Annotated in this window: 198 protein-coding genes, 2 other RNA genes and 13 pseudogenes (2 of these 213 running past the window's edge); 80 read left to right on the plus strand and 133 right to left on the minus strand. The window is 39.6% G+C overall.

Annotated elements, in window-relative coordinates; all coding sequences use genetic code 11:
- Together purL and GNP35_RS15635 are read right to left on the minus strand one after the other, a co-directional pair.
- Positions 1 to 2787, minus strand: the 5' portion of a protein-coding gene (purL, locus tag GNP35_RS08000) for a phosphoribosylformylglycinamidine synthase (protein WP_155695611.1). Its footprint begins 1116 nt before the window's first position; 2787 of the gene's 3903 nt are visible here — the first part of the coding sequence; it begins with the start codon at positions 2785 to 2787; the stop codon falls past the left edge of the window.
- Positions 2788 to 2901: 114 nt separating this feature from the next.
- The gene (locus tag GNP35_RS15635) at positions 2902 to 3084 is read right to left on the minus strand and encodes a hypothetical protein (RefSeq protein ID WP_230961416.1); all 183 of its coding nucleotides are present in this window, start codon (positions 3082 to 3084) and stop codon (positions 2902 to 2904) included.
- Here GNP35_RS15635 and mltF point away from each other — a divergent pair.
- The gene (gene mltF, locus GNP35_RS08005) at positions 3014 to 4399 is read left to right on the plus strand and encodes a membrane-bound lytic murein transglycosylase MltF (protein ID WP_230961338.1); all 1386 of its coding nucleotides are present in this window, start codon (positions 3014 to 3016) and stop codon (positions 4397 to 4399) included. The genes GNP35_RS15635 and mltF overlap by 71 nt on opposite strands.
- 85 nt (positions 4400 to 4484) lie before the next feature.
- On the plus strand, positions 4485 to 4649 hold the full coding sequence (locus tag GNP35_RS08010; RefSeq protein WP_155695613.1) for a hypothetical protein: 165 nt from the start codon (positions 4485 to 4487) through the stop codon (positions 4647 to 4649).
- Here GNP35_RS08010 and tadA read toward each other — a convergent pair.
- On the minus strand, positions 4646 to 5176 hold the full coding sequence (gene tadA, locus GNP35_RS08015; RefSeq protein ID WP_155695614.1) for a tRNA adenosine(34) deaminase TadA: 531 nt from the start codon (positions 5174 to 5176) through the stop codon (positions 4646 to 4648). The two genes, GNP35_RS08010 and tadA, sit on opposite strands and share 4 nt — an antisense overlap.
- Positions 5177 to 5373: 197 nt before the next feature.
- On the opposite strand from tadA, the gene GNP35_RS08020 reads away from it, so the two are divergent.
- The gene (locus GNP35_RS08020) at positions 5374 to 5616 is read left to right on the plus strand and encodes a hypothetical protein (RefSeq protein ID WP_230961339.1); all 243 of its coding nucleotides are present in this window, start codon (positions 5374 to 5376) and stop codon (positions 5614 to 5616) included.
- A 34-nt stretch (positions 5617 to 5650) separates the two neighbouring features.
- Positions 5651 to 5836 (plus strand): hypothetical protein, encoded by a 186-nt coding sequence (locus tag GNP35_RS08025; protein WP_155695615.1) that lies wholly within the window; start codon positions 5651 to 5653, stop codon positions 5834 to 5836.
- Between the two features lie 46 nt (positions 5837 to 5882).
- Here the strand turns inward: GNP35_RS08025 and guaA are convergent, their stop codons facing one another.
- The 4 genes from guaA to GNP35_RS08045 all read right to left on the minus strand — a co-directional run bounded on the left by guaA (position 5883) and on the right by GNP35_RS08045 (position 11180).
- Positions 5883 to 7466 carry a glutamine-hydrolyzing GMP synthase gene (gene guaA, locus GNP35_RS08030; RefSeq protein WP_155695616.1) on the minus strand — a complete coding sequence of 528 codons (1584 nt, stop codon included), beginning with the start codon at positions 7464 to 7466 and terminating at the stop codon, positions 5883 to 5885.
- Between the two features lie 129 nt (positions 7467 to 7595).
- Entirely contained in the window at positions 7596 to 9065 is a 1470-nt protein-coding gene (guaB, locus tag GNP35_RS08035) for an IMP dehydrogenase (RefSeq protein WP_155695617.1), read from the minus strand.
- 209 nt (positions 9066 to 9274) lie between these two features.
- Positions 9275 to 10006 carry an alpha/beta hydrolase family protein gene (locus GNP35_RS08040; protein ID WP_196492463.1) on the minus strand — a complete coding sequence of 244 codons (732 nt, stop codon included), beginning with the start codon at positions 10004 to 10006 and terminating at the stop codon, positions 9275 to 9277.
- Positions 9960 to 11180, minus strand: coding sequence for a hypothetical protein (locus GNP35_RS08045; protein WP_155695619.1), 1221 nt, complete (start codon positions 11178 to 11180; stop codon positions 9960 to 9962). Before GNP35_RS08045 ends, GNP35_RS08040 begins: the two co-directional genes overlap by 47 nt.
- Before the next feature lie 196 nt (positions 11181 to 11376).
- Here GNP35_RS08045 and xseA point away from each other — a divergent pair, with 196 nt between their 5' ends.
- Entirely contained in the window at positions 11377 to 12729 is a 1353-nt protein-coding gene (gene xseA / locus GNP35_RS08050; RefSeq protein ID WP_330997746.1) for an exodeoxyribonuclease VII large subunit, read from the plus strand.
- A gap of 54 nt (positions 12730 to 12783) precedes the next feature.
- Positions 12784 to 13983, plus strand: a complete 1200-nt coding sequence (locus GNP35_RS08055) for a serine hydrolase domain-containing protein (protein ID WP_155695620.1) — start codon at positions 12784 to 12786, stop codon at positions 13981 to 13983.
- 109 nt (positions 13984 to 14092) lie between these two features.
- Here the strand turns inward: GNP35_RS08055 and GNP35_RS08060 are convergent.
- Positions 14093 to 15593: pseudogene (locus tag GNP35_RS08060) on the minus strand (Hsp70 family protein).
- A gap of 279 nt (positions 15594 to 15872) precedes the next feature.
- Between GNP35_RS08060 and GNP35_RS08065 the strand changes: the two are divergent.
- Together GNP35_RS08065 and GNP35_RS08070 are read left to right on the plus strand one after the other, a co-directional pair.
- Complete coding sequence (locus GNP35_RS08065; protein WP_155695621.1) at positions 15873 to 18368, plus strand: M1 family metallopeptidase; 2496 nt, start codon at positions 15873 to 15875, stop codon at positions 18366 to 18368.
- A gap of 93 nt (positions 18369 to 18461) precedes the next feature.
- On the plus strand, positions 18462 to 18929 hold the full coding sequence (locus GNP35_RS08070) for a DUF6702 family protein (protein WP_155695622.1): 468 nt from the start codon (positions 18462 to 18464) through the stop codon (positions 18927 to 18929).
- A gap of 66 nt (positions 18930 to 18995) precedes the next feature.
- On the opposite strand, the gene GNP35_RS08075 is transcribed toward GNP35_RS08070, so the two are convergent.
- Positions 18996 to 19373, minus strand: a complete 378-nt coding sequence (locus GNP35_RS08075) for a MerC domain-containing protein (protein WP_155695623.1) — start codon at positions 19371 to 19373, stop codon at positions 18996 to 18998.
- Positions 19374 to 19510: 137 nt separating this feature from the next.
- Between GNP35_RS08075 and GNP35_RS08080 the strand changes: the two genes are divergently transcribed.
- Positions 19511 to 20173, plus strand: coding sequence for a heme oxygenase-like domain-containing protein (locus GNP35_RS08080; RefSeq protein WP_155695624.1), 663 nt, complete (start codon positions 19511 to 19513; stop codon positions 20171 to 20173).
- Here the strand turns inward: GNP35_RS08080 and GNP35_RS08085 are convergent.
- The 5 genes from GNP35_RS08085 to GNP35_RS08105 form a co-directional block, all read right to left on the minus strand.
- The gene (locus GNP35_RS08085) at positions 20170 to 21096 is read right to left on the minus strand and encodes a mechanosensitive ion channel family protein (protein WP_155695625.1); all 927 of its coding nucleotides are present in this window, start codon (positions 21094 to 21096) and stop codon (positions 20170 to 20172) included. The two genes, GNP35_RS08080 and GNP35_RS08085, sit on opposite strands and share 4 nt — an antisense overlap.
- Before the next feature lie 217 nt (positions 21097 to 21313).
- Positions 21314 to 24400, minus strand: a complete 3087-nt coding sequence (locus GNP35_RS08090) for an efflux RND transporter permease subunit (protein WP_155695626.1) — start codon at positions 24398 to 24400, stop codon at positions 21314 to 21316.
- 2 nt (positions 24401 to 24402) lie between these two features.
- Positions 24403 to 25662: an efflux RND transporter periplasmic adaptor subunit gene (locus GNP35_RS08095; RefSeq protein ID WP_155695627.1), complete on the minus strand. Its 1260-nt coding sequence runs from the start codon at positions 25660 to 25662 to the stop codon at positions 24403 to 24405.
- Between the two features lie 21 nt (positions 25663 to 25683).
- On the minus strand, positions 25684 to 26619 hold the full coding sequence (locus GNP35_RS16045; RefSeq protein WP_155695628.1) for a TolC family protein: 936 nt from the start codon (positions 26617 to 26619) through the stop codon (positions 25684 to 25686).
- A complete protein-coding gene (locus tag GNP35_RS08105) occupies positions 26577 to 27113 on the minus strand; it encodes a TolC family protein (protein ID WP_155695629.1) in 537 nt (178 codons plus the stop codon). Before GNP35_RS08105 ends, GNP35_RS16045 begins: the two co-directional genes overlap by 43 nt.
- 260 nt (positions 27114 to 27373) lie before the next feature.
- On the opposite strand from GNP35_RS08105, the gene GNP35_RS08110 reads away from it, so the two are divergent.
- From GNP35_RS08110 to GNP35_RS08120, 3 genes are all read left to right on the plus strand, one after another.
- The gene (locus tag GNP35_RS08110; protein ID WP_155695630.1) at positions 27374 to 28645 is read left to right on the plus strand and encodes an ABC transporter substrate-binding protein; all 1272 of its coding nucleotides are present in this window, start codon (positions 27374 to 27376) and stop codon (positions 28643 to 28645) included.
- An 11-nt stretch (positions 28646 to 28656) separates the two neighbouring features.
- Positions 28657 to 31320: an ATP-binding protein gene (locus GNP35_RS08115; protein ID WP_155695631.1), complete on the plus strand. Its 2664-nt coding sequence runs from the start codon at positions 28657 to 28659 to the stop codon at positions 31318 to 31320.
- A 114-nt stretch (positions 31321 to 31434) separates the two neighbouring features.
- Positions 31435 to 32478 (plus strand): CNNM domain-containing protein, encoded by a 1044-nt coding sequence (locus GNP35_RS08120; protein ID WP_155695632.1) that lies wholly within the window; start codon positions 31435 to 31437, stop codon positions 32476 to 32478.
- Positions 32479 to 32506: 28 nt separating this feature from the next.
- Here GNP35_RS08120 and GNP35_RS08125 read toward each other — a convergent pair whose 3' ends face one another.
- The 3 genes from GNP35_RS08125 to ssrA form a co-directional block, all read right to left on the minus strand.
- Complete coding sequence (locus GNP35_RS08125; RefSeq protein ID WP_155695633.1) at positions 32507 to 33568, minus strand: endonuclease/exonuclease/phosphatase family protein; 1062 nt, start codon at positions 33566 to 33568, stop codon at positions 32507 to 32509.
- Positions 33569 to 33570: 2 nt separating this feature from the next.
- On the minus strand, positions 33571 to 34929 hold the full coding sequence (locus GNP35_RS08130; RefSeq protein WP_155695634.1) for a DUF2254 domain-containing protein: 1359 nt from the start codon (positions 34927 to 34929) through the stop codon (positions 33571 to 33573).
- Between the two features lie 222 nt (positions 34930 to 35151).
- Positions 35152 to 35519: a transfer-messenger RNA gene (gene ssrA, locus GNP35_RS08135) on the minus strand.
- Between the two features lie 285 nt (positions 35520 to 35804).
- Here ssrA and GNP35_RS08140 point away from each other — a divergent pair.
- Entirely contained in the window at positions 35805 to 36998 is a 1194-nt protein-coding gene (locus GNP35_RS08140) for a hypothetical protein (protein WP_155695635.1), read from the plus strand.
- 70 nt (positions 36999 to 37068) lie between these two features.
- Here GNP35_RS08140 and GNP35_RS08145 read toward each other — a convergent pair whose 3' ends face one another.
- Entirely contained in the window at positions 37069 to 38928 is a 1860-nt protein-coding gene (locus GNP35_RS08145) for a monovalent cation:proton antiporter-2 (CPA2) family protein (RefSeq protein WP_155695636.1), read from the minus strand.
- Positions 38929 to 39471 (minus strand): NAD(P)H-dependent oxidoreductase, encoded by a 543-nt coding sequence (locus GNP35_RS08150; RefSeq protein WP_155695637.1) that lies wholly within the window; start codon positions 39469 to 39471, stop codon positions 38929 to 38931. It lies immediately after the preceding gene.
- A gap of 147 nt (positions 39472 to 39618) precedes the next feature.
- On the opposite strand from GNP35_RS08150, the gene GNP35_RS08155 reads away from it, so the two are divergent.
- The 12 genes from GNP35_RS08155 (at position 39619) to GNP35_RS08210 (ending at position 51210) form a co-directional block, all read left to right on the plus strand.
- Positions 39619 to 40164, plus strand: a complete 546-nt coding sequence (locus tag GNP35_RS08155) for an LON peptidase substrate-binding domain-containing protein (RefSeq protein WP_155695638.1) — start codon at positions 39619 to 39621, stop codon at positions 40162 to 40164.
- A 100-nt stretch (positions 40165 to 40264) separates the two neighbouring features.
- Positions 40265 to 40906 (plus strand): sigma-70 family RNA polymerase sigma factor, encoded by a 642-nt coding sequence (locus tag GNP35_RS08160; protein WP_230961340.1) that lies wholly within the window; start codon positions 40265 to 40267, stop codon positions 40904 to 40906.
- The gene (locus tag GNP35_RS08165) at positions 40899 to 41600 is read left to right on the plus strand and encodes a ChrR family anti-sigma-E factor (protein ID WP_155695640.1); all 702 of its coding nucleotides are present in this window, start codon (positions 40899 to 40901) and stop codon (positions 41598 to 41600) included. The genes GNP35_RS08160 and GNP35_RS08165 overlap by 8 nt, the downstream gene beginning before the upstream one ends.
- Positions 41601 to 41791: 191 nt before the next feature.
- Entirely contained in the window at positions 41792 to 42742 is a 951-nt protein-coding gene (locus tag GNP35_RS08170) for a YbgA family protein (protein ID WP_155695641.1), read from the plus strand.
- The gene (phrB, locus tag GNP35_RS08175) at positions 42742 to 44187 is read left to right on the plus strand and encodes a deoxyribodipyrimidine photo-lyase (RefSeq protein ID WP_155695642.1); all 1446 of its coding nucleotides are present in this window, start codon (positions 42742 to 42744) and stop codon (positions 44185 to 44187) included. Before GNP35_RS08170 ends, phrB begins: the two co-directional genes overlap by 1 nt.
- 4 nt (positions 44188 to 44191) lie before the next feature.
- Positions 44192 to 44668: a nuclear transport factor 2 family protein gene (locus tag GNP35_RS08180; protein ID WP_230961341.1), complete on the plus strand. Its 477-nt coding sequence runs from the start codon at positions 44192 to 44194 to the stop codon at positions 44666 to 44668.
- Complete coding sequence (locus tag GNP35_RS08185; protein ID WP_230961342.1) at positions 44607 to 45431, plus strand: SDR family NAD(P)-dependent oxidoreductase; 825 nt, start codon at positions 44607 to 44609, stop codon at positions 45429 to 45431. Before GNP35_RS08180 ends, GNP35_RS08185 begins: the two co-directional genes overlap by 62 nt.
- 19 nt (positions 45432 to 45450) lie before the next feature.
- Positions 45451 to 46704, plus strand: coding sequence for an NAD(P)/FAD-dependent oxidoreductase (locus tag GNP35_RS08190; RefSeq protein WP_155695643.1), 1254 nt, complete (start codon positions 45451 to 45453; stop codon positions 46702 to 46704).
- A 21-nt stretch (positions 46705 to 46725) separates the two neighbouring features.
- On the plus strand, positions 46726 to 47511 hold the full coding sequence (locus GNP35_RS08195) for a DUF1365 domain-containing protein (protein WP_155695644.1): 786 nt from the start codon (positions 46726 to 46728) through the stop codon (positions 47509 to 47511).
- A 25-nt stretch (positions 47512 to 47536) separates the two neighbouring features.
- Complete coding sequence (locus GNP35_RS08200) at positions 47537 to 48769, plus strand: SAM-dependent methyltransferase (RefSeq protein ID WP_155695645.1); 1233 nt, start codon at positions 47537 to 47539, stop codon at positions 48767 to 48769.
- Between the two features lie 195 nt (positions 48770 to 48964).
- The gene (locus GNP35_RS08205; RefSeq protein ID WP_330997747.1) at positions 48965 to 49855 is read left to right on the plus strand and encodes a mechanosensitive ion channel family protein; all 891 of its coding nucleotides are present in this window, start codon (positions 48965 to 48967) and stop codon (positions 49853 to 49855) included.
- Positions 49855 to 51210: a magnesium transporter gene (locus tag GNP35_RS08210; protein ID WP_230961343.1), complete on the plus strand. Its 1356-nt coding sequence runs from the start codon at positions 49855 to 49857 to the stop codon at positions 51208 to 51210. Before GNP35_RS08205 ends, GNP35_RS08210 begins: the two co-directional genes overlap by 1 nt.
- Before the next feature lie 138 nt (positions 51211 to 51348).
- On the opposite strand, the pseudogene nhaA reads toward GNP35_RS08210, so the two are convergent.
- A pseudogene (nhaA, locus tag GNP35_RS08215) lies at positions 51349 to 52549 on the minus strand (Na+/H+ antiporter NhaA).
- 155 nt (positions 52550 to 52704) lie between these two features.
- On the opposite strand from nhaA, the gene purE reads away from it, so the two are divergent.
- Genes purE through pulA form a run of 6 tightly spaced genes read left to right on the plus strand, consistent with a single transcriptional unit; the run spans position 52705 to position 58755 of the window.
- A complete protein-coding gene (gene purE / locus GNP35_RS08220; protein WP_155695646.1) occupies positions 52705 to 53190 on the plus strand; it encodes a 5-(carboxyamino)imidazole ribonucleotide mutase in 486 nt (161 codons plus the stop codon).
- Positions 53191 to 53222: 32 nt separating this feature from the next.
- The gene (locus tag GNP35_RS08225; RefSeq protein WP_230961344.1) at positions 53223 to 54110 is read left to right on the plus strand and encodes an ATP-grasp domain-containing protein; all 888 of its coding nucleotides are present in this window, start codon (positions 53223 to 53225) and stop codon (positions 54108 to 54110) included.
- Positions 54111 to 54141: 31 nt separating this feature from the next.
- On the plus strand, positions 54142 to 54396 hold the full coding sequence (locus GNP35_RS15645) for a hypothetical protein (RefSeq protein WP_230961345.1): 255 nt from the start codon (positions 54142 to 54144) through the stop codon (positions 54394 to 54396).
- A 17-nt stretch (positions 54397 to 54413) separates the two neighbouring features.
- Complete coding sequence (locus GNP35_RS08230) at positions 54414 to 55022, plus strand: carbonic anhydrase (protein ID WP_155695647.1); 609 nt, start codon at positions 54414 to 54416, stop codon at positions 55020 to 55022.
- On the plus strand, positions 55022 to 55981 hold the full coding sequence (rlmF, locus tag GNP35_RS08235) for a 23S rRNA (adenine(1618)-N(6))-methyltransferase RlmF (protein ID WP_155695648.1): 960 nt from the start codon (positions 55022 to 55024) through the stop codon (positions 55979 to 55981). The genes GNP35_RS08230 and rlmF overlap by 1 nt, the downstream gene beginning before the upstream one ends.
- Before the next feature lie 20 nt (positions 55982 to 56001).
- On the plus strand, positions 56002 to 58755 hold the full coding sequence (pulA, locus tag GNP35_RS08240; RefSeq protein ID WP_155695649.1) for a pullulanase-type alpha-1,6-glucosidase: 2754 nt from the start codon (positions 56002 to 56004) through the stop codon (positions 58753 to 58755).
- A gap of 203 nt (positions 58756 to 58958) precedes the next feature.
- Here the strand turns inward: pulA and GNP35_RS08245 are convergent, their stop codons facing one another.
- The 5 genes from GNP35_RS08245 to GNP35_RS08265 form a co-directional block, all read right to left on the minus strand.
- Entirely contained in the window at positions 58959 to 60833 is a 1875-nt protein-coding gene (locus tag GNP35_RS08245) for a DUF885 domain-containing protein (protein WP_155695650.1), read from the minus strand.
- Positions 60834 to 61075: 242 nt separating this feature from the next.
- Positions 61076 to 62725, minus strand: a complete 1650-nt coding sequence (locus GNP35_RS08250; protein WP_330997779.1) for an electron transfer flavoprotein-ubiquinone oxidoreductase — start codon at positions 62723 to 62725, stop codon at positions 61076 to 61078.
- A gap of 135 nt (positions 62726 to 62860) precedes the next feature.
- Complete coding sequence (locus GNP35_RS08255) at positions 62861 to 65752, minus strand: FAD-binding and (Fe-S)-binding domain-containing protein (RefSeq protein WP_155695651.1); 2892 nt, start codon at positions 65750 to 65752, stop codon at positions 62861 to 62863.
- 78 nt (positions 65753 to 65830) lie between these two features.
- Positions 65831 to 66607 (minus strand): peroxide stress protein YaaA, encoded by a 777-nt coding sequence (gene yaaA, locus GNP35_RS08260; protein WP_155695652.1) that lies wholly within the window; start codon positions 66605 to 66607, stop codon positions 65831 to 65833.
- A 42-nt stretch (positions 66608 to 66649) separates the two neighbouring features.
- Positions 66650 to 67135 carry a DUF3429 domain-containing protein gene (locus GNP35_RS08265; RefSeq protein ID WP_155695653.1) on the minus strand — a complete coding sequence of 162 codons (486 nt, stop codon included), beginning with the start codon at positions 67133 to 67135 and terminating at the stop codon, positions 66650 to 66652.
- 248 nt (positions 67136 to 67383) lie between these two features.
- Between GNP35_RS08265 and tal the strand changes: the two genes are divergently transcribed.
- The 4 genes from tal (at position 67384) to GNP35_RS08285 (ending at position 71303) form a co-directional block, all read left to right on the plus strand.
- Positions 67384 to 68337 carry a transaldolase gene (gene tal / locus GNP35_RS08270; RefSeq protein WP_155695654.1) on the plus strand — a complete coding sequence of 318 codons (954 nt, stop codon included), beginning with the start codon at positions 67384 to 67386 and terminating at the stop codon, positions 68335 to 68337.
- A gap of 12 nt (positions 68338 to 68349) precedes the next feature.
- Positions 68350 to 69978: a glucose-6-phosphate isomerase gene (pgi, locus tag GNP35_RS08275; protein WP_155695655.1), complete on the plus strand. Its 1629-nt coding sequence runs from the start codon at positions 68350 to 68352 to the stop codon at positions 69976 to 69978.
- Positions 69979 to 70004: 26 nt separating this feature from the next.
- Positions 70005 to 70919, plus strand: coding sequence for a DMT family transporter (locus GNP35_RS08280; protein ID WP_155695656.1), 915 nt, complete (start codon positions 70005 to 70007; stop codon positions 70917 to 70919).
- A 201-nt stretch (positions 70920 to 71120) separates the two neighbouring features.
- Entirely contained in the window at positions 71121 to 71303 is a 183-nt protein-coding gene (locus tag GNP35_RS08285; RefSeq protein ID WP_155695657.1) for a DUF3545 family protein, read from the plus strand.
- Positions 71304 to 71316: 13 nt separating this feature from the next.
- On the opposite strand, the gene ung is transcribed toward GNP35_RS08285, so the two are convergent.
- Positions 71317 to 71988 (minus strand): uracil-DNA glycosylase, encoded by a 672-nt coding sequence (gene ung / locus GNP35_RS08290; RefSeq protein WP_155695658.1) that lies wholly within the window; start codon positions 71986 to 71988, stop codon positions 71317 to 71319.
- 158 nt (positions 71989 to 72146) lie between these two features.
- Between ung and GNP35_RS08295 the strand changes: the two genes are divergently transcribed.
- Both GNP35_RS08295 and rdgC read left to right on the plus strand, forming a co-directional pair.
- A complete protein-coding gene (locus GNP35_RS08295) occupies positions 72147 to 73928 on the plus strand; it encodes a sensor histidine kinase (RefSeq protein ID WP_155695659.1) in 1782 nt (593 codons plus the stop codon).
- 98 nt (positions 73929 to 74026) lie between these two features.
- Positions 74027 to 74926: a recombination-associated protein RdgC gene (rdgC, locus tag GNP35_RS08300; protein ID WP_155695660.1), complete on the plus strand. Its 900-nt coding sequence runs from the start codon at positions 74027 to 74029 to the stop codon at positions 74924 to 74926.
- Positions 74927 to 75095: 169 nt separating this feature from the next.
- Here the strand turns inward: rdgC and GNP35_RS08305 are convergent, their stop codons facing one another.
- The 7 genes and pseudogenes from GNP35_RS08305 to ffh form a co-directional block, all read right to left on the minus strand.
- Positions 75096 to 75938 (minus strand): HDOD domain-containing protein, encoded by an 843-nt coding sequence (locus GNP35_RS08305; RefSeq protein ID WP_155695661.1) that lies wholly within the window; start codon positions 75936 to 75938, stop codon positions 75096 to 75098.
- A gap of 120 nt (positions 75939 to 76058) precedes the next feature.
- Complete coding sequence (tyrA, locus tag GNP35_RS08310; protein WP_414153689.1) at positions 76059 to 77195, minus strand: bifunctional chorismate mutase/prephenate dehydrogenase; 1137 nt, start codon at positions 77193 to 77195, stop codon at positions 76059 to 76061.
- Positions 77196 to 77280: 85 nt separating this feature from the next.
- On the minus strand, positions 77281 to 77649 hold the full coding sequence (gene rplS, locus GNP35_RS08315) for a 50S ribosomal protein L19 (RefSeq protein ID WP_155695662.1): 369 nt from the start codon (positions 77647 to 77649) through the stop codon (positions 77281 to 77283).
- A gap of 33 nt (positions 77650 to 77682) precedes the next feature.
- Positions 77683 to 78434 (minus strand): annotated as a pseudogene (gene trmD / locus GNP35_RS08320) (tRNA (guanosine(37)-N1)-methyltransferase TrmD).
- 17 nt (positions 78435 to 78451) lie between these two features.
- The gene (rimM, locus tag GNP35_RS08325; RefSeq protein ID WP_155695663.1) at positions 78452 to 78991 is read right to left on the minus strand and encodes a ribosome maturation factor RimM; all 540 of its coding nucleotides are present in this window, start codon (positions 78989 to 78991) and stop codon (positions 78452 to 78454) included.
- A gap of 30 nt (positions 78992 to 79021) precedes the next feature.
- Complete coding sequence (gene rpsP, locus GNP35_RS08330; RefSeq protein WP_155695664.1) at positions 79022 to 79270, minus strand: 30S ribosomal protein S16; 249 nt, start codon at positions 79268 to 79270, stop codon at positions 79022 to 79024.
- Positions 79271 to 79486: 216 nt separating this feature from the next.
- Positions 79487 to 80860 carry a signal recognition particle protein gene (ffh, locus tag GNP35_RS08335; RefSeq protein WP_155695665.1) on the minus strand — a complete coding sequence of 458 codons (1374 nt, stop codon included), beginning with the start codon at positions 80858 to 80860 and terminating at the stop codon, positions 79487 to 79489.
- A 217-nt stretch (positions 80861 to 81077) separates the two neighbouring features.
- Here ffh and GNP35_RS08340 point away from each other — a divergent pair, with 217 nt between their 5' ends.
- Positions 81078 to 81887 (plus strand): cytochrome C assembly family protein, encoded by an 810-nt coding sequence (locus GNP35_RS08340; RefSeq protein ID WP_155695666.1) that lies wholly within the window; start codon positions 81078 to 81080, stop codon positions 81885 to 81887.
- A 46-nt stretch (positions 81888 to 81933) separates the two neighbouring features.
- Positions 81934 to 83208 (plus strand): HlyC/CorC family transporter, encoded by a 1275-nt coding sequence (locus GNP35_RS08345; RefSeq protein ID WP_155695667.1) that lies wholly within the window; start codon positions 81934 to 81936, stop codon positions 83206 to 83208.
- 18 nt (positions 83209 to 83226) lie between these two features.
- Here GNP35_RS08345 and GNP35_RS16540 read toward each other — a convergent pair whose 3' ends face one another.
- The 23 genes and pseudogenes from GNP35_RS16540 to mraZ all read right to left on the minus strand — a co-directional run bounded on the left by GNP35_RS16540 (position 83227) and on the right by mraZ (position 109846).
- Complete coding sequence (locus GNP35_RS16540; protein WP_414153690.1) at positions 83227 to 84261, minus strand: thioesterase domain-containing protein; 1035 nt, start codon at positions 84259 to 84261, stop codon at positions 83227 to 83229.
- Positions 84235 to 87041 (minus strand): annotated as a pseudogene (locus tag GNP35_RS16545) (amino acid adenylation domain-containing protein); the annotation flags it as partial. The gene GNP35_RS16540 and the pseudogene GNP35_RS16545, both read right to left, overlap by 27 nt.
- Before the next feature lies 1 nt (position 87042).
- Complete coding sequence (locus tag GNP35_RS08360; RefSeq protein WP_155695670.1) at positions 87043 to 87918, minus strand: patatin-like phospholipase family protein; 876 nt, start codon at positions 87916 to 87918, stop codon at positions 87043 to 87045.
- A 14-nt stretch (positions 87919 to 87932) separates the two neighbouring features.
- The gene (locus GNP35_RS08365) at positions 87933 to 88826 is read right to left on the minus strand and encodes a Crp/Fnr family transcriptional regulator (protein ID WP_155695671.1); all 894 of its coding nucleotides are present in this window, start codon (positions 88824 to 88826) and stop codon (positions 87933 to 87935) included.
- A gap of 156 nt (positions 88827 to 88982) precedes the next feature.
- Positions 88983 to 89993: a fumarylacetoacetate hydrolase family protein gene (locus GNP35_RS08370; protein ID WP_155695672.1), complete on the minus strand. Its 1011-nt coding sequence runs from the start codon at positions 89991 to 89993 to the stop codon at positions 88983 to 88985.
- A 10-nt stretch (positions 89994 to 90003) separates the two neighbouring features.
- Positions 90004 to 90549, minus strand: a complete 546-nt coding sequence (locus GNP35_RS08375) for a VOC family protein (RefSeq protein ID WP_155695673.1) — start codon at positions 90547 to 90549, stop codon at positions 90004 to 90006.
- A 72-nt stretch (positions 90550 to 90621) separates the two neighbouring features.
- Positions 90622 to 91701, minus strand: a complete 1080-nt coding sequence (gene hppD, locus GNP35_RS08380) for a 4-hydroxyphenylpyruvate dioxygenase (RefSeq protein WP_155695674.1) — start codon at positions 91699 to 91701, stop codon at positions 90622 to 90624.
- 214 nt (positions 91702 to 91915) lie between these two features.
- Complete coding sequence (lpxC, locus tag GNP35_RS08385) at positions 91916 to 92827, minus strand: UDP-3-O-acyl-N-acetylglucosamine deacetylase (RefSeq protein ID WP_155695675.1); 912 nt, start codon at positions 92825 to 92827, stop codon at positions 91916 to 91918.
- Positions 92828 to 92917: 90 nt separating this feature from the next.
- Positions 92918 to 94069, minus strand: a complete 1152-nt coding sequence (gene ftsZ / locus GNP35_RS08390) for a cell division protein FtsZ (RefSeq protein WP_155695676.1) — start codon at positions 94067 to 94069, stop codon at positions 92918 to 92920.
- 25 nt (positions 94070 to 94094) lie between these two features.
- Positions 94095 to 95324 (minus strand): cell division protein FtsA, encoded by a 1230-nt coding sequence (gene ftsA / locus GNP35_RS08395; protein ID WP_155695677.1) that lies wholly within the window; start codon positions 95322 to 95324, stop codon positions 94095 to 94097.
- A gap of 18 nt (positions 95325 to 95342) precedes the next feature.
- Positions 95343 to 96089: a cell division protein FtsQ/DivIB gene (locus tag GNP35_RS08400; protein ID WP_155695678.1), complete on the minus strand. Its 747-nt coding sequence runs from the start codon at positions 96087 to 96089 to the stop codon at positions 95343 to 95345.
- A gap of 2 nt (positions 96090 to 96091) precedes the next feature.
- On the minus strand, positions 96092 to 97051 hold the full coding sequence (locus tag GNP35_RS08405) for a D-alanine--D-alanine ligase (protein ID WP_155695679.1): 960 nt from the start codon (positions 97049 to 97051) through the stop codon (positions 96092 to 96094).
- A complete protein-coding gene (gene murC, locus GNP35_RS08410) occupies positions 97048 to 98460 on the minus strand; it encodes a UDP-N-acetylmuramate--L-alanine ligase (RefSeq protein WP_155696081.1) in 1413 nt (470 codons plus the stop codon). The genes GNP35_RS08405 and murC overlap by 4 nt, the downstream gene beginning before the upstream one ends.
- A 33-nt stretch (positions 98461 to 98493) precedes the next feature.
- The gene (gene murG, locus GNP35_RS08415; protein WP_155695680.1) at positions 98494 to 99594 is read right to left on the minus strand and encodes an undecaprenyldiphospho-muramoylpentapeptide beta-N-acetylglucosaminyltransferase; all 1101 of its coding nucleotides are present in this window, start codon (positions 99592 to 99594) and stop codon (positions 98494 to 98496) included.
- Complete coding sequence (gene ftsW / locus GNP35_RS08420) at positions 99578 to 100798, minus strand: cell division protein FtsW (protein WP_155695681.1); 1221 nt, start codon at positions 100796 to 100798, stop codon at positions 99578 to 99580. The genes murG and ftsW overlap by 17 nt, the downstream gene beginning before the upstream one ends.
- The gene (gene murD, locus GNP35_RS08425; RefSeq protein ID WP_155695682.1) at positions 100791 to 102140 is read right to left on the minus strand and encodes a UDP-N-acetylmuramoyl-L-alanine--D-glutamate ligase; all 1350 of its coding nucleotides are present in this window, start codon (positions 102138 to 102140) and stop codon (positions 100791 to 100793) included. The genes ftsW and murD overlap by 8 nt, the downstream gene beginning before the upstream one ends.
- Positions 102141 to 102155: 15 nt before the next feature.
- Positions 102156 to 103238: a phospho-N-acetylmuramoyl-pentapeptide-transferase gene (mraY, locus tag GNP35_RS08430; protein WP_155695683.1), complete on the minus strand. Its 1083-nt coding sequence runs from the start codon at positions 103236 to 103238 to the stop codon at positions 102156 to 102158.
- 12 nt (positions 103239 to 103250) lie between these two features.
- Entirely contained in the window at positions 103251 to 104687 is a 1437-nt protein-coding gene (locus GNP35_RS08435; protein WP_155695684.1) for a UDP-N-acetylmuramoyl-tripeptide--D-alanyl-D-alanine ligase, read from the minus strand.
- Positions 104688 to 104690: 3 nt separating this feature from the next.
- Entirely contained in the window at positions 104691 to 106268 is a 1578-nt protein-coding gene (locus GNP35_RS08440; RefSeq protein ID WP_155695685.1) for a UDP-N-acetylmuramoyl-L-alanyl-D-glutamate--2,6-diaminopimelate ligase, read from the minus strand.
- Entirely contained in the window at positions 106255 to 108096 is a 1842-nt protein-coding gene (locus GNP35_RS08445; RefSeq protein ID WP_155695686.1) for a penicillin-binding transpeptidase domain-containing protein, read from the minus strand. Before GNP35_RS08445 ends, GNP35_RS08440 begins: the two co-directional genes overlap by 14 nt.
- Positions 108093 to 108422, minus strand: a complete 330-nt coding sequence (gene ftsL, locus GNP35_RS08450) for a cell division protein FtsL (RefSeq protein WP_155695687.1) — start codon at positions 108420 to 108422, stop codon at positions 108093 to 108095. Before ftsL ends, GNP35_RS08445 begins: the two co-directional genes overlap by 4 nt.
- On the minus strand, positions 108419 to 109354 hold the full coding sequence (gene rsmH / locus GNP35_RS08455) for a 16S rRNA (cytosine(1402)-N(4))-methyltransferase RsmH (RefSeq protein ID WP_155695688.1): 936 nt from the start codon (positions 109352 to 109354) through the stop codon (positions 108419 to 108421). The genes ftsL and rsmH overlap by 4 nt, the downstream gene beginning before the upstream one ends.
- A gap of 33 nt (positions 109355 to 109387) precedes the next feature.
- Positions 109388 to 109846: a division/cell wall cluster transcriptional repressor MraZ gene (mraZ, locus tag GNP35_RS08460; protein WP_155695689.1), complete on the minus strand. Its 459-nt coding sequence runs from the start codon at positions 109844 to 109846 to the stop codon at positions 109388 to 109390.
- A 409-nt stretch (positions 109847 to 110255) separates the two neighbouring features.
- Here mraZ and GNP35_RS08465 point away from each other — a divergent pair, with 409 nt between their 5' ends.
- Positions 110256 to 110801, plus strand: coding sequence for a BON domain-containing protein (locus GNP35_RS08465; RefSeq protein WP_155695690.1), 546 nt, complete (start codon positions 110256 to 110258; stop codon positions 110799 to 110801).
- Between the two features lie 23 nt (positions 110802 to 110824).
- Here the strand turns inward: GNP35_RS08465 and GNP35_RS08470 are convergent, their stop codons facing one another.
- The 5 genes from GNP35_RS08470 to GNP35_RS08490 form a co-directional block, all read right to left on the minus strand.
- Positions 110825 to 111385 (minus strand): lysoplasmalogenase, encoded by a 561-nt coding sequence (locus GNP35_RS08470; protein WP_155695691.1) that lies wholly within the window; start codon positions 111383 to 111385, stop codon positions 110825 to 110827.
- A 205-nt stretch (positions 111386 to 111590) separates the two neighbouring features.
- Positions 111591 to 113468: a methyl-accepting chemotaxis protein gene (locus tag GNP35_RS08475; protein ID WP_155695692.1), complete on the minus strand. Its 1878-nt coding sequence runs from the start codon at positions 113466 to 113468 to the stop codon at positions 111591 to 111593.
- 23 nt (positions 113469 to 113491) lie between these two features.
- Entirely contained in the window at positions 113492 to 114271 is a 780-nt protein-coding gene (locus tag GNP35_RS08480; RefSeq protein ID WP_155695693.1) for a hypothetical protein, read from the minus strand.
- Positions 114272 to 114527: 256 nt separating this feature from the next.
- On the minus strand, positions 114528 to 116063 hold the full coding sequence (locus tag GNP35_RS08485; RefSeq protein ID WP_155695694.1) for a Fic family protein: 1536 nt from the start codon (positions 116061 to 116063) through the stop codon (positions 114528 to 114530).
- A gap of 636 nt (positions 116064 to 116699) precedes the next feature.
- A complete protein-coding gene (locus tag GNP35_RS08490) occupies positions 116700 to 119225 on the minus strand; it encodes a zinc-dependent metalloprotease (RefSeq protein ID WP_155695695.1) in 2526 nt (841 codons plus the stop codon).
- Between the two features lie 459 nt (positions 119226 to 119684).
- On the opposite strand from GNP35_RS08490, the gene GNP35_RS08495 reads away from it, so the two are divergent.
- Positions 119685 to 120146, plus strand: a complete 462-nt coding sequence (locus tag GNP35_RS08495; protein WP_196492465.1) for a GNAT family N-acetyltransferase — start codon at positions 119685 to 119687, stop codon at positions 120144 to 120146.
- Between the two features lie 41 nt (positions 120147 to 120187).
- Here the strand turns inward: GNP35_RS08495 and glpQ are convergent, their stop codons facing one another.
- The gene (gene glpQ, locus GNP35_RS08500) at positions 120188 to 121288 is read right to left on the minus strand and encodes a glycerophosphodiester phosphodiesterase (RefSeq protein ID WP_155695696.1); all 1101 of its coding nucleotides are present in this window, start codon (positions 121286 to 121288) and stop codon (positions 120188 to 120190) included.
- Positions 121289 to 121536: 248 nt separating this feature from the next.
- Here glpQ and GNP35_RS08505 point away from each other — a divergent pair, with 248 nt between their 5' ends.
- On the plus strand, positions 121537 to 124713 hold the full coding sequence (locus tag GNP35_RS08505; RefSeq protein ID WP_155695697.1) for a TolB family protein: 3177 nt from the start codon (positions 121537 to 121539) through the stop codon (positions 124711 to 124713).
- A gap of 77 nt (positions 124714 to 124790) precedes the next feature.
- The gene (locus GNP35_RS08510; protein ID WP_155695698.1) at positions 124791 to 125189 is read left to right on the plus strand and encodes an MmcQ/YjbR family DNA-binding protein; all 399 of its coding nucleotides are present in this window, start codon (positions 124791 to 124793) and stop codon (positions 125187 to 125189) included.
- Position 125190: 1 nt separating this feature from the next.
- Here the strand turns inward: GNP35_RS08510 and GNP35_RS16550 are convergent, their stop codons facing one another.
- The 4 genes from GNP35_RS16550 to GNP35_RS08530 all read right to left on the minus strand — a co-directional run bounded on the left by GNP35_RS16550 (position 125191) and on the right by GNP35_RS08530 (position 128604).
- Positions 125191 to 125487 carry a type II toxin-antitoxin system RelE/ParE family toxin gene (locus GNP35_RS16550; protein WP_155695699.1) on the minus strand — a complete coding sequence of 99 codons (297 nt, stop codon included), beginning with the start codon at positions 125485 to 125487 and terminating at the stop codon, positions 125191 to 125193.
- On the minus strand, positions 125480 to 125713 hold the full coding sequence (locus GNP35_RS08520; RefSeq protein ID WP_155695700.1) for a type II toxin-antitoxin system ParD family antitoxin: 234 nt from the start codon (positions 125711 to 125713) through the stop codon (positions 125480 to 125482). Before GNP35_RS08520 ends, GNP35_RS16550 begins: the two co-directional genes overlap by 8 nt.
- Positions 125714 to 125854: 141 nt before the next feature.
- Positions 125855 to 128260, minus strand: a complete 2406-nt coding sequence (locus GNP35_RS08525) for a glycoside hydrolase family 31 protein (RefSeq protein WP_155695701.1) — start codon at positions 128258 to 128260, stop codon at positions 125855 to 125857.
- Positions 128261 to 128346: 86 nt separating this feature from the next.
- Positions 128347 to 128604 carry a DUF3081 family protein gene (locus GNP35_RS08530; protein ID WP_155695702.1) on the minus strand — a complete coding sequence of 86 codons (258 nt, stop codon included), beginning with the start codon at positions 128602 to 128604 and terminating at the stop codon, positions 128347 to 128349.
- A gap of 728 nt (positions 128605 to 129332) precedes the next feature.
- On the opposite strand from GNP35_RS08530, the gene GNP35_RS08535 reads away from it, so the two are divergent.
- The 4 genes from GNP35_RS08535 (at position 129333) to GNP35_RS08550 (ending at position 132842) form a co-directional block, all read left to right on the plus strand.
- Positions 129333 to 130781, plus strand: a complete 1449-nt coding sequence (locus tag GNP35_RS08535; RefSeq protein ID WP_155695703.1) for an endonuclease — start codon at positions 129333 to 129335, stop codon at positions 130779 to 130781.
- Positions 130678 to 131232: a hypothetical protein gene (locus tag GNP35_RS08540; protein WP_155695704.1), complete on the plus strand. Its 555-nt coding sequence runs from the start codon at positions 130678 to 130680 to the stop codon at positions 131230 to 131232. Before GNP35_RS08535 ends, GNP35_RS08540 begins: the two co-directional genes overlap by 104 nt.
- 277 nt (positions 131233 to 131509) lie before the next feature.
- A complete protein-coding gene (locus GNP35_RS08545) occupies positions 131510 to 132427 on the plus strand; it encodes a DUF3034 family protein (protein WP_330997749.1) in 918 nt (305 codons plus the stop codon).
- Position 132428: 1 nt separating this feature from the next.
- Positions 132429 to 132842, plus strand: a complete 414-nt coding sequence (locus tag GNP35_RS08550; RefSeq protein WP_155695706.1) for a group I truncated hemoglobin — start codon at positions 132429 to 132431, stop codon at positions 132840 to 132842.
- Positions 132843 to 132885: 43 nt separating this feature from the next.
- On the opposite strand, the gene ppiC is transcribed toward GNP35_RS08550, so the two are convergent.
- A complete protein-coding gene (gene ppiC, locus GNP35_RS08555) occupies positions 132886 to 133173 on the minus strand; it encodes a peptidylprolyl isomerase PpiC (protein ID WP_155695707.1) in 288 nt (95 codons plus the stop codon).
- 224 nt (positions 133174 to 133397) lie between these two features.
- Between ppiC and GNP35_RS08560 the strand changes: the two genes are divergently transcribed.
- Entirely contained in the window at positions 133398 to 134708 is a 1311-nt protein-coding gene (locus tag GNP35_RS08560) for a helix-turn-helix domain-containing protein (protein ID WP_155695708.1), read from the plus strand.
- Positions 134709 to 134757: 49 nt separating this feature from the next.
- On the opposite strand, the gene fldB is transcribed toward GNP35_RS08560, so the two are convergent.
- On the minus strand, positions 134758 to 135282 hold the full coding sequence (gene fldB / locus GNP35_RS08565; protein WP_155695709.1) for a flavodoxin FldB: 525 nt from the start codon (positions 135280 to 135282) through the stop codon (positions 134758 to 134760).
- Positions 135283 to 135391: 109 nt separating this feature from the next.
- Here fldB and xerD point away from each other — a divergent pair, with 109 nt between their 5' ends.
- The 3 genes from xerD to recJ all read left to right on the plus strand — a co-directional run bounded on the left by xerD (position 135392) and on the right by recJ (position 138881).
- Positions 135392 to 136288, plus strand: coding sequence for a site-specific tyrosine recombinase XerD (gene xerD, locus GNP35_RS08570; protein WP_155695710.1), 897 nt, complete (start codon positions 135392 to 135394; stop codon positions 136286 to 136288).
- 108 nt (positions 136289 to 136396) lie between these two features.
- Entirely contained in the window at positions 136397 to 137119 is a 723-nt protein-coding gene (dsbC, locus tag GNP35_RS08575; protein ID WP_230961346.1) for a bifunctional protein-disulfide isomerase/oxidoreductase DsbC, read from the plus strand.
- A 7-nt stretch (positions 137120 to 137126) separates the two neighbouring features.
- Positions 137127 to 138881: a single-stranded-DNA-specific exonuclease RecJ gene (gene recJ, locus GNP35_RS08580; protein ID WP_155695711.1), complete on the plus strand. Its 1755-nt coding sequence runs from the start codon at positions 137127 to 137129 to the stop codon at positions 138879 to 138881.
- Between the two features lie 14 nt (positions 138882 to 138895).
- Here recJ and GNP35_RS08585 read toward each other — a convergent pair whose 3' ends face one another.
- The 3 genes from GNP35_RS08585 to GNP35_RS08595 form a co-directional block, all read right to left on the minus strand.
- On the minus strand, positions 138896 to 140272 hold the full coding sequence (locus GNP35_RS08585; RefSeq protein WP_155695712.1) for an ABC transporter permease: 1377 nt from the start codon (positions 140270 to 140272) through the stop codon (positions 138896 to 138898).
- Between the two features lies 1 nt (position 140273).
- A complete protein-coding gene (locus GNP35_RS08590) occupies positions 140274 to 140987 on the minus strand; it encodes an ABC transporter ATP-binding protein (protein ID WP_155695713.1) in 714 nt (237 codons plus the stop codon).
- A gap of 150 nt (positions 140988 to 141137) precedes the next feature.
- Positions 141138 to 143312, minus strand: coding sequence for a S46 family peptidase (locus GNP35_RS08595; protein WP_155695714.1), 2175 nt, complete (start codon positions 143310 to 143312; stop codon positions 141138 to 141140).
- Between the two features lie 250 nt (positions 143313 to 143562).
- Between GNP35_RS08595 and GNP35_RS08600 the strand changes: the two genes are divergently transcribed.
- On the plus strand, positions 143563 to 144966 hold the full coding sequence (locus GNP35_RS08600) for a M1 aminopeptidase family protein (RefSeq protein WP_155695715.1): 1404 nt from the start codon (positions 143563 to 143565) through the stop codon (positions 144964 to 144966).
- A gap of 3 nt (positions 144967 to 144969) precedes the next feature.
- Positions 144970 to 146019: a patatin-like phospholipase family protein gene (locus GNP35_RS08605; RefSeq protein WP_155695716.1), complete on the plus strand. Its 1050-nt coding sequence runs from the start codon at positions 144970 to 144972 to the stop codon at positions 146017 to 146019.
- 82 nt (positions 146020 to 146101) lie between these two features.
- On the opposite strand, the gene acpS is transcribed toward GNP35_RS08605, so the two are convergent.
- From acpS to rpoE, 12 genes and pseudogenes are all read right to left on the minus strand, one after another.
- A complete protein-coding gene (gene acpS / locus GNP35_RS08610) occupies positions 146102 to 146479 on the minus strand; it encodes a holo-ACP synthase (RefSeq protein ID WP_330997750.1) in 378 nt (125 codons plus the stop codon).
- Between the two features lie 4 nt (positions 146480 to 146483).
- On the minus strand, positions 146484 to 147221 hold the full coding sequence (gene pdxJ / locus GNP35_RS08615) for a pyridoxine 5'-phosphate synthase (protein WP_155695717.1): 738 nt from the start codon (positions 147219 to 147221) through the stop codon (positions 146484 to 146486).
- Between the two features lie 18 nt (positions 147222 to 147239).
- On the minus strand, positions 147240 to 147884 hold the full coding sequence (gene recO, locus GNP35_RS08620) for a DNA repair protein RecO (RefSeq protein ID WP_155695718.1): 645 nt from the start codon (positions 147882 to 147884) through the stop codon (positions 147240 to 147242).
- Complete coding sequence (locus GNP35_RS08625; RefSeq protein WP_155695719.1) at positions 147884 to 148039, minus strand: recombination protein O N-terminal domain-containing protein; 156 nt, start codon at positions 148037 to 148039, stop codon at positions 147884 to 147886. Before GNP35_RS08625 ends, recO begins: the two co-directional genes overlap by 1 nt.
- A 47-nt stretch (positions 148040 to 148086) precedes the next feature.
- Entirely contained in the window at positions 148087 to 148959 is an 873-nt protein-coding gene (gene era / locus GNP35_RS08630; RefSeq protein WP_155696084.1) for a GTPase Era, read from the minus strand.
- An 89-nt stretch (positions 148960 to 149048) separates the two neighbouring features.
- Complete coding sequence (gene rnc / locus GNP35_RS08635) at positions 149049 to 149720, minus strand: ribonuclease III (RefSeq protein ID WP_330997782.1); 672 nt, start codon at positions 149718 to 149720, stop codon at positions 149049 to 149051.
- 23 nt (positions 149721 to 149743) lie between these two features.
- A complete protein-coding gene (gene lepB, locus GNP35_RS08640; RefSeq protein WP_155695721.1) occupies positions 149744 to 150664 on the minus strand; it encodes a signal peptidase I in 921 nt (306 codons plus the stop codon).
- A 33-nt stretch (positions 150665 to 150697) separates the two neighbouring features.
- Positions 150698 to 152487, minus strand: a pseudogene (lepA, locus tag GNP35_RS08645) (translation elongation factor 4).
- A gap of 228 nt (positions 152488 to 152715) precedes the next feature.
- Positions 152716 to 153189, minus strand: coding sequence for a SoxR reducing system RseC family protein (locus GNP35_RS08650; RefSeq protein WP_155695723.1), 474 nt, complete (start codon positions 153187 to 153189; stop codon positions 152716 to 152718).
- A 1-nt stretch (position 153190) separates the two neighbouring features.
- Positions 153191 to 154288, minus strand: a complete 1098-nt coding sequence (locus GNP35_RS08655) for a MucB/RseB C-terminal domain-containing protein (RefSeq protein ID WP_155695724.1) — start codon at positions 154286 to 154288, stop codon at positions 153191 to 153193.
- Positions 154289 to 154419: 131 nt separating this feature from the next.
- Complete coding sequence (locus GNP35_RS08660; protein ID WP_196492466.1) at positions 154420 to 155046, minus strand: sigma-E factor negative regulatory protein; 627 nt, start codon at positions 155044 to 155046, stop codon at positions 154420 to 154422.
- 18 nt (positions 155047 to 155064) lie between these two features.
- A complete protein-coding gene (rpoE, locus tag GNP35_RS08665) occupies positions 155065 to 155646 on the minus strand; it encodes an RNA polymerase sigma factor RpoE (RefSeq protein ID WP_155695726.1) in 582 nt (193 codons plus the stop codon).
- Between the two features lie 218 nt (positions 155647 to 155864).
- Here rpoE and nadB point away from each other — a divergent pair, with 218 nt between their 5' ends.
- A complete protein-coding gene (gene nadB / locus GNP35_RS08670) occupies positions 155865 to 157469 on the plus strand; it encodes an L-aspartate oxidase (RefSeq protein WP_155695727.1) in 1605 nt (534 codons plus the stop codon).
- On the opposite strand, the gene GNP35_RS08675 is transcribed toward nadB, so the two are convergent.
- Both GNP35_RS08675 and GNP35_RS08680 read right to left on the minus strand, forming a co-directional pair.
- On the minus strand, positions 157466 to 157846 hold the full coding sequence (locus GNP35_RS08675) for a hypothetical protein (protein WP_155695728.1): 381 nt from the start codon (positions 157844 to 157846) through the stop codon (positions 157466 to 157468). The two genes, nadB and GNP35_RS08675, sit on opposite strands and share 4 nt — an antisense overlap.
- A 26-nt stretch (positions 157847 to 157872) precedes the next feature.
- The gene (locus tag GNP35_RS08680; RefSeq protein WP_155695729.1) at positions 157873 to 158175 is read right to left on the minus strand and encodes an FAD assembly factor SdhE; all 303 of its coding nucleotides are present in this window, start codon (positions 158173 to 158175) and stop codon (positions 157873 to 157875) included.
- 152 nt (positions 158176 to 158327) lie between these two features.
- On the opposite strand from GNP35_RS08680, the gene ygfZ reads away from it, so the two are divergent.
- The 3 genes from ygfZ (at position 158328) to GNP35_RS08695 (ending at position 161475) form a co-directional block, all read left to right on the plus strand.
- On the plus strand, positions 158328 to 159161 hold the full coding sequence (gene ygfZ / locus GNP35_RS08685) for a CAF17-like 4Fe-4S cluster assembly/insertion protein YgfZ (protein WP_155695730.1): 834 nt from the start codon (positions 158328 to 158330) through the stop codon (positions 159159 to 159161).
- Positions 159162 to 159169: 8 nt separating this feature from the next.
- On the plus strand, positions 159170 to 159655 hold the full coding sequence (locus GNP35_RS08690; protein WP_155695731.1) for an FKBP-type peptidyl-prolyl cis-trans isomerase: 486 nt from the start codon (positions 159170 to 159172) through the stop codon (positions 159653 to 159655).
- Positions 159656 to 159831: 176 nt separating this feature from the next.
- Positions 159832 to 161475: a methyl-accepting chemotaxis protein gene (locus GNP35_RS08695; RefSeq protein ID WP_155695732.1), complete on the plus strand. Its 1644-nt coding sequence runs from the start codon at positions 159832 to 159834 to the stop codon at positions 161473 to 161475.
- 86 nt (positions 161476 to 161561) lie between these two features.
- On the opposite strand, the gene GNP35_RS08700 is transcribed toward GNP35_RS08695, so the two are convergent.
- From GNP35_RS08700 to queA, 6 genes are all read right to left on the minus strand, one after another.
- Positions 161562 to 161921 (minus strand): YacL family protein, encoded by a 360-nt coding sequence (locus GNP35_RS08700; RefSeq protein ID WP_155695733.1) that lies wholly within the window; start codon positions 161919 to 161921, stop codon positions 161562 to 161564.
- Between the two features lie 716 nt (positions 161922 to 162637).
- Positions 162638 to 163612, minus strand: a complete 975-nt coding sequence (gene secF / locus GNP35_RS08705) for a protein translocase subunit SecF (protein ID WP_155695734.1) — start codon at positions 163610 to 163612, stop codon at positions 162638 to 162640.
- Between the two features lie 14 nt (positions 163613 to 163626).
- Positions 163627 to 165486, minus strand: coding sequence for a protein translocase subunit SecD (gene secD, locus GNP35_RS08710; RefSeq protein ID WP_330997751.1), 1860 nt, complete (start codon positions 165484 to 165486; stop codon positions 163627 to 163629).
- Between the two features lie 66 nt (positions 165487 to 165552).
- Positions 165553 to 165888 (minus strand): preprotein translocase subunit YajC, encoded by a 336-nt coding sequence (gene yajC, locus GNP35_RS08715; protein ID WP_155695735.1) that lies wholly within the window; start codon positions 165886 to 165888, stop codon positions 165553 to 165555.
- Between the two features lie 103 nt (positions 165889 to 165991).
- The gene (tgt, locus tag GNP35_RS08720; RefSeq protein WP_155695736.1) at positions 165992 to 167137 is read right to left on the minus strand and encodes a tRNA guanosine(34) transglycosylase Tgt; all 1146 of its coding nucleotides are present in this window, start codon (positions 167135 to 167137) and stop codon (positions 165992 to 165994) included.
- 111 nt (positions 167138 to 167248) lie between these two features.
- Positions 167249 to 168310, minus strand: coding sequence for a tRNA preQ1(34) S-adenosylmethionine ribosyltransferase-isomerase QueA (gene queA / locus GNP35_RS08725; protein WP_330997752.1), 1062 nt, complete (start codon positions 168308 to 168310; stop codon positions 167249 to 167251).
- Positions 168311 to 168522: 212 nt separating this feature from the next.
- Here queA and GNP35_RS08730 point away from each other — a divergent pair, with 212 nt between their 5' ends.
- Positions 168523 to 170949, plus strand: coding sequence for an EAL domain-containing protein (locus GNP35_RS08730; protein ID WP_196492467.1), 2427 nt, complete (start codon positions 168523 to 168525; stop codon positions 170947 to 170949).
- Positions 170950 to 171067: 118 nt separating this feature from the next.
- Here GNP35_RS08730 and GNP35_RS08735 read toward each other — a convergent pair whose 3' ends face one another.
- The 5 genes and pseudogenes from GNP35_RS08735 to rplU all read right to left on the minus strand — a co-directional run bounded on the left by GNP35_RS08735 (position 171068) and on the right by rplU (position 173960).
- Positions 171068 to 171439, minus strand: coding sequence for a DUF3718 domain-containing protein (locus GNP35_RS08735; protein ID WP_155695738.1), 372 nt, complete (start codon positions 171437 to 171439; stop codon positions 171068 to 171070).
- A gap of 80 nt (positions 171440 to 171519) precedes the next feature.
- Positions 171520 to 172014, minus strand: coding sequence for a type 3 dihydrofolate reductase (gene folA, locus GNP35_RS08740; protein WP_155695739.1), 495 nt, complete (start codon positions 172012 to 172014; stop codon positions 171520 to 171522).
- A gap of 71 nt (positions 172015 to 172085) precedes the next feature.
- Positions 172086 to 173232 (minus strand): annotated as a pseudogene (gene cgtA, locus GNP35_RS08745) (Obg family GTPase CgtA).
- 140 nt (positions 173233 to 173372) lie between these two features.
- Entirely contained in the window at positions 173373 to 173630 is a 258-nt protein-coding gene (gene rpmA / locus GNP35_RS08750; RefSeq protein ID WP_155695740.1) for a 50S ribosomal protein L27, read from the minus strand.
- A gap of 18 nt (positions 173631 to 173648) precedes the next feature.
- Positions 173649 to 173960, minus strand: coding sequence for a 50S ribosomal protein L21 (gene rplU / locus GNP35_RS08755; RefSeq protein WP_155695741.1), 312 nt, complete (start codon positions 173958 to 173960; stop codon positions 173649 to 173651).
- Positions 173961 to 174202: 242 nt separating this feature from the next.
- Here rplU and ispB point away from each other — a divergent pair, with 242 nt between their 5' ends.
- The 4 genes from ispB to GNP35_RS08775 all read left to right on the plus strand — a co-directional run bounded on the left by ispB (position 174203) and on the right by GNP35_RS08775 (position 177221).
- Complete coding sequence (ispB, locus tag GNP35_RS08760) at positions 174203 to 175174, plus strand: octaprenyl diphosphate synthase (RefSeq protein WP_155695742.1); 972 nt, start codon at positions 174203 to 174205, stop codon at positions 175172 to 175174.
- A 259-nt stretch (positions 175175 to 175433) separates the two neighbouring features.
- On the plus strand, positions 175434 to 176102 hold the full coding sequence (locus tag GNP35_RS08765; RefSeq protein ID WP_155695743.1) for a substrate-binding periplasmic protein: 669 nt from the start codon (positions 175434 to 175436) through the stop codon (positions 176100 to 176102).
- Positions 176103 to 176310: 208 nt separating this feature from the next.
- Positions 176311 to 176574 carry an ArsR family transcriptional regulator gene (locus tag GNP35_RS16555; RefSeq protein ID WP_414153691.1) on the plus strand — a complete coding sequence of 88 codons (264 nt, stop codon included), beginning with the start codon at positions 176311 to 176313 and terminating at the stop codon, positions 176572 to 176574.
- Positions 176571 to 177221: an SdpI family protein gene (locus GNP35_RS08775; RefSeq protein WP_155695744.1), complete on the plus strand. Its 651-nt coding sequence runs from the start codon at positions 176571 to 176573 to the stop codon at positions 177219 to 177221. The genes GNP35_RS16555 and GNP35_RS08775 overlap by 4 nt, the downstream gene beginning before the upstream one ends.
- 92 nt (positions 177222 to 177313) lie before the next feature.
- Here the strand turns inward: GNP35_RS08775 and mdh are convergent.
- Positions 177314 to 178256: pseudogene (gene mdh / locus GNP35_RS08780) on the minus strand (malate dehydrogenase).
- Between the two features lie 145 nt (positions 178257 to 178401).
- On the opposite strand from mdh, the gene argR reads away from it, so the two are divergent.
- Positions 178402 to 178866 carry a transcriptional regulator ArgR gene (argR, locus tag GNP35_RS08785; protein ID WP_155695745.1) on the plus strand — a complete coding sequence of 155 codons (465 nt, stop codon included), beginning with the start codon at positions 178402 to 178404 and terminating at the stop codon, positions 178864 to 178866.
- 22 nt (positions 178867 to 178888) lie between these two features.
- On the opposite strand, the gene GNP35_RS08790 is transcribed toward argR, so the two are convergent.
- Genes GNP35_RS08790 through GNP35_RS08800 form a run of 3 tightly spaced genes read right to left on the minus strand, consistent with a single transcriptional unit; the run spans position 178889 to position 181251 of the window.
- Positions 178889 to 179344 carry an NfeD family protein gene (locus GNP35_RS08790; RefSeq protein WP_155695746.1) on the minus strand — a complete coding sequence of 152 codons (456 nt, stop codon included), beginning with the start codon at positions 179342 to 179344 and terminating at the stop codon, positions 178889 to 178891.
- 11 nt (positions 179345 to 179355) lie between these two features.
- Positions 179356 to 180291 carry an SPFH domain-containing protein gene (locus GNP35_RS08795; protein ID WP_155695747.1) on the minus strand — a complete coding sequence of 312 codons (936 nt, stop codon included), beginning with the start codon at positions 180289 to 180291 and terminating at the stop codon, positions 179356 to 179358.
- Between the two features lie 36 nt (positions 180292 to 180327).
- Positions 180328 to 181251 carry a Dyp-type peroxidase gene (locus GNP35_RS08800; protein WP_155695748.1) on the minus strand — a complete coding sequence of 308 codons (924 nt, stop codon included), beginning with the start codon at positions 181249 to 181251 and terminating at the stop codon, positions 180328 to 180330.
- 221 nt (positions 181252 to 181472) lie between these two features.
- On the opposite strand from GNP35_RS08800, the gene GNP35_RS08805 reads away from it, so the two are divergent.
- From GNP35_RS08805 to GNP35_RS08820, 4 genes are all read left to right on the plus strand, one after another.
- A complete protein-coding gene (locus tag GNP35_RS08805) occupies positions 181473 to 182039 on the plus strand; it encodes a hypothetical protein (protein WP_155695749.1) in 567 nt (188 codons plus the stop codon).
- Positions 182039 to 182860: a metallophosphoesterase family protein gene (locus GNP35_RS08810; RefSeq protein WP_155695750.1), complete on the plus strand. Its 822-nt coding sequence runs from the start codon at positions 182039 to 182041 to the stop codon at positions 182858 to 182860. Before GNP35_RS08805 ends, GNP35_RS08810 begins: the two co-directional genes overlap by 1 nt.
- A gap of 198 nt (positions 182861 to 183058) precedes the next feature.
- Positions 183059 to 183961, plus strand: a complete 903-nt coding sequence (locus GNP35_RS08815) for a porin (protein ID WP_155695751.1) — start codon at positions 183059 to 183061, stop codon at positions 183959 to 183961.
- Between the two features lie 199 nt (positions 183962 to 184160).
- A complete protein-coding gene (locus tag GNP35_RS08820) occupies positions 184161 to 185126 on the plus strand; it encodes a PstS family phosphate ABC transporter substrate-binding protein (RefSeq protein WP_155695752.1) in 966 nt (321 codons plus the stop codon).
- Between the two features lie 48 nt (positions 185127 to 185174).
- Here GNP35_RS08820 and GNP35_RS08825 read toward each other — a convergent pair whose 3' ends face one another.
- The 14 genes from GNP35_RS08825 to GNP35_RS08880 all read right to left on the minus strand — a co-directional run bounded on the left by GNP35_RS08825 (position 185175) and on the right by GNP35_RS08880 (position 204475).
- Positions 185175 to 186761 (minus strand): sensor domain-containing diguanylate cyclase, encoded by a 1587-nt coding sequence (locus GNP35_RS08825; RefSeq protein ID WP_155695753.1) that lies wholly within the window; start codon positions 186759 to 186761, stop codon positions 185175 to 185177.
- The gene (locus GNP35_RS08830; RefSeq protein ID WP_155695754.1) at positions 186751 to 188367 is read right to left on the minus strand and encodes a hypothetical protein; all 1617 of its coding nucleotides are present in this window, start codon (positions 188365 to 188367) and stop codon (positions 186751 to 186753) included. The genes GNP35_RS08825 and GNP35_RS08830 overlap by 11 nt, the downstream gene beginning before the upstream one ends.
- Before the next feature lie 194 nt (positions 188368 to 188561).
- Positions 188562 to 189092, minus strand: coding sequence for a DUF6436 domain-containing protein (locus GNP35_RS08835; RefSeq protein ID WP_155695755.1), 531 nt, complete (start codon positions 189090 to 189092; stop codon positions 188562 to 188564).
- The gene (locus tag GNP35_RS16300; protein ID WP_155695756.1) at positions 189070 to 190467 is read right to left on the minus strand and encodes a methyl-accepting chemotaxis protein; all 1398 of its coding nucleotides are present in this window, start codon (positions 190465 to 190467) and stop codon (positions 189070 to 189072) included. The genes GNP35_RS08835 and GNP35_RS16300 overlap by 23 nt, the downstream gene beginning before the upstream one ends.
- Before the next feature lie 203 nt (positions 190468 to 190670).
- The gene (locus GNP35_RS08845; RefSeq protein ID WP_155695757.1) at positions 190671 to 192296 is read right to left on the minus strand and encodes a GAF and HD-GYP domain-containing protein; all 1626 of its coding nucleotides are present in this window, start codon (positions 192294 to 192296) and stop codon (positions 190671 to 190673) included.
- A gap of 7 nt (positions 192297 to 192303) precedes the next feature.
- Positions 192304 to 193077 carry an adenylate/guanylate cyclase domain-containing protein gene (locus GNP35_RS15670; protein ID WP_230961347.1) on the minus strand — a complete coding sequence of 258 codons (774 nt, stop codon included), beginning with the start codon at positions 193075 to 193077 and terminating at the stop codon, positions 192304 to 192306.
- Positions 193058 to 194530 (minus strand): CHASE2 domain-containing protein, encoded by a 1473-nt coding sequence (locus tag GNP35_RS15675; protein WP_230961348.1) that lies wholly within the window; start codon positions 194528 to 194530, stop codon positions 193058 to 193060. The genes GNP35_RS15670 and GNP35_RS15675 overlap by 20 nt, the downstream gene beginning before the upstream one ends.
- On the minus strand, positions 194527 to 195375 hold the full coding sequence (locus GNP35_RS08855) for an MBL fold metallo-hydrolase (RefSeq protein ID WP_155695758.1): 849 nt from the start codon (positions 195373 to 195375) through the stop codon (positions 194527 to 194529). Before GNP35_RS08855 ends, GNP35_RS15675 begins: the two co-directional genes overlap by 4 nt.
- A 1-nt stretch (position 195376) precedes the next feature.
- Positions 195377 to 200044, minus strand: coding sequence for a tandem-95 repeat protein (locus GNP35_RS08860; RefSeq protein ID WP_155695759.1), 4668 nt, complete (start codon positions 200042 to 200044; stop codon positions 195377 to 195379).
- On the minus strand, positions 200019 to 201020 hold the full coding sequence (locus GNP35_RS08865) for an Ig-like domain-containing protein (protein WP_155695760.1): 1002 nt from the start codon (positions 201018 to 201020) through the stop codon (positions 200019 to 200021). Before GNP35_RS08865 ends, GNP35_RS08860 begins: the two co-directional genes overlap by 26 nt.
- An 83-nt stretch (positions 201021 to 201103) precedes the next feature.
- Positions 201104 to 201373, minus strand: coding sequence for a hypothetical protein (locus GNP35_RS15680; protein ID WP_230961349.1), 270 nt, complete (start codon positions 201371 to 201373; stop codon positions 201104 to 201106).
- Positions 201374 to 201386: 13 nt separating this feature from the next.
- Complete coding sequence (locus GNP35_RS08870) at positions 201387 to 202265, minus strand: FecR family protein (RefSeq protein ID WP_230961350.1); 879 nt, start codon at positions 202263 to 202265, stop codon at positions 201387 to 201389.
- A 9-nt stretch (positions 202266 to 202274) separates the two neighbouring features.
- Positions 202275 to 203585, minus strand: coding sequence for a surface lipoprotein assembly modifier (locus GNP35_RS08875; protein WP_155695761.1), 1311 nt, complete (start codon positions 203583 to 203585; stop codon positions 202275 to 202277).
- Between the two features lie 134 nt (positions 203586 to 203719).
- Positions 203720 to 204475 (minus strand): AraC family transcriptional regulator, encoded by a 756-nt coding sequence (locus tag GNP35_RS08880; protein WP_155695762.1) that lies wholly within the window; start codon positions 204473 to 204475, stop codon positions 203720 to 203722.
- Positions 204476 to 204561: 86 nt separating this feature from the next.
- On the opposite strand from GNP35_RS08880, the gene GNP35_RS08885 reads away from it, so the two are divergent.
- A complete protein-coding gene (locus GNP35_RS08885) occupies positions 204562 to 205338 on the plus strand; it encodes a haloacid dehalogenase type II (RefSeq protein ID WP_155695763.1) in 777 nt (258 codons plus the stop codon).
- A 66-nt stretch (positions 205339 to 205404) separates the two neighbouring features.
- On the opposite strand, the gene rnpB is transcribed toward GNP35_RS08885, so the two are convergent.
- Positions 205405 to 205806, minus strand: an RNA gene (gene rnpB, locus GNP35_RS08890) — RNase P RNA component class A.
- A 159-nt stretch (positions 205807 to 205965) separates the two neighbouring features.
- A complete protein-coding gene (gene rsmI, locus GNP35_RS08895; RefSeq protein ID WP_155695764.1) occupies positions 205966 to 206802 on the minus strand; it encodes a 16S rRNA (cytidine(1402)-2'-O)-methyltransferase in 837 nt (278 codons plus the stop codon).
- Positions 206803 to 206904: 102 nt separating this feature from the next.
- Here rsmI and GNP35_RS08900 point away from each other — a divergent pair, with 102 nt between their 5' ends.
- Genes GNP35_RS08900 through dolP form a run of 4 tightly spaced genes read left to right on the plus strand, consistent with a single transcriptional unit; the run spans position 206905 to position 210272 of the window.
- A complete protein-coding gene (locus GNP35_RS08900) occupies positions 206905 to 208746 on the plus strand; it encodes a penicillin-binding protein activator (RefSeq protein WP_196492468.1) in 1842 nt (613 codons plus the stop codon).
- Positions 208721 to 209095, plus strand: coding sequence for a YraN family protein (locus tag GNP35_RS08905; protein ID WP_196492469.1), 375 nt, complete (start codon positions 208721 to 208723; stop codon positions 209093 to 209095). Before GNP35_RS08900 ends, GNP35_RS08905 begins: the two co-directional genes overlap by 26 nt.
- Positions 209092 to 209679 carry a D-sedoheptulose-7-phosphate isomerase gene (locus GNP35_RS08910; protein ID WP_155695767.1) on the plus strand — a complete coding sequence of 196 codons (588 nt, stop codon included), beginning with the start codon at positions 209092 to 209094 and terminating at the stop codon, positions 209677 to 209679. Before GNP35_RS08905 ends, GNP35_RS08910 begins: the two co-directional genes overlap by 4 nt.
- 32 nt (positions 209680 to 209711) lie before the next feature.
- Positions 209712 to 210272, plus strand: coding sequence for a division/outer membrane stress-associated lipid-binding lipoprotein (gene dolP, locus GNP35_RS08915; protein ID WP_155695768.1), 561 nt, complete (start codon positions 209712 to 209714; stop codon positions 210270 to 210272).
- A gap of 83 nt (positions 210273 to 210355) precedes the next feature.
- On the opposite strand, the gene GNP35_RS08920 is transcribed toward dolP, so the two are convergent.
- From GNP35_RS08920 to zapE, 8 genes are all read right to left on the minus strand, one after another.
- Positions 210356 to 210841, minus strand: coding sequence for a ClpXP protease specificity-enhancing factor (locus GNP35_RS08920; RefSeq protein WP_155695769.1), 486 nt, complete (start codon positions 210839 to 210841; stop codon positions 210356 to 210358).
- 14 nt (positions 210842 to 210855) lie between these two features.
- Positions 210856 to 211479, minus strand: a complete 624-nt coding sequence (sspA, locus tag GNP35_RS08925) for a stringent starvation protein SspA (RefSeq protein ID WP_155695770.1) — start codon at positions 211477 to 211479, stop codon at positions 210856 to 210858.
- A 97-nt stretch (positions 211480 to 211576) separates the two neighbouring features.
- A complete protein-coding gene (locus tag GNP35_RS08930; protein WP_155695771.1) occupies positions 211577 to 212326 on the minus strand; it encodes a cytochrome c1 in 750 nt (249 codons plus the stop codon).
- The gene (locus tag GNP35_RS08935) at positions 212326 to 213594 is read right to left on the minus strand and encodes a cytochrome b (protein ID WP_155695772.1); all 1269 of its coding nucleotides are present in this window, start codon (positions 213592 to 213594) and stop codon (positions 212326 to 212328) included. Before GNP35_RS08935 ends, GNP35_RS08930 begins: the two co-directional genes overlap by 1 nt.
- Positions 213594 to 214190 (minus strand): ubiquinol-cytochrome c reductase iron-sulfur subunit, encoded by a 597-nt coding sequence (gene petA, locus GNP35_RS08940; RefSeq protein WP_155695773.1) that lies wholly within the window; start codon positions 214188 to 214190, stop codon positions 213594 to 213596. The genes GNP35_RS08935 and petA overlap by 1 nt, the downstream gene beginning before the upstream one ends.
- Before the next feature lie 208 nt (positions 214191 to 214398).
- Positions 214399 to 214791 (minus strand): 30S ribosomal protein S9, encoded by a 393-nt coding sequence (rpsI, locus tag GNP35_RS08945; RefSeq protein WP_155695774.1) that lies wholly within the window; start codon positions 214789 to 214791, stop codon positions 214399 to 214401.
- Positions 214792 to 214805: 14 nt separating this feature from the next.
- Positions 214806 to 215234: a 50S ribosomal protein L13 gene (gene rplM, locus GNP35_RS08950; RefSeq protein WP_155695775.1), complete on the minus strand. Its 429-nt coding sequence runs from the start codon at positions 215232 to 215234 to the stop codon at positions 214806 to 214808.
- Between the two features lie 211 nt (positions 215235 to 215445).
- Positions 215446 to 216543 (minus strand): cell division protein ZapE, encoded by a 1098-nt coding sequence (gene zapE / locus GNP35_RS08955; protein WP_155696087.1) that lies wholly within the window; start codon positions 216541 to 216543, stop codon positions 215446 to 215448.
- 130 nt (positions 216544 to 216673) lie between these two features.
- On the opposite strand from zapE, the gene GNP35_RS08960 reads away from it, so the two are divergent.
- The 3 genes and pseudogenes from GNP35_RS08960 to GNP35_RS08970 all read left to right on the plus strand — a co-directional run bounded on the left by GNP35_RS08960 (position 216674) and on the right by GNP35_RS08970 (position 219784).
- Positions 216674 to 217111, plus strand: coding sequence for a ZapG family protein (locus GNP35_RS08960; RefSeq protein WP_155695776.1), 438 nt, complete (start codon positions 216674 to 216676; stop codon positions 217109 to 217111).
- A gap of 107 nt (positions 217112 to 217218) precedes the next feature.
- Positions 217219 to 218602, plus strand: a pseudogene (locus GNP35_RS08965) (DegQ family serine endoprotease).
- A gap of 108 nt (positions 218603 to 218710) precedes the next feature.
- The gene (locus GNP35_RS08970) at positions 218711 to 219784 is read left to right on the plus strand and encodes a trypsin-like peptidase domain-containing protein (protein WP_330997753.1); all 1074 of its coding nucleotides are present in this window, start codon (positions 218711 to 218713) and stop codon (positions 219782 to 219784) included.
- A gap of 1 nt (position 219785) precedes the next feature.
- On the opposite strand, the gene ahpF is transcribed toward GNP35_RS08970, so the two are convergent.
- Entirely contained in the window at positions 219786 to 221345 is a 1560-nt protein-coding gene (gene ahpF, locus GNP35_RS08975; protein ID WP_155695777.1) for an alkyl hydroperoxide reductase subunit F, read from the minus strand.
- A gap of 53 nt (positions 221346 to 221398) precedes the next feature.
- Positions 221399 to 221968: an alkyl hydroperoxide reductase subunit C gene (gene ahpC, locus GNP35_RS08980; protein WP_414153692.1), complete on the minus strand. Its 570-nt coding sequence runs from the start codon at positions 221966 to 221968 to the stop codon at positions 221399 to 221401.
- Between the two features lie 144 nt (positions 221969 to 222112).
- Here ahpC and GNP35_RS08985 point away from each other — a divergent pair, with 144 nt between their 5' ends.
- Positions 222113 to 223015, plus strand: coding sequence for a hydrogen peroxide-inducible genes activator (locus GNP35_RS08985; RefSeq protein ID WP_155695779.1), 903 nt, complete (start codon positions 222113 to 222115; stop codon positions 223013 to 223015).
- 104 nt (positions 223016 to 223119) lie between these two features.
- On the opposite strand, the gene murA is transcribed toward GNP35_RS08985, so the two are convergent.
- The 7 genes and pseudogenes from murA to mlaF form a co-directional block, all read right to left on the minus strand.
- Entirely contained in the window at positions 223120 to 224379 is a 1260-nt protein-coding gene (gene murA / locus GNP35_RS08990; protein ID WP_155695780.1) for a UDP-N-acetylglucosamine 1-carboxyvinyltransferase, read from the minus strand.
- Positions 224380 to 224391: 12 nt separating this feature from the next.
- Positions 224392 to 224649: a BolA family protein gene (locus GNP35_RS08995; RefSeq protein WP_155695781.1), complete on the minus strand. Its 258-nt coding sequence runs from the start codon at positions 224647 to 224649 to the stop codon at positions 224392 to 224394.
- A 15-nt stretch (positions 224650 to 224664) separates the two neighbouring features.
- On the minus strand, positions 224665 to 224964 hold the full coding sequence (locus GNP35_RS09000) for an STAS domain-containing protein (RefSeq protein ID WP_155695782.1): 300 nt from the start codon (positions 224962 to 224964) through the stop codon (positions 224665 to 224667).
- A gap of 9 nt (positions 224965 to 224973) precedes the next feature.
- On the minus strand, positions 224974 to 225615 hold the full coding sequence (locus tag GNP35_RS09005) for an ABC transporter substrate-binding protein (protein WP_155695783.1): 642 nt from the start codon (positions 225613 to 225615) through the stop codon (positions 224974 to 224976).
- 3 nt (positions 225616 to 225618) lie between these two features.
- Positions 225619 to 226089, minus strand: coding sequence for an outer membrane lipid asymmetry maintenance protein MlaD (gene mlaD / locus GNP35_RS09010; RefSeq protein WP_155695784.1), 471 nt, complete (start codon positions 226087 to 226089; stop codon positions 225619 to 225621).
- A gap of 14 nt (positions 226090 to 226103) precedes the next feature.
- Positions 226104 to 226878: pseudogene (gene mlaE, locus GNP35_RS09015) on the minus strand (lipid asymmetry maintenance ABC transporter permease subunit MlaE).
- Entirely contained in the window at positions 226875 to 227708 is an 834-nt protein-coding gene (mlaF, locus tag GNP35_RS09020) for a phospholipid ABC transporter ATP-binding protein MlaF (protein ID WP_330997754.1), read from the minus strand. The pseudogene mlaE and the gene mlaF overlap by 4 nt, the downstream one beginning before the upstream one ends.
- Positions 227709 to 227947: 239 nt before the next feature.
- On the opposite strand from mlaF, the pseudogene GNP35_RS09025 reads away from it, so the two are divergent.
- The 4 pseudogenes from GNP35_RS09025 to lptC all read left to right on the plus strand — a co-directional run.
- Positions 227948 to 228912 (plus strand): annotated as a pseudogene (locus GNP35_RS09025) (calcium/sodium antiporter).
- A gap of 15 nt (positions 228913 to 228927) precedes the next feature.
- A pseudogene (locus GNP35_RS09030) lies at positions 228928 to 229892 on the plus strand (KpsF/GutQ family sugar-phosphate isomerase).
- A pseudogene (kdsC, locus tag GNP35_RS09035) lies at positions 229892 to 230459 on the plus strand (3-deoxy-manno-octulosonate-8-phosphatase KdsC). Before GNP35_RS09030 ends, kdsC begins: the two co-directional pseudogenes overlap by 1 nt.
- Positions 230459 to 230686 (plus strand): annotated as a pseudogene (gene lptC / locus GNP35_RS09040) (LPS export ABC transporter periplasmic protein LptC); it runs 329 nt beyond the window's last position. Before kdsC ends, lptC begins: the two co-directional pseudogenes overlap by 1 nt.

A 230686-nucleotide genomic window follows, 5' to 3' on the forward strand; every position in this document is an offset into this window, starting at 1 on the left:
ACCTAGCTCTTCAGAGAATAAAATAGAAAGTGCATCCGTGCCTAAATTATCTAGGCTTACGTTTGCGCCTGCTTTACCTGCAAAGGCCATTTCAGCTACCGTTGCAAATAATCCACCGTCTGAACGGTCATGGTAAGCTAGCAATTTACCAGCCGCACTTAGCGCTTGAACAGAGTCAAAGAAACCTTTTAACAGTACTGGAGCGTCTAAATCCGGTGCGCTTGTACCTAATTGATTATAAACTTGCGCTAAACAACTGGCACCTAAACGGTTTTGCTTGTTGCCTAAGTCAATTAAAATTAACTTTGATGCGCCTTGATCTGTTCTCAACTGCGGAGTTAATGTTTTACGAACGTCTTCTACTCTAGAGAACGCTGTAATAACTAATGACAGTGGTGAAGTAACTGACTTATCAGTTCCATCTTCATCTTGCCATTGAGTCTTCATCGACATTGAGTCTTTACCAACTGGAATCGTTAAGTCTAACGCTGGGCATAACTCTTCGCCTACCGCTTTTACCGCTTCATACAAACCAGCGTCTTCACCAGGGTGACCCGCTGCTGACATCCAGTTTGCAGACATCTTGATTCGTTTTAACTCACCAATATTAGCCGCTGCGATATTAGTAATTGACTCAGCCACCGCCATTCGCGCAGAAGCACCATAGTTTAATAATGCAATCGGCGTACGTTCGCCCATCGACATTGCTTCACCGTGATAACTATCAAGTGACGCAGTGGTAACGGCCACATCCGCAACAGGAACCTGCCATGGACCAACCATTTGGTCGCGCGCAACCATACCAGTTACAGAGCGGTCACCAATGGTGATCAAAAAGGTCTTTTCTGCAACCGTTGGTAAACGCATAATGCGTTCAGCCGCATCTAAAGGAGTAACACCGTTTAAATCTAATGCGCTACCTGTAGTAGTTTTAGACTTAACGTCGCGATGCATTTTAGGCGCTTTACCTAACAAAACGTCTAACGGCAAATCAACAGGTTTATTATCAAAGTGATCATCAGTTAGCGTTAAATGGCGCTCTTCTGTTGCTTCACCAACCACTGCATATTGTGCACGTTCGCGCTGGCAAATTTGTTCAAATTGCTCAAGGTTTTCAGGTGCTACCGCTAATACATAACGCTCTTGTGATTCATTACACCAAATCTCTAGTGGTGACATGCCTGGTTCGTCGTTAGGTACTTTACGTAAATCAAAAATACCGCCACGCTCGCCATCATTTACCAACTCAGGGAAAGCATTTGATAAGCCACCTGCGCCAACATCATGGATAAATGCAATTGGGTTTTTGTCGCCTAATTGCCAACACTTGTCGATAACTTCCTGACAACGTCTTTCCATTTCTGGATTTTCACGTTGTACAGAAGCAAAGTCTAAATCTTCGTTTGACTGACCAGATGCCATAGAACTTGCAGCACCGCCGCCAAGTCCAATATTCATGGCAGGACCACCTAACGCTATAAGTTTAGCGCCAACTGGTATGATTCCTTTTTCTGTGTGTTCACGACGAATATTACCTAAACCACCCGCTAGCATGATTGGCTTGTGGTAACCTCGAACTTCTTCGCCGTTAAAGCTATTCACTTTTTCTTCAAAGGTTCTAAAGTAGCCTAGGATATTTGGGCGACCAAATTCGTTATTAAACGCAGCACCACCTAGTGGGCCTTCTGTCATAATTTCTAGTGCGTTTACAATTCGGCTAGGTTTGCCAAAATCGTTTTCCCACGGTTGTTCAAAACCAGGTATACGCAAATTAGAAACCGTAAAACCAACTAAACCAGCTTTAGGTTTGGAACCTCGACCTGTGGCACCTTCATCTCTGATTTCACCACCAGAACCTGTTGCGGCTCCTGGGAAAGGCGAGATAGCCGTTGGGTGGTTGTGAGTTTCAACCTTCATAAGAATATCAATATTCTCATGGTGGTATTGATAAGAGCCTGATTCTGGATTTGCGAAAAATCGTCCAGCTTCTGAACCATGCATAACCGCAGCGTTATCTTTATAAGCTGAAGTCACATATTCAGGGTTGTGCTCAAAAGTGTTTTTGATCATTTTGAACAACGACTTAGGCTGTTCAACACCGTCGATTGTCCAATCAGCATTAAATATTTTATGACGACAATGTTCTGAGTTTGCCTGTGCAAACATATATAGCTCAATGTCGTTTGGATTACGTTCTAGTCGCTTAAAGCTCTCAACCAAATAATCAATTTCATCTTCTGCTAACGCTAAACCCATCACTATATTGGCTTGGCTCAACGCTTCGCGTCCGCCCTCTAATATATTAACCGACGTTAACGCTTTTGGAGACTCTTGGTAAAATAATGCACTTGCAGACTCTAACGAATCAAAAACAGATTCTGTCATTCTGTCATGCAGCACTGAATATATCGTTTTGATTTGAGAGTCAGACAAGGAGGAAGTAGGTTCTAGATAATACGCTAAACCGCGTTCGATTCGTTTTACTTTATTGAGGCCGCAATTGTTTGCGATATTTGTTGCTTTAGTTGACCAAGGAGAAATGGTGCCGGGGCGTGGAGTAATTAGGAATAAAGAACCGCTGGGTGGATGAGATTGAATCTTGGGTCCATATTCTAGTAGAGCGTTTAACTTAACTATTTCGGGGTCGGACAATTCAGACTCAAGGTCTGTAAAGTGGACAAACTCCGCATAAATATCTTTAATAGGAAGTCCATGTTGTTTAAACGTAGACAATAACTTGTTGACTCTAAAGTCAGATAAAGCTGGGGCACCACGAAGGATTAACATATGCCAATTCACCATTCATGTTGAAAGGAAAGAAATTAGGCGCGCATTATACCCTCAATTTTTACCAATAAACAGAATTGTGTGGTAGTTTAATACAATAAAAACAAACAATTTTTAGTCAGCAATGTCGGTACCCATATAACTCATGCCAATCCATTTAAAAAAGCACACCTCTTCAACCACTATTAAACATTGCTTTTCGCTCTTGTGTTTTGCCCTTCTTTTTTTGATCTCTGCGTGTAGCGATAACTTTTCAAGCTCTAAACTGCAGGGCATAAAAAAAGAAAACGTACTCAAAGTGGGAATCCTTTTTGATCCAGCAAGTTACTATATTGATGCTAGTGGTGCCGCGGGATTTGAATATGAACTAGTTCAAAAGTTTGGAGAATACCTCGATGTAAAAATCGAATTAGTACCTAGCTATAACTCCGCAGAACTATTGCCTAAATTAAAGAATGGTCAGGTAGACATTGTGGTGGGCGGTACTGCCTCGCTTTCTAATTCGAATAAAGAATTCAGACTGTCACCTCCTTATTATTTCATTGACCAAAAATTAGTTTTTAAACAGGGCCGTGAAAGACCAAAAAGTTTTGACGAGCTCATTGATCCTATTACCGTTGGGTTTGGCACTGATCACATTGATGCTATTAAAGAAGCGACTCAAAATTTTCCGCAAGTTAAAGTGGATGTAGTTAACAATACTGACCCCACTGAATTATTAGAAGCTCTCATGGCCGAAGACTTTGCCTTTACTATTGCAGACAGTCACCGACTAGCACTCATGAGACGTTATTATCCAGATATTAGTGTTGCTTTCACTATTAAACAGGACGTGCCTCTTAACTGGTTATTACCTCAAAACGACGACGACTCTTTATTCGCAACCTTGATAGAGTTCTTTGGTGAAATTCACCAAAGTGGCGAGCTAACGGTATTAGAAGATAAATACTTTGGTCACGTTGAGACATTTAATTATGTAGACACTCGTTTATTTATTAGAGCAATCGAGGACGTATTACCTAAATATAAGCCTTGGTTTGAAGAGTACTCTGGTGACTTAGACTGGAGACTAATCGCGGCACAAAGCTACCAAGAATCACATTGGAACCCACGCGCAAAATCCCCCACTGGCGTTCGAGGCATAATGATGCTCACTCAACCCACGGCAAAACAAATGGGCGTTAAATCAAGACTACATGCAGAGTCAAATATCCGCGGAGGCGCACAATATTTGAATTTACTTATGCAGCGTATTCCAAAAAGAATCAGTGAATCAGACCGACCTTGGTTTGCATTGGCAGCATATAACTTAGGTTGGGGTCATGTACAAGACGGCCGCCGTATTACAGAACAATTTGATGGTGACCCTGACAAGTGGGTTGATGTAAAACAACACCTGCCTAAACTTAGACAAAAAAAATATTATAAAACAACTCGGTATGGTTTTGCGCGTGGCGATGAAGCGGTAACGTATGTATCAAACATCAGACGTTACTATGACACATTAAACTGGATTGAAGACCAAGCGATTCAAAAAGAGCTCATAGAGAAAAACATAGAACAGCAAAAAGAACAGGCCAATGAAGAACTCGATGAAAATATAAACCAATAAGTAAATGATGTAACACCTATGCAATAATTAGATGTTACACTGCCCGGTAATACATACGAATGACTAAGTACTTCCTAGGACAAAAATGATTAAAAGAAGACGTACCTTTGGCTTAACAAAAGCAAACAAATTTATCGACCGAACTCGCCGTCGTGTTGCTCGTAAAGGTACTAAAAAAGCCATTGTTAACCGCCGAATAAAACAAGCTAATACTTTGTTTGATGAAGCGTTAGAAAGAGAAAACGACTAACCTTCGTTAAGCTTACGCTTATTTAATTTATCGGCTTTTTTCTCTGCCCGACGCTTTTTAAAAAAAGCAGACAACATTGTGCTGCATTCTTCCTCTAAAACGCCACCCATAGACTCTACAATATGGTTATGGCTCTCGTGCTCAAGTAACTTCATTACGCTCTCAACTGCGCCTGTTTTATAATCTTTAGCACCATAAACTAGCCGGCTTACTCGAGCGTGGACCATTGAGCCTGAACACATGACACAAGGTTCTAAAGTAACGTAAAGCGTAGTATCAACTAATCTATAATTTGAACAAACTTCACCGGCAGCTCTCAGCGCCATCACTTCTGCATGTGCTGTTGGATCATTCAAGGCAATGGCTTGATTATAACCTTCTGCTATTATTTCTCCGTTACGCACCAATACAGCCCCAACAGGTATCTCACCTATTGCTTCCGCTTTTTTTGCGAGTTGAAGTGCATGACGCATAAACATCTCATCTATGGACTTTATAGCATTAGAAATTTCATTAGTGATGGTCATATTTAGCTCAAATGGCGAAAACGGTTAAAATTTAAATCAATTAATCAAAAAGTGGCTAAGCTTACACAGGCACAATTATAGAAAACAGAAATAACAAATAAAAACAACAACTTAACAAGTGGCACAATAGTTGGTTCTTGCTAAGTATAAGTTTATCAATTACAACTATATATTCATATTCAACAAGGAAATTAATTATGTCTTCTATGCCCTTCATCGTTGCTATTGTCGCTATCATTGGTGGTCTACTTTACTCGGCCTACGAGCAGAAAGTTAAATTACAGCTGGCAAAAGAAAAAAATAAAACATCTGAGCACGAAGAAAATTTAGCAAAAGAAGTCGCACTCTTAAAAGAACGAATTGTTGTATTAGAAAAGATTGTAACGGATAAGAATTACTCATTAAAAGACGAAATTGATTCGTTGAGCAAAGCAAGTTGAGTCCTTGACTGCAAGCATTACTTAAGGAGTAAGTATGAAGTTTTTATATAGAATACTATTACCAATCGGTTTAATTTTGGCGGCACTTATGTGCTATCGGGTTGGAGCAGTTCAAGGATCAATTGCATTTTTTGCTATTGGTATTTTGTTTGAAATTGGCTTTTGGTCACGAGTCTTCCCCAGCCGTTCCTCTTCTAAAAATAAAAAAGGCGCTTCATAAAGCGCCTTTTTCGTTACAAGTGAATATCAAGCACACTCAACGTGAACTATTCCCATTCAATCGTTGCCGGTGGTTTACCACTGATGTCGTAAACAACTCGTGAAATACCATCTATTTCATTAATAATACGGTTCGACACTTTACCTAAGAAATCATATGGTAAATGAGCCCAATGCGCTGTCATGAAGTCAATGGTTTCTACAGCTCTTAGGCTAACAACCCAGTCATACTTACGACCGTCGCCCATTACACCAACAGAACGAACAGGTAAGAAAACTGTGAATGCTTGACTAACTTTATTGTAAAGATCGGCTGCGTGTAGCTCTTCAATAAAAATAGCATCCGCACGACGTAACAAGTCTGCGTATTCCTTTTTAACTTCACCTAAAATACGAACACCTAAACCTGGCCCTGGGAACGGGTGACGGTATAGCATGTCATATGGTAAACCAAGTTCTAAACCAATCTTACGTACTTCGTCTTTAAACAATTCACGTAACGGCTCAACTAAGCCCATCTTCATGTGTTCTGGCAAGCCACCAACATTATGATGAGACTTAATAACATGGGCTTTACCAGTCGCAGAGGCAGCAGATTCAATAACATCAGGGTATATTGTGCCCTGAGCTAGCCATTTCGCATTTTCTAACTTAGACGCTTCTTCATCAAAAACTTCAACAAAAACGTTGCCTATGATTTTACGTTTTTTCTCAGGATCGTTTTCGCCTTCTAATCTATCTAAAAAGCGCTGTTCCGCGTTTACATGAATGATATTTAAACCAAAATGATCGCCAAACATATCCATGACTTGTTGACCTTCATTCAGTCTCAACAAACCGTTATCTACAAATACGCAAGTTAGTTGTTTACCAATAGCTCTATGTAAAAGCATTGCAACAACTGAAGAATCAACGCCACCTGAAAGACCTAAAATAACTTGGTCACCACCAACTTGCTTCTTCATTTTCTCAATAGCGTCTTCAATTATAGAAGCTGATGTCCATAGCTTTTCACAACCGCTGATATTACAAACAAAGTTTTCTAGTAAGCGAAGACCTTGTTTGGTATGTGTTACTTCAGGGTGGAATTGAACACCATAAAAGCGCTTTTCTTCATTCGACATAATTGCATAAGGACAGCTGTCTGTTTTAGCAATTGTGCTAAAGCCAGCTGGAATTGCACTTACTTTGTCGCCATGACTCATCCACACATCGAGCATTGAGTTGCCCGCAGAGTTTATGGAATCTTCAATATTTTTAAGCAACGCAGACTCTTTTACCACTTCTACGCTGGCATAACCGAACTCTCGTTCCATTGATATTTCAACAGCTCCGCCTAATTGCTGAGACATAGTTTGCATGCCATAACAAATACCAAGAACTGGTACTCCGGCATTAAATACATATTCCGGAGCTCTAGGTGAGTTGTGTTCAGTTACTGACTCCGGACCACCGGCTAAAATAATACCGTTTGGAGCAAACTCTTTGATTTGTTTTTCTGTAACATCCCATGCCCATAATTCGCAGTAAACGCCGATTTCACGCACGCGACGAGCGATAAGTTGAGTATATTGGGAGCCAAAATCTAAAATTAAAATTTTATGCTGGTGAATGTCTTTCTCTATGGACATGTTTTAGCCTTTTAATTGCTGGTTAGCGAGAGGTGCTAACTCGGTGTAAAAAGACCGAGCTAAAAAAGCTCGGCCATTATTAAATACTTCCATTTAGTTTAGCCTATTGAAAAGCATCAATATAAAAACCTAACCTAAACGATAGTTTGGAGCTTCTTTAGTAATTTGTACGTCATGAACATGAGACTCACCCATACCCGCTGAAGTAACACGTACAAATTGAGGTTTAGTATTCATTTCATGAATAGTTGCACTGCCAGTTAATCCCATTGCAGAGCGGATACCACCAAGTTGTTGGTGAATAATATTCTCAATCGGGCCTTTGTAAGCAACACGACCTTCAATACCCTCTGGTACTAACTTTTCATTGCTGTCTGACTTTTGGAAGTAGCGATCTGAAGAACCATGACTTTGGTTCATGGCGCCTAAGCTACCCATGCCTCGGTACGATTTGTAATAACGACCTTGATAAAGCTCAACTTCACCAGGCGCTTCTTCAGTGCCCGCTAACATTGAACCAACCATTACGCAGCTTGCACCAGCTACTAATGCCTTTGAAATATCACCTGAGAATCGAATGCCGCCATCAGCAATAACTGGAATATCTCTACCAGCAACAGCTTCTACTGCATCTGCAATAGCGGTAATTTGTGGTACACCACAACCGGTAACAATACGAGTAGTACAAATTGAACCTGGGCCAATGCCTACTTTTACAGCATTAACACCCGCTTCAACTAACGCTAGAGCGCCATCAGCTGTTGCGACGTTACCGCCTACAATTTGTAAATCTGGATAATTTTCACGTGTCCACTTAACACGCTCCAACACACCTTGAGAGTGTCCATGAGAAGTGTCAATCAACAACACGTCAACACCAGCTTTAACAAGTGCCTCTATACGTTCATCTGTGCCTGGGCCAACCCCAACTGCAGCACCAACACGCAAACTACCAAGCTCATCTTTACAAGCATTTGGTTTGCTATCTGCTTTTTGAAAGTCTTTAACGGTGATCATGCCTTTAAGTTTAAACGCATCATCTACAACTAAAATCTTTTCAATTCTGTGCTCATGCATTAACGCCATAACAGCATCGCGCGCCGCCGCTTCATGCACGGTGACAAGCTTTTCTTTTGGCGTCATTACAGAACTAACTTTTGCTTTTAAGTTTGTTTCAAAGCGTAAATCACGACCGGTAACAATACCTTCAAGGTTGTTATCACCATCAACTACCGGAAAGCCAGAAAAACCATGCTCATGAGCAAGTTTCATGACTTCACCAAGAGTGATTTGAGAGGAAACAGTAACAGGGTCAGAAACAACGCCGCTTTCAAACTTTTTAACACGACGAACTTCATTCGCCTGCGCTTGAATTGACATATTCTTGTGGATAAATCCGATGCCGCCTTCTTGAGCTAATGCAATCGCTAAACGGCTTTCCGTTACAGTATCCATCGCTGAGGATACCATAGGGATATTCAACTCAATTTTTTGAGTCAAGCGTGTTTTTAAATTGGCTTCGTGAGGAAGAACGGTGGAGTGACCTGGAACTAATAAAACGTCGTCAAACGTTAGGGCTTCTTTGACTATCCGCAACATGGCAATTGGTACCTTACATGAAAAGTAGATGGAGTATGTTGCGGTCGCATTTTAATTGAAAAGTTATGGTTCGTAAACCTAAATTTCACTTATTTATGAGGTAAGAATGATAAAAATACCGAAAAACATCAATATTTAAAAATTGGACCAACAGGCTATTACTTGCTAGTTGATCCAATTCTGTCAAAGGGTTGCGTGCATATCCCCTTTTAGTGTTTTAAGTGGGTTTCTAAAAACACCGTCATTTCACGATAGAGAGTTTGCTGGCTTTCATTGTCATCAAAAAAGTGTGTGCCATTTTTAATTTCTACATATTTAACATCTATTTTTCGCTTTGCTTCGTCATAAAATGACTCTGACTGATTGTAATCAACTCGCGTATCTTTGTTCCCATGAATTAATAAAATAGGCGCTGTGATTTTATCAATATAGTTTATGGCTGAAACCTCATCCAACTTTTCAACAGCCTCTTCGTTTGTAACATCCACTATGTGACCTGTATAAAAACCAAAGTTGTCGCCGTTCATTACCATTGTTTTAAGGTCAGATAAGCCTGCAATACTTACAACACAGTCAAATCGCTCGGGTTGTTGAAAACTCGCTGTTAACGCAACATAACCACCATAACTGCCTCCTACAATACACGCTTTATCACGAGAAACTCGATTGGTCCCAATTACCCAATCCATCGCGTCATAAACGTCTTGTTGCATGCGTTTTCCCCATTGAAAGTAACCTGCAGTTTCAAAGTCATTCCCAAAGCCGGCAGAACCACGGAAGTTAACTTGTAAAACGGCATACCCCATTGATACAAAATACTGTAACTGAGGGTCAAAGTACTTATAGTCTCGGGCGTGTGGACCACCATGCGGATATACGATTAGTGGAGGTTGCTTAACGCCATTCGGTATAGTTAGGTAACCCGTTAGTTTCTTGCCCATCTGATGCATTAAACGAATAGTTCTCTACCGACGAAAATGGCTTATTTGCTAAAGCCGGGTAAGTTCGGACCCAAGCACCACCTTTTTTAGCGGCTAAATCAAAATGAACATAAAGGGTTGGTTGATTGTCGCTTTGCTTTGCAACTAATACCTTTGTTTTGTCGATACTTCGGCTAACAAGAGTCACCTGCTCAGCGTTTAACATTTTAGAGAAGCTTTTTTCAAATGCCGCGTCTGCTGGGTCGAAATACAACTTTTTAGAATAGTCGTCACTATAGTATCCTCCAATCAGCTCTCCTTCCCCGTTGTTAATACCACCCGTGATGTCAAAAACGGGATGACTTAGTACCATAGATTCAAATTCACCTAAGGCGATATCATAAAGCCAAATAGACTCACGTCTTACTTCCCTATCACTCAAAACATAAGCTTTGTTACCATTTTTTGTTAAACCAATAACATTAAACGTTTCACCTTTACCGACCACCCGAGTATGAAGTTTCGTTAACTCACTTCCGGCTTTTTCTCGATGCCAAATCGTACGCGTGAAAACGTTTTCCTCTCTATCGAAAGCAACGCCGAGCCTAACAACTCCATTTACTGCGCTCCAACTACTAATATCATGTTTATTGTTTTGAACCTTTTGAAACTTTCCAGAGCTTAAATTTACTTTAAAGACTGAATAACCTTCGTCTAACTTATCGTAGGTAGAAACAAGTATATGTTCTTCATCATTCTTAAGTAACGAAACTATTTTGAAAGTTGTATATTCATACCAACGCTCCTGGGAGAAGCGGCGTTCAGTCAATGCTACATTACTTTTGTTCTTAACATCAAAAGCATATAAACGACTAACCCGATAATGTTCACCTCTAGACCATTGTGGTGAACTGGCTGAAACAATAATGTACTTATTGCCTGACCAACTAATTGAATCTACTCTATCTTTACCAAGCCTCAACGACGCTAAAATATCGAAATCGCGACTCCCAAATGCACTTACACTCACAGTTGGGCCATCTGGAGTATTGTAGATCATAGCGATTTTACTACCATCTGGGGAAACCCTTGGCTGTTCTACCAATGGGAGTTGTGCGAAGTCGTTCCACTTTTCATCTGCTAGTGCATTTGATACACCAACTAAAAGTAATAATGTGGTAAAGAATTTAAACATATCTATCCCTGTTCTGTTCATTTTTGGCTAATTCATATTTAAGGTACTATTTTTTAAGCAGAATGTAACCACGTTTAGCGTGAAAACGACACATAACACTCTTCATTCAATTGAAATAAGCCTTAACATTAAAAACGTTGACTAGAGTTTTCTTGACGTTAGACTTTGCCCGCTATTTATAAACTTTAGGATTAATGTGACTGTTACCACCGCGTCTAACCAACAAAAAATCTACCAGGTATCCGAGCTTAATCAGAAAGCTCGCATGTTGCTTGAGGCTGAATTTTTAAACGTTTGGATCAGTGGTGAAATTTCAAATTTAGTAAAAGCAACCAGTGGCCATTGGTATTTCTCGTTAAAAGACAACAAAGCTCAAATTAAAGGTGCGATGTTTCGAGGCAATAATAGAAATGTAAGAGCCAATGTGGAAAACGGCACCCAAGTATTAGTTCGTGGTCGATTAAGCCTTTATGAACCTCGAGGTGACTATCAACTTATCGTTGAGCTAATGGAGCCCGCAGGTGAAGGTCTGCTTAAACAAGAGTTTGAAGCGTTAAAGAACAACTTATTGAAAATGGGCCTGTTTGATCAAGACTCAAAACAAGTGATCCCTAAAGAGCCCAAACGCGTTGGTTTAGTAACAAGTCCTACTGGTGCCGCCGTGCACGATATATTAACGGTTTTACAACGTCGTTCACCACAAACAGAAGTCATTATTTACCCTACGATGGTCCAAGGCAAACAAGCTGCTGATAATATAATGTGGGCCATTAATACTGCAAATGTTCGTCAGGAAGTTGATGTGCTGATTGTTGGCCGAGGCGGTGGTTCTTTAGAAGATCTTTGGAGCTTTAATGACGAAGGTTTAGCTCATACCATTTATAACTCTGCTATTCCGGTGATTAGTGCCGTTGGCCATGAAGTAGATGTATCCATATCAGATTTTGTTGCCGACCTAAGAGCACCTACGCCATCGGCTGCCGCAGAAATAGTTTCTACTGACAATAGTGAGCTAGTTACCAAAGTACGAAACCTCCATAGCAGACTAATTAGAGCCTATGCACATCAGCACCAGGCAAATAAAAATCAGCAAAGCCAACTAAAGCGGTCTTTATCTTTGTTGCACCCAAGTTATCAATTGCAACTTGCCCAACAAAAAAATGACGAGCTGCAAATGGCTTTGCAACGAGCAATACTGTCGAAGCTAGAGTCAGCAAAACAGCGAGATAATATTAATAGAGAACGATTAAGTAGTTTATCTCCTAAGCATGCATTGAGCTCAGCAAAACAGCGCCTTGAGTATGCCAACTCTGCATTGCCAAAATTGATGCAGGCCAGATTAATTAAAAAGCAGAATCAATTTAATTCAGCCACTGAAAAGCTCAACATCGTTAGCCCTCTAGCTACGTTAACGAGAGGCTATAGCATTACCACAAACAAAGATGGCAAGGTTATTTCAGACCAAACACAAATAAAAGACGGTGAATTGGTTAAAATTCGACTCGCAAATGGCGAATTAACCGCTAATATAACTAGGCAAACTGATTAATAATTTAATTTAGACAGGCTTTAAATTAAAAACGCAAAGGAATGGCAAAGCAGTATGAAAAAATCTATGAAATGGACACTTTCAATTTTATCGGGTTTAGTCTTGATATTAGGCATATTTTGGATGTCTTTAGACAAAAGCGTTCGATATTTAATTTTAAACCCACCACCTGACATTAATGTCTTATTCTGGACCCAAGCTCAACGTGACGCTGGTTTTCAATCTCTTGATGTGTTGCCTGTTATTAGTAAAAACACAATAAACTCAGATCCTAAAAACATAGTCCAATTACCCGTTGGCCAGCCACTTGCCCTTCCTAGCGAAATTATAGAAGGTTATATTGCCGATAGCAGAGTTGCAGGCCTCGTTGTTCTACACGAAGGAAAAGTCAGGCTGGAGCGTTATTCACTTGGCCTAACTCAGCAGAAAAAGTGGACTAGCTTTTCCGTTGCTAAATCTTTTACATCTACTCTAATCGGCGCAGCCTTAAAAGATGGTCATATCAATAGCCTTCAGGACAAGGTCAGCGACTACGTAACGTCAATGAAAGGCAGTGAGTATGATAATGTCACTATTGAACAACTTATTACCATGACCTCTGGGATTAAATGGAACGAAGATTACAACGATCCAAACTCTGATGTCTCTAAGTTCAACTTTCACGAGCCGGAGCCAGGCGTAAACTCTATTGCCAGTTATATGCGTCAGTTGCCAAGAGCTTATGAAGCTGGAACTCATTGGGCATACAGTACTGGAGAAACGAATTTAATCGGTTTGCTTTTACAAAAAGCGATAGATATGCCCCTTGCTGATTATCTGTCTGATAAAATTTGGTCAAAAATTGGTGTTGAACATAATGCATCGTGGATTCTAGGGCCTTCTGGAAATGAAATTGGCGGTTGTTGTATTCAGGCTACTACTAGAGACTTTTTAAGGTTTGGACAATTTATTCTTAAAGGTGCGAAGGTAAATAATGAATCCATCGTTCCTAACAACTGGATTGTTAACGCGACTCAAAAGAAAGTATCAACAAATGAAGACCATGGTTATGGCTATCAATGGTGGACAAGCAATGACGGTAGCTATCAAGCAAAAGGCATTTACGGTCAAGGGATCTTTATAGATCCAAGTAGAGACTTAGTTATTGCCGTTAATGGCAATTGGCCAGTCGCTCTTAACCAAGAGTTTGCCTCAAAAAAAGCAGAGTTTTTTAAGCAAGTTCAACTTTCTATTGATAAAGAAAAAGGGCGCTAAGTAGCGCCCTTCCCTATCGTTTAAACTTCCTTTAGTAAGAGCAGAGTAATCTTGTTACTTCACTCTTACTTAAAGGCTAGTTAATTTTGAATTAACTGTTAATTAATCGCTACTTCATTCTTGATGCTTGAATACTCAGGCCTTCAGAAATGGATTTAAATGCATCTGCAGTTACCGTTGGTAGATCAGGTAACATGGCTTTAATTTCCTGTTGTACAACAGGTGACAAACTCATACCGCCAGTCACAAACAATATCTCAGGTTGAACTTCTGTTTTGTCCAAACACTCTTTAATCAATGCCTTAACACGCGTCATCCACGCCAACATAGAGCGTTTTAAATCGGCTTCTGTTAACTCGACCTGGAAGTCAGATTGAATATACTTTAATGGCAATACAATGTGACTTTTCTCAGACAACATTTCTTTTGCCAACCTAGAGGAGTTAACTAATCGCGCTGATAACTTTTCTTCTTGAACAATTAACAGTTTGTCTAACTTCTTAGGCTCTTTAGCAACAGAGATAGTTTGAGAAATTTCTAATCCCATCTCATCTGAAAAGAACTTATTCAATCGTGGTATATCATCCACTGCAACCATATCGTTGAAGTACAGTGGTGGAATAGGAATACCGTTTGTTGTTTCAGTGCCCAAGCCCATTTCTGTCGCAATAGATTTAAGGATCAAGTTTTTGTCGCATTCCATGCCACCCAAACGCGTGCCAGTAACAGACAGTACATCTTGTTGACGGTCATAGTCTTGTTGCTTTTGGGTACCTAAACGGATCACACAAATATCCGTTGTACCACCACCTATATCTACAACTAAAGCTACTTTTTCGCTATCCAATTGTTGTTCAATTCGATATGCCGCCGCGATTGGCTCTTCAAGGAAATCAATTTTTTCAAAACCAGCCTGTTCCGCTGCTGCGGTCATTATTGTAATGGCCTGTTGATTACCTTGCTCACCACGAGTTCCGTGATACTTCACAGGACGCCCCACAACTACACCACCTACCTTCTGGCCTAATTGCTTTTCTGCAGCTTCTTTGAAGAATGCGAGTTGTTTAGCTATTAGCCCAACAAAAGCATCTTTTTGACCAGACAGCAGATTCGCACCCAAAAAGTTTTTAGGTGAATAAATTAAACGTCCTTTTTCTGGTGTTTTTAAATACTGTTTAAAACCAGCTTCGCCGAACAGGAAGGTTCCTGTCTCAACCATTTTTTGGAGCGGCAAATCGTCTACTGATTGATTCTTTAGTAATTCGTTAATCGCACGGCGCTGCAACTTCGGCGTGTTATGGAACTCACCACGAAGTTGGTCAATTTGTGTTAAATGACGGCGTTGCTCTGCTGGCGTAGTCGCCTCTTCGTATTTGTCTTTTGCCTTATCTAATTGCATAGAAATAGAGGCTTTAATACGCTGAACCTTTTCTTCAATCACTTCCACTGGAGGCAGCGGTAAGTCATCTTCGTAATAAATGAATACAGAAGATCTTATTTTAAATGGCGTTTTAGAATCTTTATCTAGTTCAATGTAATGATGTTGATTACCGTCGAAACCAAACTACTTCTGAGTTTGAAGTACCATAATCGATGCCAATGGTTACCATGGAAAATATGTCCCCTTAAAAAAATGAGTAGGCGATTCTATCCAAGTCGCAAAAAAAAACCACCCGTTTTTTCATAAAACTAATTATTTGCGACGCTCTACAAAATACAACCTCTAAACGCCTATATGCGTCTTTTCGATGAGTGACACAGTTATAGGGTTAAAACTGTGTTTTTTAATATTGTTTTTTGTTAGTCTTAACGGCTAATCTTGGCGATTAGAACGTGAGATTCTACGTCAAATTTAACCAGCAAAATGAATAGGATAACGTGGTAATATTATGAATAATCGTAATTTTAGACGTTTGTTGACCTTAGCATTCGCTATCACTGTCAGTGCGACAGCGTCTGCAAGTGCCGTTAAGCAAACAAAAGGGGACTTCGAAGACAAGTTCCGTCAAATGGAAGAGATCCTTCCAACACCAAATGTATATCGTGCTGCAACAGGTGAACCAGGTGAAAAATACTGGCAACAAAAAGTCGATTACAAAATTAAAGTAAAACTAAACGAAGAAAAACGTCGTTTAGATGCTACTCAAAACATTACCTACAAAAACAACTCTCCACATACTTTAAAGTACTTGTGGATGCAGTTAGAACAAAATAAATACCATGATGATTCAATCGCAGAAGCTGGTACTGCATTTGCTGGTATTGGTCGTCGTGGTCCAGCGACTTCAGCTGGTGGTAACGGCAAGCCAGCAAAACTAAGTCTTGGTGAATTACGTCGTCAACAATTCTTAGCTGACAATGAGCTAGGCTATGACGTTCTTGCTGTTAGAAATAGCAAAGATCGCCCTCTTAAAATTACTGTAGTTGGTACTAACCTTCGCATTGATTTAGACCGTCCTCTTAAACCTGGTAAAACAGTTGAGTTCGAAATGGACTTTGGTTTTAACATTGTTGAAGAAGATGCAGTGTCTGCTCGTGCTGGTTATGAGCATTTCCCTGACGACGCTCGTGAAGGTGGTAATGACATCTTCTTACTAGCACAGTGGTTCCCGCGTTTACACGCGTTCACTGACTACGAAGGTTGGCACAACAAAGAGTTTATTGGCCGCGGCGAATTCACTCTTGAATTTGGTGACTACGAAGTAGAAATTACGGTTCCTGCTGACCACATCGTTTCTTCAACGGGTGAATTAGATAACCCAAGAGACGTATTAACGAGCACTCAGCGTAAACGTCTAGAAGAAGCTAAAAATGCTAAACGTCCTGTTTTTGTTGTAACAGCTGAAGAAGCGTTAGAAAACGAAAAAGAAGGCACAACTAAGTCTAAAACATGGCGTTTTGAAGCAGAAAACGTAAGAGATTTCGCTTGGGCTTCTTCTCGTAAATTCATGTGGGACGCTAAAGGATACGACCAAGGCGGTAAAGATCAACCATTCGTAATGGCGATGTCTTTCTACCCTAAAGAAGGTGGTGATCTTTGGAAGAAGTATTCTACTGAAGCTATTGTTCATACAATGGAAGTTTACTCAAGATTCTCTTTTGACTACCCATACCCAACAGCTCAGTCAGTAAATGGCCCAGTTGGCGGTATGGAATACCCTATGATTACCTTCAATGGTCCTCGTACTAAACTACAAGACGACGGTTCTCGTACTTATACTCAAGCAGAAAAACGTTTCTTAATTGGTGTTGTTATCCACGAAATTGGCCACATTTATTTCCCAATGATTGTTAACTCAGATGAGCGCCAATGGACTTGGATGGACGAAGGTCTTAACAGCTTTCTAGACGCTGTAGCATGTCGTGAGTGGGATCCAACAATTCCTTGGGGTGTTGAGCCTCGTTATATCACTAGCTACATGAAGAGTAACGTTCAAGTTCCTATCATGACTCAATCTGATAGCGTACTTCGTTTAGGTCCAAATGCTTACTCAAAACCGGCTGCTGCTTTAAACATTCTTCGTGAAGTTGTTTTAGGTCGTGAGTTATTTGACTATGCATTTAAAGAGTACTCTCAACGTTGGAAATATAAGCGCCCTACTCCATCTGATTTCTTCCGCACTATGGAAGAAGCATCAGGCGTTGATTTAGATTGGTTCTGGACTGGTTGGTTCTACACTACAGACCATGTAGATATCTCTGTTGATGGTGTTTACAAACTACGTATGGATACTAAAAATCCAGACATCGATATGGCTCGTATGCGTGATATCGAAAATGACAAGCCTCAAGCATTGTTCCTGAAAAAGAATGAAGAAGCTGGCATGAAAACGTGGCTTGAATCTAACCCAGATGTTTCTGATTTCTACGACGAAAACGATCGTTTTACAGTAACGAATAAAGAACGCAACAAATACAACAGCTTCCTTAAAGGTCTTAAGCCATGGGAAAAACGTGTATTTGAACGTGCAGTTGCAGAAGACAAAAACTACTACGTTATTGAGTTTAATAACCTAGGTGGTTTGGTTATGCCAATTCTTCTTCAACTAGAATATGCTGACGGTACTAAAGAAGATCGTTATATTCCTGCTGAAATTTGGAGACGTTCTCCTAAGCATGTTAAAAAACTAGTTGTTACTGACAAAGAAAAAGAAATTGTTAGTGTTGTAGTTGACCCTACTTGGGATACTGCGGATGTAAACAACGAGAACAACATGTACCCACGTCGAATCATCCCTTCACGTGTTGAAGCTTATAAATATAAGCGCAGCGCAACGGGTGCAAGCCGTGACATCATGCAAGATATTAAAACAAAATTAAAAACTGACGAAGATAAAGACAAAAAGAAAACAGAGTCTGAATCTGAATCTGAAACAGAAGCTTAATTTAAAAACATTATAAAGCCCGCTTTACGCGTTGTGATATAAGGTTACAATAAATGCCCGAACTGTTCGGGCATTTTTTTTGGAGAGTTAACGTTGTTTAGAATTATCACTATGGTAGTAGTGCTGTTGTTTTCAGCCTTGCCGGTAAATGCACATAAAATGAAATCAGCATTTACTATCGTATTATTCAATGAAAGAACAAATCATATTGAAGTCATGCACCGCTTTATGCTGCACGATGCTGAAGAAGCTGCTTGGCAGTTATTTGATGCTAAGGCAGACATCATTGCAGATGACATGACACAGGCTAAGTTTGCAGCCTACGTTGAGGAAAAGTTTGAGTTGCGTAATAGCCAAAACGAAGCACTGCCGCTCAGCTTAGTAGGATACCAGAATGATGCTGGTTACTTTTGGGTTTACCAAGAGATTAAAATGCCGAAGCGCTTAAAAGGACTTGCTGTTCGTCAGGACTCTCTAAGGGAGATTTGGGATGAACAGTTTAATATCGTAAATATTGAAGGAAGAGGACCAGCAACGAGTTTACACTTTGAGGGTTTCTGAAACTTGGAAAGGGATTAAGTTACCTGAATTGGTAAATTAAAAGTTATAAGATAGAGCTAGCTTAAGCTAGCTCATCACTGCTTCTACATGGCTTTTTAAAGACTTGCGATTAATTAAGTGAGCACTTATTACTAATGTGCTTCCAACTACCGTTAGGATAGTTTCTACAAGGTGGCCACTTAAAACACCAACGGTAAGTGTAAACACGCCAAGTGCTGCCAAATATGCAGGTACCGGATTACGATGCGACATATAAGCTTTTGGTAAGCTAACACCCAATATTAAAACAATTGGAGTAATTAATACCGCATGCAGCCATTCATCGTGAATAGATTCTAAAAATTCATGTAAGCCAAAATTTGCCCCAAACGACAGTAAAAGGATCGGCAAAGAACAGTGCAAAACACACAGAACTGACAACCACGCTCCTAAAATATCTCTCATTTAACAAACCTCTCAAAAATAACTGAGTGATATAATATAACATCCCTATTTTTTCGGCCAGTTTTTATTTGATCATTTCTTCAGTTTTGTAAATTTAGACTACAATTAGATGAGTCTTTCCTGCTAGGTTTTTTATCATGGCAACAAGTAATTTGATGATGCAAAGTGGGTCATTTAACCCAACATTACAGCCATTTTTAGATGACAATATAAATGTCTTAAAAATCAAAACTCGAGTGTTACAAGAGCAGTTAGATCAAGCGGTAGTGCTAACACAAATACTCTCAAGCAAACTTAGCTTGTCTCAATATTTTAACATCATGTGTAAGTTTTACGCTTCGTATGTCCAAGTCGAAAAGCGGGTTTTAAATTTTGAATCTAAGATAGATTTAATGCACGCTGCCCCCTATAAAACTCGGTTACCTTCGTTAGAATTTGAATTATCGGATATCGCCAATAAACTACAACTTAGGTTACCCATTCCTCAGCCTAAATATTTAGTTATGGGTGAAGGTTCAATTTTAGAAAAGTATTGGGGGATTCGATACGCACTCGACTGCTTCTCTCAAACTGCAGTGATGGTACTACCCAAAATTGAGCACACTTTAGGGTACGAATATAACCTCTCAATGGCATTTTGGAGAAAGTTAATCGAAGTTGATGCTGACTGGTTAAGAACATCAACCACAATTAACTCTTTACCAATAGAGCATATTGAAAGGTCGGAGCTAGTACACTGCGCTCAAGAAACATTTATATTAATTTCTGAGAATATGGCCGGAAGACCATCCGGCATTTAATTCGTATTAGCTGAGCCACTTTTCGACTCATTCTTAGTCAGCATAGTATTTAACTTTTCGCCGCCTTTAATACCAAAATCCAGCGTCCTTATTGGGAATGGAATTAGGATATCGTTATCGCTTAGCGTTTTATTAATAACAACAACTAGTTCATGTCTTGCCTGCATAAAGCCAACATGACCAGGGTAATCTATCCAGGCCCACACTAGTAAATTTATAGAGCTATCACCAAAGCTCTCAGCATAGACAGCGGTTTCATCTTTATTTTTCACGAAGTCTTTTTTATTAATAGCTTCAACTAAAACATCTGCTGCTTTTTCTATGTCATCGGCATAAGAAATACCGACGGGCACTTCTACTCTTCGTTCCCCGGTGGAGTTGAAATTTGTTAATGTGTTTCTGAACAGCACCTTGTTTGGTACTATGTCTAGCTGACCATAAAAGTTCTCAACTAACGTATTGCGCAGATTAATCACTTTTACGGTACCAAATACATCATCCGCTTTAATTACATCGCCAATTTGAAACGGTTTTCTTATGCCCATCGCTATACCAGCTATCAAATTTTCAGTCATGTCTTGAAATGCAAAACCGATGGCTAGACCAACAATACCCGCACCCGCCAATAATGACTTAACGGTGCCAGACAATCCGATAAAATCCAACGCGACAAAAATACCAACTGTCATCACTATGATTTTAAATATTGATGCTAGTAAGTCCGCAATCTGTCTAGACTCAAGCGCTTTGTGCAATACTGACCTCAATGTTTTGCTTAAAACGCGAGATAGCAATGAGAAAAATAAAACTATAAATAGCGAAACGACAAAGTTAGGTAGATGTTTAATTGAAATCTCTAACCAAGTTGTAAGTTTTTCTTCTATTAATCCGTAATATGGTGCTAAATCTTTTAATGTCATCATACTTTCCTAATATAAAACGTTACTTTAGTATCGCAAATATTATGCCAGCCAAAAAAAGTAATGACGCCGAACAAAATAAAGAAGCTAACACCCTGAATTTAAAGACATTACCAACGAGCGGATAAAAAAAGACCAACTTGAAAAGTTGGCCCTTTGAATAACACTTAAGTAATTACTACTTTAACTATGTAAGATCTTCATAGCCTTTTACCTATTTTTACGACTTGAACCAATCCTGTACTTTAGCTACTAAAAGGTAATTAACCGGTACTAAAAGCAAAGTGATGAACGTTGCGAATAAAATACCAAACCCTAACGAGACGGCCATCGGGATTAAGAACTGCGCCTGCGTCGACTTTTCAAACAATAACGGCATCAAGCCTATAAATGTTGTTAAACTCGTTAACATAACCGGTCTAAATCGAGAAGCACCCGCCGTTAATACCGCGTCCATTAGGGCAAACCCTTCAGCTCTGCGCTTATTAATATAGTCAACCAGAACGAGCGAGTCATTTACTACAACCCCTATGAGAGCCAGCATCCCCAGCAAACTCATAATGGTTAATTCCATGCCCATTACCCAATGGCCCATAACTGCACCGATCATACCGAAAGGAATAATACTCATAACAATTAAAGGCTGTAAGTAAGACTTAAATGGTATCGCTAACAAAGCATAAATAATAAAGAATACAAACACTAATGCCCAGCCCAACGAACTAAATGATTCACGCTGCTCCTTTGCTTCACCTTCTAATGAGTGCGAAATGCCTGGGTACTGGGAAACCAGCTCATCAAGATAAACTTTTAGATCAGCCTGAAGTACCGTCATATTGGTATTACTTTTATCAATATCGCCCGTCACATTCACTGTTCTAAAGCGGTCAATTCGATAAATAGCCGACGGGCTTTGTCCTGCATTTACCGTCGCAATGTGAGCAAACGGTACAGTGCCGCCAGATGGAGTCGATATCAGAATATCCTGCAGCTGTGCCACAGAATTACGTTCTGATAACGGCAATCTCACCATAACTCTCACATCATCTCGACCTCTTTGAACACGCTGAACTTGCGCACCAAAAAAAGCATTCCTAATTTGATTTGATACTTCCATTCTCGTCAGTCCAAGCGCAACGCCCTGCTGAGTCAGCTCAATTTGCAATTCCTGCTTACCATCTGATAAAGAATCGGCAATATCAAAAACCGTAGGATAGGTTGCTAAACGTTGCTTCACTAAATCAGCCACTTCTTTCAACGTATTCAGCGAAGTACCTGATAACTGCACATCAATAGGACTTGACGTACGACCAATTTCAGATCTGAATGTAACGCTTTCTGCACCTGGAATTGGGCCAATCAGATTTCGCCACTCTCTGGCTAAATCATTTGCGCTTATAATTGACGTTCTTTGCTCAGGTGGAATTATTTCAAATCGCACACCACCTTGGTTAGAAACGCCACCGCGACCACCAGTAGTGGCAAGTATATTTATAATGACACTTTTTCCAGTATCTTCATCAACATATTTTTCTTGTAAAATTCGCGCTTTATCTGACATTTTAATAACAAACTTATTAGTCACTTCAAATGGCGTGCCCGCTGGCATTGAAATGTTCACTCTCACCGTTTCGCTTGGAATGCGAGGAAAGAAAATAAACTTAGTCCAGCCACTCATAATCAGCGCTAAAATCACTAAAAATACCGATAAGAACATACTAACAGTGGCGAACTTATTTCGAACCGCTACTTTTAATAACGGTTGGTAATAGCGCAAGATCAGGTGTTCAAAACCATCAGCAAAGCGATGCTGGAAAGCTTCGAGCTTGCTAATTTCGCCTTTTTCATGACGAAGTTTTAGGTTTTTTAAATGCGAGGGTAAAACAAATTTAGACTCAACTAATGACATCAACAAAATTGGAATAACAATAACAGGGATCTGCGCAAATAACGCACCTCTGGCTCCTTCAATAAAGGCCAAAGGTAAAAAGGCAGCGACAGTGGTTAAAATACCAAACGTCACAGGAGTCGCGACTTCTTGAGTACCTCTTATAACGGCATCTTCTCCAGAATCCGCTTTTCGTAAGTGAGTATAAATATTCTCACCGGTAACGATGGCATCATCAACAACAATACCTAACACCAAAATGAATCCAAATAGGCTCATAACATTTAATGTAACGCCAAACCAAGGCATAACAATAAAGGCACCCATAAACGAAACTGGAATACCGATAAACACCCAAAAAGCGATAGCGGGACGTAAGAATAGTGTTAGTAATAATAGAACTAAGAAACCTCCTTGCAACGCACTGGTCGTTAACGTGGATATACGATTTTTAACAATTTGTGAATCGTCATCCCAATAACTCAGTTCGTAACCGTAAGGTAAAGCAAGTTGCTTACTAACAATATACGCTTTTACTTTGTCAGCAACTTCAATAGCACTCTGTTGGCCAATTCTGTAAACATCTAAAAACGCGGCTTGGTTACCATTAAAACGAGTTCTAATTGGCGTTTCTTCAAAGTCATCCAAAACATCTGCAATGTCTGAAAGACGAATAATAGTGCCATCAGCATTAGTTTTGACCGGAATTCGAGCAAACTCATCCTGGCGGTAAGCCTGACCTTTTGAGCGCAGCAGAATATCGCCACCGGTGGTTTTTAACGTACCGGCAGACACATCAACACTTGATTTTGAAATAGCGCTTGAAACTTGAGCTAGTGATAGATTGTACTGACGAAGCTTATCGGTGGAAATCTCCACTGCAATTTCGTAATCTCTTACGCCACTCAAATCAATTTGAGTTACACCTTGAATTTTTAGTAAATCATCACGAATTTGTTCTGCATACTCATGCAGTTCTTTCTCACCATAAATGCTTGATAACGCAACCGCTATAACTTCTCTTTTTCTCTGCGCTAACGCAATAACAGGCTTTTCAGCATCACTCGGAAAGGTATTAATTGCATCAACCCGACTCTTTATGTCGGCTAACATTTCTCGAGCATCATAACCACTTTCAACTTCCACCGTCACGGACGCTGAGCCTTCAGTAGAACGACTGGTAATTTGCTCTATACCTTCTAAATCTTGCACCGCTTCTTCGATACGGATGGCAATACCTTGCTCTGTATCTTCAGGTGTTGCACCTCTTAATGTGACACTAATGCTTATGCGATCAGTTTCAAAGGATGGAAAGACTTCAAATGGTATTTGCGAACTTAAATTAAATAAGCCAACAAATAAAATTGAGAACATTAATAAATTGGCAGCAACGCCATTTCTAGCAAACCATGCAATCATTATTATTCACCTTCACTTCTTGGCTTTTTTCTACCTTGTTTATCTCGAGGCTTAATCTCGCCCGCAGGCGCTGCTTGTGCATCGCCATTTTCATTGACAATTGCCACTCTTGTTCCAGAGCTAACCTGTCCTAATGACGTGATAACTAATAAGTCCCCAGGCTTTAATCCGCTCTCTATGATTGCCTCTTCATCATTTTGCCAACGCACGGTAATTTCTGTTCGGCGCAACATATTGTCAACAACTACATAAACATAACTGCCTTGATAAATAGCTTTATTAGGAATAACTATCGTATTTGGAATTGTATTACCTTGAATATCAGCCGTTACATACTGGCCAATTTTAATAGGTACGGAGTGCTGATTCGCACTATGAGCAGCCTTAGCAAATGGCTCATCAATTTGGCCCACGATATAAAGTTGTTGAGAACTTTCATCTATCGCACCTTCTGTTCTCACCGCTTTGCCTAACCACTTTTGGTCGCCCACTAAATCAGACTTAAACAGTATTTCTTTGGCGTTAATTACACTGCTATTATCGTCGGCAAACTCTTCTGGCAGGGTCATTAGTGCTAAGTCTTTATTCTTAATTGGCAATCTAATTTCTACATAATCAGTCGCATATATATCCGCGACTTTAGTATTACCAGAAATAACCTGACCAAAATCCACCAGCTTAGTCAAAATACGACCATCATATGGCGCTGTAATTTTAGTTCGTTCTAATGAAAGCTGAGCTTTTTGAAGTTGCGCCTCCGCTGACAGTACATTTGCTTTAGCAGCCGCTAATTGTGGCTTTCTAAGCACCAAGTCACTTGGCTTTTTATTATTTCCTAGACGTTTCCAGTCAGTTTCGGCTTGGTCAACTCGTGCTTGCTCTTCTAATAATGCTTGTTGTGCTGATAACAAACCAGCCTTTGCAATATTAACCTCAGCCACGTAGTCACGGTCATCAACCACCACCAAAACGTCGCCTTGTTTTATAAAACCACCCTCTCTAAATTGATCACTAACAAAGGTAATTTGGCCTCCAACTTGTGACACTAAGCCACTTTGTGTTCTAGGCTGAACCGTGCCATAACTTTCAAGAATAATTGGGTAGTCTTGTGGCTGCAGCTTTTCAACTTGAACTGACATCTGTGAGGCTTTTGATGGTCCACGGCGTTGTGCTTCTGGCGGGTTAGACATAATAAATGTATATAAAATTGCTGTGCCCGCTAGCACCGAAACAGGTAATATTAGTTTTTTGAAGTTAATCATTGTTGCCGTCGTCCGTAGTCTTTAATGAATTTGAGTTAGAAAAGAATGCCCAAGTAACCGCTGAAGTTGAACTCTGTTTGTGGCCCTTTGTTTCTTAATTTGGATTAGAGAAGTTTGTGCATCAAATGAACGGCCTTGTGCATCAAGAACCGTGGTGTAGGTCACAAGACCACTTTGATATTGTTCAAATGCTAATTGCTCTGCCGCCATTGCGTTTTCCATGGCTTCATAGGTGGTGGCAAAACGCTCTACTAAACTCACTTGTAATGACAATGCATTTTCAATGTCTTCAAATGAGTCATACACGTCTTCAATGTAGCTTTTTTCAGCTTGTTGAAGTCTAAGCTCCGCGGCTTTCTCATTAGCTTTAAGGCGTCCTGCGTCAAACAAAGGCGCTGTAATTTTACCGACTAAACCCCAAGCAAATGCCGATGTGCTAAACACATCAGATAACTTGCTTGCACTATCAGAAATGGTTCCTGTTAATACAAAGTCTGGGAACCGTTCTTTGTGCGCAAATGCTAATGCTGCATCGGTTGCCATTAACTGATACCAACTAGCCTGCAAAGAAGGCTTATTTTTAATTAACTCAGATGGGATACCTAGCTCAACATCAGTAGTAAATACCGGAATATCAGCGTTGATAAGTAAAGAAGCAGAAGGGTATTCACCAATCAGTCTTTCCAATACTCGAATTGCCATTGCTTTATTACTCACTTGAAGCGCCAAACGTGAACGCTCACTGTTGAGCTCATTTCTAGCAAGATAAACATCCAGCGCACTATTCAGACCTTGCTGATAGCCAGAGTCTATAATGGATAAGCTTTGCCCAGAGTTTTGTACTCTTTGCTTATAGAGCTCTAATAATTGGTTCGCTTCAATAACGTCTAACCAAGACAAAATCACATTAGAGATTAGTGCTTGAGTTGCTTCAGTATAAGAAGCTTGCTCAGCCATATATTGAAGGTTCTCTTGCTTATTGTATCAGATAGTTTTTGCCAAACATCCAATTCGTATCTCAATGACAAACCCGCCGTATAGGATGTCGATGGAGAATCAGCAGAGCTAGATTCACCTCTTTGACCAGAAAACTCTGCATTTAGCGACGGCCAAACGTTAGTACCTGTTGCGATTAATGACTGCTCTTTGATCTTAACGTCAAAAGCTTGTTGTTGAAGCGACAAATTATTTAATAACGCTTTTTCAACTAACTCTTTTAATTGCGGATTATTAAGCTCTTCAAAAACACTTTTTGAACGCAACACATCTGGGTTAGAAACAAGCTGCTGACTCCACTGCTCTGGAGACTTACCTGTTATGCGTTGCTCTTTTAAGTCATTAGACATTTGATAATTTGAAGAGCAAGCCATCAATGAAAAGCATAGTGCCGTAATTGCACTAAGCTGAACCTGACGAACCGTTCCTTTGGATTTAGTTTGGCTACCTTTCAACTTCTTACCTTTGTAATAAATTAAGTTAATACTAAATATTAACGCTTATATACGAGATATCGTTAATTAGAATCAATCTAATTTACGTTAATTGACATTCTTTTCGATTAACCCCCAATTAAACTCGCTGAACGGCATCAATAGTTCTGGCTTTATTACTAATAAAGTAACTTAAAGCATGACTAAAAATTGCACCTAAAAAACTATGAGCTAAGCTTAAAAATATCTTTATAAATTCAGCAAAATCATGGATTAACTATATGTCCCACGTCAATAAGCCAAAAAGAAGCACATTGAAGTTATTAACAAAAGCCGCGGCTTCTAGCGTGTTGATCACTAAAGCGCCCTATGTTTTCTCGAGAACAACAACGACTGTAAGAGTGCTTGGTACTCACGTCACGCTGCAAGAAGTATTACGGAAACAGGCAATGGAAGACTTAGGCATTAATTTGGTATTTGAGCCAAAAGGCAGTGCCTCTGTCTTACAAAAAGCATCAATGTCTCCAACCTCCTTTGATCTCTTCGAGCAATGGTCAAATAGTATACGTGTACTTTGGGCATCTGGTTCTATACAGCCTATTGATAAAAGAAGAATTCTTCATTTTGATGAGATAAATGATTTGTGTAAAACCGGTAAACTTCATCCATCGTCAAACATAGGCGCTGGCGATGCACCTTTTAAAATACTTCATGTCCAAAAAAACGGTGAGCTGGGAACAAATCACACAAACGACATAAGCTTTTTACCATACGTTCATAACGTAGATTCATTTGGTTACAACACCGACCATATTGAACTTGGCAGGCCCTATGAAACGGAAAGCTGGGGCTGGCTACTGGACAACAAAAACAAAGGTAAAGTGGGTATCGTTAATGCTCCCTCTATCGGTGTTTTTGACTTAGCCTTAGCAGCACAGGGCCAGGGCTTGATGAGCTTTAATGATATCGGTGCAATTACAAATGCCGAATTGGATCAGCTTTTTGATATTTTATTCGAATTAAAACGACAAAATCATTTTAACGGTTTTTGGACTTCTGTGCCTGAATCTGTAAATTTTATGAAGTCAGGTCGAGTCAATATTCAAAGCATGTTCTCCCCTGCCGTTTCTCAACTAAATGGCCAAGGTATCCCTGTTAGATATGCAGCTCCAAAAGAAGGTTATAGAGGTTGGCATGGGGTAATGTGTTTGTCTTCAGCAACAACTGGACGCGTTAAAGATGCAGCTTACGACTACATGAACTGGTGGCTGTCAGGTTGGCCTGGCGCTTTTATTGCTCGACAAGGCTACTATATTAGTAATCCACAACGATCAGCAAAATACCTAAATCAAAATGAATGGGATTATTGGTATCAAGGTAAAGCAGCAACAACAAACTTACTGGGTACTGATGGAAATATAGCCGTAAAAAAAGGCCAACAACGGTCTGGCGGAAGCTACGAAAAAAGGTTTAGCAACGTTGCGGTTTGGAACTCTGTTATGGATTCCTACGATTACAGCTTACAAAAGTGGTATGAATTTATTAATTCTTAGGCGAGTCATTAATGTTTAAATCTTTAAAAGCACAGTTATTACTCGTTTTATTCTCTTTAGTTTCACTACTCGTTATTGAAATTGTTATTTCAAAATCGACTTTTACGGTATTTGAAAATCAACAACAGTTGGCGCAAAGCACCATTAAAAAAGTACAGATTGTAGCAAGGCTAGAAAAGGAGCTTATTGATTTACAACGAAACGTATTGATATACAAAGAAACGGGCAGCAAGTCTGTATTAGACAGAACCTACTCATTAGTCACTTCTATCGACCAGAATATCAATCAATTTGCCGATATCGGTTTTTCTGACCAAAACCAAGCAAACGTCGATAATTTCATTATCGCGCTCAAAGAGCACCTAAATGAATACAAAACAAATTTCCAAGAGGTGGAAAAATCTTATGCAAAGCGCTCTGCCCTTTTTGAGAACGGGATCAATAATGAGCTTGATGCGCTAAGTGCGTTACTTTTAACTTATGATAAAAAGAGTTATAGCCTAGAGCTTCAAACTGACTTATTACAAATAAAATTATCAGCTATAAAATATATAAACTCACCAAACTTTAATCTGATTAAGCTCTTCAAAAGCCACATCAGCCAACTTGAAACAGACGTTAAAAATAGCCAACTAACGTCAACACAAAAAGCGCAGTTCATTAACAGCTTGAGTGCTATAAAAAAGAGCTTCAATCAGTTGACTCAAATAACTCGAGGTTATACTTACCTGGTTAACGTCGTTATGTCAGGTGCTGCCAATGAGTTTCTGTATATCACAAAAGAGTTGAGTAACTTAGTCAGCGAAGAAGTAGCAAGTAATAAAAATAGCGTAGAGCAAGAAACCGCGGCATTCTCAAACTTTATTAACTTCTTTTTGATTTTAACCATACTAATATCATTAGCTAGTGCAGCGTTTTTTATAAGAAATGTAGTTAACCCAATACAAAGTATTACCACGGTATTTAGAAAACTTGCATTTGGTGAAGCGGTCTTGTCGATTCCAGAGCTTGATAAAAAAGACGAAATTGGCGAATTAGCAAAGGCGGCTAAAGTATTCAGTGAGAAAAATCGACAAACTATTCGGCTTTTAGAGCAGTCAGAGGTCCAAAACAAACAACAAATAGAAATGAACAAAGCCCTGCTACTGGAAAAGCAAAAAGCAGAACAGGCGACAAACGCAAAAAGTATGTTCTTGGCTAACATGAGCCATGAGATTAGAACACCAATGAACGGAATTATTGGCTTTGTAGACCTTCTAAAACTAACGCCGTTGAATAACACACAAGAAACTTATATCGAACGAATTAGCTATTCCAGCGACATTATGATGAGCGTTATCAACGATATTTTAGACTTTTCAAAAATAGAGGCTGGCAAAATATCCATTGAAGAGATTGAGTTTTCCCCTTCAAACGTAATCGATTCACTCATTCAATCATTATCACCTAAGGCCGCAGAAAAGGGTCTAGCCATCCGTTCATTTATCGATTTGTCCATGCCCTCTCGACTAAAAGGAGATCCTACAAGAATTGGTCAAATCATATTAAACATCTGTAATAACGCGATTAAATTTACAGAAAAAGGCAGTGTCGATATTTACGTTGAGTATTTAAAAGATGAGTCAAAACCACTACAAATCAGAGTTATTGATACTGGTGTAGGCATGCCACCGGAGGCCTGTTTACATATTTTTGAGTCATTTACTCAAGCTGATGGCTCAACTAGTAGAAGGTTTGGCGGAACGGGATTAGGACTTTCTATTGTTAAAAACCTTGTAGAGCTTATGAACGGAGAAGTACATTGCGAGTCAGTTCAAAATAAAGGCAGTACATTTAATGTTACCTTGCCATTAGAAAGTACAAGCAATACCTCTGAAGTCGTTTTTAATGGCCTAGCACTGGATTATATTTCGAATACCGAGTCTTTGTTATTACCAATTAAATATTGGCAACAAGCTGGTATAACTTTAGATTTATCACATTCATACGACAGTCAAACAAAAGCAGTTGGGGATATTAGTAACGTTGGCACCAAGCCCGTAATTTTCGAAATAACCTCATCGACCAATTTAGAGGAGATTAAAAAGCAGCTTAAGCCACTCATTACTGAGCTTGCGCCTTTTGGTTTTATCGGCAACTGTGATTGTGTTGATTTGGTCAATTCGATGGCAAAAGAGTTTAGTGCACCAAAGCTGATCCACCCTATTACTCCTGTATCATTTAAACAATTCATCTTGTCATTAACTGCTAAAAAAACGTTCAAGGAGCAAACAGCGCCAATCAAAAGTGATTCAAAAGACTTATATCAAGGCCACGTGTTGCTAGTTGAGGATAACAAAGTCAATCAAATGGTTGCTGGCAATATGCTCACACATCATGGATTTACCTTTGATCTTGCTGAGAATGGCTTAGAGTCATTAACCTTGGCAGATAAGAATCACTACGATTTTGTACTCATGGACATGCAAATGCCTATTATGGATGGCTATCAAGCCGTCAAAGAACTACGAGCAAAAGGCTACAATAACTTATTTATTTGCGGTTTATCAGCAAACGCCATGAAAGAGGACTTTGATCGTGCTTATGAGGCCGGTGTAGATTTTTATTTAACTAAGCCTCTCACTGTCGACAAGTTTTCTGATTTTTTGACTGAACACTATACAAATAATAGTTAAGTTTAATGCGTTTTTACTTTTATCCTGTAATATCCGGTCAAAATCAACTTACTAACTTAGCATTATTTCTGCTTTAAGTTGGTCATCATCACTTTATATTAAGGCTTTAAAATAATGGATATTCTCTTATGGATTGGTATTGTCTTTTGTATCTCTCAATCGGCCATTTTCTCAGGGTTAAACCTCGCGTTTTTTTCCTTAAGTCGACTTCAATTAGAGGTTGAGTCTTCAAAAGGTAACAAATCCGCTCAAAAAATATTGAAGCTAAGAGGCGACTCTAACTTCCTTTTGACAACCATTTTGTGGGGCAATGTTGGGATCAATGTATTACTAACCTTGTTGTCGGACTCCGCACTCGCTGGTATCAGTTCATTTTTATTTTCTACTATTGCCATTACTATTATTGGTGAGATTATTCCGCAAGCATACTTCTCTAGAAACGCACTAAAAATGGGAAGTATGCTGTCACCAGTTATCCGCTTTTACCAAATACTATTTTATCCCGTTGCAAAGCCTACGGCCATTATCCTTGACGTTTGGTTGGGTAAAGAGGGAATTACCTACCTCGCTGAGAGCGAGCTTAGCAGTATCATTCGCAAGCACGTTGAAGCTGAAGACACAGAAATAAACCATGTTGAAGGGATTGGAGCGTTAAATTTTTTCAAACTCGACAAAATTGTGGTCGCCGATGAAGGTGAATTAATAGACCCAGATTCCATTTTAGCTCTTAAAACTAAAATGGATTTACCAATTATACCAGACATAAAACCGAGTGCTGATGATCCGTTTTTAAAAAGCTTGCATAAATCAGGACACCGTTGGGTTGTTCTTACCAACTTGGATAATCAACCTCTACTTGTAATCGACGCTGATGGTTTATTACGAGCAGCCCTATTTGAACATGAGCAGTTTGACCCTTATTTATATTGTCACCGACCAGTGATAATTACCGATGAAAAAACTAGTCTCAGTGAAGCCGTCATTAAAATGAAAATGAGCGAATCAGTAGATAAGTCTTTTGATGGAGTTATTGAACGTGACGTTTTGCTCATTTGGTCTGACACTAAACGAATCATTACTGGTGCTGACATTTATGGCCGATTGTTAAAAGGTATGCAACCACCAGAATTGCAAACTACCAGTACTTCTGGGAGTTAGTGACCTTTTTATAGCCATCAACACTCTGTTATTCGTTTTTGGCTTTTTCTTTATCGATAACTTCACTTGCGAATTCTCGATCTTCTTTTGTTGAGTCTAAGCCGTCCTGATTAGATTTAGACTCCGGTGATAACTGCAATTCAGTAAATAGAGAAAAGTGATCTGAACCAATGTTAGGTAATCGTTTTATGTTGCTTACGGTGAAATGTTCACTGTGAAACATATGATCTAACGGCCATCTCATAAACCAATAACTAGCATGAAAAGTATTAAACATCCCCCTTCCAACTCTTGGGTCTAACAAACCACTAATTTTTCTAAATAGCCGCGTTGTTTTAGACCAAGCTACATCGTTTAAATCACCGGTTACGATTGTTGGGGAGTTGTCATTGGCTATTTCTCGCGCCACTATAACTAGCTCTGCATCTCGCTCTGTAGATTCTTCATTTTCAGTGGGGCTTGGCGGAGCTGGGTGTAAAAAATAAGCTTTAACTATTCGGCCACTTTTTAACTTTATGTTAGCTTTTACTGATGGCACGCCCTCTTGCACTAAATAGTTAAGTTTGCCCTCTAAGATCTCCAATTTTGAATACACATGCATTCCATAAAGGTTATCTAGTGGGCACTTAACGGTGAAAGGCAGTTCATCCTCTAAACAATCTAATTGATCCTGCCACCATTGGTCGGACTCTAACGTAACTAATATATCCGGTTGATACTCTCTGACTAAATCAATGAGTTTTTGTGACTCTTTGTTCGTTGTCAGAACATTAGCTGTAATCACTTTTATCGTATCAGCCGCCTCTCTATTATTGGATGAGTGCACTTCCTTTTTCCAAAACGGGCTAAAAGGCAAAACCCACCATAATTGCCATACGATACACCCAAACAAAACAACTAATCTTACTATTGATTCAGATTTATTCGGTTCTAACAGCAATAAATGACTAATTAAAACACAGCTAAAAATAAGAGTAAGTTGTAACCTGGGAAAGTCCATACTTCTTACGGTCCAATGAGACCAATTAAAAATAGGTAAAACACTCAACAGAAGAACCACGATTGTTAAAATAGTAAAAGTTAATTCCATTGCTAACTTTCCTTTGGTAAATAGCTGTCTTTTAATAGCTCGTAGTCTTCTTCTAACACCAATTCCTTTTTTGCATAAGCCAGCGCTTTTTTGGAATGTACATCACAGTATTCCGCTAATTCTTCATTGGTTTCAGCTAAGCTTTGGTAAATTTTTTGCAAACGTAACATTACCTCAATGTTAGCGGCTCCATCACGCGCTATACCATTAAATGCATCCTGAAAAATTTCTTCTGAGCTTAATTGAGGCAAAGACACTCGATTAAAACTTTTCTGGTCTTTCATTTCAGGCCTTTTCACTTCAGAGCTATTAATTTCAGAACCATTTGCTTCAAAGTCATGAACGTCATTGTTATTCACTTTATCATCATTGGATCTGTCGCCAGCGAGCCATTGAGTAATAAGTCGGCATTGCACACTGATTATATCTATCGCAGTACCCGGATCGTTAACAGCGGGTGAAAGCGCTCGACTCGCTATTTCAGATAACACCAAAAAGCCAAATCGAGGATCTTCATCAAAGGTACGGCATTTACCAATAATAAAATCTTTTAATATTATAGTTTTGACGTTTTGCTTTGCCTCAACATCGCCATCCAAAGCCTTTCCATCATCTGTTTTTATAAAAGCGATAGGAGTATTTGGCAAGATTAGAGCGCCAACCGCTTGGTTTACTTTTATCTTAAAATTAAACTCTGTTGCAGTTGCTTGCAGCCGATCGATATTGATCTGTTGTAAGTAACCAATATCACTTGAATAAACTTCGCTGGTTTTGCTTTCTACTTGATCAAAATCTAACGTCCCAGCAATTAACTCATAGTGACGTGATAACGCTTTTTCTGTAACTGCTTCTACTTTTGAAATTGTTTTACCTAATGTGCCAAGTCTAGCGATGTTATCTACCCACCGAACAAAACCTAAAATAACAATGGCAAAGACTAAAAGCGTAAGAATAAAAATAACAAAACGCCCAGTATCGCCATATAAACCATTCATTAACGCAATAATGCCAATAACACTAAAAATGAACGCACCAACAAATATGGATAACGCGTATTGAGACACATCGTCGGTTATAACAATATCAAACGCATGAGGTGTAGCCGACGTGCTAACAGAAGAATAGGCAGACAGCATAGACCCCACAGCAAACACAGCCATACCAAGCATACTGGCTGAAATAATTGAAAATAGTGTTTTTAATGTATCAACGCTGATATCCATAACCGCGGCGTCTGAAAAGTAAGTATCACCGAGCCTAGCGAAAAATATAGCGAGGATTGAAAGTGCACAACTAAAAAGAGGTTTGACCCAAAGTCGCTCTTTTAAGCGCCTAATGTAAAAGCTAATTTGCTGTTCCATTTTACCTATTTTCCTTTTTAATCATTACGTTAAATTAGAAATTTATCAGCCACTCTATTGTATCTATTAGTATTTAACAACTAACAAGCAGGCACTTAACAAAAAGAAAGCATAGTCCATAACCTCAATAACTTTGGCTATTTAAGCACATGTGCTTCGATAATTTTTTAACACATTTCAGACATAAAAAAACCCCGACTGTTTAGGTCGAGGTTTCGTTATTGGTGGAGCTGGCGGGAGTCGAACCCGCGTCCAGAAAAGGTCACCCTTAGGTACTACACGCTTAGTCTATCTTTAAATTCACCGAGGAGCTGCGGAAAGACACGCCACTCAACGACTATCCTGATTTAAAATTCGTGGGTTGCCTCTCAGGCTGGAGTCGCGCCACTATTCCGTTTGGTTTTTGATCTCATGTTGTTCCCCGTCTTACGGACAGAAGCTAGGGCATAAGAGCTCTCAGCAGGGTATTAAGCTGCTAGTGCGTAGTTTTCGTCGTTTGCGACTATTTTTTTGCGGCTTTTAACGAGGCAAACCGCCCCTCGACGTGCACCGCCGGAATCATCAATCCTGTCGAATCCTGAATCAGCCCCGAAGACGGGTCACGGTATTGATTGTTTTGCGCTACTCAGCAAAGTTTTCAAAGCCATGTAAAAATTCTGGAACCAACGGTTAATACCGATAGTGTTCTGTAAGTCTACTCTCTTTTATTTACAATCAAAAGACTTTCTTACTTACACTTATGTAACTGGTGGCATTTTCAGCAAAATCAATAGTAATACAATTTAATAATTACAATGCCTTTTAGAAAACAGACACTTGCCTAAGTGTTTACAACGGTTATGATAGGCAAATCAATTTTTACTGGTTTTATTTAAATGGAAGTTTCACTTCAAATACGCAAGTGGGTTGCCAGTACGCAACAAACTTTACAACATGTTCCTAGTGTGTCTCGTGACTATGCAACACGCCTGCTCAAAGTTGCCTCAACAGTAAACACAAAACTAGTTACTCGTTTCTCAAAATTAAAATCATTTTGGACAAGCTTAACATTAGCTCAATTATGCTATTTGATATCATCGGCTATCTTATTCGCATTAGCTTTTTCTGACGATGCAGAGCTTATTCATCTAACCCTGCCTGTAATTATTATTTTAATAGGACTGACAAATGAGTTTTGGCCGCACTTTCTTAAAGTGTGGGATAGCTTGCAGGGTAAAGCTTTCATTCTTACCTTTTATGCAATCATGGCAAACACCGCACTTGCCTCAGCATCAGGTTTGGTCAATGAAGTGACTCATGTAAGTGCAGAAAGCTTAACTTACAGCCACAATATGGCGCTCATTATTAACATCCCCACTTGGTTTATCTTATCCAGTTTTTTAATGCTTTTGGTTGTGCAAATACTACTGCCAATCTATTTGATATTGCTTGTACTACTCAAACCTTTTGGTGTGCACAAGATTTGGCATAAGCCAGACTACCGATTCCCTATACTAACAGCACTAATTCGATACTTATTGGCTACATTTTTATTGTTTGTGTTCATGTATGGTAGTGTCCAGTCTGGCTTTTTAAACCAAAACAGTCCATTGCTTGGCTCTGTATATGTCGGCTTTATTACGGCCGAAGAAACAGAAAATCCTTCGACTTCAAAAACAAATGAAGTATCAGAGGTCAAAAAAGGATTTGAGGGAGCGGAGAGCAAAGCTGATGGGTTTGTTTCGTTTAACGTACACAACCTTACTGAACGCAATAATCCAACAGAAGATATTACTAAAAATGAAGAAGATGCTTTTTCAAGGGATGTCCTTTTACGAAAAAGTCACGAAGTTCAATTAATACAAAAACAAATTTTAGCCACGTTCATTTATGACTACGAAGCTGATAGTTTTTCTCGTTGTGCTCACCCAGAAAACACTAGAGTTATAGAGCTGAATGATTACGAAATTCTTACGGTTAAAAAGTCGAAAACGGCAGAAGTAGGTTATGAGTTTGGTGTTATTGCCTGCGTTTCGCCAGGCATTAATTCAGGTGCTATTAAATCACCTGGCACTAAAAACGATAGTTAGGGTAATTAAGAGTTGGCCTCTGAATCATCTAAACTCTGATAAACCTAGAAGCCAACTCGTTAAAATCAAATCAATCTAAATGAACATTCTTTTTCAACTTGCCTGGACGTTCCCAGGCATGCTCATCCACTTCATGTTCCCAGTGTTGGTCTTCTTCCAACGTTTTTTCAATAAAGCTGCGTGTTTCCATAGAGTGATTGATAAACATTTTTTCATCACCCGACATCGTCGCTAGCTGCTCGACCATTTCATCATCGTGTTTTTTGAACAAACGGCTAGCTCGCCACGCAGCGTTATGTCTCCAACCTAGCTGTTGCATCACTTTTGCGCCGAGCTCTAATCCACCAGCTAGAGTTTCACGCTCCACTGCAGTTACGCCGGCTTTTAAAAGATCAGTCGCGTGAGGACGGTTTATCGCCCTAGCTAATATTTTTACATGAGGGAAATGGTGCTGAATAGCTTTTATGATCCTTAAGCTACGTTCTGGCTCGTCAACTGCAACAACAATGACATCTGCGTCTTCAGCACCAGCAGCATGCAATAGATCATGACGCTCACCTTCGCCAAAGTAAACTTTGTAGCCATAACGTCTAACCATATCTATCTGACTAGCATCATGGTCTAAAATTGTTGTTGATATTTTATTTGCTGCTAATAGCCTTCCTACTGCCTGACCAAATCGACCAAAACCAATGATGATCACCTTATTCTCTTCCGAAATATCATCGGAAACGGGTTCCGCTTTGGTTTCCCTGAATAACGGCTGAACATATTTGTCATTCACTATAAGCATGAGCGGTGTTAGTAGCATGGACAAGGCTACAACTAGAGTAAGTTGCGACACTAAGTCTTGCGGCAAAAGATTTACACCCAATGCAAACGCAAACAGAACAAAGGCAAATTCACCAGCCTGTGACAAAACAAAGGCAAAGGTATAACGGTCAGGTCGAGCCATTGGTGTGAAACGTCCCAACAATTGTAAAACTAAGTATTTTAAGATGATCAGACCAAGTGTTAGAAATATGATTAACGCAGGATCCGCTGCAAATATATTAAAATCTATACTCGCGCCAACAGAGATAAAGAATAAGCCAAGTAATAACCCTTTAAATGGCTCAATATTGCTTTCAAGCTCATGTCGATAATCACTTTCAGCCAAAACAACACCGGCTAAAAATGTGCCTAAGGCAGGCGATAAACCGATGGATTGCATCGCCAGTGCAACAGAAATAACCAGTAACAACGCTGTGGCCGTAAACACTTCTCGAAGTTGGCTTTTTGCAATGAAACTGAATATTGGGTTCATTAAAAAACGACCGCCAATAACGATACCAGCAATGATACCGCCAGCCACCAGCCCTTTTTTCCAACCGTGCAGCTCGCCACTGTGAGCAGCTATACTTGCCACATCAGACGATGAAGCTAAGAGAGGCAATATTGCCAACATTGGAATTACGGCAATATCTTGAAACAGCAGAACAGCAAAAGCACCTTGCCCAGCGGTAGACTTCATTTGCCCTTTTTCTTGTAAACTCTGCAGAGCAATGGCCGTTGAACTTAGCGATAAAATCATGCCTATCGCCAGCGCTTGTTGCCATGGCAGTCCAAAAAACAAACCAATTGCGGTAACCAGTAATGTTGTTATAAAAACTTGCAGTCCGCCGCTACCTAAAATAGGTACTCTTAACTTCCATAACAAACTTGGCTTTAATTCTAATCCTATTAAAAACAACATGAGCACAACGCCAAACTCTGCAAAATGCATCACGTCTTTAGGGTGACTTAAAAAGCTCAGTACAAATGGCCCTATAATCACACCAGCCACAAGATAGCCCAACACAGATCCCAGCCCTAAGCGCTTAGCGATAGGAACAGACACAACTGCAGCCGCTAAATACGTAACAGCATCTGCCAATAAATTATTTTCCATTTAAGCGCCCTCGCCTAATAAACGCAGTGTTTTTAAGTATTCACTCGACACCTGATCGAGTCTAACTTTGTCGTCAAAAAGTTTACCTGTGCCATGTACAACAAAAGGCGCTAAATATTCCATTTGGCATAAATGCGCTGTTTGTTCGATAGGCGTGAGTAATTGCTCCATAGTGAAACGATTGTGACCGGTTTTACAATACGCGGTTTGACCGCCACCTGTGGTGATCACTGACAACCACTTTTTACCCTTTAAACTATCTCCACCAGGTCCATATGCATAACCGTATTGGAGTACTAAATCAAACCACTCTTTTAACAATGCCGGCGCGCTGTACCAATAAAAAGGGTGCTGAAAAACGACAATATCAAACTCGGCCAATAACTTTTGTTCCGACTCAATGTCGATGACACCATCTGCATATATTTCACACAAATCATGAATGTGAACGAAGTCGAGTTGGTTAGCTTTTTGTATTAAATGATAATTAATTTTTGACTGCTGTAAGTTAGGGTGAGTCAAAATAAGTAAAACCGATTGCATGCAGATCCTTAAAGTTCAATAGCATAGAGAATGCCCTCCTCTACTTTAGTCTTTTTTACGCATGAATGCGGTAACTTTTTTAAATCATTTGATCGCCTTTGAACATCAGCTCGTAATAAAGAAGGTGTAATTTATTATGAGAGAGTTATGAAACTAGCGCTATTCCCTCTTCCGGTTTTTTTACTTCCAGGTGGAGTAACACGGCTGAGAGTATTTGAACAACGATATATAAGATTAGTGCAAGAGTCTGCAGGTGACGTGGGCTTTGTTATTGCGCCTATCAAAAACTTACCTGCCATTGAAAGCAAAGCTATCGATTGCCACCTTAATTGGGGAAGCTGGGTTAAAATCATTGATTTCGCTACTGGCGCTGATGGATTACTGGAGATTGATGTTCAATGTGAAGCCATGGCTAGGATTTACAGTTTTGAAGTGGAGTCGGACAACCTCAAACGAGCAGATGTAGAGCTTTATCATCACTGGCAAGAGTCAATAGATGTTAAGCAAGTTCAATTACCTATCAACAAACTCACACAGCAATTACAGACTGTATTTAAAGTTAACCCAGAACTTTCAAAAATTTATCCAGAAACAAAATTTGACTGTTCAGGTTGGGTATGTCAAAGATGGTTGGAACTATTACCTCTAAAACAAGCAGAACAAAATTTGTTTGCTCAATCAGGTTTCTCTTGATCGTGCAGCTCAGTTTTTGTCTGAAATTGTTTTTGAATAAAAGTGATCGCTACGATGACCCTGCTCGTAATATTTTTCAGGACAACGGATGAGGTATGTCATGAAACAATCAACAGTTGAGTCAACTCGTAATAAAACGATCGCTCCAGCGACCAAGACGAGACCTATGACAACGACCGCAAAAGAATCTGCACCACCAGAATTAAGCCAATATTTGATGGCCGTGGCTGCCGATAGAGACAAACAAGCATTCGCAAAGTTATTTGCTTGGTTTGGTCCAAAAATTAAGAGAATTGCCGCTCAGAAACTAAATAATGACGCGGCAGGATTCGACATAACCCAAGAAACAATGACTCGCGTTTGGCGCAAAGCTCATCTATTTGTACCAGAAAAAGGCGCAGCAACAACTTGGGTATATACGGTCATGCGTAACGTTATTTTTGATGCGATGCGCAAAAATAAAACTCAGCAAGCAGAATCCCTCAGTGATGACATTTGGCCAATAGAAGAGCAGATATCTGAAGAGTCACCGTTTCAAGATCACTTGATGACAAAGCAGTTAGGAGAGCTTGTGAAAAAGCTTCCACCTAATCAGCAAGAAGCGTTGACCGCCGTTTATTACAAACAATTAACACACGAAGAACTAGCTAAGCAATTGAATATACCTGTTGGTACAGTGAAGTCCCGCATTCGATTAGCCGTAACTAAGTTGAAACAGCAGTTGGGAGCCAATAATGATTAAACACCACCCGAGCAGCAAACTACTAGCCGGATATGCAACTGGCGAATTACCTGCATCCATTGCCATAGGTGTGGCTATTCACTGTAAAATGTGCGACCAATGCCAAGCCAATGTGGACGCGCTTACTGCCCAACTTGCTGACCAAGTCTTTGACGCTGAATTAACAGAGCCAATGGCCTACGAAAACGAGCAATTTGACTTAGCAAGCGAAGCTGAAGCGCCAATGGATATGGATTTTGGCAACATGATTGCAGCCATTACCGCGGACGATGAAATTTCCGAGCAGTCAATGGTGAGAAGTACATCCATAACTGTCAAAGGTAAAAACTTTGAGCTACCAGCGCCGTTAAATAATGTTCGCATGTCCAATTGGTTGAATATTGGTAAATTATCACGTTCAAGCCTGAATTTAGACGAAGGTGCTATTCACAGTCATTTGTTGCACATAGACGCTGACGGTGAAGTCCCTACGCATACTCACAAAGGCTTTGAAATTACATTATTGTTAGATGGTAGTTTTGAAGATGACATGGGCACCTATCACCCTGGCGACTTTATAGAGCTTAATGGTGAGCATAATCATCAGCCTAAAACGAAAGAGGGGTGCCTTTGTTACACAGTAGCCGATGACGCACTCCAGTTTACTGAAGGTTTTCATAAGCTGTTTAATCCGATAGGAAGCCTGTTGTACTAAATTGAAATAGACACCTCCTCCAACCATTCCAGTTATCCTGGTAGTTTGCCACTACTCCTATGTAGTGGCTTTTTTTTCTTGTAGATTTAGCCTACAAATTAGGCAGTTAAAAATTGATTGTGATCAATTGCAAATAACGTATCGTAACCTAGTATATAGATCATAAACTCCCCCAATATCAAAGGATAAGTATGGCCATTACCATTGGTTTAAGCGCATGTTTAGCAGGTCAAGAAGTTCGATTTGATAAAAGTCACAAAAAATCAAATTTTTGTATGAACGAGTTATCTCGCCACGTTAGTTTTAAAACTTATTGCCCAGAAGTTGCTATCGGTTTGCCGGTTCCCCGCCCAACTATTCGACAAATAAAATATAACGATGTCATAACCGTAAGTCGTCCAGATAAAACAGGCGATGTGACAAAAGAGTTAGCGGAATATGGACAGTCAGTCGCGACCAAAATTGAAGACCTAAGTGGTTTTATTTTTACTGCTAAAAGCCCTAGTTGTGGGATGGAGCGCGTTAAAATTTATCATTACAACGATGAAAATAAAGCAACAGGCAGTGATCAAACTGGCGTAGGTATGTTCGCCAAGCAAATTATGGATATCAACCCTGCACTGCCTTGCGAAGAAAATGGGCGACTAAACGATCCTGCTATTCGTGAGAATTTTGTACTTAGAGTGTTTGCTTTTAATACTTGGCAATTAATGATGCAAGACGGATTCACAAAGCACAAACTCATTCAATTTCATACGCAATACAAATACTTATTAATGAGTCACAGCCAAAATTCTTACCGAGAATTAGGAAGAATGTTAGGCACCAGTGAAGCGCCTGTAGACGAGTTGGCAAAAGAATATATTGTCTTGTTTATGACTGCTTTAAAAACAATCGCGTCTAGAAAGTCACATGCCAATACGCTTAATCATATTCAAGGTTACTTCAGCAAACATTTAACCAAAGAGCAAAAAGCGGAATTAACTACGCAAATTGACGACTATCGCGAAGGTTTAATTCCATTAATGGCGCCACTAACGTTATTAAAGCACTACTTAATGATGTATCCCGATGAATACATTGCGAATCAACGCTATTTGGACCCTTACCCGGCCGACTTAAAACTAAGGTACGGCTACTAATGATCTTATATTGGATTAGAACGGATGTTCGACTTGACGACAATCCGGCACTAGAAGCAGCGGCTAATTTAGCGGTTGATAAAAATGAGCCTTTGGTGGCGTTATTTGTCGAAACTCCTGAGCAGTGGGAAAAACATGACCGCGCGCCAATCCAAATAGACTTTCTAGAGCGTCACCTTAATTTGGTTAAGGACAAGTTAGCTGAATTAAACGTACCGCTAATATTTGAATCAGCAAAAGATTTTGATGCGCAAATTGACGTGTGTACTCGTATTTGCAAAGAGCATAATGTAACGCATGTGTTTTTAAATCAAGAGCTTGAAATTAACGAAGTTAACCGAGACTCGGCTTTTAAAAATAGACTTAACGAAAATGATATTGAATACTCAAGTTACGAGTCCGATGTCGTATTACCCAAAGGGCAAGTACTTAATAAACAACATGAAATGTATCGAGTATTCACACCGTTTAAACGTGAGTGGTTATCCGTCGCTATTACTCAAGGTTTTTACTTAGCGGACTCGAAAGAGTCGCTGACTCGTTATTTTAACGCCAACATTTCTATGCCTGACGGTGTTGCCGTCAACGAAGGCTCAATAACGTTTACCGCCACAAAAAAAGACTCATCAAACTGGCCGCTTATCACCAACGTGCGCTCAGAGCTTATTCCTGACTTTTATGAACGAATAATTGTAAGGTACCCTGAAGATCGTGACATACCTTCTATTGAAGGCACATCTAAACTGTCTCCTTATTTAGCAATAGGCGCACTCAGTCCAAAAAGGCTGGTATCTCAGCTTATGTTTACCGTGCCAAATATACTCGACAATACTAGCCTTCCGGAATTTGGCTGGCTTAACCAACTCATCTGGAGAGACTTTTACCGCAACCTACTATTCCATTACCCAGAACTCTGCAAACACAATAATTTTAACAAAAAGTACGATGGTCTCGACTGGCCAAATAATGGCTTTTTGTTTAAAGCTTGGAAAGAAGGGAAAACCGGCTATCCAATTGTTGATGCAGCAATGAGACAATTGCTTGAAACAGGTTGGATGCACAATCGTTTACGTATGGTTGTTGCAAGTTTCTTAACTAAACATCTACTTATTGACTGGCGCTTGGGCGAACAATTTTTTGCACAGCACTTAATTGATGTTGACCTTGCCAATAACAATGGTGGTTGGCAATGGGCGGCAGGCACTGGATGCGATGCACAACCTTACTTCAGAATATTTAATCCAATTAGTCAAAGTCAAAAATTTGATCCTGACGGGACATTCTTGCGTAAGTATCTACCAGAACTTAAGAATTTCTCTAACAAAGACATACATTTTCCACACAAGGTGATTAAGTCAGAAAAAATAAAGGCTTATTGGCCAGCGATTGTGGATCATAAAACCGCTAGAGAAAACGCTTTGGATTTTTACAAAAGTAAAGAGTGACGTTATGAATGCAGCAGAGCATATGAATCAGCGAGAAGCGCCATCGATAAGTGAACCTCTTCAATGGCTTCAAGATTATGTATCTACTTACAATGAGCTAAACGCTGGAAATTTACATCTACTCAATAATATTTACTCTAAAAACGCATTGTTTATTGACCCTTTAAGTAAAGTAGAAGGGTTAGATGCGTTAACAGAGTACTTTGAACATCTCTATGTAAACTTAACATCTTGTCATTTTGACCTCACTGGATTCATCTGCAATGGCAGTGACGCCGCTATTTACTGGACCATGACCGTCAGTCATAAAAAACTAAAAAGCGGAAAACCAATCACCCTAGAAGGCCATAGCCGTCTAAGCCAAGAAGAAGGTAAAGTGACCTTCCAAAGAGACTATTTTGACGCTGGTGCGATGATATATGAGCACGTTCCAGTTGTTGGTGGACTCGTTCGTTTTGTTAAAGCAAAAGCGAGTGCCTAATATGAGCCAAAGAGTGTTAGTCACAGGCGCAACATCGGGCATTGGCCACAGTTTGGTTATTAATTACTTAGAAAAAGGCGATGTTGTTTATGCGTGTGGGCGCAGTGCAGAAAAGCTAGCGGCTATCTCAGAACAAGCACAGCAATTGTCTGGCACACTTAAGCTTGTGCAATTTGATCAGCTAGAAGAAAATGAACTTGTTTCGGCGCTCAATGAAGTAGAAGCATTGGATATCGCTATTTTGAATGCCGGCGACTGTGAGTACATTGATATTGCCTTGGACTTTGACGCCAACTTGTTTAAACGTGTCATTGATATAAACCTAACGTCCGTTGGTGTTTTGGTTCGAGAAATTCTACCTAAACTCAAAGAAGCAACCACAGCAAACTCATCTGTTAATCCTCAACTGGTATTTGTAGGCTCTTCGGCAGCAATGATGCCATTTACTCGAGCTCAAGCTTACGGTGCTTCAAAAGCTGGCATTGGTTATTTAGCAGATTCGTTATACATAGATTTAAAACCACACAACATCGACGTTTCGCTTGTTTTACCCGGTTTTATAAAAACCCCATTAACCGACAAAAATGATTTTGAAATGCCGTTCTTACTTACCAGTGATGAAGCGGCCAAACGTATTGATTCAGGCATTCAACGTCGCCATCGACATATAGCCTTTCCAAAGCGTTTAATTTGGAGTCTAAAATTTGCAAGCTGGTTACCCGCAACATGGTGGAGAAAAATCATGTTAAACAGCGACCAATAAAAACAGGAAGTAGTATCAAATGAAAAAAGTAGCCATCATTGGTTCGGGAATATCTGGCTTAACAAGCGCATATTTACTAAACAAACATCACAATGTACAAGTATTCGAAATCAACGACTACATTGGTGGGCACACCGCCACTATTGACTTCGAGTTAGATGAAAAACCCTACAGTATTGATACGGGTTTTATCGTATTTAATGATAAAACTTACCCTAACTTTTTGAAGCTTCTTAGTCAGATAGGCATTCAAAAGCAGCCAACTGAGATGAGCTTCAGCGTCACAAATCCTGCCACCGGATTAGAGTACAACGGCAATAATCTAAACACCCTATTTGCCCAGCGACGAAATATTGCGAACCCAAGATTTTGGTCACTTATTTCCCAGATATTAAAATTCAACAAATTGTGTAAAGCCCTTTACGACAGCAACTCAATCCCTGTGAAACTATCTTTAGGTGAGTTCCTAGATGACAATGGGTTTAATGACTACTTCTGCCAAAATTACATTTTGCCAATGGCGGCGGCCATCTGGTCTTCGAGCCTGAATCAAGTAAAGCAGTTTGAGCTTAGCTTTTTCATCCGCTTTTTTTACAACCACGGGCTGTTAAACATCCAAGATAGACCACAGTGGTACGTTATCCCTGGCGGCTCAAAAAGTTATATAAAACCACTCATTAATGACTTTGAAGACAAAATTCACTTAAACGCAAACATTCAAGCTGTTACGCGCAACAGCGATGGTGTTGAGCTTACTTTTGAAAATAATCGTACCGAACAATTTGATGACGTTATTTTTGCCTGTCACTCTGACCAAGCGTTAAAGCTATTAAGTGATCCCACTGAGAATGAGAAAGCAATACTCTCCGCCATGCCTTATGTAAATAACGAAGTGGTACTGCATACTGACAAAGCAATGTTGCCAAAGAGAGAGCTTGCTTGGGCTAGCTGGAATTATTTACTGTCAGGTGACGAAGATGCGCTTGCGTCCGTTACTTACAACATGAATATTCTGCAAGGCTTAGATGTTGAGCCCACTTTTTGTGTGACACTCAATAAAACCGACGCTATAAACCCTGAAAAAATAATCAGGAAGTTTAATTATACTCACCCAGTATTCAGCACAGAAAGCCAAAAAGCTCAGTTACAACGAGATACCATTTGTGGCAAACACAACACCCACTTTGCTGGCGCATATTGGTACAACGGCTTTCACGAAGACGGTGTTAGAAGTGGAGTTGATGTTGCAAAAAGGTTTGGCTGTGAACTTTAATTTTACTCAGTTTGTCGCGCTATGATTAGCGGAATATACCAAGGTTCCGTTCGTCATCGGCGTTTCAGTCCCGTAGATCACAAATTTACCTACAGTTTATACATGTTGGCTATAGATTTGGATGAAACCGACTCTGTGTTAAGCCAAAGTTGGGTGCTCGGTCATAAGTGGTTTAACCCGCTTCGTATAAAACGTAACGACCATTTTAAAAACTCTGCATTATCATTTAAACAAACCGTGATTGAACAAGTAAACACACTCACGGATTCTCCGTTGCATATTGAGCAAACAAGAGTCGTCATGGTAAGCCAAGCTCGTTGTTTTGGTTTGTATTTTAGCCCAGCTAACTTTTACTTTTGTTACGCTAAAAATGCCGATGGCCATGAGGCCTGTCAATATATGTTGGCAGAAGTTAGTAATACACCTTGGAATCAAAAACATTACTATTTGATCGATCTTGATAGAACCAAACGTAATGAACCTTTGATAAATAAGAAAGTATTTCATGTGTCGCCATTCATGCAGATGGAAATGGAATACCGATGGAAAATTACACCGCCTAAGAACAATTTATTAGTACATATAGAAAATTGGCCTTTGCATAATTCTCCATCAACTGGCCAAATTGATAAAGTATTTGATGCGACGGTCGCATTAAAAAAAGTACCAATAACACATAGGAATCTTGTCAAACTCATCATGACAACTCCGGTGATGACAGCAAAAATATTTGCTGGGATTTATTGGCAGGCTTTAAAGTTATTTATAAAAAGAGTGCCTTTTATTGGTCACCCTGAATCTAAATAAAAGTAGACGTTGAGAGGAATCAACAATGGAAAAGTTAGTCACCCCAATCAGCCAATCGAGTTCGAGCTGGTCTTCTGGTTTATATCAGAAGCTTATTTTCGCAGTTTTAGAACGCATTGAAGGTGTTGGACTGACCATTCATGACCCACAGTTACCGGGCGATGGAAATCATTTTTTTGGACAGCGTGATGCTGAAATCCAAGCACAGTTAAATATTCACGACCAAGGTGTCTATAAATCACTAGCTACCGGCGGCAGTATTGCTGCGGCTGAAGCCTTTATTAATAATCAGTGGTCTAGCCCTAACTTAACTCGTTTAATTGAAGCTTTTGTTGTCTGTCAGCAACAACTTGACGAGCTGGAAAGCAAAATGTCATGGGCGACAAAATTAAAGAATAAACTTTTCCACCGTCGTAATAAAAACTCTCAATCAGGCTCCAAAGAAAACATACTGGCGCATTACGACCTTGGTAATGATTTGTATACCCGTTTCTTAGATCCAGAAATGATGTACTCATCGGCCATTTATAGCAAAGAAGCCACGGATTTAGACGCGGCTCAATTAAACAAACTTAATTTGATTTGTCAGCGACTAGAGCTTACGAGCGATGACAGACTCGTTGAAATTGGTACTGGCTGGGGTGGCTTAGCTATTTTTGCCGCTCAAAACTATGGTTGTCACGTGACAACTACTACCATTTCTGACGCGCAGCACGACTATGCTCAGGCAAGAATAGAAACGCTTGGCCTAGAAGATAAAATCACACTCTTAAAACGTGATTACCGAGAACTAACTGGCGAATACGACAAGCTTGTTTCAATTGAAATGATTGAAGCTGTTGGCTTTGAGTACTACACCGAGTTCTTTAGCAAGTGTAATGCATTATTAAAACCAGGCGGCAAAATGTTGATTCAAGCTATCACCATTGCGGATCAACGCTTTGATCATTACCGCAGTAACGTCGACTTTATCCAGCGTTATATTTTCCCGGGCGGTTGTTTGCCAAGTATCGAGTTTATGAGCAAACACTTAAGACAAGATACCGACATGGTGCTTCATGAGCTTCATGACATTGGTTTAGATTACGCTCAAACGCTCAATGAGTGGCGAGTTCGTTTTAACAAGAACTGGCAAGAACTTACTGAGTATGGTTTTGATGAGCGTTTTCGTCGTTTATGGAACTATTACTTAAGTTACTGTGAAGGTGCATTTTTACAACGCGCCACCAGCACGGTTCACTTTGTTGCTAGAAAATAGAACTGATTGTTGCTAGAAAATAAAACATACTGTCTACAATAACTTCAACAACTCTGCATACCTTCAAGGGCTAATTTTATTAGCCCTTTTATTTTTAGTTAAATAATTGTCAAATATAGTAATTTTTATTTAACTCAGAATCAGCTCTCATGCTACGCTTATTCTAAATCCCTTTTACTCTTTTAGGTTCTTTTAGTGAGTCTATTTAACAGCCAATTATTTTTTAGTTTCCTTCTATTTTTAGCCGCATATTTAGCAAAAATAGGATTGATCAAACTTATTAATCGCAACGCCGGTACTAAATCAACAAACCGTCGTTTGCATATCAATACCGCCAAAAATGCCATCAACATGGTGTTTATTATTGCCTTGCTCATGTTATGGAGCAATGAATTACAAAACTTTGCACTGTCTATTGCAGCCTTTGTTGTCGCTATTGTTTTAGCAACGCGTGAACTTATTCAATGTTTCATTGGTTTTTTATATATCAGCAGTACCAACCCATTCCGAGTGGGCGATTGGATCCAAACCAATAACCAATTTGGTGAAGTGGCGGAAACTGACTGGGCAAAAGTCACAATATTAGAAATTAGCGCTGATACCTATGCTTACACAGGCAAAACCATATTTTTACCAAACAACCAGCTCATGACGTTACCAATAAAAAACATGAATTATATGAAGCGCTATATTAACCACTCATTTTCGGTGGTGATGGACTGCATAAAAACAAATCCATATGACTTAGTACCTAAGTTATATGCAAAAGCGGAAGGTTATTGTTTTGAGTTTACCGATGTTGCTCAGAGATATAATAAACTCATAGAGAATAGATTGGGCGTTCAAATTGCAGGACCTGCACCAACCATAAAGGTGCAAACAACGGACATTGGCAAAGTATCTTTTGTATTTTCTATTTTTTGTCCAACTAGCAAAGCAAAAAAGATTGAGCAATCACTGATTAGCGATTTCTATACACTCTATTTTAAAGCACAGGAAAACGCGGAGGTTAATAGTCTCTCTGTAAGTGATGATAATGCGTTAATTCCTACCAACAATCAAAGCAACTCCGTGAGGAATACATAATGCTAAATGTAGACTCTCGTATTGACGTAATGAACCAAGTGCAAACTGCACTTAAAGCTTTAATTGAAGATGAAACAAGCTTTGCATTGCCGCCTGAGACAAATGACTTTAGTGAAGATGACTGGGCATGGTTATTAGAAAGTTTAGTTAGCGAACAACGTATTCTAATTTGGCCGTTTTTAAAAAATATTGATACCACGGCTGTTCTTGCTGGTATGCGAGAAGACGCCAGATTGCAGCTTGTTTCGTCACTTCCAAACAAAAGCGTTCATAAAGCACTAGCTAATAGTGACGCTAGCCAGGTAATTGAAGTTCTTGATGTCTTACCTACAAGCGTCGCTAAAAAGTTCATTAAAAAATTATCTAAAGAAACACAAAATCACATTCGTGAGTCATTAAATTACACCGACGATCAAGTGGGACGATATGCTAATCACAACGTATTTACGGTAAACAAATCGGCGTCAGTAGAGTCCATATTATCTGAACTAAAAAGCGTCGATTTACCAGAGTATACAGATACGTTTTTAGTTACTGATGAGCAAAACATTTTTATTGGCGAAATCACCATAAACGAATTGTTTAGCGCTGAGCCTCAAGACTTAGTGGCCAATATTGCTAAAACCTCAGTACATATTGTCAACGCTGACTTACCCTTGCTCGACGCCTCAAACTTATTAAAAAGTACTAAAAAGTCGATGTTACCCGTTGTAACGGAAACCGGTGAATTACTAGGCCGTTTTGATATCAATGACGCCCTAGAGATATTTCAGGAACACTACGAAGCGCAAATTGCGCACTTAGGACAAGTAAGCGATGAAGATTTGTTTGCGCCTGTTGCGCTTAGTGCTCGACGCAGAGCCGTTTGGCTTGGTATCAACTTATTAACGGCATTCATGGCATCTATTGTAATTGGTATTTTTGATAAGGTTGTAGCAGAAGTTGTGGCCCTTGCGGTACTAATGCCAATTGTCGCCAGCATGGGCGGCATTACAGGTAGCCAAACACTTACGCTGACAATAAGAGGATTGGCAACGGGTCAACTGGGTATCAATAACGTCTCGTCTTTAAAGCGAAAGGAAATAGCGGTTGCGGCGATAAATGGAGTTGCATGGTCGCTGCTCGTTGCGATCATTACTGGATTCTGGTTTGAAAATATCGCCCTTTCCATAATTATTGCGGGTGCGTTAATTGTAAATATGTTGGTAGCTGCGCTGTTCGGAATTCTAATTCCAGTTACCTTAGACCGAATGAAAATAGACCCAGCATTAGCAGGCTCGGTGATACTTACTACCGTCACTGACATTGTTGGATTTTTTGTTTTCTTAGGTGCGGCATCCCTAATACTTATCTAAATGGCCCGTCAACGTTATTTAGGATAGGTCACGTGTATAAAAAAAGCTCTGCATTACGCAGAGCTTTTTTATTCGTCACATTTAAAACAATAGGCGTTAAGATTAGCTGCCACTATCGAGTGTTTAGTTACTTTCCGTCTACTCTTTCACTTCAGTATCTGGCTCTTTGAGCGCTTTATTCAACACTAAGTAGCCTACAATACCACTTAACACTGAACCAACAATAATACCTAATCGTTCATCAAACAGCAGATCAACGCCAGTTTCTTCAAACGCTAACGAAACCAATAAACAAGCTCATAGTAAAACCGATACCACATAGCGCAGCGGTTCCGTATAGAGCCGCAAAGTTCATGCCTTTAGGAAGCTTCGCCAGTCCGATTTTAATTGCCAACCAACATAACCCAAATATACCAACCTGCTTACCTACAAATAAACCTAACGCGATACCTACAGGAACCGGATGAAGTACTTGTTCAAAACCTACACCAGTTAAATTTAAGCCCGCATTAGCAAAGGCGAACACTGGGAGTACAAAAAAGGCGACAACCGAGTGCAGATCATGTTCTAACTCTTTAACGGGCGAAAATTCGGGATTTTTTTTGCTTCGCATTGGAATGAACATCGCTAGTAAAACACCCGCTAAGGTTGCGTGTACACCCGACTTCAGCGTTGCTATCCACATAATAATACCGATAAAAATATATGGACTGTATGACACAACATTCTTTTTATTAAGGTACGTAAGAACTGGGATACAAAGGGCCACAACAATTAATGCACCAATGGAAATCTTTGATGTGTAGAAAAACGCGATAATTAAGATAGCGCCTATATCATCGAATATTGCTAACGAGGTTAAAAATACCTTTAGTGCCACAGGGACTCTTGAGCCTAAAAGCGTTAGTACACCAAGTGCAAATGCAATGTCAGTTGCAGCAGGAATTGCCCAACCACTCAACGCCACCTCATTATCTATATTAAAATAAACATAAACTAAAGCAGGTACCAACATGCCGCCAATGGCCCCAACGCCTGGCAAAATGATATTCCTCTTATCCGACAACTCCCCTTCTATCAGTTCACGCTTAAGCTCTAAACCAACTAAGAAAAAGAATACAGCCATCAAGCCATCATTAATCCAAAGCAATAAAGGCTTGGCAATTTGCAATGCGCCAACTCTTATCTCAACGGGTGTTGATAACAACATTTCGTAATAGGTTACTAATGCTGTATTTGCACATACTATTGCTAAAATTGCCGCTAGGAATAGAAGTATCCCGCCCGATGATTCTGTTTTAAAAAACTGTACGATAAAATTATTATCAGTGTTGCTCATGTGTTTATTTTACATCCATTAAATTAGTTATCTTTATAATATACGTTACATTTCCATTTTTGTATTAATTCCGTCAATCGGTTAATGACCAACCTAATTAGCTTTGCTAAAATGGCCGCCAACTTAAAAAGCTTTAACTTAAAATAGAGAGAAAGATGAAAAGAGTTGCAATCGTGATGGGTTCACAATCAGATGGACCAACAATGAAACACGCCGCCGACATGTTAAATAAATTCGGCATTGAATATCACGCTGAAGTTGTCTCCGCCCATCGAACTCCCCACCTTCTCCAAGAATTCTCAGAAACAGCAGCCGACAAAGGTTTTCAAGTTATTATCGCCGGTGCCGGTGGCGCCGCTCACCTGCCAGGCATGATTGCAGCATATACGCACTTACCAGTATTAGGTGTGCCGGTTAAATCAAGCAAACTAAGCGGTGTAGATTCGTTATACTCAATTGTTCAAATGCCAAAAGGTGTTGCAGTAGGAACCTTAGCCATTGGCGAAGCCGGTGCTGCAAACGCAGGATTGTTAGCTGCTCAAATCATTGGTTTAAATGATTCTGAAGTAACTGAAAAAGTTAAAGCATTCAGATTAGAACAAACCCAAGACGTACTAAATAACCACAAATTAGACTTTTAATTTTATCAACTATCCCAAATAAGTGAAAAGTGATGGCGCCTCCATATTTTAGTAATAGCTCTTTAAATGACGACAACAACCTCGTTGTCATTCTTGGCCATGGTCAATTGGCCCGCATGATGTACCTTGAGTCTACTCAGCTTGGCTTAAATATTATTGCAGTGAATGCCAATACCCGAGAATGCGTAAACCCAGTTGATAAAACAGTTCTTAATATAACCCTTGATGAAGCTTTTGATGATGCCGCGGTTATTACCTCTGAATTTGAACACCTTCCGTTAGACTTATTAGCTAAAGCAGAGCTCAGTGGCAAGTTTTTACCAAATGCAAAAGCCATACATGCTGGTGCAGACCGTATCGTCGAGAAAAAACTTCTAGACTCAGTTAACGTGCGTCACTGTCAAAATGTGATTGTTAATGGACTTAGCGATCTTGATAAAGCATCAGAAACACTTGGTGAGCGCATCATATTAAAAACCAGTCGCGACGGTTATGACGGTTATGGTCAATGGCGTATTTTCTCTCCTCAAGATTTAGTGGACGTAAAGTCACAACTCAATGAGCATAATTTTGAAAAGATGCCTTTGGTAGCAGAACGTTGCATTAACTTTGAAAGAGAGCTTTCACTTGTTGGTGTTACTGACAAAAATGGTAATCATAAGTTTTATCCACTAACAGAAAATCATCATGCCGATGGTCAGTTAGTACTATCGCTGGCTCCAGCACCTAGAGTTACACTTGAGCTTGAACAGCAAGCACAAGACATTTACAAAAAAATATCGGAACAGTTAGATTATTGTGGTGTTTTAGCCATTGAGTTTTTCCAATTAAAAGATCAACTCATCGTAAATGAAATTGCACCACGCGTTCATAACTCAGGCCATTGGACTCAACAAGGTTTCGGTCACCAGTCAGTTTGAAAACCATATTCGCGCTGTTGCTGGCTATCCTTTGGGTGAAACTACAGCAACATCTTGCGTTGCCATGATTAACTATGTGGGACAGAGCAAACCGAAAGCAGACCTGTTTACAGTGCCAAATGTTCATCTTCACTGGTACGATAAACAAGTTAGGCCAAAACGCAAAATGGGCCATATAAATGTGACGGGAAGTACACCTGCACAATTATTAGAAACGGTAAAAACTGTGAAAAACTTTTTACCTGACGCCCTTGCAACAAATTTGGCTCCTCTTATCAATAATTAGTGAAGGTATTTTTGTAAATGGAAAAGCTATTAAAAGGTTTAAAGAAGTTTCAAGATGAAGTCTATCCAGAGCATAAAGATAGATTTGAAGCTTTAGCACAAAGCCAAGATCCAGATGTTTTATTTATTACCTGTTCAGATTCCCGAATTGACCCTAATTTAATTACCCAGTCAGAGCCTGGCGAATTGTTTATCTGCCGTAATGCAGGAAATATAGTACCGCCACATTCTCACGAGACTGGCGGCATGACAGCCTCAATTGAATATGCAGTTTCAGTATTAAAAGTAAGACATATTATTATTTGTGGGCATAGCTCCTGTGGCGCAATGAAAGCTGCGATGAACCCATTATCTGTAAAGCGTCTTCCGCACGTAAAAGTTTGGTTAGATCATTGTCGGGCAGCCAAAGAGGCTGTACAACAAAAGCATGATCATTTAACTGATGAACATTTAGATGAAGTGACTAAACAAAACATTATTCTTCAAATGAATCATCTCAAAACACACCCAGCGGTATTTTCAAAATTACATACCAGCGAAATACAAGTTCACGGCTGGATGTATGACATTAAAACAGGCAATGTAGAAATGTACGACGACAAGCAAACTCGGTTCATTACCGTTTAATGAGCAACTTAAACAGCCCAACATTGCACCCTAGAAACCGCCATCAAGTTGTTGATGGCGTTGCCTATCACTTTGATACGTTAACTGCAGCTAATCCTGATTTAAAATCTCATATTGTAGAACGTAAAAAAGGCCATCAAACTATCGACTTTGCTGACCCTAATGCGGTTAGAGAGTTAAATAGAGCCTTGTTGCTTGCCTATTACGGCATTCACTTTTGGCAAATTCCTGAAAATGTTTTGTGTCCACCTGTACCTGGACGCGCCGACTATATTCACCACTTAGCGGACTTACTAGCAAACAGTAACGATGGCGTCATTCCAACTGGCAAAAAAATCAAAGGTATTGATGTAGGAACCGGTGCAAACCTTATTTACCCAATCATAGGCCGACACGAGTACCAATGGTCTTTTGTAGGTTCTGAAGTTAATCCTTTGTCATTCCAATGTGCTGCAACACTGATTAAAAGTAATCCATATTTGAAGTCGCACGTTAAAGTGAAAAAACAAGATAATGCCAACTACTTTTTTAACGGCATAGTACAACCAGAACAAAAATTTGCCTTTACACTTTGTAACCCTCCTTTTCACCGTTCTGCAGAAGAAGCAGCTGCAGCCAATGCACAAAAAGTTGAAAACCTAGCTAAGTCAAAATCACTTCCTCCTCAAGCAACGCAATCTTTAAACTTTGGTGGCCAAAACAGTGAGTTATGGTGCAACGGAGGTGAAGTTGAATTCGTATGCAACATGATCAAGGAAAGTATTCAGATTAAACAGCAAGTGTTATGGTTTTCTAGTTTAGTCTCTAAAAAAGACAGTTTAAAAATCATCGAATCAGAGTTAAAAAAAGCAAAAGTTCAGGAATATAAAATCATAGACATGGGCCAAGGACACAAAATCAGTCGTTTTGTCGCTTGGACGTTTATTCCTCAAACACAACATAAAACCTGGTTCGAATAATAAGCCCAACAGAGGTCTTCATGTTTATAAAAAATAAAATAGCAGCCGCGCTAATTATTACTAGCGCCGTTGCCCTATCCGCATGCCAGCCAGATACAATATTTACCAGCGATCAACCTATCGAAGATAGTGCCGCCCACTTCCTAACTAGCAATACTTTAGTTATCAAAATGGCGAATGGTGCAGAGAAGTTAAAGCTTGTCTCTGAAAACAGACTTGGCGAAGAAGTGGTTATTGAATTAACGCCGACGGTATTAAATCCTGAATTGCAAAAACAATATCCGCATTTAGCTCAGTTTAGTGCATTCACTTTTGATGAGAAACTAGACTTCAACGCATTCGTTAAATCAATCAATATTGTTAAGTCCTTCAAAGACGGTAATTTAATTGCCAAATCATATGTTCAACAAGCCCGTTTATTAGATGACTTATTTACTCGCGGTAAAAACGATGCCAACGAAGTAAAAGACTTGGGCTCGAGCTTAACCAGTGACGGTGTTTCCTTTAAACTTTGGGCGCCTACCGCCGCTAATGTTTCTGTCCATTTATTTGATAAAAACAAAACTGCGCTGAGTGACGATCCTATTGAGTTAAAAGAAGATCTTAAAACTGGCGTTTGGTCATTAACAACCAAACTTGCGAGTCACGGTACTTACTACCAATATCAAGTTGAAGTCTTTCACCCTCGCACTGGCAAGTATGAAACACTTATTACAACAGACCCATACTCGTTAAGCCTTTCTGTAAACAGTAAGTACTCACAAGTAGTAGACCTAAATGCTCCAGAAACAAAGCCAGCAGGTTGGGCGCAACATAAAGTACCAACGGTAGAAGCGCCTGAAGATCTCATTTTGTATGAAACTCATATTCGTGACTTTAGTGCTTTTGATACCAAACTAAGCTCGGCAAGTTATAGAGGTAAATATAAAGCCTTTTCTGAGCGAAATAGCGACGGTATGTCACACTTAATGGAACTCAAAGGTGCCGGACTTAATACGGTTCACCTGCTACCAACTTATGACTTATCCACTATTAATGAAGACCCAGCACAAGCTATTGATTTGTCTGACTCAATGACAAAAGTTTGTGATTTAGTTGATGACCTTAGTATCTGTGATGAAGACGTTAAAGATAAAAGCCTTAATGAGTTACTGTCGAGCTATGATCCTCGTTCTGATAAAGCTCAAGATTTAATGGAAAAGATCCGCGGTTATGACAACTACAACTGGGGTTATGATCCATATCACTACACCGTTCCTGAGGGCAGTTATGCCGTAGATCCTGAAGGGTTCTCTCGCCTTGTTGAGTTTAGAGAGATGGTGATGTCTCTTCACAACAAAGGCTTCAGAGTAATTATGGATGTCGTGTACAACCATACTTTTGCTTCTGGTGTTGCTGAAAAGTCGGTTCTGGATAAAGTAGTACCAAACTACTATCACCGTTATGACCCAGTGACGGGTGTTCTTGAAACCTCCACATGTTGTGACAATTCTGCAACTGAAAATGCCATGATGGAAAAACTAATGACAGACTCGTTAGTTACGTGGGCACAGCAATATAAAATTGATGGTTTCCGTTTTGACCTAATGGGTCATCAACCTAAAGATGCCATGATACGCTCACGTGAAGCTGTGGTTAACGTAGACAGCGATACGTACTTTTATGGTGAAGGTTGGAACTTTGGTGAAGTTGCTAATAACAGACAGTTTGTTCAAGCTAGCCAAACTGAGTTAGCAGGAACTGAAATTGGTACCTTTACTGACAGGCTCAGAGATGCCATTAGAGGCGGAAACTTTCAAACCGCTAAAGAAGGTTTAAGACGTGACCAAGGTGTCGGTAATGGCTTAACCGTTGTCCCTAATGACCTTCAAGACAAAGACCTTCAAATAGATGAGTACTTGCGTTCAATGGACCAAGTTAAACTTGGTTTAGCGGCAAACCTTGCTGACTATTCAATGGTTAACTCTTTTGGTACCACAGTTTTAGGTAAAGACATCCCGTACGGTGGTGGTCCAGCTGGTTACGCAAAAGACCCAGCTGATACCATTAATTACGTCTCTAAGCATGATAACCAAACGTTATGGGACAATAACCAGTACCGACTGCCTTATGATCTAACGACAGATCAACGCGTTCGTTTCCAACTGCTTTCGCTGTCTTACCCATTAATGGCGCAAGGTATTCCGTTTTTGCACATGGGCTCTGAGTTATTACGTTCAAAGTCATTTTTACGTGACAGCTATGATTATGGCGACTGGTTCAATCGTGTTGATTTTTCATATCAAACTAATAACTACAATGTTGGCTTACCACCAGCAGAAAAAGACGTTGATAACTGGCCGGTCATTTCTACCCTGCTAGATAAAAACGAAGGTCGCGATCAAGTTCAGCCGAAACACATTCAGCTGTCTTCAAAAGTCTTCCAAGATTTTATCAAAATCCGCATGAGCTCTAAGTTATTTAGGTTACGCACAGCAGATCAAGTAAAACACCAAGTGACATTCTTAAACCAAGATGTATTGGAAAACCGTGGATTGATTGTCATGTACATTGCAGATAACGGTTTAACGGAAATTGACCCTACGCTGGAATCTATTGTGGTTGTGTTTAATAATACCGCCGAACCAAAAACGTTTAGCACCGATGCTAGTAACTATCTGCTTCATGAAGCTCAAGTTAATGGCGCCGATGAAGTTGTTAAAAAAGCAAAAGCAACGGAAACTGGATTTGAAGTTCCTGGTTTAACCACGGCGGTTTTTGTCAAAGCACAGTAAGTTGCAGTAGGTTGCAGTAAGTTATACGAAAACCTAGCTGCCACTTTAAAAGTAGCTACCGCACGGTAACTACAGTAAATGTAACGTAACTATGGTATTAAATTGCAGCTATTGCATGGCAACTATCGTAAATAGGACGCAATAAAAAAGGGCTGATAATCAGCCCTTTTTATTTGCCTAAAATAAGCAATATTCAGTAAAGCTTAAGCTTTTGAAGCCACGTAGCTATCAACAAACCCTTCAAGGACGTTTAATGGTACAGGACCATTTTTAAGAATAACGTCGTGGAATTCACGAATATCAAACTTATCGCCCAAGGCTGTTTTTGCTTTTTCTCGAAGCTCTAAAATCTTTAACATACCAATTTTGTAAGCCGTTGCTTGTGAAGGCATTACAATGTGACGCTCAACCATTTTAACGGCGTCAGACACTGCATTTGGCGTATTTGTTACGTAATAATCAATACCTTGCTGACGAGTCCATTTTTGGCTATGAATACCGGTATCCACGACCAAACGGCACGCACGCCATAATTCCATCGCCAAACGACCAAAGTCTGAGTACGGATCTTCGTATAGGCCAATCTCTTTTGGAATTAGCTCTGAGTATAATCCCCAACCTTCTGTATATGCCGTGTATCCACCAAACTTGCGGAACATAGGAATGCCTTCAAGTTCTTGTTTTATGGCAATTTGCATATGGTGACCTGGAATGCCTTCATGATAAGCAAGCGCGGCCATTTGATACGTTGGCATTGCTTCCATGTCGTATAGGTTAGCGTAATAAATGCCTGGACGTGAACCATCTGGAGCGGGTTGTTGATAAAATGCCTTTCCGGCTGACTTTTCACGGAATGCTTCAACTTGTTTAACAATCATGTCAGCTTTAGGCTTAGTTAAAAACAGTGAATCTAAGCGTGATTTCATATCGTCAATTAAGGCAACGGCCTCATCTAGATATTGCTGTTTACCTTCTTTTGTATTGTCGTAATAAAACTGTTTATCATTACGCATAAACTCAAAAAATTCGCTCAATTCACCGTCAAAGCCAACTTTGTTTTTAATCTCTGTCATCTCTTGATGAATACGAGCCACCTCGTCTAAACCAATCTTATGGATTTCATTGGCTGTCAGATCGGTCGTCGTTGTTCGTGCCAACGCATTATTGAAAAACGCTTCCCCTTCTGGGAATTTCCAAGCGCCATCTTTGTCATCGGCTTTCTTTTCTAAGGTCACTAAGTAACTAACGAGCTTGTCATAACCTGGCTTTAAACTTGAGATTAGAGCTGCTTTTGCTTCAGCAATTAACACCGACTTAGATTCAGCATCTAGTTCCAAGGCAGTCACTTTACGGCTGAAGTCAGACAAGATTGTGCTGTCGTCACCATTATCAAATGGTGCACCAACGATGATATTTTTTGAATCACGAATAACATGTGGGAATACAAACTTAGGTGCAATAATGCCTTTTGCTTCGCGAGCTTTTAGGTTGTCTACCACGTCAAAAAGAACTTTTTCAGCGCCTTTTATTCTTGAGATATAATCGCGCGCTTCTTTTTCATTGGCAATTGAATGCTGGTTAATTAAAAATGCCGGTATTTGCGAGTGCGTACCAAACATTTGGTTTACTGGGTAATTGTGCAAACGCCATTGGTGATCCGCAATTTCATTTTCTAATTGTTGAATATAAAGCTTTCGACTTATTTTTGTTTGCTCATCTAGCTTAGACTCATCAATTGCTGCAATCGTTGCTAAGTCTTTTTTAACAATGGTCAGCTCTGCTTCTGCCGCTTCAGCTGACAAATCAAACCACTTATCATAATCATCTTTTATGCCTAAGTAAGTCTGAAATACCGGATTGCGCATCACGCCAGCCATGTATATTTCGTCAAAAACTTTGTTTGCTGCTACCGACGCTAACTTTATTTGTTCTTCAGAAATGTTTGCCTCTGCGGACGCAACTTGGTCACTGACCGCTGAAGACTCAGTATTATTGCTAGTTTGTTTTGAGTCATTACAAGCTGTAATTGCAAAACTCGATGCTATGGCTAACGCCAAAAATGTCTTATTTAATTTCATGTTATTTTCTTATTATATTTTGGAAGTTTGTTAATCATTATACTGTTTTACCTTGCTCACCCAAAAGGTCAAGTCTGTATCGTTGAACAGCAGTAAAGTATTGATAATCAAGTGACACCGTAAAGTAAATGAATAAAGTAAAGTGAATGAATAAAGCAAGGTGATAAAAAATATCATAAAAAAGGCAATAAAAAACCAGCCTACATGGACTGGTTTTTAGATAACGAGTAAATACGTAATATTTACATATTTGGATAGTTTGGACCGCCGCCACCTTCTGGTGTTACCCAGGTAATGTTTTGCGCCGGATCTTTGATATCACACGTTTTACAATGCACACAGTTTTGAGAGTTGATTTGGAACTTCTGTCCCGCTTCTTCTTCAACTATTTCATATACACCAGCTGGACAGTAACGTTGCGCAGGCTCGTTAAACTGAGTTAAATTTTGAGCTAGAGGAATTGTTTTATCCGCAAGTTTTAAATGTACCGGTTGGTCTTCTTCATGGTTAGTATTTGACAAAAATACACTAGATAACTTATCAAAACTCAACTGACCATCTGGTTTTGGATACTCAATCATTTTGCTTTCGTTAGCTGGCTTTAACGATGCGTAATCTGGTGTTTCGTCTTTAAACGAGAACGGTAATTTACCGCCAAACCAGTTTTGATCAATCGTATTGTAAGCACCACCAACAACAGTACCTAACTTGTGTAAAGCAGGACCAAAGTTTCTTGTTGAATAAAGCTCATCATACAACCAGCTAGCATCAAACGCAGTTTGATATTGAACAAGGTCTTGCTGACCTTCATCACCAGCCTTTAAAGCGTCAGCAATAGTTTCAGCTGCTAACATGCCTGATTTCATTGCTGCATGATTACCTTTGATTTTAGCAAAGTTAAGTGTGCCGGCGTTACAACCAACTAAAAAGCCACCTGGCATGGTCATTTTAGGAAGTGAGTTTAAACCACCTTTAGTGATAGCTCTTGCGCCATAGGCTATGCGCTTTGCACCTTTTAAGTGTTTTGCATAAACCGGGTGATGCTTTAAGCGTTGGAATTCGTCAAACGGGCTCAAGTGTGGATTTGAATAGTTGAGGTCGACAATTAAACCACAAACGACTTGGTTATCTTCTGCGTGATATAAATAACCGCCACCCGTAGCGCCATCAGTTAGCGGCCAACCTGCAGTGTGAACTACTAAACCTGGTTGATGTTGTTCAGCAGGCACCTGCCAAATTTCTTTAAAACCAAGGCCGTAATGTTGAGGAGACTTGCCTTCATCTAGTTTATATTTAGAAATTAAAGACTTACCTAAGTGTCCACGGCAACCTTCAGCAAAAATCGTATATTTAGCTCTCAGTTCCATGCCCGGCATAAACGAATCTTTAGCTTGGCCTTCTTCATCTAAGCCCATATCACCCGTTTGAATGCCAACAACTGCGCCGTTGTCATCATATAAAACGTGAGATGCTGGGAAACCAGGGAAAATCTCAACACCCATGGCTTCAGCTTTTTCCGCTAACCAGCGAGATACATTACCCATAGACACGACATAATTGCCATCGTTGTGCATGGTTTTTGGGAACAACAGTCCAGGTACTGCAGAAGCAGACTCTTCACCACGAAGGAAATAAACTTCATCGCTACTCACCGCCGCATTTAACGGTGCGCCTTGCTCTTTCCAGTCAGGAATTAATTCTGTTAATGCTTTTGGATCTAAAACGGCACCAGACAATATATGTGCGCCTACTTCCGACCCTTTTTCAACAACGCAAACCATTAACTCTTGCTCATTCTCTTCTGCTTTTTGCATCAAGCGAATAGCGGCCGACAAACCCGCAGGGCCAGCTCCAACGATGACTACGTCAAAGTCCATTGATTCTCTTTCAATCTCAGCCAAACCTTGTCCCCTTTCTCTATCTATTATTTTTATACGCGCTATTTTACTCAAGAGAGCTATTTGAGCTACTTTTATTTAAAACAATTGCATATTTAGTCGTAAATCTATGTAAACAAATACACTTACTTAAACTTTTGCGTTAGTTACCTCATCTATTAAATAGTAAATGGACTGATAATTAATACCGCTGTGATGACTAAGCCCTATCTCGCAGGTCCTACTGGTAGAATAACCGCTTTGGCAACCCTGAACTTGTTGTTTTAGTTCAGCTAAGGCACTTTGATTAAGCTCCGGTACAGTAAAGCCTTTATCTCCTGCAAAACCACAGCAAGTAACCTGCTCCGGTATTACAACATTAGTTGCACAGACTTTCATAATATCTAAAGCTACTGTCACTTTATCGTCTTTGCGCGCCGCACAAGTCAAATGAAAAGCAACAGGCTGTGCTTTTGGCGTAACATTAAGCTTAGGCAATAAATGACTATTAACAAAAGTTAGAGGGTCGTATAGGCTTAACTGATCCTTTTGACTTGGCGTCAGTGCTGAAATTAACTGAGAGCTGCATTGGCTAGTATCAATCAAAATAGGAAACTCACCCTGATTACTGGCCTTTAATAAAGACTCAAATAACGAATCCGCTTTTTGTTTTGCCTGTTCAGGAAAACCTTTACTTTTAAAGGGTAAACCACAGCATAACGAGTCAATTTGATCCGGCTTAATCACCTCATATCCAGCTTTATCAAGCAAACGATTAAAAACAACATCTTGTTGTGAGTCTAAGGCTTTATCTGTCGTTGTGGATAATGCGCTCCCGAATACTCGACTTACACATGCAGAAAACAACACCACTTTTGGTTTACCTATGCTCGAATTACTTTTCACCACATTTTTTGGCGCTTTGTATGCCTTGGGTAGCGCAGGTCTATTCAGATAGCCCATTTTACCGAACAGGCTATGGGGGAATTTAGGTTGAACAATATTTTTTTGATGTGGTTTGTCTTGTAAAAGCTTACTTTGAATAAAACGCCCAACTTTGACGCCTAGCCGACTAGCCTTTACCGCTAAGCCAAAGTAGTTAGCAACTGTATTTGCTATTTTGTTTGAAAGTGGCGAATTAGATTTTGTCCTTAGTTGTCTGACTAAGTCACCCGTGTTTATGCCAACCGGGCAGCTGGTTTCACATAAACCACAACCAGCACACGTATCATTAACGTTATATTGAAAAGTTTTAATTAAGCTCTGAGATGAGTCATTGCAGGCCATCAAATGGCGCTGGGCTACTATACGTTGCCTTGGCGTAAAGGTTAAATTTCGGCTTGGGCACTGGCGTTCGCAAAAACCACATTCAATACACTTATCTATAAGCTCATTGCCCGCCACCAGCGGTTTAATGTTTTTGATAAACAGTTGTTGATCCTCCGTGATCATCACGTCTGGATTTAGTATGCCATTTGGATCAAACAGCCTTTTTATTTGAAGCATTACTTCATAAAGCGGAGTGCCCCATTCATGCTCAACAAAAGGAGCCATGTTTCTGCCTGTACCATGCTCCGCTTTTAAAGAGCCTTGATATTTATCAACAACGAGGTCAACCACTTTTCTCATAAATAATTCATAGCGGTCTATGTGATCTTGAGTGTCAAAGGCTTGCGAAAATATAAAGTGGAGATTGCCATCTAGAGCGTGGCCATAAATCACTGCGTCATGATATTCAAACTCCAGTAACAAAGATTGAAGGTCCACCAAAGCATTAGGCAAAGAATCAATAGGGAATGCGACATCTTCTATCAGCGCCGTCGTTCCAGCTGGACGATTCGCCCCAACCGCAGGGAAAATTGCTTTGCGCATTTGCCAGTAGCACTTAATTTGCTTTAACTCTCGAGTAAAAACGGCAGGCTCAAACAAAGTCAGTCCCGCTAATAAAGCTTCGGTACTCATTACCCTTTCATCTAACTCTTGGTTTGAATGACCTTCGACCTGAATAAGTAAAGCCACATTATTGTGTGAAATGTGGTGTAAGCACAACGGCATTCCAGGCTCATCTTTAATGGCTTTGAGCGCTAAGAAGTCTATTAACTCGGCTGCGGCAATACTTGAAGGCGATGAGATTTGTACTTCCTTTAGGCGTTGAACCGCAAGTCCTGCATCAGAAAGCGAATCAAAGATAACCAGTGAAGTTGCTTTAAAAGGTAAAATATCGACAGTTTTATGGGTTATGTGGGAAATAAAGCCTAAAGTTCCTTCCGAACCTATCATCAAGTGGGAGATAACATCAATTACATCATCAAACTCTATTAAAGCTCGCAAGCTATAGCCCGTGGTATTTTTAATTTGGTATTTTGTTGAAATCCTTTCTACTAAATCGGGTTTTGATCTAACCTGTTGCATTAACAGTTCTATTCCATCAACTAACCCTGTGTTGCTCTTTATAAACTCACTTCGCTTTGACGGATTAGCTTTAATCTCTTTTGAGTCAAACTCATACCCATTCGCTAAGATGAACTTAGCGCTGAGCATTTGACCATAAGTGTCTAATGAGTTCATGCCGGCGGCATTATTTATTGCCATACCACCAACAGTTGCAGCATCAATTGAAGCTGGCATTGGCCCTAAACCTTTACCAAATGGGAGTAACGCAGAATTTGCCGCGCTGCCCAATACACCGCACTGCATTGTTATGATTTGGCCGTCATCTGAAATTTCATAATCTTGCCATTTACTTGAAAGCTTAATAAGCACTGAATCTGTAATGGCTTGACCGGAAAGGCTTGTTCCTGCAGCTCTGAAACAAACAGGAATTAAATACTGATTAGCGAGCTGTAAAGTCGACTTTAATTGGGTTTCGTTATCAACAATAACAACGAGTTTTGCTATCAGTCGGTAAAAACTGGCATCCGTGGAGTAAACAAGGTTTTTTAATGGTTCATCAATAAGTTGCGCAGCGGGTATGGCCGTTTTAAGTTCGCTTAAAAAAGACTGATAGTGGTTATCAGAGACAGAGGTGGCTGTGGGACTCATTAATTACACTCAAGTTATCGATGCAATTAATTAAAGCAAAGAGCCAAGCGACTCTTTGCTAGTCATTTTATCAAAAAGTTAATCTTGCTCTTTTCGAGTAAAACAAGGTGCATCTGGTTTTGACAGTTCCGAGTTATAAACATAACCTGCCATGTCGAACTTGAGCAAGTCTTCTAACGTTTCTACTTGGTTTTTTATTAAGTACTGAACCATCATGCCACGAGCTTTTTTTGCAAAAAAGCTGATCATTTTGTATTGACCATTTTTCCAATCTTTAAAGGTTGGCGTAATTAATGGCGCTTTTAATTGTTTTTTCTTAACCGACTTAAAGTATTCCGTTGAAGCCAAGTTAATTAAATACGGTGCATTTACCGCATCAATTTGTTCATTAATTTTGTTTGTGACAATGTCACCCCAAAAGTGATAAAGGTTATCGCCACGAGGGTTTGAAAGTTTTGTGCCCATCTCTAATCGATATGGCTGCATCAAGTCTAATGGTTTTAATACACCATACAGGCCAGACAAAATACGAAGGTGTTTTTGTGCATAATCAAACTCGTCATCATTAAAGCTTTCAGCTTCTAAGCCTGTGTAAACATCACCATTAAAGGCGAGCACGGCTTGTTTTGCGTTTTCTGGAGTGAAGTCAGGCTGCCACTCTGTAAAGCGAGCTGCATTCAGCCCTGCTAATTTGTCGCTAATATGCATCAACGAACTTAAATCTTGTGGCGTTAAATCTTTACATACATTCGCTAACTCTGTTGCATCCGACATTAATTCCGGTTGCGTATACTTTTGAGTTGCAGGCTTAGTTTCATAATCTAAGTTTTTTGCCGGAGAAATTACATACAACATATTAAATCGCTTCTTTTTTTGATTTGAAAAATGAGTTAAAGACTAGCTTACCGTTAACCAAATAATAATATGTAACGCCGCTACACTCATACTTAACTTTGCTCTTAGGTCAGTATACCAAGTTGGATAACACTTTGTTAACTCGGTTTTCTGCTCAATTTGCCACACCACTAAAAATAATAGACCGCCAACAAATAAAGCCGCTTTGCCAACTATAAAAATATTGCCCCAAGCTAATATTGATAACAATATCGCTGACCAGATAAGACTGCGACTACGAACCTTAACTTGTTGCTGATACTGCCCTGCCAACAATCCAAATACCCATAATGATCCCGCTAGGAAACTAAGGATAACGGTGCTGTACATTCTAAAAATAAAAAGTGGGTCACCACCAACTAGGTTTAAGTTTGGGAACCAAGCGCAAAGTGCAAAATAAAGAAAAGGAATCAGACCACCGTAACCAAATAAGGTGACTGTACTTTTAAGAGAATCATCTATGGTTGATTCATTTGAAACTGTGTTCATTTTATTCTCGATTTAAGCGGTAAAACTACAGTTTGTCGTAATTTTACGAAGGTTTTAAATAAATATACGCATAAGTCTACAAAAACCGTGGTTTAATTACGAATCATGCTTGAATAAATTCATCTTTCTTTGTAGTTTTAGCATCAAGTAATAATCATCACAATGCCGCAAAGCCAACTATACTGTTGGTGTCCAGAAAGTAATCAATTCTACGTCTATTCGGCACAAAAAGTTTTCAGGAATAAAAAATGTCTAGTGTATTAAAACAATTAAGAGAAATGACCACCGTTGTCGCTGATACTGGCGAAATTGAAGCAATTGCAAAGTTCCGTCCGGTTGACGCAACAACAAACCCGTCATTGTTATTAAAAGCGGCTCAAATCCCAGAATACTCAAAGTATATCGATCAAGCTGTAGCGTGGGCAAAACAGCAATCAAACGACAAAGCGCAGCAACTAGAAGATACCTCTGACCAACTTGCGGTATTAATTGGCAAAGAAATCAATGCCCTAATCCCTGGCCGTATCTCCACAGAAGTTGATGCAAGATTATCATTTGATACCGAAAAAACAGTCGCTAAAGCACTTCGCTTAATAGAGCTGTATGAACAAGCTGGCATCGCTCGTGATCGCGTATTAATAAAAATGGCTTCCACTTGGGAAGGCATCAAAGCCGCTGAAATATTAGAGCAACAGGGCATACAGTGTAACTTAACCTTGTTATTTAGTTTTGCTCAAGCAAGAGCCTGCGCAGAAGCTGGCGTGTTTTTGATTTCTCCATTTGTAGGTCGAATTTTAGATTGGCACAAAGCGAATGGTGAGAAGCAAGAATTCAGTGGCGAAGAAGATCCTGGCGTTATTTCAGTTCGCAACATTTTCCAATATTACAAACAACATGGCTACAACACAGTAGTTATGGGCGCAAGCTTCCGAAATACTGACGAAATTATGGCGTTAGCTGGATGTGATCGCTTAACAATAGCACCGGCTTTATTAGAAGAATTAGACGCAATAGAACAGCCTTTGCCAAAAGCGTTATCTTTTGAAGGCAACAAATCTGAGCGCCCTGCAGCAATGACGGAAGCAGAATTTCGCTGGGACCATAACGAAGATCCAATGGCGACTCAAAAGTTAGCTGAGGGTATTAGTAATTTCGCTAAAGACCAAGTGAAATTAGAAGCTCTACTGTCAGCCAAATTATAGGGTTTTAGTTTAATGAGTCAGACTATTTTAGATTCGCTACAGCCTCATTATGCACGTTTGAAAAGCGTGCACATGAAGGACCTTTTTGAACAGGATGCGTCAAGAGCGCGTTTGTTCACTAAAAAGGCATGTGGCTTCACCTTAGACTTTTCTAAGAACAATATTGATAAAGACGCATTTGAAGCTCTAATTTCAATGGCTAATCAAGCAAACTTGAAAGAAAAAACAGCACAAATGTTTTCCGGTGGCGTCATTAATACAACGGAAGACCGAGCGGTTCTTCATACTGCTTTGCGTTCACCAAAAAACAGTGAAGTCATGGTTGATGGCCAAAACATTATTGAAGATGTTCATAACGCCTTATCAAAAATCGAATCATTTGTTAATGAAGTACACAATGGCACACGCAAAGGTTATACCGGCAAAGCGTTTACAGATGTTATAGCCATTGGTATTGGTGGCTCATTTTTAGGTCCGAAAATAGTAACTGAGGCGCTAAAACCTTACAAAGTAAAATCACTGAATGTACACTTTGTTGCTAATGTTGATGCCCATCATATTACCGATGTGCTCGCTAAGTTAAATGCTGAAACAACACTAGTTATCATGAGTTCAAAGTCTTTTGGTACCCAAGAAACCCTGAAGAATACTGAAACGGCAAGAGATTGGTTGTTAGCGCAAGGCGCTAAGTTTGAAGATATCAGCAAACACTTTATGTGTGTATCTAGCAACATTGCTAAAGCGACCGAATTTGGCATTAACCCTGATAACATTTTTCCAATGTGGGACTGGGTTGGCGGTCGTTATTCTCTTTGGTCAGCGATAGGTTTGCCTATTGCGTTAGCCATTGGTTATAAAAACTTTGCCGATATCCTTGCCGGTGGTCACGACATGGACGTGCATTTTCAATCAACGCCATTTGAAGATAACTTGCCGGTAATAATGGCAACCTTAGGTGTTTGGTATCGAAACATGTTTGGTAGCCAAGCGCATGTGCTATTGCCTTACAGTCATTACCTTAGAGGCTTTCCAGCTTATGTCCAGCAGTTGGATATGGAATCAAATGGCAAGTCTACCGATACAAAAAATCAGCCAATTGACTATGCTACAGGCCCAATTATTTGGGGCGGTGAAGGAACAAACGGACAACATGCATTCCACCAGTTAATGCATCAAGGCAATACCGTTATTCCTGCTGACTTTATTTTACCTATTAAACCAAACCACTCAGAAGTGGAACACCATCAAATGTTAGCGGCCAATTGTTTTGCACAAACCCAAGCATTGATGCAAGGTGAGACGGTTGAAGAAGTAACTCAAAAGTTAATAGCGAAAGGCATGTCAGACAATGACGCAAAGTCACTGGCCACTCATAAACGTATGCCAGGTAATCGTCCGTCGAATACTTTGCTAATGGCAGAGCTATCACCAAAACAACTTGGTGCTTTAGTTGCTCTTTATGAGCACAAAGTGTTTGTCCAAGGCGTAATTTGGGATGTAAACAGCTTTGATCAGTGGGGCGTTGAACTTGGCAAGGTATTAGGCGAATCTGTACTAAATGCGCTTCAAGGGCAACAAACTGAAACCCTAGACTCATCAACCCAACAGTTGGTGGACAGTTTTAGAAGCGCTGTTAAATAGAAGTCTTTATTGCATAAGGAAATGAAGTGAACCCAAAATATTACATAGAACTGTTATTACTGGCTTCTATTTGGGGCGCTTCATTTTTATTTATGCGTATTGCCTCCCCTGAGTTTGGTGCTTTAAATATGGCCGCTTTGCGGGTCTTTATTGCTGGCTTAACTTTGTTACCTGTTTTTATCTACGTCACTAAAAAATCCTTATTACCACTTCCTAAAAAAGACCAAGTTAATATCTGGAAAAACTTAATTTTGGTCAGTGTTGGTAACTCTGTTATTCCGTTTATGTTATTTGCTTATGCGGCACTGTCATTGGAAGCGGGTCTAGCGTCTATTGTTAATGCAACAACTCCTTTGTGGGGCGCATTCTTTGGCGTATTACTATTTAACGCTGTACTTATACGAAGTGGTTGGTTTGGTCTTCTGATAGGCTTTATCGGGGTAATAGTATTAACACTGCATAAACTATCCTTTAGCTTAGACAACGACGTTCTCGCTATTCTAGCGGTGGTTTCTGCTACTTGCTTATACGGAATTGCATCTAATTACTCAAAAAAGCATTTAAATCATGTACCGTCACTTTTAGTTGCGTCAGGAACAATGTTTGTCGGCTCTATTATTGTATTGCCAATATTTTTTATAAATAACAATCTAGAATTTATCCTGTCAGTAAATAGCACAGCTTGGATGGCGATTATTGCCTTAGGTGCCATTTGTACTGGTTTTGCTTATATCCTTTTTTATCGACTCATTGAATGTACCAGCCCAACGATTGCCATGTCAGTCACATATCTCATTCCTATTTTTGGGGTTTGCTTTGGCAGCCTCTTTCTAAATGAACCTCTGTATTTAAATATGCTTTTTGGTGGAGTTTTAATTTTAGTTGGCGTTATGCTGACCACTGGACTTCATTTAAGACTAAAAAAGTTTAAGCAACAATAAGTTACGTTGAACGCCGGTTGACAGAACAAAAACCAAACCATTTTTGTTCATTTAACTTTCAAAAATCGTTCATATTTTTTTCACATTTTATCTTTACTTTAGCCCCTGTTGTGATAAAACGAGTGCAAGCGTTTTAGGTGTGTGTTTAATCACCATCTAATATCCTTATAACAATAATAATTACACTGTTAAGGGGCCGATATGGAAGGGCTAGCTGAGTTATTTGAAAGTGCTTTAAACGATACTGGTAAAAAAACTAGTAAACGAGCTGCAAAACGCAAATGGCGCGAAATTGAATCGATCAAAGATAAGTATCGATTGCGCAACGAACTAAAGGATATAGACCCGTCTGCTGACTATGACGTCGCAGATCTAGAGTTTTAGATTAACCAAGTGATCAAGGTAAGTTCCAATTCACTTTGGTCTTACCTTTACTCTCTAAATACGCATTGGCTGCCTTAAAATGGTCACAGCCAAAAAAGCCTCTTCTCGCTGACAATGGAGAAGGATGTGGAGACTTCAAAATAGAATGCTTTTCAGCGTCTATTAGAACTTCTTTTTTCTGCGCAAACGCTCCCCACAATATAAATACGACATTGCTACAATGATCACTCACATATCTAATCGCATTGTCTGTAAAAATATGCCAACCAAAATCTTTATGTGAATTCGCGTTGCTTTCTTCTACCGTTAATACTGCATTGAGTAGCAGTACACCTTGTTCTGCCCATGGCTGTAAATCACCATGTTTTGGCGTGCCAAAGTCTGGATATTCTAACGCTAGCTCTTTATAAATATTACGAAGTGAAGGTGGTATTTTTTGACCTTTGCTTACTGAAAAACTTAAGCCGTTTGCCTGTCCAAAACCGTGGTAAGGGTCTTGCCCTAAAATAACAACTTTTATGTCTTTTGGAGACGTTGCTTCAAATGCATTGAACACTTGTTCCTCGGGAGGAAAAACTCTTTCAGGTTTATTACGCGAATTTTTGATATTCGCCTGCAAAGTTCCAAAGTAAGTTTGGTTACTTTGTTCTTCAAAGAAATGATTCCAATCATTATTTTTGATCATAATACCGGTATTTAGTGGGCAAGTTAGCAACATTCTACTAGGATATAATAGTTAGATAAAATAATTTTTTTTCGATATTACATAGTCATATGCCAATGACTTAGCTATCCTTCGAACATTCTTTTAAAAACAAAATTTTAATTGGGGCCTAATCTTCAATGAAGGCAAAACAAAGCATATCTCGAAAACTTCTAGTGAGTGTACTGTCTGTGTATTTTGTACTGACGTTTGCAGTGACTTGCGTTCAATTGATTGCTGAGTTTTCCAATACAAAAAGTTACATTACAAAAGAGTTGAGAACCTTAGAAAGCACCTTCAGTGCAAGTCTTACCCGTGCAATTTGGGAGTTAAACACACCGCAAGTGGTTTCAATATCCGATGGTTTAGTTGCAATTCCTATGATCGAAGGCGTACTAGTCAGAAATGATTTAGGAGAGCAACTAACTCAAAGTGGTAACACGGATCTCAATGTTGTTGAAGTAAACGATACCTTGTTTGACTCAGAGGGTGATTTAATTGACTCTAATTCTATTGCATTAACTGGCACAATGATCACTGGTGAAAATGGACTATTTGGCTATCGATTTCCTTTAGTTTTTGAGTTTTCGGGACGAAGTACTTTGGTTGGTGATGTTACGTTATTTTCCTCTAGAAATGTCGTCATCGACAGAATACTGTTGAGTGTTTACTTTATGGTAGGCAGCGCCTTTGCCAAAACAACGTTTTTAATTGCATTATTTTTGATGGCTTTCAAAAAACACCTCACGACACCATTAGATGATTTAGTTGAACAATTAGAAAACCTAAACCAACAAGATGTTGCTGACATGAAGTTAGATGTCGATAAGTTATCTGGCAGTGAGTTGAGCATAATTCAAACCTCTTTTAATAGTATTATTTCTCAGTTTTCAGAATCGCAGAACAAGTTAAAACAAACTCAAAAACAATTGCTCAAAAGTAACGACATGCTTGATCAACAGAACCTCATGTTGGAACAGGAAGTTTCTAAGAAAACCGCCAATTTAAGTCAAGCGATGATGGATTTGCAAAGGCAGAAGTATCAACTAGAGAGCAATCAGAACTCCTTGAAACAAGAAATTGAAACTCGTAGTCATACTGAAGAGCAATTGCTTAAAAAAACACATGAGTTAGAAAACACGATTGAAACGTTGCAGATGGCCCACAGCAAGCTTGTTGAGTCTGAAAAATTTGCTGCATTAGGTGGCTTGGTTGCCGGTATTACTCATGATGTAAATACACCTATTGGCGTTAGTGTTACAGCAACAAGTGTATTAAATGAACGTTTAAAAGAAATTGACCACAAGCTAGAAAACCAAACATTAAGCGCAAATGATATGAAAGCGTTTCTTGCTGAAAGTAAGCAAAGTGCCGAGCTTTTGACTAACAACTTACAAAGAGCCAGTGAGTTGATTGCTAGCTTTAAACAAATTGCCGTTGATCAAACGAGTGAAGCCGACAGGTTAATTAATATTAATGCATACCTAAACGAAATTGTTGCGTCGTTAAAACCTGAATTGAAAAAAGGTTTGCATACAGTCAATATCGATTGCCCACTAAACTTAGAAATTTCTATACCCGCTGGGGCACTTTCTCAGATATTTACCAACTTTATTATCAACAGTGTTATACATGGCTTTGATGGCATCAAAAATGGCATTATTGATATAACAGTCACTGATAACGTTGATCAAATTGATATTATTTACCATGACAATGGGCAAGGCATTAGCAAAGATCAAATATCGCAATTATTTGACCCATTTTACACCACTAAACGAAACGTTGGCGGCTCGGGGCTTGGTACAAACATAGCCTACAACCTTGTAAAGCAAACACTGCATGGTGAGATAACCGCACACAGCGAACCAGAGAAAGGCCTCACCTACAACATTAGGTTCCCAAAAGTCATTCCTTCGTAGCGCAATTTAACACCTGAATTGAATGGTAAAATTCAGGTGTTAAATATTCACGATTTGTTATTATTCTTTCCTGTTTTGTTTTTTAGAGATTAAGCTGTATGTGGTTTAACAACGCCTTCATTTATAAATTTACCAAGCCATTTGAATTAACTGCTGAGCAAGTTAGTGATCATTTAGAAGAACACCTTTTTCGTCCTTGTGGCAGCCAAGATCAACAAAAACAAGGTTGGGTGCCTGCCATTCCTGGTACAGAAGGCTTATTGCATGCGGCCAATAATACCTTTCTAATTTGCTTAAAAACCGAAGAAAAAATCTTACCTTCTTCTGTGATTAAAGAAGCATTGGAAGAAAAAGTACAATTGATTCAGCAAGAGCGCGGCCAAAAAGTAGGTAAGAAAGAACAGCAGACAATTAAAGAAGAAATTGTTCAAACATTACTACCAAAAGCATTCACTAAAAATAGTCGTCTTTATGCCTATATAGATATAAAAAATCAATGGATAGTTGTTAATAGCAGCAGTGCGAATCGTGCTGAAACACTGTTAGCTATGTTAAGACAGTGCATTGGTACTTTACCGGTTTTACCACTTAAGCCGGAACAAGACCTTATGTTAGCAATGACCTCTTGGGTGAAGAACGATGAACTGCCACGACCTTTTCAGTTTGCCAGCGACATAGAGTTAAAAGCATTAGACGAAGAAGCGGCGGTTGCTAAATTAAAAAACCATGATGTGACGGAAGAAGAAGTTCAGCTTCATATTGCCAACGGAAAGTTTGTTCACAAATTAGGTTTAGTTTGGGATGAAAAAGCAAAATTTGTTGTAAATGAAGAAGCGGCGATTAAACAAATTAAATTTTTGGATATCGTAAAAGAACAAACAGATGATGTTCCATCTGATGACAAGTTAGCAAAGTTTGATGCTGACTTCGCATTAATGACGGGTGAACTGAATAACCTTATAAATGACTTGGTGTCTGTTTGGGACACTAAAGAATAATAATAGAGACTTGTTGTTGAAGTATTTTGTAGTTTAGTACGAGTCAATTCTCTAACAAAAAGCTAACTCACTTGAGTTAGCTTTTTTATTTAACATTAGTAGTAAAGCCTAGGCTGAAACTAGTAAATAGACTCTCAACCTATGCCTAAGACATTTATGCTTGTAACAGCTATGCAAATACAGATTTAATATCGCCTAGTGCTTTGGCAAACTCATCTGTTTTAAAGTAAGCGATATCATCAACCACTCCTTTTTCGACATAAAGCTCATACTTATCAATATCAGCTTGTCCTTTACAAAGTAAGTCATTATACAGCGCACCTACTCTTACAAAGTCGATGTAGTTTACAGACTCAGTTTGATAATCAAGATCATTCCACTTTTCCGCAATTTCAATAAAGTCACCTGAGAAATCCCATGAACGCATAATAGCGCCACCAAGCTTTCCACCCATGCGTTTAATCGCCGCCTCTAAGAAACTAGGATTTGCAAAAACCTCTTCGTGTCTTTCCGCTTCTGTCAAAATTGGCAATACACCAATGCTATGTACTAAAGCAGCAAGCGTTAAGGTATCGATATTAATGGACTCGTGCTTATGATCTTTTTGCCAATGTTGCATTGTCGCTATTGCAACACAAGCAACGTTAACCGTTTTTTCCCAAGACTTGCTCATATACTCACGAACAAGATCATTTTTAGAAACAAAAAGCTGTTCCATAGCAATCGCTGTTGCTATGTTTTTAATCTGCCTTAAACCAATACGAGTAACGGCTTGATTAAGTGATTCCACTTTCACCGAACGACCCATAAAAGCACTATTGGCGACTTTAACTAAACGCGCTGACAAGGCAGGATCTTGTGCAATAACCCCTGCCATCATATGTAGATTAACATCTGGATCGTCAGCTGCTTCTCGGATTTTTATAGCTATTTCAGGTAATGTAGGAAGTACTAAAGAGTCGCTCTGAATCTTTTCGACCAAAATTGTTAATAGTGCATTTTCGGTAGACATAAAGGGTCCTTTAAAGTCTCGGATTTAACTTAACGAATTTTCTATTCCTGAATATTTTAGTCGTAGTCCCTTACTTTCGCCAATTTTCAACACGATAATTTTACATAAAAATTTATTTTTTTATTTGCTACTCAACTGCTTAACTGACTTTGCGTCGTGCGCAGTTTTTAGCATTGTTCGGCTCTCAACAAGAAACTGACTTGATGTATCACCAAACCAATTAGCAACACCTTCAAATGATTGTTTGAAGGCAGCCTTATCTTTGTTCTTTAAATCGCTCAATGCGTTGGTCAATTCTGAGCAAAAACTTTCCGCTAACGTCTCAATATCCTCAGCACTATAAATAATATCTGCATACAATTGTGAGTTTTGAGCAAACAGTCGCCCGGTCATTGCTAATTCTAGACGATAAATTGGAGAACTCAGTCTTAACAACTGATCTAAATTTGGATCTTGTTTTGCCAAGAACCGACCGTAGACATAAGTAGTAAAGTGACGCATAGCCTGGATAATCTCCATGCTTGAATCATGTTGTTTTGCCTGATCAACTTCTAATATTGCGCCCCATAACTTTAACTGTTCTATAAGCCATTGATACTTATGCTCGTCACGGCCATCACAAACCACCACTACCTGTTTTACAAAGTTAGGTACATCTGGACCAAACATAGGGTGTAATCCAACAACAGGACCATTGTGTTGCTCTAACATAGCTTGCAGCGGTTGATGCTTGAGCGAGGTTAAATCGGCTAAGATACATTCTTCATCAAGCTTTGGCAGTTGGGCAATAACCGATTCTGTAACTTGAATAGGAACTGAAATAATAACAAGCTTGGCATCGGAAAAAATAGCGTCTGCATTTGGCCAGTCCGACTCTTCAAATACAACGACGTCATAACCTGAACGATTAAACATATCAACAAAGCGGCTGCCTAGAGCACCTGCGCCACCAACAACCACAACTTTTGTATTCGGCAGTAAACATCTATAGGAATTGTGTTGGCTTTGATAAGACTCTCGCATAATACGTCGAAGCAAGTCTTCAATTAGGTCTGGGCTAACACTTAATGACTCAGCAAGCGTTCTTCTTTCCGCAATAAGCTCGGCCTCTCTTACGGGATCGTAAATCGCCTTACCAATGGTTTTCTTATATGCGCCCACTTTACTTGTGATTTTTTGGCGTCTTGCTAACAACTCAACCAACTGGGTGTCAATTGAATCAATCTCTTCACGTAAATCTGTTAATGACACGACGATGACTCGCTTTTCAGTCTATGGTTTTTCTTTATAGCATAAAAAAAGGAGCACCGTGTGCTCCTCTTTTAACATCGAGTAAACAAGTTTACTTCTTGAAAGATAACTTTTCTTTGATACGTGCTGACTTACCAGAACGCTCACGCATGTAGTAAAGTTTAGCGCGACGTACGTCACCACGACGTTTCACTTCGATGCTATCGATAACTGGGCTGTGCGTTTGGAATGTACGCTCAATACCTTCACCGTTAGAAATTTTACGTACTGTGAAAGCAGAGTGTAAACCGCGATTTCTCTTCGCTAATACAAATCCTTCAAACGCCTGAAGACGCTCTTTGTTGCCTTCTTTTACGCGTACTTTTACAACTACTGTGTCACCAGGCATAAATGCTGGAACATCAGTCTTCATTTGCTCTTCTTCTAGAGCCTTAATGATGTTTTGACTAACTTTTCTCATTATATTCTCACTTTTCTAGGATTCACTGCATATCTAAACAACGTCATTTGTCTCTTGTTCACTAAGGAACTCGTTTAACAAACGCTGTTGCTCATCAGTCAGAGCTAGATTGTTAATTAAATCAGGTCTTCGCAACCAGGTTCTACCCAATGACTCTTTTAATCGCCACTGTCGGATTTTTTCATGATTGCCGCTAAGCAATACATCTGGCACCCGTTGGTCTGCCAGTACTTCAGGTCTTGTGTAATGTGGACAATCTAGTAAACCGTCTGCAAACGAATCCTGCTCTGCGGACAAGTTATGTCCTAACACACCTGGAATCATTCTCGACACTGAATCAATCAATGTCATAGCCGGTAACTCACCGCCACTTAGAACAAAATCCCCAATCGACCATTCTTCATCGACTTCCGATTGAATCACTCGTTCATCTATTCCTTCATATCGACCCGCGACTAACACTAACTTTTTGTTTTGTGCTAGTTGTTTAACACCTTCGTGATTCAACTTTTGCCTTGCGGAGACAAGTAAATCACTTTAGCCCCTTCCCCTGCTGCTGTTTTCGCTGCGCGAATTGCATCAGTTAAAGGTTGCACCATCATTAACATACCAGGGCCGCCGCCATAAGGTCTGTCATCAACTGTTCTATGTCGGTCATGTGTAAAATCTCTAGGATTCCACGCATTGAACTCTATAGTTCCGTTTTTGATGGCTCGACTAATCACGCCTTGCTGCGTAATCGCGTCAAACATTTCTGGAAAGAGCGAAACAACGCCTAACCACAACTGACAATTCATATTTGTCAGAATCCTGGATCCCAGTCCACCGTAATGGTGTTTTCTTCCTTGTTGACTGATTTGATCACGTCATCCTGAATATACGGAATCAACCTTTCAGTTTTGCCGAATGCATCTTTAGCATTTGCATCGACTACTAAAACGTCATTTGAACCCGTTTCCATCAAGCCAGATACTGTACCTAGGTTATAGCCAGAATCGTTTATTACTTTCATGCCCTTAAGGTCACGCCAGTAAAACTCATCTTCTTCTAACTCAGGAAGTTGTTGGGCTTCAACAAAAACTTCAGCATGAAGCCAAGCTTCAGCATCGTTTATTGAATCTACACCATCAAACTTAGCAATCAGGCCTTTGTTGTGTCGGCGCCAATCGGCAACCTTCACTAGGTGCTGCTGTCCATTGAGGCTTACGCGCCAAGGACTATAATCAAAGATCCCTTCCGGAACCTCAGTGTAGGCATTTATCTTGAACCAGCCTTTGATGCCATATGAAGCACCGATTTTACCGACTAGTATGAACTCGTCTGATTGTTTTAACTGACTCATTTATTTACCTTCACTTAATTGCGTAATCAATTAAGCCGCTTTCTTAGCGTCTTTAACGATTTTTGCAACACGATCAGAAAGTTGTGCACCTGTAGCTACCCAATGTTCAATACGATCTAAATCGATACGAACTTTTTCTTCTTGACCAGTCGCGATTGGGTTGAAGAAGCCGATTTTCTCAATGAAACGACCGTCACGTGAACGGCGGCTATCTGCAACAACGACTGAGTAGAATGGACGTTTTTTCGCGCCACCACGAGCTAAACGAATAGTTACCATAATTTCCTCAATTATTACTAATGGTTAAGGTGAAAATTCACCACCCTTTTTAGACACCCTAAAAAAGGTCGCGCAATTGTACGGATCTGGAGGAAAATTTCAAGTGGTAATAACAAAAACGGGCCATTGAATAATGACCCGTTGGAAAGAATTTTACTTTAAGTGCGCTATTTTAAGCTGAATTTGCAGTACTTTTGTTTAATAAAAGGTTTTGTTTTATTTTAACTTAGGAAAACCACCTGGCATTTTTGGCATTCCGCCACCCATACCGCGCATCATTTTCATTAAGCCGCCGCCTTTCATTTTTTTCATCATTTTTTGCATTTGAGTAAATTGCTTCAACAGACGGTTTACGTCTTGTACCTGCGTTCCACTACCTGCAGCAATACGACGCTTTCTTGAACCTTTAATGACTTCAGGATGCTTTCGCTCTTTTTTAGTCATAGAGTTAATGATGGCTTCCATTTGATTAAACTGCTTATCATTAACTTGCCCTTTTACGGCATCAGGAATATTTCCCATGCCTGGCATCTTGTCCATTAAACTAGACATACCACCCATGCCGCGCATTTGCGTTAGCTGGTCTTTAAAGTCTTCTAAGTCAAAGCCTTGACCTTTCATCACTTTTTTAGCGACTTTCTCAGCTTTGTCTTTATCTATTTTAGATTCAATTTGCTCAACAAGGGACAGTACGTCGCCCATGCCTAAAATACGACTAGCAATACGCTCAGGATGGAACGGGTCTAACGCATCAATCTTCTCACCCATACCAATAAACTTAATTGGTTTACCGGTAATATGACGTATCGACAGTGCAGCACCACCTCTTGCATCACCATCAGCTTTAGTAAGGATGACACCGGTTAAAGGAAGCGCCTCATTAAACGCCTTAGCTGTGTTTGCGGCATCTTGACCTGTCATTGCATCAACAACAAATAAAGTTTCAACTGGGTTTACAGCAGCATGCAGGTCTTTAATTTCACCCATCATGGCTTCATCAATGGCCAAACGACCAGCGGTATCTACCAGTAACACATCAAAGAATTTTTTCTTCGCGTGAGCAATCGCACCATTAACAATATCAATAGGCTTTTGTTCAACTGTACTTGGGAAAAACTCTACATCTACTTCTGCTGCAAGCGTTTCTAACTGTTTTATCGCAGCCGGGCGATAAACGTCAGCACTCACAACCAATACAGATTTCTTTTTCTTTTCTTTAAGGAACTTAGCTAACTTACCTACCGATGTTGTTTTACCAGCACCTTGTAAACCCGCCATCATTACAACCGCTGGAGGTTGAGCAGCAAGATTTAAGTCTTCGTTTTTTTCGCCCATGGCTTTTTCAAGCTCACCCTGAACAATCTTAACGAATACTTGGCCTGGAGTTAGGCTCTTACCAACTTCTTCACCTACCGCTCTTTCTTTTACGGATTTAACGAATTCTCTCACTACTGGTAAGGCTACGTCGGCTTCTAATAAAGCCATACGAACTTCACGCAGAGTGTCTTTAATATTGTCTTCTGTCAGACGGCCGCGACCACTGATTTTTTTCAATGAAGCGGATAAACGATCGGATAAATTACTAAACATGAATTATCGCTGCTCTTTATAATGACTCAGTAATAATGAATTTATTACTATATTTAAATGTACTATTGGGGCGATTATATACAGGTGCAAGATTAAAATATAGTTAAGCACCCATCAAAGTGCCTAACTGGCATTTCTTTTATAGTTTATGATTAACTTTCATGTTATTTTTCTGTCTCTTGTTTGCAAATAAAAGAACATATTTAAGGAATCCACAGTGACGTTTATTGAGTTAGGCCTAATAACTTGTTTTATTGGCTTTTTAGCGAGCTCAGTGTTGTGTGCCAAATCTATTTACTCTAAAAGTGCGACGAACGCTAAAGCGATTTTGTTGGTTTCAGTTTTATCCACTGCCATTCAACTAGTTATTGCTAGACAAGCATTGTATATAGACAATCAAATCCACTTGTCACTCGCCTCTATGTCCTTATTAATTGCAGGACTAATTAACTTAGCCGTTGTGGTTCGTTCTATAAAACAGCTAAATCCAATGATGATTATTGTTACTACCGGATTTTCAGCATTACTCAGCTTACTACTACTAGCAACTCCGCTAAGCTCAGCTTTATATACTGGGGGAGTTACGGCATCTTCTATTGCACTTGTGGTTCATATTGCGTTATCAGTAGGTGCATATTGTATTTTAGTCATGGCTTCCTTATACGCCATCCAATTTCACTACATCGACTCAAAGTTGAAAGCTAAAACCTTGTCACTTAACTCATTTTTACCTCCGCTAAACATTGTTGAGCGACAGCATTTTAATTTAATGGCATTGGGCCTTGTTTTACTTACCGCCGCTTTGCTTACAGGCTTTATGTTTTTAGATACCATGTTATCCAAAGAATATGCACATAAAACCGCATTATCACTTATTGCTTGGGGTATATTTTTAATATTAACCATAGGCCATAAAGTTTACGGCTGGCGCGGCACAAATAGCGCATTTGCCACCGTAATTGCTGCTGTTATACTGTCGTTGGCTTATTTTGGTAGTCGCTTTGTAAAAGAGATACTTTTAAACTAAATCACTCATACTAAATTTTACGTAACACTATATAGGAAACACCTGCTTGGACGACATATCAACGAGTACGCTATTTATTGCACTAGCGGCACTTATCTTTGTTTCTGCATATTTTTCAAGTTCTGAAACTGGCCTTATGGCACTCAACAAGTATCGCTTGAAGCACCTTCAAAACGAAGGGCACAAAGGAGCAATTCGCGTTTCAAAAATGATGGAGCGTCCAGATCAATTAATTGGCCTGATCCTAATTGGTAATAACTTAGTGAACATTGGCGCGTCATTTCTTGCAGCCGAAATTGGCCAGCGACTATACGGTGACGTTGGACTTGCTGTTGCAGCCTTCGTTTTAACTTTTATTATCTTAATTTTTGCCGAAGTAACGCCAAAAACTTTAGCTGCGTTACACCCAGAAAAAATTGCCTACCCAAGCTCTTGGGTTCTCAATATATTGATGAAAATACTCTACCCATTTGTATTAATTGTAAATTACATCACAAATGGCATTTTGATTATGCTTAGAATTAGCGCCAAAGATAGGCAGGAACACAGCTTAAGTAGTGAAGAGTTAAGGACTGTAGTTAATGAGTCCGGCGGTCTTTTAGAAGACAAACATCAAAACATGTTGGTGAATCTTTTAGATATTGAAAATATAACTGTAGAAGACATCATGGTGCCTAGAAATGAGATTTATGCGCTAGATATCAATGATGACTGGAAAGACTTACAACGCGGTCTTACCAACGCACAGCATACGCGATTATTATTGTATCGTGACAACATTGACGATGCCGTGGGCTTTATTCATGTGCGTGACGCGCTACGCTTACTATCAAAAGACGACTTTACTAAGAACAACTTGTTACGAGCGGTACGTGAAATTTATTTCACCCCTGAAGGCACTTCAATTATTACCTTGATGCAAAAGCTACAACAAAACAAAGAACGTATTGGTTTAGTTGTTGATGAATATGGTGATATTCAGGGTTTGTTTACTTTAGAAGATATTTTAGAAGAAATCGTTGGTGACTTTACAACGGGTATTGCGGTTTACACCAGCGACGAAGTTGAAGAACAAAAAGATGGCTCTTTTGTCATTGAAGGTAGCGCGAATATTCGTGAAATCAATAAAGAAATGACTTGGGACCTTCCGATTGATGGACCGAAAACAATCAACGGTCTAATTCTAGAGTTTATGGAAGAAATTCCTGAGATTGGCGTTTGTATTAACATTTCAGGCTATCCAATCGAAATTATTGATGTAGATGACAATAAAGTTTCTAAGGCAAAAATACACCCTCCTGAAACAAGTTCGAACGATTAACTTCAAAAACAAGACAGCCTAATCGCTGTCTTTTTTATTTATTTCACGTTTCAAAACATTGGCCAGTTGATCTACCTTTCCAGGTTCAAAAAAATGACTGTGAGACGTTTCTATCTCTACTTCCTTTAACCTGCCATTCATGACCTTTCTCCAACCGCCAAGCAAAGCGCCATGTATCCATCGATAGGCCGATGATTTGATGAGAACAGTATCACCATCGTAAGGTGCCAAAACGTGATTTCGCATTGCTGAAACTTGCATTAACAAGCCTCTATCTTGTATCGCGCTGAGTACTTTGGAGCCTGATGTCCTTTGTCTTGCCGCGTGCAATTTAGCCAACACACTGGCTAACCCCTGCCATAACCAGATTATTACGAGCGGCATTTTCATCAATATCGTATCAACAATAAATACCGTTTTTACTTCAATGCCTCTTAAGCGTAAATTTCGAGCCGTTTCAACTGCTACAAGTCCACCAACCGAAAAACCAGCTAAATAAATAGACTTACTTCCTCGACTCGCAATCTTATCAGCGTAAAGAGCCGCTAACTCTTGAATCGATATTTTTTTTGTTGAACCCGGTGGTTGCAACATATGTAAATCGGATACGCCATTCATACAATTAGCCAGTGACTTAAATCTTAGTAAATCACCATTGCCTGAAGCGGCCACATATAAACTAGCAGTGCGAGTTGTATCGCCTAAACTAACGAGTAAATTTGGTTTATTCAGTTCGCCATTTATACACTCGACTAAGCTGGCAACGGTGGGATTTGCCACCAATTGGTGCAAAGATAATTTTTTGTTTACTATATTTTCAATGTCGTTGAGCGCCACAACGGCAGTCAATGAATCGGCTCCAGCTTCAAAAAAGTGACTATTTACATGCAGTGAGTCATTTCCCAATGCTTTTTTCCACAATTCAAGAATCTTTGTTTCTAAGTCGCCAATCGGCTCTCGTGCGGTCTTTAACACCTCCACTGAATGAATAATAGGTAGCTCTTTATAATCTATCTTTTCATTATCGGTTAAAGGCATGTTATCTATCATCATTATTCTTTGCGGCAACATGTAGTCTGGTAATAGCTGCGCAAGCTGACTTCTAACGGTCTCTAATGCAATTGATTGCTTAGTGCTATACCAAGCATGAATACTCTCAGATGTATTTCCTTTTACCAGCTTACAAGCGGCCTGGACCACACCTGGAACAGATAAAATAGCATTTTCTATTTCATTAAGTTCAATACGATAACCGCGAAGTTTAATTTGCCTATCACTTCGGCCAGAAAAATGAAGCACACCGTCACAGTCAAGCCAACCTAAGTCACCAGTTTTATATAATGTTGCATGGCCTAATAAAGGCGGCTCAAAGTGTCGGAATTTTTGATTTGTTTCTTTATCATTGCCAACGTAACCGTTCGCTAAGCTAGCCCCAGCAATATAAACCTCTCCAGTAACACCAAATGGCTGAACTTGATCTCTTTCATTTAAAATGACTATTTGAGTATTGGCTATCGCTTTGCCAACAGGCATATTTCGGCTTTGAACCGCTTGAGGATGCACATGCCATGAAGTACAAAAAATAGTTGCCTCTGTGGGTCCATATACATTGTATAACTGAGCGCCCGTTACTTCACCAAAACGTTGCGCAATTTCATACGAAAGAACCTCCCCACCACAGCAACACACGCGTAACGGTAAACTTTGGTTGGGTATCAAACCATCTATAAATCTGGCTAAGGTTGAGGGCACAAAAGCCATCATAGTTGCATTAAACTTTACTAATAACGACGGTAACCACTCTGGTAGCAACCTTCCTGCTTTAGGAAATGCAACACTTCCACCTGCCATTAATGGCACTAGCATTTCTATTAATGAAGGGTCAAAATTAATTTGTGTTGCTTGCAGTGACCGATCACTTGAGGTGATGCCCCAGTTTTCTACTATCCAATTTAAGCGATTTTTTAATGCCAAATGGCCAACTGATACCCCTTTAGGTTGCCCTGTTGTGCCTGAGGTAAACAGCGTATATGCCGTTTTACAATTTATTTGATTAAACTTAACAAGATCACCAAGCGGGTAACTCTGCTTTATAAGATCAGCCAGCTCAATAACAACCAGATGACCGTTAAATTTTCGCTCATTCTCACTATTTACAAACACCGCTGTGCAATTTGTTTGTTTTTGAATGCTGGCAATTCGAGAGTCAGGCCAGTCTAAATCAATTGGTACAAATACCGCGCCCATAAAGCTACACGCTAACATAGCAACCACAACTTCAGGCCCACGAGTTAAACCAAGAACTACTGAGTCTCCCGCTTTCACCTCTGCTTTTAAAAGCTCTTCAGCTAACAAGGCTGCCGCGATTACTAATTGTTGATAATTAACTTCGATTTGATCTGAAGTTAAGGCGACACTTTTTGGCACAACCAAGGACGTGTTAATTATGTTTTGCGCAAATGTTTCGTGGTCGAGTTTAGTCACGCCTCGTTCGTATTGTTTTACTTTTAATGCCAGTTCAGCAGGTGCACATAACTCTAGTTGCGAAACGGTTTTGTTCTCAATTATTAGCTGTTCGGCAATACTAACTAGCCGAGCGCCAAACCAATCACTTTCTGCAGCAGAAAAGAAGTTACTACCGCTTTCAATAACCATTTCAATATCTTTAGCATCTAGAAAATTACAGAGTGAAATAGCTAGCGGATATCGGCTAAACGGGTTAAAAGTCTGTTTTGTCTCCGACAGTACTGCATCCCCAAATTGGCATGAAAATTCAAATTCTTCATATGAAAAAATAATATCAAACAATCTATCCCTGCCACTCTTAACCACTTCAAGTCTTTTGGCTTGTTCACTCAAGGGGTATTTAGCATGCCGGTAAGACTTTTTTAGACGTCGAGCAATTTGCTCCACTAAATCTACAAAACTCATCTCTTTGCTGTAACTAATACTAATAGGTAAAACAGAAACAAACATGCCTATCGTATCTTTGTATTTTTTGCCGCCTCTATTTAAATTTGGAACGCCAATGGTGAGCTCTGATAGGTTCTGTGTTTCAAAAAGTAGATAGCAATTAATGCAATATAGATCTGAAAAGGCGTGCTCTGATTTAACTTAGCAAAACGAGAGATAGCGTCACCTAAATAAGATTGAATATGGTGTTTTGAAATATAGGCCTTTGCCAGTTCGCCGGTTTTATTGCTTGGTTGCCCGTAACGTTCAAAAAACAATGGGTCTGGTAGTGCCGAAAAGCTTTCTTTCCAATAGGCTTCGTCACTTTGAAAAATCCGCCCTTCTAGATACTCGTTTGAGTCTTTTACAAATTGTAAGTAATCAATTTTATTTGGTGATAATTGAACATTATTGCTTAAAACTCGTTGGTAACAATCGGCCCATTTTCGAGGAGTAATTGACAAACTCCAACCATCCATCGCCGTATGCATTGCTTGTATAACTAAATAATATTCGTCCTTTGCCTTTTTTAATAAAGCATAACGTACCGGAGCATCAGTACGTAAATCAAACTCACATGACATCCACTTTTGCTGCCAATCCATGCAAGCCTGTTCTGGATTACTGTTGCTCGTTAAATCCACGTACTCAAACTTTGGCAAATATGATTGCAATAGTTGCTGATAGCCTGAAATATTTGGTATTAACCTTAGTGCTTCATTCTCACTAACTAGTAGCTCTAAAGACTGTTGTAGCGAAGATTGATCAATTGCGCCTTTAAGTTCCGCATAACCGCCAATATTTAAGTGTTGCGGATCTGACCAAGCTAACCATTCAGTCCAAATTTCCTTTTGTGGTACAGATAATGGTATTGAAGTCATTCTACAACCCTGCCTGTTCCTTTAATTCAGCTATGTGTTCCAACGTAAATTGGTAGCCCACTTCTATAATTTGCTCGGCTTTTTTATAGTCCATAATTTTATACTCAGATAGCGGAGGCTCTAGGTATATGTCGGCACCACGTTTGGTTTGTTGACGCTGTGATAAACCGCCAATATGAGCAACTTGCATCAATATATCTACAATACCTGGCAAGGTATCCTGTTTGCGACTGAAGTGAGACTTCACTTTTTTCCATGTATTTAACTCAAGCGTTTCTGTGTCTACGGAAAAGCGTCCTCGCACATCCACATCAATGGCAATGACTAAACCATTACCTCGACGTCGCTCTAATGGTGTACTCAGTCTTTGACGCATCGCTTTTACTGGCACGTTCTCTAATATTGCACCATCCACCAATAAGTTACCTTCACTTATCACCGGCGGAAATAGCCCTGCAGGGGAGTTGCTTGCAAGTACGGCTTTCCATAGAGGACCATGATCAAGTACCGCCGTTTCTGCGTCAGTAAGATTGCATGCTGCGGCAAAAAAAGGTGTCCACAAATTCTCAATATTAATATCGCCTAACGCTTCCTGAAATGCGCCAGATAAATTTCTATTAGACATAATTGAAACAACTGGGAATGTCAGCTTCATCCCGCCTTTTGCATGCTTTAATATCTCTAGATGGATTTGTTCTCGGGGAACCCCAGCAACATAACTTGCACCTATTAACGCCCCCATACTGTTACCACCAATAATATCAATGGGAATGCCCGCTTCTTCAAAGGCCTTGATAACTCCTAAGTGTGCAAAACCTCTTGCCCCACCGCCACCAAGTACTAGCCCGACGGCTTTTTCTAATAGAAAACGTGACAGCCGCTGAAAGTCGCCTAATTGACTGTATTTAACAGGATAAACACGTTCTGCATCGCGTTCTTTATTCCATAATAGGCGATCGGCTGAAAAGGTAGTTTTATCTGGAAAACTAAAGCTAAGTGACGTCGCATCAACAAAAAGTTAGGGTGTTCGAGTAAACTATTCTCAATTGGAGATAACTCGGTTGATAACGACCCGTCCGCTACTAGAACCAATTGATCTGCATGTTCAAAGTTCGCTTTTTGTTTATCATCAAAGGTAGGGGCGCCTTTAAAAACAATATAATCATTAATGGATTCTATTTGATCTAATTCTCGGCCATGACTTTCTACATCTTCAAAGTAGTGACCATCGAGTACTTGGCATTTCCCATATTCAGACAGAGCAATGTATAAATTGTCGCTAAACGCATTTACATCTATAGAATCGTGAATAGGCAATATATAAAAACTTTGGGCGCGACGTCGTTTATCAACTTGCCGCTCGTGACGTAAATGGCGGTATATTGCATTTGAAAATGCTCGATTGAGCTCTACTGGAAACTGTTTTACTAACTCTTCATATTGCGGGTAATCTAATATCGCAACCACTGATTCTCTAGTTGCCGATATATCAGCGGTTCTGGCTTGCCTTAAGATCATACTGGTTTCACCAATACAATCACCAGGTAATACTTCGTTATACATGAGTTTGTTACCATCATGTATTGTTCTGCTGACCCGTAAGCGTCCACTCACCAACAAAAATAATGAGTCAGCGTCGGAGCCTTCTTTAATAAACTTTGTGCCGCCTGGCACCGTCTCTAAACGCAAAGATTTAGCAAGCTCCAATAGCACCTCAGCAGACAATTCACTAAAGTCATTACTGGCTTTTAATAACTCAAATAACTCGCTAGTGGAAACTGTCATTTTGGTCCTTGCTTAAATTATAAACCCTTATAAATTTATCATGGCAGATTTAAATTCGTTTGTCGCCTATGGAAAAGCCTTAGAAACAAAAAAACCTTGCTGAAAAACAAGGCTTTTTTTATTTGATGTAAAGCGTATTTTAAATACGTTGCTGCATTAGCTTTGCTTTACTAGGTCTTGGTTTATTTGACCGAATATAGATTCGCCTGACTTATCAAACATTTCAATTTTGATATTATCACCAAACTGCATAAACGCTGTTTTAGGTGCACCATGATTAATTGTTTCAATCATACGGATTTCCGCTAAACAGCTGTAACCTACTCCACCTTCAGCAACTGGCTTTCCTGGGCCGCCATCTAGTTTATTAGACACAGTACCTGAACCAATTACAGTACCCGCACATAATGGACGAGTACGTGCAGCATGCGCTACTAGTTGGCCAAAGTTAAATGTCATATCAACACCGGCTTCTGGCTTACCAAACATTTCGTTGTTTAAAGTAGAAACAAGCGGTAACGACAGTTTACCGTCAGACCATGCATCACCTAACTGTTTAGGTGTTACACAAACCGGAGCAAAGGCACTAGAAGGTTTAGATTGGAAGAAACCAAAGCCTTTGCCTAGTTCGTTAGGGATAAGCCCACGTAAAGAAACGTCGTTAACAATCATGATTAGTTTGATGTGGTTAAGCGCGTCTTCTGCACTTACGCCCATAGGGACATCATCAGTGATAATTGCAACTTCAGCTTCAAAATCAACACCAAAACCTTCTGTCGTTGGCATTACTATTGGAGACTGTGGCGCTAAAAAGCTGTCTGAACCACCTTGGTACATTAGAGGGTCGGTCCAGAAACTCGCTGGCATTTCTGCATTCCTCGCTTTACGAACAAGCTCTACGTGGTTTACATACGCAGAACCGTCAGCCCATTGATATGCACGCGGTAATGGAGAGTGACAGTCGGCTTGATTAAAATCTTCACCAGCAACTTCGCCACTTTCTAGCTTTGAAAATAACGCTTGTAACTTAGGCTCTGCATCAGACCAATTATCGATAGCGGCTTGCATCGTTGGTGCAACATCTGTCGCTGAAATCATTTTTGTTAGGCTTGAGTTAACAACCACTAGCTGACCGTCACGACCAGACTTTAAACTTGCTAATTTCATTAATTATTCCTTACGATTCTGATTTGAAATCTTCGCCACTGTGTAACCATGCAGCATGGTTTGGCGCTTTTTTAGTTCGTGCCCACTCGTCTAACATATCTGGAGCAACACGTTTTAATTCGTTTAACATACCCGGCTTGTCAGTATTCGCTGCTAACTCAATTCTGTGTCCGTTTGGATCAAAGAAGTAGATAGACTTAAAGATGGTATGGTCAGTTGGACCTAAAACGTCAACACCAGCCGCTTCTAAACGATCTTTTGCTTCAGTTAATTCGTCCATCGAGCCAACTTCAAATGCAATGTGCTGTACCCAAGCTGGAGTGTTTGTATCACGGCCCATTTCTGGTGCATTTGGAATTTCGAAAAATGCTAATACGTTACCTTGACCTGCATCTAAAAACACATGCATATATGGATCTGGTTCGCCGGTAGAAGGGACTTTGTCTTCAGCAATGGCCAATTGAAAGTCCATATCTAATAGATCACGGTAAAACTCTACTGTTTCTTTTGCATCTTTACAGCGATATGCAACATGGTGAATTCGATTGATTTTCATAATATTACCTTTTTGATGTAGGCGTGACTGTAACTACAGCCACGATTACAAAACAGAGTATTTACGACGAACTTATTTGTCGTCACCAATAACGCCACGAGCAACTTGGTCACGTTCAATTGATTCAAATAGTGCTTTAAAGTTGCCTTCACCAAAACCGTCATCTTCTTTACGTTGAATAAATTCAAAGAAAACAGGCCCTAATGCTGGAGCAGAGAAAATTTGAAGCAATAGACGAGGTTGACCACCTTCAGTAGTACCGTCTAATAAAATACCGCGCATTTTAAGTTCATCAACTGGCTCGCCATGACCTGGTAAACGCTCTTCCAACATTTCGTAGTATGTTGCTGGAGGCGCAGTCATGAACTCAACACCTGAGGCTTTAAGTTTATCCCAACATGCTAATAAGTCATCACAAGAGAAGGCTATATGTTGGATGCCTTCACCGTTGTACTGCATTAAGAACTCTTCAATTTGACCACCACCACCGGCAGCTTCTTCGTTTAGAGGAATACGAATTTTACCGTCTGGCGCTGTCATCGCTTTAGATAACAAACCTGTGTATTCACCTTTAATATCAAAGTAGCGTATTTCGCGGAAGTTAAATAGATTTGAGTAATAGTCAGCCCAGTAACCCATGCGACCACGGTAAACATTGTGCGTTAAGTGATCTAACGTGTGGAAACCACAACCTTCTGGACGACGGTCAACACCTTCTAGCCATACAAAGTCGATGTCATAAATGCTTTCGCCATCTTTATAACGGTCGATAAGATATAAGTTAGCACCGCCAATACCTTTGATTGCTGGTAAACGAAGTTCCATGTGACCAGTATCAACTTCTACTGGTTGCGCACCTTTACGTACGGCTTCTGAATGTGCAAATTGAGCGTCTTTAACACGGAACGCTAAACCACACGCTGAAGGACCATGCTCTTGTGCATAATAATCTGCGTGGCTGCCTTTTTCATAGTTTGTAATGAAGTTGATGTCGCCTTGACGCCATAATTCAACGTCTTTAGAACGGTGACGGGCAACTTTAGTAAAGCCCATTGACGAAAACATTGTTTCTAAAATGCCCTTCTCAGGTGCACAGAATTCTACAAATTCAAAACCGTTCAACCCCATTGGGTTATCAAACAAGTCAGCCATTACCTTCCCCTATATTCTTACAATTCTTTAATATTGTTATTAGTTTATTAAGGCTCAAAACGCCTATATATGTTGGGCATCAATATACCAAAAGATATGGGTTCCAAGAAAAGCTTTATCAATTGCTCGAGGGAAATAAGGGAAAGAAATCTTTACGCATAAAAAAACGCAGACTAAGCTGCGTTCTAATTTGAATTTTTAATCACAAAGCGTTTTACGCCATTTGTGGAATCGCTGCGGTCACGCCTTCTGGTGCTTCTTCGCCAAAAGTTACGTATTCCCAACAATCTTGCTGCTTCATTAACTCAACCAATACTTTGTTGTTTAAGTCATGGCCAGATTTGAATGCAACAAACTCAGCTAACAGCGGAGTACCTGTCATATATAAATCACCAACAGCATCAAGAATTTTGTGCTTCACAAACTCATCTTCATAACGAAGACCGTCTGGGTTTAATACTCTGTATTCATCTAAAACAATTGCGTTATCCATGTTTCCGCCTAGTGCTAGATTATTGTTACGTAGGTATTCAATATCTCGCATAAAGCCAAAAGTACGGGCACGACTAATTTGCTTTAGAAACGACTCAGCCGTAATGTCTAACTGAATTCGTTGCTTAGACTGTGTGATTGCAGGGTGATCAAACTCAATTCTGAAATCAACTTTAAAACCATCATATGGACGTAACTCAGCCCATTTATCGCCTAAGTCAACACGAACAGGTTTAGTCACTTTAATGTAACGACGTAAGCTGTTTTGCTCAATCACTTCTGCTTGTTGCATCAAGTATATAAATGGTAATGAACTACCATCCATAATTGGGATCTCAGCTGCGTCTACTTCAACAATTAAGTTATCAATTGCTAAACTAGCGATCGCCGCCATTAAATGCTCAGTGGTAGACAAGCGTTGGCCCGCATCATTAATTAAACACGTACACATTTGAGTATCGCCAACCAATTCAGGAGACGACTTAAACTCAGCTACAGGCGTAAGGTCGGTGCGCAGAAATACAATACCTGTATTTTCGGCAGCAGGACGGAGAGTTAATGTAACCTTCTCACCTTTATGTAATCCAATCCCTGTTGATGTAACAGGTGATTTTATTGTACGTTGTTTAATCATATTTACGTGATAAACCTCTTATCTAATACCTAATCTAAAAAGCGGCGCACATTATACGACAGATCAGACCTCAGATCAATAGTACACTTTTTAATCAGCTTGTTTTCTAAGAAAAGCAGGAATGTCAAAGATGCTTTCTGCTTCGTCTTTTTTCTCTTCTGGCTCTAATAATGCTTTTTGCTCAGGCATTGCCTGCGCTGCTGGCTTACTAGCTGTAACCGTCTGAGTATTACCTACTGCATGCGTCATTTGTGGCTGTTGTACCAATGAAATATCAGCACGCTTGTCACCGCCGATGCCAGTTGCTACTACAGTAACACGCAACTCTTCAGCCATGTCCATGTCAATTACAGCACCAACAACAACCGTTGCATTTTCAGATGCAAATGCTTTTACTGTGTTACCAACTGTTTCAAATTCTTCAATGCTGATATCCATACCGGCCGTGATATTAACTAAGATACCTTTGGCACCAGCAAGGTCAATATCTTCAAGTAATGGCGAGGCAATAGCCGCTTCTGCAGCTTCTTGCGCTCTATCAGGACCAGATGCAGTACCTGTACCCATCATAGCCGTGCCCATTTCAGACATCACTGTTTTTACGTCGGCGAAGTCAACATTGATCAATCCTGGACGAGTTATTAGCTCAGCAATACCCTGAACCGCACCTAATAGTACGTTGTTTGCTTCTTTAAAGGCGTCTAATAAACTAGTTTTAGGACCTAATACTTTTAACAGCTTGTCATTCGGAATAGTAATTAGTGAATCAACACTACGAGACAAGTCTTGAATACCGTGATCCGCAAAAGCTAAACGCTTTTTACCTTCAAAGGCAAAAGGCTTAGTAACCACTGCTACGGTTAAAATACCTAAATCTTTAGCAACTTCAGCAACCACTGGAGCGGCACCTGTACCTGTACCACCACCCATGCCCGCTGCAATAAATACCATATCGGCACCTTGCATTGCCGCAGCAATATTTTCGCGATCTTCCAAAGCAGACTGTCGCCCTACTTCTGGGTTCGCGCCAGCACCTAAGCCTTTTGTTACTTCAGTACCAATTTGTAATGTTGTACCTGCAGCTGAATTACGTAATGCTTGCGCATCTGTATTCGCAGCAATAAAGTCAACACCTTCAATAGACTCTTTAACCATGTGGTCAACTGCGTTACCGCCACCACCGCCAACACCAAATACTTTGATGACTGCTTCTTCGTTATGATTATCCATTAACTCATACATTGTCATTCTCTCCGTCTTTAAATTCTTAAAATTCGCCTTTGAACCAACTTGCAATCCGCTGCCACCAATCTTGCGGTTTTTCGTCCTCGTTTGTTTGTTGCTTTTCCATTCCATATAACAACAAACCAACCGCCGTAGCATAGCTTGGGTCTTGCACGTACTCAGTTAGTCCTTTGACGCCAATTGGCGTTCCAATTCGAACTGGCATTTGAAAAATTTGCTCTGCGTAGTCAACAGCACCGGTCATTTTGGCCGTACCACCTGTTAAAACTATGCCTGCAGCAATTTGCTCTTCTAAACCAGATTTTCGAATCTCATCCAAAATCAATTCGTATATTTCTTGATAACGAGGCTCTATAACCTCGGCTAATGTGTGGCGCGACATAATTCTTGCAGGTCGACCTCCAACACTAGGTACTTCAATATTGTCTTCTGAACTGGCTAGGTTTTTATAAGCCACTCCATACTTCACTTTTATATCTTCTGCATGTCCTATTGGCGTGCGGAAAATCTTAGCGATATCATTTGTTACTTGGTTACCAGCAACAGGTAACACTGCTGAATGGCGAATTGCACCATTTGCATAAATAGCGATATCTAGTGTACCGCCACCCATATCAACAACACAAACACCTAACTCTTTTTCATCTTCTGTTAATACTGCATAACTTGAGGCTAACGCACTAAAAATCAATTGATCTTCTTTCAATTCGCAGCGTTCTACACACTTAACAATGTTTTTGGCCATATCATTTGAACAAGTCACAATATGAACTTTAGCTTCCATACGTACGCCAGACATGCCAATTGGGCTTTTAATGCCCTCTTGCATATCAACCGAAAACTCTTGTGGCATAACGTGCAACATTTTGCGTTCAGCTGCCATTGGTACAGCTTTAGCAGCATGTATTACATTTTCAACATCTTCAGCGGTTACTTCAGAGTCATGAATTGGCACCATACCACTCTCGTTTTGACACGAAATGTGCTTACCGCTGATTGCTAAGTAAACTGAAGATATTCTACAGTCTGCCATTAGCTCAGCTTCATTAATTGCGTTTTGAACAGAGCCGATAACGAGGTTTAAGTCGTTCACACCGCCTTTGTCCATACCATGGCTTACATGGTGACCAACCCCAACAATACTAATTTGTTGGTCTGGCGTTATTTCACCAACCACAGCAGATACCTTTGAAGTACCGACATCAAGGCCTACTATTAAATTTCTGTCATTGGCTTTCGCACTTGAACTCATATTATCCGCTTATCGCACTTAGCTTTCGTTATTATTGTTATCCCGCCAAGACACGGCCAAGCCTATGTCGTAGCGTAAATCCACACGAGCGATTTCCTTACCGCTATAGTCAGACAAAAGAGGGTACAAATCAACAAATCGTTGTACCCGTTTCATCTTTTCAGAGCGTCCCAAGTTTAGATGGATACTTCGCTCTAACCAGATCTGCCATGCATATCGCTCTGACAGTACTAGTTCACTTATTTTAAACTGGTGCAAATCCAATAAATGTTGCATTTGCACATAACCTTTTAATACATCTTTTTCATTGCCTTCTGGGCCATATAGTCTTGGCAAGCTCTTTGGTACTTCAACGCCATCGGCATAAAATACATCACCAAACTTATTTAACAGAAGGTCATTGTTCCAAACTGCATATACATCTTGCTCAACCACAAAAACGTGGATTTTCCTTGGCCATTCTTTACGAATCGACACACCGTAAACCCATGGGTTTTCTTCAAGCTTGTACTGCAACTTCGCAACATCCAGGGTAAAAAAACTACCGTCTAACTGCTGCGTAATTTTATTCTCTAATTCATCACGGTTTATATACGATAACTGCCCGTGAATCACGACTTCATTAATAGGTACGTCATTTTTGTTCTGTGCCCATTTGAACAGGCTATTATAACCCCATACAAACAATAAAATAACCGTTAAAAAGAAAACAAATCCAACTAAAAAGCTCGATTTTTGCCACTTTCTAACGGACTTTGTTTTCACCACTAGATTCCCGTCTCTTTTACAGCAATTTCAGGCGCTAAAGTTTGCGACAAAATAGTCATAACTAAGTCATTAAATGACATGCCATGTTGCGCTGCAGACTTAGGGACAAGCGATGATGTTGTCATTCCTGGTACTGTATTTATTTCTAAAAGGTACGGTTGTTCATTCTCATCCAGTAAAAAATCCACTCTTCCCCAACAGGTTGCACCTACTAGTTCAAATGCTTCGACGGCCAGCTCTTGAATACGAGCCGTTAATTCGCCATTCAGCGGTGCTGGGCATAAATATTCCGTGTTTGTACTTTTATACTTCGCTTCGTAGTCATAAAACTCATTTGGCGTACGCATTTCTATTAACGGCATAGCTTGTCCGTCAACGATAGTAGCGGTAATCTCTCGGCCAACTACCCATTGCTCTACCAATACTTCGTTATCAAATTTAAAGGCGGTTTCAATCGCTTTGTTCAATTCTTCTGGCGTACTCGCTTGAGACATTCCAATACTTGAACCTTCATTAGCTGGCTTAACCATCACTCTTCCAGACAAACTGTCTAAAATTGCTTTACTGTCAAAATGCTTACCTTTCTTAACAACCGCAAATGGAGCTGACGGTAAGTCAGCACCTTTAAACAAATATTTACTTCTAACCTTGTCCATTGCAAAAGCTGACCCTTGAGGTCCAGAGCCGGTAAACGGCAAGCCCATTAACTTTAATGCACCTTGTAAACTTCCATCTTCCCCACCGCGACCGTGAAGAACAATAAATACACGGTCAAAGTCTTTATTTATTAAGTCGTCAAGATAGTCAAATTTTGGGTCAAAACCATGTGCATCAACACCAACTTCTTCAAGTGCTGCTAATACCGCTTTACCCGAATTCATAGAGACTTCACGCTCTGCAGATGTACCACCGAACATAACCGCTACTTTTCCAAACTTGGCTACGTCTACTGACTTCATAGTTCGGTTACCTTCAGAAGGTTCTCTACTTTCATGTCGCATTCAATTAACGTTTTAATCACCGAGTTAATATTACCAGCGCCTTGAGTAATAACGACATCACCATCTTGGATAACGTGCGCTAACTGACTAGGCAACTGTTCTGGCTTAGCCACAAAAATTGGATCTATCACGTTTCGCTGTCTTATAGACTGGGCTAAGCTACGACCATCCGCTCCGGCAATTGGCTTTTCGCCCGCAGAATAAACTTCAAGCAATAACAAGCAGTCAACCTTTGATAAAACATGTGTAAAGTCGTCGTATAAGTCACGAGTACGGCTGTAACGATGAGGCTGATAACACATAACAATGCGTTTTTCTGGCCAGGCAGCTCTTACTGCATCTATCGTGGCTGCAACTTCAGTTGGATGATGACCATAATCATCCATCAATTTGACGTTACCTTTGCCAGTTTCAAAGTCACCATATTGTTGGAAACGTCGGCCGATACCTTCAAATTTTTCAAGTGCACTTATTATGTACTTGTCTTCAATGCCTTCTTCATATGAAACAGCAACGGCTGCCGTTGCATTTAATGCATTGTGTCGCCCAGGCAGGTTTAAAGATAATTTTAATGACTTTTCATTGTGAACAACGGTAAATGTGGTTCTAGTTTCGTTTTGCTCAAAGTCACTGATGACATAGTCGTTATGCGCTTCAAAACCATAGGTAACCACTCTTCTACCTAAGTCTTTAGCTAGTTTTAATACTACGGGATCGTCACCACACATTGTTGCTAAACCGTAAAAAGGCAGGTTATGAAGGAAATCAACGTAGGTACGCTTCATTTGTTCAAAGTCACCACCATAAGTTTCCATATGGTCTGCTTCGATATTTGTTACCACCGATATAAGAGGCTGCAAATGCAGGAACGACGCATCGCTCTCGTCGGCTTCAGCTATTAAATATCTGCTTTTGCCTAACCTAGCGTTAGTACCCGCACTATTTAGTAAGCCACCAATAATAAATGTTGGGTCAAGCTGTGCTTCGGCAAAAATGCTGGCAATAAGACTTGTCGTTGTTGTTTTACCGTGTGTACCGGCAATGGCGATACCAAATCTGAATCGCATTAGCTCGGCTAACATTTCAGCGCGGCGAACAATCGGGATACGTTTTTCTCGTGCGGTGATAATCTCTACATTCGTTTCATCAATGGCACTTGAGACAACAACAACACTTGCATTTTCAACACTTTCTTTAACATGGCCAATGGTAATAGTGGCGCCTAAACCTTTGAGTCGCTGCACCACTGCATTTTCATTTATGTCAGAGCCAGTAACTTTATAACCTTCGTTAAGCAAAACCTCGGCGATGCCACCCATGCCTGCTCCACCTATACCAATAAAATGTAAGGTTTGCATGCGGCGCATCGCTGGGTTAACTATATTGTCTTGAATACTCACTTACTTTCTTCCAATAGCTTGGCACAAACTTAACATGCGGTCAGTTGTACTTAAATTTGCATTTTGCCCTGCGCGTTGCTGCATCTCTGATATCAAAGTAGGCGCATGTAATAATTCTCGCAGCACCGCAGGCATTTCTGTATCTAGTTCTTTTTGATCAATTAACCTTGCCGCATCAACTGAAACAAGCCAGTTTGCGTTTGCAGTTTGATGATCATCCACAGCATATGGCAATGGAACGAAAATCGCCGCATTACCCGACGCAGCCACTTCTGAAACCGTAAGAGCTCCAGCTCGACAAATTACAATGTCAGCCCAAGCATAAGCATCTTTCATATCGTCAATAAAATCTGAGATTACTAACTGCTCTTCCGCAAAACCGGCATTTCGATATCCGCGGCTCACCTCATCGGTGTTGTTTTTACCAGCTTGGTGTCGAACTTTTATCGACGCTTCATCAGCAATAAAATGCGCCAACAAACCAGGCAATTTTTGATTAAAAACTCTAGCGCCTAGACTACCACCAATCACTAAAATATGTTTCGCCGATTGTGCGTTAATCAACCGTTTAGGCAATTTATTTAGGCTACTTATTTCGTCTCGAACTGGGTTACCAATTACTTCAAACTTTTCGCTATTAGAAACAGGTTTCGACAACGGAAAAGCTAATAGTGTTTTTAACGCTATTTTACTTAAATAACGATTTGTCATGCCCATGACCGCATTTTGCTCATGAAGCAACAATGGTATGCCCAATGACTTTGCTGCAATGCCACCGGGACCAGATGCGTAACCGCCAAAACCCACAACAATATCTGGTTTTAACTCAGCCAATATTTTTCTTGCTTGCAAAAAAGCGTTTAACAGCATGAATGGCATAGACAAGAGTCGCTTTATACCGTTACCGCGAACACCTTTAACATCAATAAAGTTAATATCAATATTATGTTTAGGAACAATATCGGCTTCCATTCTATCGGCCGTACCAATCCAGCTTACTTGCCAGCCTTTAGCTTTAAGTGCATTTGCCAAAGCGATACCAGGGAATATATGTCCACCAGTGCCGCCAGCCATAATTAAGGCTTTAGGTGATGTGTTCATAATCGGCACCTTCTTCTGATATAACTTCTAATTCAACGTCTTCTTTTTGGCGCAGTTCGTAGTCAATACGAAGCACAACCGCCATGGCTATACTAAATAATATGAGGCTACTACCGCCGTAGGAAATAAAAGGTAATGTTAAACCCTTTGTTGGCAGCAGCCCGGTGCTTGCACCAATATTAACAAATACCTGAAAAGCGACCCAAATGCCGATAGCATATGCAAAGTAACCGTTGTAGTGCTCTTCTTTTTCCATGGCTTTTGAGCCGATACGAAGAATTCTATGAACTAACACACCAAGTACAACAACAAGAATCGACAGGCCAACAAAACCTAATTCTTCAGCAATAACAGCGGCAATAAAGTCAGTGTGTGCCTCAGGTAAGTAATCAAGTTTTTGAATTGAATTCCCTAATCCTAAACCAGCCCAGTCACCTCGACCATAAGCCATTAATGACTGTGTTAACTGATAGCCTGAGCCAAATGGGTCAGCCCAAGGATCTAAAAATGAAGTTACCCGACGTAAACGATAAGGTTCTAATAAGATCAAGCTAACTACGGCCATCAAACCTGAACCTATAAGTGCGATAAACTGCCAGATTCTAGCTCCAGCTAAAAATAGCAACGCCATGGTTGTTACAAACATAACAATAACAGTACCTAAATCAGGCTGTTGTAGAAGTAGTACCGCTAAAACAGTAAACACACCCAGTGGTTTCAAAAAGCCTTTAAAATTTTCAAGCAGCTGCTCATGTTGCCTAACCATGTAACCAGCTAAAAATGCGAAGAAAAATAACTTTGCGACTTCCGCCGCTTGCAGATTAAAAATACCGAGAGGCAACCATCGACGACTACCATTCACCGTATTACCAACCAGTAAAACGAGTATCAACAGAACAATAGCCACTAACAACAAATGCATATTGTACTTGCGCCACCACTCCATCCTAAACATGAAAACCACAGTCATAGAAATCAATGAGATCGCAATAAAAACAGCGTGCTTGATAGAAATGTAATACTCATTGTTATAAAGCTTTTCGGCAACGGGCATAGACGCTGACGTCACCATAATCCAACCAAAGCACATTAAACACAATGTCATCAATAGTAAAAAACGGTCATAAAATTGAGGCTCTAAAACCTGCTCTTCTTTGGTTTTATGACGGGCTAAATTAACTAATCCAAATCCTATTTTATTCATGGCCATCACCACTTGATAAATGGTGAATAGCATCAATAAATGCGGCCGCTCTTGCTTGATAATTACTAAACATGTCGATACTTGCACAAGCCGGTGACAACAAAACAATATCCCCTGGTTTTGATTGTGCGTAGGCCTTTTGAACGGCTTCAGGCATTGATTCTACTAAGGTTAATGACGAGTCATCAACAAACTGAACAAACTGCTGTTTGTCTTTACCTAAGGCCACCACGTGTTTTACGTAATTTTGAATGTCGAGGGATAATTCACTAAGCTCAGCACCTTTGGCATCACCACCAGCAATTAATATTACATTCTTATTTGCCGCTAGACCGTTAATGGCAGCCTGACATGACGCAATATTTGTAGCTTTAGAGTCATCAATAAATTTAACGTTATTCAACTCAACAACAAACTGACAACGATGCGTTAAGCCCGAAAATACTGACAAAGAGTCTATGTTACTTTTAGCATCTATACCTACAGCGCTTGCTAAAGCCAAAACAGATACTGCATTTAGCCCGTTATGATGCCCAGCTAAAGCAAAGGTAGAAAAGTCTGCAATAACTTGCCCGTTCTGACAAAGAGTCTGTGTGTCAGGGACGTATTGCCAATCAGCTTTCTCTAAACCAAAGGATTGAGCATGTTCAGATTGATTCCAAGTTAGCTCATCATTGGCGTTGTAAATTTCAAGTTTAGCGTGCTTATAAATTTTACGTTTACTGGCCGCGTAATCTTCAAAACTCTCATATCTGTCCAAATGATCTGGCGATACGTTCAGTACCGTAGCGGCTTCGCACTTAAGGCTTTCCGTTGTATCCAACTGAAAACTTGAAAGCTCAATAACAAAAACATCAACCGCTTGGTCAATAACATCTAAAACCGGCACACCAAAGTTACCGCATACCACCGCTTTTTTACCGACTCTATTCAAAAAATCAGTAAGCCAAGCTACAACGGTAGATTTACCATTCGACCCTGTCACCGCTAACACAGGCTTAACATTTACTCGAGCAAACAGTTCAACATCACAAAATACTTGCACGCCATTCTTGATGGCATTACTAATGGCTGGCGTTGTTAAGCTAATACCCGGGCTTATTAACAAATACTCGTATCCATTAAATTGCGTGTCAGTAATATTGCCAAATTGGGTGTTTAGCCCATCAAATAACTCAGAGTTTTTTGCGCTACTTGCGGCTTCAAACTTACCGTCAAATACATCAGGTTTAATGTCATGCTTTTGTAAATACCTAAACATAGACATACCAGTAAGCCCAAGGCCAAATAAGGCAACCTTGCTTGCTTTTAACTGTTGTAATATCTCTGCTTGCTGGTACATGACGTTCCTAATTTATTAGCGAAGTTTAAGCGTGGCGATGCCAACTAAAACAAGCACTAAAGAAATAATCCAAAATCGAACAATAACGCGAGGCTCTGGCCAACCGCTCAACTCGTAATGGTGATGAATAGGCGCCATTTTAAACACACGTTCGCCTCTTAATTTGTATGAGCCTACCTGCAAAATCACCGAAAGCGTTTCCATTACAAATACGCCGCCCATGATAACCAGCACTAACTCTTGGCGAACCAACACAGCAATAATGCCTAATGCGCCACCTAATGCTAAAGAGCCAACATCGCCCATAAATACTTGTGCTGGGTAAGTGTTAAACCATAGGAAACCGAGTCCAGCACCAACAATGGCCGTACAAACCACCGTTAATTCATCGGCTAAAGGTATATAAGGAATGTGTAAATATTCAGAGAAGTTAACGTTACTTGTTACGTAGGCAAACAAGGCCAAAGCACCTGCTACCATTACCGTTGGTACAATAGCTAAACCATCAAGACCGTCAGTTAAGTTAACGGCATTACTTGTTCCCACTAAGGTGAAGTACACCACTAATAAATACATCATGCCTAACTGCGGCATAATATCTTTGAAAAATGGCACTAGCAGTGCAGTTTCTTCAGGGCTTTGCGCAGTTGCATACAAGTAAACTGCTACACCAATGGCAATAATTGACTGCCAAAAATACTTCCAACGCGCGATCAAGCCCTTGCTGTCTTTACGAATCACCTTTCGGTAATCATCAACAAAACCAACAATGCCGTAACCAACCACAACAACAAGTACAACCCAAACATACTTATTGTCTAAGTCAGCCCAAAGTAATGTGCTAACAACAATGCTTGCCAAAATTAACAAGCCGCCCATCGTAGGCGTACCTGCTTTACTAAAATGGCTTTCCGGACCGTCATCACGAACGGTTTGGCCAATTTGCATTTTTTGCAATCGACGAATTAACTTAGGGCCAAAGTATAAAGACAAACCCATTGCCGTTAATACGCTCAAAATCGCTCTAAAAGTGAGGTAAGAAAAGACATTAAAGCCCGAATGAAATTGTGTTAAATATTCTGCCAACCAAACTAACATAATGTACCTACCTTAAATCCTATTCTGCTGGTTATCTGCAATAACTTGCTCAACCACGAGTTCCATTTTGGCACTACGTGAGCCTTTCACCAGTACAGTGATATTGCCATTCGGTTGTTCTGTTAACTGCTGTTCTATGTAACTATTTATTGTGTCTGTTAATGCTTGTTTTGATGAAAAGTGAATGCCTTTTGATTTAAGAACATCCGATGAGCTCTGACTTAATACACCAAAAGAATATAGCTGATGGATACCTTTATTTAGCGCATATTCGCCAACTTCTGCATGCAATTTAGTTGACTCATGGCCTAGCTCAGCCATGTCACCTAAAACTAAAACTTGTTTGCCTTTATAACTTGCTAGCAGATCAATGGCCGCTTTTACGGACTGAACATTCGCATTGTATGAATCATCGATTAGTAGTACTTGGTCAGAAACAGGTTTTAAGTTTACACGCCCTTGAACGGCAGCCATTTGAGCCAAACCTAATTTGATATCTTCTAACGTTGCACCTAATTCAATGCAGGCAGCCGATGCAGCCAATGCGTTTTTCACGTTGTGCTCACCCGGAAGTGTAAGGTCAATACTGATGCTGTTGCCTTGATATTGAAGTGTAAATGACGCGCAACCAGTTTTGTCCAACTTAATGTTAGTGGCTGTGATGCCATTATCTTGCTGTTGTACTTCAGCATTTAGGCCAAACTCAACCACTCTACCTGGCACTTTTTCAAACTGCGCTGATAATTTATTAAGCCAATAGTCTTTATGCTCTGAGTCACCATTGACAATCGCCAAACCATTTTCAGTTAAGCCATTAAAGATTTCGCCTTTGGCTTGTACCACACCAAATATGTCGCCAAACCCTTCTAAATGCGCTTCAGCTACGTTGTTTAAGATCGCTACGTTAGGCTTGGTTAGGTTGGTGGTATAAGCTATTTCACCAATATGGTTAGCACCTAACTCTACAATGGCAAACTCATGCTGTGGCTCTAAGCGCAATAACGTTAATGGCACACCAATTTGGTTGTTAAAGTTACCATTAGTGGCTAACACTGAACCTTTTAATGACATAATTGCCGCGCACATTTCTTTAACTGACGTTTTACCCACACTGCCTGTCATGGCGATAATCTTAGGGTTCACTTCACGTGCTACCGCCGCACCAAGCTGTCCCAGCGCAATTAGCGAATCTTCTACCACAAACTGAACGATGTCAGTGTCTACTGGACTTTCGACAATAACGGCAACCGCCCCTTTGTCTTTTACTTGAGCAACAAATTTAGTGCCGTCGAAGTTTGGGCCTTTTAACGCTAAAAAAATCTGGCCTGGCTTTATTGCTCTGCTATCTGTGGAAATTTCTCCAATGGCAGTGGTTAAATCAACACTGTCAGTGCCCGTTGGTGAAACACCAAGCACTGTTGTTAACCATTGTAAGTCTGCCTTAATCATATTCTACCCTTTCAATTGGCTTGCACTTGCGCGCCTAGCCATAAAACCTGCGGTAAACGCACGTTCGTCATAATCTATCTTTTGATCACCAATAATTTGATAATCTTCATGTCCTTTCCCTGCTATTAAAATTGCATCTTCCTGATTGGCTCTAGATACCGCTAACTCAATGGCGAGTTTACGATCATATTCAATACTGACATTTTGAGGATTCTTAAAGCCCGCCATAATACCTTGAACAATTGTTTCCTGATCTTCAGTTCTAGGATTGTCGTTAGTCACAATAATATGGTCGGCATAGCGCTCTGCTACTTCCGCCATTAAAGGTCTTTTACTTGTGTCTCTATCGCCGCCACAACCAAACACTAACGTCAGTTCACCCGACAAGTGCTCTTTTACCGCTCTAAGTGACGCTTTTAATGCATCAGGTGTATGCGCGTAATCAACAATTGCGATAGGTTGATTAGGCTCAACAAAAAGCTCTAAACGCCCCGGCACAGGCTTTAGCTTTGCATAAGCACTGCTATCAAACGCCCAACCTGACAATAAAGAAGTCGCAAAAACAGCGGCGATGTTCATGGCATTAAACTCACCATACAAAGGTAAATCTAAAGATGTTGTCTCTTTGGAACCCGACAATTGCCATTCAATTTCCAAATGCAAACCATACGACTGGCATTCAACCGTTTTAACCCAAACATATTCGCTATAAGCGGCCACACTTTCGGACTGACCATAAGCAACTAGCCTGGTTGGTTCTGTTACTAAATGTCCTAACTTTTCACCATAACTATCATCAACATTAATCACAGCTACTCGAGGTTGGTAATCAATAAACAACTTAGCTTTTTCAGCGAAGTATTGCTCCATCGTACCGTGATAGTCTAAATGCTCATGAGTTAAGTTGGTAAAGACTGCAATATCAAAAGTTAGCCCTGCTACTCGCCCTTGAGCTAGAGCATGGGACGAAACTTCCATTGCTGCCGCTTTAAAGTTGGACTCTGAAAATGTAGATAACAATTTGTAAACGTCTGTTATGCCTGGTGTCGTATTGTTTGACGGTACTAGATTATCTATATGTCCAGTACCCATTGTGCCAATGACTGCGCAACCGTTTTGTGTCTTTAATTTGGTGCTATCCATGTCGGCTATTTGTGCTAACAAATGGCTAATGGACGTTTTTCCGTTTGTACCGGTAATTCCAATAACGGGTAACACGTCACTTTGAGCAAAATAAAAATGCTGACAAAGCGCCGCTAATTCATCTCGAAGATTTTGTACGGTTTTGATAAATACGTCAGCATGTGGCGCAAAGTCGTCTGGTAAATGACACTCTGCATCAATTAATACCGCATCTGCACCTTTGTCTATCGCGCTTTTTATAAAGTCAGCACCATTTAAGTCGTGGCCAAATAACGCAACAAAAATATCGCCTTTGGTAACTTGTCGACTGTCCTGTACTAAACGACGAGAAAGCATCGACTCATGCGATGCTTTGTTAGGTGTTTGGTTTTGTTTAATATTCCTGAGTAAATGTTCATTTAACTCATGAATAATTTGTTCTGCTTTAGTTAACATCATCGCGTCTCCGCCTAATGTCTGCTAACTGAATTTTTTTATCACCAACGGCATCAGGTGCAACGTTTAATATTCGTAACGTTTGTCGCATTATTCGTCCAAAGGTTGGGGCCGCGGTTTCGCCGCCATAATAATAATCACCTTTTGGATCGTTGAGCACCACTACAACAGCTATCTTAGGGTTTGATACCGGACCAACACCAGCAAAGGTATTAACGTAATCATGACCGTAACCACCCGCCATTGCTTTTTGACTTGTGCCTGTTTTACCAGCAACACGATAGCCTTTCACCATGGCATTTTTACCTGAACCATCAGCTGAAATAACGCTTTCCATCATGCCCAAAACATTAAAAGCAACATCTTCACCAACAATCCTTTCTGCTGGCTTTTCTATGCCTGTTTGCACAATTGATAATGGTCGACTTACGCCACCGGCACCAATAGTGGTATACATTCTTGCTAACTGTGCGGCGGTAACAGAAATACCATATCCAAACGACAAGCTGGCTATTTCAGAGTCAGACCAACGTCTTCTGTCATTAAATAAACCGGTGCTTTCGCCTACCAAGTCCACACCACTGCTATCTACTAGACCCATTTTATAAAACAGACCTAAAAATGAATCTTTAGGTGTTGATAGTGCAAGTTTTGTAGAGCCCATATTAGACGAATACTTAAGCACATCCGCTAGGCTTAACATGCCTCTGTTTCTAGGATCTGAAATACGACGTCCGCCAATTCTCATGTAACCCGGTGAAGTATCGACTAAATCTAACGTGCCATATGAGCCATATTCCAACGCATTAAGCACAGAAATAGGTTTCATTGTTGAACCAGGTTCAAATGTGTCGGTAATTGCTCGGTTTCTGAAGCGATGCATAGAGACATTCATACGATTATTCGGGTTAAATGACGGGCTATTTACCATCGCTAAAACTTCAGCGGTTTCTACATCAACAACAATTGCACTGCCTGACGCTGCTTCGTAGGTTTGCACCGCTTTTTTCAATTCTTGATATACCGCACTTTGAATACGTTGATCTATTGTGAGAGCAATATCTTGCGGCTCAGATCCCTTTTGCTCTTCAAGTACCTCTATTTCACGGCCTTTAGCATCTTTTATGACTTTGCGTTTGCTCGGCGTACCAACCATCCAGTCATTGTGGCGAAGCTCAACACCTTCTATTCCTTTGCCATCAATGTTTGTGAAGCCAACAACGTGAGCGGCAATCTCGCCAGCTGGATAATAACGTTTTGACTCTTCGCGTAGCCTTACACCTGGAATTCTTAATTGTTGAACATAATCAGCAACCACTGGATTGGTTTTACGCTTTAAGTAAATAAAGCGTTTGTCTTGATTGTTTGTGATACGCGCTAAAAGTTCGTGTTCTTCCATTTGAAGCACTTTAGCTAGCGCTTTCCAGCGAATATCGGTATCAAAATCTGGATAATCTAAAACGCGTTTTGGGTCAGCCCAAATAGTTTGAACCGGGACACTAACCGCTAGCTCAACGCCATTTCTGTCGGTGATCATGCCACGCTGTACTGAAGATTGTTTTACCCGAACGGTACGTTTGTCGCCTTCTTGAATGAGTTTTTCTGGTTGGATAATTTGTAAGTAAGCCGCACGGCCAATAACGGTACTAAAGACAAGTACCAAGCAGGTAATAACAAATTGAAAACGCCAACGGTTAACAGATGGCTTGGTTAATTGCTTTGCTTGTTTAGTTTGTTTGCTCGATTTTAGGCCAGACTTAGCCTGAGCGCCTTTCTTGGTGCTACGTTTGGTTGTTGTTTTTTTATTCTTATTATTCAACCAGTCCTTCATGGCAACGTAACTACCACCTCTTGTTCTGATGTTGGACGATCCATTTCTAAACGTTCACGAGCAATGTTTTCAACGCGGCTGTGTTCAGCCAACGCTCGTTGCTCTAATAACAAATGGCGCCAACGCAAATCTATGTCATCACGCTGCTGCAGCAAAACGTCTTGCTGTATTACCATTTGTCTATTTAACTGTGCCCAATGCACCACTGCCAAAGCAGCGACAACATTGAGCAGCAGAAGCCCCACTGTAAGCTTATGCTTACTTAAGTCGCTGAGAATATAGCGAGCTAATTGAGTATCAACGACATTTTTTATTGTTATGTTCATGTCGACAATCTTTCAGCTATTCTCAGGACGGAGCTGCGCGCACGGCTATTGCTAGCAATTTCTTGTTCCGATGGCTTAATTGCTTTGCCAATCGGTTTCATTTTTATACCTTTATTTAACTCTTCTTCGGTCACAGGCAAGCCTCTAGGCACTTGTTTGCCTTGGCTTTGCTTGCGGATGAATTGCTTAACAATTCTATCTTCCAAAGAATGAAAGCTAATCACTGACAGTCGACCGGTAGGCTTCAAGACTTCTAACGACGCATCTAACGCGCGCTCTATTTCCACTAACTCGCTATTTATATATATTCTTATTCCCTGGAAGGTGCGAGTAGCAGGGTGTTTCTTCTCAGCCTTACTCTTTGGTACAGTTGCAGCCACTAAATTAGCTAAATCGGTTGTCGTAAGAATCGGAGATTCTTCTCGCGCAGCAAGGATCTTTCTTGCTACACGTTTCGCAAACTTTTCTTCACCATAATTTTTTAACGCAAAAACAATATCTTCTTCTTCGGCTTTGGCTAACCAATCCGCCGCAGAAATACCACGGCTATAGTCCATTCTCATGTCTAACGGACCTGGCTTCATAAAGCTAAATCCTCGGTCAGCTTCATCTAACTGAGGCGATGACACTCCTAAGTCCATTAGAATACCGTCTACTTTGCCTACAACATCGTGCTTTTGTGCCACAGCAAGAAGTTCAGAAAACGGTGTATGCTCAATGGTAAAACTTGGGTTGTCGGCAAAACGCTTTGCAGCTTCTATTGCCGTTGGATCACGATCGATTGCTATTAAACGGCCATTTTCATTTAGTTGACTTAAAACGTGAGATGAGTGTCCACCTCTACCAAAGGTACAATCGATATAAATCCCATCAGGCTTTATGTTTAAGCCATTAATGGATTCTTCTAATAATACCGATACGTGTGCTGTCATTATTGCTGCCGTTTAATTTACTTAGATTTATATTTAGAACGAAAATTCTTTGAGTCGATCTGTCATTTCATAATCGCCTTCTAGCTCCGCTGCAATATCTTCTGCCATTTGGGCATGCCACTGTTCTTCCGACCACATTTCAAACTTATTAAGTTGTCCGGTTAAAACAATCGATTTTTGCAACTCGGCGTGTTGACGTAATTGGGCAGGTAATAAAATGCGGCCTGCTTTATCCATATCAACTTCATGTGCATTACCTAGTAATACACGCTGAACACGTCGTTCTTGAGCATTCATAGAAGATAATTGACGTAACTTAAATTCAATTTCTTCCCACTCAACTAACGGGTATAACAACAAACACGGCTGGTGCAGATCTACAGTACAAACCATTTTACCTTCAGACTCAGACAGCAAAAGCTCACGATATCGAGTTGGTATCGATAATCGTCCTTTACTGTCTAATGATAAGGTATTTGCACCGCGAAACATTGTCGCTCCATTTTGTGGTTGTTATTTCCACTGTTATGTTTGGGACTGGGTACCAATATATCCCACAATTTCCCACTAACACACAGTTTAGGCTTCCACTCAACATATTGTCAAGCTAATAAGCGGCAAGATTTTGCCGTAAAGAACCTTTAAAATAAGGCTTTTTAGTAAGACACTGAAAATTGTGGGAAATAGTGGGGAGTAGGTATTTCGCTTTAGCCTGCAAGATTTACAACCTCCTACGTAAATGTTTCATACAGCATCCAGTACCCCAATAGCAAAAACAAATAAATTCATTTACTTTCAGTAATTTATAAACTGGCACAAAGTTGGCAGGAGCTAGAATGAACAAGCAGGCGTACCCTCGAAGCATTTAGGTACGCAGATGATTATCATTAAGGAGACGTTTATGAATAAGTTAACTAAAACTTTATCAGCAGTAGCAGTGATTAGTGTATTGGGCCTTTCTTCACAAGCCGAAGCTAACGACTGGAAAGACAAAAGTAAAGATGCATGGATAGACGGCAAAGCTGAAACCGTTTTACTCATGAATACAAACCTAAACTCCTTTGACATTAATACAGACGTAGAAAAAGGTGTGGTGATTTTAACGGGTAAAGTCGACAGCGAAGTTGAGCGAGACCTAGCCGAAGAACTCATCGAGTCATTAGATGGCGTAAATAGCGTGGAAAATGAACTCACCGTCATGAACAAAGACAAAAGCAGTTTTGGTAATACCATGATGGATGCCAAAGTCGCCACGGTATTAGAAACAAAATACTTACTAGAGTCTGAAGTTTCAGCAACAGACATTGATATTGAAGCCGAAAACGGCGTCGTTAAATTAAGCGGCATGGTATCTAGCGATGCAGAGCATGACTTAGCCATCGCCATTGCAAAAAATACTGATGACGTGAAGCGCGTTATCGATGAATTAGAAGTAACTGAAGAATAATGTGATACTCTCCATATTGCCCGCTATATGCGGGCTTTTTTTTGCCCTTTTACAAAACCCATTACTAGTAAAACCTGCGCTAAGTAATAGGTTGTCATTATGCTCACACCCTCTGCTGGAACCGTTACCACAAACTTGTTAGTCGCTATAATGCTGTCGGACACAACAAACGTTAATGCTCCAAGTGTTATAAGAGGGTTTTGGTTTTTTAAGCCTAAAGTGCTCATGGCCATTGCGAATATGACCAACATATAAAATAGAACCGGTATTAATAAAGTGTCAGTTTTTGGCAAAACAAAAGCCATCATCACTATAAAATACGTTACAAACGACAATGTCATTTTGTTTGCTGCAAAGGTTGGCTTTTTATAATGGCAAATTAAAAATAGGTAAAACACATGCGCAACAAAAAATGCAGACAAGCCAAATACAAAGCTATTGTTTATGGGAAGCGCTAAAAGAATGTCACCCGCGGCAGAGAAGGCTAAAGCGCCTAACAACAGCAACCTGAACTTACCGGCTAGTGAAAACCAAACAAAACCAATTAGCATAAAAATAGGCAAGGCTTTATGAAGATATTGCAATGGATAGCCATCCAAGCTCAAACAAAACAGATAACTTAAACACAGAACGCTGTATACAATAGTGAAGTAAACGGCTTTAGATTTAATGAGGTTGATTCCTAGTAAGGCGAACACAACCTAACGTAACACATTATTGTTTATAGAAAAAAGCCCAACTGTTAGCTGGGCTTATGTATTTTGTTTCAATATGTTTTTAGTGGTAAGTCTATAAAGTAAACTTGCCTATAATGCCGCTAAGCGTTTTAGATTCACCGTCTAATTTAGTAACTAAGTCATAACTACGCTGCATACTAGTGGAAGTATCATCTGCCGTTTCCGCAATCACAGTAATGTTCATGCTTATCTCGCCTGTTGCTGCTGATTGGTCACGAGTGGCCGATGCAACGTGAGTATTCACTTCTGTTAACTTACCAACTTCGGTTGATATGTTTGTTAAACCTTCTACGCAAGACTGTAAAAACTCTGACGTTGCTTTTGCACTTTGGTTACCAGCTTGGATATCGTTTACCGTCTCTGATGTTTGCATTATAAGCTCACTCATTAACTGACTAATTTCCGCTGTAGATTCGTTTGTGCGTTGCGCTAAGTTTCGTACTTCGTCAGCAACGACTGCAAAACCTCTACCTTGTTCGCCTGCTCTAGCCGCTTCTATTGCTGCATTCAGTGCCAGCAAGTTAGTTTGCTCTGATATACCACGAATCTCATCCAGAATATTTGTTATTGAACCTATGCTTTCTGACAGTTGGTTGACCGAGCCGACAGACTTACTCATTACCGAGTCTAACTTGCCCATGTTTTCCATGGCTTTGTTTAGGTTTTGTGTGCTGGTTAATACGTTATTTTCCGTTGTATTTGCTACTTCCGATGCCCCCTGTGCACTAAAGGAAATTTCCTTAACCGTTGAGTCCATTTGTTCAATCGCAGCAGCCACTGAAGTTGTGCTGTCACTTTGACGAGTTGAGTAAGACTGTGACAGTTCAATTTGTTCAAAAACATCAATCGCAATGGCTTTTAATTGATTTGCGCTTTCTGAAACTTGAATAAACATAACATGTAGTTGCTCTAGGAACTCATCAACTTGTTTGGCCAAGTCGCCGATCTCATTGTCTTCTTCAATTTGTAGTCGAGCAGTTAAATCACCACCTTTACTATTTAAATTAGTTACCGCCGCAGTAATTGAATCGATAGGCTTGAAAATTAAGTCTGATAAAAACTTAACGCCTACCGCGCCAATCAAAATAATAACCAATGCGATAATAATATTGGTCATGATGGCTTGATTTATCGGGCCATATAACTCTTCGCTGGGGACTTCAGTTACTAAATACCAATCAAGTGACTTTAATTCCATTGCAAGCATCGTTTTGTCTTCACCGTCGCGGCTAATTTCAGAGGCTTTGTTAAGAATGGAACCTATCGCTACTTTTTTTCCTCTCATTGACTGATCAGGGTGTAACTGAATAACTCCCTCTCTATCAACAAGGTAAACAATACCGGTTTCAATCACCTTATATGATGCAATAAGTTGAGACATCGCATCTAGCGAAAGCCCCAACCCCGCCAAACCCATTTTATTGCCATTTACAATCACTTCATAATTGATAAACGCCGAAGCCTTGTTTGAAGACTTATCAACATCAATACTAATTTCATATGGTGCTTTACTTGCTAGAAAGGCATCAAACCAAGGATCACTTGACGAATTTACTTGTCGCACAACCCCGTCCTGGGTGTAATAATTTTTGCTTTTCGACGAAACAAAGTAAGCGCTAATAGCACCATATTCACTCTTCAATGTATTAAGGTGACTTGTTAAAGCGGTTAGTTCGGAGCTTGGTTCTCCAGCTTTAATCCAAGACTTTATATACTCATTCTTAGCTAATGACTTAGAAGGCAAAAGCGTTTTTTGAATATCGAGTTCAACCCCATTTCGAACCTCTCGTAAAGAAGTTGGTAATGTAGTTTCTTCTACTTTGTTAGATAAAAAAGTAAGTGTTGATGCAGCAAAAAATCCAGTAGTAATAGTCACTGGGATAACTAATGCAGCAATGAGTACAAAAAATAACAGCCGTTTTAATTTCATGTTTTCTCCAATTTAAGAAGCGCTTAAAAACGCCAAACGCCTAAAAACTGAACTGCACTTTCATCAACGTCAGTTCCTAACTTGTTGTTCCAATATTGGTACTCAACTCCGACAAACAGTTGCTCTGGCTTTTGTGACAACGCTTTACCTAAATCCCATCGCATTTGAACCTGAACTAATGTCCAGCTATTAGAATCAACATTTGGAATTTCAGTTTGGCGCTCATCTATATATTCAGCGTGTCCTTCTATATAAAACTGCTGATCGCCCGCCGAAACTGGGTATCGCCACGCAACATCAATCATCCAGCTATCGTCTTCTTTGGGCGCGCCTCCATAGGCAATACCTTCATTGTCATCAATGTAACCCGTTAACAACACGTTAAAAAACTGAAACCCATCTAGATTGAGAGAAAATTGAACGCCAGGGAGGTACTTTAATATGTCGGATTCAGGAGCTGCATTTATCCCCATTACTAAACTTACATCGGAGAGTAATCCGCCGTATTTGATGTCGAACAAACTGTTAGTACTAAATGTTGGGTACCACTCAAGGTATAAAGAGTCGCTACTTTTCACGCTGCTGTAGTCAACGAAAAAAAAGTTACCACCATAATCCCAACCACTCGAGTGTTGAAGCGTAATAATAGTGGTATTTTCCGACGTTCCTGGCGCTGCAAACGCTTGGTCAAGATCGCCGTATTGAAGGTGCATTTCTGTTGAGCTCCAATTCGAAGCAAAAACAGAGCTAGAAAGGAAAAGAGAAGTTGCTGCCAAGCCAACAAGAGTGCTTTTTGTCGCCATTTACGTAAACCTTAAAAAATTGATCTACATAAAGCGTAGCACCAGATTTAAATAGTGGTGTTATTTGCTTATAAATATTAGGTATTTTAGAACTAAAAACATCTAATTCCCTAAAACAGGTCAAAGGAACCTTTAGAACCGCCCCATAACTGGATTATTGTATCGTGCCTGCATATAAAACAATCAGAAACGTGACCCAAATTACTTTCTTTGAAATGGGAATAAAGTGATTTACTTCCTTGGCTATATGCTTCACTTAATCAAGTAAAAACACTTCTTGATATTTATTTTCTATTTCTGTTACCTCAGTCTCAGTTAGTGCAGCGAACTCTCTAGTTGTAGCCCTTGTCGATAACCTACCATTGCTCTGACGCAAAAAGTTAAGCAGTAAACTTAAACTTTTTTGAGGCATATCAAACCGATTATTTACATAGTTCCAAATCTCATCGTATCTTTCAAGGTAAAGGACTTCCTCAGGAAGTACAGTGTCTACCGTTTCTTTTACGCACTCAAACAAGAATTCAACTTGGCACGTCATATCTCCATATCGGTACAAATCTGCCGTTTCATTTGTAACATGAACATTGTTATCTATCGTTGGTTGCCATTCAACATACTTCAAACGTGGACTTGTAAATTGCTCTAACACGGCTTTGTATTCTTCAATTTTTTCTAGAATGATTGCTGATACCGGAAAAACAACCCCTTTAGGCGTGAAGCCACTCTCAGCTAATACGTGATGAATTAAATAGCGATGTATTCGTCCATTACCATCTTCTAATGGATGGATAATAACAAACGAAAAAGCAATGATTGCAGCGGCTAAAACAGGGTGAAACCCTGAGTTTTTCATTAGTTCATAAGCATTTAGATAGGCAGCTAGTAACTCATCTAAATCTTCTGGTTTGGCTGATATGTGTTCAGGTATTGGTATGTTGGTCACACGATCATGCTCACCAACAAAACCGCCAACACAACGAATTCCCGGTAGGATAAATCGACCATCAGGAATGACTACTTCTTGTAAACGTTCTATCTCTTCTATGGTTAATGGCTGCATGCCTGCTTGACCGATAATTTTTCCCCATCGCTCTATACGACTATGAGGCGGCGCTTCTCCTTCAATGGAATATGAAGCCTTGGAGTCTGAAAGCAATAAAAAAGCAGCAGCCCTTGCAAGTAAGTCACTGTGAACAGCCCCTATATTTTTTGCCGCTTTTTCATCTAAGTTCTCTCCAATATACTGGACAAGTTTCTCTGTTTTTCTAATTAACGGACAAAACCCATTAACACCCGGTAAATTGTTATTTATTCGTTGGCGTGAAACCTTTGTTTTACCGCTGCCAAATTGTAGTTTTTCGTTTAGCGCGTCAACATAATTGCCTGTAATAACATCTTTAATAGGCAGTACTTGCGTAGTAAGCCATTCATAAAAAAACCAAATTCTGCGGCTATACGCACCTGTTATTTCACTTTCAATTGAGGTTCTAATATCTTCGATTGCTAAAGCGCCAAATAAGCTTTTCATAATTGCTAAATCAGCACCTTCGTATTTCAACGCAAATGTTAATTGTGCAAACCAATGCGCTTCTGGCTGATAACGGCTTCCCCATATTAACCATCTTCCTTTGCTTCGTTTAGCGTTTATAGCTGGCACTATGGCGCATATAGCATTAGGGGCAGGAACGCTTAGTTGGAATTCATTGATAAGCCAAGCATATCCAACCAGCTCAGCTTCAGGCTCTGGATAGACTTCTTCATCAAAGAACTTTGCACGTTTTGCTAATACCATATTACCCACCTAAAAATGATTTATCATGAAAAACGATTCTTACCCATGAAAAATAATTATATAAACCACCACCTCATGAATTACGATTAAAAACTATATTATGACTGAAAATTTAAATCAACTGCGTGAAAGACAAATACGAGTTATGAAATATAATTATATTTTACAGAATGATGTGAATTATGATTATTTATTGATGAGTATCATAATAATTCAAATTATAAAAAAAGGTAATGCAAGTGCATTACCCTTTAGGGTTGAGCTAGAAGATGCTGTCATCACTCAACGCTGATAAATGAGATTTACCATAAACCTCAGCCAACTTAGAGCGAGAGACATGAGTGTATATTTGCGTTGTTGAAATATCAGCGTGACCTTACATTTCCTGAACATGACGCAAATCAGCACCGATGTCTAACATCTCAGTAGCTGTGGTATGACGAAAGATATAACAAGGCCATTAAAGTTGGATCATAGTATCGTGCCTGCATATAAAGTAATTAAAATTTTTCCAAAAAAAAAGAAACCCCGAATTATCGAAGTTTCTTTTAGTAATTTAGCTTTCTAGACTTATGTTAGCCTTTATTTAGGCTTAGTCTGTGGCTAAAACCAGAACATATTTGTGCTTGGTTTGATTTATTTTTTCACCGTCAGCTTAGGCTCTAAACCTTCTGTTAATCTGGCTTCAAGACCTGCATAACGGTATCCTTGTAACTTACCGTAGTGCTTTTTCGCTGCTGATTTTAGCTTAGATTTTAACTCAGTGGCGATGCCTCTCAACATTGCAACAAGAGTAGGAGATGATTTAGTCGATGAAATGTCTTTAAGCAATTTAGTCACAAAGTAGTCTTGTAACATAATTGTATATTGATCTGACTTAGGGCGACGAGATTTGATGTCACCGAAAATAGTATCAACATATTTATTAACCGTTTTTACCGGATCCATTACATCTTCGCCAGCCGCTTGTAACTTTATTAGCGAGTCTAGGCGGTGTGCAGCCAATGGGCTACCTACGGCTTGTCTAATAATAGAGTTTGCATATTTCTCAAACTTATCCTGACCAATGCGTTTTAAAATCTCTTTGTTATTCCAAAACTCAGGTAACTTAACGCCGTTGTCTATTAAAAACTGAACTGCACGTTCCTGCTTTTTCTTAGGGAAGATTTCAAAGACTTGTTTTTCTTTATGATCTTGAGTTAACTCATTGCGGTACATCACACCACCAACCGCTTTAGCAACGTGGCCAAGCTCTCTAGCGTGTTGTTGAATCACGGTTTTGTATGCGTTGTCTAACTCGTCATAACCTTTGTTTGGTTCAAAGCTAGTAGAGTCGACCAAGTTAGCTATAATACGCTTTTTGTTCTTCTGCCCTAGTCTTGTTGCTTCAACAGGATCATCACCAATCGCTTCCGTTAAAATACGTGGATCTAGGTAGCTTGGTTTAGAGTATGCATCCCAACGTAGACGGTCATCATTTAACTGACGGTCTGCAATTTTACTTAAAAGAACCGTTTCTTCTTTTGGCGTAAGGTCACCTTTAAATTCTTTGTAACCCCACTCAATTGCAAACTTGTCATACGGACCTGGATCGTAGTCAATTGGCGACACACCATCTTCTGGTTGTATTACATAGTTAAATCGAGCGTAATCCATGATTGATGCTGACACACCAAATTCTTTTACAAATTCAGGATCTCTTAACTGATCAATCGTGTATGAATTATTACCAATAAAGTTGTGGTGTAGGCCTATTGAGTGACCAACTTCATGAGCAACAACAAAACGAACTAAATCACTCATAACTTCGTTTGGTAAAGGTAACTTTTTAGCTCTTGGATCGGTTGCACCGGCTTGCGCAAAGTACCAACCTTCCAGTAACTTGATTACGTTGTGGTACATACGCACGTCAGCTTCAATAATCTCGCCTGAGCGAGGGTCAGCAACATGCGGGCCTTGTGCGTTTGGAATGCCTGATGGGATCCAACGTATTACTGAGTAACGAGCATCTTCTGGATCCCAGTCTGGATTTTCTTCCATGCTAGGTGCCATTTTTGCAACAATACCGTTTTTGAAACCAGCCTGTTCAAACGCAGACTGCCAAAACTCAATACCTTCTCTAACCGCTTCAACATATTTCTGCGGCGTTCCACTGTCTATGTACCAAACGATAGGTTCTTTTGGTTCACTAACTTCTAACTCTGGATTCTTCTTTTCTAAACGCCAGCGTTTTATGTAGCTAAAGGAGTCCAGCTTGTTTTTCTCTGAGCTGTAATCTGAATAGTTCGCCGTAAAGTAACCTACTCGCTTATCATAAAAACGAGGTTTCATTGGCGTGTCTGGCAACGCAAAAATAGAGTGACGTATTTCTTTAGTTTCGTTTACTTTTGCACTAGTAAATTGCGCTAATACTGTTGCTTCTATATTTTTTTCAAACGCCTTAACTTTAGTAATCAAACTGCTCTTTTTATTCAGTTTGAAGCTTGGTGTTTTTGGCGCTTTCGGGTTTCTTGGCGCTCTTGGTGCAGGGAAAAGCTCTTTGTGCTGTCCCATATATAAGCTTGTAATGTCTACAACAGGTGACTTAGCGTCGTCAGTTGAGAAAGTTGCAATTGGAAGCTTGGTAATAATCGCATCGATAGACGCTTTTTTAACGACTAACGATTCTCTAGAACCATCGTCAGATACCACTGAATAATTACGGCTACGTAACAAAATATCGTCACCATGGCGTTCAAAAATCACATATTGACGACCGATATCAGCACTAATAACCCCTTTTCCAGGCTGTGTGCCTGACGTTTTAACTTGCCAAACAAACTCACTACCTAACTCAACAGCTGGGATTTCAAAGTATACTTTGTTGTCCACAAGATGAGTGGTAAAGATACCTTTTGAAGTTACCGCTTTATCAGTAACAATATCTGCATAGTCTTTAAACTTGCTTTTTTTCTTGTCTTTTTTATCTTTTTTGTCCGCTTTTTCTGCTTCGTCTGGCTTATCAGCATCTTCATCTTTATCAGCAGCTAGCAAAGTGTAAGCTGGGGCTACATTTGAATTAGACTTATTTAGCGCGTCAATCTCAGCTTGCGTCAGAACCGTCGCAGCGGAACTGAAACTGGTGATGCTTAACACCAGCATTGTTTTGTTTAGTAACTTCATATCGGTATATTTAATCCTGTTCCAAAAAAAATTATTGTTTTTATTTATGGTTCAATGTTCTTTTGCACGTAATAGTTTTATTTTATATAAATGATTATCACTAATTAGTCTATTTATCTGAGACTAACCGTTATTTAATAGGGTTAAACTATTAGTACTCTAATTAACGCCGCCCTTTACATCAATACATACCGCAACAAAATTTCATTAAACTCAACAAGAAAACCCGCTATTCGAGCATCGCTCTACAAACTTATTTAATCAGTTTATTCTTTTATTCTTTTATTCTTTTATTCTTTTATTCTTTTATTCTTTTATTCTTTTATTCTTTTATTCTTCAAGCTTATCGCTTTTTGGCTTATAGTTTTTTATTAATAGTTTTTTGGCTCGTAGCTTTGTTGGTATACGCAACTTTTATATCAATTCCCGTTAAATATGTATCTCTGGAGTAATTAAGTTTTGAAAGCAGTAGTCATAAAAGAAAATCAACAAGAGCTGTTAGAAGACTTTATTCGCTTAAACGAAGAATGGATATCTTACTATTTTGAAATTGAAGAGGTTGATCGTGAGTTAGCAGCAAATCCAATAAAAGTAATTGATAATGGCGGGTATATTTTTAGCCTAATTGACGAAGGCGAAGTCAAAGGCGTGTGCGCTCTGTTTAATAATGGAAACGGCATTTTTGAGTTAGCTCGAATGGCTGTATCGCCAAGTAGTCAGGGCAAAGGGTTCGGCAAAACATTAATTGAACATGCTTTGGCTAAACTTACTGAAATTGGTGCTCAACAAGTTTATCTTGTTTCTAACACTAAACTAACGGCTGCAATTGAGCTTTATAAAAGTTACGGCTTCAAAACCACCTCAGAAGGCCAGCACCCTGTATACACTAGAGCCAATATAGTGATGAGCCGCCACTGCTAATAACCAAAGACATGAGCTAGTTGCTAGACGAGTTAAGCTACTTAATTTTGCTTTTCGCTAGATAAAACATCTACCGCTTTATCTGGAAAATCAGTGAAAACGCCATCAACACCAATATCAAAATAAAAGAATCGTAACAATTCAGAAAAGTCCTTAACATAACTAGGTACCTTGCCCTTGTCTGCACGGAATGTATATGGATGAACTAGAAGTCCAGCTTTATGGGCTGCCTCTACTAAACCGTTTGACTTGACTGTTTTTAGCTTTTTATTTTCTGTGACTAACATAGATTTCCATGGACCAATCCCATCTGCATATTGTGCAATTTTGTCCATATTTTCAGGTTGAAGCATCCAGTCATAATTATAAGGCACAGCAACACCACCTTTATACGTCACTGTTTCTTTCCAACTTGTGGCTGCGATCAATTGCACCAGTTTGAGATTCATATCAAGTTGAGGCATCAACGCCTGCTTAATTCTTTTGAGCTCATTGGCATCAAAGCTTTGGACAAAAACCTTACTTTCGTGATTGATATAACCGTACTTTTTGAGTTCCAGTAGCACGGCTTTACTTATGTCTTTACCGCTGTGTAAATGGAATGCGGGCGACTTTATTTCAGGATACAGACCAACATTTTGACCTGTACTTTTATTTAGCCCCTGTATTAACTCAATTTCGTCGGCGAAAGTATGGACTTTAAACTTAGATCGCCAAATAGGAAACCGGTCTGGATAGTTAGCCTCAATAACTCCCTCTTTTACAGAAAACCCCTCTGTCATATCAAGCGTTTTAATTTCCGCTAAGGTAAAGTCTAAAGCATAAAATCGACCGTCTTTTCGGCTTCGGCTTGGGAACTTTTCGGCTACGTTAGTTACACGGTCTAAGTAATGATCGTGCAATACAACTAAGTGATCATCTTTTGTCATCACTAGATCTTGTTCAATGTAGTCAACCTTCATTGCGTAGGCCATCGCTTTTGAAGCCATGCTGTGTTCTGGTAAATAGCCACTGGCACCACGGTGCGCGATTACGGTTTTATTTGGTTTTACTTTTGAATCTAAAGAGCTGCCATCTGTTGCAGAACATGCAACTAAAAATGGAAGTACTAACACTGTAAAAACGCTGAAAACAACTTTCATTAAAATCTCTCAATCATGGTAATAAGTTAGGTTAACGCCAACGCCATTATAGTTAAAAATCATGGCATAAAGTAATGACAAAATTATTAACACATTTGCACATTCTATAACTTAATCATTTCAACGATGTTAAAAAAACTTAAAAATAATTTGTTACATCTCATTAACTAATAATGCGGCCTTTAATTTGATGATAATGGCTATTTACTGTACTTTGTCGCCGCATAAACATCACAAGGAAAGTTACTTTGAAGTCCCTAATCTCATCAGTTGTATTGCTAGCGTCTGCCGCATTTTCATCTTTTAGCCCAAGTGCAAACGAAATTCTTAATCCCAAACTTGATTGGCAAGTGCTGGAAACACCCAATTTTAAAATTCATTTCACACCCAATTACAAAGATTGGGCATACAACGCAGCCAATGAAATGGAACACGCTCAAAATTTAATTAAGCAGCAACAAAACAGAGTATTGACCGAAAAAGTAGACGTTGTTGTATTTGATCCGCTAAATAATTCAAATGGTTTTGCCCTGGCGTTTAGCCATAAACCATTTATGGCGCTATATGCAACTTCAGCGCTATCAGAGACTGTCATTAGTAATAGCGACAGTTGGCCTCAATTACTAGCGCTGCATGAGTATGTTCACTTGGTGCATTTAGGGCAGCAAGACAGAGCAAAATGGCGCAACACAATTCGAAAATACCATGATTTATACGATGCCTATGCCTCAGGATTAAATCGTTGGGTGTCAGAAGGTTATGCAACCTTGCTTGAATCTAAGCTTACGGGACGTGGACGTTTGTTTGATGCACAAGTTGAAGCCACTATATTGCAATACGCTCGTGAAGGGGCGTTGCCAAAATACTCTCAGTTAAGTGCAACATCTGGTGGCTATAAAGCGGGTTCAATGGCTTATTTAGTTGGCGTTCGCTTTTTAGCTTGGTTAGAAAAAGAATATTCTGAGCAACATTTAGATGCTGTTTGGACAAGAATGCGCGGTGAAGCAAATCGTAATTTTGACAACGCATTTGAGGGCATATTCCAACAACCAGCGTCACAACTTTATAATCGATTTGTGGCAGAATACACGCAAATTGCGATGAACACAGAACAACAGAGCAATGCCGCTGAATTGTGGTTTGACGCTGATTTTGAACTACGTTCGCCAACCTTTAGCCCAGACCAAAGTAAGTTCTTAGCCGTAGAAGCCTCTAATGATGCATCACCTAAATATAAACTTTCGGTATATGAAACGGCTATTAATACCAAAGCCATCGAAACGTTTAACAATCAAAATGAAGCTATTTTAAACGACGACACACAGGATATTGCCAACAACGAGCCTCGAGTATTTAATAGCAAGCGTATCAAAGCTTTAAATTCAATTAACGGTAAAGGTGTTAGCTATCCAAGGTGGCTGAACGAAGAGGTTGTGCTTTATGTGGCAAGCTCTACGGACAATCAAGGCCAGCAACACCAAGATTTATTTAAATGGGATATCTCCACTGGAAAGGTAACGCAATTAACAACTAGCTTAAACATTCGTCGTTTTGATGTTTCCTCTGATGCTGAGTTTATTGTTGCTGAGCGCAATGAGTTTGGTAAGTCTAGTTTAATTAAGTTGAGCTTAAATAGTTTGGGCCTAGCCAGTTTGGGCTCAAATACTTCGGGTTTAAATAGTTCTGATTCAAATAATTTAGACTTAGATAGTTCAAGCTCAAACGGCTCGGTTCACATTCAAGGTAAATTGGCTTCAGCCATCGAACTTAAAACACCTTCGATTAAAGAGAGTTATGACTTTCCAAGGCTCAACCCTAAAAATCCTGAACAATTGGCGTATTTATCAAAAAGTATCAATGGCAACTGGTTAGTAAAACTAGCAGACTTAGGTAGCAGCAATCGCGATAATACAAGCAGCAACATTTCTACTTCAGACAAAACAATAGCCCTGCCAAGCGATTACCAATTTTTGTCTTACTTAAACTGGACACCTGATGGCGAGTCATTGCTGTTTGTTGCCAGCCAAAGTAACCAGTTGTTTGCCTACCAATATGACATTAAAAGCGGTTTTCTTAGCCAAATCACAAATGGTGAACACCCAGTAGCTTGGCCAACCGTATGGAAAACTGAAGACAAGTTACGCTTAGTATTTGCATCTACCCGCTCTACTGGTCCAAACCTTTATGTGCAGCCTTTACAAAAGACTGAAAACACAACATTTACAACTCAAATTCCAAAGCCACAAACTGAACGTTCTAAATTCACAAAAAATACGGATTCTAAATATTTGATGCCATTGGCTGGCACTAAACACGAATTAGCGAACGCCCCTTCGGTACCATACAACTCAAAAGCTGGGTTACACGACCAAAACATATCTTTGGTTTTAGCCGGCACGAACAGCACCGCATCTTCTAACTTAATTGAAATTGGCATAAAAGGCGCTGACCTAATGCAACGACTAAGTTGGATGATTTCAGTAGGTAGTGACGAAGTGCTGTCGGGCTATAGCGGTTATATGAGCTGGAAGGGTTGGCCTGTAAATGTTGCAGTCAATGCCTTTTCCATCGAGATTGATCCTTCAAAGCAAGGTGATGATATTTTAGGAACTAAGATTAACAAAGACGGCTTTAACATTGCTGCTGATTGGAGTTATGGTGTTTATCAAGGCTTGTTTGAGACATACCGCGGACAATTAAATACAAGCTTAGCTTACTCTAGTTTGGATGACGTTCAGTTTGCAGTCACTCAAATTGATAATACTGGCAATACCATTCAAAACTTAATGACGAATGTTGGAAATAATGAAACTTCATTCCAAATTGGTCATAAACAAACTTTATCTTACGACATGCAAGAAATTGGCGTATTTCAATCTAGTGACATAACCTGGTTATCCGGCGAAACAGAATATACCGGTGGTCAAAAAGAAAAATGGACTGGCCATCAAGGTTCTTTCATATTGGGAGCAACTTGGTTAGATGTTTCTCTTATTGCTAATCATACGTGGGCAACTCGACACGACAGTGACATAAACTTAATGAGTTTCGGTGGATTAGACTCTAATATTCTAGCAAGCCACAATTTACCAAACTGGGTATTTATTCCTGAACTTCCATTTGCAGTAGCTACGGGTAACGACTTCACTCGCAATACAATTAGCATTGGTCCAAAAGGTGGTTTTCAAGTTTACTTCTCTGATCTTGAGCTGGATACTAAACCTAGCAATGCCAACGTATTTACACAAAATGCCGCTCGTGAGTATACTATTTATGGTGTTAGAGGTGACATTACACTTGAGCTTATTGGACTTGGTTTAACAGGCATAGACATTGAATTTGGATTAGCAAACGTCACTGAAAAACTGCTAAGCGATGACAAAGAAGATACTCAAGCTTGGATTAGCCTTAAATACAATTACTAACAGAGCTTTTAATTGAGCTATTACTAGAGCTGTTAGTTGAGCTTTGAGTAGTTATTAAAACAACAAAGGAACACACCATGTTTAACGAAGCGGCTGTGAAACAATATTTATTATCTAAGCCTCACACCGCTTTGGATTTTCCTTTTGGTAAAGATGTCAGCGTTTTTAAGGTTAAAGGAAAGATGTTTGCAACTTTAGCGTTGGGGAAAATTAGCAAACAGGCATTGCAATCCGATGACGATAAACAATCTTGGTGGCTCAATTTAAAATGCGATCCAGATGAAGCACTTATGCTCCGTGATATTTTTCCGTCGGTGATCCCGGGTTATCACATGAATAAAAAGCTTTGGAATACGGTTATTTTAGATGGCTCAATCCCACAAGGTGAAATTGAGCGAATGATGGATAATTCGTTTATGTTGGTTGTTGATAAGATGACTAAAAAAGATCAGGCGTCGATCTTAATCCACTTATAGTTTAGCTTGTCAAATGCAGCTCATATTTCATCTGTTGATGTAAAATACGTACTACAAATATGTCGTTACTACGGGACTTGAAATAAACGGCATGTTTTCTGTGTAAGAAGCGAAAATAGCCTTTTCGAACGTCGTCAGCCTTATGAGCCAAATTGGGTTCGTGCGCTAGCATCTTAAAGCACTCTTCAAGCTCTAATAAGTATGATTCCGCTTGAGCCAAATTAAAGTTTCTGTAGGTATATTGAAAAATATTGGCAAGATCTTTTGAAGCCAGCTGAGAAAGAACGTAATTAGTCATTCGCTATTTTTTCTTTCTGCTCATTTATAATATCGGCGACAGACAATGAGCTTTCACCACTTACTTCACCTTCAATTAATGCCATACGAATGGCTTCTTTTTCACTTTGGTTATGACGGATAAGATCTCTTATATAGTCGCTAGCATTTGCAAAGTGGCCGTTTTCGATTTGTAAATCAATCCATTGTCGCATTTCGTTTGGGATAGAAATATTTAATGTTGCCATAGCCTTACCTAATGAATTTAATATATACACGATTTTATACTGATAACTATGGCATATATTGGCAATCCTTGCCAATACAGGCATAAAATAACAGGGCGAATTCAATTCAATTCAATTCAATTCAATTCAATTCAATTCAATTCAATTCAATTCAATCAGTATTGTTTGCTTAACCGAATGAGTATCAAGCTCAACATGCAATATGCCATCAGAAATATTGTAAAGGCTAGATTTACCGTTTACTTTGACTGACGTTATATTGTTAGTTCCAAAAAATCGTAATGTTATGGCTCTCTTATCTTGGGCTCCAGAAAAGGTGCCGACAGCTGCATTTACCTTAACTTGGCGGCTACTTTGTGAATAATAAATCTGAGTTAACCGTTTTTGATTTTTTGTTCGATATGCTTCGGTTTTATCATCGTCTTCAACTAACGTAAAACTTGAGTCTGCGCCAACATATATATCAATACCTAAACGCGATTTATCAATAAATCCAGTGCTTTTCACAAATTGTCTTTTAGGAATAATTGCCCCAGCTTTAACATATAACGGTAACTCATCAGCTGCTGGCTCAATGCCTACAACGTTATCACCTTTCACTATTTTGTTGCTTGCATACTGGTACCACTGACCTGGTGGCAACCACAATGTCATTTTTCCTTGCGATTTTGTTTGCGGCGCAACGAGCATCGAATCGCCCCACATATATTGGAGGTCATATTGCCAAGCTAGTTCCTCTTCTTGGTAATCGAGCACCATGGCTCGTGCAATTGGCAAGCCTGTAAGCGAGGCTTCATGCGCCATACTGTAGGTATAAGGCATCAATTCATATCGCATTTGTGCATAAGTTAGGAATGCTTTCTGCGATGCTTTTGAACGGTCAAGAGGCCAGCGAGATTGACCCATACCATGTGGTTTCCAAATAGGTGAAAAACTACCAAAACCAATTGACCATTGTTGATATAGAGTTTCATCAGGACCAAGGTTATTTTTCCAATCATAAAAGCCACCAGCGTCATGCCCCCAAAAAGGGAAACCCGATAAACCAGCTAATTGCATGCCTCTAATTTGGCTTTGCATGTCGTTGTAGTTTGGGTAAATATCACCGCTCCACAAGGTCGCGTAACGTTGAGCTCCTGCAGTCATGCCGCGTACCCAAACAAAAGGACGCTTATTAATGCCCGACTTATCCCAACCGTCGGCAACTAACGCCTTTGCAATCAGAAAAAACCAATAGTTACGCATTTCAGCTGAACTTCGGCCATTGCTTAATATCATGCTTTTATCTGCAGCGCCCTGCTCATCAAACTCATCTATCCACAATGCGTCGCCAGGATATTGCTTTTCTGGGACGAGTGCTTTTTTATAAAACACATCCCAAAACCAGCTGCGAAATTCAGCATTTGTTAAATCTGGTGCGCTGTTTGGAAACTGAATATTATCAATTGAAGGTAAGTTAAAGCTGGCTTTCCACCCTTCTGATTTTTTAGCGATACAACGATTAAAATCTAATGTGAGTACCAAGGCATTCTTTTCTAACCACTGTTGATAGGCAGCAGGATCTGGATAACGTTCTTTATCCCAATCCAGTTTAGACTCACAGCGTTTTCCTCCTGCCGCGCGCCAACGATTGTCATTAATTACATGGTCAAGTGGGTAACCAGCTTCCCTATGCTCAAGGATTTTATTTTTCCACCATGTTTCATTTGACGGTGTTGGTGAGTCATGATCATGGCCTTTATCTGACAACTGCAAACCAAACATAGACTTAGCAGGTAAACGAGGACGTCCCGTTAATTGTGTATAGTTATCCAATACGTTCGCTAACTTTCCACCGGATATATAGAAGTAATCCATTTGCCCAGAAAAGCCGTGATCATCAATTGCAACGCTGTATTCTTCTTTATCACCAAAAGAAAATTCATTAGTAAAAGTACTATTTAAAAATACGCCGTAACCTTTACTTGATAGGTAAAAAGGCACAATCAACGGCGCCTGCTCTATTGGCTGCTTGCCGTAGTTGCGACCAGTGCGTTGTCCTTTTAGATCGAGTTTAGGCTCTCGACCATAAAAGCCGTGGCCTAGACCTGTGAAATGTTCATCTTGCTGATAAGCAAATTCGGTTTTTATGATAGTGCCGGTTTTACTTGGAGACTGAAGCTCAGCTAAAGTGATAACACCGTTTTCCAAAAAAGTCGCTTTTAACGTGTTCTTCGATATCAAAACCTGCAAGCTTTTGTTGCCTATAGGAGCTACCTGCCAGTGTGTTTTTGTTGAACTTAGCGCTAAGTTCTGACGCCAGTCATGTGAGGCCACCATTTCATAGTGATTATCAGCATAAAATGGCTGACCTTTGACGGTTGAATGGAGTCGTATAATCTCGTCACCATAAGCAGAGACTTTTAACTTGTTACCATTATCTAACGTAAACAGAATCGACTTGTCAGCGGTTTTTGAAGGTTCATTAACGCTACCTGCAAAAGAAGCAAAAGAAGCAAAAGAAAGTTGCGACAAGCAAATTATTGCGATGCTAAAAAGGGCTTTCATGCTGTTTTAATCCTTTAATGCGTTTGTGGACATACTTACACAGTTGTATAAGGACTCAGCATGAATACGAATGTATGAAACACCTACTAAAAGTGTTTATCGATATATAAAATTCTATTTTCGAACTGCTCTCTTGCTGTGCCAGAAGGATAGTCAAACTCGTATTTGTTATGGAAAAATAAGGTTAAGTTACACTGTACATCGCTAAGAACAACCGTATAGCCATCAAAGTCTGACACCGCTTTCACGCCTTCTAACTGATGGCCCTGCTCTATTTGTTCGCCTTTTGTTCTAATTTTATCAAACACTCTTAAAAGCATATGTAGGTCTAAATCATTTTTCATGGCTTACCCTCGCCTTAATTTATAAAAATACAACTAATAACATTACATAATACAGTACTGCAAACCAGCACAATGTGTTCACTTTGCAATTATGAGTGAGGCTAGAAGACGTCAACTCAAGCTATTTATGTTTGTCATAATTAGATTAACCTTTCCCTCCACCTGTACCTGTTACCTGTTACCTGTTACCTGCACCTGTTACCTGCACCTGTACTAAAATCGTAACAATTTAGAATATTTTTTCTTTTATTATTAATAATTAGATAATTGTTTTCAATTTCATTATGAGTAAGAATACGTTCCGACCTTTTAATAAGAATAAAAACGGCGTGTTGTTGTGAAACTTATCTCCATAAATTTCAAACAATTTGAAAGCGGAAACGTAAAAGACGGCAACATTGCTACTTTGCGATGGAAACCTGTTCCCGGCCGCCCAATTTATACTTTAAGGACCTCTCTGGTCACCTTCAATAATTTAAAAGGCCCAAGTCGCTTTTGCACACGGAAAGCGGGCCCTAATAAGTTGAGTTATCTCAAGCTCAGCTGTTATCAAAGTTTCAATTTATCAAACATCATTTCACCGTTCTCAATCTCAATCCCTCTACCTTATTTTGATTTTCCTAATTTTAATGTAGAGCCTGTTTTGAAAAAACGAGTGAAAACATCAAGAGCCAACATGCATTGCATATTGGCTCTTTTTTTTACCTAAAAATTAAAAGAATAAAATTATGTTTTTTAAAAAAATTAACAACAAGCTAACCATTCTGGTTACTTCATTAGTGGTCTCAAGTGCAGCATTGGCTGAAGTTCCAAATGGTTATTACGACACTGTAAATGGCATAAGTGCTACCTCATTGCGCACGTCTTTGCACAACATCATTGATGACCACCAAAGGTTTCCATATACTTCCTCTGCAACTGATACGTGGGATATTTTGGAAGCTGCAGATCAAGATCCTAGCAATAGCAACAACGTTATCGACATCTATAAAAATGCAAGCTACCCAAAGGCCGGTGGCGGAAACTCTTTTTATAACAGAGAGCATAGCTGGCCAAAGTCTTACGGTTTTCCAAAAGATGGCAGCACTAACTACGCCTATACCGACGCCCACCATTTATTTATTGCCGACAGCAGCTACAATTCGAGTCGCAGCAATAAACCATACGCTAACTGCGACTCAGCCTGCAGTGAAAAAACAACGTTAGTAAATAATGGTCGTGGTGGAGCCTCTTCTGAATCGAACTGGACTAAAGGCTCAGGCAATACTGGTTCTTGGCAGACTTGGTCAAGTCGTAAAGGAGATGTTGCTCGCGCACTAATGTATTTGGCTGTTAGGTACGAAGGTGGCACTCATGGCGTAACCGGTGTATCTGAGCCAGATTTAATTCTGACCGATGACCGCACATTGATTGGAAACTCAAGCCAAGGTGTGAATTTAAGCGTTGCCTACATGGGCTTAAAGTCGGTTCTGCTGCAGTGGCATAATGACGATCCCGTTGACGCGTTTGAACAACGTCATAACGATACCGTTTTTAGCTTTCAAGGTAACCGAAACCCGTTTGTTGACCACCCAGAATATGTTACCTGTGTATTTGAAAACATATGTAATGGAATTGGTGGTGGCACTGGCGGCGGTACAAACCCTCCTGTAGGAAATAGCTCTGTTTGGATAAACGAATTCCATTATGACAACAGCGGCTCTGACCTAAATGAGTTTGTTGAAATAGCAGGTGCTGCGGGCACAAACCTATCAGGTTGGTCAATTGTGGCTTATAACGGTAGCAACGGCAGCGCTTATATCACTAAAAATTTGTCTGGCTCAATCCCAAACCAAGCAAACAACCTTGGTACTAAATCATTTAGTATTAGCGGCTTACAAAACGGCGGACCAGACGGCTTAGCGCTTGTAGATAATAATGGTCAAGTCATTCAGTTTTTAAGCTACGAAGGTAGCTTTACCGCAAGTAATGGTCCAGCTACTGGAGTAAGTTCTACAGATATAGGTGTTAGTGAAACTACGTCAACGCCAATAGGTTATTCACTACAGTTAACGGGTACTGGCACAAACTATAGTGAGTTTACTTGGGCTGCTGTTATGGCAAATACCTCTGGTTTCTATCAATTCCGATCAAAGCTTTGGTGGCACTGCGCCATGGATAAACGAGTTTCATTATGACAATAGTGGTTCAGATAGAAATGAGTTCATTGAAATAGCAGGTGCTGCTGGAACAAATCTAACCGGCTGGAGCATTGAAGCAGTTAACGGCAGCAATGGTCAGGTTTATAAAACAATTAGCCTTTCAGGAACTATTGATAACGAAACAGCTGGTTTTGGCGCATTAGGCTTTAACGCGTCTGGATTGCAAAATGGGCCTGACGGCTTAGTACTCGTTAATGATAGTGGTGAAGTAGTACAGTTTATTAGTTATGAAGGCGTAATTACTGCTACCAATGGCGCAGCTGCCGGTACTAAATCAAATGACATTGGTGTTTCGGAATCGTCTAGTTCATCAAGTACTAAAGCAGTGCAGCTTAAAGGTAGCGGCGAACAGTACAGTGACTTTTATTGGAATGCACCAACAAACGCTAGCAAAGGTTCACTTAATGCAGGGCAAAGCATTAACTAAATCAATTTAACAAGCTCTAATTAGCAACTCTAAGTGCAACCTTTGCATTGGAGGTTGTGAACATAGCTAAACCTTTGTCTTTTTAGACTAGACTTACTAAGCCCGCTGTTTATCTCAGTGGGCTTTTTTATTCCCCGTAGTTGCAACAAAATAAGATTAACGTATTGTGTTCTTGTCGTGATTCAAACAAAGGTTATTTGCTCTTATGCTATACAACTTAACACCCTCTTCCATTTTAAAGAGCTTTGCAAAGGTTACTTTAGGCTTACTAATTGTAGTGGCGCCTAGCCAGGCCGATACCGGCAGTAAATTATTGGGCACCGGTGGCATTACTAGTTTTGAAGGTTCTGCTGGCGGCGGCATAAGCCCTTGGGCTCTAATTGCCGGTTATGCATCTAAAGAAGAAATTGCAGCCACTGCCAACATTCAAAACTTATCAGCTGGAGAATACAAACTTAATTCTTATGGTTTTGCCGTCGGCGCATACGACACTTTTGAGTTTAGTTTGCAAAAACAATCTCTCGATGTTTCTTCTGGAGTAGTAAGCAATGTATTTAATTTGCTTACAGGTGCACCAACCCCCGCTTTAGTCGCGCCTAGTACTCAAATAGAGCAAAGTATTGTAGGTTTAAAATATAACCTTTATGGCGATGCCATTTTTTCAGAAAGTCCATATTTACCGCAAATAGCCATTGGTATTCAGTACAAAAAAAATCACGACTTTAACCAGTCATTAGCATTGCACGACGGTTCCGTGCCGATTCCTAAAACTGGCGTTCCTGCATTGTTAGGCGCAAAAGATAGTAGCGGAACCGATTTTTATGTCAGTGCAACTAAGGTTTGGTTGGGTGCATTAAAAGGCAATAATTTACTTTTGAATGCGACCGCTCGTTATACCAAAGCAAATACTTTTGGATTACTTGGATTTGGCTCCCAGACAGACGATAGTTACGACTTAGAGTGGGCTGCAAGTATTGCTATGTTCTCCGGTACTAATACTATTATAGGCGCCGAATACAGACAGCAAACTAACCGACTTGGTGGATTGGCAAAAACAGACAATGTTACTGACTTTTTCATCACATACTTACCGTCAAAGGAATGGTCAATTACTGCAGCAATTGTTGATCTTGGAAATTTACCTTTTCAGCCTGACTCTTCAGGCTTCTACTTGAGCATTACAGCGAACTTATAATATGAAAAATTCAATTATTTTTATTATCGCCCTACTCCTTTCAGCGTGCAGCACGACACAGAACTCACTTTATGAGGAAATTGGCGGCAAAGAGACACTGTCGAATGTATTTGGCTTAGCGGTTAGCCGAATTTACAACGACCCAACTATTGGCCATTACTTTAAAAACGTCCCTAAAAGACACCTTAGAATGCACCTGACAAACCAGGTTTGTGAGCTCATTGGTGGGCCGTGTAAATATGACGGTGAAAAAATGGAAACCTCGCACCAAGGACATAATATTTCAGACAAGGAGTTTTTTATCTTGGTTGAATATGTTCAAGGCGCAATGAGAGATATTGGGTTAACGCCGCAACAGGAAAATAGAATTATTGCAACGCTGGCGCCTCTAAAATCTAAAGTTGTCTACCGTTAGAATCTTTAAAAGTTTATCACTAGTAAAGAAATACAAAGTTCAATTAAGAGCTACGGTAAACCGTTTTAATGAGATGAAAACCAAACTTTGTTTTTACCGGGCCGTGGACTTCAAGAATCGGCTTTTTAAAAACGACATCATCAAAGGCCTTAACCATATCACCCTGTGAAAATTCACCTAAGTCGCCGCCTTTTTTTCGGCTTGGGCACGTTGAGTGTTGCTTTGCTAGTTGTTGGAAGTTAGCGCCTTTTTTAAGCTTCTCTTTTATTGCTGAAGCTTCTTTTTCCGTTTTTACTAGTATGTGGTAAGCAGATGCTGTCTTTTTTGCCATGATAAAAATCCAATAATGAAATAATACAGCAAGGATAAAGGAACTTTCCCAAAAATACTAAGATTTGCCACATGACAAATCAAAAAAACACAGGCAATATTACCCATGAAAGGTACGTGAATTTGATATTCAATATATAACTAAATTTCTGGGGAAATGGCTGAAAGAAATGCACCCTACTCGTAGTCTACAATATGGTAACGGTAACTTTGTGAGAAATATCATTGAATAAACTTTACGTAACTGAAGACTGGACCTTTACACCAGCTACTTTAACGTTGAAGCACTTGGCAACGAATGTTGAGGAAATGATCGATCCTAAAACATCAACATTGCTGCAGTTTTTGATGGATAACCATAATCAAGTTAGCTCACGAGAAGAGATTTATAACGAGCTATACGGAATCGAAAATGCCAGAGCTGACGGCACTATTACCGCTTATGTATCAAAATTAAGAAAGTTACTTGAAGCAAAGGCTGGAGTGAAAGGTAAGTATATTCGAACCATCCCTAAAGCTGGTTATCAGTTCATAGGTGAATTTACTATACAATGCATTGGTAAAGAACCAGCACCTATTCAAACTTCTAGTCACTCCAGTTCCTATGATAAAAATCACAATGATGAAATAAAAGGCAAAAAACATAGCTGGATGAACAGCATGTTGAATAGCGCTTGCACATTCAGTTTTCAACAAATGTTAGTGGTTAGTATTACGCTTATTGTAATTACCTTTTTTGTCGCGAGAAACTACATCTCACAAAACACTCAAAACTTTGAAAAAGATGGTAATCAATGGAGTTTAATAGAGCAAGACATAAATCAAAACAATAGCGTGGCGCTCTCTTCTGATGGTTTAAGCTTGGCGTACATACACAGAGAGAAGTCTGGATATACATTATGGCTAAAAGACACTTTCTCAACGAATAAACGTGTACTTATTAAGTCACAAGGCAACCCAATTGCAGCACCTGCATTTTCACCTTCTGGAGATGAAATTGCGTTTTTTGGCGAAGAAAATAATGAATGTTTTATTCATATGATTAATTTGTCAACAGACCCTTTTAAAGTTTCCCCAAAAGTAAACAAAGAGCTAAGCTGCGGTGCTTGGCATTCGGAGTTAAAGCTTGGTTATTTAAACGAACAAGAACTCATTTATTCGCACTTAGATAGCGAAACTAGTAGGTACAGCATTTACATTTTGAATGTTAGTGATGGTCTCTCGAAAAAAGTAAGCCAGGAACAAATAGAAGGGAAAGGCGACTACAGCTTTTCTATTAATCAGCAAACCAATCAGCTCGCAATTTTAAGAGCGATTGACAATAACAGAACTTCTATTTTAGTGCGTGATTTAACTGAAGGTGAATCTTTTCACGTATTAACGGCAAACACCCGTTTACTCTCTTTGGAATGGCTAAATAACAAAAAGTTAATTGTTTCAAATGGGGCTAATCTCGAACTCATCGACATAGCCGAAAAAGCAATTCGCCCAACCAATTTAGCAAAGCTAAAAAAGGAGCTTAACCCTTCACCTTAAGCTCTTATTTATTTTTTCTTATTTCTCGCAGCCGGTGTCCTGTTTCTAGTTAAGAAACCTCAGATAATAACTGCTCACACCAACTTGCAATTCGTTGCTCTGACAATTCGTATTGCCCTTCATCATCTAGCGCCAAACCAACAAAATGTGTCTTGTCTTCCGTTAGTGCTTTAGAGGCAATAAAGTCATACTCTTCTGAGTTTGGCCAATAACCAATTGGGTTTGCCCCGCAGGCAACAACGACATCGTGGAGCATACCAACAGCATCTTGGAACCACTCGGCATAACCAACTTGATCGCCCAAACCAAAAATACTCACGGTCTTATTACTCAAGTCTAACTTTTCAACATCATCCCAATGACCTTCCCAGTCTTCTTGAAGCTCACCAAAATCCCAAGTGGATATACCCAAAATTAACCAATCGAAGTCCATCATATTTTCAACAGGTACATCTTTTAGATTAAACATTTCAACAATGGGGGCATCAAACAGCGTATTTAACTGTGTTTGAATTTTTTCAGCGGCCATTTCTGTATAGCAGGTTGTTGAACCATAAAATAAACCGATTTTCATTGACGCTCCTATTCGGTAAGGTGACACTATTGGGCTAAATTTGAGGCTCCGAAGTCTATCAAACTGCATAGAATGAAAGAAGAGTAGCCAACTAGATATAAATAATTAAATGACAAAAAGTACGAACCTAGACTTATTTCACCAATTCTTAGATCATCTATGGCTTGAAAAAGGCCTCAGTGACAATACGTTATCTGCTTACAAAACCGATCTAAACCATTTCTCTACTTTTTTAACGTCCATTAGTACTAATGTCATAGACTGTAGCGACCTCGATATCGAGAGCTTTTTAGCGTTTAGAGTCGAACATGGCTATAAACATCGCACCAATGCTCGAGCGCTAAGTGCCATTAAACGTTTTTTTAAATATTTGGTAAAAGAACAAGTTAGAACAAGCAATCCAACTGCACTAACTCAAGCGCCTAAAATTGAAGCTTCACTACCAAAAGTATTGTCTGAGCAACAAGTAGAGTCTTTATTAAACTGCCAAAACTTGGACGATCCTATTGAAGTTCGCGACCGAGTGATGCTGGAGCTTTTATATGCTACCGGGTTAAGGGTTACCGAGTTAGTAAGTCTTCGCTTAAGTAATATAAGTTTGCAGCAAAACCTAATCCGCGTCACAGGTAAAGGAAACAAAGAACGGCTTATTCCTATGGGCGAAGTTGCGTCAGAATTAATTTTTGATTATATAAAGTCAGAACGTCAAATGCTGCTAAAAGGTGAATCAGACGTATTATTTCCCTCTAAACGAGGCACGGAGATGACACGCCAAACGTTTTGGCATCGTATTAAACATTATGCCGTTGTGAGTGGAATTACTGCTCATTTGTCCCCACATACATTACGACACGCTTTTGCAACGCACCTGCTTAACCATGGAGCTGATTTACGAGTTGTACAAATGTTGCTAGGACATAGTGATTTATCTACCACACAAATATATACTCACGTGGCAAAAGAGCGGTTAAAGTCATTACATGAACAACATCACCCTAGAGGATAATTGCATTCTCCTTTAATATACGGTGAACATACAAAATTATCGGCTGTAGTAGGAAACTTTTATTAGTGCCATGCGGTCTTGTTAGTGTAGTAATCAACAGGAATGAATATGAAAATAATGAAAATTTCCGCAGTTTTAATCACTGCACTTGTCTTAATTGTCACAACTTTTAGCAGCGCAGCAGCTGAACCAGATTTAAATTCGGCTATCAAAGCTAAGCTTTTACGTATTGGATTAACCGCGATTAAAGTGGAACCAAGTCCATTACCAGGTTTGCTACAAGTGCAAACTAATCGTGGCCTGTTTTATACCTCAGAAGACGGTAAATACTTTATAGCTGGTCGTATGTTCGATATTGACGCTGGTATGGTTAATATGACTGAAAAAGCATTAGCAAATATTAGAATTGATGGTGTTAAAGAATTCAAAGATTCGATGATTGTTTTTCCTGCTGAAAATGAAAAATATAAAATTACCGTATTCACAGATACAACCTGTGGCTATTGTAAAAAGATGCATTCTCAAATTGATGAATACAATGACTTAGGCATTACGGTTCAATATCTAGCTTTCCCACGCTCTGGTGCAAATAGCCAAGGTTTTAGCGATATTAAAGCGGTTTGGTGCTCTGCGGATCAACAAAAAGCAATGACGACGGCTAAAAGTGGTAATCGAGTAAATGCTGAAAGCTGTGACGCGCCAATCTTAGCGCACTATAATTTAGGTCAAGCCGCTGGCGTTACTGGTACACCAGCAATTGTGTTTGAAGATGGCTCAATGATCCCTGGTTACAAACCACCACAAGCTTTGCTTCAAGACTTAAGTCGTTAATCTTTATATGCAATTAAATATAAAAAGGCGTGTTTTGAACAGCACGCCATTTTCGAATACGAATCTCCATCCTATTATTCAAAACATCTACGCCGGTCGCGGTATTACTTCACCTGAACAAATAAAGAGAAAAGCAGGCGAGCTTCTGCCTGTTAGCTCTTTAAAAGGGATTGATGATGCCATGCCGTTGTTGCACGACGCACTAATCCACCAGCAGCACATTACGATTGTTGGTGATTTTGATGCCGACGGGGCTACAAGCACCGCGCTTATGATGCTTGGTTTAAGAAAGCTTGGCTTTAATAATGTTAGTTACAAAGTGCCAAATCGCTTTGATTATGGCTACGGTTTGAGTCCTGAGTTAGCAAGAGACATCATCACGCAAGGGACAGACTTAATCATTACCGTTGATAACGGCATAAGCTGTTTAGCAGGTGTTTCTCTGGTAAAAGAAGCTGGCATAAAAGTAATTGTCACTGATCACCATTTGGCCGGTAGAGAACTTCCTAACGCCGACGCGATTATTAATCCAAACCAACCTGGCTGTGAATTTCAAAGTAAAAACCTCGCTGGTGTAGGTGTTGCCTTTTATCTTTTGCTTGGCTTAAGAGCTTATCTTCGTGATCAACAGTGGTTTGAGAATAGTCAAATTGCACCTCCTAATTTAGCGGAATTTATAGATTTAGTTGCGCTTGGTACCGTTGCCGACGTTGTTAAGCTGGATGAAAACAATCGCATTTTAGTACACCAAGGTTTAGCACGAATTAAGAGTGGACTTTGCAGGCCTGGCATTCGAGCCATGTTAGCAATGAGCAATAAAGATTTACACAAAGTTAAGTCTTCTGACTTTGGCTTTGTAATAGGTCCAAGGCTGAATGCAGCTGGTCGCCTTGATGATATGTCTTTTGGCATTCGATGTTTGTTAACTGACGATTATGGTCAAGCTCTTAAGATGGCTGAAGATCTTAATGATCTAAATAATGAACGCAAAGACATTGAACAAGGCATGCGATTAGAAGCAGAAAGCGTTGTCGCCAAGCTAAAAGTACTTGACGGTAAAATCCCTAATGGCATTTCAGTTTATAAGCCTGATTGGCATCAGGGCGTTATTGGGATTGTAGCTGGGCGCTTAAAAGAAAAGTACTATCGCCCTACAATTGCGTTTGCTAAAGGCGAAACGAAAACCGATGATGCTGGCGTATCAGTAACAGAACTAAAAGGTTCAGCGCGTTCAATCCCAGGTATTCATATTCGTGACGTACTTGATGAGGTAAATACACGCTTTCCTGGTTTAATATTAAAATTTGGCGGTCACGCTATGGCTGCAGGCCTTAGCATTCAAGAACAAAACTACCAGGCTTTTAATGACGCATTTGACAGCGTATTACTCACTCATTTGTCGGAAGATGTACTTACCCAAGTTATGCTCACTGACGGCGAGTTGCCTGCAGAGTGCTTTAATACTGAGTTTTCTCTACAACTTGATTTAGCGGGTCCTTGGGGGCAAGGTTTTCCAGAGCCAACCTTTGATGGACAGTTTGAAGTAATAAACCAACGTTTAGTTGGCGCCAAACATCTTAAACTTGTGTTGTGTAACGCGGCTGGTCAGCTGTTTGATGCAATTCACTTTAACGCTGACTTAGAAGTGTGGCCAAATCAATCGGCAAGACAGGTTCATATTGTATATCAGCTCGATATTAATGAGTTTAGGGGCAATACCAACCTTCAATTATTAGTCCGAGATATTGTACCTGCGGACTAATAATTAACTTTTGATTAACGCGCCGTTAAATTAGCCTGCAATGAATGTCTATAGGCGTTTATTGCAGGTATTAATCCCATTATTAAACTACCTACCAATACAAAGGCCAATACCATTAAGCTAGTTTCCGATATTGGGTTAGTATCAATAAATAAACCCAGCTGAGACGCAAGTAATGGCTCAGCGGCCAACAAAGTAATCCACAACAACAGTGCTCCAGCAATACAGCCTATAAACGTAATCACGAACACCTCAAGCTCAATCAGCATGAATATGAACATTGGCGATGCACCAAGTACTCTTAAAATTGCGATTTCTTTAGTTCGCTCGCGCATTGTTGCTAACAGCATAGTGCTCAAGCCAATTAACGTGGTGATTAAAACCAAAATCGATATCACCTGTAATACGGTTTCTACTGAACCTACCATTCGCCACAACTGACTTAACGCAACGCCAGGCATAATGGCACTTAACGCTTCGCCTTTGTAATCATTGGCCCACTTTTGCATCACCAAACTAGCAAACCTAGCTTTAAGACCCACAAAAACAGCACTCACTTTGTGATCGTGATCATGTTCCACTGCTGCTTCACCGCCTTCCTGAGCATGTTCCTCATGATCGTGATCCTCGTCATGATTCTCATGTTCTTCGTGGTCGAGAGCCTTGTCATGATGGGCATGCCCTTCATGATTATCTTGGTCCTCATAATCATGCTCTTCTTGATTATGTTCCTTGTGAGCACGCTCTTCGTTTTGAGGCTCTTCATGCATGTGATGCAAGCCTTCAAAGCTGACGTGCAATGTTTGGTCAACTGGCGTTCCGGTTCTATTTAGAATTCCAACCACAGTAAAAGGCGTTTGTTCGTGGTGAGTAAAGCTAGTTACGCCAGTGCCATGAGACAGTACAATTTCTTTGCCTAACTCATAACTATACTTTTCGGCTATGTCAGCGCCTAATACTAAGTCAAAATGTTGTTTAAAAACCTGGCCCTGTTTAAAGGTAAGAGGCTGTTTTGCACCAAACTTAAAGTACTGAAAATAATCCGCTGTTGTCGCCATAACTCGATGGCCTTTATGAGAATCTCCTAATGCAATTGGCACAACCCAGCTCACCATAGGGTGGCTCGCTAAATCTTCAACGCTTGATTGGCTTATTGCATTACTCGAATCACCGATGCGAAATACCGAGCTTAACAACAAATTAATTTGGCTCGTTCTAGGCCCAACAATTAAGTCAACGCCAGAAACAGTGCGGTTAAAGCTTTGTTTGGCTTGATGACGAATATGCTCAACGGAAAGTAGTACAAAAACGCTAATAGTGATGGCGAGTACGGTTAATAACACGCTCGTTCGACGGCTTATAAGGCTTTGTTTCGCTAATTTAACGAACATGCTATTCACCACTCTTTGATGCTTTGTTTATAGATTGAATACCGACCACTCTTTTGAATTGGCTTGCTAATGTTTGATCGTGACTTACAAAAACTAATGTAGTGTTATTTTTCTCTGCCAACTCAAACAACACTTTTAAAAACGCATTGCGGTTCGCCTCATCTAAAGCTGAAGTTGGTTCGTCGGCAATGAGTAACTCAGGCTCTTTGATTAAGGCTCTGGCTATCGCGACTCTTTGCTGCTGACCAACACTTAGTTGACGTGCTGGCTTAAGTAAAAGACTTTCCGGTAGCTGTAAGTCGTTCATCAATTGTTTAGCTTGTTCGATAAGTTGATGTTTAGGGCGATTTTGTTGTCCAAATTCTGCACCTAGCAGAATATTATCTAGCACGTCTAAATAAGGAATTAAGTTTAGTTGTTGAAAAACAAAACCTATATGATTTGCCCTGAATGCATCGCGAGTCTTTCCTTTGAGCGATGACCAATCTTGTTCAAGTATTTTAACCTGTCCTGATGAAGGCAACAGCAAACCCGTTAAGATATTCAATAAAGTAGATTTACCCGAACCAGATGGCCCAAACAAAAACACGTGCTCACCGGCATTGATTGAAAACTCTGGTATTTCCAAAATGTTGTTTTCAACACTTACTGCCTTTTTCTTTGTCGTTGACTCATAAGAAAAGGACAAGTTTTTCACAGACACAATGGCCGACATGATTATTCCTACCAATAAATACTAAACTGCTTAGACTGACCTATCTTAACGAATAAGCATAAAAAAAGCAGTGCATTTAGCACTGCTTTTTGTGTATCAAGCGACTCTTTCAACAACAAATATTAAATAGATGTCGCTCCAACAATGACATTATTTAACAATCGTCATCTCATCGATAATGTTATCAGCACCATCAACATTTTCCATTACCCAAAGCATAAATGGAACGCTTGTATGGATTGAACGGTTATATGTTGGATCATAGTCCCAATCACCAATGATTGACTCGTAAACACCATCAAATACTAATCCAACAAATTCGCCGTTAGCATTTAATGTTGCTGAACCTGAGTTACCACCAGTAATATCAAGTGTTGAAAGGTAGTTAACAGGAACTGAACCTAGTGATTCTTTTTTATATGGTCCGTACTGTTTTGTTGAAATAGCTGTACGAATGTTTTCAAATAAATCAAATTCATCGTCGCCCGGTTGATACTTAGCAAGCATACCTTCAAGCGTAGTAAATGGAGTTGCTACTAAACCATCTTGTGGCGAGTAACCTTTTACATTGCCGTAAGTTATACGTAGCGAACTGTTTGCATCGGCATAAACCGCTTCGTTTCTGCTTTTCTTAAAGGCAATCATAGCTTCCATGTAAGCAGGACGAGCTTGCTGTAGTTTTCCGCCTAACGCTTTGCCTTTTTCTTCTTCTTTCATGTCATGGTCATACTGAGACACGGCAAACTGAATGAACGGGTCATCGCTTGTCTTGAACTCTTCAACAGATTTGTCCATCCATGCTAAACGAACATCAGCTTCATCTAACTTAGTTTTCGCATACATAGCGTTTACTTGTGCAGTTAGTTTTGCTTCATTTAGGCCATTTTCAAATCCAAAGAACTTATCAAAAGTTGCATTACGCTGCGCTTTTGGAAGTTGTGCGTACTCTTTAGAAAAGTGCATAAACAAGGCCTTTTCTACTGTCTCATCAAAGCTCTTGTTTGTTACTGCCATATATTGACCAAAACGTTTCATGTCACGTTCTTGAAAACCACGACGACGCTCTACGTTTGGCTTTTGCTTCTCATGCGCTAAACGGTATAGGCCTTTAGCCACTCGCATCATTGCGCTACGGCCTAAGTAACCCATAACGATGTCGCCATCTTGAGTCTTATTTGACTCAACAATAAGTGCTGCTAATTCATTTACTGCATCGCCGTATTTAGCTTTGCGTTTTTTGTCTGAATTAATCCATTTTGTAAGGTCGGCAGTTAACTGTTTTCTGCGCTCTAACATGTCGCCTTTATTAAAGCTCTCAATCATAGAGCCATAGTTTTTAGCGTAGTTTGCTAACCCTGCAATTGTGCTCTCGTATTTAATACGCGCTTCACTGCCATCTTCAGAGTTTGCTTTAATTACATCGATGAACTCTTCACGTAAACGCTTTGAAGTTGGGTATACATTTTTAAACGTAGATTCTACTTCAACGTCTGTGCGGTAGCGGTTTGTGCGTCCCGGGTAACCAAGCACCATCACATAGTCACCATTTTCAACACCGTTAGCATTTACTTTTAAGAAAGCTTTTGGCTTAAATGGCACATTGTCTTTTGAATAGTCAGCTGGCTTACCATCTTTATTTACATAGGCACGGTAGAAAGACCAATCACCTGTGTGACGTGGCCACATCCAGTTGTCAGTATCGCCACCAAACTTACCAATACTTGAAGGTGGAGCGTAAACTAAACGAACGTCACGAATAGCCAACTGCTTAATAAGGAAGAATTCTGCGCCGCCATGGAAGCTATAAACATTACAACGGTAATCTTGTGATGCTTCACAATCTGCAACTAGCTCTTTCTCACGCTTTTCAATCGCATTAAAATACTCAACGCCTTCAGCACCTTTAGGTATTGAACCTTTAATGTCGCTAGTCACATTAGTTAACGACTCAGTAACATATACTCGCGCATTTGGAGAGGCTTGTGGCTCTTTGTCCATAGACTTAGCAACAAAACCATTCACAAGAAGGTTATTTTCTTCTGTTGAATTGTACTGAATAGAGCCGTAAGCACAGTGATGGTTTGTGATGACTAGGCCTTGCTCAGATAAGAATGATGCTGAACAGCCACCTAGGCTAACAATTGCATTCATTGGGAACTGGTTTAAGTCCGCCATTTTTTCTGGGTCTAGCTTTAAACCAGCTGCTTTAAGCTTATCTTTAATTTCAGACAACTGGTGTGGTTGCCACATGCCTTCGTCTGCAATCGCAGCACCGAATAGCATTGAAGACGCAATAACGCCTGTCGATAAAAGTTTTTTAATCATTGATTTCCCTTAGAGTTCCGTCTTTTACAGTTCTTTTTACCATAAGTGCCGTTAAAATAATGCGAGATGCGATAAATTGCACGTTGTTCGCGATTACAAATTGTCACTAAATGTAAACACTTTTGTATGACATGTTTATTATTCAACAAATAGCGAGTGTGCTTGCTCGTTGGAAACAATAGTGTAGACAAACGACCCCACCTATTTATAATCCTCCTTGAACTAAAACACTATTTAATAGGGATATTAAATGAATCGAATACTAGTCTTCCTCTCACTACTTTTTTCGGCATCAGCATTGCCATCTGAGCTTCAGGTTAGGCTTTCAGGTACTATTCAGATTTCGGTAGAAAATGGCACTATTGATGCTGACCTTCAACTGGAAAACATTCCAAAACTACAAGACTATCTAATATTTCTAAACTCAGGTTTTAATATTCAATATTTTAGAAATCAAAACAACAGTTCCAACTACGCCATACAGAAGATTTACAACAACAATTATTCATATGAAAGTTTTGGTTACTATCTTCCTGATAGTACAGGCGAAGGTAAATTCCTACCTCCAACTATGCAATTTAAATATACCGGTAAATTCCCTGTCATCAATAACATGGATAAAGCAAGTGATAGAGGGGACTGGAAAGGTAACATTGCCTTTAACGGTAAAACTATTCGAACCGATGGTTTTCAAACAGCTTGGTATCCTATTTTATATGACATAGATAAAGACAAACGATATGACAAACTAAGCTATGACTTAACAGTCACTTGTTTGGATTGTAAATCAATTTATGTAAATGGTAGTAAACCAGTTTCAGCCACCCACGCTTCATTTAAAAGACAAAAACCCGTATCCATTAATCTGTTTGCAGGTGATTACGATATTGCTAAACAGAAGGGAAGCTATTACTTAAACTCAGGTTTATCAGCGCCCCAGATGTCGCAATTAGGTAAGTTAACCTCTTCATATGAAAAGTATTATGAGGAAAAGCTATCCTTATCGTACGGCGAAAGTGTTGTGTATATCCATACGCCGCCTGTAACTAAAATAGACTCTTGGCTCTTTGTTTCATACCCTTCAATTGTTACAATTAACCATGAGAAAGGAGGCTTAAGTAGTTTATTTGATGAAAGTGAGTCAAATTGGTTTAAGCCTTTCATTGCTCATGAATTGGCTCATTACTATTTTGGTGCTTTTCGAACCTTCAATTCAGAACTTGGTGATATGTTCTCTGAGTCATTTTCAGAGTATCTTTCTCTAAAGTTAACAGAGCAATTGATTGGCAAAAAAAACTATTTAGAAATCATAAATAAAAAACTGATCAAACTTGAAGGCAAAACGTTTACTGCATTTAAAGACGTAAACATTAACTCCGATTATGGTAGCAGAAACCAATATGTATATAATTACGCACCTATTATATGGTTGGCCATTGAAAGGGAGATCGGAGAAGAGAAAATGTGGTTATGGCTCAATAGAATGCTAACTGCTGAAACAGAATATACCAATTATGAATTTATGATAAATACGTTGGATAGTGTATTGAATGATAAAAATCAGTTAGCTTTTTTAATCGAAAACTATTTCTCAAATAGCAATGCAATAAATCACGCCCAATTATTCCTTAAACAACCAAAGAACGATATTTAATTTATGCTTGATATCTATGCGGGTCCTGTCGCAAAGCAAAAACTTCAAGAACAGGGATTTAACCCAGAGCTTTTCTCCACATTTTTAGGTGCTAGCGGCGGTCCAAAATGGTTTAGTCTATACGGTTTAGACAAGTATTTATTTGGTGAGTTTTTTAAAGAAAAGTCATCCTCGCTCGACCTTATTGGGTCATCTGCCGGTGCCTTTAGAGCATCCTGTTTGGCACAAGACGATCCTGTAAATGCTATCACTGAACTGGCTTATCGCTACGCAGAAACAGACTTTACATTGGATGCATCACCTCAAGGTGTTACTCGAGCGGCTGAACAACTATTAACGCAAATATTGCCTCATGATCATATGCAGCAAGTACTAAACAATGAACGCTTTAAGGTTCATTTCATTACCGCGTTGTGTTCCGGTGCGGTTGCACAAGAAAGTAAACTAAAACAAGGTATTGGTTTAACTAAAAGCTTATTTAATAACGCGCTAGGTCGTCAGCGACTAACTCAGCAATATCAACGAGTGGTATTTTCAACCGCTAACGCGCCGTTAAAATATCAAGAAGCATCGGTATTCTCTACCGAGTATGTAAGTCTAGATGAGCAAAACTTTCATCAAGCCTTATTAGCCAGCGGCGCAATTCCTATGGTGATGCTCGGTATTCAAGATATACCAGGAGCACCATTAGGTATGTATCGTGATGGCGGTATTATTGATTACCATTTTGATTTTAAAGTAGAGTCTGAAGGTTTAACGCTCTATCCGCACTTTAATTCAAAACCTAAAGCGGGTTGGTTTGATAAAAACCTAAAGCGCACGGCAAACGCTCATAATTATGACTCCACTGTTATGCTAGTGCCTTCTGATGAGTTTATACACAACTTACCTTTTAATAAGATCCCAGATAGAACAGACTTTGAAAAGCTTGATACGTCAACGCGAATTCGTTATTGGCATAAGGTTTTTGAGGAAACAGAAAAGCTTGCTGAAAGCTTTCAAGAAGCAGTTGACCACCCTACAAAGGCGGTTATCAAAGATTTACCTTTCTAAGAACTCCAAACCAAAGAAGTACAAACCAAAGAAATACAAATCAAAGAAATACAAATCAAATAAATAGCAATTTAATAGACGACTATGCGCTCAATACAACAGTTGAGAGTGCATAGTGTTGCTCATCACTTATAGACACCAATACAGACTTAACACCTTTTGCTTCAGCATGCTCTAACGCACTGCCAAGCAATTCCATATGCGGTGCACCAAGGTCATCGTTACTAATATGAAAGTGATGGAAGGAGATACCCCGACCAATACCTGTCCCTAATGCTTTAGCCGCCGCCTCTTTGGCAGCCCAGCGTTTGGCCAAAAACCGGTCTGGTTGATTATGTTCTAAAAACACGGCCAACTCACCTTCCGTCAGTACCCTTTCAGCCAGTCGATTAGACTTAAGCAAAGCATTGCTTACTCGAACAATTTCAACAATATCCGTGCCTAAACCTAATACCGACACTTTCTTAAATCCCCTGCCTAGCTTCGTTCATTAAGGTTTTCATGTCTCGAACGGCTTTGTCTAAACCTTCAATTGAAGCACGAGCGATAATGGCGTGACCAATGTTCAGCTCATAAATTTCTTTAATGGCCGCTATAGGTTTTACATTGTGGTAGTGAAGCCCGTGCCCTGCGTTTACCACTAAGCCTAGGCTCGCAGCAAACTTAACACCCGCCTCTATTCTAGATAGCTCAGCAAGCTGTTCTGCTTCTGATCCTGCATCGGCATAATGGCCAGTATGAATTTCGATAAACGGTGCACCACAATCTACCGCTGCTTGAATTTGCTCTTTATCAGCATCAATAAATAACGATACTTTTAAGCCTATCGCGGCTAATCGGTCACAGGCATCTTTTACTTTTTCAAACTGACCTTTAACGTCTAAACCGCCTTCCGTTGTTAGCTCTTCACGCTTTTCAGGTACTAAACAAACAAACGGAGGCTTTACTTCAGAAGCAATATTGATCATTTCTTCCGTTACGGCCATCTCTAGGTTCATTCGCGTTTGTAACGTATTTGCTAAAGTATAAACGTCGCGATCTTTTATGTGTCTGCGATCTTCACGAAGATGAATAGTGATGCCACTGGCACCTGCATGTTCTGCAACTGCTGCTGCATGAACAGGATCTGGATAGCTGGTTCCACGGGCGTTTCGCAATGTTGCGATGTGGTCGATATTTACGCCTAAATGAATTTCACTCATGGTTGCTCCAATAGTCTGCTATTTTCTAAATAATTCTCGGGATTTTAACGGTTTGTCGCCCAAATGCCTATGTAAACATACGCGCAGAATATGCTTTGCGATTTTAAGCTCTGCTTTTAATTCTTGCAGTCGACCAGCGTCTAGTTCAATAAAGTCCGCTTTTGACAGCTTTATATTTAAATGTTTGTTGATTGCCAAGATGTCTTTGCCCGATATAGAGCTAGGTTTAGCGGCATCAATCATAAAACCTTGGTCAACATGCAGTTGATAATGAAGAGACTCAACAATAGGTTGTTGCATGCTCAATTCGCTTTCAAAACTAACACCGTAACCTAACATTTGTAATAAGCTAAATTCAAACTGCCTTAATATCCATTCTAAATAGAGTCCGTGGTGCGTAACATCAAGGTCTGACTCATCGATAACTGCCAAGTCTGAAAGGTTTTTTAACGAGTAAACGTATAATGGGTAAAGTGTTTCATATTCAGCATCAGCAGAACATAACCTATAAATAAGCTCGTTGAGATAAAAACCACAAAAGAGGCTTTTGCTTTTTAATGCTGAGAGTTGTTTTGATAGGAGCTGATTTTGTTCAACAGACTTTAACGTTCGTAAGCCTGCAGATTTCTTAACTTGAACAACCAAGGCACGAAATGGCTGCATTAGCGCGGTTTTTGCTGTATTTTTTTACTGCCTTTGTATCCAATAACAGAAACACGACCTTCACCGGCCACGAGCATTTCCATTAACAATTGGTTTTCTTTAAAAGGCCGAGTGTGAAGTATAAAAGCAGGTAAGTAGTCCAGTTCCTTTGCCATTACTTAAACCTGCTCTTCATTGATACCGTTATTTTACCAAATACCCACTAGTCTTCAGAGTAACCTAACGAGCGCAGTGCTCGCTCATCATCAGCCCAACCACTTTTCACTTTTACCCAAAGCTCTAAATAAACCTTTTCTTCAAGTAAACGTTCCATGTCTTGACGGGCGTCACGACCAATTATCTTAAGTTTTTCACCTTTCGCGCCTATTACCATTTTCTTTTGGCCTTCTCTTTCTACCAAAATTAATGCATTAATACGCCAAATTTTTTCATCCCACTTAAACTGTTCAATCTCAACAGTCACAGAATAAGGAAGCTCTTCACCTAAGAAACGCATTAGCTTTTCACGAACGATTTCCGCAGCCATAAAACGAGAAGAACGGTCAGTAACGTCATCTTCAGAGAAGAAGAATGGGTTTTCAGGCAAATAATCACGAACTTTTTCTTTAATTGGTTCGATGTTTGTTCCTTTTTCAGCAGAAATAGGAATAATTTCTGCAAAGTCATGTAATGCCGCTATTTTTTGTAAAAATGGCATTAATGTTTCTTTGTCTTTTATCTCATCTACTTTGTTTACAAGTAGCATCACTGGCTTTTTAGAGCGTTTTATTTTTGATAAAACCATCTCGTCATCTTCGTACCACTTCATTGCTTCAATAACAAACAAGACAACTTCTACATCACCAAGTGCACTTGACGCAGCTCGGTTCATTAATTTATTAATCGCACGCTTTTCTTCTTTATGAAGGCCAGGAGTATCAACGTAGATAACCTGTTCATTGGCTTCAGTATGAATACCTAAAATACGGTGACGTGTTGTTTGAGGTTTTTTAGAGGTGATACTGATTTTTTGCTCAAGTATGTGGTTCATTAACGTAGATTTACCTACATTTGGACGACCAACAATGGCAACCAGTCCACACTTTTTAGTTTGTGATAAATCAGCGCGGTTATTTAAATTACTTAATAACGCGTCTAATTCCGCTTGGTTTTGTTCTGATTTACTCACTTTTTTATTACCTCTAATGCTTTACGTGCTGCAGATTGTTCTGCTTTGCGACGGCTTGTGCCCGTTGCTTCAAGTTGCTGGCCATCATCTAATGTGCAACTCACTGTGAATGTTTGGTTATGCGCCTGTCCCGTTGTATTGATAACTTCATAAACGGGTAGTGGGCGTTTTCTCGACTGCAACCACTCTTGTAGCTGAGTTTTAGGATCCTTTAAGGCGTTACTTGGATCAACGTCAGCCAATCGCTTTTTAACTAACTTTAGAACAAATTCTTTACATTGCTCAATGTTTGAATCCAAGTAGACCGAGCCAATAATAGCTTCAATCACATCTTCTAAAATAGAATCACGACGGCAACCGCCACTTTTCATTTCGCCTGGGCCTAAAAGCAACCACTGGCTTAATTCAAATTCTTTAGCGATAGCTGTTAGAGTTTGACCTTTAACAATCTGCGAACGCATTCGAGTAAGTTCACCTTCTGTTGCTTTTGGAAACTCAAAGTACAGAGCTTCCGCAACAAACATGCCCAACAACGAATCACCAATGAACTCCAAACGTTCATTGTGCGCACCTTTAAAACTACGATGAGTCAGTGCCTGGATTAGCAATGACTCATCAGAAAACTCGTAACCTAATTTTTTTTGTAACTGTTTATAATCTGTTCTTATCAAGTTTTACTCTTCTTAAACTATTATTGCACTGTACCTAAACGAGAAAATCGAATATCCACAGGGACAAAGTCTGGTAACCAGCTTATTTGGCCATCGTTAAAGACAAAACTCATCCATATAAATACAGCCTTACCCACTAGCTGGTCTTCGCTTACAAAGCCCCAGAAACGGCTATCTGTACTGTTGTCTCGGTTATCACCCATCATAAAGTAATAACCTTCAGGTACTATCCATTCACCTTTACGCGTGCCCGGCTGAGAATAAAAACGTTCAGCCATGTCTGGGTATGCAGGGTTGATTAAAATATTGTGTTCTACTTCACCTAATTGCTCTTTAGCGGTGATCAATGGAATGCCCATTGATTCAAATTCACCTTCCGCTTCTTTACTAAGATTAACTCTAGTTAATTTGTCACAATTTGTAGGATTAGTTTTGCAACTTGGTTGAATAAAAAGTTGCTTGTTCTTATAAATAACTCTGTCGCCAGGCGTTCCTACTACACGCTTTATGTAATCTAAGCGCTCATCAAGTGGGAACTTAAATACAGCAATATCACCGCGTTCTGGTGCACCTGTTGTGATTAGCTCTTTGCGCCAAACCGGGTCATGTACGCCGTACGCATATTTTTGTACTAGGATAAAATCACCAACTAACATAGTTGGCATCATTGAGCCTGACGGAATTTGAAACGGTTCAAATAGGAATGAACGAAATATAGTAATAAGCGCCAATATAGGGAAAATCGACTGGGCCGTTTCCACTAACACTGGCTGCTCAGCCAACTTATCTAAGTCTGCTGTTGGTATATTACCACCAGCTGCAGCTTGCGCATGGGCAACACGTTTCTTTCTAGCTGGCGCCCAAAGTTTTGCATCTAATAACCAAACAAAACCACAAATGAGCGTAACAACGACCAAAAATATTGCGAAATACCCTGCCATACTAATTAATTCCTTAACCTAACCGACTAGTTTTTACTTACCAACTTTCAAAATAGCTAAAAGGCATCCTGAGGTAACTCAACATTACCTACTTGCTTCATGCGTTTCTTACCATCTTTCTGTTTCTGAAGTAGTTTTTTCTTACGTGAAATATCGCCACCGTAACACTTCGCGATTACGTTTTTACGCAATTGTTTTACTGTTGTACGAGCAATTACGTGAACACCAATAACAGCCTGTATCGCAATATCAAACATCTGTCTTGGGATTAGCTCTTTCAGCTTGTCCGCTAACTGACGACCTCGAGTTTGTGCAAAGTCACGGTGACAAATCATCGCCAATGCGTCCACTCTTTCACCATTAAGTAAAATGTCTACACGCACCATGTCCGCTTCTTGGAACCTTGTAAAGTTGTAGTCTAGTGATGCAAAACCACGACTGGTAGATTTCAATCTATCAAAGAAGTCCATTACTACTTCAGCCATTGGTAAGTCATAACTTACAGCAACTTGCTTACCGTGATAGCTCATTGCGGTTTGTGTACCACGCTTGTCTATACACAAAGTAATAACGTTACCAAGATACTCTTGTGGTACTAAGATATCTGCTTTACAAATTGGTTCCCTAATTTCTGCAATATCATTAAGAGCAGGTAATTCAGATGGGCTATCAATAGAAACAACTGAGTTATCTTTTTTAAGAATTTCGTAGTTTACGGTTGGTGCTGTTGTGATTAGGTCTAGGTCATATTCACGCTCTAAACGCTCTTGAATAATTTCCATGTGCAGCATACCTAAGAAACCACAACGGAAACCTAAACCCAATGCCGTTGAACTCTCTGGCTCATAAAATAACGACGCGTCGTTTAGGCTTAATTTACCAAGTGCATCACGGAATGACTCATAATCGTCTGAGCTTACTGGGAATACACCTGCATAAACTTGAGGTTTGATTTGTTGGAAGCCTGGAAGTGGCGCAGTCGCGGCATTAATTGTAGTTGTTAACGTATCACCAACTGGCGCGCCTAAAATGTCTTTAATACCAGCAATGATAAAGCCTACTTCACCAGTGTTTAGGCTACCTGTGTCTGTTTGTTTTGGCGTGAAAATACCAATTTTGTCTATTTGATGAGATTCACCGGTAGACATAACTTTAATTTTATCGCCTTTTTTCAATGAACCGTGTTTAATACGGACCAAAGAAACAACACCTTGATACGGGTCAAACCACGAGTCAATAATCAAAGCTTGAACTGGTCCGTCAACATTACCTTCTGGTGGTGGAATATTTTTAACGATGTCTTCTAAAACATCCTCGATACCTAATCCCGTTTTTGCCGAACACTGAACCGCATCAATTGCATCAATACCAACGATATCTTCTATTTCTTCTGCAACCCGCTCTGGATCAGCTTGAGGTAAATCAATTTTGTTTAATATCGCACGAACTTCTAGGTCCATTTCAATGGCGGTATAACAGTTTGCAACGGTTTGAGCTTCAACACCTTGGCCAGCATCAACAACTAACAACGCACCTTCACAAGCTGCCAAAGAGCGTGATACTTCATAAGTAAAGTCTACGTGTCCTGGCGTGTCGATGAAGTTAAGTTGATAAACTTCACCATCTTTTGCTGTGTAATTAAGCGTTACACTTTGAGCCTTGATAGTGATGCCGCGCTCACGCTCAATATCCATTGAGTCAAGAACTTGAGCTTTCATTTCTCGCGTTGTTAAGCCTTCACAGTGCTGAATAAGACGATCCGATAATGTTGATTTACCGTGATCGATATGGGCGATGATACTAAAGTTGCGAATATGCTTCATAAATTACTGTATTTTAACCTGTAGCCGTTACGTGCTAACTATTGTTAGTCACTGAAAATAAGCGAATTAAACTTAACGCTTTACAAAAAAACCTAATGATTACTGCAACTGCAACTCATTTTGTTACAACAGGAATTCCAATTCAGGTTTTTGCTAAATATAAATATGCGTAAAAAGGGCGCAATTTTACACGTTTATCTTGTTACGCTCCACTGTTTTAGTAGTTAATTAACTATCAACAGGTTTAACAGGAATGATCTCAGGTCGTATGCTGAGTAATTGCGGAAGATATTTGTCAGAAGGTGAAGACGATAGTTTTTTTCGGGCGACAACAAACCCTAAGTAACCACCTAAAAACGTGGACAATATTACTAACCCTTCGTTTATTTCCATAAACTCTGTAAGCCAATATTGAGTTACTAAACAAAAAAAGAGGGCTGAAAATATTGGCGTTAAATAAATCCAGAAGGCACCTTGAATTAAGCTTTCTTCTGGTATGCCGATTTCCACTTGGTCGCCAACCTGGGCATTAAGACTATTAGCAACTTTATTGATGACAGATTTACCAGCAAACGCTTCTGCCACGGCACTTGTGCCGCAGTTACTTTTTGCAGCACAGGTTTTACAGGTAGATTTAACGGCCGTTTCTACCCAAATTGAATCTTGGTCTTTTTCAACAACAATGCCTAACTCTTTAATCATGTTATTTACTTTTTACGCTTTTCGCTATTTTAAATGCAGTTTCCGTAGGCAACATGCCCACAACTGTTACATCAAAGCCATCGGCGTGAACCATTACAAATGACGTGCCGCCATCTTTTAATACTAGAGGACTATTAAAGCTTTCAATTGGGCGTTGCACATATACCGAATACTCAACTAAACCATCACTAAACAGGTAATAGTCTGCAACTTCGCGATTAATAGACACATGATGTCTATCGCTTTTTAATAACTCAAATCCATTTGGTGTATATTCAAGCTGCCAGTTATTTGTTTGTTGATTCATTGCGATTGCCGTATTTGCGACCTGCGGCAATTGAATTTCAAACAGTTTATTTATTTCTTCATTTGGCTCTGTTAAGTAAGAAAGGTGTGTCATTAGTACTTGCTCTACTACTTCACCCTGTTCATCGATGTACGCCATTCTTAGAGGTAAACCACTAATGACATCTATCCAAACCCAAAAGTTATAGGCTTCTTTGGTAACAGACTCTACTCTAATTAACTGCGCTGAGCGCCCCGCAATTTGACTTTTACTAACTAAAACAAACTGGTAACTATCTACTAAATCACCAAAGTCTTTATAAAAGATAGCGGGAATGAAATTTCGAATACTCACTCCACTAATTGAATAAGGTTCTTTATTGGATTCAAAAAACGATAACGTTTGGTTTTTTCTAATGGCTGTTATGCCATTGCCTATGAGCGGTGACACTCGCTCAATCTCAACTTCAGTGCCATCATCATTAACTTTAAATCCATGCGTCCACTGATATGATTCCGTCTTTTCACCTTTTAAAGTCACAATTCCAGCTTCAAAATTACTTTTGGTGAGTGCTTCTTGCAATTTTTTCAACCAATAAGCGGCATTTATCTTTTCGCCATTTGGGGTAGTAGCCTGTTGAGGTTGGGCTTCAGATTGAGGCTGAGGCTCAGATTGAACTTGTTGTTCTTTAGATTGAAGTTGTTCACTTTCAGGTGCTACCACTTTAGTGGATGCAGTTGCGGTGGCGGTGCCCGTAGCTGCGGCGCTCGTGCTGTAAACAAAACAGGTGATCAATAAAAATAAAATACGCACTTAATACAATCCTTTAGATTTCTACGAAGACAAACACTAGATACAAAAAAGCCTGCCGATGATATCAAGTTTAATGATAACACCACAGGCTATTCGAGTTTACTCAATTAACGCAATTATTCAGTTATGAACTATTGCTCAATCTTCTTATCTTCTTTTTCCAGCTCTTCTTTATCGTCTGTTGCTCTTAATTGCTGGTTATGATCGGCCATTAACGCGTTGATTCTTGACTGAGTCACTTGATTCGCCGTTGGCTTTTCTTTAAAGCTATCGCTTGAAAGCGACACTGGTGATAAACCTTGTACTAATGGAACTGGGTTTAACACTGGCGACGTAATTTTGTCTTGACCAGGGTTCATGTTACTCACACCAACCACGGCTACTAACGCTACAGATGCTGCAATGGCGAATTGTGCACTGCCTTTAAGAAGCTTATGCTCACTAAGCTGAACCACTTTTTGGCTTGCTCGTTGATACCACTTAGGGTGCTTCGCAATCGAGGCAACGTTTTCCGTTTCAAGTTGGTCAACCATTGGCAATTCAATATCGGCAATGGCAGCCTGAATACTATTCGCAAAAGAGTCATCACTCACTAGTTCTTGCTCTTTTCTAAGCACATCACCAATCAGGGCATAACGTCCAAAGGTTTGAACGGACTGTTGATTATCTTTAATGCTGTCTAACGCTTGAGTTAACTCATTATTTGTTAACTCATCATCCAGCATTGCTGATAGTGGTTCTTGGTGTTGATTCGTCATAATTACGAACGGCTCCATTTAACGGTTTTCAATTAGCGGTTCCAATTTTGCGTCGATTGCGTCTCGAGCACGGAAAATACGTGAACGAACAGTACCAATCGGACAACCCATTGCAGTTGCTATTTCTTCATAACTCATACCATCGATTTCTCTTAACTGAATTGCTACTTTTAGCTCTTCAGGTAATTGCTCAATAGTATCGAAAATTACATGTTTTATTTCGTCAGTTAACGCTAAGCTTTCTGGCGACGCATTTTCGCGTAAAGCTTCATTGGTCTCATAATATTCAGCACCTTCAGCGTCCACATCTACATTTGCTGGTCTACGCCCCCTTGCCATCAAATAGTTTTTTGCACTATTTACCGCAATTCGATATAGCCAAGTGTAAAATGCAGCTTCACCTCTAAACCCTGGCAATGCCGTATAAGCTTTAATAAACGCATCCTGGGCAACGTCTTGAACATCTCCGTTGTTGCCTAAATAACGAGAAACCAATCCAATGATTTTATTTTGGTATTTACGTACCAGTAAATCAAATGCTGCTTTTTCGCCCGCTTGTGCTCTTCTGACTAATCCTAAATCTTTGCTCTGCTCGCTCATTCGAGCTACTACTCCCAGTTTTAGCTAGCGACTAAAGTCTGCTAATATCGCGTTTGCTGTAACTATGACTAACGCTTATTGAAAAAGTTCTATTTTTTTTGAATTTTTTTGTAAAATAGACGTACAACGGACATTTGTGAAAGAATTAACGCCTTCCTTTTGCCGCCATCTCTAGTAAAAATAGAGCTTAACACAATGACTGACTTGGTAAATTTTTAATGTCGAATGAAACGCAACACTCAACAGATTGTTTGATTATTGGTAGCGGTGCTGCCGGATTAACACTGGCTTTAAGCATTGCCGACAAGGCAAATGTCATCATTTTAAGTAAATCGGCATTAAAAGAGGGTTCTACACTATATGCTCAAGGTGGCATCGCCGCCGTTTTTGATGAAAACGACAGTATTGAATCTCACGTTCAAGATACGCTCATTGCCGGTGGCCTTTTATGTAATGAAGAAGCTGTGATTCACACCGCCAGTCATGCAAAAACTTCTATGCAGTGGTTAATTGACCAAGGTGTCCCGTTTGACCAAGTCACTGGCCCCGACGGTTTAAGTAAATATCATTTAACTCGTGAAGGAGGTCATAGCCACAGAAGAATCCTTCATGCAGCTGATGCAACTGGCAAGGCTGTGCAAACCACGTTACTTGATAGAGTAAAGGCACATCCAAATATTCGTTTATTTGAACGATTTAATGCTTTAGATTTAGTGACAAGTGAAAAGGTTAGTTTGCCTGAAACTGCAAAAAAAGTGCACGGTGCTTATGTTTGGAATCGAAATGAAGAACGAGTTGAAGTCGTCCATGCCAAATTTATTACCTTAGCTACTGGCGGCGCAAGTAAGGTTTATCAATATACTTCTAACCCAGATATTGCCAGCGGTGATGGTATTGCCATGGCGTGGCGAGCGGGTTGTCGTGTTGCAAATATGGAATTTAATCAGTTCCACCCAACTAGTTTGTATCATGAAAAAGCCCAAAACTTCCTTATTTCAGAAGCGATGCGAGGCGAAGGCGCAAAATTACGTCGTCCTGACGGTACTCGTTTTATGCCCGACTTTGATGAGCGAGGCGAGCTTGCACCAAGAGACATCGTCGCTCGTGCCATCGACTTTGAAATGAAGCGTTTAGGTGCTGACTGCATGTACTTGGACATCACTCACAAAGATGAACAATTTATCCTAGAGCATTTTCCAACGATATACGCTGCCTGCTTAAAAGTAGGTATTGATATCACTAAAGAGCAAATCCCTGTGGTTCCCGCCGCTCACTACACTTGTGGGGGCGTGATGACAGATTTAACCGGTAAAACAGATATTGATAATCTTTTTGCTATTGGCGAAGTGGCTTATACAGGTTTACATGGCGCAAACAGAATGGCGAGTAATAGCCTTTTGGAATGCATTGTTTTTGCACAAGGGGCGGCTCAACAAATCTTATTAAATTTAGATAACCCACACCAAGATGTCATTATCCCAAACTGGGATGAAAGCTTAGTCACCTCTTCTGCTGAAGACATCTTGATTAGCCATAACTGGCACGAATTAAGATTATTAATGTGGGACTATGTTGGAATAGTTAGATCTGATCGGCGTTTGAAAAAAGCACTCAAACGCATTGAGTTAATTAAACAAGAAACTGACGAGTTCTATTCTAGCTTTAGAGTGAGTAATAACTTACTTGAATTGCGAAACTTAGTACAAGTCGCACAGCTAATTGTTACTAGCGCACTGTCGAGAAAAGAAAGCAGAGGTTTACATTACACCATTGATTACCCAGAAACATTGCCAAGCTCAACGCCGACGGTTTTAATTCCTTAACGCTCAGCCTTATACTGTAATGGCATATTTAGCATGCGGCTTAATTGCCGCCATTGCTTTAACCCAACTTGATCTTTAAATACCCACATAAGTTTGCCTGCATGGCTTTCTTGTTCCTCAAGTAAAACCAGTGCGACAGGACCAATAATCCCGCCAAATAGAGGGTTTAAATTAACTTCACTAATGGAATAAGAATGGCTCAAGCTGTAATAAGAGTAGCGGTGTTCTATTAGCAGAATAATCGCTAATACTAATAAGCTGGGATTAAACACCAATAAAAACAGTAACCAATATGCCCAGCGCCAACGTGAAGGCGGCCTAACAATGAGGTCAAATTGATTGTTATATTGTTGAGGAAAGTCGCTACGCTCGGTCATATTGTGAGTGTAGCGCTATTTACTAATTAGTGTGCTTTAACTCGGTTCAGGATTATTTTCACAACCTTATCTAGATCCTGATCTTCACATTTTTTATGCCCCATAAACCAAGCAAATAGCTCTGGATCTTCACACGCTAATAGTCTTTGAAATGAAGACTTGTCTTCAGTGGATAACGCGTCATAAGCTTCGTCAACAAATGGTTCGAGCAAAACATCAAGCTCTAACATGCCACGGCGGCAAGCCCACTTTAGTTTTGGTTTAGAATCAAGAAGAAACTTTTTACCACTTTTATCTACATAAACAACTTGCGATTTTGACTCTGACATTATTTAAAATTCACTTTCTTAACGAATGATAGATTGATTATACCGAGCATTTTCAAAAAGGTGTCAATGTTTTTTGATGTTCGCTAAAATACCCTTGTTCTTAAGTGTTTCATCCCCATATTCAAACATTATTAATTTTTTAAGCGAATGCCATGACTTCTATAGTTTCACTATCACAATTTGCCGTTATTAAGTTAAGTGGCGAGCAAAGCCATTCGTTTTTGCAAGGCCAAGTTACTTGTAACGTAGACGATATTAAAGCATCTGAGTGGCAGGCAGGCGCCCACTGCAACGCCAAAGGTAAAGCATGGTCTACATTTATTGCCTTTGAACAAAACGACGCGCTTTATTTAGTGATGACAAAAGAGAGCGCTGAAGTTTCATTAGCTGAACTTAATAAGTATGGCGTTTTCTCAAAAACAGACATTACAGACGATACTAACAACTGGCACATATACGGAAGTAATGAAGCCGTTGTATCACAGAAGAGTATTGAATTAACTCAAGGCCACGTTTTAGTGCTAAGCCGTGAAGAATTAACGGTAACAGCAGATAGTTCAAACGAATGGTGGAATAATGAAGTTCTGTCAGGGCGAGCCCACCTTTTCGCAAAAACGATTGGCGAATACGTGCCTCAAATGATCAACCTGCAAGCGTTGAACTATATTTCGTTTAACAAAGGTTGTTACATGGGCCAGGAAATGGTGGCGAGAATGCGCTACCTTGGTAAGAATAAACGTGCTTTATATTTAGCTGAGACCGACGGTGAATATGATCTAACTGCAGGTGATGACGTATTTAAAGCCATGAATAATAACCGCCGTGCTAGTGGTAAAGTCATTAACAGCACTACTTATAATGGTAAAACCACAGCTCAACTTGTTTTACCAAACGATACAGATTTAAACGATAAGATTTATTTAGACTCTGAGAGTGATCAACATTTTCGTTTGTTACCTCTCCCATACTCACTTGACCAAGACTAAGGATCCTTATGAAGATCGCAGAAAATACCGTTGTTACAATGCATTACGCGGTTAAAGACAAAGAAGACAACCTAATTGATAGCTCTTACGATAATGATCCTCTGGTTTTTATCCAAGGTTCAAAGTTCTTAATTGAAGGCCTAGAAGACGCACTGAATGGTCATGAAAAAGGCGATACTTTTGAAGTGTCTGTTGATGCTGATAACGCATATGGTCCTCGCATGGATGGCCTAGTTCAGCAAGTTGGTAGCGAAATGTTTGCTGACTTTGAAGTTGAGATTGGCATGCAATTGCGCGCAAGCACAGATAATGGCGAACAAACTGTTATTGTTGTTGATAAAGACGACGAGTCAGTTACGGTTGATGGAAACCACCCTCTTGCTGGTGTTGATCTTAAGTTTGACGTAGAAGTATTGGAAGTTCGTGCAGCTACTGCTGACGAAATTGCTCATGGACACGTCCATGGTGCTGGCGGTTGTGGTCACACCCACTAAGTAAATTTTTGCCGTATTAAATACAAAGCCTTTGCCAAACATTTTGGTGAGGGCTTTTTTGTGCCTGAAAAACAATCATTTCCTTTGCTTTTAGCGTTAACTTTAAAGTAATCTGAAATTGAGTCGACATAGACTTAAGCCTGTTCAAATAATAATAAAAATAAGAAATATACGGCATGAAATCTTTTTGGTTAAACCTAAGCCTCCGATGGAAGCTGCAGCTTGGTTTTATGGCTATTGCCATGATCACTACTATTTACAATCGTTTACTTGCATCAAATGAATTAAAACGTTTAATTGAGCTGGTCGAATCTACCACTAGCGATCCTGTGTTACATAAAAGTATGCAGCAGCAACTTGATGCGTTTTACATCACTTCCATTTGGGATTCTTTACTACAGTTTGGTTTGCAGTTTTTTATCATAATGATTGCCGCTAGAATTTTTGTTGCGCCTATTCTCACTCTACTTGAGTCTTTAGAAGCCGTTGAAAAAGGCGACCTAACAAAAAACGTTACTATACATTCCCGTGATGAAATTGGCGCTCTTGAACATCATTTTAACTTAGTGTTAAAAAAGCTAAACTCAATTCTTACAAATATTGAAGGCTCTACCGTTCATATGGGGCAGTCGGCATTTCAGATCGCTGCAATATCCAATGAAATTGAATCAATGAGTGCGGCTGAAAAAGCCAAAGAAAATGAAATAAAAAAAGCGACAAGTAAAGTCCATGATGTGGCTACTCAAGTACAGGAAATAGCGCAGCAAGCCAATCAAAAATCAGAAACTGCTGAACAACAAGCTAATAAAAGCTACCAGTCATTAAATCAGTCCGTTGCTCGATTAGACTCGGTTTCCGCGAATATTGATGAAACCTCAAACCAAGTAGAAGAAATCGTTGAGTTTAGTCGCAACATCAATTCTATTTTATCTACCATCAAAGATATTGCTTCGCAAACTAACTTACTTGCTTTGAACGCTGCAATAGAGGCTGCTCGTGCTGGTGAACAAGGCAGAGGATTTGCAGTAGTGGCTGACGAGGTAAGAAGCTTAGCGGTAAGATCGCAAAGTTCAGCAGAGCAAATTACAAACATACTGGATGAATTACTCTCTAAGGTAACGAATGCGCAATCCTCAATGCAGTTTTTAGTTGATAATATTAATGAAAGCCAAGTGCAAATAAAGGAAACGGCCAGCTCTGTGCAAACCATGCAAGCGGATATTATTGATACTTCAGAACTTAATAAAAACATTGAGAGTGTCGTCCACCATCAAATTGATAGCTTTAACAATTTGAACACTCAGCTAAACGCTTTATTTAAAACCATATCAAATAATAGCCTTAAAATTAGTAACTCGGCCAACATATCAACCACACTCAATAACTTAACGTCCAGTTTAAAAGCGCAATTGTCAGGTTTAAGTATAGATAGAAGTTTATGTCCTAAAGAGACGGATAAGTTACCAACTACTGACGAACAACGCACAGCACAACGAGTAAAAGGCCATAATTTAATTACCCTTCGAGGCCCATTTGGACAATTTGATGGCTTATCGAGCAATATAAGTCAGACTGGAATTGGCGCTATGCTAACCAACTCAATTCCAGAGTCCGCGTTAAATGAAGAATTGACGTTGGCACTTCGTTTACCAAATACCGGTTTAAGTCAGTATCAGCAACAAAGTCTTATTGAGATCCCTGCTCAAGTGGCTTGGCAAAAGAGCAACAATGAAAAGGTAGCGATTGGGCTCATGTTTAATACAAAAGATAAACAACATCAAAAAGCGATTAAGGACTGTATTGCTTTTTACCAGCAATAGCTGCAACTAGAGAATTACATTTTAGTTTTTAATTAGCCGATAAAGACCATTAAAGGGCAGCTCAAGGGTTGTTTAGAAGTTAGGGTTTATGTGGACTCTATAAAGTCGACCCAGTTGACTAGCAATTCGATAAAGTCAGCAATGCCGCACTGGCATTTCATTTCCCAGTCCATTAGGCTTGAATCTTCAGATTGAAAGTTCGTTGATTCAAAGCAACTATTATGTTGTATTAATACTTCGTCACCGTCTATGGTTAATGTCCACTCGGTAAAAGCAATTGATTCTGGTTTGCCTTCTATCTCTAAAATAAAAGACTCAATCGCTTTAGTCTCGCCTCTTTTAGGTGTGAAAATTTCGTTTAAGAAACGGGCCACTGCAACGTGTTCACCAGAAATATGTAACTGGTGCTGCTTCTCATAAGTATCATAAACAAAATCAACGTCCATTTGGGCTCCTAATTAAGAATTATAAGGGAATGACCTACTCCTGGAGTATAGCAACAAAGTGCACTTGTCCCGAGAGCTTGTGAGATATTTCTCACAAACAGTGCAGACTTAGAGTAAAATTTTGCTCAAATCAGCAACACCAGAACCCTAAATCATTGTTTTAGAAAAATATTATCTTAAAATTGAATATTAAAAGAATTATCAGTAATTTTTTTCTCTATTTGAATATTCTTAGATTTTAATTTCTAGTTAATATAGATAGCACTTAACGACGAGAGTGCAACAGGATTTGTCACACAGGGAATGGAAACGCTGGAAGCGATAAGGGATTTAATTAGGAGTGCAGGAGCACCACTAATGGAAAGGAACAAGGAAGGCAGGATGCCAGGAAAAAAAGGATCGGATACGTAGGATGCGTTACGGATAGAAAGGGGAAAGCAAGGAGCTTTAAGAAGGACTTTAAGGATTACATGGAGCAGGACGTCGACGGAGTTGACTGCAGGGAGCCTATAAGGAAGACGGACTGGATGGATTCAGTTTTTAGGATGCCGGAAAGTATATAAAAGAAGCAGCTTAGGCTGCTTTTTTTATACCTGGAATTTACCAACTGCGTTACTTCTCTAGATTTTAATAGCCTAAAATTTACGTTCAATCGGGCAAAAAAAAACGCTCAACTGAGCGCTTTTATTATTACTTCATATCTTACATATTAATGCTTAAGGCATTAACTGGTCTTGATCTTCACCTTCTTTTTCAATAACCGTCGGCATTAGGTCTTCTTTACTGATACCTAAGCTTAATGCTATTGAGCTTGCTACATAGATAGATGAATAAGTACCAATCACAACACCAAATAGTAATGCTGTCGCGAACCCTTTAATCAACTCGCCACCAACAACCAGTAGGGCAATCAATACTAGCGCCGTCGTAATTGAGGTAATCATAGTACGATTTAACGTTTGAGTTAACGATATGTTAATGATCTCTTCTGGAGAGCCTTCCCGCAGTTTTCTAAAGTTTTCTCTTATACGGTCCGACACAACAATGGTGTCATTAAGGGAATAACCTATAACCGCTAAAATGGCTGCCAATACCGTTAGGTCAAATTCAATTCCTAATACACTAAATAACCCTAATGTAATGAGAACATCATGCGCTAACGCTGAAACTGAACCTAAAGCGAATCTCCATTCAAAGCGAAGAGCAACGTAAATAAGAATACAGATAAGCGCCGTTAGCATTGCTAAGCCACCTTGATCTCTTAATTCGTCACCAACACTTGGGCCAACAAACTCAATACGACGTTTAGTTGCCGTAGAATCCATTTCTTGAAGCGCTTCCATAATTACATCGCCAATCATAGCGGATGTAATTTTCTCACCATTAGCTTCATCAACTGACTTCTTTTGAGGTGCTAAACGAATCAACACCTCTTTACTTGAGCCAAAGTTTTGAACCGTTGCATCACCAAAGCCAATTTCGTCCATTACTGAACGGATCTTTCTAAGATCAGCACTTTTCTCGAAAGAAACTTCAATTAAGCTACCGCCAGTAAAGTCTAAACCCCAGTTTAGCCCTTTTGTAGCAAATGAACCTAACGCTGCTATTACTAATAAAATTGACAATATGCCTGAATAACGGCGAATTGACATGAAATTAATAACTTTTGAATCTAAATTTAATAATTGCATTTTCTATTGCCCTATCAGATAGATAACTTGTCTATTTTCTTGCCGCCCCACACTGCATTGACAATGGCACGAGTACCAACAATTGCAGTAAACATTGAAGTGGCAATACCAATTGCTAAGGTAATAGCAAAGCCTTTTACAGGACCAGTACCAATGGCAAACAAAATAACCGCCGCAATGAAGGTTGTAATGTTCGCATCCGCAATGGTTGAGAAAGCACTATCATAACCATGGTGTATTGCTTGTTGAGGACTACGTTTATCTCGCAATTCTTCTCTTATACGTTCAAATATAAGAACGTTGGCATCTACCGCCATACCAACCGTAAGAACGATACCAGCAATACCAGGCAAGGTAAGTGTTGCACCAGGTATCATAGACATAACACCAATGATTAATACTAGGTTTGCTGCTAATGCTGCGTTTGCAACAAGGCCAAACTTTTTATAATAGAACAACATAAATACTAGAACTAAGCCAAAACCAAGTAGCACAGCTGTCATACCAGCATTAATATTTTCTTGGCCTAAGCTTGGGCCAACAGTACGCTCTTCAACAATCTGAATTGGCGCAATAAGTGCACCAGCACGAAGCATTAACGCTAAGTTATGAGCTTCTGCAGAGGTATCAATACCTGTAATTGAGAAACGGCGTCCTAAACGACTTTGAATCGTCGCTATCTGGATAACATCTTCAATTTTCTTAAGTTTTGCTACACCATTTTCATCTTTTTGCTCTGTAGGCTTATATTCAATAAAGACAACCGCCATTGGATTGCCAACGTTGTCTTTAGTCATAGCAGACATCTTGTTGCCGCCTTTAGTATCTAAATTAATAGTTACTTGAGGCATGCCGTATTCGTCAAAAGAGCTCTGAGCGTCAACGATATGATCACCAGTTAAACGAACGCGTTTCTCTAGTAATACCGGACCTCGAGGAGCACTTTCGTATAGTTTAGCTTTTGGCGGCACTCGACCACGCATTGCAGCGCCAATGTCACCATCTTGATAAACCATTTTAAATTCTAGAGTTGCCGTAGCGCCTAAGATTTCTTTAGCTCGAGCAGTATCTTGAACACCCGGTAATTGAACGACTATACGATCTTGACCTTGACGTTGAACCAAAGGTTCAGCAACACCAAGTTCATTTACTCGGTTACGAATAATAGTAATGTTTTGATCAACAGCATACTGGCGTGTTTCTTTGATTTTTTGCTCGCTCATGCGGATCAGAACATCAAATTCATCTGTATTATAATCGTCAGATACTACTAGGTCTGGATAACGCTTCGCTAAGAATCGACGAGCTTCGTCTAAATCTTCTTCATTACGCATTTCAACACGAACTGCATCAAGCTTGATTTCACGCTTAATGCCACGGTAACGTAACTTTTCTTCGCGTAAATCAGCTCTAAAGTCTTGCACCATTTGCGTGTATGACTTATTCATTGCTTCGTTCATATCAACTTCCATTAGGAAGTGAACGCCGCCACGTAGATCAAGGCCAAGTTTAAGTGGGCTAGCACCAAAGGCTTGTAACCATTCTGGCGTAGCCGGAGCTAAGTTCAGCGCAACAATATATTCATCACCTAAAGAGTCACCAATTGCTTCTTTAGCTTTTAATTGATCTTCTTCATTTGTAAGACGAACCAAAATACGGTCATCTGCTAATTCACTTTTTTTGTAAGGAATTTCAGCAGCGTCTAATTTTTTAAGTACATCATCAAGTATAACTTCTGATACTTGAGCACCGCGTAGGCCAGAAACCTGGATAGCAGGATCTTCACCATATAAGTTAGGAGCAGAATACAAAGCGCCGATGAGTAAAATCATCACCACCATTACGTATTTCCACATTGGATATTTGTTTAACACGAATGAACCCTTTTCGATTTTCAAATATAAAAAAACCAGCCGATATCCGGCTGGTTGTTCAGTTTATTACACTGACTTGATAGTGCCTTTTGGCAATACAGTGTTAATAGACGCTTTTTGAACCATCACTTCTGTACCTTCTGCAAGCTCTACTTTTACGAAGTCTTTGTCGTCAGATACTTTAGTGATTTTACCGATTAGGCCACCGGCTGTTAACACTTCATCACCTTTGCTCAAAGAGCTTACAAGGTTCTTGTGCTCTTTTACACGTTTTGCCTGTGGACGGTAAATCATGAAATAGAAAATTAGCGCAAAAATCACTAACATAATGATCATGTCTGGACCAGCAGCGGCGCCTGGAGCACCTGCAGCAGCGTGGGCGTTAGAAATAAATAAACTCATTGGAATCCCCTAAAATAGTTTCTTATATTTTTTAAATTATGATGATTGATATAAGGACTGGTTATTGCACTTACAATAGCCAGCCTTAGTTATTTTTATTTTGTTATTCAGCGTTAACTGCTGGCGCACCTTCATCCGATAAAGGTGGAACTGGTAAGTCGCGACGAGCATAAAACTCAGCAACATACTCTTCCAAGCGGTTTTCTTCAATCGCATCACGCAAGCTTTGCATCACACGTTGGTAGTATCTAAGGTTGTGAATGGTATTCAAACGCGCACCTAAAATCTCATTACACTTGTCTAAGTGATGTAAATAAGCACGAGAGTAGTTTTCACAGGTATAACAATCGCAGTTGTCATCAAGGCGAGAAGTATCGTCTTTATGTCTTGCGTTACGAATTTTGATTACGCCGCCAGTGATAAACAAGTGACCATTTCTAGCATTACGCGTTGGCATTACACAATCAAACATGTCGATACCACGACGAACGGATTCAACTAAATCTTCTGGCTTACCGACACCCATTAAGTAACGAGGTTTGTTTTCTGGTAATTTATAAGCCGTTGTATCAAGAATGTTGATCATGTCTTCTTTTGGCTCACCCACTGACAAGCCACCAATAGCATAACCGTCGAACCCAATTGATTCTAAGCCAGCTAATGAAACTTCACGTAAGTCTGGATACATACCACCTTGGACAATACCAAACAAAGCTGACTCACTGTCGCCGTGCTCTTGTTTTGAACGATCTGCCCATCTAAGCGATAATTCCATCGATGATTTGGCTTCTTCGCGTGTCGCTGGGTATGGCGTACATTCGTCAAAAATCATAACAATGTCAGAGCCTAAATCACGTTGAACCGCGATTGAACGCTCTGGCGTAAGCATGATTTTTTCACCGTTAATTGGTGAACGAAACTCAACACCCTTCTCAGAGATTTTACGTAAATCACCTAAACTAAACACTTGGAAACCACCTGAGTCAGTAAGGATTGGTTTATCCCAACCCATGAAGTCATGTAGGTCACCGTGTTTTTTGATGATCTCTGTACCAGGACGTAACATTAAGTGAAACGTGTTACCTAGACAAATGTGAGCACCTGTCTCTTTCACTTCATCTGGCGTCATGCCTTTAACCGTACCGTAAGTACCAACAGGCATGAAAGCGGGAGTTTCTACTGTTCCGCGCTCAAAATGCAGTTTTCCGCGACGAGCCTTGCCGTCAGTGTTCATTAATTCAAACTTCATGTGCGTCTCTTAAATTCTGCTTTAAGTCACTAGTTACCTAGCTTAAATTTGCCGCCATTATATCGAATGCCGGTGCGAAAATCGCCTATTTTGATAGGCAATTCACTACTTTTACTTTGTATTATTTTGCTTAGTTAAAAACATCGCGTCGCCATAACTAAAAAAGCGATACTCATTGGCCACCGCTTCGTTGTAACCGTTTAAGATATTAGCCTTACCAGCAAACGCTGACACTAACATAATCAAGGTGGATTCTGGCAAATGGAAGTTCGTTACCATGGCATCAATTACTTGAAACTCATAACCTGGGTAAATAAAAATATCTGTCTCGCCAGTAAACGGTTTTAAGTCCGAAATCTTGCCGTCTTCCATACCACTTTTCCAAGCAGCTGACTCTAACGAACGAACCGATGTAGTACCAACAGCAATGACACGTTTACCGTTACTTTTTGTTTCTTGAATAGCCTTTACAACTAATTCAGGAACATCTGCATACTCTGAATGCATTTTATGGTCGGTCACACTATCAACGCGAATAGACTGGAAAGTACCAGCCCCAACGTGAAGCGTTACAAATGCCGTATTAACGCCTTTGGCTCTTATTTTTTCTAGTAGGGCATCGGTGAAATGCAATCCCGCCGTTGGCGCAGCAACTGCTCCAGGCTTATCGTTGTAAACCGTTTGGTAACGTTCTTTATCGTCTTCAGTATCAGGCCTGTCAATGTAAGGCGGTAGTGGCATATGACCATCTGATTCTAAAATCTCTAAAACTTTACTGTCATCACCAAAGTGAAGCTCAAACAAGTCATTGTGACGGGCGACCATAGTTGCAGATGAACCACCTTCAAAGTCGATAACATTGCCAGGTTTAGGCGCTTTATTTGCTCTAACGTGTGCTAAAACGCTGTGTTCGTCCAACATTCTTTCCACTAAGATTTCAACTTTACCGCCCGTTGACTTCTGACCAAACATTCGGGCAGGAATGACACGCGTATCGTTAAAAATCAATAGATCACCAGGTTCTACTAATTCAACAATATCAGCAAAGTTACGGTGATTGATATCACCACTATTACCATCAAGTTGCATCAAACGACTCGCTGTACGCTCAGCTTTAGGCGCCTTAGCAATTAACTGCTCTGGTAATTCAAAATGAAAATCAGCGACTTGCACTTTAGACCTCAACATCATAAAAAATTTGGTGGGTATTGTACCAGTGTTTTTGACCTTACCCCACAAAAACAGACTGTTTACAAAGAGATCACTTGTTAAATTGAGTTTTAGTTTATACAGTTAGGTGAGTTTATTTTTATATGGTTGATTCGATGTCCAAGCTGTTGCCGTTATTACTTATTTCACCAAACTTCCATACTAAAAGATTACTGATGCAAAAAATTAGTAACCTGCAACTTTTCGATATTGATGTAGTCCCTGATAGTGAAACGGCAATTGAGCATTTAAAGCAAACCAAGTATCAGTTTATTATCTCCGAAATTTCAATTGGTAAGGTAGATGGTTGGAGCCTTTCGAGTTTAATTCGCTCTGACATTTATCAATGTGATAAACAAATACCTATTGTATTAATAACCGATACACACTGCGAGCGAATCGCCGAGGCCACGGCTAAATCCTTTGGCATTAACGCTGTAGTAACCACGGAAGAAATTGCTAGATTAAATGAGATTTTAGCAGATGCTTTTTCTAGCCAAATCCCAGTAAACACAAGACTGACCACCCTTTCCGTTATTAGTGACCCAGCTCTTAGTGACCAGTTAAACAACCTTTTTTCTAGCAAGTTTGTTACCGTTGAAGCAGAGAGTGCAAAGCAAGGTCTGGCGATTATTAGACAGCAAAATGTTGATCTTGTAGTTATTGATAGTGATCTTGAAAACGACGCGACACTTGCACTGTTAAATACCATCAGGCAAGAAAAGCCAGAATTATCAGTGGTTGTCATTGTTCCTAAAAACGATACAAGCCGTGCGGAGTTTTATATGATCCACGGCGCAAGTGACTTTATTTACAACCCGATTAACGTATCCAGAATTATTAATGTTTGTGAACGAGCTGCACAACGAAATGACTTTATTATTAGTAACAAGCAGTTTGCAGAAAAAGTAACGTTACTTGAGTTGAGCAAACAAAAGTTTCAAAACTTGTCTGATGCACATACTAAACTGCTTGAAAATCTGAGCTCCGTTGTATTAGAACTAGATACAACCGGTAGAATTAAATTTGTTAATAAGGCTTGGGAGGCACTAACTGGATATAGTATTGAAGATTCACTTAACCTTCCTCTTGTTGAGTTTATTGAGTTTGACGAACTAGGATCACAGCGTTTTAATCACCAATTGAATGGCATTTTAATGCAGTCTGTCACAAGTACGACCGCTGAGCTAAAAATTAAAACAGTGAAAAACAATTCAGTTTGGGTAGAAATCCGTTTACATCAACTTTACATGGATGGTTTTGTACAAGGCATTACGGCTACCTTAGATAATATTGATGACCGAAAACAAGCAGAGGAAAAGTTACAACACCTTGCATTGCACGATACGTTAACTGGCCTTTATAACCGCTACTATTTTGACAATGAATTGAGTCGACTAACTCTGTTAGCTTCACGCGGTAAAGAAACCCACAGTTTGTTATACATCGATTTAGATCACTTTAAGGTTATCAATGATACTGAAGGTCATCAAATGGGTGATTTAGTATTAAAAGAAGTAGCCCAAATCCTAACATTAAGACTGCGACAGTCCGACATCTTGTGTCGTGTTGGTGGTGACGAATTCATAATACTTTTAGCTGAAACAAAACTACAGAATGCTATTAATATTGGCGAAAGTATCTGCCAACAAATAGCCGCTGCTCATTTTCAGTTTGGGAATACAACTTATAAAATTAGCGCATCAATAGGCGTGTCTGAAATTGACGGTGTATCGACACCTGCGGAATACCTAAGGCAAGCCGACATTGCACTTTACGTTGCCAAAAAGAAAGGTAGAAATAGGACTCATAGCTATGAAACTGATGATGTGGATTCTACAAAGCAACTAGACAATATGAAATGGGTGCAAAAGCTTCAGCAAGCCGTCATTGATGATCAACTTGTGATGCACTTTCAGCCTGTTTGGGACTACAAAAATGACTGCGTGGGTTACTTTGAAGCGCTCGTTCGTCTTCAAATTAACGAATCTATTACCTACCCTAACGAGTTTATTCCTGCCTTGGAACGTGCAGAGGATGTTAGTTTCTTAGATCATCAGGTGATTAACAAAACGATCAAACTTATTAAAGAAAACCCAGGTTTACACAAAGTAGCAATAAATCTATCTGGTCAAGCGTTCTCAGATGAAAGGCTGTTGCCCTTGATCAAGGAAAAGCTATCCTTTTATCAGGTATCAGGAGAGCGCATTATATTTGAACTGACCGAGTCTGCTAGTTTAACGAATGTCAGTGGCACCAGAAGAATGATTGAACAGCTGAGCTTAATAGGATGTCAATTTTCGATTGATGACTTTGGTACTGGCTTTAGTACTTTTTCTTACCTTAAAGAGTTACCCGCGCACTCCGTAAAAATTGACGGCAGTTTTGTAAAAGATATGATTTCTAGTGATATAGATCGAACATTAGTTACTGCTATTGCTAATGTTGCTAAGGTTTTGAAAAAGCACAGTGTTGCTGAGTTTGTTGAAACAAAAGAGATATTTAACCACCTTGATGATATCGGCGTGACTTACGCACAGGGCTATTATATTAGCAAGCCGTTGCCACTTTCTGATGCCCTTAAATTTAAGTTCACTCCTTAAAAACGCAAGAATAAGTAACGTAAGTAGACAAACCTTTTGATAACTTAACTTTTGTCTGGGTTTTCAGGCATAAAAAAAGCTGCTCAAGCAGCTTTTTTTTATTTTTAGAGATTAACGATTAACGTTTTGCAATTGCTTTCGCAATATCTGAATCACCAAAACCATTAGCAGCAGCCCAGTCTAAATCGCCTGAACTTGCAAAGTGAGAAGCTGGCATACGCTTAACCATAAATACGCCTACCGCTTTTGCATTTTTTTGCATTGCATAACGAACTAAAGGTTCACCACCACAAGTAACACCATCATAAATATTTCTTAATTTAACACCAGCGTTCTTCAGCTTTTTGCGAAAACGACCTTTATTGTCGCTCGCTACGTTGTCACAAACACCCGCTAAGAAAGACGCTACGTCGTTTGCTTTAGCCGGTGCACTTACCGACATTACGCTCAACAATACGACAGTTGATAAAAAAGCTACAATTGACTTCATTTTGATTCTCTTTTTTTAAATTTTCTGAACACTACCACAGAATTTTAGTATATCAAGTCCAACCATTGCTGAAAAGTTTATCATTCAAACTTCTGCAATGTTACGAACTCATAATTGTATTGGTTTTTTTCGTCTGACAAGTGGCTTTCTTGTTCAACTTTTTTCCAGTTTCCAACTTCAGACCAGTCAGGAAACACAGTATCGCCTTTAACGTCCAAATCTATAAACGTAAGATATAGAGTGTCAGCCTTCGGCAGGAACTGTTTATATATGTTACCACCACCTATAACCATTACCTCTTCAACACCTGCCACTAAAGCTAATGCAGAGTCGGTACTATTAACCGAAGTAACGCCGTCAAAGTGCCAATTATCATCTCGCGTCACTACAATATTTTGCCTACCTGGCAGCGGCCTACCAATTGACTCAAAAGTTTTTCGCCCCATGATAACTGGTTTGCCTAACGTTACCTTTTTAAAGTGTTTAAGATCTGCTGGCATATGCCAAGGCATGTCATTGTCTTTACCAATAATACGATTTTTGGCCATTGCTGCTATAAGTGATATTTTTGTCATAAGTCCGCTGTATAAAAAAGCCTTCCGAATAGGAAGGCTATAATAGATAATTCTAGACTAGTTATAAACTATTAAGGTTTATAAATTACTTCAACGTCGTAGTCGTCTTCGTTCCAATCATCGTCGTCATCTTCATCGTGTTCATCCATAGCCGTGTTGTGGTATGAGTCCCACTGGAAGTCGACTTTCTCTTCTTCCTTCGTCATAGCTTCACGAGGCATGTCTTCTAGCGCGTCAGATAAATCATTGCAAAGCTCTTTAGTGTTTAAACCTTGAGATGCTGATATCTGATAAATTGGACCTTCCCAACCTATCTGTTCAGCAATTTCTTTACAACGTTCATTAGCTTCATCTTCCGGCATCAAATCAATTTTGTTAAATACTAACCAACGAGGTTTAGCCGCTAACTTTTCGCTATATTGCTCCAATTCCCCAACAATGACTTTGGCATTTTCAACTGGATCTGAACCATCTATAGGTAAAATATCAATAAGATGAAGTAATACTCTACAACGTTCTAAATGACGTAAAAATCTGATCCCTAGACCAGCGCCATCAGCTGCGCCTTCTATCAAACCAGGAATATCAGCGACAACAAAAGAATTACCTGCACGCACAACTCCTAGGTTAGGTACCAGAGTTGTAAATGGATAATCGGCTACTTTGGGTTTTGCTGCTGAAACCGAACGAATAAACGTTGATTTACCAGCATTTGGTAGACCCAACATACCTACATCGGCAAGCAATAATAGCTCAAGCTGTAAGTTACGGATTTCACCTTGCGTACCATTAGTTTTTTGACGAGGAGCTCGGTTTACACTGCTTTTAAAACGAGTATTTCCTAAACCATGGAAACCGCCTTTTGCAACTAATAGCTTTTGGTCAACTCTTGTTAAGTCACCAATTATCTCGCCAGTATCTAAATCTCTTGCACGAGTACCAACTGGTACTCTTAAGATACAATCTTCACCACGAGAAACCTGTACATTGACGACCTTTGCCATTCTCACCGCGCTGAGCTGTATGGAAACGCTCAAAACGGTAGTCTATTAACGTATTCAACCCTTCGTCAGCTAGCAAATAAACGTCGCCACCGTCGCCACCATCGCCGCCGTCTGGGCCACCCATGGGAACATATTTTTCACGACGGAAAGAAACGGCACCATTACCACCATCTCCGGCGTCGACTTTTATTTCAACTTCATCTACAAATTTCATTTTAGCCAACTAACTCTTTGATTAAATCACTTGTAACTATAAGACTGAAGCGCTAAGTCTGCCAGTCTGCTACTACTATGTTTTTAACAAACAAAAAACCCCGCAATAGCGGGGTTTCAAATTTGTAACTACCGTCAGCCTTATTCAGCTACGATGCTTACGTATTTACGGTTAAGAGGACCTTTAACGTCGAATTTTACTTTACCGTCTGAAGTAGCGAACAACGTGTGATCACGACCCATACTAACGTTTGTGCCAGCGTGGAATTTAGTACCACGTTGACGAACGATAATGTTACCAGACAATACTGATTCGCCACCAAAACGCTTAACACCTAAACGTTTGCTTTCTGAATCACGACCGTTACGAGTACTACCACCAGCCTTTTTATGTGCCATTTTTAAGTACCTTCTTAATTAAGCGTTAATGCCTGTAATCTTCACTTCAGTGAACCATTGACGATGGCCCGCTTGTTTACGTGAATGCTTACGACGTTTAAATTTAACGATTTTAATCTTCTCACCACGACCGTGAGAAACAACTTCAGCTGAAACCTTTCCACCAGCAACTATTGGACTACCGACTTTAACATCGTCACCGTTAGCAACTAATAACACCTGATCAAACTCAACTGTAGAACCAGTTTCTACGTCAAGTTTTTCTAGACGAATGGTTTGGCCTTCAGCAACACGGTGTTGTTTACCACCACTTTGGAATACCGCGTACATATTACTCCGTCTCCTGTGCGCTTTTCGCACAAATTAATTCTGTAAAACAGGGCGCGAATTCTAAATGACTACGGCCATCAGCGCAAGTGTAATTTGCCTTTAATTTAATAAAAGTTTGTATTTTGCGAATTTGCCCACTTATATCCTTCAATTATTGGACTTAATCGATAATTTTTTGGGTATTTTTTGTTTGTCAGGTAAACTGCGGTCTCAAAATCATAAGCAACCAAAAACTGCGGTACATGAATATAAAAAACATTCTCGAACTGGCTGAAAATGACATGCAAGAAGTAAACGCATGCATAGCAGCGCAATTAAAATCTGATGTCGCTTTAATTAACCAATTAGGGATGTATATCGTTAATAGTGGTGGCAAACGAATAAGGCCCATGCTGACTGTTTTGGCTGCCCAGGCTCTTGGTTATAAAGGTGATAAGCATCACACTTTAGCTGCAATCATAGAGTTTATTCATACTGCTACACTACTGCACGATGATGTAGTAGACGAGTCTACTCTGCGCAGAGGAAAGGAAACAGCAAACGCTGTTTTTGGTAATCAAGCCAGTGTTTTGGTTGGTGACTTTTTATATACCCGCTCTTTCCAGATGATGGTAACGCTAGACTCAATGCGAGTCATGAATATTTTGGCAGATGCTACAAACACAATTTCTGAAGGCGAGGTTTTACAGTTAATGAACTGTAATGATCCAGATACCACAGAAAAAAGTTACTTTGATGTTATCTATGGCAAAACAGCCCGTTTATTTGAAGCTGCGACTCAGTTAGCTGCAATCATTTCTGGTGCGAATGAGAACATTGAGAAAGCCATGCAGCTTTACGGCATGCATTTAGGCACCGCATTCCAGTTAATTGACGATGTTATGGATTACAGTTCTGATGCCGACGATATGGGAAAAAATGTAGGCGATGATCTTGCAGAAGGGAAACCAACATTACCTTTGCTTTACGCAATGTGGAATGGCAATGAGCAACAAACTGCACTCATAAAAGACGCCATAGAAAATGCAAATGGAATGGACAACTTTGACGCTATCATGTTGGCATTAAAGGAAACTAAAGCCATTGAATACGTTACTGAAAAAGCCGAAATAGAAGCAGATAAAGCAATTGAAGCATTATCTTTGATTCAGGACAATCCATTTAAACAAGCATTAATAGGCTTAGCCCATACTGCCGTAAATCGCACAGCCTAATAAACATCGGCCTGATAATCTATAGCTCCTCAGGCCGCCTCCACTAATTACCTAATAAATAAAGTAATACGACAGTATTAAAACCATCTATAGTTAAATAAATGCACCCATTTCTGTTATTTAATTTTTAACTAGGTTTACCAGCTATGAACGTCTTGATATCTCTGTTGGTTTTGTTGTGCTTGGTTACTAGCTGCAAACTTGAAGCCTTACCAACCCCAAAAAATCTAAAACACATAACGATATACTCTACTATGACTTGGGCCAGACAGGCGGTTGGATTCCATATCAGAAAGGTGCTAATGCCGGTAGTATTGGTGTGTTTGAAGAAGTGATAAATCGCATTTCTAATATTTCTGGCATTCCTTTTAAATCTGTTAACTTTCCTCCTAAACGAGCGGAAAAAGCACTTCTTAGTGGCTTAGTTGACTTTGATTTTATGTGTTTAGAGTGGTTTACAAATGGTATTGATGAATCTAAGTTTGTGGTTACTGAGCCCATCTTCCAAATATCAGAAATGTTTGTTGTAAAAAAAGCAACTCAGCATAATCTCACCTCCCCTCATTCATACTTTGGTAAAGACATTGGTACTATCGCGGGATATTTTTATCTTAATGACAACAAATTTAATCGAATCGATTTTTTAAATGAGCAACAAGTTATTTTAGGTTTAAAGAACGATCGGTTCGGAGTCGCTATTCTTGAGCGGGAAGTAGCCCGACACTGGGCTAAAGTGCATGACGTTGATATTGATTTCCCTCTGGTTCATACCACTGGGTTAATTCGATTACGTCTTCGTATTGAGAACTTAATACACCTTAAAAAAATAAATGAGGCCATAATTACCATACGAAAAAATGGAGACTTAAGAGACATTCTCAACAAGCATGCTTTAACTTCACACATTCCCAATGAGAATGACGAGTAGCGTTTAACCTCCTTCTCAAAATATCTTCGCGGAATAAACCAATCTGTTTATTTTTCTATTTGTTTTTCTATTTTTTTTCTATTTATTTAATGACCAGCCTGTTATTTCGTAAAAAACCGAAATAACACTTGTTTACTTTTTGTTATTTCGGTAAGTTACGAAATACAGATTATAAATAAAGGTAATTTATGGCTGATATTTATCAAGCATTGTCGAGCCCTGTAAGGCGGGAGATCTTAGCTATGCTAAAAAAGAAGATCTCACTGCTGGCGATATTTCCGAGCAAATAGATATCGCAAAATCTACATTGTCAGGTCACTTCAATGTCTTAAAGGAGGCTGGACTTGTCGTAACCGTTAAGTCAGGAACCACCATTACATATTCACTTAATACCTCTGTAGTTGAAGAGTTAATGAGTGGGTTAATAAACTTGTTTGGTAGTAATAGTAAAAATGAAAAGGACAACGTATGAATTCAGTAAAGGTTAGTATCTTAATTACACTTGCCACCGTTATTGCGAGTGTAGCAACACTGGTTAACCTCCCAGAGGGTTTAACTCTTCCTATCCATTGGAACATAAATGGAGAAGTAGATCGCTTCGCTGATGCGACTCACGCTCTATTAATGCCGCCTGCCATTATGATTGGTACACTGACATTGTTGTTCGTGCTTAAATATATTGAGCCTAGAAAACAGAACTTACTAGATTCACTCCAAGCCGCAAAAGCCATAATAACGGCTATCATCGTATTTTTTGCGGTGATTGAAGCAAGCTATATCGCTTTGATAATGGGCGTTGATTTTGAAATGCATAAAGTTATTTTGTCAGCCGTAGGTGCATTATTCATAGTAACTGGAAACTACATGACTAAAACGAGAAGCAACTTTTTTATTGGAATAAAAACACCCTGGACACTAAGTAGTGACAGTGTTTGGAAAAAGACTCATCGACTAGGTGGGAAACTATTCATGATCGCAGGTTTACTCATCATTGTTCTAATTCCTCTTATCGACAATCAAGTCCTAAAGTTCGTTCTTCCCATAGTGGTGCTTCCAGCCGCGCTTATTCCCGTTGCGTACTCTTGGTGGGCCTGGAGGCAGGAGCAGGAGCAAAGCTAGTAATACAGACAAGTAGAATAACGTCTTACAATAATTCAGATATAAAAAAAGCACCCTAAGGTGCTTTTTCTTTAATATAAACAGGCAGTATATTACTTACCGTTTACAAACTCTTCACCAAGAGTAATGTCGCCACGTAAGCCTTCAATCATGTCAGCTTTACATTTTTCTTCAAAGTCGCTTAGGTCGCCATAGTGGAAAATCTCTTCAACACCATTCTTACCAATTAGTACTGGCTGAGCAAAGAAGCGCGCATCTTCACTGTTCACTTCAACATATGTGTATTCAAATACGTCGTCTTCACCATTAATTGCGTCAACAAGGCTTAAGCAGAAACGAGCTGCTGCAAGACCCATTGATAAAGTAGCAGAAACCGCCACCCGCTTTTGCTTCAACAACTTCAGTACCCGCATTCTGGATACGGTGAGTCAGTTTCTCAAGCTCTTCTTGAGTGAACTCAGCACCTTCAACTTGAGAAAGAAGAGGTAAAATTGTAGTACCGCTGTGACCACCAATTACTGGAACAACGATATCTTCACAGTTTAGGCCTTTTGCTTCAGCAACAAATGCTTCTGCACGGATTACGTCTAGCGTAGTAACACCAAATAATTTAGCTGGGTTGTACTTGCCTTTCGCTTTTAAAGTTTCAGCAGCAATAGCAACCGTTGTATTAACAGGGTTAGTGATAATTGCTGTCATTGCTTCTGGGCAATGGTCTGCAATGCCTTCAACTAATGTCTTAACGATACCCGCATTGATATTAAATAAATCAGAGCGATCCATACCCGGCTTACGAGGTACGCCAGCAGGGATTAAAACAATATCTGCACCAATTAATGCTTTGTCTAACGCATCTGCACCAAAACCTTCAACTTTTACTTGAGTTGGGATGTGGCTTAAGTCAACGGCAACACCTGGAACAACCGGTGCTACGTCATATAATGCTAATTCAGAACCCGCAGGCAACTGAGTTTTAAGTAATAGCGATAAAGCCTGACCGATACCACCAGCGGCACCTAATACTGCAACTTTCATATTAATCTCCAATTTTAATCAATGATCGAGAAGTAAATTTTGCCGCAACCATACTGAAAGTTCGGCGAAAACTCAATTCGCAATTAGTATTATATGTTGAAATGCATTAAAATTCCGCTCGAGTAGCTGGCAAGGAAAAAATACAATGGCGCAAAACAAGCAAGAAGCATTAATCAAAGCATTTAAAGAACTTTTAAACGAAGAACGATTCGGTTCACAGATAGATATCGTCGACGCATTAAAAAATCAAGGTTTTGACAATATTAGTCAATCAAAGGTATCTCGTCTACTTACTCGTTTTGGCGCGGTGCGCACACGTAATGCGAAACAAGAAATGGTCTATTGCCTTCCAGCTGAGCTTGGGATGCCTACTGCAAAAAGCCCACTTCGCCAATTAGTTTTGGATATCAACCACAATGAAGCAATGGTTATTATAAAAACAAGCCCTGGTGCTGCTCAGCTTATTGCACGTTTATTAGATTCTGTAGGTAAAGCGGAAGGTGTATTAGGAACAATCGCGGGTGATGACACTATTTTCATAGCGCCATTAAAGGTTAGCGAAATTGAGTACACCTTAAATAACGTAAGAACATTATTCGAAACGGTGTAACTCAACCTCATCTATCGTTGTGTTACTTGCCTAATGACTTGACCGTCATCATTCCAACTTGAATGTCGGTCACTTCAACTTGAGTTCCAGCCACCAACTCTTCGTCACTCTCAATTCTCCAAGTAATACCTGAGTACTGATAGCTACCTGCACTTTCTGGGCTAACGCCCGTCTCTAGCCTAAACTGGTGACCAAATAAGTCTGAGTGAACATTTGTTTTTGGCTGAGACTTTTGCAGTTTAGTTAATGGTTTCCACAGCAGTGCGCTGTATAAACCTGATAAAACGGCGATAGATAATGACAACATCGTCCAGCTATCGGTGATAATACCAAAATGAAGTAAAATCCCCGTCGTTAATACGGCTAGACCTACTAGCGTTAAAAAGAACGTAGCAAATCCAAGTAACACTATGTCTATTGCCGCCATTATCACACCGGCGGCCATTAACATTTGTGCTGTGTTTTCAAAAAAAGTCATAACGGCTCCTGTTAGCTTTTATTCATCGTGCCAATAATGCTCATAGCTTGAGCTACCATGCTACTAGCGTCTGTTGCATTGTCTGGTAAAAGTACAATTGAAGATTCTTTAGCAATGGCCTCTTTCGCGCCAATCGCTTTAGTTGCTAAATCTAATTGTATCGCCTTTTGGCCTTGTTCAGTTTTGGCAACGTTACCAACGGTTTCTAAGGCCTCTGCTTGGGCAACAGCCACTTGCATAATAGCTTTAGCTTCACCTTCAGCTTTTAATATTTGTTCTAACTTTTCAGCTTCAGCAGCAAGTACTTGAGCTTGCTTTTGGCCTTCTGCAACGTTAATTGCTGCTTGACGATCACCTTCAGACTCTAAAACTTGAGCACGCTTTTCACGCTCAGCTTTCATCTGACGTTCCATCGCTTCCATTACAGACTGCGGTGGAACTATGTCTTTTATTTCATAACGTAAAACCTGTACACCCCAAGGTGCAGCGGCATCGTTTATCGCCGCAACGATATTAGTATTTAAAGAGTCTCTCTCTTCAAACGTTTTATCGAGTTCCATTTTACCTATTTCACTACGCATAGTAGTTTGCGATAACTGGATAACGGCAAATACATAGTCATCAACGCCATAAGACGCTTTGTACGGGTCTAAAACACGGAAATACAATACACCATCAACAATTAAAGAGATGTTGTCTCTTGTGATAGCTGATTGCCCTGGAACATCAACTGCTTGCTCTTTAAGTGAACGATCGTAGGCAACAACATCGATAAACGGCACAAGAAAGTTTAAACCGGCTTCGATAGATTTATTGAATTTACCAAAACGCTCAATAACGTATGCTCTGTTTTGAGGAACAAATTTAATTGAAGATTTTAGGAGTATTATTACAAGTATTAGGAGTGCAAACTCTACAGAGATCACAGCGTTTAGTATTTCATTCATGAGAATTCCTTTTTCGACGATAAAAGTTTTTATATGTTAACCAAGATTACCCTGATTGATTAAGTAATCAATAGACGGAGCAAAAAAGGCGGCGCCAGTTTCGGCTGTAGTGTAATTAAGTAAGTGATCATAATTTCCCTCATCGCTACCAAAAACCATATTGGCCAAAATTCGCTCAAAGCTATCTTGGATTGCACAATATGAAATAAATAGTAGACCTTGAGTAGAAAGGTTTCCGTAAGGCATGCTCTGCCTTAGAATTTGTATTGGATTTCCATCGGTATCAAAGCAACGGGCTCTATATGTATGAGCTGTTTCTGGTAACTCTTCTTGGCTTACTCTTGCATTGTCACTTTTACAACGACCTATAATTAATTCCTGCTCTTCCGTCGGTATCCCTTGCCAGCGATTGATATTGTGACGAAAACGCTGAACATGGACATAACTGCCATTATTAAACGGCCCAGGGGTATTAATTAGGGCGACATTCCGACGTTGACGTCCTTTTGCATTGGCCGTCCCTTTGACAAAACCAGTGAGATCACGACCATCCAAATACCTAAAACAAGGCACTTGTTCAATAAGCTCTATCATTTCACCAAATAGGTTCATGACACGTCGACTCGCTATATAGTTAACATCATGTCGGTCTGATCGCAGTTGGAAAAAAAGATCAACCGGCACGGCAGGCATGTGCCTATCTTCATGATGCATTGACGGAAAAGGTTTTAAATCGGTAGGTTTATTACTTGGATAGAGTTCGGACCAAAAATTAGCACCTATAGCAACGACACCACTGAACATAGCTTCGGAAAATTGTTCATTAATTTCATCAAATAATGCGGGTAACTGACTTAATGCTTCTCTAATTGCAGGTTCATAGCCTTCATGGGTATTAAAAAACAAGTGCAAACCATGCAAATTTGCTTCACTGCATATGCCCCACTGTTCTCTCGACATTCGAAACCCTATCTCTACAATTTTTTCTTATTTTAAATACATTTAAGTAAAAGTGAACTAAATTATCAGGCTCACCACTTTGAATTATAGTTTACCTTTGTCACATTCAAAGTATATACAGATTTAATCGACCTCCTAACTAAATTAACGGTAAAACTTGCGCTAACTTTGCGATAACATACTGACCAGTTGGTTTTTGGATTGGAATTGAACACGTTTTTATGCAACGAATTTTACTACTGCTTATATTGCTTGCTCCGCTTGCACACGCAAACGAGTCTCCTTTCGAATGGGAAATACAAACCGGCGCACTAAAAGGCTCTGTACATGCTGCTATTGGTTATGAATTGGCTAGCAAGCACTTTGTATCTCTTGGACTAGGTTATGTACCCTCAGAGTCAGATAGAGATGCGTTTAATATCTACAGTTTGAATTATATGTACCGAGGCACAACTGAGTATTCTTTTAGCGCTTGGGATAACGAAATTAATTTAAAGCCTATCAATTTCGGTGTTTCCACAATTTATGCTGATCACGAGGCCTTGTTCTTTTCTTTACCTGATGGAATACCAAGTGGTTACTATGCACCAACTGCATTAAGAATTTTATTTGAATATGAGCTGGCGGCAGAAATTTCCAGCGACACTGACGTCTTTATTAAATGGTCTGTACTCGATGTTGGTTTGATAAATTACGCCAGAAACTATTCTTTTTATAGAGACAATTATGAACTTCTAGGACTGGCTGGCATATCTAGCTGGGGTGTTGGAATAAGGAAAGCATTTTAATGAAACTAATAAAGCAAATTTCCACGCTTGTAATTTCTACGCTTTTACTCAGTGCTTGTGATTATGAGTTATCTCCATGGGAAACCGATGCCCATTGTCCTGGCATGACGATTTCTGAAAACCTAAAGTGGCTTAAAGAAGTAGAGTCAACTATCGATCCTGCAGCGGATTTCCAGTTTGCTATCGTTGGAGATCCCCAACAGTTTCCAAAAGACTTAGAAAACACCATTGAGCGTTTAAACAAAAATGACTCAATAAAGTTCATCGTATTACTTGGTGATATTGCAGAAACAGGTATAGCCCAAGAGTTTGAGTGGGCCTGCAAAGCTTTAGAAAAAACGACAAAACCAATATTAAGTGTGGTGGGTAATCATGACGGTTTGTCTTTTGGACAGGAAATTTGGCGGAATACTTTTGGCCCATTTGATTACAGCTTTACCTTTTTAGAGACTAAATTTATTGCTTTTAATAATAACCAATATGAATTCGAAAACGTTCCGGACGTAAGCTGGATTGAAGCTGAAGCTGCGGTTAATGAAGACGAGAAACGCAATCACACCATCGCCATGTCTCACATAAAACCGTGGGAAAATCAGCCAACCCTCAGTGCCACACTTAAAGAGGCAGGTATAGATTATACGTTCCATACCCATGACCACAAATTTATTCATTTTCAAGACTCAGACATTATGCTGCCTCATCACGTAACAGCGAACAACTTAGGGCAGCAACATGCAATCGTGACCATAACGCCTGAAACTATTGAGGTAGAAGATTGTGCACCCGCATGTGAATTATCTTTCCCTACAACGCGAAATTAAAAATAACTGCTAAAATAATCAAAGAATAAAGCTGTTGATTGTCATATTAATGAAATATTTAGCAGCTTTATTTAATAAAAATGTCACTTAAAATGCCTATTGAAATATTTCTGTAACATTTCTGTAGTTTAATTGCGGCATTGAAGTTGGCATCCCAACTTATATTTAATTTCAAACTTCCTTGACGGGCAAAAATCTATGAAAACTTTTAAAACTTTAGTTGCTGCATCAATTTTGGCTTCAACTCCGGCAGCTGTATTAGCAGATCCTGTAGTTTACGGTAAGGCAAACTTAACCGTTCAGTCTTCAGATGACGGCGTGGATACTACTACTGAAATAAAAAGTAACGCGTCTCGCTTAGGTGTTAAAGGTTCTCAAAAGCTAGATGGCGGCCTAGAGATGATTTATAAGTATGAGATGCAAGTAGACGTTTCAGACGAATCAAAAGAACTAAACTTAACTTCACGTAATCAATACATTGGTATTCGCGGTTCGTTTGGTGAAGTACTAGTTGGCCGTAACGATACAGTATTAAAACAGTCGCAAGGAAAATTCGACTTGTTCTCTGATTTAGAGGGCGATGTTAAGCACTTATGGAAAGGTGAAAACCGCATGAGTGATTCAATAACTTACAAAACACCTAAAATCAATAACTTCCAAGTTGGCGTAAGCTATATACTTGATGAAGAAAATGACGACTCTGCTACTTCGCTTTCTGTTGCATACGGTGATTCAACGCTGAAAAAAGGTAAATTTTATGCAGCGGTAGCAATCGATAACGAAGTAAAAGGTTATGATGCAACTCGTGTTACGTTTGCAACAAAATTAGATGAAGTTGTTATTGGCGCTATGTTCCACTCGCAAGAAAATGTAGAGACAGGTGAAGATAAAGACGGTTACTTAGTTAATGCTCAATATAAAGTTGGTAAGTACAATTTTAAAGGCCAATACCAAACTCTTGAAGATGACAGTGGCTTTACATTTGGTGTTGATAGAAAGCTAGCTAAGAGCTCAAAAATCTTTGCTTTTTATACTACATACAACTTTGATATGGCTGAAGATGAGTCTTACTTTGCTGTTGGTTTAGAACAAAAATTCTAATAAAAACAGAAGTTTTTGAATGAAAAGAAAGCTGCACTTGATGCAGTTTTTTTGTATGTAACATTTAATTAAAATTAATTTCTCATGTCATATACTTGTCACATTCGTTTACTAAGATAGCCTCAGTTTAATAAAGAATTGAATCAGATAACCCAACCAATCTGAACTCATATTGACTCAAATAATAATGGAGCAACAAATGAAATTAAAAGCACTAGTAAGCGCATTAGGTTTCACACTAGCAACTCTTTTAAGCACTGGCGCACAAGCGGTAGACAAAGAAATTCCTACTTATGAAAAGACTAGTGGCATCTCAGGCAACCTGTCTTCAGTGGGTTCTGATACTTTAGCAAACATGATGACGTTTTGGGCTGAAGAGTTTAAACGTTTTTACCCGAACGTTAACATTCAAGTTCAAGCAGCTGGCTCTTCAACAGCGCCACCAGCTTTAACAGAAGGCACTTCTAACTTCGGTCCTATGAGCCGTAAAATGAAGTCTAAAGAAGTTGAGTCGTTTGAAAAGCGCCACGGTTACAAGCCTACAGCAATCCCAGTTGCAATTGATGCTTTGGCTGTTTTTGTTCACAAAGACAACCCTATTAAAGGTCTTAGCATTTCTGACGTAGATGCTATTTTCTCATCAAACCGTAAATGTGGTGGCGATGCTGATATCGACCGTTGGGGCGACTTAGGCCTTTCAGGTGAATGGACTGCAAAAGACATTCAGTTATTTGGTCGAAACTCAGTTTCTGGTACATATGGTTACTTCAAGAAAAAAGCACTTTGTAAAGGTGACTTTAAGAACAATGTAAATGAACAACCTGGTTCAGCTTCTGTTGTACAGTCTGTTTCTGCTTCTCTAAATGGTATTGGTTATTCTGGTATTGGTTATAAGACCTCTGGTGTACGAGCGGTAGCATTAGCTAAACGTGGCGACAACTTTGTTGAAGCATCAATGGAAAATGCAGTAGCGGGTAAATACCCTCTTTCTCGCTTCCTTTACGTTTATGTAAACAAGCACCCAAACAAACCTTTCACTCCGATGGAAGCTGAATTTGTAAAAATGGTTCTTTCACAAGCTGGCCAAAAAATTGTTGAAAAAGACGGTTATATCCCACTTCCAGCAAAGGTAGTGGCAAAACAGTTGAAGGTGTTAGGTTTATAATCTAATACTTAAAGCTATAATATGAAAAGCGAGGCTAGTCCTCGCTTTTTAGTTTTCGGAAAAGAACAAGTATTTATCAGGTGCAGTTAACTTTAGTTCTTTTGCTCGATACATAGCTTGGTCAGCTTCTTTAACTAAGTTATCTAGCGTATCTGCAGACTCTGGATAAAATGCAACACCTGCACTCAAACCAATAGAAACCCCAGTATAATTAGAGCCGACATCTATATTTTTAGTAATAGCGTCTCGCACCTTGTCCATTGCTTTTATAACCATCTCTTTTCTGACTTTATTAATCTGTAATAACAGCACAAACTCATCTCCACCCCATCTAATAACCCTATCATCGTGACGAATATTTTCGCTTAACCTTCTTGCCACTTCGATTAAAACGGCATCACCCGCGTCATGACCATAAGTGTCGTTTACTTGTTTAAAGCCATTTAAGTCAATTAATACAATTGCAAAAGAGCGATTTCTAACTATTTCCAATTCTATTTTCTTTTCGCCGCCATTTCGGTTTAAAACTTGAGTTAACGCGTCAAAATCTGCTTGTTTCTCTAGCTGTTCTAAATCCTGTTTCCGTTTCGATATGTCACTTAATGTCACTTGATAATATTTTTCATTTTGCTCTGTTGTTACTGCACTAACAAATAGTTGTACCCAAAATGATTTTGAGGTGAAAAGCCCCTTTAGTTTATATTCACCTATTGCTATTTCATCTCGGCGCAATGACTCACTAACGAACTCTAGCAGTTGCTTCGGCTCCTCAAATAACTCTATAAGCAAATCAGAATATTCAGTGTTTTCTTGATTGATGTATAACCCCAATGACTCTAAAAGCGTGACAAACGCATCATTATAAAGCACCAATTTACCTGATGTGTCTATCAATACAATTGCCGACTTAGCACTTTCAAATATCATCCTAAAACGCTGCTCAAGCGCCTCTATTTCTTCCCTGAGTTTTCGTTCTTGCCTGAATTGGTTCTCCACATTATCCAATAGCCGGTTTGCTCCTCTGACCAAGGTGCCGATTTCCGTCGCCGAATGACTTAGTGGGGTATCTACCCGCTCTTTTGTACCAATTTCCATCTCGTATAGAACTTTGCTTGTTCTTACAAGCGGTCTCGTTACTAAGAAGTAGCAAATGACTATAGACGCTATGGTCACTAAAATGGCTAGTAAATAGAGAACAAAACTATTCACAGAACTTATTAGCTCCGCATCGCTCTCAATCTTTCTATAGTCTGGAGTTATACTTATTTCACCGAGTTTTTCTGTTGTTATAAATGGGTGTTGAACATCAAAAGTTATCGCGAGGTTTTCATCAAAACCGGCTTCGTTCACTTTGTAATTTATTTTTTCATCCTTATAAGCTATTGACTTCACATTTTTACTTCGTGCTAACCCATTTATAGCTTCTTTAAGCAGCTCTTCATCAGATACGAATGCGGCAATAGATGCAGTTGGAGAAATAGTTTTAACTAGTTCGCCAATCGCAGTTTTAGCGTTTGAAACTTCCGCGTTATATGTCTGCTTATAAAAAATTTCTGACGCAACAAAAGCAATAACTAAACCAGCTATTATTATAAAACTAGCAAGTCTTGCTGCGATTCCAAACTTAATATTCAAACTGGTATACCACCTTCATCGACTCGCTCATCTGAGATTGATAAATATAAGTAATAACTTCATTATCGGTTTTTATTGCTTCTTTAACGTCTTTGAAATCTTCGATTTGCTTTGGCGGCTGTGATTTACCCGTAAACCTCAGCCTAGACCAATATGAGTTTACCCGGCCTAAAGACAAACCAAGCAACTGACGATAAAACGCTTCTTTTATGCCCGAACCATCATTTACATCTAACGGTTTGGCGCTTGCACCATTAGGAAAAGCAACATAACGCCCCATAAAAAGGTCAATTAACTCCTCTTTTGATACAGATTCAACAGGCGTTTTTATGTTAGTAACAACAACTAGCTTATCGCTGTCTACCGCGTAAACAGAAGATATAAACAAAAAGATGCCAAACACTATAAGCTTGAGTGTACGTTTAAATAAATACATCAGAAACGTAAAACTCACGGAGGCAAACAGATTGTTAAATGTTTCCTTTGTTGTTGAAGTTAAAAATCCGTCAGTTTTATATAAACCACCACCTCTTTGATCTACATTTACATTTTGCCATTGTACTTTTAATGCTGTGGTTTCAGTAATATCCCATCGCCAACCAAGAGAAATTGTGTTTTGATTATGTCGAAATCTACTAATAGCCTCTTCAATCCCAAAAATGATCTGCTGTACCAGTTCAGGTTTTATTACTGTTTCTGAAAATTTATAAACATCTGACTTAACCAACGAATAAGAAACATAAAAGGTGTGCTTTTTATTTTGATAGCTCAAATTCACAAAGGCATTATCTATTTCGTCTAAAGGCAACGCGCCGGAATCAATATGAACCCATTCCCCAGACAACTCAAATTGGTCCCAATTATATTGACCATAAATAGACTTATAATTGATGTCCTTGTTTGTAAAATCGATTTGTTTAGCTATGGCTCCTATACTAGGAATTGACTGGGAGAATGATGGAAGCGCGGCGATAAATTGCCCTAAACCAACACTGGTATTTTGTGCTTTAGTTTTAGTATACCTAGCGCTTGCTATCCATTGCTGTTGAGCAAGCTCTAATTTAATTCCAGTTAAAGGAGAGAAGTCTATTGGGTCAAAGGTAGAGGACGAAAAATCACTTTTAGTTTCTCCCCAGAATAATTTTGAAGAGAATGCGACTTTGTTAATTCGGCTTCTATAAATAACATCAGCACCTTCAAGATGACGATTCGGTACAAGCCCGTAAACCTCATTTGGCAATACAACCCAAGGATACGCGATACCAATATCTCTGACGTCACTAAAATGAAATACGTCGATAGCTGTACGACCTAAGCGTATATCAAACTTCGGGGTTACGCGATATTTGGCAAACGCTAATTGAGTTACCCCATCCAAGTCATTTTCATCTTGTTTTCTATAGATAAACTGGCCTACAACGTCCAAGTCATCTGTAAGCTTATAATGTAACTGTACTCCTATATTACTAACTTGAGAAAAGTCAGCTTTATGGTACTCAACACCATCATTGAGAGACATATCATTGCGATATCCAAACTGTTTTGAGTTTGTTGTAGCCAAACCTAAAGTCCCAAAACCACTAAAATCAAATTGAGTAGACGCCATGCTCTGATGAGCCATTGCAAAGATAGATAGGCTTAAAAAACGAAGGGTTAGGGAGCAACTTTTACGCATAGAGAACCATCAAATGTTTTATCGTGGATAAGATAATTACACTTTAAGCATAGTCGCTAGTTGGGATATTGGAAATAATTTGCGTAACATAATCAGCAATTTACCTATTAAAGATAATAGGTGTACTAAACTTGGCAAAAACAGCCTGTAACATCAGAAACCACAACATCTGAAGTAAAACCTTGTAAGTGGTTGTTAATCGCCATATCCACAAAACTATTGGTTTTTGAGCAACTATAACCCGCAGAGTATGGGCCTAAATAGACGAGTTGGCCGTTATCAACAACAATTACCGAGGGTGCTGCAGGAACAATATCCGTAAATTGATCACTGAGTTTTCGGTTTGAAACTTCAAAACCTTCACTTCTAACTAGCTTGTCTATCTCTACTTTATGGCTTTCTGGAACTTTATTGCAGTGGCACCCATCTGCAGTAAAGTGAATAACGGCTTTCGAGTTCTCACTAGAAATTAAACCTTCATCATTCAATCGTTTGAATAGTTGCTCAACTTCAACATTGGCAAGTTGATTGTTTGAATCAAAATGCGTCATTCTTTTAGATACAAAATAGTAAGCCGCGAACACAGTGCCAACTAACCAAACAAACACCAAGCTAATGTTGATTAAAGACAGCTTAGACTTTGAAGTTGGAGACATGCTGCTCAAGAGACGTTATAGACCTCGCAATTTTGGAGGCTTCCAATTCTAATTCATTAATTCGACTTAAGTCATCGACACTGGATGTACGCATATTTTCAGTATTTTCAGAGATTGTATTAATTGTTTGCGATTGTTCATCTACAGACTCTGCTACCGCAATTGCAATATCGCTAGATTCTGCAACCAAAAATGTCGCTTCTTCTATTTTAGCCGTAGCATCTGCAGCTACCTCATTCACATTACTCACTACTTCTAAACATTTACCCATAGAGTCTGTAGAACGATTTGAGTACTCTAATAACTTCGCCATCGTTTCTGTGATTTTACTTGTGCTCTCTTTTGTTCTTGTGGCCAAAGCTCTAACTTCATCTGCAACGACGGCAAAACCTCGTCCTTGCTCTCCAGCTCTGGCAGCCTCAATAGCGGCGTTTAGTGCTAATAAATTAGTTTGCTCGGCAATACCTGATATTTCCGCTAAAACGGCGGAAATAGCTTCACTAGATTTAGATAACTCTGCTATTTCTTCGCTTGTTAAATTGAGGGCATTCGTTAACGTTTTATTGTTGTCATTAATTTCGGTGATACAAACCTTTGTAACTTCAGTTAAGTCCAGTGCTTTACCCATTTGTGAACTTAGTTGTGTCGCATTGTTTGCGATCAGGGACACCGTCTGCACCATTTCAGTAATTGACGAAGCTATTATATTTATTTCATCACTGCGATATTGCGTTGATGAAGACAAGCCGTCTTTCGAAGTAGCGAGTTGTCTATTATTCTCTATTAATTCTTTCGTTTGTTTCTTCACATCTACTATGGTCGTTTCTAACAAAGCTAATAAGGCATTAAAACCATCAAGAACTTGATTGTCCGGAACAGATGAGCGAGTTGATAAGTCTATCTCGCTAGGATTGTTTACTAACCTTTTTGTTAGGTCAGTAAGCTCTTTGCCAACAATACTGTCATCAAAAAGTTGTTTGGCAATGTATCCCGCAATTATGGCTTCTGCCATTGCATAAACAGCATGGATGATAACGGTAGAAAAATATAGTCGGTCTTCATCAAAAATATAAACACCTACACCATTTGTTTGCATCACATAAAACGAAACGTGGTGCACAGCAATTAAGCCAACGGCAGAAATGAATACTTTCCAATCGCTGTAAACGATTAGAAAGGCTAATAATATAAATATCTCAAAGTGAACTTCAATTAAGCCATTTAATTGATGAATATGAAGGCAAGCAAACACCATAGAAACAAGAGCGGCAACGTGTCTTGTTAGTGCGGCTTCAGGAGCCGTTCTTACCATGTAGAGGCCAATTGCTAACGCTCCTCCACCAATGACAATGGCCTCTGGTAATGTGTCATACACAAAAGTAAGTACAATAGATTCAATAAATAACGCGATAAATAAAATCGAAAATAACTTTGATTCTTTTTCATGAAGGCCTCATCCATCTATTTTTGACAGATCTTTTTTAACTAAACTAAAGTGGGTATACGTTCATTTAAGTGTAGACGCTCTTTTGTTTTTGGAACTATTTTATTTGATGTATCTAGCTAGTTTACATTTTACTATTCAATAGGCTGATACCCCGGAAGCTCATATATATCAAAAGGGTCAAGTTGATCAGTTGATGCAAACTCTCTGATGTACTTTTCATATACTCTAGACTCTACGAATATAGCGAAAATATCACTATCTAGGTGATTATTTTCAACTAGAGATCCCATTATTTTTAGGCATTCACTAACAGGCTTGGCACTTTTGTATGGTCTATCAGCAGCAGATAGGGCCTCAAATATGTCCGCCAACGCCATTAGTCTTGCTGGAACTGACATCTGTTCTTTTGTCAGGCCACGTGGGTAACCTTTGCCATCCATAGTTTCGTGATGCCCTAAAGCATACTCAGTGACGTTTTGAAGGTGTTTTGGAAATGGTAAGGTTTCCAATATATCCATCGTGATAACCATATGGTTTTTCATAATTTCTTTTTCTGCGTCGGTAAGAGTACCTCGACGAATTTTCAAATTTTCAACTTCATTCACGTTTAAAACTGAAGTAACAACTCCCTCAATTGCCAGTTGGTAACTTTTAGATACCTGATCTATTGATTCAATATCTTGATCACTTAGGTATTCACCGCCAACGTTAACTTTTTGAATAAAAGATCGATCTAATTTAAGTTGTTTTAGCTCCCTATCCATAGACGTTTTAAGTTGCTGAACTTCAATTGTATTGCCCTTTTGCAACGCGTTTATAATTTTACTTTGATAGGCTATCTCGATATCTTTAGCCACAATTTCAAATTTTGCATTTACAAACTCAATACGGTCAAAAATAGTCTGCAATTTCTTCGACTTTTCTATTATGTGGTCGGGTGTAGCAATTTTTCCGCAATCATGTAACCAACCAGCAATATCAATTTCATGGCGATCAGCATCAGTCATGGTAAAGTCCGCGAGTGGGCCCCTACGTTCTTTATGTATTTCCTCAGCCAGCATTAGAGTTAGTGCTGGTACACGCCTGCAGTGTCCCCCCGTATGTGGAGACTTCTCATCTATAGCTTTTGCAATAGTTCTCGCAAATGCAGAAAACAGCTGCTCCATTTCTTGCACTAATGCCGTATTCGTTAGTGATATAGCTCCGAGTGAAGCAAATGATCGAACGAGAGTTTCTACGTCATTACTGAATTCAACCGTCTGTCCATCTTCTAACGCATTTATTAATTGGATAACGCCTATGATATCCCCCGTATGATCCTTTAACGGGATTACAAGCATAGATTGTGTTCTGTAGCCTGTTGCTTCGTCCATTTTACGAGCGGCACTGACATCAAAGGGAATTGCTGCGTAAACATCAGGAATGTTAATAACTTCACCTGAGTTTGCGGAATGAGCCACCATCGCGTTTTTATTTGGGGAACCATCGATAAATAGTGGAATGTCGGAGAACTCCAATGTCTTGGCTGATCCACCACCTAAATAAATATCTAAAGTACGGTTTATTACCGTCTCAAATTTTAAGTGCTTTTCTGGCGTAATTGAATAAATTGATCCCGCATCACAATTGGCGATAGACATAACGATCTGTAAAATTTCATCCAGTAATTTACTCGAATCACTTTCACTTGATAGCTTGATACTAATATCAACTAATTGTTGCAATGCATAAGAGTTTGTTATTTTGTGCTGCGCCATAGTTTTGCTACTTTTTTAAATGAATGAATTCACCAGACCAATTTTCTGGTAACGAGTTTACGTCTTCGCTATTTATACGTTCTAACATAATTTCATAAACCCTTGTACTTAAAATGTTATTTCTAATCAGTTGATTAAATAACAATAACGCTTTGGGCCAATCTTTAGAATAGTATAGCTTAAAGGCTTCATGGTGTTTGCTAAGTAATTCATCAATTCCCTCAATTGCACAATCACTGCTCAAGGGCTCATAAATCTCAACTGCGTCACTTTTACCAACTACCGTTACTTTATCAATTAGCCGATATTTATATTTGGTTGCTTGCTTTTTAGTTGCCTTTGACACTAATACCCCTACATTGTAGAACTTAGTGAGCGACTCAATTCTAGAACCTAAATTTACAGTGTCGCCAAGTACAGTATAAGCTTTTCGATATTGAGAGCCCATATCACCTACGTTCATCTCTCCCGTACTTATGCCTATCCCTAGTGCAACTTCCGGCCAACCCTTGTTTACATAGGAGCGGTTTAATACCGATAAAATAGATTGCATACCAAGAGCACTATCTATGGCTTTTTCAGCATGCGCAGGCTCATCAATGGGAGCATTCCAAAAAGCCATCACCATATCGCCCACATATTTATCTATCGTACCGTCGTGACTAAATATGACTTCTGTAACAGCAGATAAATATTCATTTAGAAACTCACTTAGCTCTAACGGAGATAACGACTCTGATAAGGTTGTAAAGCCTCGTATGTCAGCAAATAGTACACTCATCTCCCTCCGTTTCACTCTTGACCTCAGAGCCTTTTGGCTTTGTAACCAGTCTTTCGATGTGCTGCGGCGGTACATATTGCCCAAACATACTTTGAATATTTTTTTTAGTTCTACTTTCACTAACGTAGCCAAAAAAAACATAGTAAAAAGTCAGTGTTAGAGTTAATAATACTGAAAGAAACAAAGGTAGATTCAGCTTTAATATTGACCACAGGTATAAGTTACTTCCCAAAATGATGGTTACGGTGCCAACCCCTAAGCTTAGAATCGTTATTGCACTCCGCCCAATCATGACGCTAGACATCACTAAACCAATTAGCAACATTTGAATAATTAAATAGGCGGCCGTCCAATCAGGTTCAGAAGGAACAATGTCAGGGTTCATTAGGCCTTCAAATACATTTGCATGAATTTCAACTCCTGGATATTGGAGACCTACTGAAGTGGACCTTAAATCAGCTAAACCAACAGCAGATGTACCTATAAAAACAACTGCTCCCTCCAGTTGCTCCCCATCAAGCCTCTTATTTAACACGTCCGTAGCCGACAGATAAGGAAAAGAAAATGCTGGGCCTCTAAAAGGAATTAGCATTTGACCATACTCATCTGTATTCACACGTTGTTGAGCCACTTCAACAGAATCAAAAAAACTGTAGCCCGTATTGGTATCAATTTTATGGTTAGTTTTTATTTTATCTGAAAGTGTGTAAAGCCTTGCCGCCTCGAGTGCAATAGATGGGTACAAATTACCTTTATGTTCTAAAACAAGTGCAGCTCGCCTTATGAAACCGTCTGAGTCCGCTCTAGAATTTATAAAACCTAATCCTAAAGACGCCTCCTGTAATTCATCTATATTGCTAATCACTCCGATATAACTCGTTACCAAGGATTGGTGGTGTAAATTTGAATCCCATTCAACACTTGTTTTTAACCGTCCGCCTGATGTGAATTCGCTGTCTTCTGTTAACAGAAAGCCCAATACAGACTCGCTACCCAACAAAGCGCTTCTGAACTCTAAATCAGCATCTACTTCATCTTTAACTTTTTTTAAAGCTGCAATTACGCTGGGGTCAGTGATGTTGGAATGTATCGCTATTTTATCAACGGGATTAACTTCCGGTTCGGAAAAGAAAATATCAAACGCGATAACCGCAGCGCCCTGCTGGCTTAGCTCAGTTATTAGCTCTGATATTTTAGAGCGGCTCCAAGGGTATCGACCTTGTTCGCGCATGCTCTTTTCATCAATGTCGACAATGACAATATTTTCATTTGATTCTCGAACATCTAAGCTACTGGTAAGGTTAAGCCGGAAATCATATAGGATCCCTTCTACCCTTTGATTCACTTGGTAGATATAGTCTATTCTTGTTGTTTCTAGAAATACAAAAAAAACAGTTATTAATACTCCAGTCCAAAAGTGTCTTGAACCTATTTTTTTAAAGGCGATTTTCAAAACTCAATCGCACTCAAATCAATTGACTGGCCTTCTTTTGCGCAGCAAACTTGTAAAAAGCCACGGCTGTCTTCTTTCAATTCTTTTTCGATTTGCTCAAGCTGCGCATCTGTTCTAAATGGATCGTGGCTAATTAAAGCTACCGCTTTTACATTTGCACTTTTTGCTAATTTGAGTACCTGAGTTGTGGTTGAATGGCCCCAGCCAAGTTTCTCGGGTAGTTCGGTATCCACAAACTGTCCGTCATGAATAAGTAAATCGGCGCCATCAATAAATGTTTCCCACTCTTTGATTGACGTATTTATCTTGCCTGGAGGAAATAATTCATTGTCCGTAACATAAGCTACCTTTTTTCCAGCCTGCGATATCAGGTAGGCCGTGCCTCCGTCCGGGTGGTTTAATGCTTGAGTCTGAACTTCAAAATTGCCAATCGCAAAGCGTTTCGATGCTGTTGCTTCTTTATATAAAGAAATACTGGCGGGTAATTGATCATGCTTTACAGGGAAATTAGAACCTGACATTTGCGTCAAAATAGCATCTTTATCACTGGAATCAACTTGCCCTGGGAAAATATTAATTTTCCTTCCGCTTTGATAAATAGGTTTAAAAAATGGAAAACCTTGAATATGGTCCCAGTGATTATGAGTTAATAAAATATTTATATCGTCGGTACTTTCTTCAATCAACTCCTCTCCAAGCTTTATAATACCAGTCCCTGAATCTAATATAATTTTAGTTCCATCAAATCCAGTAATTTCTACACATGAAGTGTTACCTCCAAATCCGACTTTGCTTGCGCAGGGACTAGGTACAGAGCCTCTTACGCCATAAAATTTAACTTTCATACTACGGTTCAACTCCTTCTTCATAAAAGTTAAATTGAGACAATGATATATCTTGGCTTACACCGTTATCACACTGGCTAAAAACGACTATTTGATCGTTTGTATTTTGAATGAGCGCTGTAAATGATTGCTCACCTTGGCAGTCTGAAGCTAAGAATTTTCCATTACCTTCAATGCCAAAGTCGGTATCTAAATTTCCATCGCTCAATAATCGAGCTATTGCACCTTTTTTAACGGAATTGTTTTCACCATAGCCAACAAGGAGTATGCGTCCGTCGCTATCTATTGATACATCTAAAGTAGCAGAGTTAACGCCACTGCCAAATACATTGCTAACTTCAGCTAACCCGCCATTTCCAAAGCTACCAAATTTTGTGCCATCTGTATTAAACTTCACGACCAAACTCTTCGTCATTATTTTGGTTGAGCTGCCAAAAACAAATAGATGTCCTTCAGGGCCTATTAACAAGCCATTTACTTCCTCATTGCTCAATGGCTTAACTATTACATTCTCACCATTACCTGAAAAAGAACTGTCTTCTGTGCCATTTAAGCCATATTTAATAATACGGAAATTAGCACTAACGACACCAGTCGTGCCTGCTATGTATGTGTTTCTGCTGCTCTCTATAACAACTGCAGAATATACATCTCCCGAGTTACCAATTTCATAACCTTCACTCTGAAAAGATTCGCCCGGACCGTCATAACTATCGCTGTCAGAGTCTAAAACGCCTGTTGGGGATATTCTCATGACAACCGGTTTTATAGAGCCACTTTCTTTTAGGCTACCAATGGCAACAACTTTTCCTGCACCGTCGATATCAATGTCTTTAATAACAACCTCTGTTGCGTTGGCTATAGCATCAGTTAAAAACGTACCATCAATGCCAAAGCTCTGGTCAATTTCACCGCTTGCCGTTAACTTTGTTATAAAGCCATGCTTTATACTTTCACTATTTTCTACTTGGCCAAACACAAATACTGAACCATCTGTTTTCTCTTTCAAACCATACCCAACGACCTGCGGCCCAATATAAATTTGTTTTGCACCGTTATCTCCGAAAGTTTGATCTAGCGAGCCCGAACTTAAATAACGATGTAATACTAAAATGTTATCACTCGCTAAATTAACCTGAGAAAGACTTAGATATTTTGTTGCTTGACTACCTGAACCATATTTTATTAAAGAGATGGCAGAGTCGTCTTTTTCACGCCCACTTATATCTTTAACCAATTCACCGTCTTGACCACAACCAGACTCATCATCCGGAAAACAATTAAAGAAAGAGCCTTCAGGCTCTATTGCTAACATTAGAGGCTTACGCGCTCCCGACTCACTACTTCCAACAACCCATGACCTCAAATACTCATCCACGACTATTGAAGATGCATTGACATTATCGTCCTTGACTACATTTAAAATACCGCCATTACCAAAGCTACTTTCAATATCACCATCAGCACTATCCATTTTAAAAACGAAAATACTATCACCTTCGTTTTCATATACTGTGCCAACAGCCATTAAGTCTGTAGAGTTAAAAGCTTGAACAATTGTATTAATTTCCGATGACGAACTGCCGTTATCATTGCCCGTGTTAAAGATAATAAAGCCATCGTTATCAACATTAGTGTCAATCGTTCCCGTTTTGTCAATACCAACAACAAAGGCGTCTTTGCTACCCGCAATTTGCTCAGTAGAGCCGCCTATATATGCCGTAAAGTTAGATCCTGCAATACCGCCTAAAGTAAGTAATTCGTCATCGCCAAGGCTACCAGGTACGTCTAATATCAAATCAGTACCACCGTTGAATGCACCTTCGTTTTCAATGTCTGAATTTAGATACCTAACATAACCATCGAGATCACCGTTTAATCCTTTTGTTGCCCCGACCACCATCAACTTATTATTGTGGAAGCTTCTAATGGCATTCGCCTTGTCATCACGACTACTTGTACTCACATCTTTAAAGACTGGACTGTTTTCTTCGAAATCAAGATCATCATCATCCAGTTTTATTACTAAACTATCTAATTGCGTGCCGTCATCTCGATATCCCACAGCGTAAACTTTATTGTCTACAAAGGTGATGTCAGAGCCATATAATTCACTTTCTTCGGTAGTACAACGAATTCCAGAGTCATTATCGCCACTATCATCATCTAACATGCCGTTTAAATCAAAAAGCATCACACATAGTTCTCTACTGCCATTGAGTGATTTATCTATAAGCACATAGAGGTTTCCATTGCCTTCCGTTATAGCCTTAGCTTGCTCTTCACCACCTAAGTTCAAAGTCAGCTCACCATTGTCACCAAAAGAAGAGTTAATATTTCCATCAACATCATAAGAAATTAAATACACATCGGAATCTACATTATCTATATGTCCAGACGCATAAATGTTGCCATTAACTTCTGTTATGTCAGTCAATGTAGCAGACTGTTTACTACCATAAAGGTCGATATAGCCTGTCAACGTTCTACCAAAGTTACTCGCTTCGACCGGCGCTTTGGGCTCTATAACGTTCTCAATACCTATAGATATATTTGCAGTTGAAAATGCATTAGGGGAACCATTATCAGTCGCTTTCACTTCGATTATATGTGACTGGAAAGCCTCGAAATTTAATACCGAATTACCATTTACAGTTAGTTGACCTGTATTTGAATCAATAATAAATAAACCGGAATCTCCGCCACTAATTTCAAAGAAAATGCTGTCGTCTTCTATGTCAGAGGCTATAACAGTTCCAACTACATGACCGGAAGAAACATTTTCTAAAATACCCGAAAATGACTGAGCGGAAAGTATAGGAGCGTCATTAACTGCCGCCACTGCTAGAGTTATTACCCCTCTATCACTGCTTCCGTTTCCATCTGAGATTTCATACTCAAAAGTGTCATCACCAAAAAAGTTTAAAGCCGGGGTATAATCAAATGTTCCATCAGCATTAAGAGCTAAAACGCCATTACTTACATTCACGATTGGCGTTGTATTGATAGCCAAGTCATCACCGTCAACATCACTCGCTAAACCGAGTAAGTTACCGATATTAGTTAACGACAAATCTTCTGTTGCATTTATAACGTAACTTGGTGCTACAGGGGCATCATTTACAGGGCTTACCGAAATCGTTAAAGTACCGGAACTTTTTGCTCCATACTGATCTTCTACTTCAAATTGTATTGAATCCAATCCATAAAAGTTCAAATTGGGCGAGTAGTTTACAACTCCTAATTCTGTTATTGAAAAGACCCCTCCGCTTGAAACTCCACTTGCTTGCGTTACAAAACTGAGTGTATCGCCTTCTATTTCCGACACATGATCCAACAGGTCAAAATTCATAGCAGCATTATCTTCAACGATATTTAGGTTTATTGTTTCTGCAACAACAGGGGCGTCGTTTACTGAGTTTATTTTGAATTCAACTGTAATTGTTTGTTTTAGCCCATTGCTACCAAGAACAATGAATGTAACAGTATCGATCCCATTTACATTTAAGTTTGGAACGTAGCTATAATTACCAACAGAATCAATATTAAATACTCCAAGTTGCGCTGATCTCACTGAGGAAGTATCAATGGACAAAGTAACGTCATTGGGTATATCAAGCTCACCAATATCAGAAAAAACATTAGATGTTAATGGTGTATCTTCCATTAGCTCAATCAGTTGAGGCTCAATGCCAAATGCAGCAATGACAGAAATGCTAACCGTTGCGGTTGAGGTTAATCCCGAACTATTTTGAACTTGATAAGAGAAACTGTCCACTCCAATAAATGTTCCTGCAGGCGTGTAATTAAAACTTCCATCATCCGATAAATTAATTTCGCCGTTTATTGGTGAAGATCCATTGTGTAACGAAAAAGTTAAAGGCCCACCATCTAAATTAATATCATTTGAACCCAAACCATTCTGCACAGTTGCAGTAAACACTTGCTCAGATTTGACGGTGTACTCATCATCTATCGCTGTTGGGGCGTCGGGGACTGGTATTACGGTAATTGTTACGGATGCTGAACTTGTCATGCCTTGTTGATCTGAAACTTCATATATAAAGTTATCTGAACCATAGAAGTTAGCAATTGGAATATATCGAAACGTGCCATCAACTGAAACAATAAGTTGACCGTGCGACGGCTCACTAATCAATTGACTGGAAATACTTAAAGTACTGCCCTCAGGATCTGAATCATTTCCTAAAAGGCCATCCACCACACTGACAATATCTAAAATACCGTCTTCATTTACAGAATAGTTGTCATTAACGGCATTGGGCGCTGCATTTGCCGTTAATGACAATAATGTCACTACCGCAGTAGACTCTAAACCGCCTGTATCTACAACTTTATAAGTAAATTGGTCTTGACCATTAAAGTTACTTCCAGCTTGATAATTAAATCCGCCGGTTGAGTCCAATTGCAGTGTGCCAAACGTTGGTTCTTCTACCACAATGGCTGTAAGAGAATTGTCATCAACATCAAAGTCATTCGACAACACGCCAGCAGCTTCAACAGAAATATTATTGTTTTGATCTAATCTGTACTCGTTATCCAACGCAACAGGTGCATCATTAACATTCTCAATGTTAATAGAGACTATCGCGCTATCTGTCAGGCCATTTTCATCTATAACTTTATAAGAAAATACATCGGAAACCAAAAAAGTTAACGGCTGGAGAATACTTAAAATCACCTAACTCATTAATAGATATGGATCCGTTTGACGTTTCCGATAATAGGTTAGTATCTACGGTCAACAAAGAAGAGGCACTATCATTATTTAGTACATTTCCAACAAGCACTGAATCTTCATCAATAGAATAAATATCGTCTTCGGCTTGAGGCGGATTGATTGGGGTAATCACTCCAAGTGGATCCACGCGGAGCATCGTTGATAAGCCACTTTCACCACTGCCATCTACACCAGTTACAAGTACAAAGTAAGTTTCTTCATCTAAAATATTATTTATATTTACCGATGTATTAATTTTAGACAGTAGTTGCTGTCCATTGGGCAAAGACGTTACATTTTGCGGGGTAAGATTGATATCACTAGCAGTGTAAATATTATAACGTTCAAGTGCTTCATTTTTTTGCCAAGTAACTATCATTTGATTATCGAGTCTTTCAACCGATAAAGAGTCTATTCTGTGTGGTTGCCACTGCACGAAACTTCTTCCTGCAAGTGAGTTACCAGATGACTCAGTAGCTACCCAAACTTGTAACTCTAATGTGCCTTCATCTTTGCCTGCCAATATAGGGTTTAAACCTATTACTGAGGCACTAAACTCTGTTCCACAGTTCTCTTCACATATAGAGTAGCTAACATTGCTGCCGGCTAAACTTATAGATACTTCTAAGATTTCTTCATCACTATTTGCGTTTAGAGTAAAAAGTAGGTTGCCCGTTACGTTATTAATATCACCAGGCCATTCTATTGATGCCGTTTCAATTAACGCTGAAGTTTTTTGGGTGAATGTTGATGTTGTTAGATTAAGTGAGTGTTTAGACTCACCAACACTATGGGATAAATCAGTCAAAACCGGAGTAGGCGTTATGGCCTCTGGTTGATTTAACTTATCATCAACAAAATTAGACTCTTTAGTTTCTTTACCGCATGCACTCAATATAGACACAAACAATAAAACTAAGGTGATATAAAAATATTTTTCATTAACAACTTCCTTACTTCAGCGTTGTTATAACAAAGCTAACAAGTTTACTTTACCTTGAATGAGCCATTCAGTTTGTGTTCTGGTACTAGTATTTCGAATAACTCGAAGTTGCCTGTAATAGAGTCTCCACCATCAGTGAAAACTCCATCAATTGAGCCAGTCGCTTTTTCATCCCCGTATGATGCGAAAGTAACGGCTAAATCAATATCAGTGACGTTGATTAAACCACTAAATGCAGCATACCACTCGCCTCCTGAATCTACCGCAGTAAGTGACCCATCACTAACAACTCCGTTATCAAAATTAACGGACATTGATAACCCAAAGTCACGAAACACTACCTAAATTTGAGGTAACTTCCGCTTGCTCTAATGTTTCGTACGTATAGCTACCAGTACGTGTTGCTAAAGCATCTGCCAATGTCGTTTCTGAAGACACTAGGAATTGTTGTTCACTATAAATAGAGTTATCAACTTCAGAGTTGGTTATTATTGAATCTACATTTTCTAAATCTTGTTGTTCTGAAACGGACACTATTGATTCATCGACACTTTCAGGCTCACTGGTCTCTTCAGAGTTGGAACTAGAGACTTTAGTAGAGTGCCCTTGCTCAAATATGGATGGTGGCGCAAGAAGTTCAGTGATGGTTCCATCCATTGATACTTTACCAAATGAGAACGCTTCATCCTGGCCAAATGACACGGTACTTTCATCATTTGACATCAAGTCAATGGCGCCGTCCCAAACCGCTATAAACATATCATCATTAACCATAGCCAACTCAAAGTGTGTACCTCTGATACCAATTGATCCTACGGGCGTTTTTACCTGATAGTCACCACCGTGCTTTTTTATTTGTCCTGAGATTGATCTGAGGCCGCCTTTTACTAACTCGATAACTGCAGAGCCCTGTTTTGATTCTGGATCATAGGCATAGCTTGATATAAAAACTTCAGAATTTGGCTTTATGCTTAAAAGCCCTCCGTCAGACATAGAAAATTGAGCTCTGCCTGTTTCTTTAGTAATAACCTTATCAACACTGAAAATAGGTGCTCGACGTTTTAATGGTCTGGATTCTTGGCTACGAGCATCAAATGCTTGAACGTCGCCACGAGACATAATTGTTTTTCCCGCGTTTTCAGCAGCTAACAAGCTAGGTGTGTAAATGGTTGAAATTACCAAAGACAAAAATATTAACTTACGCATTTAATTCTCCTAAAACTGGTACTTTAATGTCAACGCTGTATCAAACCTGTCGTATTCGTATAGGCTCAAATTACTGGATTTATTTTGGTAGCTTAACAAGCCTTGAACACTCAGCTTCTTATTAATCTTGTATTGAATTGTGTTTGTTAATTGACGAAGCGTTTCCTTTCTTTTTACTAAAAACAAAGGATGCAAATCGTCAAAAGATTGCTTCTGGTATGAGAACATTGCTAGATAAAACATAGAATCATTAAAAGCGTAGATCATTTGATAGCTCAAGCCTGCACTGTCTTTAGCGTTATACTTTCCTATGTCTAAACTAGACTCTTCATCAATATAAAAAATGCTAACCTTGTGCAATGCCTGTTGCCCTAAATAAGTGGCGCCTAGGTTAAATTTTAGTAATTCAGCATCCAGACTTTCAATTTCTTTATTATCTAACCAGCCAAATCCTATCGAGCTTGATAATAAGTACTGTTTATTCAACTTATGTTCGGCCCCAAATGAAAACTCAGTTTCAGCGCGATAGAAGTCGCCTTTCAGTAATAAAGGAGTAATTGAACCTTTCCCAATATATGTTGTACTTTCTTTTTTAAAACGATATTCACCAGCGATATTGGCTATGGTTCGGTTATATTGACCTTCGTTCGCGTACTGAAAATCATTCACACCCCAACTCAGCCTAATACCCTGTTGCTGTGATAGTTTTTTCTTGTATGAACCATTGTAAGCAAGTCTCCAATAGTGCCCTGAAAGCTCTTGGCTTGCTTTTGATAGAGGAATGTCATTATTTAAAGAGGGAATAAAAATTGAATCTTCCGATGTGCCAGCATTGATATTAGAGTCTTGACCAAAAGTTAATCCAACACTATTATTTAACGTGCCATCTAAACTTGCAGTAACAGTGTTAATTTCTAATTCTAATTTTGCGACCTTTTTTAACTGAGCGTTGCTAAGTGCTTCACCCTTAAGTGCTGCCAATTCAGCTGAAGAAGCGGCGATATTATTTGCCTTTAAATATGCATTAGCGAGTAATATTCTTGCATCGTGCCAATTGGGAGCCGATGCAATCACTCGTTCAAAGGCAAAGACGGATTCGTGAACTTTGTTAACTTTTAAAGCCGCTAAACCTAGTAAAAAGTCAAATTTAGGCTCACCTAACAGTTCACTATTCTCACTGGCTAGATTGTAAGCTTCGACAGGTTTGTTATTCAGTAATAACTCTTGAACTTGCTTTTCAATCGGCTCGCTTACTAATACTTCTTCTGCATAACTAGACATTGAAGCCAAAGCTAAAAACATTACCGCTAAAAACCGCATTTATATTCCTTTTTAGAACAACGCATTGCCAAAGGTCTATTATAGGTTTAGTAGGCAAAACTGTCGAGTTTCTCATCAACGTATTTACCTTTGAGCTTATATCAAAATTAAAGAAGATAAAAATCACATGCCTACTAATGCTGTCGACTCATTTGAGTAGGAGAAACGCCATAAGTAGATACAAAGGCTCGACAAAATGCATCACCGCTTGCGTAGCCATATTTGTTTGCAACTTCCTTTACTCTCTTACCATTTAATATTGCAAGACGAGCGGCCGTCATTCTCCATAACCTAACGTAAGTAATGGGAGAATATCCCAACACTTTATTAAATACGGCCATAAACTGGGATCGTGACATTGCTGCGATTTCCACAAAATCCTCAATTTTCCAAGGGTAATGGGGGTTGTCATGAATAGCCACCACCACATGTCGTAACTTAGGGTGAGCTAATCCTGCAAAAATTCCTGTTTCAATTTTCCCTTCAGCTATTTGGTGACGCAGAATATTGACAACGAGTAAGTCACATAAACGATCTAGCGCGAATCGCGCTCCACATCTAGACATGGAAGCTTCGGTTACAATCAAATGAGCAATGCCCTGCACGTTACTTTTTCCGCCGAATTCATTTGGGTGTTTTAAATCTATTTCAACATACTCAGGCATAGCTTGATGAAGAGGGTTTTTGTTATCACCAATATCCACATGTATGCAAACAAGTGGTTCGGATTCAATAGGCACCAAAGCATTAGGATCAACCACTAGAACCAGTTTATCTAAACAAGTTTGGTCACCATAAATAAAAAGGTTGGCACCTTCAGAAGATAATAAACATTCAGCTTTAACTTCAAAGTTTGAAAGTAGGCTGGATAAACGATCAAGATGAGACATAAGCGGACTTCCTGTAAGACAAATAAGACTTTAACCAACAATAAGTCCATTACTATATCAGTACTTCGAATAAATTAGGTAATTCTATGTCTCTATGTTCATCTATAAAAATGTACGCCCTTTCAATTTTTGTTTTATTTAGTGTGTCATCTAACGCCAATACTGCAGAGGAAAAGCAACCTATGTCAAAACCTAAAGTTATCATCTTTGATGTAAACGAAACACTTCTAGACCTAGCGCCACTGAAAGTATCAGTAGGCAAGGCAATGGACGGACGTGAAGACTTACTTCCGCTATGGTTCTCAACTATGTTGCATTACTCCCTTGTTGATACACTAACAGAGGAATATCACGACTTTGGACAAATCGGTGCTGCAGCATTAATGATGTTAGCGCAGAGCAATAATATAGAGCTTTCCCTAGAACAAGCTCGCGAAGCTATCGTAAATACAATCACCAAGTTACCCGCTCACCCTGACGTAAAGCCAGCGCTAAAAACACTTTCTGACCAAGGCTTTTACATTGTTAGTTTAACCAACTCATCTAATGCAGGTGTTGCAGCTCAGTTTGAACACACAGGTTTAACTTCATTTTTTAAGCATCGCTTTAGTGTTGAAGACGTCAAGGCATTTAAACCAGCTCGAAAAACTTATGAATGGGTTTTAAAAGAGTTGAACGTTAACGCTAGTGACGTATTAATGGTAGCGGCGCATCCATGGGATTTAGCAGGTGCAAAAGCAGTGGGACTTCAAACTGCATTTGTTCGTCGTTCTGGTACATCACTTTACCCTCTAGCTCAGTCGCCAGATTATCAAGTAAATGACCTTCACGAATTGATAAACGTGTTGGCTAAACTTAAATAATAAGCTGGTAACCAAACGGCTAAACAGGAACGAACTTCAAGGATGAGGATTTTTTATTGGGAAGAAGGTGCGAGATGGCCGATAAGCCGGGTTTTGTCTTGGACAATCATTCGTCTAGGCCAATAATTGCTTATTGGCTCAAGCTTTCTACCCGGTTCCGACGTGGGCCACGCCTGTACTTCAAGAGTACTGGAACCCTATTTGAAATTGCTCCGAGTGGAGTTTACCGTGCCACGAACTATTACTAGCCGCGCGGTGCGCTCTTACCGCACCCTTTCACCCTTACCTGTGCTTAGTTGCCCAAGCCATCGGCGGTATACTCTCTGCTGCACTGGTCGTAGGCTCGCGCCTCCCAGAAGTTATCTGGCACTCTGCCCTTTGGAGCCCGGACTTTCCTCCCCTCTATCCGTCTGCTTATGAGTAAACTCAAAAACACAACGATAAAGCAGCGATTGTCTGGCCATCTCGCGGCGCGGATTATAACGGATTTACAAACGATATGCATTAACGGATTTTGTTTTGACTAAGCTAAGTACTTTGTCTGCCTCAAACCGATATTTTATTTTTAGTTTAAGGCTACATAAGGTTTTTATTTAAGGCTACATAAGGTTTAGGCCAATGCTAAATTTATTCCTGCCAAGTCAGCGCCAGCTTATATAAGTCATTCTTTTTTAAATCATGAATTTTTGCCGTAATAGCCGCGGCTTTTTTAGTTGGCAACTCTTCCATCAACGACTTCAGCAACATCTCAGCTTCAGGTGACAAAGCAGACTCTTCTTTATTTGGCGCTAACATGAGTACCATTTCGCCTTGTTGGCGGTTTTTGTCTTCACCAAACCAATCGATAATCTCTTGTGCTGTGCCGGATTTAAAAGACTCATAATGTTTAGTGAGTTCTTTGGCTACAACAACTTGTTTATCCTCACCTAGAGCTTCTATTACGTGTTTTAAAGAATCAATAATACGCCTAGGGCTCTCATAAAAAACCGTTGTAAAGTCGGCATTTTTATAGGAGGTTAATACTGATATTTTAGCTTGTTGTTTCACTGGTAAAAAACCTGCAAACAAAAACTTATCTGTTGGCAAACCAGCTGCGCAAAGTGCCGTAATTACTGCACTAGGGCCTGGTATAGGCGTAACCTGAACATCTTGTTCACGTGCTAAGTTAACTAAATTGTATCCAGGATCAGAAATGAGTGGCGTGCCTGCGTCGCTAATCAGCGCTATGCTTTTACCTTGTTCAATTTGATCAAGTAAAGACTGTGCTTTTTGCTTTTCATTATGGTCATGCAATGGAAACATTTTAGTCTTGATGCCAAAGTGACTAAGTAACTTACCACTATGGCGAGTGTCCTCAGCAGCTATGAGGTCAACCTCATTTAACGTATCTAGTGCACGCTGGGTAATGTCGGAAAGATTTCCAATAGGCGTTGCAACAATATATAAAATTCCAGGATTCGACATCATGACCTCTTTAAGCCGTTGTTTATAGCAGTATTCACTTGTATGATACCTGCTTAACTTTGCTTCTTATATTGTTTTTTACGTCTACTAAGGTAAATGACTGTGATTCGTTCGATTGTCCTGATAATAGTAATATCTGCATTGGTTGCCTGTGGCAGTACACCAGAAAAACAAAATCAAACCACGACTCCAGTTACTGCGGTAAATGAAGTTGTAGACCCATACAAAGATAGTCAATTTTATCTTAAACAGGCGAGCAATACAGATAGAAAAAGTGATCAACAGAGTTTTCTTATTTTAGCCACAAAGTCTGCTATCCAAGAAAAAAAGCCGTTACTATTTATCGAATCAATTTTAAGCAATATTGATGTCCAAGATCGTCATTCCGTAATGTTAGACATAGAACTAGCAAAGGCCTTACTTTACACAGGCAATACTGAGTCAGCAGAAATTGTTGTACAAAGGCTACAGCAAGGTTCAATTTCGCCGCGTTTTGCAATAACGATGCGAGTTCTAGACGCACAGCTTCAATCTATTCAAGAAAACCACTTAGGGGTTGTTAAGTCATTATTTCAGCTGCAGTCTTTATATGAAAATCAAATATCGACCTCAGATCAAATATTAGTAAACAACCTAATCTGGAAACACATTCTTAAGGTTCCTTACCAAACATTAACTAGATTCAGAACAGACTTTGGCACTTCCTCTGAAGCATGGATTGATTTGGCTAATATAATCGGACAATACATTTCTGATCCGGTCGCCTTGCCTTCACAACTTGATCGGTGGCAACGTATTTATCCAAATACTGTAACTCTCGAAGAATTACCTTTGCAGGTTCAGCAATTATTAGTAGTTGAACCTTACAAGCCAACAACTATTGGTTTGTTGCTGCCTTTGTCAGGCAAATTATCAAAACTAGCTATTACTATCCGAGATGGGTTTATTTCGGCCAAACCTTTTGACTCCCTAACTACCATTCATGTTTTAGATACGAGCCTTTTAACTTTAGAAGAAATTGACGCCAAGATTACAGAACGTGGTATTGATTTTATTGTTGGGCCTTTAGAAAAAGACACCGTATCCAGCTTCCAACAAAGCAAAGTCATCTCAACAATTCCAAGACTAAACCTCAACATTCCGGAAATAGTGCCAACACAATACGACAATACGCCTGACAGTTATTATTACTCACTAGCCCCAGAAGATGAGATAGAGCAAGCGATAGACTTGTTTTTGGAACGTGAAGTAAAAACACCCGCCGTTATATTTGCCGACAATACCTTAGGTAAACGATTATTTGAGCGCTTTAATTCTGCGTGGTTCGAAGCGACTGGCAAACAAGCAGAGTCTATTGCATTTAGAAATCGTTCTAAACTAGGTGAAGCCGTACAACAATTGCTAGATGTTGATGCAAGTCAAGCCCGTATCAACGAAATGAAAAAGCTATTTGGTAGCCGATTAGAAACGGAAGCTAGAAGTCGCGCCGATATCGATGCGGTTTATGTTATTGCCAACTCTCAGCAAACACGCCTAATTAAGCCTTTTTTCGACGTAAACATTAGTGCGTTTGGCAAGCGTCTTCCTATATTTGCATCCAGTAGAAGTTATGTTGTGGATGAATCGGTACAACAAAAAAGAGATCTGAATGGCATGATGTTTACTGAAATGCCTTGGTTAATTAAAAATACTGAACCACAACTTCATGATTTATATGCCAAGATAGGTGAACAGCAAACTCAATCTAAAAAGCTATTTGCGTTTGGCTACGACGCTTACAACCTTATCTTTGCCCTTAAACAGTTAAAAATACTGCCTTCACAATCTCTAAATGGATTAACAGGTATGTTAAGTGTAAAAGATAACCTTACCATTAAGCGTCAGTTAAGTTGGTCGCGATATGTGCAAGGAAAAATCATTGTCCAACCAGAGCAAAACAAATAACCAAACTGCCAAGCAAAAAGTAGGCTCGTTAAAAGAGCAACAAGCCAAAGATTTTTTAATTGATAGCGGACTCTATTTTGTTGACCAAAATTTTAACTGTAAGCTTGGCGAAGTTGACTTAATTTTTACTAATTATGATAAAACCACGTTCATATTTGTAGAAGTACGATACAGAAAGAACAGTGCTTTTGGTGGTGCAGCGCAGTCCGTTACTTATCAAAAACAACAAAAAGTAAAAAAAGCCGCGATTTTTTATCTGCAGAAACGTAAACTAGACCCAAATATTCGATTTGACGTAATCGCGTTCGAAAACAACCAGCTCAACTGGATTCAAAGTGCATTTTCATGAATGACAATAAAATAAAACAACTTTATACCTCTAACATTCAGAACTTCATCGCCTCTGGTGATCAGAATGCCGATAACATAGCCTTGTCGGCTGCTGTAATCGCTCAAACCTTATTGTCAGGCAACAAGGTAATAACCTGTGCTGATTCTATGGCTAAAATGATGGCAGAGCATTTTGCTGGCATTCTTGTTAACTTTTATGAAATAGAAAGACCTTGCCTTCCGGCGATATCGCTCAACGATCATGTACAGAATTGTGGCCAAGAGGAAATTAACCTTTCACATTTCCAAGACCGCTTTGCTCGTCAAATTAGGGCAATTGGTAATGAACAGGACGTATTAGTGGTATTTTCCTTAAATAATAAGGAACCTTCTATTAAAGCCGCACTCGAAACAGCATTAACTCGAGATATTAAAGTGGTCGCGTTTACATCGGATGACGGCGGCGAGATCGCAGGCATGCTTGGTGACAACGATATTGAGATTAGGTTACCTACTAATAAACCAAGTAGAACGTTAGAAATCCAACTTTTCACTGTTCACGTATTGAGTGAACTAATCGACGAAGTTATCTTCTCTATGTAACTTTTTGCAGGATTTAGGATTTAGGATTTATCATGAAAAAGTATGTTTTATTGTTATTAAGTTGTCTACTTGTTCAAGGCTGTGTTGAAACAGCAATTGTCGCCAGTGCCGTTTCTGCAGTAAGTGCAGCAAACGATCCGCGTTCAGTGGGCAAACAAATTGACGACAACGGGATTGAAGTAAGAGCAACGGTACAGCTTATGAAAGATGCCGACATCAGTGATAATACAAATATTACGATTGTTAGCTATAACGGCCAATTGTTAGCCGTTGGACAAGCTCCTACGCAGTCTTTAATCAATAAAGCTGATGCAATTTTAAAGAACGTTGACCACGTAGTTAAAGTTCACAACCAAATTAAAATAGGCCCATTAGCAACCATTGGTAGTAAAGCTAAAGATGCTTGGATCACAACCAAAGTTAAGTCAGCCTATTTAACAAGCGACACAATAGATAGCGGAAATATAAAAGTGGTTACAGAAAACCAAGAAGTTTATCTAATGGGGATCGTAGACGGAGAGCAGGCAAATCAAGCTGCTACTATTGCATCAAAAGTAAGTGGTGTTTTGAAAGTCATTAAAGTGTTTCAATAGCGCTTTAGCTTTTACAGTTAAGATATAAAAAAACCAGCAAGCGCTGGTTTTTTGTTATTCAAATAAAACTAATTTTGACTTTATTACTTTACGATAGACAAATGATTACGCTTTTTATCGTTACCTGTTGATTCTGGCTTCTTGCCATCTTCGTCAGAAGAACTTAACACAGTAAACTGTGGTTTAGGCTCTTCCAGCTTTTCAACTTCAGGGCTCTCAGGCTCATCTAGCGGTGACAATTCAAAACCTTCAATATCATAATCTTCAGGTGGGAACATAGTCCCTGCGCCATTCTCACGCGCATATATAGCTGATACAGCATACATAGGTACGTAAACTTCAAATGGAACGCCACCAAATCGAGCAGAAAAAGTTAACTGCTCATTTGTGATCAATAAACTTTGAACTGCACTTGGACTAATATTAAGCACTACTTGTCCATCTTTAACACTTTGCGGCGGAACTTGAACATGAGGCAAATCAGCTTCCACAACTAAATAAGGTGTGTGTTCATTATCCAAAATCCAGTCGTAAAACGCCCTCAATAAGTAAGGGCGATTAGGAGTCATGTTATCCATAGCGTCTAGTAAGTGCTACGAATGTCTTTTTCTACGTCTGTTAAAGACGCTTGGAAAGATTCACGTTCAAATACACGTAACATATAAGTTTTGATGTCTTTTGCAGCTGCACCTGAAAGCTCAATGCCCCAAGATGGTAAACGCCATAAAAGCGGTGCTAAGTAACAATCTACTAAGCTGAACTCATCGCTCATGAAATAAGGGTCTTCAGCAAATATTGGTGCAATCGCTAAGATCTCTTCTTTCAATTGTTGACGAGCAGTTTCATCGCCAGCTTCAATTTTACGAGTTAACGAATACCAATCATTTTCGATTCTATCCATCATTAAACGACAACGGCCACGAGCAACTGGATAAACAGGCATTAGTGGAGGATGAGGAAAGCGTTCGTCTAAATATTCATTAATAATATTTGCACGGTATAAACCAAGCTCTCTATCAATTAACGTTGGTACGTTGCCATACGGGTTAACTTCATAAAGGTCTTCAGGCATGTTATCTGGAGTTACATAGTGAATATCTACGTTAACACCTTTTTCCGCTAATACGATGCGGACCTGATGACTATACATGTCGTTCGCACCAGAAAATAAAGTCATTACCGCTCGTTTGTTTGCAGACACTGCCATTTATTTCTCCAAAATCTTTCAAATTTCATTATCAAAAAAGGGGCGAAACACCCCTTTTGTCTAAAAATAGCTGCTAAGTTATTATAACTATTAACAATTATTTTTTGATGTCTCTCCAGTACTCTTTCTTAAGAAGTACTGCAAATATCCAGAAGATGAAACAATATATTAGTGCTTTCCAGCCAATGCTTTCACGCTCTAATATCATCGGTTCACCGATATAAACCATAAAGTTAGTTAGGTCTAACATCGCTCTGTCATATTCATCTTCACTTAGCTCACCAGAGCCATCAGACTGAATACCAACAAATTCTTGAACCATTTCACCATCAATCATACGTTCTTCATAAACTTTCTCAGGCACACCTTGAAGTTCTTGAAGTACGTGTGGCATACCAACGTCTTTAAATACTGTGTTGTTCACGCCAAATGGGCGAGAAGGGTCAACATAAAAAGATTTAAGGTAGCTATAAATCCAGTCAGGACCTCGAAGACGAGCTTCAAGTGTTAAATCTGGAGGAGCTGCACCAAACCATTTAGCAGCGTCTTCTTTTGGCATTGCATTTTTAATATGCTCACCAACTTTAGTATCTTTAGTGAAAACCAAGTTTTCCATACCAACTTCAAGAGGAATACCTAAGTCGTTAAAGGTACGCTCATAACGTTGAAACTGCATTTGGTGACAACCTAAGCAGTAGTTCATGAATAATTTAGCACCACGCTGAAGCGATGCCTTATCCGTTTGATCTATATCTGCTTTATAAGGAAGCTCAGCGCCTCCAGCAGCAGAAACTGCAGTTGAGGCCATTCCAGCTAATAAGCCAAGAGTTAGAATAAGTTTTTTCATTATTTCGTAATCCTTTCTGGCAGTGGCTTAGTCTTTTCGTTTTTGCTGTACAACCAAAGTAATACAAAGAAACCAAAATACATAACGGTAAAGACTTTAGAAATCATCTCTTTAAATGGAGTACCTGGTGTGCCACCTAAGTAACCTAAAATAACAAACACGATTGCGAATATAATTAGGTTCCACTTGTGTAGTCCACAACGGTAGCGCCATGAGCGAACTTTACCGCGGTCTATCCAAGGTAATAATGCCAACATGATAATTGCACCAAACATTGCTACAACGCCACCAAACGGATTTGGAACCGCTTTTAGGATTGCATAGAAAGGCGTGAAGTACCAAACAGGGAATACATGCTCAGGCGTTTTCAAGTTGTTCGCCATTTCAAAGTTTGGATGTTCAATAAACTTACCGTACATGTCTGGGTTAAAGAACATGACATAACAGAAGAAGAAAATGAATACACCAAACGCCATAAGGTCTTTCAGAACCATATGCGGGAAGAATGGTACAACGTCATCTAATAAGTCTTTCTTAGACGTGTAGTATTCATGGAATTCAAATTTAGTTTTTTCATCGTCAGATAATGAGCCTTTAGGGCGTTTAACATCAACACCGTCTGGGTTATTAGAGCCAACCTCATGAAGCGCAACAATGTGAAGGAATACTAAGATAACGATAATTAGAGGCAATGCAATTACGTGCAATGCAAAGAATCGGTTTAGGGTTGCACCAGATACCACGTAGTCACCACGAATCCATAGTGCTAAGTCTTCACCAATAACAGGGATAGTACCGAATAAGCCAATGATTACCTGCGCACCCCAGTAAGACATTTGTCCCCATGGAAGTAGGTAACCCATAAAGGCTTCAGCCATAAGTGCTAGGTATATAAACATACCAAATAACCACAGTAACTCTCTAGGCTTCTGGTAAGAGCCATACATCATGCCGCGGAACATATGTAGGTATACAACCACAAAGAATGCCGAAGCACCAGTTGAGTGCATGTATCGGATAATCCAACCATACTCAACGTCTCTCATGATGTACTCAACAGAAGCAAAAGCTCCTGCTGCAGAAGGTTCGTAACTCATTGTTAACCAGATACCAGTAACGATTTGGTTAACTAATACGATAGTGGCTAGAAAACCAAAAACGTACCAGAAGTTCATGTTTTTTGGTGCTGGGTATTGCGCCATGTGCATGTTATAAACACGCGTCATAGGAATACGAGCATCAATCCAATCTACTAGATTTTTGAACATTATGCTGCTCCTTCCTGATCTTCACCGATCAAGATATTGTTATCATCGATATAGTAGTGAGGAGGAACTTGTAAGTTAGCACCCGCTGGTACACCGCTAAATACGCGACCAGCCATATCAAACTTAGAACCATGGCATGGGCAATAAAAACCAGCGTTAACACCTTCAACTACTTCTTCGTAACCTTCTGACATGTAAGTTGGTGAACAACCTAAATGAGTACAGATACCTACGGCTACAAATATTTCACGGCGCTTAGAACGATGAAGGTTTTGTGCATAAGCAGGTTGCTGTTCAACTTCAGAGTTTGCATCTTTTAAGTTGTCAGCAGAAATGTCTTCAATTGTCTTAAGCATTTCTGGAGTACGATAGATAACCCAAACTGGTTTACTTCGCCACTCAACACGAATCAACTGACCCGGTTCAATTTTTGTAATGTCAACTTCAACTGGAGCGCCGGCCGATTTAGCTCGGGCACTAGGATTCCAGGAAGCAATAAATGGCACAGCCGCTGCCACTGCTCCAGCACCACCAATAACTGATGTTGCTACAGTGAGGAAACGACGACGACTATTGTCTACAGGCGCATTGCTCATCCAATATTCTCCGCGATTAGGATTAATAAGCGTTTTATGAAGCGTTCTAAAAAGACCAACTTCTTAAAAATTTGGTAATTTAAGAGATTCTACCGAAAAAGCCCCATGTAAAACAAGGCAATATAAGAATATAGAAGATTATTTTCATTTTGATATAAAAAAGCCCGCAAAATGCGGGCTTTTTGAGCAAATAATTGCAAAGCAAATATTAACGTTTTGAGAACTGCGTTTTCTTACGAGCTTTCTTAAGACCAACTTTCTTACGTTCAACGCGACGAGCGTCACGAGTAACGAAGCCAGCTTGACGAAGAGATGGACGAAGTGATTCGTCATATGCCATAAGAGCACGTGTGATTCCGTGACGGATCGCACCAGCTTGACCAGTAGTACCACCACCTGTAACAGTGATGTAAAGGTCAAATTTCTCAAGAAGTTCAACTAACTCTAGAGGTTGACGAACAACCATACGAGCCGTTTCACGACTGAAGAATTCTTCAATTGAACGTTTGTTAATTAGGATGTTGCCTGTACCTGGACGTAAGAAAACACGAGCAGTAGAGCTCTTACGACGACCAGTTCCGTAGTATTGAGTATCAGCCATTTTAGTAATGCTCCTTAAAGTTCTAATGCTTTAGGTTGCTGAGCAGCATGGTTATGCTCTGCACCTGTGTACACTTTTAGTTTACGGAACATTGCACGACCTAATGGACCACGTGGCAACATGCCTTTAACTGCTTTTTCGATGATCATTTCAGGCTTCTTAGCTTGCAAATCATCAAAGTTAATTTCTTTAATACCACCTGGGTAACCAGAGTGTGAGTAGTACATTTTACCTTGGCCTTTGTTGCCAGTAACTTGCACTTTCTCTGCATTAACAACGATGATGTAATCACCAGTGTCCATGTGCGGAGTGTACTCAGGTTTATGCTTTCCACGTAAACGTAGAGCAATCTCAGTTGCGATACGACCAAGGGTTTTGCCCTCGGCGTCAACAACGTACCAATCACGAGTGATTGTTGAAGGTGTTGCAGTAAAGGTTTTCATTTTATCTTGAACCTAACATTTAATAGTTATAAGCCAGTAGTTTGAGTATCAAACTACACCATTTCATTCGCACCCCTTCGAGTGCACAACCAGTTGTAGGCTAATACAAAAGGTTAGTAACGGTGGGTAGGGGCGGCATTATACAGAAAGCGTAGAAAAGATCACCATCTCATATTGATTTTTTCGATCTAATTTAAGGTGTGCACAATCTTCACGCTAAATGAGGTTCAGCTAAGTACTCGTGACTTTGCATTTCTTGGAGTCGGCTAACGCATCGCTTAAATTCAAATTGTAATCCGCCCTCACTATAAAGCTCATCTAAAGCAACACTTGCTGAAATAATAAGTTTCACTTTACGTTCGTAAAACTCATCAATCATTGAAATAAATCGTCGCGCAGCATCGTCATTGTCTTTGCTCATTTGAACCACATTTGATAATAAAACAGAGTGGTAAATCTTACTTATCTCAATAAAGTCTAACTGTGAACGGGCGGTATTGCAGATGGCATCAAAATCGAACCAAACAACGCCGTCAGCTACCATTCTTGTATCAATAAGACGATTCTCTATTTCGATTTTAGAGTTAGCTGTGCCCTCTTCAGGTGCTAATTGACTAAAATAGCTAGATAAATTTGTTTCAGCCTTGTTGTCCAAAGGAAAGTGAAATATTTCAGCTTGTTCTAGCGTTCGTAAACGATAATCAACACCTGAGTCAACATTAACAATGTCACAATGCTGATTCAGCAGCGCAATTGCTGGTAAAAAACGAGCTCGCTGAAGACCATTTTTGTAAAGGTCATTCGGAACAATATTTGAAGTTGTAACAAACACCACGTTTAACTTAAACAACTCTTCCAACAAAGTACCTAAAATCATAGCGTCTGTTATATCGGAGACAAAAAATTCATCAAAACAAATCACTCTTGCCTCTTGTGCAAGATTTTTAGCTACAATTTTTAAAGGATCGGATTGTCCCTGCAAATCCTTCATTTGATCATGAACTTTGTGCATAAAGCGATGAAAATGAACTCTCAGCTTATTTTCAAAAGGCAGACTATGATAGAAGGTGTCCACTAGATACGTTTTTCCACGGCCAACGCCTCCCCAAAAGTATAACCCTTTTATCGGTTGCTTAGACTGAGAGGAAAACAACTTCTTGAAAAATGACGGTTCTTTAGGTTCACTTGTTAAGTCGTCGTATAAGCGCTGTAAGTTCTTAACGGCATTTTCTTGTGACAAATCATGTTGAAAATCTGTCCGAAGTAAATCGGTTTGATATTGTTGCCAAGGCGTAAATTGTGCTTGCATGTTCGACATATGACTTATAATGGGCTTATGTAATAAAAATTAATTGGAATAAATAAAATACTAACACGGCAAGGGCATTGTAAGACATAATGAATGCTCTATTCCCTGCTAATTTATTAAGGTTTTTATCATGGAAATAATTAATGGCTTTATATTTTTCTTAGTTGGTGTACTTGCAGGCATCGCGTTTATGATTATTAGAAGCAAGTTCTCGCCTGGTAGTAACGAGGTGAAAACTCAACTAGAACTGTATAAACAGGACAACGCTCAACTTAAACAAGAATGGCAAGACCAACTGGTTACATACAAAACCATATCTTCGCAGTTAAACGAGTTGTCGACCCAAATAGATCAACAAGTCGGTGATGCAAATCAAATATTGCACAAAGCACCTGCAAATAATGCATTTCCTTTTTTCTCTAATGAAGCAACAGAGTTTTTAAAAACGACAACGCCAGAAAAAAGAGAAAAAGTGAACTTATCAGACCAACCGCTTGATTACTCCAATGCTGGCTCTGGTGTATTTAAAGGCGTAACTCCTGAAAATACAGTTGAAAAAAATCATTAAAAACCCTATCTAGCGTCTAAGAATAAAATAATCCCAATTTTTATTTCTGAACTTAGACGCTTTTTGTCTGTCTGTATGAGTAATTCATTTAAAGGAGTACACCATTTATGGCAGTTTTGGTTAAATCTAATGTTTTTAAGGTCACAACGCTGGCCGCTATACTTTTAACAACATTACAATTCTCTCAGCCGTCTCATGCGGCTATTCCGTATTCAAGCCTAAAAGGCGCAGTTCCGTCTTTAGCGCCTATGGTAGAGCAAGTTACCCCAGCGGTTGTGAACATTTCCGTTGCAGGAAGCAAAGAAGTAAAAGCAGGAATGGACCCGTTTCAGTACTTCTTTGGTAATCGCCGAGGCCCTCAAGTCCAGGAAAGACCATTTAAAGGGCTCGGTTTCCGGCGTTATTATCGACAAAGATAAAGGTTACGTAGTAACTAATAACCATGTAATTGATGATGCTGACGAAATATTGGTGACGTTAAAAGACGGTCGTCAATTTGAAGCAAAAAAAATAGGCAGCGATGCACAAAGCGACGTGGCGCTATTAAAAATTGATCCTGACAACTTAGCTGAGATTAAGATTGCTGATTCAGATAAATTAAGAGTCGGAGACTTTGTAGTTGCCATTGGTAACCCTTTTGGTCTGGGCCAGACAGTTACCTCGGGCATTGTTAGTGCTAAAGGTCGTCATGGTTTATCGGCACCTAACCAACAAGGCCTAGAAGACTTTATTCAAACCGACGCAGCAATTAATAGCGGTAACTCAGGTGGTGCACTCGTTAATTTGCGCGGTGAGTTAGTTGGCATCAATACGGCTATTATCGCTCCAAATGGTGGCAACGTGGGTATTGGTTTTGCTATCCCGTCAATTATGATGAACAACTTGGTAAACCAACTCATCGAGTTTGGCGAAGTTAAACGTGGTGTACTAGGTATAACTGGTTACGACTTTAACGCTGACCTTGCAAAAACATTTGAGCTAGATATTGCCCAAGGTGCATTTGTACAACAAGTTATCCCTGACTCTTCAGCTGATAAAGGTGGCTTAAAATACGGCGACGTTGTAACCCACGTTGATGGGATTAGAATAAGTTCATTTAATGAATTGCGCAGTAAAGTATCAACCAAAGGGGCTGGCAGTAAAATAGAACTAACGGTTAACCGTAGTGGCGACGTTAAAAAAGTTGTTGTTGTACTTGGCGCTGCAGATAAACCTGCAATTACAGCAGGTAATATTCACCCAGCATTAAAAGGTGCAACCTTCATTACTGGAAACGCTGCAAATGGCGCTGCGGGTGTGCAGGTAAGTGAACTCGAAGAACGCTCACCGGCATCCATGTTAGGGCTAGAAAAAGATGATGTTATTATTGGTGTAAACCGAACTCGAATTCAAAGTGTGTCCGACTTACGTGACGCTTTGGAAGAGGCTAAAGGTGTAATGGCGTTAAATGTAGTTAGAGGAAACAGCTCTCTGTACATTTTAATCCGATAAAATAACGTCAAAACAATATGTTGTTACAAGTGAGCCTACTTTCTCCTATGAAAGTGGGCTCTTTTTGTTCTAAAATGAATAAAAATAAAATAAATATTCAGGATTGATGTGATTAATAAATTGAAGTTCATTTTTAACAGTGTCGCTTATGGACTTGCAGCTGCATTGATCGTTGTTATAGTAAATCCAGAATTACGAAATAATTTAGGCATTAATAAACTAACCACTAACGTAATGCGCCCAGCGGCTATGTCGTTTGCGTCGGCCGTGCAACAGGCAGCACCTTCGGTAGTAAACATCTATTCGGTGACCTCATCTAGGCAGCTTGCCAACCCTACCGATAAAATTAACGACTTAGGTTCCGGCGTCATAATGACTAGTAATGGTCACATCCTTACCAACTACCACGTGGTTGATAACGCAGAATCAATTTTGGTGCACCTTCAAGATGGTCGACAGTTTAATGCAGAAGTCATCGGCTTAGATAAAGTAACCGACTTAGCACTGTTAAAAATTAACGCAAACAACCTACCAACGATTCCTCAACAACCTGATTTAGAACCACAAGTTGGCGATATAGTGTTGGCCATTGGTAACCCTCTTAATTTTGGCCAAACCATCACCCAAGGTATTGTCAGTGCAACAGGAAAAAAAGGCTTAACTCCTGGCGCAACTTATAGTGACTTTATTCAAATGGATGCAGCCATCAACCTTGGTAACTCAGGTGGTGCTTTGGTTAACTCGCAAGGCATGTTAGTGGGGATTAATACTGCTGCATCGCCAGGAACTAACAACGGTGTCCAAGGAATCTTTTTTGCTATCCCTTACCAATTAGCAAAACGTATTATGAATAAACTGCTAGAGGACGGTGAAGTTAAGCGAGGTTATTTAGGATTAGAGGGTGAAGCTATCAATCAAGTTGGACAACCTGTTCGAAGCACAATTGAATCGATTGCCGGTATTCGCTTACATTATGTTGATCCACTTGGACCTGCTTGGCGATCAGGACTAAAACAAGGCGATGTCTTATTAGCGGTAAACAATAAGCAACTTGTAAGCTTTGCAGAACTGTTAGAGATTGTTGAGCATGTAGAACCAGGCCAAACAATCTCATTAACAGTATCTAGAAATAATCAAATTATAAAAATAGACGTTGAAGTGGGTAAGCTAGAAATCGACTAGCTTACAAACCTTCTCTGATTAGGTAGTCAAATGCGCTTAGCGACGCTTTGGCTCCTTCGCCCATTGATATTACGATTTGTTTATAAGGGACCGTTGTAACATCACCACAAGCAAAGATACCTTTCTCTGAAGTCTGCCCTTTTTCATCAATAATGATTTCTCCAAACTTCGTTCTTTCCAACGTGCCGTCTAAAAAGTCACTGTTTGGCAACAAACCAATTTGAACAAAAACACCGGCCAACTCAACTTCATGGTTAGTTTCTGTTTCTCGGTCAATGTATCGAATACTTGAAACTTTACCATCAGTCGCAACAATCTCTGACGTTGCAGCATTAGTAATCACAGTTACGTTGCTTCTCTCGTAAAGCTTTTCAACCAAGACTTTATCGGCTTTTAGTTCTGGCAAAAATTCAAAAACCGTTACACTTCTGACCATACCGGCTAAATCCAACGCCGCTTCTACACCAGAGTTACCACCACCAATAACCGCTACATCTTTACCTTTAAAGAATGGACCGTCACAATGAGGGCAGTAAGCAACGCCGTTACCAATATTTTCCACTTCACCAGGAACTCCTAGCTGTCTCCACTTAGCACCGGTGGCTACGATCAATGATTTAGTTTCTATTACTTCGCCAGAACTAAGGTGAACTTTCTTGATTTTGCCTTTTTCTACTTTATCCACTCTTAAGTGTTCTTTACGAGTAATGTCGTAGTCTTCCATATGTGCAAGCATGTTATTGGTCAACTGTGTGCCCGTTGTTTTGCTCACTGAAATTAAGTTTTCAATATCAACCGTGTCTTTAACCTGTCCACCAATTCTATCGGCGACCATAGTTACCGCTAAACCTTTCCTGGCACTATAAATAGCCGCAGCTACTCCAGCAGGACCACCACCAATAATTGTCACGTCTTGCAGAGGTAAACGGTCTTGATCATCTGCACTAAGCTCTACCGGAGCAACTTTTAATAACTTATCTACTAATTGAGCCGTATCAATTTTACCATTAGCAAATATTTCACCGTTTAAATAAACGCTTGGTACACCTTGTATGTTGCGTTCTTCAATAAGTGCTGGGTATAAACCACCATCTATCATTTCCGTAGAAATATTTTCATTTAACAATGCAAACTGATTAAGAGCTTGGACTACGTCTGGGCAGTTGTGGCAACTAAGGCTGATAAAGACTTCAAACTGCAGCTTTTTGTCTACATTTTGAATCAGTTTCATTAATTGTTTATCTAGCTTCAAATCCGTACCAGCTGACTGAAGGATAGCCAGGATCAAAGAGTTAAACTCATGTCCTGATGGAATTCCTGAGAAAAAGATCCCGTTAAAAGCGCCACCAACTTCTAAACCAAAGCTAATTGGGCTTCTTAAAACGTTAGGCTCATCTCTTTCTACTAAATGTAATTGTGAAGACACTGAACAAACTTGAGTTAAAAATTCTTTTAATTCCTGACGTTTAGGGTGCTCACCATTTTGTAGCACTAAAGTTACGTCGTTGGTCATGTCTTCTGTGTAGGCTTTTAATGCCTTTAAAATATCGTTACTTAACATTTTTAACTCTCCTAAAACTTAGGTGCCCTTTCGAGCACCTATATAGCTACTGCTTAGATTTTACCTACTAGGTCAAGGCTTGGTGTAAGTGTTGCTTGGCCTTGTTCCCATGCTGCTGGACATACTTCACCGTCGTTATCGCGAACATATTGTGCTGCTTTAACTTTACGTAACATGTCTTTTGCTGAACGACCGATACCACCTGCATGAATTTCTGCAACTTGGATAATACCGTCTGGGTCCGCTAAGAACGTACCACGGTCAGCCATGTGATCTTCTTCAATCATCACGTCAAAACCACGTGTAATGTGACCGGTTTGGTCGCCAAGCATTGGGAACTTGATTTTACCAATTGCGTCGCTTGAATCGTGCCATGCTTTGTGAGAGAAGTGAGTGTCAGTCGATACTGAGTAAACTTCTACACCTAACTCTTGCAACTCTTCGTATTGGTTTGCCATATCTTCAAGTTCAGTAGGACAAACAAATGTGAAGTCAGCTGGGTAGAATAAAAAGATTGCCCATTTACCTTTAACGTCTTCAGAAGTTACTGTTGTGAAGTCGCCATTGTGAAAAGCTTGAGTTGTGAACTCTGGGATTGATTTACCGATTAAAGACATATTGATTTCCTCTTTTAGTTTCATTTTTGATAGCAGCCTTTAAAAAGTGACTGCTTTATTTCGATGAATAGAGAATAGAGGACTTGAGTAATTTAGAAAAATTGATTAATTTGAACAATATATTCAAAAAAACAGAACCATGATTAAATTATGATATCCCTAAAACAACTGAGTTATGCGTTAGCAGTCCAAGAGCACATGCATTTCAAGAAGGCAGCAGATGCCTGTAACGTATCTCAATCAGCATTAAGTACTGCTATTACTGAATTAGAAAAACAGCTCGGCATTCAAGTTTTTGAACGAAATAACAAACAAGTCTTAGTTACACCTTCCGGTCAAATACTTTTGAAAACAGCGCAAAGCATAAAGCTGCAGGTAGACGACTTATATAAGCTGTCGCAAATGAATAAAGCACCGTTAACAACGCCAATGAACATTGGTGTCATCCCAACTATTGGTCCATACCTTCTGCCAAAGGTACTTCCTCAAGTTAGAAAAGAGTTCCCTGACTTTAAACTTCACTTAGTTGAAGACCAATCTCATGTGCTAGTGGAAAAGGTTAGAAAAGGCGATCTAGACTGCGCCATCCTTGCTTTACCTTATGACATTGAAGGTTTAATGGCCTTTGAATTTTGGAAAGAAGATTTCTTCTGGGTTTGTCATAAAGATGAATGCCCTAACAATTTACAAGAAATCTCAAGCAAAGACATGCAGATAGAGCGATTGATGTTACTTAAAGATGGTCATTGCTTAAAAGATCACGCCTTAGCAGCTTGCAGCCTAGAGAAATTGAATAGTAACGCTGATTTTAACTCAACTAGCTTAAATACACTTATTCAAATGGTTGTTGGAAAGCTAGGAACCACCTTAGTACCAGAAATGGCGCTAGACCAACTTATCCATACTGAATCTGAGTTAAGAGCTGTGCACCTTAATGAGCCAGGCCCACACCGTCGTTTAGCCTTTATTATTCGACCTAACTATGGCGGCACTATGAATGTTGAGTTGTTAATGTCTATATTTAAAAAGCAGTTAAACAACCTAGTCAGCTAAACTTGAGTCCAGCTAAACTAGAGCGTAGCTTGAGCATAACTACAGTTAAAAACAAAAAAGGGCCAACGGGCCCTTTTCTTTTAAATGATTTTATTAACGTATTGTTAATTATCAACTCGAGTAATATCAGCACCTAAGCCAACAAACTTTTGCTCAATATTTTCATATCCACGGTCAATATGAAAAACTTCATCAAGTTGCGTCGTGCCATCTGCAATTAATCCAGCTATAACTAAACTAGCTGACGCACGTAAGTCAGTAGATACAACTTGCGCCCCCATCAAGCTAGACTTTTCAGGACAAATTGCCGTGTTGCCTTCTAGCTGAATGTTTGCACCCATACGACGAAGTTCTGGTACATGCATAAAACGGTTTTCAAAAATAGTTTCAGTAATGGTACCAACGCCATTCGCCGCTACATTCAAAATAGTAAACTGAGCTTGCATGTCAGTTGGGAAACCAGGATGCGGTAACGTTTTAATATTAACGGCCTTTAGCTCACGTCCCGTCATATCAATAGAGATACTATTGTCATCCCAAGTTACAAGCGCATTTGCATCAAGTAACTTTTCAATAACAGGCTCTACTAATCGATAGTCTGTATTCTTACAAACCACTTTACCGCCAGTAACGGCAGCTGCAACTAAGAATGTGCCAGTCTCAATTCGGTCTGGAAGAATGGTATGTTTACAACCCGTTAGCTTTTCAACACCTTCAATAGTGATGTTATTGCTACCTGCACCGCTAATTCTTGCGCCCATTTTGTTCAAACAAACCGCTAAATCAACAATTTCAGGCTCACGAGCTGCGTTTTCTAGAACCGTTGTTCCTTCAGCCAACGTTGCCGCCATCATCAGGTTTTCTGTGGCACCAACACTAATAGTACTCATATAAATACGAGCGCCTTTCAAACGGCCATCAACTTTCGCGTTTACATAACCCGCTTCCACTGATATTTCAGCACCAAGCTTTTTTAAACCTTCAATATGTAAATCAACAGGACGTGCGCCAATGGCACAGCCGCCAGGTAATGAAACTTCTGCGTGGCCAAATCTAGCTAACAAAGGACCTAAAACAAGAATTGACGCTCTCATTTTATTCACCAGCTCGTATGGTGCTACAGTCGAATTAATGCTACCAGCATCAATCTGAATTTCATGGCCGTTGTTGATTACCTTAGTGCCAAACTGTTCTAACAGCTGGCAGGTAAATGTAATATCTCGTAAATTCGGAACATTGTCGAAATGACATACTTCTGTCGTTAAGATAGAACTAATAAGAATAGGGAGTGCGGCGTTTTTGGCACCAGAGATTGTGACTTCGCCGTTAAGCGTATTGCCACCTTTAATAAGCAATTTTTCCATAGGAGATTCTATCTAAAGCAGTGATTGAAGTTTTTTGTCTTTTTGCCATGCCGCCGGCGTGTAAGTTTTAATACTTACGGCGTGCATACTACCATCTGCAATATTAGCTAACAGAGGCTTATATACTAGTTGCTGTTGCTTTACGCGCGATAACGTCTCAAAAACATCGCCTACAGCTGTTATTTGATAGTGAGAACCATCTGACTTAACAATAACTTCGTCTAGCTCTATATTAGCTAGAAGAACTTCTTTTATCTTTTCAATATCCATCACAAATCCAAATATCTAACTACGTGTGTCATTCTTCAAAGGAAGTAACTCTAACACGTTGCTAATACTGGCTAAAGCTAATAATTGCTGAGGCTGATTTATTATTGATATTTGGTGTTTTAATTGATAGTGAGCAATCAACTTTAATAACCAGGCTAGGCCCGCTGTGTCGGTGTTTTCTACTTGAGATAAATCTAAAGTAATGTCTCCAGTGGTAACTGGGAAACGGTAGCAAGTGGGCGCACCTAACGTGAATCGGTCCAATTTGCCTGCCACAATCAATGTATCGTTTTCTAGCGAAAAACTAACCGACATAACGTTTAATTACCCTAAATCTTTTTTAACTATTGGCTTTTCAGCTTTCTCTAACAACAATTGAGTTACAGACTCAATACCTTGTTGACGAATTAAATTTTGTAGCTCGGCGCGTTTACTATCAAGTACGGATACACCCTCTGCGATCATATCGTAAGCGCTCCACTCACCGGTTTTTGAATTCTTTCGTAATTTAAAATCAATACGAATATCCGGCTTACCTTCATCAAGAACGCGGGTTTTTACAACCACTATTTTTTGACCATCTATTGCGTAAGCTGGCTCAAAAACCACTTGCTGATCATCATAAAGAGTTAAGATACCAGCATAAGTAGCAATTAAATATTTCTCAAACGACGCATAAAATTTCTCACGCTGAGCCTCGGTACTGCTTCTGTAATAAGGACCCAAAACCATTGCTGCTGCATATTTATGGTTAATTGCAGGGGCAAGTTGTTCTGCAACAACCACTCTTAATACTTCTGGATCTTTTACGATTTCAGTCTGTTCTTTTGTAATACGAGAAAACAACGCATCAGCAACACTACGTACCAACTCAAATGGGTTGTTGTTATTGTCTACCGCTTTTACAGATGGTACTAAAAGGCTTAAGGCCAATAAACTTAACGCTATAAAATTAAACTTTTTCATTTCTTAGTTATCACTCCCTTGATTAAATAAGAACTGTCCAATGAGCTCTTCTAAAACTAATGCGGACTTAGTATCTTCAATGTAATCTCCATCTTTGAGAATCGCAACGGTTTCATCAATGAAACCAGGCTCAAGACCAAGATACTGTTCACCTAACAAACCAGAAGTTAAAATGGCAATAGAACTGGTGTCAGGAAAGTTATCGTATTGTGCATCAATAGCTAACGTTGCAATAGGAGCATAATCAACTGGGTCCAATTGAATTGATTCAACTCGACCAACCACTACACCACCCACTTTTACCGCTGACCTAACTTTTAAACCACCGATATTACTGAACTTAGCCTTCAGTTGATAAGTTTCGCCTGAGCCTGTAACGCCTTGGCTAGCAACATTTAAGGCCAAAAATATAATTGCAGCGATACCTAACGCGACAAAAAAACCAACTAATACTTCTACTTTTTTTGATGTCATCATCTTTCCTTAAATTAGCTACCGAACATTACGGCAGTTAATACAAATCTAAACCTAGAACGGCTAACGAAGCTTGCACAACAGTTTGTGTGGTTGCTTGGCTAATTCCTTCTGAAGTAGGTACCGCGTCATAACCTCTATATAGTGCAATCCAAGTTACAACAAATGCAAATACAACACTTTTAATTACGCCATTTAAAACGTCATCTTGGAAGTCTACGCTCGCTTGCATGATTGACCAAAAACTTCCATGATCAACACCAAGCCATTCAACACCAACTAAATGTCCGCCTAAAATACCCACAGAGGAAAATAGCAAAGCTAGGATTGGCATACTAAAGACACCAGCCCAAATCTTGGTGCAACAACACGCTTAATTGGGTCTACCGCCATCATTTCAAGCGATGTTAACTGTTCAGTCGCTTTCATTAAACCAATTTCAGCGGTTAGCGCAGAGCCCGCACGACCAGCAAATAATAGTGCCGTCACTACTGGACCTAACTCTCTTAACAGAGCCAATGATACCATTGGGCCTAAGCTGTCTTCTGCCCCGTAATCAATTAAAACCGTATAACCTTGTAGGGCTAGTACCATGCCAATAAATAAACCAGATACCAAAATTATAATGAGCGATTGAACGCCAACTACATATATTTGCTTAATAAATAATGGAAACGCCTTAAATATGTTGAAACGCCCAAAAATCGCACCTATCAATAAGGCTGTTGCCCTTCCAATAGAGGCCATTTTTTCAATGGTGTTTTTTCCTAACGACTGTAAGGCTTTCATTTAGATCCCATCATAATATCTTGTTGCAATGAATCTGCCGCAAAGTGAAATGGTACTGGTCCATCGGCTTCACCGCGTAAAAATTGTTGGACTAATTCAGAGTCACTTTCTAACAACTCTTCAGTTGTACCGTGACCAATCACTCGTTTGTCCGCCATAATGTATAGGTAATCAGCAATTTCCATCACTTCTTTCACATCATGTGACACTATAATACTGGTTAAGTTTAATGAAGAATTTAAATCTCTTATTAATCGAACTAAAACACCCATTGATATTGGGTCTTGGCCAACAAACGGTTCGTCAAACATAATCAAGTCTGGGTCTAGTGCAATTGAACGCGCTAATGCGGCTCTTCTTGCCATACCGCCCGATAATTCTGCGGGCATTAAATCGCGGGCACCACGTAAACCAACCGCTTCTAGTTTAAGTAATACCATAGTCCGCACAACATCTTCTGGCAAAGTGGTATGTTCACGTATTGGAAAAGCCACGTTGTCAAATACCGTCATATCGGTAAACAAGGCACCACTTTGAAATAACATGCTCATTTTTTCGCGAACTTTATATAGGGCTGAACGCGATAATTTAGGAATATTACTACCAGCAACAAGGATGTCGCCAGTGTCAGGCATTAGCTGACCACCAATAAGGCGTAGCATGGTTGTTTTACCGATACCACTGGGGCCCATTATTGCAGTGATCTTACCTTTTGGAAATTTTAACGAGATATCATCGTAAATTACGCGGTCGCCTCGCGAAAACGTTACGTTTTTTAATTCCACCAACGCCTCTTGTTGGTGAATAGAATCAGACAAATTTTTAGTCACCGTGTCTCCGCGTAAATTAATGATATTTTGATAGACTGGCCATTGTATTCATTAATGACAAAATTAGCTACGCTTGAAATGTTAAAAATTATTAATATTCACTTACGTTTACATCAGGCGAGTAAATTGATTAAGAATTAACTAAGTATAATCCAAAACAGCAATATATTTTGCTTTCTTAAGCGACTAAAGCCACAATAACACCAATATTTATTCAACATTTGTTAAGTTTTTCTATCATGCTAATTGCTTCAATTATTCTTCTTTTGTCATTCGCAGTATTAGTCTGGGGTGCCGACAAATTTGTCTATGGTGCTTCTGGGCTAGCAAAGAATTTAGGAATATCTCCGCTTATAATAGGCTTAACTATTGTTGCGATGGGATCATCAGCGCCAGAAATTATGGTTTCTGCCAATGCCGCTTTAAAAGGCGCGACGGATACATCAGTCGGCAATGCATTGGGATCAAATATAACCAATATATTATTGGTCCTTGGCGTTACAACTCTCGTGCGTCCACTTTTGTATCTTCGTCAACACTCTACAGAGAAATGCCAATTCTACTCGGTTTTACATTATTGGCCTGGTGGGTATTAGCTGACAACTATTTATCGTTAGTAGAAGGTGTTGTATTACTTGCTTTATTCTTTGGCTTTATTGGTTATTTAATCTTTTTGTCTAAAAGCAAAAAGGACGGGGAAACCGATCTCCTACTGGCTGAAACCGAGAGTGAAATTCCTGATAACTTACCGACCAAAAATGCAATATTTTGGGTTGTTGCGGGCCTAATAATGTTGCCATTAAGTTCACACTTTTTAGTAGACTCAGCGGTCATAATTGCCCAACACTTTGGAATAAGCGAACTGGTAATAGGACTTACGATAATTGCTATTGGTACTAGTCTGCCTGAATTAGCAGCGAGCGTAGCCAGTGTATTAAAAGGTGAAGATGATATGGCTATTGGCAATATCATTGGTTCTAATATTTTTAATATTCTAGCTGTTTTAGGTATTGGAGCGGTCATTAACCCTAGTGTAATTGACCCATCAGCCGCATCACGAGATATATTTGTAATGATAGCCGCGACTATAATGCTTCTGGTTATGGCCATGAGCTTTGCTCAAAGAAAACGTCAAATAAACCGTATTGAAGGTGCTATTTTGTTAAGCGCATTTATCGGCTATCAATTTGTGCTATTTGCATAATTTAATGAGGTAAAAATGAATTCACTTATCGCGTCTGCCTTAAAAGTAATTGCTATTGAAAAAGCAGCGATTGAAAACTTAACAAGCTCATGTAACAACGACTTTGTATCAGCATGTAATGCAATTTTAGCCTGTAAAGGTCGCGTTATTGTGACTGGCATGGGCAAGTCTGGGCACATAGCCAATAAAATTGCCGCAACTCTAGCAAGTACAGGAACACCTGCATTTTACGTACACCCGGGTGAAGCAAGCCACGGTGACCTAGGCATGTTCACAAAAGAAGACGTTGTTTTAGCATTATCAAATAGTGGTGAGACCGGTGAGATTGTTACTTTATTACCTGTGTTAAAACGCTACGGCTGCGTGATTATCTCCATGACAGGAAACTCTGAATCCACTTTAGCTCAAAACAGCAACGTTCATTTATACTCAGGTGTTGAGGAAGAAGCTTGTCCGCTTGGTTTAGCACCTACTGCTTCAACTACGGCTAGTCTAGTGTTAGGTGACGCTTTAGCGGTCTCTTTGCTCGAAGCAAGAGGTTTCACCGCTGAAGATTTTGCACTTAGCCACCCAGGTGGTGCGCTAGGTCGAAAACTATTATTAACAAACAAAGACATCATGCATACCCATGACCGAATTCCATTGGTCAGCGAAAAAGCGACATTAAAGAAGCAATTATAGAAATGTCAGCTAAAGGTTTAGGGATGACAGGTGTAATCAATGCAAACCAAGAATTGATTGGAATATTTACCGACGGTGATTTACGTCGTTGGTTAGATCACGCAGAATTTAGAACAGACCTTAATATTACAAAAGTAATGACGTTAAGCTCAGTGGTGACGACGGCAAACATACTTGCCGCGGAAACATTGACTTTAATGGAGTCTAAAAAAATCAGTTGTTTATTTGTAGTTGATGAACAAAATAAACCTGTTGGCGCTTTAAACATGCATGACTTACTAAAGGCTGGAGTTATCTAATGCAAAGATTTAGTCAATGGTACCAACCTTTGCCAAGCGATGTTGTAGGTAGAGCGAAAGCAATAAAGCTTCTGATTTGTGATATCGACGGTATTTTTTCCGATGGCTCTGTTTATATGGGCAATAATGGCGAAGAGCTAAAAGCATTTAATACTAAAGACGGTTTTGGATTAAAAGCACTCATGAACACGGGATGTCAGGTGGCGGTTATCACAGGAAGAAATTCCAAAATTGTAGAAAATCGAATGAACAGCCTTGGCGTAAAACATATTTATCAAGGTATGGAAACTAAACTCATTGGCTTTGAGCAACTCTGTGCTGACTTATCGGTAGAGGCCCATGAAGTAGCCTTTATTGGTGACGATTTTCCAGACGTTTCCTGTTATGAAAAAAGTTGGCTTTGCCGTTTCAGTCACCGATGGACATCCCTTTGTAAAAGAAATATCGCATTACGTTACGCAAACTCCTGGTGGCAAAGGTGCGGTAAGAGAGTTAACAGATTTAATCATTATGGCGCAACAAGGCGAAGACTACATTACCAGTCACTTTGAGGGTGCGAGCAGTTAATGAGAACTAAACTCGTCATAATTTTAATTTTCATAGGTATTAGTTTATATCTGTGGTTACCTGCTTTTAATACACTAAATGAATTTGATGATAGTGATGAGCCAGTATTAATACCGGACTTTACCGCTACACTCTTACATCAAGAAATGTTTAATGTTGAGGGTAAATTAAAACAGGAAGTTTTTTCACAGAAAATGGAACATTATGCTCAGCTTGCACTTACTTAT

This window comes from Psychrosphaera haliotis (genome assembly GCF_009728465.1).
Classification (GTDB): domain Bacteria; phylum Pseudomonadota; class Gammaproteobacteria; order Enterobacterales; family Alteromonadaceae; genus Psychrosphaera; species Psychrosphaera haliotis.

What these genes read in the sequence shown, in the direction of transcription:
- GNP35_RS08010 (WP_155695613.1), top strand. Translation starts at nt 4,485, where the DNA reads ATGATTAAAAGAAGACGTACCTTTGGCTTAACAAAAGCAAACAAATTT.
- tadA (WP_155695614.1), bottom strand. Translation starts at nt 5,176, where the DNA reads ATGACCATCACTAATGAAATTTCTAATGCTATAAAGTCCATAGATGAG.
- GNP35_RS08020 (WP_230961339.1), top strand. Translation starts at nt 5,374, where the DNA reads ATGTCTTCTATGCCCTTCATCGTTGCTATTGTCGCTATCATTGGTGGT.
- GNP35_RS08025 (WP_155695615.1), top strand. Translation starts at nt 5,651, where the DNA reads ATGAAGTTTTTATATAGAATACTATTACCAATCGGTTTAATTTTGGCG.
- guaA (WP_155695616.1), bottom strand. Translation starts at nt 7,466, where the DNA reads ATGTCCATAGAGAAAGACATTCACCAGCATAAAATTTTAATTTTAGAT.
- guaB (WP_155695617.1), bottom strand. Translation starts at nt 9,065, where the DNA reads ATGTTGCGGATAGTCAAAGAAGCCCTAACGTTTGACGACGTTTTATTA.
- GNP35_RS08040 (WP_196492463.1), bottom strand. Translation starts at nt 10,006, where the DNA reads ATGGGCAAGAAACTAACGGGTTACCTAACTATACCGAATGGCGTTAAG.
- GNP35_RS08045 (WP_155695619.1), bottom strand. Translation starts at nt 11,180, where the DNA reads ATGTTTAAATTCTTTACCACATTATTACTTTTAGTTGGTGTATCAAAT.
- GNP35_RS08055 (WP_155695620.1), top strand. Translation starts at nt 12,784, where the DNA reads ATGAAAAAATCTATGAAATGGACACTTTCAATTTTATCGGGTTTAGTC.
- GNP35_RS08065 (WP_155695621.1), top strand. Translation starts at nt 15,873, where the DNA reads ATGAATAATCGTAATTTTAGACGTTTGTTGACCTTAGCATTCGCTATC.
- GNP35_RS08075 (WP_155695623.1), bottom strand. Translation starts at nt 19,373, where the DNA reads ATGAGAGATATTTTAGGAGCGTGGTTGTCAGTTCTGTGTGTTTTGCAC.
- GNP35_RS08080 (WP_155695624.1), top strand. Translation starts at nt 19,511, where the DNA reads ATGGCAACAAGTAATTTGATGATGCAAAGTGGGTCATTTAACCCAACA.
- GNP35_RS08085 (WP_155695625.1), bottom strand. Translation starts at nt 21,096, where the DNA reads ATGATGACATTAAAAGATTTAGCACCATATTACGGATTAATAGAAGAA.
- GNP35_RS08090 (WP_155695626.1), bottom strand. Translation starts at nt 24,400, where the DNA reads ATGATTGCATGGTTTGCTAGAAATGGCGTTGCTGCCAATTTATTAATG.
- GNP35_RS08095 (WP_155695627.1), bottom strand. Translation starts at nt 25,662, where the DNA reads ATGATTAACTTCAAAAAACTAATATTACCTGTTTCGGTGCTAGCGGGC.
- GNP35_RS16045 (WP_155695628.1), bottom strand. Translation starts at nt 26,619, where the DNA reads ATGGCTGAGCAAGCTTCTTATACTGAAGCAACTCAAGCACTAATCTCT.
- GNP35_RS08110 (WP_155695630.1), top strand. Translation starts at nt 27,374, where the DNA reads ATGTCCCACGTCAATAAGCCAAAAAGAAGCACATTGAAGTTATTAACA.
- GNP35_RS08115 (WP_155695631.1), top strand. Translation starts at nt 28,657, where the DNA reads ATGTTTAAATCTTTAAAAGCACAGTTATTACTCGTTTTATTCTCTTTA.
- GNP35_RS08120 (WP_155695632.1), top strand. Translation starts at nt 31,435, where the DNA reads ATGGATATTCTCTTATGGATTGGTATTGTCTTTTGTATCTCTCAATCG.
- GNP35_RS08125 (WP_155695633.1), bottom strand. Translation starts at nt 33,568, where the DNA reads ATGGAATTAACTTTTACTATTTTAACAATCGTGGTTCTTCTGTTGAGT.
- GNP35_RS08130 (WP_155695634.1), bottom strand. Translation starts at nt 34,929, where the DNA reads ATGGAACAGCAAATTAGCTTTTACATTAGGCGCTTAAAAGAGCGACTT.
- GNP35_RS08140 (WP_155695635.1), top strand. Translation starts at nt 35,805, where the DNA reads ATGGAAGTTTCACTTCAAATACGCAAGTGGGTTGCCAGTACGCAACAA.
- GNP35_RS08145 (WP_155695636.1), bottom strand. Translation starts at nt 38,928, where the DNA reads ATGGAAAATAATTTATTGGCAGATGCTGTTACGTATTTAGCGGCTGCA.
- GNP35_RS08150 (WP_155695637.1), bottom strand. Translation starts at nt 39,471, where the DNA reads ATGCAATCGGTTTTACTTATTTTGACTCACCCTAACTTACAGCAGTCA.
- GNP35_RS08155 (WP_155695638.1), top strand. Translation starts at nt 39,619, where the DNA reads ATGAAACTAGCGCTATTCCCTCTTCCGGTTTTTTTACTTCCAGGTGGA.
- GNP35_RS08160 (WP_230961340.1), top strand. Translation starts at nt 40,265, where the DNA reads ATGAAACAATCAACAGTTGAGTCAACTCGTAATAAAACGATCGCTCCA.
- GNP35_RS08165 (WP_155695640.1), top strand. Translation starts at nt 40,899, where the DNA reads ATGATTAAACACCACCCGAGCAGCAAACTACTAGCCGGATATGCAACT.
- GNP35_RS08170 (WP_155695641.1), top strand. Translation starts at nt 41,792, where the DNA reads ATGGCCATTACCATTGGTTTAAGCGCATGTTTAGCAGGTCAAGAAGTT.
- phrB (WP_155695642.1), top strand. Translation starts at nt 42,742, where the DNA reads ATGATCTTATATTGGATTAGAACGGATGTTCGACTTGACGACAATCCG.
- GNP35_RS08180 (WP_230961341.1), top strand. Translation starts at nt 44,192, where the DNA reads ATGAATGCAGCAGAGCATATGAATCAGCGAGAAGCGCCATCGATAAGT.
- GNP35_RS08185 (WP_230961342.1), top strand. Translation starts at nt 44,607, where the DNA reads ATGAGCACGTTCCAGTTGTTGGTGGACTCGTTCGTTTTGTTAAAGCAA.
- GNP35_RS08190 (WP_155695643.1), top strand. Translation starts at nt 45,451, where the DNA reads ATGAAAAAAGTAGCCATCATTGGTTCGGGAATATCTGGCTTAACAAGC.
- GNP35_RS08195 (WP_155695644.1), top strand. Translation starts at nt 46,726, where the DNA reads ATGATTAGCGGAATATACCAAGGTTCCGTTCGTCATCGGCGTTTCAGT.
- GNP35_RS08200 (WP_155695645.1), top strand. Translation starts at nt 47,537, where the DNA reads ATGGAAAAGTTAGTCACCCCAATCAGCCAATCGAGTTCGAGCTGGTCT.
- GNP35_RS08210 (WP_230961343.1), top strand. Translation starts at nt 49,855, where the DNA reads ATGCTAAATGTAGACTCTCGTATTGACGTAATGAACCAAGTGCAAACT.
- purE (WP_155695646.1), top strand. Translation starts at nt 52,705, where the DNA reads ATGAAAAGAGTTGCAATCGTGATGGGTTCACAATCAGATGGACCAACA.
- GNP35_RS08225 (WP_230961344.1), top strand. Translation starts at nt 53,223, where the DNA reads ATGGCGCCTCCATATTTTAGTAATAGCTCTTTAAATGACGACAACAAC.
- GNP35_RS08230 (WP_155695647.1), top strand. Translation starts at nt 54,414, where the DNA reads ATGGAAAAGCTATTAAAAGGTTTAAAGAAGTTTCAAGATGAAGTCTAT.
- rlmF (WP_155695648.1), top strand. Translation starts at nt 55,022, where the DNA reads ATGAGCAACTTAAACAGCCCAACATTGCACCCTAGAAACCGCCATCAA.
- pulA (WP_155695649.1), top strand. Translation starts at nt 56,002, where the DNA reads ATGTTTATAAAAAATAAAATAGCAGCCGCGCTAATTATTACTAGCGCC.
- GNP35_RS08245 (WP_155695650.1), bottom strand. Translation starts at nt 60,833, where the DNA reads ATGAAATTAAATAAGACATTTTTGGCGTTAGCCATAGCATCGAGTTTT.
- GNP35_RS08255 (WP_155695651.1), bottom strand. Translation starts at nt 65,752, where the DNA reads ATGAGTCCCACAGCCACCTCTGTCTCTGATAACCACTATCAGTCTTTT.
- yaaA (WP_155695652.1), bottom strand. Translation starts at nt 66,607, where the DNA reads ATGTTGTATGTAATTTCTCCGGCAAAAAACTTAGATTATGAAACTAAG.
- GNP35_RS08265 (WP_155695653.1), bottom strand. Translation starts at nt 67,135, where the DNA reads ATGAACACAGTTTCAAATGAATCAACCATAGATGATTCTCTTAAAAGT.
- tal (WP_155695654.1), top strand. Translation starts at nt 67,384, where the DNA reads ATGTCTAGTGTATTAAAACAATTAAGAGAAATGACCACCGTTGTCGCT.
- pgi (WP_155695655.1), top strand. Translation starts at nt 68,350, where the DNA reads ATGAGTCAGACTATTTTAGATTCGCTACAGCCTCATTATGCACGTTTG.
- GNP35_RS08285 (WP_155695657.1), top strand. Translation starts at nt 71,121, where the DNA reads ATGGAAGGGCTAGCTGAGTTATTTGAAAGTGCTTTAAACGATACTGGT.
- ung (WP_155695658.1), bottom strand. Translation starts at nt 71,988, where the DNA reads ATGATCAAAAATAATGATTGGAATCATTTCTTTGAAGAACAAAGTAAC.
- GNP35_RS08295 (WP_155695659.1), top strand. Translation starts at nt 72,147, where the DNA reads ATGAAGGCAAAACAAAGCATATCTCGAAAACTTCTAGTGAGTGTACTG.
- rdgC (WP_155695660.1), top strand. Translation starts at nt 74,027, where the DNA reads ATGTGGTTTAACAACGCCTTCATTTATAAATTTACCAAGCCATTTGAA.
- GNP35_RS08305 (WP_155695661.1), bottom strand. Translation starts at nt 75,938, where the DNA reads ATGTCTACCGAAAATGCACTATTAACAATTTTGGTCGAAAAGATTCAG.
- rplS (WP_155695662.1), bottom strand. Translation starts at nt 77,649, where the DNA reads ATGAGAAAAGTTAGTCAAAACATCATTAAGGCTCTAGAAGAAGAGCAA.
- rimM (WP_155695663.1), bottom strand. Translation starts at nt 78,991, where the DNA reads ATGAGTCAGTTAAAACAATCAGACGAGTTCATACTAGTCGGTAAAATC.
- rpsP (WP_155695664.1), bottom strand. Translation starts at nt 79,270, where the DNA reads ATGGTAACTATTCGTTTAGCTCGTGGTGGCGCGAAAAAACGTCCATTC.
- ffh (WP_155695665.1), bottom strand. Translation starts at nt 80,860, where the DNA reads ATGTTTAGTAATTTATCCGATCGTTTATCCGCTTCATTGAAAAAAATC.
- GNP35_RS16540 (WP_414153690.1), bottom strand. Translation starts at nt 84,261, where the DNA reads ATGATGATAGATAACATGCCTTTAACCGATAATGAAAAGATAGATTAT.
- GNP35_RS08365 (WP_155695671.1), bottom strand. Translation starts at nt 88,826, where the DNA reads ATGACAGTTTCCACTAGCGAGTTATTTGAGTTATTAAAAGCCAGTAAT.
- GNP35_RS08370 (WP_155695672.1), bottom strand. Translation starts at nt 89,993, where the DNA reads ATGAAATTAGCAAGTTTAAAGTCTGGTCGTGACGGTCAGCTAGTGGTT.
- GNP35_RS08375 (WP_155695673.1), bottom strand. Translation starts at nt 90,549, where the DNA reads ATGAAAATCAATCGAATTCACCATGTTGCATATCGCTGTAAAGATGCA.
- hppD (WP_155695674.1), bottom strand. Translation starts at nt 91,701, where the DNA reads ATGGCTGACTTGTTTGATAACCCAATGGGGTTGAACGGTTTTGAATTT.
- lpxC (WP_155695675.1), bottom strand. Translation starts at nt 92,827, where the DNA reads ATGATTAAACAACGTACAATAAAATCACCTGTTACATCAACAGGGATT.
- ftsZ (WP_155695676.1), bottom strand. Translation starts at nt 94,069, where the DNA reads ATGTATGAGTTAATGGATAATCATAACGAAGAAGCAGTCATCAAAGTA.
- ftsA (WP_155695677.1), bottom strand. Translation starts at nt 95,324, where the DNA reads ATGAGTTCAAGTGCGAAAGCCAATGACAGAAATTTAATAGTAGGCCTT.
- GNP35_RS08405 (WP_155695679.1), bottom strand. Translation starts at nt 97,051, where the DNA reads ATGAAGTCAGTAGACGTAGCCAAGTTTGGAAAAGTAGCGGTTATGTTC.
- murC (WP_155696081.1), bottom strand. Translation starts at nt 98,460, where the DNA reads ATGCGCCGCATGCAAACCTTACATTTTATTGGTATAGGTGGAGCAGGC.
- murG (WP_155695680.1), bottom strand. Translation starts at nt 99,594, where the DNA reads ATGAACACATCACCTAAAGCCTTAATTATGGCTGGCGGCACTGGTGGA.
- ftsW (WP_155695681.1), bottom strand. Translation starts at nt 100,798, where the DNA reads ATGAATAAAATAGGATTTGGATTAGTTAATTTAGCCCGTCATAAAACC.
- murD (WP_155695682.1), bottom strand. Translation starts at nt 102,140, where the DNA reads ATGTACCAGCAAGCAGAGATATTACAACAGTTAAAAGCAAGCAAGGTT.
- mraY (WP_155695683.1), bottom strand. Translation starts at nt 103,238, where the DNA reads ATGTTAGTTTGGTTGGCAGAATATTTAACACAATTTCATTCGGGCTTT.
- GNP35_RS08435 (WP_155695684.1), bottom strand. Translation starts at nt 104,687, where the DNA reads ATGATTAAGGCAGACTTACAATGGTTAACAACAGTGCTTGGTGTTTCA.
- GNP35_RS08440 (WP_155695685.1), bottom strand. Translation starts at nt 106,268, where the DNA reads ATGATGTTAACTAAAGCAGAACAAATTATTCATGAGTTAAATGAACAT.
- GNP35_RS08445 (WP_155695686.1), bottom strand. Translation starts at nt 108,096, where the DNA reads ATGAAGGACTGGTTGAATAATAAGAATAAAAAAACAACAACCAAACGT.
- ftsL (WP_155695687.1), bottom strand. Translation starts at nt 108,422, where the DNA reads ATGAACATAACAATAAAAAATGTCGTTGATACTCAATTAGCTCGCTAT.
- rsmH (WP_155695688.1), bottom strand. Translation starts at nt 109,354, where the DNA reads ATGACAGCACACGTATCGGTATTATTAGAAGAATCCATTAATGGCTTA.
- mraZ (WP_155695689.1), bottom strand. Translation starts at nt 109,846, where the DNA reads ATGTTTCGCGGTGCAAATACCTTATCATTAGACAGTAAAGGACGATTA.
- GNP35_RS08465 (WP_155695690.1), top strand. Translation starts at nt 110,256, where the DNA reads ATGAATAAGTTAACTAAAACTTTATCAGCAGTAGCAGTGATTAGTGTA.
- GNP35_RS08475 (WP_155695692.1), bottom strand. Translation starts at nt 113,468, where the DNA reads ATGAAATTAAAACGGCTGTTATTTTTTGTACTCATTGCTGCATTAGTT.
- GNP35_RS08480 (WP_155695693.1), bottom strand. Translation starts at nt 114,271, where the DNA reads ATGGCGACAAAAAGCACTCTTGTTGGCTTGGCAGCAACTTCTCTTTTC.
- GNP35_RS08485 (WP_155695694.1), bottom strand. Translation starts at nt 116,063, where the DNA reads ATGGTATTAGCAAAACGTGCAAAGTTCTTTGATGAAGAAGTCTATCCA.
- GNP35_RS08490 (WP_155695695.1), bottom strand. Translation starts at nt 119,225, where the DNA reads ATGAAGTTACTAAACAAAACAATGCTGGTGTTAAGCATCACCAGTTTC.
- glpQ (WP_155695696.1), bottom strand. Translation starts at nt 121,288, where the DNA reads ATGAAAGTTGTTTTCAGCGTTTTTACAGTGTTAGTACTTCCATTTTTA.
- GNP35_RS08510 (WP_155695698.1), top strand. Translation starts at nt 124,791, where the DNA reads ATGTTTAACGAAGCGGCTGTGAAACAATATTTATTATCTAAGCCTCAC.
- GNP35_RS16550 (WP_155695699.1), bottom strand. Translation starts at nt 125,487, where the DNA reads ATGACTAATTACGTTCTTTCTCAGCTGGCTTCAAAAGATCTTGCCAAT.
- GNP35_RS08520 (WP_155695700.1), bottom strand. Translation starts at nt 125,713, where the DNA reads ATGGCAACATTAAATATTTCTATCCCAAACGAAATGCGACAATGGATT.
- GNP35_RS08525 (WP_155695701.1), bottom strand. Translation starts at nt 128,260, where the DNA reads ATGAAAGCCCTTTTTAGCATCGCAATAATTTGCTTGTCGCAACTTTCT.
- GNP35_RS08530 (WP_155695702.1), bottom strand. Translation starts at nt 128,604, where the DNA reads ATGAAAAATGATTTAGACCTACATATGCTTTTAAGAGTGTTTGATAAA.
- GNP35_RS08535 (WP_155695703.1), top strand. Translation starts at nt 129,333, where the DNA reads ATGTTTTTTAAAAAAATTAACAACAAGCTAACCATTCTGGTTACTTCA.
- GNP35_RS08550 (WP_155695706.1), top strand. Translation starts at nt 132,429, where the DNA reads ATGAAAAATTCAATTATTTTTATTATCGCCCTACTCCTTTCAGCGTGC.
- ppiC (WP_155695707.1), bottom strand. Translation starts at nt 133,173, where the DNA reads ATGGCAAAAAAGACAGCATCTGCTTACCACATACTAGTAAAAACGGAA.
- fldB (WP_155695709.1), bottom strand. Translation starts at nt 135,282, where the DNA reads ATGAAAATCGGTTTATTTTATGGTTCAACAACCTGCTATACAGAAATG.
- xerD (WP_155695710.1), top strand. Translation starts at nt 135,392, where the DNA reads ATGACAAAAAGTACGAACCTAGACTTATTTCACCAATTCTTAGATCAT.
- dsbC (WP_230961346.1), top strand. Translation starts at nt 136,397, where the DNA reads ATGAAAATAATGAAAATTTCCGCAGTTTTAATCACTGCACTTGTCTTA.
- recJ (WP_155695711.1), top strand. Translation starts at nt 137,127, where the DNA reads ATGCAATTAAATATAAAAAGGCGTGTTTTGAACAGCACGCCATTTTCG.
- GNP35_RS08585 (WP_155695712.1), bottom strand. Translation starts at nt 140,272, where the DNA reads ATGTTCGTTAAATTAGCGAAACAAAGCCTTATAAGCCGTCGAACGAGC.
- GNP35_RS08590 (WP_155695713.1), bottom strand. Translation starts at nt 140,987, where the DNA reads ATGTCGGCCATTGTGTCTGTGAAAAACTTGTCCTTTTCTTATGAGTCA.
- GNP35_RS08595 (WP_155695714.1), bottom strand. Translation starts at nt 143,312, where the DNA reads ATGATTAAAAAACTTTTATCGACAGGCGTTATTGCGTCTTCAATGCTA.
- GNP35_RS08600 (WP_155695715.1), top strand. Translation starts at nt 143,563, where the DNA reads ATGAATCGAATACTAGTCTTCCTCTCACTACTTTTTTCGGCATCAGCA.
- GNP35_RS08605 (WP_155695716.1), top strand. Translation starts at nt 144,970, where the DNA reads ATGCTTGATATCTATGCGGGTCCTGTCGCAAAGCAAAAACTTCAAGAA.
- pdxJ (WP_155695717.1), bottom strand. Translation starts at nt 147,221, where the DNA reads ATGAGTGAAATTCATTTAGGCGTAAATATCGACCACATCGCAACATTG.
- recO (WP_155695718.1), bottom strand. Translation starts at nt 147,884, where the DNA reads ATGCAGCCATTTCGTGCCTTGGTTGTTCAAGTTAAGAAATCTGCAGGC.
- GNP35_RS08625 (WP_155695719.1), bottom strand. Translation starts at nt 148,039, where the DNA reads ATGGCAAAGGAACTGGACTACTTACCTGCTTTTATACTTCACACTCGG.
- lepB (WP_155695721.1), bottom strand. Translation starts at nt 150,664, where the DNA reads ATGGCAGGGTATTTCGCAATATTTTTGGTCGTTGTTACGCTCATTTGT.
- GNP35_RS08650 (WP_155695723.1), bottom strand. Translation starts at nt 153,189, where the DNA reads ATGATTAAAGAGTTAGGCATTGTTGTTGAAAAAGACCAAGATTCAATT.
- GNP35_RS08660 (WP_196492466.1), bottom strand. Translation starts at nt 155,046, where the DNA reads ATGACGAATCAACACCAAGAACCACTATCAGCAATGCTGGATGATGAG.
- rpoE (WP_155695726.1), bottom strand. Translation starts at nt 155,646, where the DNA reads ATGAGCGAGCAGAGCAAAGATTTAGGATTAGTCAGAAGAGCACAAGCG.
- nadB (WP_155695727.1), top strand. Translation starts at nt 155,865, where the DNA reads ATGTCGAATGAAACGCAACACTCAACAGATTGTTTGATTATTGGTAGC.
- GNP35_RS08675 (WP_155695728.1), bottom strand. Translation starts at nt 157,846, where the DNA reads ATGACCGAGCGTAGCGACTTTCCTCAACAATATAACAATCAATTTGAC.
- GNP35_RS08680 (WP_155695729.1), bottom strand. Translation starts at nt 158,175, where the DNA reads ATGTCAGAGTCAAAATCGCAAGTTGTTTATGTAGATAAAAGTGGTAAA.
- ygfZ (WP_155695730.1), top strand. Translation starts at nt 158,328, where the DNA reads ATGACTTCTATAGTTTCACTATCACAATTTGCCGTTATTAAGTTAAGT.
- GNP35_RS08690 (WP_155695731.1), top strand. Translation starts at nt 159,170, where the DNA reads ATGAAGATCGCAGAAAATACCGTTGTTACAATGCATTACGCGGTTAAA.
- GNP35_RS08695 (WP_155695732.1), top strand. Translation starts at nt 159,832, where the DNA reads ATGAAATCTTTTTGGTTAAACCTAAGCCTCCGATGGAAGCTGCAGCTT.
- GNP35_RS08700 (WP_155695733.1), bottom strand. Translation starts at nt 161,921, where the DNA reads ATGGACGTTGATTTTGTTTATGATACTTATGAGAAGCAGCACCAGTTA.
- secF (WP_155695734.1), bottom strand. Translation starts at nt 163,612, where the DNA reads ATGCAATTATTAAATTTAGATTCAAAAGTTATTAATTTCATGTCAATT.
- yajC (WP_155695735.1), bottom strand. Translation starts at nt 165,888, where the DNA reads ATGAGTTTATTTATTTCTAACGCCCACGCTGCTGCAGGTGCTCCAGGC.
- tgt (WP_155695736.1), bottom strand. Translation starts at nt 167,137, where the DNA reads ATGAAGTTTGAATTAATGAACACTGACGGCAAGGCTCGTCGCGGAAAA.
- GNP35_RS08730 (WP_196492467.1), top strand. Translation starts at nt 168,523, where the DNA reads ATGCAAAAAATTAGTAACCTGCAACTTTTCGATATTGATGTAGTCCCT.
- GNP35_RS08735 (WP_155695738.1), bottom strand. Translation starts at nt 171,439, where the DNA reads ATGAAGTCAATTGTAGCTTTTTTATCAACTGTCGTATTGTTGAGCGTA.
- folA (WP_155695739.1), bottom strand. Translation starts at nt 172,014, where the DNA reads ATGACAAAAATATCACTTATAGCAGCAATGGCCAAAAATCGTATTATT.
- rpmA (WP_155695740.1), bottom strand. Translation starts at nt 173,630, where the DNA reads ATGGCACATAAAAAGGCTGGTGGTAGTACTCGTAACGGTCGTGATTCA.
- rplU (WP_155695741.1), bottom strand. Translation starts at nt 173,960, where the DNA reads ATGTACGCGGTATTCCAAAGTGGTGGTAAACAACACCGTGTTGCTGAA.
- ispB (WP_155695742.1), top strand. Translation starts at nt 174,203, where the DNA reads ATGAATATAAAAAACATTCTCGAACTGGCTGAAAATGACATGCAAGAA.
- GNP35_RS08775 (WP_155695744.1), top strand. Translation starts at nt 176,571, where the DNA reads ATGAATTCAGTAAAGGTTAGTATCTTAATTACACTTGCCACCGTTATT.
- argR (WP_155695745.1), top strand. Translation starts at nt 178,402, where the DNA reads ATGGCGCAAAACAAGCAAGAAGCATTAATCAAAGCATTTAAAGAACTT.
- GNP35_RS08790 (WP_155695746.1), bottom strand. Translation starts at nt 179,344, where the DNA reads ATGACTTTTTTTGAAAACACAGCACAAATGTTAATGGCCGCCGGTGTG.
- GNP35_RS08795 (WP_155695747.1), bottom strand. Translation starts at nt 180,291, where the DNA reads ATGAATGAAATACTAAACGCTGTGATCTCTGTAGAGTTTGCACTCCTA.
- GNP35_RS08800 (WP_155695748.1), bottom strand. Translation starts at nt 181,251, where the DNA reads ATGTCGAGAGAACAGTGGGGCATATGCAGTGAAGCAAATTTGCATGGT.
- GNP35_RS08805 (WP_155695749.1), top strand. Translation starts at nt 181,473, where the DNA reads ATGCAACGAATTTTACTACTGCTTATATTGCTTGCTCCGCTTGCACAC.
- GNP35_RS08810 (WP_155695750.1), top strand. Translation starts at nt 182,039, where the DNA reads ATGAAACTAATAAAGCAAATTTCCACGCTTGTAATTTCTACGCTTTTA.
- GNP35_RS08815 (WP_155695751.1), top strand. Translation starts at nt 183,059, where the DNA reads ATGAAAACTTTTAAAACTTTAGTTGCTGCATCAATTTTGGCTTCAACT.
- GNP35_RS08820 (WP_155695752.1), top strand. Translation starts at nt 184,161, where the DNA reads ATGAAATTAAAAGCACTAGTAAGCGCATTAGGTTTCACACTAGCAACT.
- GNP35_RS08830 (WP_155695754.1), bottom strand. Translation starts at nt 188,367, where the DNA reads ATGGCGTCTACTCAATTTGATTTTAGTGGTTTTGGGACTTTAGGTTTG.
- GNP35_RS08835 (WP_155695755.1), bottom strand. Translation starts at nt 189,092, where the DNA reads ATGTCTCCAACTTCAAAGTCTAAGCTGTCTTTAATCAACATTAGCTTG.
- GNP35_RS08845 (WP_155695757.1), bottom strand. Translation starts at nt 192,296, where the DNA reads ATGGCGCAGCACAAAATAACAAACTCTTATGCATTGCAACAATTAGTT.
- GNP35_RS15670 (WP_230961347.1), bottom strand. Translation starts at nt 193,077, where the DNA reads ATGAGTGTACTATTTGCTGACATACGAGGCTTTACAACCTTATCAGAG.
- GNP35_RS08855 (WP_155695758.1), bottom strand. Translation starts at nt 195,375, where the DNA reads ATGAAAGTTAAATTTTATGGCGTAAGAGGCTCTGTACCTAGTCCCTGC.
- GNP35_RS15680 (WP_230961349.1), bottom strand. Translation starts at nt 201,373, where the DNA reads ATGTCCGTTAATTTTGATAACGGAGTTGTTAGTGATGGGTCACTTACT.
- GNP35_RS08870 (WP_230961350.1), bottom strand. Translation starts at nt 202,265, where the DNA reads ATGCGTAAGTTAATATTTTTGTCTTTGGTAATTTCAACCATTTACACA.
- GNP35_RS08875 (WP_155695761.1), bottom strand. Translation starts at nt 203,585, where the DNA reads ATGCGGTTTTTAGCGGTAATGTTTTTAGCTTTGGCTTCAATGTCTAGT.
- GNP35_RS08880 (WP_155695762.1), bottom strand. Translation starts at nt 204,475, where the DNA reads ATGTCTCATCTTGATCGTTTATCCAGCCTACTTTCAAACTTTGAAGTT.
- GNP35_RS08885 (WP_155695763.1), top strand. Translation starts at nt 204,562, where the DNA reads ATGTCTCTATGTTCATCTATAAAAATGTACGCCCTTTCAATTTTTGTT.
- rsmI (WP_155695764.1), bottom strand. Translation starts at nt 206,802, where the DNA reads ATGTCGAATCCTGGAATTTTATATATTGTTGCAACGCCTATTGGAAAT.
- GNP35_RS08910 (WP_155695767.1), top strand. Translation starts at nt 209,092, where the DNA reads ATGAATGACAATAAAATAAAACAACTTTATACCTCTAACATTCAGAAC.
- dolP (WP_155695768.1), top strand. Translation starts at nt 209,712, where the DNA reads ATGAAAAAGTATGTTTTATTGTTATTAAGTTGTCTACTTGTTCAAGGC.
- GNP35_RS08920 (WP_155695769.1), bottom strand. Translation starts at nt 210,841, where the DNA reads ATGACTCCTAATCGCCCTTACTTATTGAGGGCGTTTTACGACTGGATT.
- sspA (WP_155695770.1), bottom strand. Translation starts at nt 211,479, where the DNA reads ATGGCAGTGTCTGCAAACAAACGAGCGGTAATGACTTTATTTTCTGGT.
- GNP35_RS08930 (WP_155695771.1), bottom strand. Translation starts at nt 212,326, where the DNA reads ATGAAAAAACTTATTCTAACTCTTGGCTTATTAGCTGGAATGGCCTCA.
- GNP35_RS08935 (WP_155695772.1), bottom strand. Translation starts at nt 213,594, where the DNA reads ATGTTCAAAAATCTAGTAGATTGGATTGATGCTCGTATTCCTATGACG.
- petA (WP_155695773.1), bottom strand. Translation starts at nt 214,190, where the DNA reads ATGAGCAATGCGCCTGTAGACAATAGTCGTCGTCGTTTCCTCACTGTA.
- rpsI (WP_155695774.1), bottom strand. Translation starts at nt 214,791, where the DNA reads ATGGCTGATACTCAATACTACGGAACTGGTCGTCGTAAGAGCTCTACT.
- rplM (WP_155695775.1), bottom strand. Translation starts at nt 215,234, where the DNA reads ATGAAAACCTTTACTGCAACACCTTCAACAATCACTCGTGATTGGTAC.
- zapE (WP_155696087.1), bottom strand. Translation starts at nt 216,543, where the DNA reads ATGCAAGCACAATTTACGCCTTGGCAACAATATCAAACCGATTTACTT.
- GNP35_RS08960 (WP_155695776.1), top strand. Translation starts at nt 216,674, where the DNA reads ATGGAAATAATTAATGGCTTTATATTTTTCTTAGTTGGTGTACTTGCA.
- ahpF (WP_155695777.1), bottom strand. Translation starts at nt 221,345, where the DNA reads ATGTTAAGTAACGATATTTTAAAGGCATTAAAAGCCTACACAGAAGAC.
- GNP35_RS08985 (WP_155695779.1), top strand. Translation starts at nt 222,113, where the DNA reads ATGATATCCCTAAAACAACTGAGTTATGCGTTAGCAGTCCAAGAGCAC.
- murA (WP_155695780.1), bottom strand. Translation starts at nt 224,379, where the DNA reads ATGGAAAAATTGCTTATTAAAGGTGGCAATACGCTTAACGGCGAAGTC.
- GNP35_RS08995 (WP_155695781.1), bottom strand. Translation starts at nt 224,649, where the DNA reads ATGGATATTGAAAAGATAAAAGAAGTTCTTCTAGCTAATATAGAGCTA.
- GNP35_RS09000 (WP_155695782.1), bottom strand. Translation starts at nt 224,964, where the DNA reads ATGTCGGTTAGTTTTTCGCTAGAAAACGATACATTGATTGTGGCAGGC.
- GNP35_RS09005 (WP_155695783.1), bottom strand. Translation starts at nt 225,615, where the DNA reads ATGAAAAAGTTTAATTTTATAGCGTTAAGTTTATTGGCCTTAAGCCTT.
- mlaD (WP_155695784.1), bottom strand. Translation starts at nt 226,089, where the DNA reads ATGACATCAAAAAAAGTAGAAGTATTAGTTGGTTTTTTTGTCGCGTTA.